Raw genomic sequence first — 202,512 nt, forward strand, 5'->3', positions numbered from 1 at the left:
TCCGCTGGATCGTGCCATTTACCGCGGGCGGCCCGGCCGATGCGATCGCGCGCCTGCTGGTACCCAAGCTGAGCCAGGAGCTGGGCCAGCCCATCGTGATCGAGAACCGGGCCGGCGCGAACAGCAACATCGGCCACGAGGCCGTTGCGCGCGCCGAACCCGATGGCTACACCATTCTCTACGTCGTGCCTAACGTGGTCACGAATCCCTCGCTCTATAACGTCGCGGTCGATCCGGTGAAGGAACTGACTCCGGTGGTGCAACTTACCGCGCAGGCCTATCTGCTGCTCGCGGGCAGCGCTTTCAAGCCGGCTTCGGTGGCCGACATCGTGGCGAAGGCCCGCCAGGGCGGAGTCACCTGCGCCTCGGGCGGTGGCCTGTCGGGTTTCGGCTGCGACTGGCTGCGTTCCATGACCAAGGCCGATTTCGTGCACGTGCCGTTCAAGGGCAACGCGCAGGCGCTGACCGCCCTGATGGGCGGGCAGGTCGACATCATGATCGACCTGTTCAACACCGCCTTGCCCCAGGTCAAGGCGGGCCGTGTGCGGCCGGTCGCGCTGACGCGCGCCGAACGGGGTTCTCCGCTGCCCGACCTGCCCATCATTGCCGAAACGCTGCCCGGTTTTGTCCTGGTCGGCTGGCATGGCGTGATGGCACCGCACGGCACGCCCGAGCCCATCGTGAAAAAACTCAACATGGCTTTCACCAAGGCGCTGGGCGACCCGGACATCCGGCGGCGCATCGAGGAAAGCTACATCGAAGTGGTGCATGGCACGCCTGCGGATTTCGGACGCGTCATCACGGAAGACCTCGACAAGTACGCGCGTATCACCCAGGCGGCCGGTATCGCCAGGCAATGATGGCCGTCGCCATGGACGGTGCCGGTGACGACGTGGTCATGCGCGGCGGCCATGTCCTGACCATGGATGAGCGTTCGTCGGTGGCCAGCGCGCTGGCCTTCGCGGACGGCAGGTTGACCGCGGTGGGCACGGATGCCGGCGTGTCGGCGCGGATCGGCTCGCGCACCCGGGTCATCGAGTTGCGGGGCAGGACGGTCATGCCCGGCATGATCGACGGCCATGCCCATATGGATCGCGAAGGCCTCAAATCGCTGTTGCCGTCGCTATCCGGATGCGCGTCGATCGCGGATCTGGTCGAGCGTGTGCGCCGCATCGCGGCGGCGACGCCGCCCGGCCAGTGGATCGTGACCATGCCGCTGGGCGAGCCGCCCGAGTATCTGTGCTCGCCCGACATGTACGCCGAGGGGAGGCTGCCCGATCGCGAAGACCTGGATCGCGCCACCACCGCCCACCCGGTGTTGATCCGCTGCGCGTGGGGGCACTGGCCGGGGCGCGTGCCCACGGTTTCCATTGCCAACGGCGCGGCGCTGCGGCTGGCCGGCATCGGCCCGGATCCGGTGTCGCCTTCGCCCCGGCTGCGCATCGAGACGGATGCCGCGGGCATGCCCACCGGACGCCTGTACGAAGACGACCTGCAGCCGCTGGCCGAGTTCACGGTGTTCCGGCGGGCGCCGCACTTTACCGAAGACGAGCGCGCGCTGACGCTGGCCGCGTCGATGTCGGCCTACAACCGCTACGGGACCACGGGCGTGTTCGAAGGGCATGGTGCCGCGCCGGAACTGATACGTGCCTATCGCGCAGCGCGTGGACGGCGCGCGCCCAGCGTGCGTACGCGCCTGGTGTTCAGCCCCGGCTGGAGCGGTGCGTCGGACGACGACGTGCGCGCCTGGGTGCGCGAACGTGCCTCGCGCCTGCATGGCAAGGGCGAGGGTGACGAGTGGCTGCGGATTGAAGGACTGTTCGCCGAACTACAGGCCCGGCCGGACGATGCCCGCCTGCGCGCGGCCTGTGAACCGCGCACCGGCTGGGCCGGGTTTCGCTACGACTGCGGCCTGCCGCCCGAGCGGCTGCGATTGCTGCTGGAAGAGGCGGCCCGCGCCGGGCTGCGCGTGTGCGGCATCCAGGCCGGCATGGCCGAACGCTTCGCCGAGGTCGGCGCGCGCGTGCCTATCGACGGCCTGCGCTGGGTGGTCGCGCATCCGGCCACGCTGGACGCGCGCCAGATCGGCGCCATTCGCGACCATGGCATGGTCGTCACCACGCATACCGGCGCCTACGTCTGGCGGCGCGCGGCGGCGACGCTGCAACGCGTCGGCCCGGCGCTCGAAGAAACCATCTGCCCGATACGATCGCTGCTGGAGGCGGGCGTGCCGGTTTCGCTGGCGACCGACAACGTGCCGGTCTCGCTGTGGCCCTGTGTCTGGCATGCCGTGGCCCGCATCGATCGCGACACGGGCGCCGTGATCGCGCCGGGGCAGCGCATCGACCGCATGGCGGCACTGCGCTGCGCCACGGTGCACGGCGCGTGGTTGTGCCTGGACGAGGCCGATCGTGGGTCGCTGGAAGCCGGCAAGCAAGCCGACCTGCTCGTGTTGCGGGACAGTCCGCTGGACGTGGAGCTTGCCCGTTTGAGCCATCTGGAGGCCGACATGACCTGGGTCGGCGGGCGGCAGGTCTATCCGGGCGGCAACGCCTGACAACTGGAGTGTGCATGGATTGGACTTTGCCCTACGGCTCGCAGCGCCAGCCGGTGCTGGCCGACAACGTGGTGACCACTTCCCAGCCGCTGGCGGCGCGGGCCGGCGCATCGATGTTCGATCGCGGCGGCAATGCCGTCGACGCCGCGATCGCCACCGCCGCCGCGCTGACCGCGGTCGAGCCGGTCATGAACGGATTGGGCGGCGATGCCCAGGTGCTGCTGTGGGACGGCAAGGAAGTCGTTGCCCTGAACGGCACGGGCAGATCGCCCGCGGCCTGGACGCCCGAGCGTTTCGCCGGGTGCGAGCGCATGCCCAACGAAGGCTGGGAATCGGTGGTGGTGCCGGGCGCGGTGGCCGTCTGGGCCGACCTGAGCGAACGCTACGGCAAGCTGCCGCTGGATGTCGTGCTCGCCCCCGCGATCCACTATGCGCGCGAGGGCGTTCCGATATCGCCGGCCATCGCGCGCCAATGGCGCATCCATGCCCCGCGCTTGAAGGACCAGCCTGGCTTCGCGCAGGCCTTTCTACCCGGAGGAAGCATGCCCGAGGCCGGCGAGCGCTTTCGCTTTCCCGAGCTGGCCGCGTCGCTCGAGCGGATCGCCGCATCCCGGGGCCGCGACTTCTATGAAGGCGAGATCGCCGGGCGCCTGGTTGCCGACGCCCGCCGCCACGGCGCGGCGCTGACCGCGCAGGACCTGGCCGACCACCGTTCCCGCTGGGTGCGGCCGCAGTCCATCGACTACCGCGGCCTGCAGGTGCATGAAATGCCGCCGCCATCGCAAGGGCTGGCGGTGCAGATGGCGCTGGGCATCCTGCGCCACTTCGACCTTGGACCGTCGCAGGACGCCGCGCTGCGTGCGCACCTGCAGATCGAAGCGATGAAGATCGCCTTCGCCGACATCTATGGACATGTGGCCGATCCCGCCATGATGCGGATGGATCCGGCGCAACTGCTCGCCCCCGCCTACCTGGCCGGGCGCGCACGCGGCATCGATCCGCGCCGGGCGGGCCGGCACGAGGCGTGCGACATACCGCGCCATTCCACCGTCTACCTCGCCGCCGCCGACCGGGGAGGCATGGTGGTCTCCTTCATCCAGTCCAATTTCCAGGGCTTCGGCTCGGGCGTGGTGGTGCCGGGCACTGGCGTCAGCCTGCACAATCGGGCCTCGGGCTTCTCCCTGCGCCCGGGCCATCCCAACCAGGTCGATGGCGCCAAGCAACCCTTCCACACCATCATTCCCGGCCTGTTGCTGCGCGACGGGGCACCGTGGGGGGCCGTGGGCGTGGTCGGCGCCAACATGCAGCCGCAAGGACAGATGCAGGTCATCTCGGCGCTGGAGGACCTGGGCCTGAATCCCCAGGCCGCGCTCGACATGCCGCGCTGGCGCGTCGATGACGATGGGGAAGGGGTGAGGGTGGAGGCGGCGTTCCCGGCCGACGTCGAGGCCGGGTTGCGCGAGCGTGGGCACCCCGTGACGCGCACGCCGGCCGGGAGCATGGAGTTCGGCGGCGGCCAGTGCCTGGTCCGGACAGGAGAGAGCTACGCGGCGGGGTCGGATCCGCGCAGGGACGGGGTGCCGGTGGGGATGTGAGGGGTCCCCAGTGCCTGGCTGGTGGCGGGCGCCAGCATCGCTTCGATGACCGCCGGCCGTCCCGCGCGCACGCTGGCCAGGCCCTGCGCCAGGGCCGCGCGCAGCTCGCGCCGGTCTTCGACGCGGATGGCCAGCGCGTCGCCGGCCGCGGCGGCCAGGTCGGCCAGGCGCGAACCGGCGCTGGCCGCGACCCAGTAGGCGTCGCCGGCATGGGCCGCGCCCGCGGGGTGGACGAGTTCGGTCGAGACCTTGGGCGAGCGCCAGCCGCTGTTGTTGTAGATGACGGTCAGCATGGGGGCGTCGTAGGTCCGGGCGACCCAGTAGGCGCTGGCGGGAACGCCGAAGACATAGCAGCCGTCGCCCACCAGGGCGATGACTTCGGCATCCGGGGCCGCCAGCTTCGCGCCCACGGCGGCGTTGATGCACCAGCCCAGGCCGCTGCCGCCGCTGGCATAGAAGCTGCCGGGGCGGTTCATGCGCAGCGTCGAGGCAATGGCGTACGCGTTCGAGGGTTCTTCGCACAGGACGATGCTGCGTTCGTGCAGCAGTTCCTTCACGGCCAGCGTCACTTCCTGCGCCGTCAGCGGGCCGCTGGCGGGCGCGGCGCCGGCGGCGGCCGGCGATCGTGTCCGGATCCACGCCAGCCGTTCCTGCTTCAACGCGGCATCCACCGGTAGGCCGGCCCGCAGAAGCTGGTCGAGCGCCACGCCGCTGTCGGCCAGGTGGCGCTCGTGCGCTTCGAAGTGCCAGGCGCCCAGCGTGGGCTTGACAGGGTCCGCATCGATGTGGATGACACGGGTGTCCGGAGCCGGTCCGGTGTTGCGGGGCAGCCAGGGCACGTCGACGTCGAGCAGCACGATGGCGTCGGCCTCGTCGACGAGCCAGTCGCGCCGGTACCCCAGGTGGCAGGCGTGGTCGCCGGGGAAGTTCATGTACTGCGGGCCGACCTCCACCACGCCCAGGCCGTACTTGTCGCACAGGGCAACCAGTTTCCCGGCCGTGGCCGGATCGCGTCCGGCATAGGTGGTGATGAGCAGGGGCCGGCGGGCGCCGGCCAGCAGCGCATGCAGGTTCTCGACCGCCTCCGGCGCGAGCGCGGCCTTGCCCACGGGGCCGCGCAGCCCGGGGTCCGGCGCGGCGGCGGGGGCGGCGGCGTCCCAGACCTCGCGTGCGCCGGTCAGGTAGACGGGGCCCTGCGGCTCCGAGGCGGCGAGCTGGTGCGCGCGCAGCAGGGTCGCCTCGGTGGTGGCCGGATCCCGCAGTTCGTACAGCCACTTCATGAACGGCGCCACGAGATCGTGCTGGCGCGTGGTGTCCTGGATGTAGTGGATGTATTCGGTGCGCGAACCCGTCCGCGCCGCGTCCTCGGACACGGGCGACAGCCCCGCGACCACGATGACCGGCACGCGTCCGCGGCAGGCGTTGTGCACGCTGCCCCCCAGGTTCTGGGTGCCCACGTCCACGTGCACCAGCACGAGCTGGGCGCGGCGCGTCAGCATGGCATGGCCGTGGGCCGCGCTCAGGGCGGTCATCTCGTGCGGGCAGACGATGACTCGCGGCGCCGGCTCGCCGGCCTCGCGCAGGTGCGCCAGCGCCTCGATGAAGGCCGGATGGTCGCTGCCCAGGTTGGCGAAGATGTATTCGATGCCCAGGCGGGAGGCAAGGCGGATGAGGCGTTCTGCGGCCGAGGGATGGACCGCGCTTTCTTTCAAGGCCATCGGAGTTTCCGGGAGTGGAGGTCGGCCGCCACCTTAGCCGCGTCCCGGGGCTGCCTGCCATCCCCGAACGCTAATGCGCGGCATGCGCGAACGCTATGCCCGGCCGCTCCGTGTCCACCGGCGAATCATGCATATTGTGCATGCCGGGCATTAGCGGCACGTTCTCGACGCGGGTACGAGCCCTTCGTATGGTGGCGACAGGACGCCGGCTCCGCGATTCGGAGCGCGGCGATGTTCATCGATCAGCCATACATTCATCATGACATCAGAAACTCAGGTAGTGATCGTTGGGGCCGGCCCGGTGGGCCTGGTGACCGCGCTGGCGCTGGCGCGGTCGGGAGTCGAGGTGGTGGTGCTGGAGGCGCTGCGGGAACTGCCCCGCGAGCAGCGCGGCGCGGCCTTCCATCCTCCCACGCTGGAAATGCTCGAACCCTTGGGGATCACGGACGACCTGCTGCCGCTGGGCCTGCGCATCCCGGTCTGGCAGATACGGGACAAGGAAGAGGGCGTCGTCGCCGAGTTCGATCTCGGCATGCTGGCCGGGGAAACCCGCTACCCCTATCGGTTCCACCTGCCCCAGCATCATCTGGCCGCCGACGTGCTGGCCAAGCTCGAGCGGGAGCCGCGCGCGGCGGTCGTGTTCGGCGCGAGCGTCGAGGAAGTGAAACAGGACGGGGAACGCGTCGAGGTCCGGTACGCCGATGCCGACGGACGGTTCGAGACGATCGCCGCCCGCTGGGTGGTGGGATGCGACGGCGCCCGCAGCGCGGTCAGGAAGAGCAGCGGCATCGACTACGAGGGCTTCACGTGGCCGGAACGCTTCCTGGTCACCAACGTCGACGAAGACCTTGCCGCCGAGGGCTTTGCCGAGACCTCGTACGTGGCCGACCCGGACAAGTGGGCCGTCATCCTGCGGCTGGCCGATCCCCGGGTCGGGAACCTGTGGCGCATCGCCATGCCGTCCGATCCCGACCTGCCCGAAGAGGCGGTGCTGGCCGAGGACTACGCGCAGGACATGCTGCGCGAGGTGCTGGGCCGGGAGCGCAACTGCAAGCTGGTCTACCAGAGCACCTACCGCGTCCATCAGCGCGTGGCCTCCAGCTTTCGCAACGGGCGCGTGCTGCTGGCGGGCGACGCGGCCCACATCAACAATCCCATAGGCGGATTCGGATTGAACGGCGGCGTGCACGACGCGATCAATCTGTCGGAGAAGCTGGCCGCCGTTTGCACGGGGGCCGACTGCGCGCTGCTCGATCTCTACGACCGCCAGCGCCGGCGCGTGGCGGTCGAGAACGTGCAGCGCCAGAGCATACGCAACAAGCGGCTCATGCAGGAGCGCGATCCCGGCGTGCGCCGGCAGAACATCGATGAGCTGCGCACGGTGGTCCGCGATCCGGAGCTGGCGAAGTCCTACCTGCGCGACAGTTCCATGATCAGTTCGGTGGCGCAGGCCGCCGCGATCCGCTGACCCTTGCCGATGGAGACGACGATGGCTACTCCCGTCATATCCGCCTTCCTGGATGGAAGGCATGTTTCACGTCCCGAACTGCGTCGCTTCGAGAAGCGCGACCCCGCCACCGATGCCTTGATCGCCGAGGTCGAGGAGTCCGACGCCGGACTGGTGGACGAAGCGGTGCAAGCCGCCAGGCGGGCGGCGCGCGGCATCGCGGCTGCCGCTTCCTCAGACCAGCGGGCGGACTGGCTGTTGAAGATCGCGGGCGCCATCCGGGGGCGGTTCGACGCCTTCGTCGATGCCGAGGTGCGCGACACCGGCAAGCCCCTGTCCATGGTCCGCGGCGTCGAGATCCCGCGCGCCATCGCCACCTTCGAGATCTTCGCGGAACTGCTCAGGACGCATCGGGACGACGTGGTGGTCACGGCCCTGCCGGAAGGCAGGCGCGCCGTCAACATGACCACGCGCCTGCCGCATGGCGTGGTGGCCATCATCTGCCCCTGGAACTTCCCGCTGGTGCTGGCCGTCTGGAAGATCGCCCCGGCGCTGGCCTGCGGCAACGCCGTGGTGGTGAAGCCTTCCGAGGAAACGCCTTCCTCGGTGGCGCTGCTGGCCCGGGTCATCGAAGAGATCGAACTGCCCAGGGGCCTCTTCAATGTCGTCTACGGCTTCGGCCAGGATTCGGCGGGCGCCCTGCTGGCCGCGCATCCCGGCGTGAACGCGCTGACGTTCACGGGCGAGACCCGGACGGGCGAGGCGATCATGGCGGCCGCGGCGCGCGGCGTCCGGCCGGTGTCGCTGGAACTGGGCGGCAAGAACGCCGCCATCGTCTTCGGATCGGCCGAGCTCGACGCCGCGATCGAGGGGTCGGCGCGGTCCGCCTTCCTGAACTCGGGGCAGGTGTGCTTCGGCACCGAACGCATCTACGTGCACCGGCCCCTGTTCGAGCGATTCGTGGGAGGCCTGTCGGCGCGTGCCGCCGCGCTGCGGATGGGCGATCCGCTGGATCCGGGCACGACCATGGGGCCGCTGATCAGCCGCCGCCACCGCGACAAGGTGTTGCGGGCCTGCGCCGTGGCACGCGACGAAGGCGCGACCGTGCACGCCGGTGGCCAGGCCCCGTCCATGTCCGGCCGTCTGGCCGAGGGGGCATGGATGGCGCCGACGATCTGGACCGGGCTGGACGAGTCGTCCGCCATCGTCCGGCACGAGGTGTTCGGTCCCTGCTGCCACATCGCGCCTTTCGACGACGAGGACGAGGCGGTGCACCTGGCCAACGACAGCGAATACGGCCTGGCGGCGGCCCTGTGGTCGCGCGATCACGCGCAGGCGCTGCGCGTGTCCGCCCGCCTGCGCGCGGGCGTGGTCTGGGTCAACGCCTGGGGGATACGCGACCTGCGCACGCCCTTCGGCGGCCTGGGGCGATCGGGCATAGGCCGCGAGGGCGGGCTGGCCTCGCTGGACTTCTACAGCCAGCAGCGCAATGTATGTTCGCTGGTGTGAGGGGGAGCGCTAGCGATCGTTGAACGCTTCCCGGACCTGGTTGCGGAACCACTGGTTGGCCAGGTCCTTGTGGAAGCGCTCATGCCAGAACAGCTTGACGTCGAAGCCCGGGATCTTCACCGGGGGTTCCAGCACCTGGGCGCCAATGATGCGGGCGGCGGTGGTGCCCGCGCGTCGGGGCATGGTCACGAGCATGTCCGATTGAGGCAGGAAGGTCAGCACGGTGAAGAAGTTGGGCAGGCACAGGACGATGCGCGCGGGGTCGAGCATGTCGCGCAGGAATTTCTCCAGGCCGTCGTAGCCCGGCGGCAAGGGCGAGATGAGCGCGTGCGAGGCCGACAGGTATTGCTGGACGGTCAGCGTTTCCCGGATCTCGGGGTGGTCGCCGCGAGCCAGGCAGACATAGTCGGAGTGGTAGATGCCGGTCTGGTAGAAGCCGGTGCCGAATTCCGAGAGGTTACCGAAGGCGAGATCCACCTCGCCGCTTTCCAGCGCCTCGTCCATGCCCTTGGGCCGCATCGGCAGGGCGCGCACCCGCAGGTTGGGGCTGTGCGGCCGGAAGCGGGCCATCAGGCTGGGGACCAGGATGGCGGCGGCGAAATCGGTGGCGAAGAAGCTGAAGGTGCGCGAGGAGGTACAGGGGTCGAAGGTCCTGGGCGGCTCGAAGCGCTGGCTGACGATGCCCAGCACTTCGCCCACGCTGGATGCCAGCGACAGCGCGCGGGGCGTGGGCATCATGCCTTCGGACGTACGGACGAACAACTGGTCGCCGAAGTAGTCGCGCAGGCGGCTGAGGGACTGGCTCATGACCGGTTGGCTCAGGCCCAGGCTTTCGCCGGCGACGGTCACGCTCTTCTCGCGCAGGATGGCGTCGAATACGGCTAGCAATCGGAGATCGAGGGAGCGCACGCTTGGTCCTCCGGCGGCTCCCGCCGCGGGCGGGAGCCAGGATAGGTCAACGGCCGTTCATTCTGTCCAGCCGGCGCAAGGGCGTCAAGGCGCCGCTAGTCGACCGCGGCGCCGGTCTCTTTCGCGATCCGGGCCCACCGCGCCGTGTCGGCCGAGATGTAGTTCCTGAACTCTTCCGGCGAACTCGGCGCGACGTCGACGTTCAGGGCCTGGAAGCGGCGCTTGACCTCGGGCTGCGCGAGGACCTTGGCGATACCGGCATTGAGCCGGGCCACGATGGCCGGGGGCGTTCCCGCGGGCGCCACGACGCCCAGCCAGGACTTGCTGTCGTAGCCCGGCACGCCGGCCTGGGCGATGGGGGGCAGCTCGGGACGCGCGGCCGAGGGCTTGGCGTTGGTCAGGCCCAGGGCCTTGAGTCGGCCCGCCTGGATGAACGGGTCCGCCGCGGCGAGATCGGCGAACATCATCTGCACGTTGCCCGTCATGACGTCGTTCAGCCCCGGCACGGTGCCCTTGTACGGGACGTGGGTGATGCTGACGTGGGCCATCTGCTTGAAATGTTCCGCACCGAGATGATTCGAGGTGCCGGCGCCGGCGGAGGCATAGTTGAGCTGTCCGGGATGTTTTTGCGCGTAGCGGATGAGCTCGCCCACGCTGCCGACGGGCAGTGAGGGGGAGACGACCAGGACCTGCGGCACCTCGGCCACCAGCGAGATCGGCGTGAAATCCCGCTCGGGGTCGTACTTCACCCGTCCCTTGGGATAGACGCTGGGCGCGATGGTCAGGGACGACGCCGCCATCATCAGCGTGTAGCCGTCCGCGTCGGCGCGCTGCACGTACTCGGATGCGAGCAGCGTACCGGCTCCGGGACGGTTCTCCACGATCACGGGCTGGCCCAGGGAGTCCTTGAGGCGTTCCGCCAGTACGCGGCTCATGATGTCGGCGATGCCGCCACTGGTGAAGGGGACCACCAGATGCAGCGGCCGGGTGGGATAGGGGGTCGCCTCGGCTGCCGAGACCAACGCCGGGGCGAAGAGAAGCAGGCGGGCGAAGGCCCGCGGCAAGCGCGCATGCATGGTGTGTCTCCGTTCTGATTATGGGGTCGGCCGCCGGCCGGGCCGGCGGCCTGGCGGCGGCGCCGGATGCCTGGGTCAGGCCGCCAGTTTCTCTTTCTCGCGCGCGGCCGATTCGGCCTGGCTCAGGAAGGATTCGATCGCCGCGATGGCCTGCACCGGCGTTTCGATCGAGGGGTAGTGGCCGGCGTCGGCCAGGACCGTCAGGCTGCTGTCGCGGTACCAGCGCAGGCTGGTTTCCCGCGCGGACTTCTCGCTCGCGGCGGGGTCGTGCGCGCCCACGATGGCATGGAAGGGTACGGTGCTGCCGTCGACCTCGCGATGGATGTCGGTGGCGGCCGCGTCCGCGGCATAGGCGGCGAAGGCTTCGGGCTTCATCGCGTTCCAGGAGGCCTCGGCCAGTTGGCGGACCTGCGCGGCGCCATGGCGCTTGCCCGTGCCGTTGTCGATGATGGCCGCGCGCTTGGACAGGTCGTGCGCGGCTTCGCTCATCAGGCGCCGGTGGGCGGGATCGCGGGAGGCGCCCTGGGCGTTCAGTCCGGCCAGCGAGACGATGGAGCGGATGCGCCGCGGCGCGGCTACCGCCAGCATCTGCGCGGCCAGCGCGCCCATCGAATGGCCGAGCACGTGGGCATGCGTCCAGCCCAGGTAGTCCAGCAGGCGGATGGCGTCGATGACGACTTCGCGCAGGTGGCACAGGCCGGGCAGGGCCCGCGAGGCGCCGTAGCCGCGGTAGTCCATGACGACGTACTGGCATGCGTCGCCGTCTGCCATCGCAAGCATGGGCTCCAGCGGCCGGGCGCCGAACAGGCCCGGCAGGACCAGCACTTTCCGGGGGCCGGTGCCGAAGGTGGTGAATGTATTCATGGCGGCGTGTTCCAGAGTGGGGAGCGAGTTCGAGACGCAGCTCAGAGGTGGATGGGATCTGCCTTCTGCATGAAGGCCTTGAGCTCTTCGTGCGAGACGTCGAACTGCGGGGAGATCTTCAGGTCGGTGCCGAGTTCTTCCTCGGTCTCGTCCATCTTGAAGCCCAGCGACTTGGTGGCTTCGAACATCGCTCCGCCCGGGGTCCGCACGTAGGTGGATTCGAAGTAGCCGCGGTTCTTGCGGTCGGAGAAATCGGTGAAGCCCATGCCCTCGGTCTCGAGCTTGACGCGCATCTGCGTGTCGTAGTCCGGCACGTCGAAGGCCCCGTGGTGGACGATGCCCTCGGCCACCGTCCACGTGCCCTGCCGCAGGTCGGGCGCATGCAGGATGTCGATGCGCTTGCCGGCGCCACCCTCGGCCACCTCGTAGCGCGTGAACAGTCCGTCGGACAGCGTGCGGCGGAAGCTCCAGGCCGCGTGCATGAAGGTGTCCATGTCCTCCAGCTCGCGCACGGTCACGGTCCAGTTGTGGAAGCCGCGCACGGCGTACTGCTCGGGAACGTAGTCGGATTTCCAGGGCTTGCGCTGGTCGGTCGGGTCCTCGACCACTTCGAAATCGATGCCGGCATGGACCACGCGCAGGTATTTCTCGCCGAAGCGTTCCGACTCGCCGGCGATGGCGATGCCGTTGCGGCGGAAATGCTCGCGCCAGAAATCGAGCGAACCCGGGGGGACCGAATACGCGATCGCGGTGAACTGCCCCGAGCCCTTGCGGCCCACCAGTTCGGTGCGGCGCATGGGGAAGGTCGTCATGACCGTTCCGGGCGTGCCGTCGGCGTCGCTGAAGTACAAGTGATAGATGGGAATCTTGCCGTCGTAGAACAGCGTCTGCTTGATGAAGCGCTGCCCCATCACCTTTACGAAGAAATCCACATCGCCTTGCGCCGTGGCGGTGCACAGCGTGATGTGATGCAGGCCCTGTATCGAGCTAGAGCGTTCGGTCATGTCGTCTCCTGTGTGGTGCCGCGCCTCCTCACGACAGGCGCCGGGGCAGTATCCGGCAGCGCATCGCGGGGCACCATACCGGTTTCGCGATGCGCCGCATGCGAAATCGGCATACAAGCCCGGGTCGCCCGATGGGGCGCCGCATGCCGTTTTCGCATTGGATGCATAAGGGTTCCGTTATCGACCCGCTGGGGCCGGTGTCCCTACCATGTCCACCGGACATCAAGGGAGAGCCGTCATGCAAGGTCGCAGGAATCCGTCGGTAGGCATCGCCGCCTTCATCTATCGCAGCGCGCCCGCGCGCGTGGTGTTCGGGGAAGGGAGCCTGCGCCACCTGGGGCGCGAGCTGGAGATGTTGCGCATGAAGCGCCCGCTGATCCTGTGCACGCCGGAGCAGGCGGACGACGCGCGAGCCGTGGCCGCGGCCCTGGGCGAGGCGCAGCCGTCGGTGTTCGCCGAGGCGGTCATGCACGTGCCGGTGGCGGTGGTCGGGGCGGCGGTGGCCCGGGCTCGCGAATCGGATGCCGACGGCCTGGTCGCGCTGGGAGGAGGCTCGGCGACCGGCCTGGCGAAGGCCATGGCCCGGGAACTGCCGCTGCGCATCCTCGCCATTCCCACCACCTATGCCGGGTCGGAAATGACGTCCATCTACGGGCTGACCGATGGCGGGGAAAAGCGCACGGGCCGCGACGACCGGGTGTTGCCCGCCACCGTGCTGTACGACCCGGCGTTGACGCTGAGCCTGCCCGCGCCGCTGTCGGCCAGCAGCGGCCTGAACGCGGTCGCGCACTGTGTCGAGGCGCTGTACGCGGCGGACGGGAACCCCGTGGTGTCGCTCATGGCCGAGGAGGCGATCGGCGCCCTGGCGCGCGGGCTGCCCGAGGTGCTGCGCGATCCCGGCGCGCTGCCGGGGCGCGAGCGTTGCCTGTACGGCGCCTGGCTCGCGGGCATGGCGCTCAACGTGGTGTCGATGGCCTTGCATCACAAGCTGTGCCACGTGCTGGGAGGCAGCCTGAACCTTCCCCATGCCCAGACCCATGCCATCGTGCTGCCCTATGCGGCCGCCTACAACGCGCCGGCCGCTCCTGAAGCCATGGCGGCGATCCGCCGCGCGCTGGGCGCGCAGGACGCGGCCGCCGGCCTGCATGCGCTGGGCCGGGCGCTGGGGGTACCCAAGGGGCTCAGGGAACTGGGGGTGCGGGCGTCGCAGCTGGACCGGGTCGCGGACCTGGCGGCCAGCCAGCCCTATCCGAACCCGCGTCCGCTGGAGCGGACCGCGATCCGGGAACTGCTGCAGCAGGCCTACGAAGGCGACGCGCCGTTACCGGCGCAGTGAACGCGCCGGGCGGCGGTCATTCCGTCACGGGATGCACCGTCAGCCTGCGGTACTTGCTCATCAACTGGTCCCGGTCTTCCGGCCATTCGGGATTCAGCTCGATGCACTCGACCGGACAGACGACCTTGCACTGGGGCTCGTCGTGGTGCCCGACGCACTCGGTGCACCGGGCAGGGTCGATCTCATAGATCTCCGTGCCGAGGTAGATGGCATCGTTGGGGCACTCGGGCTCACAGACGTCGCAGTTGATGCATTCGTCGGTAATCAGCAGAGCCATGACAGGGACTTCCTTGCTGCTTGGGGAGCTCAGGCGCCGTCGCGGCCGCCCAGCTGCGTGACCTTGGCTTGCAGCCAGCGTTCGACGGACGGGAACACGAACTTGCTCACGTCGCCGCCCAATTGGGCGATCTCGCGCACGATGGTGCCCGAGATGAACTGGTACTGGTCGGACGGCGTCAGGAACATGGTTTCGACATCCGGCAGCAGGTATCGGTTCATTCCGGCCATCTGGAACTCGTACTCGAAGTCCGAGACGGCGCGCAGGCCGCGCACGATGACGCGGGCGTTCTGCTCGCGAACGAAGTCCTTGAGCAGGCCGGAAAAGCTGGCCACCTGGACGTTGGGGTAATGGCCCAGGATCTCGCGGGCGATCTCGACCCGTTCGCTGACGGTGAAGAAGGGGGCCTTGTTGCGGCTGACCGCCACGCCGACCACCACCTTGTCGAACAGCCCGGCCGCGCGGCGGACGAGATCCTCGTGGCCACGGGTCATCGGGTCGAAGGTGCCAGGGTATACGGCAATGATCATGCGTAGGCTCCGTATTTCTATTGATGGGCGTCAGCCTCTTCGGTCCCGGCCGGGGGGCGGGACGAATCGTCCGGCGCCTTCGGCGGCCGGCATCCGGTTTCCGGATGATGTGATTATTTCCTTATTTGCGCGGCGCAGCAAATTGGAAATGACGCGTATCGGACGTTTCCAGGCGCTACGCCGTTTCCGGCAGGGAACGCAGCAGGTGGAAATGTACCGCGCCGGCTTTGTCCTGCCGCAGCAATTCGGTGCCGGGCGGAGCCGCGATCGGCGCTTCTGCTTCAATATAAAGCATTCCACCGTTAGTAAGTGCTTGCAATGCCGACGGCAGGATACGGTCCAGCCAGTCCTGCCCGAACGGTGGATCCAGCAGCACGAGGTCGTAGCGGGCGGCCGCGCGCGCCAGGTAGCTGCGGGCATCGCCGGCCACGATGCTGACATTGCCGGCGCCCAGGCGCGCGCGCAGCTCCTCCAGGGAGGCCGCCGCGCGTCGGTCGGTCTCGACCAGCACCGCCTCGGCCACCCCACGGGAGGCGGCCTCGAAGCCCAGCGCGCCCGAACCGGCGAAGGCATCGAGCACGGTCTTGTCGGCGAATTCGCCGCCCCAGAGATGGTTGAGCCAGTTGAACAGCGTCTCGCGCACGCGATCCGGCGTGGGCCGCAGGTCGGGCAGGTCCAGGACGGGCAGCGGGGTGCGCTTGTAGCGGCCGCCGATGATGCGGACCTTGTGGGGGGCCGTGCGGTGGGAGCGGGCGGTGGAGGGGCGGGATGAGGACATGGCGATGGACCGGTAGAATCCCAGATTCTATACGCCGGCGGCCGCGAGTCCGCCGGGCGGGCCGCGGCCCGTTGTTCCGATGATGCCGCAGGCCGTTACAGCAGACAGGTTTCCATGTTCAGTTTCTTCAAGAAGAAGACCCCCACGCCTTCCCCCGAGCAGGACCGTGCCCAGGCGCCGGCCGCCGCGCCCGTTCCGCCGCCTGCCCAGGAGCCGCCCGTCCAGGAGCCGCCTGTCCAGGAGCCGGCGGCCCCTGACGTCGCGGCACCTGCCGCCGAACCCGTGGCACCGCCTTCCATGCCTGTCGAGCCGGTGGCGCCTGCCCCGGTCGAGCCCGCTCCCGCCCCGCCCTCGGCCCCCCAGGCGGCCGCGCCCGCCAAGTCGTCGTGGCTGGCACGCCTGAAGACCGGCCTGTCGCGCACCGGCCAGAGCCTGACCACGCTGTTCGTCGGCGTGAAGGTCGACGAGGACCTGTTCGAGGAGCTGGAAACCGCGTTGATCATGGCCGATACCGGCGTGGACGCGGCGCAGTCTCTGCTCAAGGGGCTGCGCGAGCGCGTGCGCCAGGAACGCATCGAGGACGGCGACGGGGTGCGCCGGGTCCTGCGCGAGCTGCTGGCCGAGCACCTGCGGCCGCTGGAGCGCCGCTTCGACCTGGACCGCCCCGCGCCCATCGTGACCATGATCGCGGGCGTGAACGGGGCCGGCAAGACCACGTCCATCGGCAAGCTGGCGCGCACCTTCCAGCAACAGGACCGCCGCGTGCTGCTGGCCGCGGGCGACACTTTCCGCGCCGCCGCGCGCGAGCAACTGGTGGAGTGGGGCCGCCGCAACGACGTCACGGTCATCGCCCAGGAAGGCGGGGACCCGGCCGCCGTCGCCTTCGACGCGGTCAAGTCCGGCCAGGCGCGCGGCATGGGCGTGGTGATGGTCGATACCGCCGGCCGCCTGCCCACGCAGCTGCACCTGATGGAAGAGGTCAAGAAGATCAAGCGCGTGATCGCCAAGGCCGACGCCTCGGCCCCGCACGAGGTGCTGCTGGTGATAGACGGCAACACGGGGCAGAACGCGCTGGCGCAAATCAAGGCCTTCGACCAGGCCCTGGGCCTGACCGGCCTGATCGTGACCAAGCTGGACGGCACCGCCAAGGGCGGCATCCTGGCCGCGGTGGCGGCCGGCGCGCAGGGCGTGCGGCCGGTGCCGGTGTACTGGATAGGCGTGGGCGAGGGGATCGACGACCTGCAGCCCTTCGTGGCGGACGAGTTCGCCGGGGCGCTGCTGGGGAATTGAACCCCGGCAATGAAAAAGCCCCCACGCTTGCCCGCTTCGCGGCGGCGCTGCCCCCCAAGGGGCGCTTTTCATCTTGGGACGGCCCGGCGATGAAAAAAGGGAATGCCGTCCTGAAAATTAATTCATTGGGTGGCGCGGGTCGGGCATATCTACACTTTGCTTTTCATGACGAAGCAGAGAGCCGGGTATGCAAGATTATGATACGACCTCCCCATGTCCCTTGCCGGAGGGGCACACGCTGGAAAGCCTGCTGGCGTCGCGCGTCGTCCGCAAGAGCAGCCTGGCCTACGATTGGGGGGTATTGAAATTCCAGGCCGATATCAATCCGAAATATTCGCGCGCGCAAATGCGATATATCGGATTCGGGGCCGCCGGGGCGACGGCGGATTCCAAAAGCCTGGATCCCGAGCATTTCACGTTCACGACCATGTTATTGCCGGCCGGCCATGAATTTCCCCCGCATCTGCATGTGGATGTGGAGGAAGTTTTCTACCTGACCCAGGGCAAGGCACGGTTCGTCATCGAGCATGACGGCATACGCGCCGAAACCAGCCTTCAGGAAGGGGACCTGATTTCGGTTCCGCCCGGGGTTTATCGATCCATCGTTTCCGAAACGGACGAGGAAAGCCGCTTCGTCGTCGTCATTGGCGCGCCGCGCCCGTTGCGCCCCACGTATCCGCCCGGCCACGAGTTGCACGGAAAGAAATAAGGCCGCGGCGCCGCTGCCCTCGAGGCAGCCTTGCGCGCCGGCGCGCTACAGGGCGGTGGCGGCCAGCAGCCATTCCCGCAGGCGTTCGATGGCGGGCGCGCCGCGCGCATATTCCTTGATCATCAGCACATACGAACCCCGCTTGACCAGCGGGACGTCGTGCACCTTGACCAGCCTGCCCGCGTTGAGGTCTTCCTGGACGACGAAATCGGGCAGGATGGCGATTCCCATTCCGGCAAGAGCCGCTTGCAGGCCCATGGTCAGCAGGGAATAAGTGGGACCCGGCCGTGCTCGGAGATCGGGCTGGGCAAGGCTTTCGAAATATTCCACCCAGCCCCCCGTGCTGGATCGCTGGTGCAGCAGCGGCAATACGGCAAGCGCCGCGATGCCGCGTTTGTCCGTGGTTTCCAGCAACGACGGGGCGCAGACGGGATAACCGCCGCCGCTGGCCAACCGGTCCAGCGTCCACCCCGGCTCGGCGTGCTCCCTGAAAATGATCAGCATATCGGCATGTACGCGCTTCATGTCGATCTGCCCGACATGGGTTTCCACGTCGATGATGATGTCGGGGTGCTGTTTTCCGAAATCCGCCAGACGCGGCAGCAGCCATTTGACGGCAAGCGTCGCCTGGCTGGAAACGGTGACGTGCGCGTTCGTGTCGGTCGAGGTGCTCAGGCCGAGGGTGGCTTCCTCGATCTGGTTCAGCAAGGCCTCGATCTGCTCGACGTAGCGGCGGCCCTCCGGCGTCAGGGAAAGTTCACCCCGGTTTCTCTTGAATAGCGCCCGGCCGACGAACTCCTCCAGGTCCTTGATCTGCCTGCTGACCGCGCTCTGCGTCAGGAACAGTTCCTGGGCGGCGCGAGTGACGTTGCCCGTCCGGGCCACCGTGACCAGGGCTATCAGATTGATGGTGGAGGGCAGGTGACGGCCCAGGGAATATTTCATGCGAAAACGGAATGGTTTCTGCGAAAAAATCGCATGCGACGTGGATATTTCACGTCAGTATACTGATCCCGTCAATATTCAACAATGAATCCCGGAGCCGGAGTTTTATTTTCGGATTCGGCGGTCATGTAAATATCGGGAGTTGGCTTTGGAAAATAATACCCATGGAAAAATGGGAGAGATGGTATTTGTCGCCGCCGGAGATGTGTTCGTCAACCGGGATATTTTTCCCGATTCGGCGTTTCGGGATTTGCAGGAATTCATACGAGGCGCGGATGCCCGTTTCTGCAATCTGGAAACCACTTTCGCTTCGGCCGACGCCAGTCCCGCGGCCATCAGCGGCGGCACTTGGGCCCGCACTTCGGAAAATCACGCGAATATATTGACCGATTACGGATTCAATATCGTCGCCGCCGCCACCAATCACGCCCTGGATTTCGGCGAAAGAGGCCTGCTGGATACGATCGGGGCGTTGCGGAAGGCCGGCCTGGCCCACGCGGGACTCGGGACCGATCTTGCCCAGGCAAGCAAGGCCTGTTTCGTGGAGACCGCCGCCGGGAGGGTGGGGCTGATCTCGATGGCGTCCACCTTCCATGAATCGGCCGCGGCGGGAGCGCAACGGATGGATATGCGAGGGCGCCCGGGCGTCAATCCGCTGCGCCATCGAACGGTTTACACCCTGCCTGCCGCGGAAATCGAATGCCTGCGATCGATCGCCCAGGCCACCGGCATCAACGACCACGATTCCCTGCGTATAAAGGAAGGTTTTTCCCTGGCCGCCGACGGGGTGGACCATGTGTTCGGAGGTATTGGTTTCAGGGCGGGCCCGGAGCCCGGTCCGGTCAGCCGGCCGGACGCCAGGGATATGGCCAGGACCCTGGCCGGAATACGAGACGCTCGGGCCCAGGCCGATTATGTGCTCGTCAGTATTCATTCCCATGAAATGCATCGCGGAAATAAATGCGCTCCGGCCGGATTTCTAAAAGAGGCCGCGCATGCATATATCGACGCGGGTGCGCACGCCATTTTGTGCCATGGCCCCCACGTGATGCGAGGGCTCGAAATATACAAGGGATGCCCTATTTTCTACAGCCTTGGAAATTTCATTTTCCAGAATGAAACCGTCGCGTCGCTGCCCAGCGATTTCTACGAGAACTACGGACTGGATGAGCGGGCGTCGCCCCAGGAAGCATTCGATGCGCGGTCGGACCAAGGCCGCAGGGGCCTGGCCACGAACCCCGACATCTGGAGAGCGGTGATGCCGCGCTGGACGATGAAGGAGGGGCAACTGGAAGCCCTGACCCTGCATCCGGTGACGCTGGGCCCGGGCCAGCCGCGATGGCGGCGGGGAACGCCGGCCCTGGTCCCTGACGAGGACATCCTGCGCGACTTCCAGAAGCTGTGCGAGCCCTATGGAACGAGGCTGCACATCGAAGACGGCATGGGCCGGCTGGTGATGTGAACGGTTGGGGCGGGAAGCAGGAAAAACAACACGTGCGACCGAGCACGGCGATGCAAGGACGAGAAGTTTCGGAGTCGTACCCACTGACTGGACCAAAGGGGATCATTGTGGATCGCAGAACTTTCATGCAGGCGGGATTGGGCATGGCAGGGGCCTCCCTGCTGGCTGCTCCCGTATTCGGGCAGCAACCGGGCGCGGAACTTACCTATATGACGCCCAGTACGCTGTCGCTCGCATACGCGCCCGAATTCTATGCGGACGTGGCCGGCATATACGAGCGCAACGGCGTACGGGTGCGCCTCGAGGTGGGCCGCGGCGGCGCCCAGGCTATCCAGTTGGTGGCGGGCAACCAGATCCACATCGGGCGGGCCGGCGGCGATGCCTACATGGCGGCCCGGGCGGCGGCCAATTCGGACGTCATCGCTTTCGGGACGATCGCGCAGACGTCACCCTTCCTGCTGGTTTCCGCGGCCAAGGCGCCGTTGCGCCGGGCCGAGGACCTGGAGGGGAAAGTGATCGGGCTGCCTTCGTTCGGCGGTACCGCCGAAGTCAGCCTGAACCTGATGCTGGCAAAGGCCCGCGTCGCGCCCGCCAGTGTCCGCAGGGAGAAGGTCGCCTACAGTCCGGCCACCTTCGGGCTGATCGAGGCGGGCAGGCTGCACGGCTTCTTCGCCAACACCAGCGCGGTGGCCCGCATGCAGGCCGAGCGCATGCCCATCCATGTGATGGACATCGACGATGACGTTCCCGGAAACGTATACGTGGCGCGCGAGGAAAACCTGAACCGGACGCCGGCGCCGTACATCGCCTTCACCCGCAGCGTCATGCAGGCGGCCCGCGAACTGGTCGCCATGGACGACAAGGCGTTGACCGAGGCGCTGGTCCGCATCCGGGCGAAGTACGACGTACCGGGGCTGGACAAGCTCGACGTGGCGCTCCAGGACGTCAAGGCCACCCGGCCGCTCTGGACCACGCATGGCGTGGACAAGGTCGTCCGCAACGACGAGCGGCAGTGGGAAGAGGGCCGCCGCCTGCTGGAAAGCGCCGGGGTCATCAAGGCATCTTCCCGGAACATGTACACCAACGACATCTGGAACAAGGCGGCAAAGTGAGCACCGGCACATCGGGCCAGGCCCTGGTCACATTCGAGGACGTCCACAAGTCCTTCCATACGGGCTCGGGGGAAACCGTCGCGCTGCAGGGGATCAGTCAGTCCATAGGGAAGGGCGAGTTCGTGGCGGTCATCGGCCCCTCGGGATGCGGCAAGTCCACCTTGCTGCGGCTGTTGTGCGGCCTGGAGCAGCCCACCCAGGGCCGCATCCGCTACAGCGGCGGCGGCGCCGTCGACTTCGGCGTGGCATTCCAGGAGCATCGCCTGCTTCCCTGGATGACGGTCGAGGACAACATCGCGCTCGCGGACCACATGACGGCGAAGTTCTCCAAGGCCAGCAGGGAGCGTGCGCGCGATCTGTGCGCGCTGGTGGGATTGAACGGCTTCGAGAAACGCATGCCGTCGGAGTTGTCCGGAGGCATGCGCCAACGCACCTCGTTCGCACGGGCGATGTACGCGGAGCCCGAGTTGCTGCTGCTGGACGAGCCCTTCGGGGCGCTGGACGCGCTGACGCGGGAAAAGATCATCGCCGACGCCGAACGCATCTGGCTGGAGCGCCGGTTCACGGCCTTCCTGATCACGCATTCGATCGACGAAGCGGTACAGCTGGCCGATCGCGTACTGGTTCTTTCTCCCAGGCCGGGCCGTGTCACGGCGGAAATCACCGTGGATCTGCCCCGGCCCCATGTCCGCGAGCGTTCCAACCCGCGCTACGTGCAGCTGTGCGATCAATTGCGCCGTCTCCTGGAGATATGAACCGTGAAGAAAACACTGATACAGGCGGCGTCGATCATCGTCTTCCTTGCCATCTGGAAATCGTACGTCGTGCTGTTCGAGGTGTCGCCGCTGGTGCTGCCGCCTCCCGAGGCTGTCCTGACCGCGCTGATCGTCCTGCTGCAGCAGCCGGATACCTACATGCACATGCGCACGACGCTTTTCGAATGCCTGGGCGGGTTCTGCATCGCGGTTGTGCTGGGGTCCGTCCTGGGCCAGGTGCTGGGCCGGGTGGCGATACTCGACACCATCTTCAAGCCTTTCATCGTGGGCCTGCAACTGACCCCCAAGGTGGCGTTGATCCCGCTGTTCATCCTGTGGTTCGGCTTCGGCATCGAATCGAAGATCGTGATCTCGGCCGTCATGGGTTTCTTCCCCGTTTTCTCCAACAGCTACCTGGGCGCGAAGTCGGTGGATAGCGGGTTGTCGGAGGTGTTCACGGTAGGCAAGGCGCTGGTGCGCAAGCGGTTCCGGCTGCTGGTCATCCCTTCGTCGCTGCCCTTCATCCTGACCGGCATGGAAATGGCGATCGTGCTGTCCATCATCGGCGCGGTGGTCTCCGAGTTCGTGGCCGGCTCCCGCGGGCTGGGCTATCTCGCCACCGTCAAGCTCCAGGAGATGCAGGTCGACACGCTGTTCGCCGTTGTCCTGCTGCTGGCGACGATCGGGTTTCTTCTCTATTTCTCCGTGGGATCGCTGCGCAAGATCCTCGTGCCGTGGCATGAGTCCGCCAAGCAACGGGCAAGCCTATGAGCGACATGATCGACGTGCAAGATATCAACGCCGTGATGGACGAGGGTCCGGCATTCGATGCCGCCGTAGACGAAGCGCGGGCGTTGCGCAGGCATCTGCATCACCATCCGGAGCTGGCTTTCGAGGAATTCGCGACCGCCGACCTCGTGGCGGGGAAACTGGAGGAGTGGGGCTACGAAGTGGCCCGTGGCGTGGGCGGAACCGGGGTTGTCGGCAGGCTGCGCCATGGCGGCGGGACGCGTGCGCTGGGGCTGCGGGCCGACATGGACGCGCTGCCGATCACCGAGGCGACGGGGCTCGACTATGCGAGCGGCAGGCCGGGCGTGATGCATGCCTGCGGCCATGACGGCCACACCGCCATGCTGCTCGGGGCCGCACGCCGGCTGGCGGAAACGCGGCGCTTCTCCGGCGTGCTGAACCTGATCTTCCAGCCGGCCGAGGAGCGAGGCTTCGACAGCGGTGCCGCCGCCATGCTTGGCGACGGCCTGTTCGAGCGCTTTCCCTGCGATCGCATCTACGCCATCCACAACCTGCCCGGGGCCGAGAGCGGCGTCTTCCTTTTTCGCGATGGCGGATTCCTGGCCGCCGGCGACCGCGTATTCGTGACGATACGAGGCAAGGGGGGGCATGCCGCAAGGCCGCATCAAAGCGTCGACCCCATCCTGGCGGCCTCTTCGATCGTGATGAACCTCCAGTCGGTGGTGGCGCGCAATCTCGATCCGGAGGAGGCCGCGGTCGTGACCGTCAGCCGGTTCAACGCGGGCGAGGCCCTGAACGTCATTCCCGAGGCCGCGCAGCTCGGCCTGAGCATCCGTTCGTTCGACCCAGCGATCCGCAGCCTGATCAAGGAACGGGTCCTGGGATTGGTGAATGCCACGGCGCAGGCCTATGGCGCCGAGGCGGAAGTCCGCTACGTCCATGGCTATCCCGTGGTCCGGAACGATGCCGACGCCTCGGCCCTGGGCGCGTCGGTGGCCGGGCGGCTGTTCGGCGAGAGCCGGGTCGTTCGCGGCGCCAGGCGGTCGATGGGAAGCGAGGACTTCGCCTACATGCTGGAACAGGTCCCCGGAGCCATGATCCGGCTGGGCAACGGCTGCGGTAGCGGGGCGGCAGGACTCCATACGCCCCAGTACGACTTCAACGATGACAATCTTCCGCACGGCATCCGCTTCTGGACCGCGCTGGCCGAAACCTATCTCGTCGACGACCGGGCGTCCCGGCCGACGTGACTTTCCCCTTGACAGAACCATGACTCGTACTCGCGTTACCGTGGGCGAACTCGCCGCGCGTTTCCTGGAGGCTTGCGGCGTACGCGCGGCCTTCGGGGTGATTTCCATACACAACATGCCCATGCTCGACGCCATTCACCGGCGCGGCAAGATCCGGTTCGTTTCGGCCCGCGGCGAGGCCGGCGCCTGCAACATGGCGGATGCGCTTGCCCGGGTCAGCGGATCGCTGGGCGTGTGCGTCACGAGCACCGGCACGGGCTGCGGCAACGCGGCGGGCGCGATGGTGGAGGCCTTCACCGCCGGGACGCCCCTGCTGCACCTGACCGGGCAGATCGAATCGCCGTTCCTGGACCGGGACCTGGGCTATATCCACGAGCATCCGGCTCAATTGGCCATGTTGAAATCAGTGGGCAAGGATGCCTTGCGCATCCGCAATCCGGAAACGGCCCTGGCGACGCTGAGGAAGGCCGCGCGGCTGGCGCGTACCGCGCCATGCGGTCCCGTCAGCGTGGAAATTCCGATCGACGTGCAGAAGGCGATGGTGGATCTGCCGGCGGACCTTTCGCCGCTGGCAGTGGAGGCCGTGGTTCCGGATGCGGCGGCATTGGACCGGTTGGCGGAGCGCCTGGCAGGGGCGCGCCGGCCCCTGTTGTGGCTAGGGGGCGGGGCCCGTGGCGCCGCGGCCGCGGCGGCGCGGCTGGCCGGGATGGGCTTTGCCGTCGTGACGTCCGTGCAGGGCCGGGGTGTCGTGGCCGAGGACCACCCGCTTTCGCTGGGCGCGTACAACCTGCAAGCGCCCACCGAGGCGTTCTACCAGACGCTGGACGCCATGGTGGTCGTCGGATCGCGGCTGCGCAGCAACGAGACGCTCAATTACCAGCTCAGGTTGCCGGCGACCCGCTACCGCATCGATGCCGATCCCCTGGCCGACAACCGGGGCTACGCCAGCGAGGACTTCGTGCTCGGCGATGCGGGCCTGGCCCTCGATGCGCTGGCAGACCGGCTGGAGGGGCGCATGCGCATCGATCCGGCGCTGGCGGGGGATGTGCGGCGGACGCGTGAGGCGGCGGAGGCCGCCGTGGAGGGGGCGCTGGGTCCCTACGTTTCCCTCAAGCGAGCGGTGGAGGAGGCCGCGCGCGGAGGCCTGTGGTGGGTGCGTGACATCACGCTGTCCAACAGCATGTGGGGCAATCGCGCTCCGGCGCTGGATCACCCGCGCGCAGGCGTCCATGCCCTGGGCGGTGGGATAGGGCAGGGCCTCGCGATGGGGATAGGCACCGCCATCGCCAGCGAGGTCTTCGGGTTGCGGCGCAAGACGCTCGCGCTGTGCGGAGACGGGGGATTCATGCTGAACGTGGGCGAACTGGCCTGCGCGGCGCAGGAGCGCGCGGATGTCGCCTTCCTCGTGATGAACGATCGCCGCTACGGGGTCATCAGGAACATCCAGGACGACATCTACGGCGGCCGTCATTGCTATGTCGACCTGCACACGCCGGATTTCGGCCAACTGTGCGGCAGCATGGGGGTGCCGCACGTCCGGCTCGATGGTCCCGCCGCCGCCGCGCAGGCATTGGAGCAGGCCCTGGCGACGCCGGGGCCTTTCGTGGTCGAGGTGGACATGGCCGCCTGGGGGCCGTTCGCCGGAAAGTTCGCCGGACCGCCGGGACGACCCGAGACCCGGCCGGAAGAACAAGAGGAGGCGCGCACATGAGCACGGCCATTTCCCGCCTTCAAGCCTTGATCGGCGGTCGCTGGCGCGACGGATCCGGGCCGGAGTACGCCACCGAGTATCCCCATGACCAGCGAGTGGTATCGCGTCTGCATGCGGCGACCGAGACCGACGTGGACGAGGCGGTCCAGGCCGCCGAGCAGGCGCGCCTGCGGCCGTCCTGGGCCGGGCTCAGGCACCATGAGCGCGCGGCGTTCCTGTACCGAGTGGCGAACGGCATCAGAGAGCGCGCCGAAGAGCTTGCGCACCTGCAGCGGCTGGACAATGGCAAGCCCATCCAGGAGTGCCGCGCGCTGGTAGCCAGCGCCGCGGGAACCTTTCAGTTCTTTGGCGCTGCCGCCGAGACTTGGGAAGAGACCATCACGCCGGCCCGCGGGGACTACCTGACCATGAGCCTGCACGAGCCGCTGGGCGTGGTCGGAGCGATCACGCCGTGGAACTCGCCCATTGCCAGCGAAGCGCAGAAGCTCGCCCCGGCGCTGGCGGCCGGCTGCGCGGTGGTGCTCAAGCCTGCCGAGATCACACCCCGCAGCGCCATCGAGCTGGCCAGGATATGCGAGCAGGCAGGCATCCCCGCCGGCATCGTCAGCGTGCTGCCGGGGCGCGGCGCCATCGTGGGCGACGCGCTGGTGCGCCATCCGCTGGTCAAGCGCATCGCCTTCACGGGTGGCACCCGCGTGGGCCTGGGAATACAGCGCCTGGCCGCCGAGAAGCTCATGCCGACCTCGTTGGAGCTGGGGGGCAAGTCGCCGACGATCGTCATGCCGGACGCCGATCTGGACCATGCGGTCGCAGGCGTGCTCTATGGAATATTCAGTTCGTCCGGCCAGGCATGCATCGCCGGCTCGCGCGCCTTCGTGCACGAGAGCGTCTACGACGCCTTCAAGTCGCGGCTGCTGGAAGGCGTCCGCCGGCTGAGGGTGGGCGATCCGGCGTTGGAAAGCACGCAGGTGGGGCCGTTGGTCAGCCTTTCCCATCGGGAGACGGTAGAGCGCTACGTGCTGGAGGGGTTGGCGGATGGCGGGCAGCTCCTGGCGGGCGGGGCGCGTCCCGCAGGCGAGCCGTTCGTGCGCGGCAGCTATTACCTGCCCACGGTCATCGAAGGGGTGCCCAACGATGCCCGCTTGTGCCGCGAGGAAATCTTCGGTCCGGTGCTGGCGCTGCTTTCCTGGTCGGATGAAGAGGACCTGGTCGCCCGGTGCAACGACAACCCTTACGGGCTGGCGGCCGGTGTCTGGACACGCGACTTCCGGAGCGCGTGGCGGTTGGGCGCCCGGTTGCAGACGGGCACGGTCTGGATCAACACCTACAAGGTGTTCTCCATCAGCACGCCGTTCTCGGGCGTGAAGATGAGCGGCTATGGCCAGGAGAAGGGGCGGCTCGGCATCCTGCAATACACCAATCAGAAGAGCTTGTACTGGGGGTTGAACGCGTCCCCCATCGCCTGGGCGAATTGACCATGCGCCGCCCGTCCTCCGGGACGGCGGCGCCCATAATCGGAAGGTTTCCACATGGATCTGGGTATCGAAGGCCGACGGGCCTTGGTTGGCGGCGCCAGTTCGGGGCTGGGCCTGGCATGCGCCACGGCGCTGGTAAGAGAAGGCGCGGACGTGGTCATGGTGGCCCGCGGGGAGGCGCGCCTGCGCGAGGCGGCCGCGGCCTTGAACGCGCTTGGACGGGGAACGGCGACCGTGGTCGCCGCCGACGTCGCGACGGACGAGGGCCGGCAGGCGGTGTTCAGGCACGGCACCGACTTCGACATCCTGGTCACCAATGCCGGCGGGCCGCCTTCCGGCGACTTTCGTGACTGGACGCGGGACGATTGGCTACGTGCCATCGATGCCAACATGCTGGCGCCCATCGAGTTGATCAAGGCGACGGTGGACGGGATGATGGCGCGCGGGTTCGGGCGCGTCGTCAACATCACGTCCAGCGCCGTGAAGGAGCCGATTCCCTCGATCGGCCTGTCCAACGGCGCCCGCTCGGGCCTGACCGGTTTCGTCGCCGGCCTGGCTCGCAGCACGGTAGGGAGCGGAGTCACGATGAACAACATCCTGCCCGGCACGTTCGACACCCCGAGGCTGGTCCACAACTTCTCGGCGATCGCAGCCGGGCGCGGCCAATCCCTCGAGGAGGCCTTGCGCCTGCGCCTGGCGGCTCACCCGGCGAAGCGGTTCGGCCGGCCCGAGGAAATAGGCGCCCTGTGCGCGTATCTGTGCAGCGCCCATGCGGGATACATCACCGGACAGAACATCCTGATAGACGGCGGATCATTCCCGGGGGTGTTCTAGGCCGGCCGTTCCATGAACGCCAGGATCTGCCGGCCCAGCTCGTCCTCGGCGGTATTGAAATGCGCCACGATGGACGTGTGGTTGTGGCCCGCCATCCAGACGAAGCGCGGCGCGCGGCGCCGGACGCGGGTCAGCGCGGCCAGCAGCTCCACGCAGTGCACGTCGATCAGCGGGTTCTCGTACTCGGCGACCGCGATCATCGTGGGCAGCGCCTGCGCCGTGACGTGGTTGACCGGCGAGCCGTCCTCCATCGTGGCCGGCGAAGTGCCGTAGTAGGCCTCCACCCGGCTGGCGTTGGGGTTTTCCGCCGAGTTCTCGGCCCGCACACGGCCGGACACCACCACCAGGCCGGCCAGGCCGTGGCCTTCGGGCGGATGGAAGCGGGCATCGTAGGCGTAGTGCGCGGCATGCGTGCCGCCGGCCGAATGCCCCATCAGGAAGATGCGGCCGGGATCGGCGCCCAGCTCGTCGGCGTGGGCGCGCACCCAGGCCACCGCGGCGGCGATGTCCTGCGTGCCGCTGGGATAGGGATGGGCCGGCGCCAGGCGGAATTCGACGTTGACCCCGATGATGCCGTGCCGGGCGAAGTACCACAGCACGTTGCTGTAGATCTCCGCCGTACGGTCCTTCTCGCCTTCGACGAAAGCGCCCCCGTGCACGAACATCAGCACCGGCCGGCGCGCGGCCGCCGGGCCCTGCGGCTGGAAGACGTCCAGGCATTGGCGCGGATCGGCTCCGTACGGGACGTCGCGCGTGACCGTGGCCAGTTTGGGGGCGTCGCGCAGGATCTCGGAGAACCCCAGGACCATCTGGCGGACGTGGGCCTGCACGCTGGTGCCCCAGCGCGGGCCGAGGTCCGCCATGGCCTGGCGCAGGGACGGCGGGATTTCGGGCGGGTTCGACATGTCAGTCCACCTTGCCGATGCGGCGAACGGCAGCCTGCACGCGTTCGGCGTCGGCCTTCCAGTAGGGCGCGAATTCGGGCGCGTCCATATAGTCGAGGGGGCTGCCCAGGTTGACGAAGACCTGCTGCAGTCCCTGCTGCGCGGTGACCTTGCGCACCGCCCCGCGCAGCGCGTCGATGACGGGCTTGGGTGTGGCGGCGGGGGCGATCAGGGCCGACCATTGCGTGAACTCGACATCGTAGCCCAGCGACTTCAGGCTGGGGACACCGGGCATCGAGGCCAGCGGCCGAGTGCCCCAGTGGGCCAGGGGCCGCATCTTGCCTGATTTGACGAAGGTGCTGGCGTTGGCGGGTCCGCTGGCCGCCAGCTGGATCTGGCCGGCCAGCAGCGACACCAGGGCCGGACCGCCGCCCGAGAACGGCACGTGGGTGATGGGGGCGCCCGATGCGGCCTTCAGCATTTCCATGGGAATGTGCATGGCGCCGTACACGCCCGATGACCCGTAGTTCAACGCCTGCGGGTTTTTCTTGGCGTCCGCGACCAGTTCAGCCACCGATTTCCACGGCGCGTCTGCCCGGACCACCAGCAGGTTGGGATCGGCGGTGATGCGCGCAATGGGCACGAACTGGTCCAGCTGAAAGGCCGGCTTGCGGCCGAGCAGGCGGTCGGCCTCGGGCAGCCCCGATATGGACGACAGCGTCAGCAGCAGCGTGTAGCCGTCGGGCTTGGCACGCGCGACCATGCCCGTGCCCACGACGCCGCCGGCGCCGCCCTTGTTCTCGACGATGACGGACTGCTTCAATTCCTGGCCCAGGGCATCGGCCAGCGGGCGCGCGATGTTGTCGGCCAGGCCGCCGGCCGCGTTCGGCACGACGATGGTGATGGGCCCGGCGGGGAAGGGCGCGGCGGCCGTCGCGGAGCCGGCGAAGGCGCCCAGCGCGGCCAGGCAGGGGATGAGCTTCTTGAACATGCGGGGTCCTTGCAACACAACGATGGGCGTTCAGATCACGATGGCGTTCAGGCGGTTGCGCACGGCACGCACGATGGACATGCCGGCCAGCGCCGAGGTCTTGGGGTTGGCGGCGAAGGCCGCGGCCTCGACCATGACTTCCATCCTGCCAAAGGCGCCGCGCGCCGAAATGGTGTGCGTATTGCCGCCGGCGGCGGGGTCGGCGATCAGGCGGACCCGGGTGTGGTCCAGCCCCATGCCGGCCAGCCCGACCATGGCGGCGACGTTGGCGTTCTGGGGGAAGGCAGAGGCGGCTTCGCGCGCGGTGCCTTCGAAGAACACCGTGGCTTGGGCCAGATGGTCCAGGTCGCACAATCGGGCGGCCGCCGTACCGCGCCAGCTGCCGGGCGGCTTGCGTCCGGTGTAGTCCACCGACGCCAGGCCGCTGTCGCGCGCGGCGGCCAGCGCATCGACGCCGGCCAGCGCGCCTGGCACCAGCGTCAGTTGCGACCGGCCCGCCTGGCAGGCCGCGTCCAGCCGCTCGATCATGCCGGGCAGCGCCAGCGCGCCCACCGACGCGACGATGGTGTCGATGCCCTGTTCCAGAAGCTGGGGCACCAGGGTGCCCAGCACTTCGTGGCCGGCGCATTCGACGGCGAAGTCGGGGCGGGTTTCCAGCCCGTCGACCGACTGCGCGACCTGGCCATGCCCGTCCAGCTTGCGGCGCGCATCGTCGGCCCGCTCCGCCCGTTCCAGCACCAGCCACCGGCCGATGCGCGGGTCGTCCTTCAGTTGATCAAAAATCGACTGCCCCATGGCTCCGAAACCTGCGAGCAAGATGGTTTTCATGCGGAAATGCCTCCGGTTCGTCAGACCTGAATCGTGCGGGCCTGGCCGCTGGCAGGCAATCGATATATAGTCAATTCGGTTTACTTTTCATCAACACCTCCCGGATGAAGCTGCCGCCCCTGAACCCCTTGCGGGTGTTCGAGTCCGCGTCGCATACCTTGAGTTTCACGCAGACCGCCCGCGAGCTGCACGTGACCACGGGCGCGGTCAGCCGGCAGATACGCGTGCTGGAGGAGTTCCTGGGCATGCGGCTGTTCGAGCGGGCCAGCGGCGAGGTGCGCCTGACGCCGGCGGGCAGGGAGTACCGCGACGACCTGAGCGGGGCCTTCGAGCGGATCTCGCAGGCAACCACCAAGGCCCTGGGCCGGAACCGGGACAAGCCGCTGCACGTGTGGTGCCAGATGACGTTCGCCATGCGCTGGCTGCTGCCGCGCATGGCCGAGTTCCACGCGCGGCATCCGGACCGCGATGCCGTGTTCACCACCTCGCTCAAGCAACTGGACAACCTCAGCGATGCCGACGTCGCCATCTGCATCGGCCATGGCGACTGGCCGGGCGTGATCGCCCACCGGCTGGTGGACATCGAACTGCTGCCGGTGTGCAGTCCGGCTTTGCTTGCCGGCCCCGTGCCCTTGCGCGAGCCTGCGGATCTGGCGCGCCATACCTTGCTGCAATCGTCGGCCCGGCCCGACTACTGGGGGCGGTGGCTGGACGCCCACGGCGTGGAAGGGGTCGATCCCGCGCATGGACTGACCTTCGAGAACGTCACGCTGGCCTACCAGGCGGCGCTGCAAGGCATGGGCGTCGCGATGGGGCAGCATGCGCTGGTGGCCGATGACCTGGCCGCAGGCCGGCTGGTCGCCCCCTTCGCGGGCCGGCTCGTGCTGGACTCGGCTTTCTATCTGGTCTACCCCGAACGCCTGCAGAACGATGCGCACGTTTGCGACTTCCGGGACTGGGTGATGGCGCAGGCCCGGCCGGCCTGAGTACGCCCCTGTTTGGGGCGTGGTGCGTTGACTGTTCAGTCAGCTTGATCCAAAAAAATTCTTTGATATACCTTGTCGACGGATATAAGATGTTGACTGTTTAGTCAATTTTTAATCCGCGCGGACACCTGCCGTCCCCGTTGCCGCGCACCCATGATCTCGACGCCATCCTATGAAAAGCCTGCAATTGAGCATGAGTTGTGCGAACTACGACCGGACGTCCGCGCTGATGGACGGCCGGGCCGGGATCGAAGGCGTGGACCTGATCACGTCGCAGCTCGAGCCCGAGGAGTCGTTCCACCGCGCCTTCAAGTACGCGGAGTTCGACATCTGCGAGATCTCGCTCAGCAGCCATACGATGATGACCTCGCGCGGCCAGAACGCGTATGTCGCGATCCCCGCCTTCGTCTCGCGGCTGTTCCGCCACTCCGGCATCTACATCCGCACCGACCGGGGCATCCGGTCCCCGTCGGACCTGGCGGGCAAGAAGGTGGGGCTGCCCGAATACCAGATCACGGCCAACGTGTGGATACGCGGCATCCTGCAGGACGACTACGGCCTGGACCCCGCCTCGGTGCGGTGGCGGCGCGGCGGCGTCGAGCAGGCGGGGCGCGAGGAGCGCGCGCCCATCAAGCTGCCGCCTGGCATCGAGCTGGAACAGATCGCCGGCGACAAGACGCTGAGCGGCATGCTGGCCGACGGCGAACTGGATGCCGTCATCAGCGCGCGGGCGCCATCCTGTTTCCTGCGGGGCGAACCGGACGTCGCCCGCATGTTCCCGGACTATCCGAGCGTGGAGGCGGACTACTTCCGGCGCACGCGCATCTTTCCGACCATGCATGCCATCGGCATCCGCAAGGAACTGGCAGAGCAGCATCCGTGGCTGGCGGTCAACGTGCTCAAGGCGTTCACCCGTGCCAAGGACCTGGCCTTCACCGAGATGGGGCAGATCGGCCACCTCTATCACAGCCTGCCCTGGGGCGTCGCGGCCTATGAACAGGCCAGGCGCGACATGGGCGACGACTACTGGAGCTATGGATTCGAGGCCAATCGCCACGTGCTGGAGACCTTCGTGCGCTATCACCACCAGCAGGGACTGTCGGCGCGCCAGGTGGTGCCCGAGGAACTGTTCTCGCCCTCCACGCTCGACCTGACCCGGATCTGAGGCGGGACGCCATGAAACCGTCTCCCTTTTCCCTGCACCTGCCGGAGTCGCTGTCCGAGGCGCTGGAGCTGCTGGCGAGCCGCGACAATGCCCGCGTGATCGCGGGCGGCCAGTCCCTGATGCCCATGCTCAACCTGCGGCTGGCGTTTCCCGACGATGTCATCGATCTGAACGGCATCGCCGAACTGGCGGGCCTGCGCGAGGACGGCGACGACATCGTCATCGGCGCGATGACCCGCCAGCGCGACATCGAGTTCTCGCCCCTGGTGGCCGAGCGCCTGCCCCTGCTCAAGGAGGCCATCCTGAACGTGGGGCACCGGCAGACGCGCAACCGTGGCACGCTGGGCGGCAGCGTCTGCCACCTGGACCCCTCCGCCGAGCAGCCGACGGTCGCGATCGCCATGGACGCCCGGCTTTCCCTGCGCAGCGTGCGCGGCGAGCGGGTGGTGTCCATGCGGGAGTTCGCCGTGGACCTGATGACCTCGTGCCTGGAGCCCGATGAAATCCTGGCTGCCGTCCGTTTCACGCCCTGGCCCGCGCGCGCCGGCCATGCGTTCGTGGAGTACGGCCGCAGGCACGGCGATTTCGCCATCGTGTCGGCCGCCGCGCTGGTCCTGCTGGATGCGGGCGGCGCGGTCGAACGTTGCTCGCTGACCCTGGGGGGCGTGGCGTCGGTGCCGTTCCGCGTCGAGGCGGCCGAGCGCCTGCTACAGGGGAATGCCCCCACCCGGGAGGTGGTGCGCGAAGCCTGCGCGCAGGCCGCCCGGTGCGAGGCGGTCGGCGATCCGACCTATCCCGCGTGGTACCGCCAACGGCTCGCCCAGCGTCTGCTCGAACGCGCGCTGTTCAAGGCGCTCGAACGCGCCGGCGTTCTTTCCCAGGAACACACATCATGAAGAAACTCGAAGTCGGCGAGCTGGCGAAGATATCCCTGTGCGTCAACGGCACCCGGCATGCGGTCAGCGTCGAACCGCGCACGACCCTGGGCGATTGCCTGCGCAACGACCTGGGGCTGACCGGCACCCACCTGGGCTGTGAGCACGGTGTCTGTGGCGCCTGCACGGTGCACGTGAACGGGGCCACCGCGCGCAGCTGCCTGATGCTGGCGGCGCAGGCGCAGCGGTACGAGATCCATACGGTCGAATCGCTGGCCGGCAATGGCGAACTCAACGATCTGCAGCAGGCATTCCGGGAGCTGCATGGATTGCAGTGCGGCTTCTGTACACCGGGCATCCTGATGACCCTGACCGAATTGCTGCGCGACATGCCCGAGGCGACCGAGGACGACGTCAGGCTGGCCCTGTCCGGACACATCTGCCGCTGTACCGGATACCAGAACATCGTGGCCGCCGCCATGCGCACCCTGGAAAGCAGGAGGGCCGTCCATGAACGCGCGTGACCGGATCTCGACCTCGCCTATCGGCAAGCGCGCGCTGCGCGCCGAGGACGTCCGCCTGCTGACGGGGGCGGGCCGCTACGTGGCCGACATCGACCTGCCCGACGCCCTGCACGTCGCCTTCGTCCGCAGCCCCTACGCTCATGCGCTGATCCGCGGCGTGGACGGTTCGGCCGCCCTGGAGGTCCCGGGCGTGGTCGCGGTCATCGACGCGCGCCAGATGGCGACCTACCTCGAGGCCCTGCGCATGCCGCTGGGCTGGCCGACCAGCGACCTGCCCTCCGACATCACACCCTACGTGCTGTGTCCCGAGGAAGTGTGCTTCGTGGGCGAGGCGGTGGCCATGGTGCTGGCGACTTCCCGCTATATCGCGGAGGACGGCGCGGCGCTGGTGATGGTGGACTACGATCCGCTGCCGGCCGTCTCCGACGTGCACGCCGCGCTGGAGCCCGACGCGCCCAAGGTGCGGCGCGAGGCGCCCGGCAACGTGCTGAGGGAATTCCGCGTGGGCTATGGCGAGTGCGACGCGGCGTTCCAGGATGCGCCGCATGTTTTCCGCGAGACGATTTCCCAGCATCGCGGCGGCGCCCATCCCATGGAATGCCGGGGCATGGTGGCGCAGTACGACAAGCACCAGGGCGCGCTGATGATCTGGGCTTCGACCCAGATGCCGCACGAACTGGCCTTCACCGTCGCCAAGGCGCTGGGCCTGCCCGACTCGCTGGTCCGGGTGGTGGCGCCCGACGTGGGCGGCGGGTTCGGCTGCAAGTTCGTGGTCTATCCCGAGGAACTGGCGGTGGCCGCCGTTGCCTGGCACCACAAGCGCGCGGTCAAGTGGATCGAGGACCGCATGGAACACTTCCTGGGCGCCATCCAGGAGCGCGACCAGCTCTGGGACGTCGAGGTGGCCTGCGACGACCAGGGCGTGGTCCGGGGCATACGCGGGACCATGCTGCACGACCAGGGCGCCTATACGCCCCAGGGCGTGAACTGCGCCTACAACTCCAGCACGGCGGTGACCGGCCCCTACGCCATTCCCGCCTACGAGATGCGGGTCACGGTGGTGCAGACCAACAAGATCTACGTGATCCCGGTCCGGGGCGCGGGGTATCCGCAGGGCACCTTCGTCATGGAGCGGCTGCTGGACCGGATCGCCTTCGAGCTGGGCGAGGACCGCGCCGTGGTGCGCGCGCGCAATCTGGTGCTGGCGGAGAAGATGCCCTACGTCAAGCCGCTGACCGCCCGGTCGGGCCGGCCCATCGTGCTCGACAGCGGAGACTACCTGGATGCCCAGCGCCGCGTGCTGGAGCAGATCGGCTATGCCGGCTTCGAGGCGCGGCGACAGGCGGCGCGGCGCGACGGACGCTACATCGGCCTGGGCTTCGCGCACGCGGTCAAGGGGACGGGACGCGGCCCGTTCGAGTCCGGCAGCGTACGCGTGTCGTCGAACGGGCACGTCACCGTGGCTACCGGCGCGATGGCGATGGGACAGGGCCTGAACACCGCCATGGCCCAGGTCGCCGCCGAGCAATTGTGCGTTCCGGTCGAGACGGTGCAGGTGATATCGGGCGACACCGCCCACACGTCGATGGGCGTGGGCGGGTTCGCCAGCCGGCAGACCGTGACGGCCGGCTCGTCCGTGCATTACGCCGCCGTGGCCGTAGCGGCCAAGCTGCGCAAGGTCGGCGCCTATATGTTGAAGGAGGACGAGCAGGCGGTCTGCCTGCGCGACGGAACGGTCCGCGTGATCGACGATCCCGGCCGAGCGGTGACCTACAGCGAGATCGCGCGCCTGCTGCGGGGCATACCCGGCTACGATCTGCCGCCCGGGGTGGGCGCGGGCCTCGAGGCCACCATCCATTGGGAGCCCACCGACATGGCCTACGCGCATGGTTTCCACGCCTGCGAGGTCGAGGTGGACATCGTGACAGGCGAGGTGCGCGTCCTGCGCTATGTCGCGACCCACGACAGCGGCACGCTGATCAACCCCATGACCGCCGAAGGACAGATTCACGGCGGCATCGTGCACGGGATCGGCAACGCCTTGTTCGAGTGCATGCGCTACGACGATCAGGCGCAGCCCATCAGCACGACTTTCGCGGACTACCTGCTGACGACCGCCACCGAAGTGCCGCCCCTGGAGATCTCGTTCACCGAGTCTCCGGCGCCCAGCAATCCGCTGGGCGTGAAAGGCGTGGGCGAGGCCGGGACGATACCCGTCACCTCGGCCATCGCCTCGGCCATCGACGACGCGTTGGCGGATTTCAGGATCCGGGTATCACGGGTGCCCGTGGAGCCGGTCGAACTCGTCCGGCAGATCGCCGCGCACGAGCAGGCGGCGGGCTGACGCCTTGCCACACCGCCGGCATCCCGCCGGCACCTTCATCGATCCAAGCAGTTCTTACTTCCTGGGAAGGGGTTGAACAATGTCTAGGTTGAACAAGATGCGCGTGTGCGCAGGCGTCGTCGCGGCGCTATCCATGGCGGCTTCGCAGCAGGGCCATGCCGACGTGAGGTTTCCGACCAAGGCGGTGCGCATCGTGGTCGGCTTCACACCCGGCGGCGCGGCGGACCAGACCGCGCGCATCATGGCCGAGAAGCTGGCGGAGAAATGGAAGCCCCACGCCGTGGTGGTCGAGAACGTGATCGGCGCGGGCGGCAACATCGGGGCGCTGAATGTCTACCGGTCCCCGCCGGACGGCCACACCCTGCTGCTGGTCAGCAACACGCACGCGATCAATCGCGTGCTCTACACCGAGACCGAGTTCGACATCACCAAGGACTTCGCCTTCGCCGGCATGATGACGTCGTCGGCCATCGTGATAGCCGTCAATCCCAAGGCCAAGGTCAAGACCATGCCGGAGCTGCTGGCGAAGATGGAGCGGGAAAAGGGCGAGATGAACTACCTGACCTGCGGCGCGGCCACGGCCCACCACTTCGCGATGGAGCTGATCAAGGTCGAGACCCACACCAAGGCCGTGCACGTGCCGCATCGGGGTTGCAGCCCGGCCGTGGTGGATGCGGTCGCGGGGCACGTCGACACGGTCGTGGCGACCATGCCCACGGTCCTGCCCTTCATCAAGAGCGGCAAGCTGGTGCCCATCGCGGTCACGTCGGCCAAGCGTTCGGAGTCGGCCAAGGACATTCCCACCGTGGCGGAATCCGGGATTCCCGCGCTGAAGAACTTCTCGGTCGAGAACTACTATGGCCTGGCCGCGCCCGGGGGGACGCCCAAGGAAGTCGTGGCCAAGATCGAAAGCGACGTCCGGCAGGCGCTGGAATCGCCGGAAACCCGCGCCAAGCTGTCGGGGGCGGGCCTGGATGTGTTCTTCCTGGATTCGGCGCAGTCGGCCGACCTGATCAAGCGAGACGTGGCGAGCTACGGCGCGGCGGCCAGGACGGCCGGTATCAAGGCGGAGTGAATCAGGGCGCGCCCGGGGCGGGTGGTCCACGCCCCGGCGCTTCTTCGCTTGCCTACGACGGCGTTCCCTCTTTCCTGAACAGCCGCTTCCAGCGAGGGACGGAGTCCCCGCTGGGTTCGACCGCTGCCGCGTCGCCGGCACCTTGCTGCATGAGCGTGTTGAACTTGCCGAAGAAATCATCGGACAGCTTGCGCGCCGCGGCCTCGATCAGCCGCGCGCCCACCTGCGCCAGCTTGCCGCCGATCGAGGCCTCGACGGTGTAGGCCAGGCGCGTGGCATCGGCTTCGGGTTCGAGCCGGACGGCGGCCGTGCCCTTGCCGAATCCGGCGGCGCCGCCCTGGCCCTCGAACTCCAGGCTGTAGGAGGACGGGGCCTGGATGTCCAGCAGCCGCAGCTTGCCCTTGAACTTCGCGCTGACGGGGCCGATGCGCACGCTCATGTCGACCCGATAGGCATGCTCGCCGTCTTCGGTGATGGCATCGCAGCCCGGGATGCATTGCCGCAGCACCTCGGGATCGTTCAGCGCTTCCCACGTCGTCTGCTGGTCCGCCGGCACCAGCTGTTCGCCAACCAGTTGCATCGCTTGTTCTCCTTGAAGGCCTGTCTAGTTGCGGGGGCTGGACGTGAGGTGTGCGTCGCGCTTCTGGAAGAGGTCGTCGCTGGCATAGCCCATGAGTTCGGGCTGCGCACGGCCGAGCATGACCTGGAAGTAGACGGGTTCGAGGCTGCGGTTCTCGTAGCCGTGGATGACGCCGGGCGGGCAGGCGGCGCATTCCCAGGGTGCCAGGCGGCGCCAGGCCTTGTTGCCGGCCTCGTCCTCGAAGAAGACGTCCAGGAAGCCCTGCAGGACGAAGAAGACTTCCTCGACCTCGTGGGTGTGGGCGGCGTTTCCCTGTCCGGGCTCGACGTACATGATGCTCAGGGTGAATCCACGGGCGGGGATGGCGGAGGCATCGTCGTGCTTGCCGGAGCCGCCGGCGCCGATGAAGCGGTGCTGGGCGCGCTTGAAGCCTTCGATCCTGGCGTCCTCGAAGGCGGCCCAGTCGGGGGTCTTGTCGCGGAAGCGGCCGACGTAGCGGGCGGCGATGTCCTCGAGCGAAGCGTGCTCGAGCTCGGGTGGTCGGGGGTGGCGTGCGGTGGCCATCGTGGGTTCCTCGGGAGTGGATGGAGGGCGATGGCGCGCGACGGCCATCGTACGACCACACGATAGGGTAGATTGACTAAATGGTCAATGTTAAGCGCCGGAAACCAGAGCCGGCGCAACGCCGCTCAATCTTTCTTCAGGTACCGGATCACCATGTCCGCCGCGTGCTCCAGGCGCTGCCGGACCCGCTGCGGCGTCATCAGTTTCTGTCGGAAGATGGCCTCGAAGGTGTGCTGGTTGTTGACGTAGTGGGCGGTCAGCGAGGTGACCGAGATGTAGAGGTCGATGGGATCGATGTCGTCGCGGAAGACGCCCGCCTCGCGGCCGCGGGTCAGCAGCTGTTCGATCGTGTCCAGCAGCGGGTTGTACAGATCCGAGATGGCCGCGTCGCTGGCGACGTGCCGGCCGCCGGCCAGGTTCTCGCTCATCAGCAGGCGCTGGAACTCGGGGAACTGGACCCAGATCTTGCCCGTGGAGATGACCAGCCGGCGCATGGCCGCTTCGGGGTCCACGGTGCGCAGCTGGATGTCCTGCTGCCGCGCACGGATGTTCTCGTAGGTATGCGTCAGCACCGCGACGAACAGGCCATCCTTGTTGCCGAAGTGGTGGTAGAGCAGGTTCTTGTTCACGCCCGCCCGCAGCGCGATCTCGTCCACGCGCGCGCCTTCGAAGCCTTTCTGCGAGAACTCCTGGATGGAGGCCTCGATGATGGACAGGCGCGTGCGGGCGGCGCTTTCCCGCGGGCCGCTGGTCCGGCGCCGGGGTGTTGCGGGAACGGTGGTGTCTGCTTTTCTTGGAGTCATGGCGGACATGAGAGCCTGAATGCTAGGGGGCCGTGCAAGTGTACATGCAGCGGGATTCACGCCTCGTGCGCGGGCCGGCACGGTGACCACGGGAGTTTCGGTGGTTCGTCTTTAAATTGACTAAATGGTCAAACAATAAATAGAATGGCGCTTGACCCGTTTTCCTGACCTTGCGAGCCTGCCTTGGATATCCTGCACAGCTTCATCGATGGCCAGTCCCTACCCGGCGCCGGGGCGACGATCACGCTGGAGTCGCCCCAGCATGCCGGCCGCGGCATCCACCTGGCCGAGGCCTCCGACGAGCTGTGCGCGCAGGCGGTCGCTTCCGCCCTGGCCGCGTTCCGCCGCCATGCGGCGGCGCCGGTGGTGGAGCGGGCGGCGGTGCTGAACAAGGCGGCGGATCTGCTGGAGACGCGGGTGGATGCGGTGGCGGATCTGCTGGTCAGCGACGTCGGCAAGCCCGTCCGGGTGGCGCGCGTCGAGGTCGTCCGCGGCGTCCAGTTCCTGCGGGCCTGCGCGGTGCAGCTCCAGACGCTGACCGGCGAGATGTTGCCGCTGGATGCCGTCGCGGCGGGCGTGGGGCGGCATGGCCTGGTGCGCCGGGTGCCGTACGGCGTCGTGGCCGCGATCACGCCGTTCAACGCGCCGGTCAACCTGCTGGTGCAGAAAGTGGCGCCGGCGCTGGCGGCGGGCAACGCCGTCGTGGTCAAGCCGCATCCGGCCGGCACGCGCGCGGCGCTGGCCGTTGCCGCGCTGTTCGTGGAGGCGGGGTTGGCGCCGGGGCTGTTCAACGTGGTGTGCGGCGACCGGTCCCCGGCACAGGCCCTGGTGCGGGATGCGCGGGTCCGGGTCGTGACGTTCACGGGCGGCACGGCGGCCGGCGATGCGCTGGCGCGCACGGCCGGCGCCAAGAAGTTCGTGGCGGAACTGGGTTCGAACGCCGCCAACGTGGTGCTGGCCGACGCGGACCTGGCCGACGCCGCCCGCCGCATCGCCGCCGCCGCCTTCGAGGCCAGCGGCCAGCAGTGCGTGTCGGCGCAGCGCGTGATCGTGGAGGCTGCGGCGTACGCTGCCTTCCTGCCGCTGTTCGTGGAAGCGGCCCGGGCCCTGCGCGTGGGCAGCGCGGACGACGAGGCCACCGACGTCGGTCCCATGGTTTCGCGCGCGGCCGCCGACCGCGTCATGGACATGGCGCGCCGGTCGGTGGAGCGGGGTGCCCGATATGCCCTGGAGCCGAAGCAGGACGGTTGCCGGGTCAGCCCCGGCATCCTGGTGGATGCGCCCGCCGACAGTCCCATCTGGGCGGACGAGGCCTTCGGCCCGCTGGCCGTCGTGCAGCGCGCCGCCGATGCGCAGGAGGCGCTGCAACTGGCGAACGATTCACCGTTCGGCCTGCAGGGCGCGGTATTCACCCGCAGCCTCGGCAATGCCTTCCTGTTCGCGGACGGCTTCGAGGTAGGATCCCTGTGGATCAACGAGGCCAGCCGCTTCCGGCTGGACATGTATCCCTTCGGCGGCGCCAAGCAGTCGGGCTTCGGCCGCGAAGGCGTGCGCTACGCGATAGACGAACTTTCGCAGTTGCGCTTCATCGGCATTCGGCCGCTGTAGCGCGAACTACCCCTCCTCGCGGCGTGGGGCGGAGGAGGGGGCTCGGTTTTTCCGTGGTTAGTTGACGGTCGCGCCAGACTGTCTGACGACCACGCGCCACTTCTCGATCTCGGCCTTCAGGAACGCCTGGAACGCTTCCGGGCTGCCGCCCATGATGTCGAATCCCTGGCCGATCAACTGCTGCTGGACGTCCGGCCGCGCCAGCACCTTGGCCGATTCGGCGTTGATGGTGTCGACCACCGGGCGCGGCGTACCGGCGGGCGCGACCAGGCCGAACCAGGCCACGGCTTCGAAGCCGGACAGGCCGCTTTCATTCAGCGTGGGAACGTCGGGCAGCCAGGACAGGCGATTGCGGGTCGTGACCGCGAGCAGGTTGACGTTGCCGTTCTTGGCCAGCGCGAGCGCGTTGGGGATGTTGGGAAACATCAGGGTGGTCTCGTTGCGCATGACCGCCGTCAAGGCTTCCGACGAGCCCTTGTAGGGCACGTGCATCAACTGCACGCCGGTCATGGACTTGAACAGCTCGCCCGCCAGATGCTGCGAGGTCCCGTTGCCGCCGGAGCTGAAGCTGAGTTCGCCGGGCTTGGCGCGGGCGGCCTTGACCAGGTCGGCGACGGACTTGATGCCGGAGGCGGGAGAAACCACGAGGGCGTTCGGGTTCGAGGCCAGCACGATGATGGGCGCGAAATCCTTGACCGAATCGTAGGGCATCTTCGTGTACAGCGACGGATTGATGGCGTGCGAGCTGACCGAGGCCAGCAGCAGCGTGTAGCCGTCGGGCGGCGCCTTGGCGACGTGCTCGCCGGCGATGTTGCCGCCGGCGCCGGGGCGGTTCTCGACGACGAACGCGACCTTCAGCGCCTTGCCCAGTTGCTCGGCCATGACGCGCGCCAGCATGTCCGAGGTCGCGCCGGGCGGGGCGGTGACGACGATCCGCACGGGCTTGGCGGGATAGGTGTCGGCGGCGGCCGGGGCTGTCAGTGCAACGGCCGCGCAGATGAATGCCAGTTTCATTCGATTCACAGCGTGTACTCCTGCAAACGAGGGGCGCCGCGCGGGCATCGCTACGCCCGGGGCATGGGCGCGGGGCGGGTCAGCCTCGGGGGCTGGACGTGAGGTGTGCGTCGCGCTTCTGGAAGAGGTCGTCGCTGGCATAGCCCATGAGTTCGGGCTGCGCACGGCCGAGCATGACCTGGAAGTAGACGGGTTCGAGGCTGCGGTTCTCGTAGCCGTGGATGACGCCGGGCGGGCAGGCGGCGCATTCCCAGGGTGCCAGGCGGCGCCAGGCCTTGTTGCCGGCCTCGTCCTCGAAGAAGACGTCCAGGAAGCCCTGCAGGACGAAGAAGACTTCCTCGACCTCGTGGGTGTGGGCGGCGTTTCCCTGTCCGGGCTCGACGTACATGATGCTCAGGGTGAATCCACGGGCGGGGATGGCGGAGGCATCGTCGTGCTTGCCGGAGCCGCCGGCGCCGATGAAGCGGTGCTGGGCGCGCTTGAAGCCTTCGATCCTGGCGTCTTCGAAGGCGGCCCAGTCGGGAGTCTTGTCGCGGAAGCGGCCGACGTAGCGGGCGGCGATGTCCTCGAGCGAGGCGTGCTCGAGCTCGGGTGGTCGGGGGTGGCGTGCGGTGGCCATCGTGGGTTCCTCGGGAGTGGATGGAGGGCGACGGCGCGCGACGGCCATCGTCCAGCCGCACGATAGGTTGAGTTGACTAGATAGTCAATATGTTGAAATGGAAAACTGGATTAAGCAGCTATAAATTTGGTTGTTTTCAAGATGGATTTTATTGTTATTGACTGAACAGTAAGCAATTGCGGGGCCGGCCGAAACCGGACCCCTATCCTCAGGCGACGCGCCGCGCCAGCCTGACCACGGTCACGCCGGGCACGAGTTGCCGCAGCGACGGCATGACCAGCGTGCAATGGTCGTACGGCGTCGTCACGGGTTCGCCGTCCTGCCAGCCGATGACGGTGCCGGCGCGTTCCAGTTCCTCCAGTCCCTGCCAGGGCTGGGCGAACCGGAAGTCCATGCTGCGCGCGACCACCGGCTGGGTGACCTCGATCGCCTGCTGGGCGTCCGGCGCGGGCGCGATCCATTCGGCGGGAAGGTCGTTCTCGTCGACGATGCCCGAGGCGCGCAGGAAGCGCGCCACCTGGTCCAGCGCCACGGTCCGGCTCTCGATCGCGCCGTGGTAGCCGCATTCGATCAGCAGCGAACGCGTGCCGTTGTCGGCTATCTGGCCGAAGCGGCCGTAGTCGCGCATGCGCACGCCGTCCTTGTGGCCGGCGTCGACGATGACGTGGCGCGGCGCGCCCAGTTCGCGGGCCAGCTCCAGGTTGCGCGGCTGCATGCCCGTCAGCAGCAGCGGCGCGCAGGGTTCGTGCATGGAGTGCAGGTCCAGCAGCCAGTCGGCCTGCCGCACCCAGGGCAGCAGCGCGGCGGCGCGCGTGCGCTCGCGGGTGGTGGGGGCGGCGAGCTTGTCGTCGCTCCAGACCCGGTTCAGGTCCTCGTCCAGATAGCGCGAGGCATCATGGCGGGCGACGTCGAAGGTGTCGAACGCGGCCAGGTTGCAGAACGCCAGCGTCAGCTTGCCGCGCCGGGGCCGCAGGCCGGCCTCGAGCGCGGTCTTGACCGCCCAGGCGCCGCACAGCTCGTTGCCGTGCACCAGCGAAGTGACCAGCACATGGCGGCCGGGCGTGCCCGAGTCGAAGTGCCAGACGCCTTCGACGCCGGTGTTGCCGGCACGGACGGCGGACAGGTCGGGCACGGGCAGCAGGAAATCGTGAGTCGCCATCTTCATTCCTCGATCTTGGCGAACTCGACGATGCGCTTGTACTTCTCGGTTTCCTTGCGCTGGAACTGGGCCAGGTCGACACCCGAGGCGGCCACGGTGGATCCCGATTCCTGCATCTTGCTGCGGAACTCCGGCATCTTCAGGACGTCGTCCAGCGCGGCGCGCAGCTTCGCGACCACGGGCGCGGGTACGTTGGCGGGGCCGTACAGGCCGAACCAGATGTCCATGTTGACGTCCTTCAGGCCGGCTTCGGCGAAGGTGGGGATCTCGGGCGCGAGCGGCGCGCGCGAGGCCTGCATCAGGCCGATGGGCACCAGCTTGCCGGCGCGGATGTTGGCCAGCGCGCTCGACAGCACGAACACGCCGAACTGCAACTGGCCGCCCATGATGTCGCTGGCCAGCGGCGCGACGCCGCGGTAGGGTACGTGCACGAGCTGCAGGCCGCCCGCTTCCTTCACGCTTTCGGCCGACAGGTGCAGCGCGGTGCCGACGCCCGAGGTGCCGAAGCTGAACTTGCCGGGATGGGCGCGGGCCTGGGCCAGGAAGTCGGAGATGTTCTTGATGGGCGAATTGGCCGACGCCACCAGCACCATGGGCTGCGTGCTGATCATGCCGATGGGGGTGAAGTCCTTCAGGCCGTCGTACTTGACCGCCTTGTTGATGAGGCTGGCGATGGCCATCTCGTTGGAGGCCCCCAGCAGCAGCGTATAGCCGTCGGGGCGGGCCTTGGCCACGCGCTGGGCGCCGATCGCGCCGCCGGCGCCACCCACGTTCTCGACGATGACGCGTTCGCCGATGCGCTTGGACAGCGCGTCGCCGAACAGACGGGCGGTCAGGTCGGTGCTGCCGCCGGCCGGGTAGCCCACCACCAGGGTGATGGGGCGGGCGGGATAGTCGTCCTGCGCGTGGGCAGGGACGGCGGCGCCGGCGGCACAGGCGGCGAGCGCCAGCATGAGCGCGCGGCGCGTAAGGGTAGGCTGGTTCATGGAGGGGCCCCGTACAGAGCAGTTATCGTGCCGCCATCCTTGCGCACGGCATGGCCGCAAAGGTGCGGATCAGGCACATGTGCGTGCGAATTCGGCCCGCTGTCAGGGTTTGCCCCAGGCCGGTGCGGCAAGCGGGGAATATACGAAACGCTTGATGCCCCGGCTTGGTGCGGGGCACCCGGGACGGCATTCCGCCGCGTCGGTCAGCGCGCGAATTCCGTTGCCGCCCAGACGGCTTCGACCACGTCGGCCTGGCGGGCGCGGGGCCGGTACAGCCGGACTTCGAACGGGACTTCGTCGCTGCGGCCGCCCAGGACCACCATGTTGCGGCGCTGGCAATCGGCCGCCACCATGGACCAGGGCAGCCATGCGACGCCCAGGCCCTTCTTGACGAATTCGTAGACGGCGTCGGCCGAGTCGCAGCGCAGGAACACGTTCATGCCCGCCAGCGGATTGCGCTCGAAATGCTCGCTCAGCAGCCGCTCCATGGACAGGCCGATGCCGTAGGCGATCAGCGGCGTTGCCTGGCTGGCCCCGATCAGGCTGTAGCGGGGCTTGCCCTGCGCATCGGCCACGCTGACCGGCACCAGTTTTTCCGTGGACAGCGTCAGGTGGCGATAGCGGTGGCCGTTCAGCGGCACCGACAGCGCACGGTGTTCGTAGCAGCACAGCATGTCGACCTTGCTTTGCTCCAGCATGCCGGCAAGGTCGGAGGTCGCGCCGGTGATGATGTCGATCTGCGCCTTGCCGCGCAGCGGGCTGCGCGGCATGTGCGTGATGCGGGCCAGCCAGTCGGCCACCAGGGTGCGGGCCAGCGTGCGGCCCGTGCCTATGCGCAGGCTCATGCCCTGGTTGGTGCCGTGGCGCTGGATTTGCGAGCGGGCGTTGGCGACGCTTTCGACCGTGCGTTCGGCGGTCTTGAGCATGACCTCGCCCTCGGGGGTGAGCTGGACCGGCGTGCGATTGCGTTCCACCAGCGGCGAGCCGGCCCAGACTTCCAGCGCGCGGATGCGGCGGCCGAAGGCGGGGTGGGTGACGTGCCGCATTTCGGCGGCGCGCACGAAGCTCTGCGTCCGGGCGAGCGCGATGAGGTCTTCGAAAAGTTTGAGGTCCATGAGTTCCGGATTTTAATGCCTCGGGATGCTCATCCCCGACAGGCTTGCTCAATCGTAATAATTGGGCGTTTCGGGTTCATGGCGCCGCCGCCGGGTCGGATCAGTGCAGGATCTGGCTCAGGAACAGGCGGGTGCGGTCGTTGCGCGGGTTCGAGAAAAAGGCCTCGGGCGTGTTCTGTTCGACGATCTGGCCCTGGTCCATGAAGATCACGCGGTCCGCCACCTGCCGGGCGAAACCCATCTCGTGCGTCACGCACAGCATGGTGATGCCGGTCTCGGCAAGCGAGGTCATCACGTCCAGCACTTCCTTGACCATCTCCGGATCGAGCGCCGAGGTCGGCTCGTCGAACAGGATGATCTTGGGCGACATGCACAGTGATCGCGCGATGGCCACCCGCTGCTGCTGCCCGCCCGAGAGCTGTCCCGGGTACTTGTGCGCCTGCTCCGGAATGCGCACGCGCTCCAGGTACTGCATGGCGGCGGCCTCGGCCTGGGCCTTGGGCTGCTTGAGCACCCAGATCGGGCCCAGCGTCAGGTTCTGCAGGACGGTCAGGTGGGGAAACAGGTTGAAGTGCTGGAACACCATGCCCACTTCCCGCCGGATCGCCTCGATGTCCTTCAGGTCGCTGGTCAGCTCGATGCCGCCCACGGCGATGCGGCCCTGCTGGTGTTCCTCCAGGCGGTTGATGCAGCGGATCAGCGTCGATTTGCCGGAGCCGGAAGGCCCGCAGATGACGATGCGTTCGCCGCGCTCCACGGCAAGGTCGATGTCGCGCAGCACCTGGTACTTGCCGAACCATTTGCTGACGCCTTCCATTTGTATGATCGGCTGCGTGGATGAGGACATGGCGGGTTTCCTGTCGGAGATCATCGTTCCCGGTCCGTGCGCAGGCGCTTCTCCAGCGATCGGCTGTAGCGCGACATCGCGAAGCAGAACACGAAGTAGATGGCGGCGATGAACAGATAGGCCTCGACCGAGAAACCCGGCCAGGCAGCATCGGCCAGCGAGGCCTTGGCCGACTGGGTGAGGTCGAAGATGCCGATGATCACCACCAGCGAGGTGTCCTTGAACACCAGGATGAACATGCTGACCAGCGGCGCGATGATGGTCTTGAGCGCCTGCGGCAGGATGATCAGGCGCATTTGCTGCCAGTAGCCCAGGCCGATCGAGTCGGCGCCCTCGTACTGGCCCCTGGGGATGGCCTGCAGGCCGCCGCGCACCAGTTCGGCCAGGTAGGCGGCGGCGAACAGGATGATGGCGATCTGCGCGCGCAGCAGCTTGTCTATGCTCATGCCTTCCGGCAGGAACAGCGGCAGCATGACCGAGGACATGAACAACAGGCTGATCAGCGGCACGCCGCGTATCAGTTCGATGTAGACCACGCACAGGGCCTTGATGGCGGGCAGGCGCGAGCGGCGCCCCAGCGCCAGCAGCACGCCCAGCGGAAAGGCCAGGCCCATGCCGAAGGTCGCCAGGATCAGCGTCAGCGGCAGGCCGCCCCACAGCGTGTTTTCGACGTATTGCAGGCCCAGCACGCCACCCCACATCAGGATGCCGGTGGCCGTCAGCGCGACGATCCAGATCAGCGCCAGCCAGCGGTTCCAGAAGCGGCGCAGGCAACTGGCCACGACGGCGCCGATCAGCAGCGCGCTGGCCAGCAGCGGGCGCCATTGTTCGTCGTAGGGATACAGGCCGAACAGGATCAGCCGGTGCTTCTCGGCGATGAAGGCCCAGCACGCGCCGCCGGCCTCGCGGCATTCCTGCGCCGACGAGGCGACGAAGGTCGCGCGTACCAGCCCCCATTCCACCAGCGCCGGCACGATCATCAGCAGCAGCCAAGCCACCAGCAGCGTCAGTACGACGTTCAACGGAGACGAGAAGAGGCCCCCCCCTACGCGCTTCGCGCGCCCCCCAGGGGGCGGCGCTGGCGGACCGGCGGAGCCGGATCCGCGGCGCCCTGGAGCAGAGTCATCGTCGATGAAGGACGCCGCCTCCATTAGCGTTCTACCAATGCCATGCGGCGGTTATACAGGTTCATCAGCACCGATATCGTCAAGCTGACCGCCAGGTACACGGCCATGATGATCAGCACGCCCTCGATCGCCTGGCCGGTCTGGTTCAACGTCGTGTTGGCGATCGAGACGATGTCCGGATAGCCGATGGCGACGGCCAGCGAGCTGTTCTTGGTCAGGTTCAGGTACTGGCTGGTGACCGGCGGGATGATGACCCGCAGCGCCTGGGGCAGCACGACCAGCCGCAGGACCTTGCTGCGCCGCAGGCCCAGCGACTCGGCGGCTTCCCACTGGCCGCGGTTCACGGACTGGATGCCGGCGCGCACGACTTCGGCGATGAAGGCCGCCGTATAGATCACGAGCCCGAACAGCAGGGCCGTGAACTCGGGGGTGAGCGTGGCGCCGCCCGTGAAGCCGAATCCTTGCAGGTGGGGCACGTCGAACTGCATGGGCGCGCCGCCCGCCAGCCAGCCCGCCAGGGGCAGTCCGACCAGCAGCGCGACGACCCAGTGGGCGATGGGACGCACGTCTCCGCTGTGCTGCTGGCGCCGCCGCATCCAGTGGGCCAGCGCCAGCGACAGCGCGACCGCCAGGCCGAAGCCCGCCGCGGCCAGGTCGAAGCCCAGGTGGTCGGCGGGCAGCGGCAGCTTGATGCCGCGATTGGACAGGAACACGCCGGGCAGGAGCTCCAGCGCCTGGCGGGCCGGGGGCAGGGTCTCGGTGACCAGCGCATACCAGAGGAAGAGCTGCAACAGCAGCGGCGTGTTGCGCATCAGCTCGACGTACACCGACGCCAGCCGTGCCACCAGCCAGTTGCGCGACAGGCGGGCGATGCCCACCACCGTGCCCAGGATCGTGGCCAGCACGATGCCGGCCGCCGCCACGCGCAGCGTGTTCAGCAGGCCCACCAGGATGGCCCGCGCGTAGGTGTCCTGCGGGTCGTAGCGGATGGGGGCCTCGCCGATGGCGAAGCCCGCCTCGCGCCCCAGGAAGCCGAAGCCCGACGAGATGTTGCGGGCCGCCAGATTGGCCAGCGTGTTCGACACCAGGAACCAGGCCAGCCCGGCGACGGCGGCCAGGGCCAGGGCCTGGTACACCGTCGACCGGACGGAGGGATTGCTCCAGCTCAACCGGGACATGCGCGCGTCAGCGGATGGGCAATGCGTACATCAGGCCGCCCTTGGTCCAGAGGGCGTTGGCGCCGCGCTGCATTTTCAAGGGGCTGCCCTGGCCGAGGTTGCGCTCGAAGCTCTCGCCGTAGTTGCCGACCTGCTTGACGATGTTGTAGGCCCACTTCTCGTCCACGCCCAGGTTCTTGCCGGCGCCGGGCGTCACGCCCAGGATGCGCTGCACGTTGGGATTGGTGCTCTTGGCCATTTCATCGACGTTCTTGGACGTGATGCCGTATTCCTCGGCCTCGATCATCGCGTTCAGCGTCCACCGGACGATGGCCGCCCACTGTTCGTCGCCCCGGCGCACCATGGGTCCCAGCGGTTCCTTCGAGATCAGCTCGGGCAGCACGACATAGTCGTCCGGGTTGGACAGCTTGGTGGTGCGGATCACGTTCAGCGCCGAGATGTCGGTGGTGTAGGCGTCGCAGCGGCCCGCGGCGAAGGCGCGGACCAGTTCGTCGAACTTGTCGATGACGACGGGCTTGAACGTCATCTTGTTGGCGCGGAACCAGTCGGCCAGGTTCAGTTCGGTGGTGGTGCCCGGTTGCAGGCAGATGGCCGCCTGGTTGAGTTCCTTCGCGCTCTTGACGCCCAGCTTCTTCGATACCAGGATCCCCTGGCCATCATAGAAGTTCACGCCCACGCCGGTCAGGCCCAGCGCCGCGTCCCGCTGCAGCGTGATGGAGGTGTTGCGGGGCAGGACGTCGACCTCGCCCGACTGCAGCGCGGTGAAGCGCTGCTGGGTATTGAGCGGGGTCAGCTTGAACTTGGTGGCGTCGCCGAACAGCGCGGCCGCGACGGCCTTGCACAGGTCCACGTCGATGCCGGTCCAGTTGCCCTTGCTGTCGGGGTTGCTGAAACCGGCCACGCCGGTCGAGACGCCGCACTGCACGAAGCCCTTCTTCTTGACGGCGTCCAGCGTGGGGCCGGCGTGGGCGGCATGCGCGGCGCCCAGCATCAGGGCGGCGGCGAGGAAGGTTTTCAATGCTTTCATGGCGGGCTCCTTGCGCGGACGGCCCTGGACTATAAAGCATCGCCGGCCACGGCCTCCTTGGGGAAACGTACCGTAGCATGTGTTCGGTATGATGAAAACCTCGGGGCCTGTCGCCTCCGGACGGCCCAGGTTACTATTTCGACCTCATGATCGAATTCCAGCAAGTCTACAAATCCTATGGCCGGGGCATCGACACGCTGGCCGATGTGACCTTCGGCATCGCCCAGGGCGAATTCGTCTTCGTCTCCGGGCCGTCCGGGGCCGGCAAGTCGACCCTGTTGAAACTCATCGCGGGGCTGGACGTCCCCAACCGGGGCACGGTCCTGGTCAACGGGAAGAACGTCGGCAAGCTGCCGGGCCGGTTCCGCCCCTACCTGCGGCGCGCCATCGGCACCATCCTGCAGGACGTGCACCTGCTGAGCGACCGCAGCGCCTTCGAGAACGTGATGCTGCCTCTTACCGTGACCGGCCATTCGCGCGCGGCCGCCGCCAAGCGCGCGCACGCCGCCATCGAGCGGGTCGGCCTGTCGGGCAAGGACAGGCTGCGGCCGCAGGAGCTGTCCGGCGGCGACCAGCAGCGGCTGGCCATCGCGCGGGCCATCGTCAACCGTCCCGGCCTGTTGATCGCCGACGAACCCACCGCCAACCTGGATCGCGAGAGCGCCCGCCGCATCGTCGAGGTCTTCCGCGACTTCAACCGCGTGGGGGTGACCACGATCCTGGCCACGCACGACGAAAGCCTGATCACCGACTACGCCACGCGCGTGCTGCTGGTCAAGGAAGGCCGGGTCACCGACGGCGGCAAGCGCACGCCGCGGCTGGGCGGGGAGGTCCTGGCATGAGCCCCCTGATCCGCCAACATCGCTACGCGCTGGGCGTGACCCTGCGCCGGCTGCTGTCGCAGCCGTTCTCGTCCGTCGCCAACATCCTCGTCATCACGCTGGCGCTGGCCATTCCCCTCTTGGGCGCGGCGGCGCTGATGTCGCTGCGGCCGGTGGCCAGCCACCTGACGGCCGATCCCGAGATGACCGTCTTCATGGAGGTCAGCGCCACGCCGGCCGAGACCGGCGCCGTGGCCGACCGGATCCGGCGCGACCACGCCAGCGAGATTCAGGCCCTGCGTGTGATCAGCCGCGACCGGGCCCTGTCCGAGCTCAAGGCCAACCCGGCCTACGCCCAGGCCCTGGCGGTGCTGCCCGACAACCCTCTGCCCGACGCCATCGTGGTAACGCTGGAAGGCGAGGACCTGGCCCAGCGGTCGGCCAAGCTCGCCGCCCTGTGGAAGACCTGGGCCAAGGTCGACATGGTGCAGGTGGACAGCGCCTGGGTGCAGCGGCTGGAGGCCATCTTGCGCTTCGCCCGCGCGAGCCTGCTGTTCCTGGCCCTGGTGGTGGCGGTGGCCGTGCTGGCGGCAGTGTTCAACACCGTGCGCATGCAGGCCCTGTCCCAGCGCGAGGAAATCGGCGTCGCGCGGCTGGTGGGCGCCACCGAGTCCTTCGTGCGGCGGCCTTTCCTGTACCTGGGGGCGATCAGTTGCGGCGTGGCGGCGTTGGCCGCGATCGGGCTGGTGGCCGTGGTGCTGGATCCGCTCAATGCCGCCCTGGCGGACCTGGCCCGCACCTACGGGACCGAATTCGCGCTGCGCCTGCCGCAGTGGGAATGGCTGGCGGCGTTCGTGGTCGGGGTGGCCCTGCTGGGGGCGCTGTCGGCGCGCTGGTCGGTCACCCGGAATACCCGCTTCTGATTTCGTCGTGGCGGCACGGGCTGCCGCGGTCGAGAATTGTGACGGTCAGATGACCTGTCATCATTTTCGGGGGCGGCGAGCTCTACCATGTCGGGAATTTCCCGTCATCGCTCGCTTTCCGCCCTCATGCTAGAACAAGAACTCAAGTTTTCCGTCCCCTGGGCCGCGCGCAAGGCTGTCGCCGGCCAGGTCGTTTCCCTGTCATCCGCGCCCCGCACGCATCTGCGCGCGATGTACTTCGACACCCCCGACAGGCAACTGGCCCGCCAACGCGCGGCGATCCGGCTGCGCCAGGAAGGCCGCAAGTGGGTGCAGACCTTCAAGATGGCCGGTGCCGACGCCATGTCCCGCGTCGAACTGAACCATCCCAGTCCCGGCCGGGCCCTGGACCTGTCCGTCTACGCCGGCACGCCGGCCGAAGCGGTGCTGGCGGTGCTGGGCGCCGGGTTGGGTGTGCGCTACGAGACCGACGTCTGGCGCAAGACGGCCGCGGTGCGCACCCGCGCGGGTTCGGTGGAGGTGGCCTACGATGTGGGCACGATCCGGGCGCAGGGACTGGAGCTGCCGGTGTGCGAGCTGGAGTTCGAGCTGATGTCCGGGCGGCCCCAGGCGCTGTTCATCGTGGCCGGCCGCTGGCTGGCCCGGCACGGCCTGGTGCTGGACCTGCGCAGCAAAGCCGAGCGCGGCGACGGGCTGGCCAATGCCGCAGCCCGCATCGCCGCCGCGCCGCTGGACGAACGGCCCCAGGTCAGGGAAGCGGAGATCGCCGCGTTCTGGGCGCCGCGCTTTGCCACCGGGATCGGGCTGGGCCAGGACGAGACGCCCGATCAGGCGCTGGCCGCGATGACCGCTGAATGCTTCGAGCAGATCGCTCGCAACGCGGCGCCGCTGGCGGCAGCCGACGCGCCTCCCGGGGTACGGCTGGGGGGCGCCGAACACGTGCACCAGTTGCGTGTCGGCATGCGCCGGCTGCGCTCGGCATGGAAGCTGCTGGACGGCAATGCCGAATTGCCCCCGGCGGCGTTGCAGGAGGGGGCGCGCCGGCACTTCGCCGACTTCGGCCGGGTCCGCGACCAGGACGTCATGGGCGGCGAGGTCCTGTCCACGCTGGTCGATGCCGGCATGCCGCCCCTGGCGTGGCAGCCGGAGGCCGGGCCCGATGCGGCCACCCTGGCATCGTCCGTGGACTTCCAGTCGTGGCTGCTGGGCCTCCTGGCCTGGAACGTGGGCATACGCGAGCCGGCTCCCAGCCTGCCCATGGCCGGCGGGCTGCCGGCGGCCGAACCGGCGGCGCCCGCGCCGGCGCGTCCCGTCCGCCTTGCGCGCGCGGTCACGCCGCGCCTGGACAAGTGGCACCGCCGGCTGGTCCGCGAGGGACGCCATTTCGTGCGTCTGGAAGACGAGCGCCGCCACGCCCTGCGCAAGCTGGCCAAGCGCCTGCGCTACGGGCTGGCCCTGTCGGCGCCCCTGTACCGGGCGGCGCGCGTGCGGGCCTATCGCAGGCAGCTTTCGGCGCTGCAGGACATCCTGGGCGAGATCAACGACCTGGTCGTGGCGCGCACGCACTATGCCTCGCTGGCCGACGCGCATTCCCAGGCCTGGTTCGCGCTGGGATGGATTGCCGCCCGGCTGCGCGAGCTGGAGGTCCAGGCCGAGACGGCCTTCGGCGCGCTGGCCGAGGTCAGGGTGCCCTGGAAGGCCCGGCGGTGAAGGCGCGGGGCCGCAGGCCCGCGTGGAACCAGGACACCAGGGTATAGGTATCGAACACCGGCAGCCCCAGCTCGGCTTCGACCGCCGCCGAATGGACCGGGAAGTTCGCGCATTCGCTGACGATGGCACCGACCTCGGGGTGCCGGGCGACCAGCCGGCGGGCCGCCGCGACGACCTCCCGCTCGTGCGCCGCGAGGTCGAACGTCGTCCGGTTCTCCAGCAGGTCGCGCTTGAACAGCGAACCGGGCGGCAAGCCCTCGACCGGCGGCGTGCCGGCTACGCCCACGCCGTGGAAGTGGGCGGGCGTCAGGGCCTCGGCCACGGGCGTCAGCACGCCTACGGTCCTGCCGGGCGGCAGCAGCGCCTGCGCCATGGGAATCTGCAGCAGGCTGGAGGTGGCGACGGGCACCGGGCAGCACGCGGCCAGCTCGCGTTGCAGCACCGCCAGGAAACCGCAGCTGGTCACGATGCCGTCCACCCCCATGGCCGCCAGCCCGGCGGCCGCCCGTGCGAACAGGTCCAGCGTGCCGCCGGCCTCGGGGCCGGCGACGCGGGCGCCGGTCGCGCCCTGGACCACCGCATACTGCACCGGGAAAGGCCAGGTGGCCGCGTGGCCGATGTCGCCCGGGACGCGCTGGAAGCCCGTGTCCAGCAGCAGGATGCCGATGGAGACGCCGTGCAGGGTACGGGCGCGGGCCATGCGGCTCAGTCCACGAAGCAGTTGCAGTGCTCGAAGGCCGCCGGGACGGGCTTGCCCAGCTGGGCGAATTTCTTGCGGCTGATCAGCGCGGCGTAGTCCTTGCGGCCAGGCTTGATGGGGGCGAGCTCGGTGGTCTTGCGGCCCTTGAGCAGTTCGGCCGCCAGCTGGGCGGCGTGCGCGCCCTGCACCTGGTAGGACGCGGCGTAGGACACGGCAACCACCCCCTTCTTGATCAGCTCGGTTTCCGCGCTGAGGATGGGGATGCGGTAGCGGTCGGTAACCGAGGCCAGCGCCGGCATCGAGGACTGCACCAGGCTGGAGCCGATGGCATAGACGAAGTCGACGCCCGACAGCATCTGGGTGCGCTGCTGCACGTCGATGGCCGCATCCACGCTGACCGCCTGCAACGCCAGGCCGGCCCGCTTGGCGGCGCCTTCGATGGATTTCATGGCGACCACGTCGTTGGCTTCCCCGGGGGCGTACAGGACGCCGAACTTCTTCGCGTCGGGAAAGATCTGGCGGGCGAACTCCAGCACCGCGTCGTAGTCCATCGCGCTGGCCGAACCCACGAAGCGGGGCCCGCCCTGGTTCCAGTTCGGCACCAGCCCGGCGGCAACCGGGTCGCTGATCAGCACGAACACCAGCGGGATGCGCTTGTCGCTGACGCTGGTGATGGCGGCCTGCGACACCGGTGTGGTCACGGTCAGGATGACCGAGGGCTTGTTGGCCTCGATCTGGTTCAGGATCTGCGGGATCATGGCCGGCGTGAAGTTGGCGTCGCTGTAGACGAAGCGCACGTTCTTCCCGTCCACGTAGCCCAGCCTGGCCAGTTCTTGCTTGAAGCCCGACACGCTCTGGTCCAGGGCCGGATGCGGACCGAAGTTGGCGATGCCCACGACCATGGGTTCCTGCGCGCCCGCCGCGCAACTGGCCACGAGGGCCGTTCCGGCCACCAGCCGTCCGAGAAGTTTGCCCAGCACGGTTTTTCTCCTGCCAAGAACGGGAAACGCCCGCGCGCCGCTTGGCCGGCGCGCGGGCGCGAGTGTCAGGCCTCGAGTTCCGAAAGTTCGGTCAGGGGCTTGATGCCGCCTTCGTTGGCGATCAGCGCGCGCTTGCGGACGTAGCGCAGGATGCTGGTCGCGCCATAGCGCGAGCCGCCCATGCCGGACATCTTGAAGGCGGTTTTCTCGCCGTCGAACATCATGCCGCGCTGCAGCTCGGTGTCGTTGATGCTGACACCGCCCGCCTCCATCAGCGTCGCGAAATCGCCCGCGGTGTGGGTGTCGGGACCGAACACGGCGCCCGACAGGCCGAAGACCGTGTCGTTGACCAGATGGGCGGCTTCCTCGACGGTGCTGAATTTCATGACCGGCACGACGGGGCCGAAGGTCTCTTCGGTCATGACCGCCATGCTGTGATCCACCCCGGTGACGATGGTGGGATCCAGCCAGATCGCGCCGCCCACGTTTTCGACCTTGCCGCCCGACAGGATGCGGGCGCCGCGCGCCACCGCGTCCTGGAGCTGGGCTTCGACGATGGCGCCCTGGGCCTCGAAGATGAACGGGCCGTAGTGGCCGCCGTCTCCCGCCGCGTGGCTGCGCCGCAGCGTGGCGGCCTGCCGCAGCAGTTCGGCGACGAACTCGTCATGAACCGAGGCATCCACGTACACGCGTTCGATCGCATAGCAGACCTGCCCCGTGTTGTAGATGGCGCTGCGCAGGATGCTGGTGGCGGCGCGGGCGAGATCCGAGCCCGCCAGCACCACCGCCGGGTCCTTGCCGCCCAGTTCCAGGAAGGCAGGGATGAAGGCTTCGGCCGCGGCAAGCGCGATCCTGCGGCCGGTCTTGATGCTGCCCGTGAAGACGATGGCATCGCTGTTGGCCACCACGGCCTGCCCGGTCTCGGCCCCGCCGCGCACCAGCGTGATGATGTGCGCCAGCTCGGGCACGTCGTCGATCGAGCGCTGCAGCGGTTCCACGAAGCGCGGCGTGACCTCGCTGGGCTTGACCATCACGGCCGCGCCGGCGACCAGCGCCGGGATCGCGTCGATGAAGGACAGCACCAGCGGAAAATTCCAGGGGCTGATGACGCCCACCAGCGGGTAGGGCACCAGGGTGGTCTTGAAGATGATCTCGTCGTTGTGCGAGAACTTGCGGAAGGGCTGGGCCAGCACCTGGGGCGCCGCCTCGCAGTAGCCGTGGATGAAGTGCTCGACGGCGCCGAGTTCTTCGTGGGAGATGCGCGTGCGGCCGGTGTCGACGCTGAGCGCCGCGGCGATCTCGGTGGCATGCCGGCCCAGGGCCTCGGCCCATTTCTTCAGGATGGCGACGCGGCGCTCCAGGCCGCCCGAGAACCAGGCGCGCTGCGCCTCGCGCGCCGCTTTGGCCTTGGCGGCGATGTCCGCCGGGCTGGTGGATTCGAACCGGTAATCCCGTTCGCCGCTGCGTGGATTCCGTACTTCCATGACTGCCATTGTGTGCCTCGCTAGTTGTTCCCATCGGGGATGGGACGATCCTATGCGAAGCATGGGGCGGCAATCAGCCCGGGATGCGCATCACTGCCGATTTCCTAGAAAAGTCATCTGTTTCCCGAAAGCGGGCCGGATGCGATCAATGCGTACCCGGCGGATGCAGCGGGTCGCCGGCGTGGCGGGCCAGGACTTCCTCGGCGCTGCCCATGCGGCGGGCGTCCTTGGGCGCGAAGCCGAAGTGCTCGCGGAACGAGGCGGTGAAGCTGGTCTGGTGCTGGTAGCCCACGGCGCAGGCCACCTCGTTGACGGACAGGCGGTCCTGGATGAGCAGGTTCAGCGCGCGGTTCATGCGGTGGCTGTGGCCGAACTCGAACACCGTCATGCCGTACAGGAACTTGAAGCCGCGCTTGAGCTTGGACGTGTTGGTGCCCACCGCGCGCGCCAGTTCCGGGATGGTGGGCACGCGCGTCATGTCCGACAGCATGATGTCGCGCGCCTTCTCGATCAGGCGCAGGTCGCGGGTGGAGAACACGCCCGGGGCGTTTTCGCTTTCTATGTGGTTCTGCCACAGGTCCAGCGAGGCGCACAGGATCTCGCTGGCCTTGGCCTCGGCCAGCAGCAGGCGGCGATAGCCCTGGTAGGGGTTGGCCAGCAGTTTCTCGATGGCGTGCAGCACTTCCACGCCCACCGGCATCTGGTGGCAGAAGACCTGTTCGTTGCCCACGGCGTCCAGCTTCTTCTGGAAGGCGTTGCCGGCGCCCAGCGAGGCGCGGACGAAGGCGTCGAAATAGGCCTGCGTGACGTACATGCTGACCATGCGCCAGGATCCGGGGCCGCAATGCACCTGGTAGAGCATGTCGTCGCCCTGCTGCACCACCGTCAGGTTGGGCGAGCCGATCTGCACTTCGCCCGATTCCGAGAACTCGACGCGCGCCGGGCCCTTGAGCACGAAGTGGAATTCGACGAAGCCTTCTGGCAGCACGCTTTCGGTGCGTTCCTTCGTGTAGCGGCAACTGGTGATGACCAGGAAGATCTCGTCCCGCAGGCTGATCAGTTCCCAATAGCCCTCGGACGGATCCTGGGAAACGGCCACGCGCTGCCCGTAGATGCCGGGGCCCTTGGCCTGGGGAACGGCGTGCTCGGCCGTTGCGCGCAAGCTGTGGAAGGCTTCGGTGGTGCGGGCATGCCGGCCCGCCAGCCGGGTCCTGAACAATCCATCGTCGCTCTGGTCGGGACGAAAGGGGAAGGTATTCATCGGCACTCCCTGCGGTCGGACATTCGGCGGTGGCATACGGTACGGTGGCGCGGTCGACCGGGCAATCCGGGCTAACACGCGTATGGCGTCGCCCGCGACATCAAGTTGTTCCGTAATCCTAGGTTTTCGCCACATCCGGCAAAGAAGCGCGGCCCCGGCCGTTGCTATCGTCGGACCTCCATCCCACGCAAGACCTTCACATCGATGAGACACTACCTCGACAAGCTCCAGTCCCGGGGCGAGCTGGTCGTCGTCCACAAGGAAGTGGATCCGCGCTTCGAGGCCGCCGCGATCGCCCGCAGGCTTCAGTCCGAGTCCAGGCAGGCGGTGCTGTTCTCCCATGTCCGGGGCAGCGCGCTGCCCGTGGTCATGAACGTCTACAGCGAACACCAGCGCCTGCGCGAAATCATCCGCTGCGGGCGCAAGACCTTCTGCGAACGCCTGGGCGAGGAGATCGCGCTGGCGGCCACGCTGGGGCAGGGCGCCTGGATGGAAGATACCGATCCCGGCGACGACTGGTGCTCGGGCACGCTGTCCGACCTGCCCATCCTGACCTATCACGAGCGCGACGGCGGTGCCTACATCACCTCGGGCATCTTCCTGGCGAAGCATCCCGACAGCGGCGTGCCCAACCTGTCGTTCCACCGGTCGATGAAGGTCTCCGACGGCGAATTGCGCGTACGCCTGGGCAGCACGCACGACCTGGCGCGCTTCCAGCAGGCGGCCGAGCGCGACGGCAAGCCGCTCGAGGCGGCGATCCTGGTCAGCGCCGCGCCCGAACTGTTCATGGCGGCCTGCGTGTCGCTGCCGCCGGATGCCAGCGAACTGGCGCTGGCCGCGGCCATACGCGGCGGGCCGCTGCGCATGAGGCGGTGCAGGACCATCGACCTGTCGGTGCCGGCCGCGGCCGACATCGTGATCGAGGGCCGCATCCTGCCCAACGAGCGCCGCCCGGAGGGCCCCTTCGGCGAGTTCATGGGCTACTACGTCGAGGTGGGCGACAACCACGTGTTCGAGGTCACCCACGTCGGATGGCGCAAGGGCGCCGTCTTCCACGGCCTGATCTGCGGCTCCAGGGAGGACCTGCGGCCGCTGGAGGCGGCCACGGCCGCGCGCATCTACCAGGCGCTCAAGGCCCAGGTGCCGGGCGTGCTGGACGTCTCGTGCCAGCCCACGGTCATGAACACCATCATCAAGATCCGCAAGCAGTACGAAGGCCACGGCGGCCACGCGCTGCTGGCGGCGATGGGATCGCACCTGGACTACAACAAGTTCTGCGTGGTGGTGGACGAGGACGTCGACATCTACGACATGGACGAGGTGGTCTGGGCGTTCGTGACGCGCGGCCGCGCCGACACCCGCAGCATGGTGGTGCCCAACGTGCCGGGCTTCTATCGCGATCCGCACAAGGACCATTGGGGACGCCTGGCGCTGGATGCGACGCGCCCGTGGGGTCGGGAGGCGGAGTTTGCGCGCAAGCGGATCCCGGGCGAAGACACGGTGGACCTGGCGGAGTACCTGGGCTCGCAGTGGCCCGCCGCGTAGCGGCGGGCGCCGGCATCGCTGCCGGTATGCAAAAAACAATTGTTTTTTTGCCTGGCCTGGCCGATCATAGTCGCCAGACCATGAAAACGCCCGCGCCTCCACCCCTCGAACCGCTTGCCCGCGCGGACCTGCTGCCCGAGCGCATCTACCGCCGGATCCACGAGAAGATCGCCAGCGGCGAGATCGACCCGTCCGTGCGCATGACCGAGACCCAGCTCGCCGCGATGCTGGGCGTGTCCCGCACGCCGCTGCGCGAGGCGCTGACGCGCCTGCGCCATGAAGGGCTGCTGACTGCGGGCCGGGGAACCTCGGTGGCCTCGCTGTCCCGCCTGGATCTGGAGGAAATCATGGAGCTGCGGCTGCTGATCGAGCCTTATCTGGCGGCCCGCGCCGCCCGGTCGGTCACGCCCGAGGGACTGGCCGAGCTCGAGGCGGTCGTGCAGCGCGAGGTCGATGCGCTGCCCCGGCCGTCCCTGCAGAAATTCGTCATGGCCAACCATGACTTTCGCGTCGCGCTGGTGCGGCTGGCCGGCAACAAGCGGCTGGGCGAAGCCGCCAGCCGCCACGACAGCCAGATCCAGACCCTGCGGCGGGCCACGCTGGAGAAGAAATCCAATCGCGAGATCGTGGTCCGGCACCACCGGGCGCTGGTCGAGGCGCTGGGCCGCCGCGATGCCCGGGCGGCCGAGAAAACCATGCGCGACCTGATGCTGCAGGCGCGCGAATCGATCCTGGCGCTGATTCCCGCGCCCAGGGCCTGATAGGAGATACGTTCTTGCTACGGTTGGGTATCGACATAGGGGGAACCTTCACCGATTTCGCGCTCGAGGCCAGCGATGGCGGCGCGGCCCGGCGCTGGTTCCTGAAGGTGCTGACGACTCCGGAGTCGCCGGAGCGCGCGGTGCTCGAAGGACTGGACCGCATTCTTGCCGATGCCGGATTCGCGCCCGCCGACCTGGATACGGTGGTGCATGGCACCACGCTGGCCACCAATGCCGTCATCGAACGTCGCGGTGCGCGGATCGCGTTCATCACCACCGAAGGTTTTCGCGACACCCTGGAGATGGGTACGGAAAGCCGCCATGACCATTACGATCTCTACGTCGACAAGCCGGAACCGCTGGTGCCGCGCGACCTGCGCCTGACGGTGGACGAACGAATGTCGGTGGACGGCCAGGTGCTGCGTCCGCTGGACGACGCCGCCATCGAGGCTCTGTTGCCGTCCCTGGACGAGGCGGGGGTCGAGGCCGTCGCCATCGGGTTCCTGCACAGCTACCGGAATCCCGCGCACGAGCGGCAGGCCGCGGCCGTGCTGGCCCGGCTGCGGCCGCAGCTGGATGTTTCGCTGTCGTCCGAGGTCGCGCCGGAGATCCGCGAGTTCGAGCGTTTCGCGACGGCCTGCGTGAATGCCTACGTGCAGCCGGTGATGGCCGGCTATCTGCGGCGCCTGGAAGAGGCGCTGGCGGCGCGCGGCGTACGCGCGCCGCTGCTGCTGATGCTGTCCAACGGCGGCCTGTGCGAGGTCGAGGTCGCTCGTCGCTTTCCCGTCCGGCTGCTGGAGTCCGGTCCGGCCGGAGGCGCCATCCTGGCCGCGGACGTGGCGCGGCGCATGGGCATAGACCGCGCGCTGCTGCTGGACATAGGCGGCACCACCGCCAAGCTGTGCTTCATCGACGAAGGCGCGCCGCAGACCGCGCGGTCGATGGAAGTGGCGCGGCTGGCCCGGTTCAAGGCGGGCAGCGGCATCCCGCTGCGCTTTCCCGTGGTCGAGCTGGCCGAGATCGGCGCCGGGGGCGGCTCCATCGCGCATCTCGATGCGCTGGGGCGGCTGCAGGTGGGACCGGAAAGCGCCGGTTCGGTGCCGGGACCGGCCTGCTACATGCGGGGCGGCACACAGCCCACCGTTACCGATGCGCACCTGGCGCTGGGCCGGCTCGACGCGGAGCATTTCGCCGGCGGCCGGATGACGCTGGGCCTGGACGCCGCGCGCCAGGCGCTGGAGGGACTGGGCGGAGCGCTGGACCTGTCGGTCGAGGACACGGCCTGGAGCATCTGCGAGATCGTCGACGAGAGCATGGCCAATGCCGTCCATGAACATGCGGTCGAGGTCGGCAAGGGGGTGGACGGACGCACGCTGATCGCCATCGGCGGCATGGCGCCGTTGCATGCCGCGCGGCTGGCCGCCAAGCTCGGGCTGGACCGCGTGGTCATTCCCGAGGGCGCGGGCGTGGGATCGGCGCTGGGCTTCCTGCGCGCGCCCGTGGCATTCGAGACCACGCGCAGCGTGCAGGCCAGGCTGTCGTCCTTCGATGCCGCCCAGGCCAACGCCATCGTCGCGGAGCTGGCCGCCGAGATGCATCGCGTGGTCCGCCGGGCGGCGCCCGGCGCCGAGGTCCGCGAACAGCGGACCGCCTGGATGCGCTACCAGGGACAAGGGCACGAGATACGGGTGATCCTGCCCGACGGCTCCTTCGGCGAAGGCGCCGCGCACATGCTGGCCGCGGCGTTCGAGGCCGCCTACCGCGCGCTCTACGGCCGCGTGATCGCCGGCGCGCAGATCGAGGTGCTGGGCTGGACCGTCAGGGTGGAGGCGCCGGTGCCGGCCGTCGCGCCCGCCGCGGCCGGCATAGCCGTGGCCCGCGAGGCCGGCGAGCGCCGGTTCTACGACCAGACCTTGCGCGACTTCGTGTCCGGCCGGGTGCTGCCCGCCCGCGCCGTGGCGCCGGGCGCGCCGCTGGCCGGGCCCGCCCTGCTGGTGGAGGACGAAACCACCATCGTGGTGCCGTCGGGCCTGGCGGTCGCGTGCACGTCCGCGGGCGACATCGTGCTGGATGGCGCGGCGGCTTCCCCGGCCGCCGCGGCCGGCAGGGACATGCCGGAGGAGATCAAGGCCCAGGTCCTGTGGAGCCGCCTGATCGCGGTGGTCGAGGAGCAGGCACGCACCCTGATGCGCACGGCCTTCTCTCCCACGGTCCGCGAAGCGGGCGATCTGTCGGCCGGCCTGTTCGACCTGGAAGGCCGGCTCATCGCCCAGGCGGTCACGGGCACGCCCGGCCACGTGAACTCCATGGCCGCCTGCGCCCGCCACTTCCTGGACAAGCACTCGCCGGCCTCCATGGCCGAGGGCGACCACTTCATCACCAACGACCCGTGGCTGACGTCCGGCCATCTGCACGACGTCACCGTGCTGTCGCCTGCTTTCCAGGACGGCAGGGTGATCGGTTTCTTCGCCTGTACCTGCCACCAGGTGGACATCGGCGGCCTGGGCCAGGGGCCGGACGGCCGGTCGGTGTACGAAGAAGGCCTGTACATCCCCATCCTGCGCCTGGCGCGCGCGGGCCGCCTGAACGAGGACCTGCTCGACATCGTGCGCGCCAACGTGCGCCAACCCGAACCGGTGGTGGGGGACATCCTGTCCTACGTCACGGCCAACGAGGTCAGCGCCCGCCGCCTGGCGTCCACGCTGGACGAATTCGGCCAGGACGGGCTGGCGGACATCGCCGCGTTCCTGCTGGAACGCTCGGCGGCCGGCATGCGTGCCGCCATCGCCAAGCTGCCACAGGGTACGTACCGCTCGCACATGCGGCTCGACGGCTACGACCGTCCGGTCGACATCCATTGCGCGGTGGGCATCGACGGGGAGCGCATACGGGTGTCGTTCGACGGCACGTCGCCGGCCAGCGCCAAGGGCATCAACCTGGTGCTGAACTACACCCGCGCCTATGCGGCGTTCGGCGTGCGCGCAGCGGTCGCGCCCAACGTGCCCAACAACGCGGGCTCGCTGTCGCTGGTGGAAGTGGATGCGCCCGAGGGCTCCATCCTGAACGTGCGCCACCCGGCGCCGGTCTGTGCCCGCCACATCATCGGCCAGTTCCTGCCCGAGGTGGCGCTGGGCGCACTGGCCGGGGCTCTGCCCGGCCGCATCCCGGCCGAGGGCGCCGCCTGCAACTGGGGGCTGCAGCTGCGCGGCGGCATCGAGGGCGGGGCGCCTTTCGAGATCCTGTTCTTCAACGCCGGCGGTTCGGGCGCCCGCCCCGAAGGCGACGGGCTATCGGCCACCGCCTTCCCCAGCGGCATCCGGTCGATCCCGGTCGAAATCTGCGAGACGGCGGCGCCCATCGTCATCTGGCGCAAGGAACTGCTGCCCGACAGCGGTGGAGCCGGCCAGTACCGGGGCGGCCTGGGCCAGCGGGTGGAGGTCGCCACCCGCGACGGGACGCCGTTCCAGGTGTTCGGCATCTTCGACCGCGTGTTGAATCCCGCCCGCGGACGCGAGGGCGGGGCCGACGGGGCGCCGGGGTGGGTGGGCACCGCTTCGGGATCGGCCATGCGGTCCATGGGGCTGCAAACCGTCCCCGCCGGCGAGGTCCTGCGCATCGACGTGCCGGGCGGCGCGGGCTATGGCGACCCGTCGCGCCGCGCGCCCGAGGCGGTCCGGCGCGACGCGAGGCTGGGCTATTTCTCGTCCGGGGCCGCCCGGCGTTTTCATTCCGGCGCGATCGACTGATCGCCCGCACACGAAGGAAGTCCGAGCATGCAACCACAGTCCATTTCCCTTCGCATCCGCGCGCTGCTGGGCATCGCGGCAATGGCGCTCGGCGGTTCCGCCCTGGCGCAGACCCGGCTCGACATGGCGATCGCCTGGCCACCGGGCAACTTCCATACGAAGAACGCGATGGCCTTCGCCGAGGCCGTGGACAAGGCCACCGGCGGACAGGTGAAGATCACCGTGCACGCGGGCGGCGTGCTGGGCTTGAAGGGGCCGGAAGCGCTGCGCGCGGTGCGCGACGGCATCGTGCCGATGGCCGAGTTCAACGCGCCGCAGCAGGTCGGCGATGCGCCGCTGTTCGCGCTCGAGACACAGCCCTACCTCGTGGGCGACTACCGGCAGCTGCGCGTGCTGCACGACATCATGCTGCCCGAATACGACAAGGTGCTGGCCCGCTTCGGACAGAAGCGGCTGTACATGACGCCGTGGCCGGACCAGTATCTCTTCACCCGCAAGCCGGTCGCCTCCACCCCCGACGTCAAGGGCATGAAGGTGCGGGTCACGGACCGGGTGACGTCCGAGCTGATCAAGCATGTCGGCATGTCGCCGGTGCAGATGACCTTCGCCGACATGATGCCGGCCCTGGCCTCGGGCGGCCTGGATGGCGTGACGACCTCGGCCTCTACCGCGGTGGACTCGCGCTTCTGGGAGTTCCTGAAGCACGCCTACAAGACGAATCACGTCTGGTCGTCGAACGTGGCGACGATCAACCTGGCCGCATGGAAGAAGCTGACGGCCGCGCAGCGCGACGCGATCGAGAAAGTGGCGCGCGATCTCGAGCCGGCCTTCTGGAAGGCCAGCCAGGAGGACGATGCCAAGTCGCTGGCGGTCCTGCGCGAGCACGGCATGCAGGTCGAACCCTTGCCCGCGCCGGTCACCGCGGACCTGAAGCAGGCCGCCGCCGGCATGGTGGAGGACTATGCGCGGCGCACGCCTTCCGTGCCCGAATTGCTCAGGCAGTACCGCGAGCGCGCGGGGCAGGCCCGATGAGGGCATGGCTGGACGGCATCGATCGCCTGTCGCTCTGGGGCGCGCGTGCCGCGTGCTGGCTGATCGTCGCGATGCTGGCGCTGATCGTGGCCGAGGTTGCCTCGCGCAAGTTGCTGGGCATCAGCCTGGAATTCGCCTGGGAATATGCCAGCTACCTGCTGGCCATTTCCTTCCTGGCCGGCAGCGGCCATGTCCTGCGGGCGGGATTCCACGTCCGGGTGCAGCTGGCGCTGAACGCATTGGGACCGCGCCGTGCCCGCCTGCTCGATGGCGTGGCCACGGCATTCACGGCCCTGGTGTCGGGTTTCTTCGCCTATGCGCTGCTGCGGCTGGCATACATGTCCTACCTGGACCAGACACGTTCCTTCCTGCCCAGCAATTCCCTGCTCTGGCCGTTCCAGGCGCTGTTCGCCCTGGGGGCCGTCGTCCTGGCGCTGCAGTTCGCCGCGCGCCTGGCGCGCATCGCGCTGGGCGAACCGACCGAGCAAGGCACGGGCGACGCGCCGCTCGTTTCCACGGAATAGAGTCCGCCATGATAGAAATCGCTCTCGTCGTCGCGGGCCTGCTCATTCTCCTGCTGGGAGCCGGCGTGTGGGTGGGGCTGGGGTTGATGGCCACCGGCGGGATCGGCCTGATGCTGTTCCGCTCGACGCCGGTGGAAGTGCTGCTGGGCCAGTTGTCCTGGAACTCGGCCACGGTGGCCGAGCTGTCGGCCCTGCCGCTGTTCGTGCTGATGGCGGAAATCCTGTTCCGCACCCGCATCGCGGCCGCGATCTTCGATGCGCTCGCACCCTGGACGACGTGGCTGCCCGGGCGTCTGGCCCATGTGAACGTGGCGGCGTGCACGGTCTTCGCGGCCGTGTCGGGGTCGTCGGCCGCCACCGCCGCGACCATCGGCCGGATCACCCTGCCGGAACTGACCCGCCGCGGCTATGCCGGTTCGCTGGCCATGGGGTCGCTGGCTGGCGCCGGCACCATCGGCTTCCTCATTCCTCCTTCGATCGTGATGATCGTCTACAGCGTGCTGGCGCAGATATCGCTGCTGGACCTGTTCCTGGCGGGCATCGTGCCCGGACTCGTGCTGGCGGCCATGTTCAGTGCCACCATCATGCTGCTGGCGCTGGCGCGGCCGGGCCTCGTGCCGGAAGGGCGCGAACGCTATACCTGGAGCCAGCGGCTGTCGGCGCTCAGGAACCTGTTGCCCGTCATGCTGCTGATCGGCGCCATCATCGGTTCGATGATGGCCGGCATCGCCACGCCCAACGAGGCGGCGGCGGTAGGCGTGGTGGGAGCGCTGGCCATCGCCGCCGCCACGCGCGACCTCAGCCTGGCGGCCTTGCGGCAGGCCTTGATGGGCACCGTTTTCACGTCGTCCATGATCGGCCTGATCGTCATGGGCGCGGGGTTTCTTTCCACCGCCATGGGCTACCTGGGCGTGCCGCAGGCCGTGGCGGAAATGATCGCGCCGCTGCACCTCGGGCCGGTGGGGCTGGTCGTTCTGCTGCTGCTCGTCTACCTGGTGCTGGGCTGTTTCCTGGACGGCATATCGGCCATCGTGATGACCCTGCCCATCGTGCTGCCGCTGGTGACGGCGGCGGGTTACGACCCGGTGTGGTTCGGCATCTTCCTCGTCATCACCGTGGAGATGGCGCAGGTGACACCCCCCGTGGGCTTCAACCTGTTCGTGATCCAGGGGCTGACCAAGGTGTCCGCCATGCAGGTGGCGCGTTCGGCATTGCCGTTCTTCTTCGCGATGGTGGTCTTCACCGGCCTGATCGTCGCTTTTCCCCAAATCGTCATGTGGCTGCCCGGCCTGAAATAGCCGCGCGGTCCGCTGGAAACCATCATGAGAGACTACCTGGCCAGGCTGCAGGCCCGCGGCGACCTGATCGTCATCGACCGCGAGGTCGATCCCGTCCACGAACTGGCGGCCGTGGCGGTGCAGTTGCAGAGCAAGTCCGGCAAGGCGGTGCTGTTCAACAAGGTCCGTGGCAGCGACATGCCGGTGGCGATCAACGTCTACAGCAATCACGACCGCCTGTGCGAGATCATCCGCTGCGGGGACAAGAATTTCTGCGAGCGGCTGGACGAACAGATCCAGGAGGCCGCCGGCAATGCCGCGTGGCAGCGCGATGCCGGGCCGCAGGAATGGCGCGAGGGCAAGCTGAGCGACCTGCCGCTGCTGACGCACCATGGGCGGGATGGCGGCGCCTACATCACGTCGGGCATTTTCGTCGCCAAGGATCCGCAGACGGGTGTGCCCAACCTGTCGTTCCATCGTTCCCTTTACGTGTCGGACCAGGAACTGCGCATCCGCCTGGGCAGTTCGCATGACCTGTATCGCTACCAGCAGGCCGCCGAGGAACGGGACCAGCCGCTGGAGGCCGCCATCGTGATCGGCGCGCCGCCCGAGGTGTTCATGGCGGCCTGCGTGTCGCTGCCGCCCGAGGGCAACGAGCTGGCGCTGGCGTCGGCCATGCGGGGCGAACCCCTGCCCATGCGTCCATGCAAGACCATCGGCCTGGCGGTACCGGCCGAGGCCGAGATCGTGATCGAGGGCCGCATCCTGCCGCACGAGCGCCGCCCCGAGGGGCCCTTCGGCGAATTCATGGGCTACTACGTCGAGGTGGGCGACAACCACGTGTTCGAGGTCACCCACGTCTCTTGGCGCCAGGGCGCGGTCTACCACGGGCTGGTCTGCGGGTCGCACGAGGACCTGCGGCCGCTGGAGGCGGCCACGGCGGCGCGCATCTACAAGCACCTGAAGGGCCAGGTCGCGGGCGTGCTGGACGTGACGTGCCGGCCCACGGTCATGAACACCATCGTGAAGATCCGCAAGCAGTACGAAGGGCACGCCCAGCACGTCCTGCTGGCCGCCATGGGGTCGCACCTCGACTACAACAAGCTGTGCGTGGTGGTGGACGAGGATGTGAACATCTACGACATGGAAGAGGTGATATGGGCCTTCCTGACGCGCGGCCGGGCCGATACCCGCACCATGGTCGTCAAGGATGTGCCAGGCTTCTATCGCGATCCCCACAAGGACCACTGGGGGCGGCTGGGGCTGGACGCCACCAAGCCGTGGGGGCGCGAGGCCGAGTTCGAACGCAAGCGCATCCCGGGGGATGACGCGGACATGGTGCTGGCCGATTATCTGGCGGCCGGGCAGCAACTCTAGTACCGGCGCGGACCGCGGGGTCCGCCCGCCAGAAAGCAAACAGGGATACGGCGACGTATCCCTGTTTTTTTATCGGCCCTGGCAAGGGCGCCGGCAGGAGCCGGCGCCGGGGCTCAGGCGGCGCTGGCCCGGATGGCCCGCGAGGGGCTGCGGCCGGGCTTGCGGCGTACCAGGCTGATCAGCGTCACGAGCACGAACAGCGCGGTGACCATCTTCAGGTCCGAGGGTTGGAAGCCGAAGGCCAGCACCAGCGAGATCAGCTGGAAATAGACCACCGATCCCAGCACGGGGGCGGCCACCTGGCGGAAGATGGTGCGGTTGCCGATGATGGCTTCGCCCAGCAGCAGCGAGGCCAGGCCGTTGATCAGGGTGCCGAAGCCCATGTTCACGTCGGCGAAACCCTGGTTCTGCGCCAGCAGGCCCCCGCCCAGCGCGGCGATCAGGTTGGCCAGCCCCAGCCCGACCAGCGTGTAGGCCTTGACGTTGATGCCCTGGGCGCGGGCCATGGCCTGGCTCGAACCCAGCGCGCGCATGGCCATGCCGTGCTGCGTGCCCAGGAACCAGAAGATCAGGCCGATCAGCACGACGTCGATCACAGCCAGGAACACGATGCGGTTGGTCAGGCTGCCGTCGTCGCCGGGCAGGTAGGAGAACAGGTTGGGGAAGTTGAACAGGGCCGTGTTCGGCTGTCCCATGACGCGGATGTCGATGGAATAAAGCATGGACAGCACCAGGATGCCGCACAGCAGCGTGTTGATCTTGACCCTTTCATGGATGTAGGCCGTGGCGGTGCCGCCCAGGAAGCCGGCCAGGGCGCCGATCAGCAGCGCCGACACGGGCTCGAGCCCGATCACCAGGCACTTCGCGGTGACGCAGGCGCCGAAGGCCAGCGTGCCTTCGCCGGTCATGTCGGCGAAGCTGAGGATGCGGAAGGGAATCATCACGGCGATGGCGATCAAGGCGTAGATCAGGCCCTGCATCATCCCCATGGGGACCAGGTTCAGGAAGGTGGACAGGAAGTTCATGGGTTCACGCCGCTGCTAGGAGATGGGATTCGTCGTCGAAGGCGGCGACCAGTCGCTCGACGGTCATGCCGCGCTTCTGCTCGCCGGACAGGTCCGCGATGATGCGTCCCTGCTGCATCATGATCAGCCGGTTGCCGTAGGTGATGGCATGGCTCATGTTGTGGGTCACCATCAGCGTGGTCAGGCCGGTCTCGGACACCACGCGCGAGGTCACCTGCATGACCTTCTCGGCGGTCTTGGGGTCGAGCGCCGCGGTGTGTTCGTCCAGCAGCAGCAACTGCGGCTCGCGCAGCACCGCCATCAGCAGCGACAGCGCCTGGCGCTGGCCGCCGGACAGCAGGCCGGCCTGGGCCTTCATGCGGTTCTCCAGGCCCAGTCCGAAGGTCTCCAGGCGGGCGCGGAACTCGACCATCATCGCGCTGGTCAGGCCGCGGCCGAAGGTGCGGCGGGCGCCGCGCCGGGCGGCCACGGCCAGGTTCTCCTCGATGCTGAGCGCGGCCGCCGTGCCCACCGAGGGATCCTGGAACACGCGCGAGATGTATTTCGCACGCTTGTGCGTAGGCAGCCGCGTGATGTCGTTGCCGTCGATGCGGATATGGCCGTCGTCGGGCAGGACCTCGCCGGCCAGCATGTTGAGCAGCGTCGATTTGCCGGCGCCGTTGCCGCCGACGACGACGGCGAAGTCGCCGCGCTGCAAGCCGAGGGATACCTCGTCGATGGCGATGCGTTCGTCCGGCGAGCCGGCGTGGAAGATTTTCTGCAGTTGTTGGACGTCTAGCATGAGGTGAGCCTTGATGCGGAAACGGGCTACTCGACGAAGCAGGCGCAGTCGTCGAACGAAGCGGGAATGGCGAGGCCCAGCTCCTTGAACTTGGTCTTGTTGATGGTGGTGATGTAGTCGTCCGGGCCCGGGCGCGCGGGTGCGAGCTGGGAGGTGGGCGTGCCCTTGAGGATGCGGTCGGCCAGGACCGCGGCATTGGTGCCTATGGATTTCAGCGAGACCGCGTAGTTGGCGGCGGCCATGCCGCTTTTCACGAATTCGGTCTCGGAACTGAGAATGGGGAACTTCAATTGCTTGGCCGCGGCCGCGACCGCCGGAATGGCCGACTGCACCAGATTGGAGCCCGTGATGTAGGCAAAGCCTATGCCTCGAAGCAACTGCGCGCGCTGTGGAATGTCGCCCACGGCATCGACGCTGACCGGCACGAATTTCAGGCCGGCCCGCTTGGCGGCTTCCTCCAGCTTCTGGGTGGTCACCACGTCGTTGACTTCGCCGGGGTTGTACAGCGAACCGAAGGACGTCGCATGGGGGAACAGCTTCTTGCCGAAGGCCAGCGCGGCGTCGAAATCCTGCATGTCCGATGCGCCGGTGAAGCGCGCGCCGCCTTGCTGCCAGTTGGGCACCAGGCCGGCCTTGACCGGGTCCGTGACCATGGCGAACACCATGGGCGTCTTGCGATTGGAGACCGCCGACAGCGCCGTCTGCGAGACCGAGGTGGTGATCGTCAGGATCAGCTCGGGCGACTTGGACGAGATCTGCGTGAACATCTGCGGCATCAGGGCCTGGGTGAAGTTCGCGTCGCTGTAGACGTAGGTGGTGTTCTTGCCGTCCACGTAGCCGCGCCGGGCCATTTCTTCCTTGAAGCCCTCTATGGTCTGTGCGATGGAAGGGTGGGGGCCGAGGTTGGCGATGCCGATCACGGTTTCCGAGGTGGCCGCGCCGGCGTAGCCGAGAAGGGCGGCTGCCGCCGCGTGAAGGACGAGGGCACGCGGGAAAGACAGGCGAAACGCAAGCATGACGTTGGACTCGCTGGAGGGCTTCGAATGCCGAATTTTTAGCACCGAACCACCGGCCGCCCCCACCCTCGAACGGACGAGTCCCGATCGCCTAGATGTTCTTGCCTATTTCCTAGATGAGGCGCGCCCAGCCTGGCTGCGCACGGCGCGCGGCGGCCCGGCGAGCGAAATTGTGGCGATCCATTCCGGATTGCTAGGAAATCCGCACCGTGTGGGGATGCGCCCTTGTAGGGGCGGTCCGGGCTGCCTAGTCTGCGCGGCAGGGAGGCGAATCGGTTCGCCTTTCGCCGGTTCGAAAGAACCGTGACCTTCATCGAGAACACGGGGCCGCCTGGCGCGGGAGAAAGGCATGAAAAGATGGTTGATCGGAGCGGCCGCGGCGGCCGCATGCGCGGGGGCCGCGCATGCGCAGTCCAACGTGACGCTGTACGGCTTTCTGTATAGCGGCTTGCGCTATGTGAACAACAGTGGAGGCCACAGCGTGACGGGCCTGGCCACCGGGCCCTCGCGCTGGGGCATGCGTGGCAACGAGGACCTGGGCAACGGCCGTTCCGCGTTGTTCACCCTGGAAAGCGGTTTCGACATGGGATCGGGCAGCTCGCGCCAGGGCGGACGGCTGTTCGGCCGCCAGGCTTACGTGGGCCTGAACGACAACGGACTGGGCACGGTCACGTTCGGCAGGCAGTACGACATGGTGGCTTCGTTCCTCGCTCCCTATGTGCCCGCCGGCAAGTGGAACGGCTACATGGCGCACCCCGGCGACGTCGACAACCTGAACTTCCAGTTCCGGCTGAACAATTCGGTGAAGTACGTCACGCCCGTCATCAACGGCTTCCAGGCCGGCGCGGTGTACAGCTTCGGCGAGGTGGCCGGGTCCAGCAAGCAGAACAGCGCCCACAGCATGGGGCTGAAGTACAAGTCGGGCGACTTCTCGGTCGCGGCCGCCTACATGCGGGTGAACAACCCGGCCACCGCGGTGCCCGAGGGCAACTGGAATACCATCCTGCTGCCGGCGTTCACCTCCACCTCGCAGCGCAACGCCTACACGGTCAGCCCGCAGGCGATGACGACCGTCGGCGTCGCGGCGGACTACCAGGCGGGCAGCTTCAAGTACGCCGCCGCCTACACCCAGGTCCGCTACGACAAGGTGGGCGGCACGGTGGCGGGCCTGCCCGTCAGCGACGCGAAGTACAGCAACCTGGACCTGAACGTGGCCTATTCCGTCAACGCCAGCTGGCAGCTCGGCGCGGGATATACCTATACCTTCGGCAAGGTGGATGCCACCGGCTTCAAGCCCAAGTACCATCAGTTCAACCTGATGACCAACTACTTCCTGTCCAAGCGCACCATCCTGCAACTGGCGGCCATCCACCAGCGTGCCGCGGGCGATGCGCAGAACGCGTACATCCTGTATGGCAGCACCGGCGGCGCGTCCAGTTCGCGCGGCCAGACCATGCTGCTTGCGGGTATCTTCCATCTGTTCTGATTCGTTTCGGCACGATCCGCCCGCTTGCGGGCGGACGCCTTGATTCCATGATTCCTCTACCTTCCGCACGCACCGGCGCCGCCATCCTGGCCGACACTCTCCATGGATTCGGCGTGCGCCATGTGCTGCACATTCCCGGCGAAGGCATCCTCGAGATCGTCGATGCGCTGGCCGATCGCCACGCCGACGTGCGCCTGACGTCCTTCCGCCACGAGGCCGGCATGGCCTATGCCGCGCAGGCGCTGGGCCGGGTGGCCGACATGCCGGGCGTCTGCCTGGCCGCCCGGGCCCCGGGGGCCCTGAATACCCTGCTGGCCGTGCACACGGCCGAGACCGACGCCGCTCCCATGCTGCTGATCGTGGGCCAGGCGGATGCCCGCCAGGCCGGCCGCGATCCGCTGGGGGGGCAGGACCTGGGCGAGGTGTTCCGGCCGGTGGCCAAGTCCGTGCTGTACGCCGGCCAGGCCGAGCGCCTGCCCGAGGTGCTGGCGCGCGCCTGGCGCGATGCGATGTCGGGGCGCAGGGGGCCGGTGGTGGTGATCGTGCCCGAGGACGTCATGCACCAGGAAGCCCGCGTTCCGGACCTGCCGCCGCCGGCCCCCGTCCATCCCGCGCCCGCGGCGCATGACATGGAGCAACTGCGGGCGCTGTGCGCGGCCGCGCGCCGGCCCGTGCTGCTGCTGGGCGGCACCGGCTGGGACGAGGCATCGCTCGACCGCGTGGCGGCCTTCACCGCGCGCGCCGGCTGGCCGGTGGCGTCTGCCTATCGCCGCGCGGATCTGATCGACCATGCCGACCCGCGCTTCGTGGGCGAGACCGGCATAGGCATCGCGCCGGCGTTGGCCGAAGGAGTCGCGCAGGCCGACCTGATCCTGGCGGTGAACGTCCGTCTGGGCGAGATCAATACCTTCGGGGCGGGCGGCTTCGGCGGTTTCAAGCTGCTGGAGGCGCCGCTGCCCAGCCAGACGCTGGTGCATGTGCACGCCGAAGCCGGCGAACTGAATCGCGTCTTCCAGGCCGACCTGGCCATCCAGGCGGGGCCCCGGGAATTCGCCGCGGCACTGAATGGCCTGCCGGTGCCGCCGCTTGCCGATGGAGCGTGGTTGACCGGGCTGCGCGCCGCTCGGGAACGCTACGTGGGAACCGGCGCCTGCGAGGGCCCGCTGGACCTGCGCAAGGTCTTCGAGCAACTGCGCGCGCACCTGCCGGCACGCGCCGCCGTGACCGTGGGCGCCGGCGCCTACGCCGTCTGGCTGCACCGCTATTTCGCGCTGCGGCGCGGCGACGTGCTGCTGGGACCCAAGAGCGGCGCCATGGGCTATGGACTGCCCGCGGCGGTGGGCGTGGCGCTGGCCGATCCTTCGCGCCCGGTGGTGGCCGTGGCCGGCGACGGCTGCTTCCTGATGCATGCCGAGGAACTGGCGACCGCCGTCCAGGAAGGACTGAAGATCCTGGTCGTGGTCGTGAACAACGCGGGCTACGGCGCCATACGGGGCAGCCAGATGCGGCTGTTCGGCCGTGCCGTCGGGACCGACCTGCGCAATCCCTCCTTCGCCGACTATGCGCGGGCCTTCGGCGCCCATGCCGAGCGGGTCGAGACGACCGACGGTTTCCTGCCCGCGCTGGAACGGGCCCGCGCGGCAACCGGGCCGGCGCTGATCGAGCTCGTCCTGCCGGCGTCCGTGGGCAAGCCGGCATGAGCGCGCCCGCCCGGCCGCCCGAAGGGCGCGCGACCTTCCTCGGGGAGGATGTCGCGCAGCGACAGGAGGATAGTCCAGTGAGCGCACAAGGTATGGAGGACTGCCGGTCCGTGATCGTGGTCGGGGCCGGCATCGCCGGGCTGACCGCCGCGTACCGCCTGCGGGAACAGGGCTTTCGCGTGCGGGTGCTGGAGGCCGCCGGCCAGCCGGGCGGGCGCGTCGCGCAGGGACGGGAGGGCCCGATCCCGTACAACACAGGCGCCCGTCTGCTGTATCCCTTCGGCCGGGAACTGCAGGCCCTGATCGATGAGCTGGGCCTGCGCGAGGGCCTGGTGCCCCTGAAGAACCTGGGTGCGGACTGCAGGACCGCGGACGGCACCTACCGCGTGGACCTGATGCCCGGCTTCGCCGCGATGAATACGCCGGGCCTGGGTTGGCGCGACAAGCTGGGGCTGCTGCGAGCCGGACTGCACCTGGCCTGGCTGCGCGGCCGCGCGGACCCGGACCATGCCGTTTCGGCGCTGGCCTACGACGACGAGACGCTGGCCGGCTACATCCGGCGCACCGCCGGCAGCCGCGTGCTGGAGCGGCTGGTCGAGCCTGTCTTCCGAGGCACGCGCAGCTGGAATCCCGAGGATATCTCGGCGTCGTTCTACCTCAGCACCACGCCGGGACTGCTGGGCCACGACACCGTGTACGTCCCCCGGGGCGGGATGGGCACGCTGACCGCCGCGCTGGCGGACCGGCTCGGCATCGAGTGCGGAACCGTGGCGACGGCCATCGTCCGGGCGGACGACGGCCCCTGCACGGTGCGATACAGCAAGGACGGCGTGCAGGGCGAGGCCACCGCCGACATCGTCGTCTGCGCGACGCAGGGAACCTACGCGCGGCCGCTGGTGGCCGGGCAGTCGGGCGCCGAGCGCCTGCTGCTGGACGCGGTGCGCTACAACAGCCTGGGTATCGTCCACTACGCGCTGCGCGGCCCGTTGCCGCCGGCGCTGGAGTTTTCGCTGCGCAGCCGGCCCACGCGCATCGCCACCTGGCAGCAGATGGCCGCGCCGCCCGATGCCGGCGAGGCCGACGCCATTCTTTACTGCCAGCTCACCCCGGAGGCCGTGGCGGAAGCCGAGCGGCTGGGATGCACCGACGACGTGGACCGCCTGCTGCGCGACGAGATACGCGCGCGCCTGCCGGGCTTCGACCGGCGCCTGGTCTACCGCTTCAATCAGTGGATCGCCTGCAAGCTGCCGGTCTTCTACCCAGGCTATGGCCGCAAGGTGGCGAGCTTCCTGGCATGGCAGTCGGCGCAGCGCCGCAGCGTCTATTACTGCGGCGACTACCTGTCGCAATCGCTGGTGAACGGCGCCTGCCGCAGCGGCGCTGAGGCGGCCGCCGCCATCGCGCGGCATTGGCGCTAAGGCACGCTAGGCGGTGCCGGCGGGCAGCCGCACCGCCTCGTCGCGCAGCAGGGCCAGGAAATACTCCGCCGCCGGCGTTGCCGGGATCTCCTGATTCCAGACGGCGACCAGGTCGCGCTGCAGGCACAGTTCCGGCAGGGGCAGCACCGCGAGATCCGGATAGTGGCGCAACACGGATTCCGGCAGCAGCGTCAGGAAGCGGCCCTTGCGCAGCAGTTCCGCGGTGCACGGAATCGAGACCCCCTGCACCGTGGCCGTGGGCGCCGGCTGCTCCAGCTGCTTGAACAGGGCGACCAGATGCGGCCGGAGCACGCCGTTCTGCGGCGGCAGCACCCAGGGATAGTCCCGCAGGCGCGGCAGGCTTGACCGCCCCGGCAGGTCCAACAGGGGATGGTCGTGCGCCAGGGCGACATGGAAAGGATCGGCCATCAGCCGGCAATGGGCCAGCGCTGCCGGCAGCTCCAGGTTGGTGAGCATGGTTACCGCCATGTCCAGGCGCCCCTCGCGCACGCCCATGACCAGCGGGTGGTACAGCCCTTCTTCCACGAAGACCTGCATGCCCGGGCGCTCGCCGTACAGCCTGAGCAGCGTGCGCGGCAGCAGCGAGGCCGACGCCCCGGCGCCGCAGCCCACGCGCACGACGCCGATGTGCGCGCTCTTGAGCGCGTCCAGTTCTTCCTGCGCCGCGGTGAACTGCATGTCGATCGCCCGCACGTAGGGCAGCAGCGTATGCGCATAGACCGTGGGCGCCACGCCCCAGGCATGGCGGGTGAACAGCGCCATGCCCAGCGACTGTTCGAGCTGGCGCAGGCTCTTGCTCAGGGCGGGCTGTGACATGCCGAGCGCCCGGCCGGCCTTGCCCAGCGACCGGTGTTCGTACACCGCGAGAAAATGCCGCAGCTTGGTATCCATGAACGGCCCATATCCATTGGTTATGAGTGAGGTAGCCCAAAGCCATCTAGCAGGCCGCTCCCAGGCATGCATAGAATGGGCTTCTACCGAGGTTTCTCATTTTTTCGAGGGCGGCGACACCCATGCATCAAGGATATCAGCTCACCTCCGGCTCACCCCGCATCGCCTACGAATCGCACGGCCAGGGCGCGCCCGTCGTGTTCGTGCACGGCGTGGGCGGCAACCTGGACAACTGGCGCGACCAGCTGGAGCACTTCGGCCGCGATCACCGCGCCGTGGCGCTGGACCTGCGCGGCTACGGCCATAGCGACGACATTCCCGGCGCCCTGGATTTCCACGATTTCGCCGCCGACGTGCTGGCGGTCATGGACACGCTGGGACTGGCGCGCGCGCCGCTGGTGGGGCTGTCCATGGGGGGGCTGGTGATCCAGTCCGTCTATGCGCGCGCCCCCGAGCGGGTCAGCGCCCTGGTGCTCGCGGCCTGCCGGCCGGCCGATGCCCCGGTGGCCCATGGCGAACAGTTCGCCCGCGACCGCCTGGCGCCGCTGGAGTCCGAGCGGCCCCAGCAGGCGCTGGCCGACAGCCTGCTGCCCAAGCTGATGGGGCCCGCCACCGCGCCCGACGTCGTGGCCCGGCTGCGCGACAGCCTGCTGCGCCTGCGGCTGGACCAGTACCGCCAGATCGTGCCGGTGCGCACGCAGCTGCCGCCTTACCTGGCGCTTGCCGACATCCGCGTGCCCACGCTGGTGCTGGGCGGGCGGCAGGACCAGCTCGCGCCGGTCGAGCAGATGCAGGCCATCGCCCGCGCCATCGCCGGCAGCGAGCTGGACATCTTCGAGGACTGCGGCCATTTCCTGAACATCGAGCAGGCCCCGGCCTTCAACGCCCGCCTGCGCGCATTCCTGGATGCCGTGGCCGAGCGCGCACCATCCGCCTGAACCCGCCGTCCCACTCCCGGACCTGGAGCCTTCCCATGTTCATCGCAAGACCGCTTTTCGCTGGCATGTCGTCATTGCTCGCCGCCTTGGCCACCTTGTGGCTGGCGGCCGTCGCGCCCACGGCGGCGCATGCGCAGGCCCGGTATCCGGAGCGGCCGGTCAAGCTGCTGGTGCCCTATCCGCCCGGCGGCGCCATGGACCTGGTGGGGCGCATCCTGGCCAAGGACTTCTCCGAGCGCACGGGCCAGCCCATGGTGGTCGAGAACAAGCCCGGGGCCGCCACGATCATTGCCGCCACCGCCCTGGCCGGGGCCGCGCCGGATGGCTACACGCTGATGCTGGCGCCCAATTCCACGCTGACCATCATTCCCCAGCTCTACGCCAAGCTGCCGTTCGACGTGAAGAGCCTGGAAGCGGTGGCGCTGGTGGGGACCAACCAGATGGTGTTTTCCACGAGCAGCGGCAGCGGCCTGAACGACCTGGCGGCGCTGGTGGGCAAGGCGCGCGGGACGCCCAAGAGCGTTTCATACGGTTCGTTCGGCAATGGCAACATCACCCACCTGTTGGGGGAGCTGCTCAACCAGTCGGCGGGCATCGCCATGCTGCACGTTCCCTACCAGGGCGCGGCACCGGCCATGAGCAGCCTGCTAGGCGGCAACATCACGGCCACCTTCGACACCGTCACCAATGTGGCGCCCCAGGTGCAGGCGGGCAAGCTGCGCGCGCTGGCCGTTACCGGCCGCCAGCGCAGTCCGCTGCTGCCCGACACGCCCACCTTTGCCGAAAGCGGCTATCCGGCCCTGGCGGCCGTGGACAGCTGGATCGGCCTGCTCGCGCCCGCGGGCATGGACGCCCGGACAAGGACCAGGCTGGACGCGCATCTGGACCACATCCTGCGCGATCCGGCCTTCGTCAGGCAGTTGAACGAGCGCGGCTTCGACGTGCCCGTCGTCGATGCCGCGATGCTGGCCCGGCGGGTCGAGGAAGAGCGCGGCCTGTATCGCCAGGTCATCGACAAGGCGAACATCCGGCTCGATTGAGCCGCGCCAGCCCGGATCAGGCCAGGACCTTGGCCATGGACGCGGCCACGTAGTCCAGGTTGGCCTCGAACAGTCCGGCCACGCACATGCGGCCGGACTGGATGAGGTAGACGCCGAACTCGTCGCGCAGCCGGTCGACCTGCGCCGGGTTCAGGCCGGTGTAGCTGAACATGCCCCGCTGGTTGACGAAGTAGTCCACGTCCAGGTCCGGGCGCAGGGCGTGCAGGCGGTCTCGCAGGCCCTTGCGCATGGCATGGATGCGCGTGCGCATCTGCGCCACTTCCCCTTTCCATTCCTCGCGCAGTGCGGGGTCGTTCAGCAGGGCGCTGACCACGCGGCTGCCGAACAGCGCCGGGCTGGAGTAGTTCTTGCGGACCGTGGCCTGGAGCTGGCCCAGCACGCGGCCGGCCTCGTCGGCGGTCGGGCAGACCACCGACAGCCCGCCCACGCGTTCGCCGTACAGCGACATGTTCTTCGAGAACGAATTGCCCACCAGCATGGCGATGCCGCGGTCGGCCGTCTCGCGCACGACCCAGGCGTCCTCTTCCAGGCCGTCGCCGAAGCCCTGGTAGGCCATGTCGAAGAACGGGATGGCGTTGCGGGCGACCAGCACGTCGATGATCTTGAGCCACTGCTCGCGCGACGGGTCGATGCCCGTCGGGTTGTGGCAGCAGGGCTGGAGCAGCACGATGCTGCGCTCGGGCAGCGTCTCGAACGTGGCCAGCATCTCGTCGAAGCGGATGCCGTTGGTGGCCGCGTCGTAATACGGGAAGGCATGCATGGGGAAACCCGCGCCGCCCAGGATGTTGTAGTGGTTCTCCCAGGTGGGATCGCTGATCCAGATCTCGCTGCCGGGGAAATGCGCCTTCAGGAAATCGGCGCCCACCTTGAGCGCGCCCGAACCGCCCAGGGTATGGATGGTCGCCACCCGGCCCTCGGCCACGGCGCGGTGTCCGGCGCCCAGCACGGTTTCCTGGATTGCCTTGCGGTACTGGGCATCGCCTTCCATCGGCAGGTAGACCGCGGGCACCGAGGTGTCGATGCGGTCGCGGGCCTGGCTCACGCTGCCGAGCACCGGCACATTGCCGGCGCCGTCATAGTAGAAGCCGATGCTGAGGTTGACCTTGTGCTCGCGCGGGTCTTTCAGGAAGGTCTGCACCAGCGACAGGATGGGGTCGCCGGCATAGCGGGGAACGTGCTCGAACATGGGAACGATTTTCCTTGGAACTATCGATCGATTATAGAGCGGCGCTTTTCAAGCGCCGCTCTACCCAGGGCACAGCGGATCCGGCTCCGCCGGTCCGCCAGTGCCGCCCCCTGGGGGGCGCGCGTCAGCGCGTAGGGGGGGTTACAAATTCGTTCTCATCTGCCAGAGCTCGGGAAAGAGCACGACCTCCAGCATCTTGCGCAGGTAGCTGACGCCGGCCGTGCCGCCGGTTCCGCGCTTGAAGCCGATCACGCGTTCCACCGTCGTCACGTGGCGAAAGCGCCATTGGCGGAAGGCGTCCTCCAGGTCCACGAGCTTTTCCGCCAGCGCGTACAGGTCCCAGCAGGCATCCGGGTCGGCGTACACCTTCAGCCAGGCGGCCTCGACCGAGGCGTCGTATTGCGTGGGCTGGGTCCAGTCCCGCGCGAGGCGCTCCGGCGCGATGGCGAAGCCGCGCCGGGCCATCAGCATCAGGCTTTCGTCGTACAGCGAAGGCGCCGCCAGCGCGGCTTCCACCAGCGCCTTGCGCTCGGGGTGATGGGCATGTGGCGCGACCATCGCGGCGTTCTTGTTGCCCAGCACGAACTCGATCTGCCGGTACTGGAAGGACTGGAAGCCCGACGAACTGCCCAGGTAGGGACGGAACTTGGTGTATTCCGAAGGCGTCATGGTCGACAGCACCGTCCAGGCATGGACCAGCTGCTCCATGATGCGCGAGACGCGCGCCAGCATCTTCAGGGCCGGCTCCACCTCGCTGCGCTGGATGCAGGCGCGGGCCGCGAACAACTCGTGCAGCATCAGCTTCATCCACAGCTCGCTGGTCTGGTGCTGGATGATGAACAGCATCTCGTTGTGGTCGGGCGACAGCGGATGCTGGGCGCCCAGCAACTGGTCTAGGCCGAGGTAGTCGCCATAGCTCATGGATTTGGAGAAATCCATCTGCGCGTTGTGCCACGCGGAGGGGGATGCGTCGCTGTCTTGCCGGGAGGCAGTCATGGAAGAACGTCCTGGACGATGGGTCGTTGAAACGGAGGGAGTGGTCAGCGCAGCGGCCGCAGCACCGCGCGCACGGGACTCGCGTCCAGCGTCGCGAAGCGCAGCGGCAGGGCAATCAGTTCGTAGTCGCCTTCGGGGGCCTGGTCCAGCACCAGGCCTTCGAGAATGGCCATGCCCGCGGCGTGCACCGCGCGGTGCGCGTCCATGGTCTTGGATTCCTGGGGATCGATGGAAGGCGTGTCGATGCCCACCAGCCGCACGCCGTGCCGCGCCAGCAGCGCGATGGCGGCGGGCGCGATCGCGCAGAAGGCGCTGTCCCAGCGCTCGACCGGATTGCGCGCGTAGGTGCGCAGCAGGACACGCGGCGGCACGTCCGCCAGGGCGTGTTCGATATGGCGCGGTTCCACCAGCGGACCGGCATCCAGGCAGTGGATGACGCGGGCCGGGCCGAGATAGATGTCGAGCGGGACGGCGCCGATGGGCATGCCATCGCGCGCGTAGTGCAGCGGCGCATCGGCATGGGCGCCGGTGTGCGGCGACAGCGTGACGCGGCCCACGTTGACCGGACAGGCGCCTTCCATGCGCCAGACCTCGGCCTGCTGGAAGGGTGTGTCGCCCGGCCAGACCGGAGTGGCGGGGGAAAGCGGGGGGCTGATGTCGATCGGGGACATGGCGTGGCGGGATAGGATCAGGTGAAATCTTATCGAAGCGGCCATCGAATGTGCTGGCATTTTCGATGGTTCGTGGTGGTTGAATTCGAATAAAATTCGAAAATCAAAGAATTTGGCGAAATTCCATGCGAATAAAGCTCGACCGCCTCGACATGCGCATCGTCGAGTGCCTGCAGCGCGACGGCCGCATCAGCAACCAGGATCTGGCGGCCCAGGTCTCGCTGTCGCCGTCGGCCTGCCTGCGGCGGGTCAAACTGCTGGAAGAGGCCGGCATCATCCAGGGCTACAGCTGCGTGCTGGACTACGCCAAGCTGGGCCTGGAGGTCGAGGCCGTGGTGCACGTGTCCATGCGCCACGAGGTGGAGGGATGGCACGAGGCCTTCGTGGCCGCCATCAAGGACTGGCCGGAGGTGCTGTCCGCCCGCATCGTCACGGGCGGGGCCAACTACATGCTGGTGGTGCGGGCGCGGGACGTCAGCCACTACTCCGACTTCATCGTCAATCGCCTGTATCGCGCGCCCGGCGTGCGCGACATCGAATCCAACATCGTGCTGGGCTACATCAAGCGCTCGGCCTCGCCCTTCGAGGTGCTGGACCGGGAATGAGTCCCGCTACTTGTTGACCACTCCGAACGCCACGATCTCCACCTTCATGCCCGGCACGACCAGGGCGGCGACGGCCGCGCTGGAGCGGCTGGGGTAGGGCGCGGTGAAGAACTCGCGGTAGACGGCGTCGATGGCCTTCATGTCGTTGACGTCTGTCATGTAGATCAGCACCTGCGTAACGTCGTCCAGCGTGCCGCCGGCGGCTTCCACCGCCGATTGCAGGTTGCGGAAGGTCAGGCGGGCCTGCTCCTCGATCGGACCGGTGTCGATGCTGCCGTCCTTGCGCACCGGTCCTTGCGAGGTGAACAGGATCCCGCCGCTGCGCACCGCCCAGGAAAAAGGCTGGCCCACATCGGGCAGGCCGACGTCGATGACTTCTTTCATGCTGTTGCTCGCTGTCTGACGGAAAGCGCAGATGCTCCCATGAAGATCGCCGCGGCACAATCGAGTCCGGCCTTGGTCTCGCAATATAGTTCTGGACGATATCGGTAATTGACCAGTTTCTATATTCAGTGCCGAACCGCATTCCTATACTGCGCTCAGTCCAATGACTTCAGGGCCCAGCGATGGAATTGCTTGTCCAGCCACACGGCCGAATGCTGCAGGTGTCCGCCGGAGCCAATCTTCTGAATGTGCTGCGCGAGCATGAGGTGCCCGTATCGTACAGCTGCATGGCGGGACGCTGCGGAACCTGCCGATGCCGTGTCCTCGACGGCGAGGTCCACGAAGCGGGCCGAGAGATCAAGCTGACCAATCCGCTGGAAAGCGCCTACGTGCTGGCGTGCCGCAGCACGATGATCGGCGATTGCACCATCGAGATTCCCGAGCCGGACGAGGTCGTGGTGCATCCGGCACGGGTGTTCAAGGCCAGGGTCGCGAACGTCGAACGTCTCACCCAGGATGTCGTGCGGCTGAGGCTCAAGGCCAACAGGGCCTGGAGCCATAGCCCCGGCCAGTACGCCATGCTGCAATTCGCGCCTGACCTCATCCGGCCCTACTCGATGGCCGGGCTGTGTGGCGACGAGTTGATCGAGTTCCATATTCGCCTCGTTCCGGGAGGCCGGGCCAGCGAACACGTCGGCGGCAGCCTGAAGGCCGGCGACGAAGTCCGCGTCTCGGGACCCATGGGCACCGCGTACCTGCGCACCCGCCACGAAGGACCCATGTTGTGCGTGGCGGGAGGGACCGGACTGGCGCCTGTCCTGTCTGTCGTCCGTGGCGCCTTGCAGGCCGGCATGCGCAATCCCATCCACCTGTATTTCGGCGTGCGCACGCGTGCCGATGCCTATGGACTTGCCTGGCTGGACGAACTGGCGGACCGCCACGACGGGTTGCGCGTCCACCTGGTCGTGGCCGCGGGATCGGCGGACGCCGGACATCGCAGCGGGCTGGTGACCCATGCCGTGGCTGCCGACTGGAGCGGGCTCGGCGGTTGGCGCGTCTATCTGTGCGGGGCGCCGCCCATGGTGGAAGCGGGGACCTTCCTGGCCCGCCGGCTGGGGGCCGACCCCGAACACATACACGCGGACGCTTTCTATACCGCCGGCACCTGAGGCGGCAGGCGCTCACGCGCCGACCCGGGTCTTTGTTGAGTCTTCAATAAGGAAAAGCAGCCATGCAGGACCATTCCCTCATCCCGGCCGCCATCGAGTGGCCCACCGCCGACGCGACCCGCGTTCCGTTCGAGGTCTTTACCGACCCCGAGCTCTACGCACGCGAGCAGCAGGTGCTGTTTCGCGGGCCGACCTGGAATTTTGTCGCCCTTGATATCGAAATCCCGGATCCGGGCGACTACAAGACCTCGTTCGTCGGCGATACGCCGGTACTCGTGACCCGCGACCAGGATGGCACGGTCCATTGCATGGTCAACCGCTGTGCGCATCGCGGCTCGGCACTCAAGTTCGACGGTAGCGGCAATACCCAGGACCTGACCTGTGTCTATCACAACTGGCGCTACGATCTTGCCGGCAATCTCCAGAGCGTCGCGTTCCAGCATGGCGTGCGCCAGGTGGGCGGCATGCCGCCCGATTTCGACCTGGCCCGCCACAACCTGAGACGGGCCCGGGTCGAGGTCTTCCATGGTCTCGTCTTCGCGACCTTCTCGGACGAGACCCCCCCGCTGCGCGAGTACCTGGGCGAGCGCATGGCCTCGCATATCGCGCGTGTCCTGAACCGGCCGATCCGCATTCTGGGAACCTATTCGCAAACCTTGCACAGCAACTGGAAGCTGTACATGGAGAACGTGAAGGATTCCTACCATGCCAGCCTGCTGCACACTTTTTTCTCGACGTTCAAGCTGAACCGGTTGTCGATGCAGGGTGGTGTCCTGGTCGACGGCGGCGGCGCGCATCACCTGAGCTGGTCGCGCCGGGGAACCGATACGGCGGCGGGGACCGAGTACGAAAAGGCGGGCGAGCTGCGCGCCCAGCTCGATGATTTCACGCTTGCCGATCCGACCCTGATCAAGTCGTGGCTGGAGTACGACGACGGAATCACACATTCGATCCAGTCCATCTTCCCCTGCTTCGTGCTGCAACAGATACAGAACTCGTTGGCGGTCCGGCTGCTGGTGCCGCGTTCGGTCGACGAGTCGGAGTTGTTCTGGATCGTCTTCGGCTATGCGGACGATACGCCGGAGCAGTACGACATGCGTTTGCGGCAAAGCAACCTGATCGGGCCGGCGGGGCTGGTGTCCATGGAGGACGGGATCATCGGCAACTTCATCCAGCGCAGCGTGCATCGCGAACAGGGCCGGAGCGCGATATTGGAGATGGGAGGCAAGGAGGTCGAGGACCAGCAGTCGCGTGTGAGCGAGGCGGGGGTTCGCGGATTCTGGCAGGCCTATCGGGCCCGCATGGATATTTGAGGAACGAGGCGATGAACCAAGCATTGGTCAATCCGGAACTGGTGAACCGCGTGGAGCGGCTGCAGGCCGACTATGTGGACTGTATCGACGACGAGCGCTATGCCGACTGGCCGGGCTTCTTCCTGGAAGAGTGCCTGTACACCATCATCTCGCGCGACAACGCGCGGCGCGGGCTGCCCTTCGGTTTTCTCTGGTGCGAGAACCGGCGCATGCTGCGCGACCGAATCGCCTCCATGAAGAACGCGAACATCTATGAACCGCACACGTATCGCCACGTGCTCGGACGGACCTCGGTAAGGCCGGCGGAGGCGGGCGGCTGGCGAGCCCGCACCAGCTACATGCTGGCGCGAGTCATGCATGACGGCGGGATGGATCTGTTCAGTACGGGCGCTTACGAGGATTGGATCGTGGAAGACGAAGGAACGTTGCGGTTTCGGGAGAAACGGGTGGTCACCGACTCCGGCCGGATCGACGCGCTGATCGTCATTCCCTTCTGAAAGGGGCTAGCCATGACATGGCATCCCGTTGCCAGGGCGGCCGACATCGGTCCCGACGAGGCCTTGCCGGTCGAGGCCGGCGGCCGGGCGATCGCGCTGATCACCATCGACGGCCGGATATGCGCCGTCGACGACGTCTGTACCCATGAGTTCGCCATGCTTTCCGACGGACTGGTCGAGGACGGATGCATCGAGTGCCCGCTGCACCAGGCCCGCTTTCGGATCGACACCGGTGCACGGGTCTCAGGCCCGGAGTGCGCCGGCCTGAGCGTCTACGAAACCAAGGTGGACGCAGGGACGGTTTACGTCAAGACGGGATAGGCGACAGCCGTCATCCCCCAGCAGGAGTGAGACACCCAGAAAGCAGTTCCGGCAGCCGCAGCGCATCGCCGATGCGTCGGTTCGCCCATTTCGTCCGGCCGTGGTTGCCGTCGCACCGCTGCCGTTCCTCTTTCTCAGGGAGTACGAAGATGATTCGACGTTTCATTCTGAAGTTCGCAGCAGCCTTTTTTGCTCTGTTCGCAGCCGGTGGAGCGGCCTGTGCCGACGACTATCCCAGCCGGCCCATCACCTTGGTCGCGCCGTTCCCGCCCGGCGGCGCGCTCGACCTGATTGCGCGGGCATTGGCCCAGAAGCTGCAGGAGCAATGGGGCCAGACCGTGGTGGTCGACAACCGCTCGGGGGCTGCCGGGATCATCGGCACGACCCAGGTGGCCCGATCGGCGCCGGACGGCTACACCATCCTGCTTGGCGCGACGACGACGCACGGCATCAACCCCAGTCTCTACAAGTCGTTGCAATATGACGCGGTGGCCGATTTCGAACCGGTTTCGCTGGTCGCGACCATTCCGCACCTGCTCGTGGTCAATCCCGGCCTGCCCGTGCATACGTTCGGCGATTTCGTCAAGCTGGCCAAGGAGAAAACGCTACCCTTCGGTTCCGCGGGTATCGGTTCTCCCCATCATCTCGCCGGCGAGATGCTGAAATCCCAATTGCATCTCAATCTCCAGCATATTCCCTACAAGGGATCGGCTCCCGCCATGACGGCGGTGATGTCGGGAGAAACGGCCTTCATGTCGGTCGAGGTCACCGCCGCGTCGCAGTACATCAAGGCCGGCAAGATGCGACCCATCGCCGTTGCCGCCGCCAAGCGCCTGCCCACGATCGATGTTCCGACCTTCGCGGAAGTCGGCCTGCCCGGATTCGAGGTGACGGCCTGGTACGCGATCTTCGCGCCCAAGGGAACGCCGCGTCCCATCGTCGACAAACTCAGCCAGGCGCTGGCCAAGGCCGTGCATGCCAAGGACGTGCAGACCCGCTTCGCCTCGCTCGACGCGACGCCGGTCGGCAGCACGCCGGACGAGCTGCGCCGCTACGTCGATTCCGAGATCAAGCGATGGGCACAGGCCGTCAAGGCGGCCAACGTGAGCATGGATTGATTTCCCGGTAGCCAACCTTCCCCGCGGCCTGCGTCGTCCTGGCAAAGGACGCGCGGGCCGGGGGAATTTTTTCCATGGATGAACATGAAACTGGAAGAACGACATACCCTTGCCCGCTCGCGTGACGAGGTCTGGGGGGCGCTGAACGATCCGGGCGTGCTGAGAGCCTCGATCCCGGGGTGCGAACAGATCGAACTGGGCGAAGACGGCGCCTACCGCCTGGCGATGAAGGTGGCGGTCGGGCCGGTCAAGGCCCGTTTCTCGGGAACGTTGTCGCTGCTGAACGTCCAGGCGCCGGAGTCCTATACCTTGTTGTTCGAGGGGTCGGGCGGCGTGATGGGGTTCGGCAAGGGGAGCGTCGACGTCAGGCTGGAAGAACCCGCGGCCGATTGCACGGTGCTGGGATATCGCGCCCATGCCCAGGTCGGAGGCCGTATCGCGCAGGTGGGCGCGAGGTTGGTGGAGGGGGTCGCGGCAAAGATGGCGGCCGAGTTCTTTGCGCGCTTCGAGCAACAGCTGACCTCAAACGATAGGGGGGCCTGATCTCATGAAATTCTGCGATTTCGAATACGTGTCGCCTGGCAGCGTGGAAGAGGCCATCGGCTTGCTGGCCGCGAATCCGGGCGAGGCCAAGCTCATCGCCGGCGGCCAGAGCCTGCTGCCTACCATGGCCTATCGATTGGCCCGTCCCTCGATGCTGGTGGATCTCCGGCATCTGGACTCGTTGCGCGGGATAACGGTCGGCCCCGAGGGCGTGCGCCTGGGCGCGTTGACGCGGTGGCGCGACATCGAGGCCGATGGTCGCCTGGCGGCGGCGCATCCGCTGCTGCAGGAGGCCGTTCGCCATGTGGCCCATTACCAGATCCGCAACCGGGGCACGGTGGGCGGCAGCCTTGCGCATGGCGATCCGGCGTCTGAGTTTCCCGGCGTGGCGGTTTGCTGCGGGGCGACGATCGAGGTGAGGGGCGAGGCCGGCAGCAGGGAGATTCCTGCCGGGGCGTTCCATGTCGGGCCGCTCAGCACGGTGCTGGCCGATGACGAACTGATACTTGCCATCCGCTTTCCGCCGTGGCAGCCGGACGCACGATGGGCCTTCAGGGAGTTCTCCCTGCGCGACGGGGATTTCGCGCCTGCCGGCGTGATGCTGTGCTACCGGATGGAAGAGGGGGTGATGCATGCACCCAGGATCGGAGTCATCGGGGCCTGCGCGCAGCCCATGCGATTGCCAGGCGTGGAAGCCTGTCTGGATGGGCGAGAGCCGGGTGCCCGAGTCTTCCAGGAGGCGGCGCGCCTGGCGGCGTTGGAAGTAGAGCCTCCGGATGACCTGCACGCCGATGCCGGCTACCGGCGGGCGCTGCTGGGCACGCTGACGTTACGGGCACTGCACGACGCGGCACGGCGTGCTGTGCCCGCGTGACCGTCGTCTGAACGAGGAGCATCACCACATGAACATCGAATTCACGCTGAATGGCCAGCTCACGGCGGTCGAGGTGCCGGCACGGACTTCGTTGTCGGACTGCCTGCGCCACGATCTGCGCAAGACCGGCACGCACGTCGCGTGCGAGCACGGCGTCTGCGGTGCCTGCACCGTGATCGTCGACGGCGACGCCGTGCGGTCGTGCCTGATGCTGGCCGTCCAGGCGGACGGCTGCCAGGTCACCACGGTCGAGGGCATGACGCCGGTAACCGGCCTGTCCGCCTTGCAGGAGTCGTTTCACCGCCACCATGCCCTGCAGTGCGGGTTCTGTACGCCGGGGTTCCTGACGACGGCCCATGCGCTGCTGAGCGCGGAGCCCGAGGCCAGCCGCGACCGGATCCGCGAAGTGCTGTCGGGCAACCTTTGCCGCTGCACGGGCTACGTGAGCATCGTCGAGGCGGTCTACGACGCGCGCCGCGCGTATCAGGAAAACCGATGAGGGAGGACTGGGACATGACGAGCATGGAATCGGGAAAGCTGGTGGGGTCCTACATTCCCCGCGTCGAGGACTACAGGCTGTTGTCGGGGACCGGCTGTTTCGTCGACGACGTGCATCTGCCGGGCATGCTCCATGCCGCGATCCTGCGAAGCCCCGTTGCGCATGGCCGGCTGAAATCCGTCGATACCGCCGAGGCGTCGGCCATGCCGGGGGTGCACGCGGTCTATACGCATGTGGACGTCCAGGCGGCGCTGGAAGGCGGGGGCGTACCGAAGATGCCGCTGCGGCTGTCGCCGATACCCGAGCACGAACCGTTCGAACAGAGGGTGGTTGCCTGGGACAAGATTCGCTACGTGGGCGAGCCCCTGGCCATCGTCGTGGCCGACAGCGCCGCGCTGGCCGAGGATGCCGCGGAACGGATCGTGGCCGACATAGAAGAACTACCCGTGGTGCCCGACTGCGCGGCATCGATACGCGGGGATGTCTTGCTGTTCGAGTCCGAGGGATCGAACGTGCCGGTGACCTACACCGCGCAGAAAGGCGATGCCCGATCGGCGACGGGCGCCTATGTGCGGCGTGCGCGGTTCTCCACTCAGCGCCACAGCGCCGTGACCATGGAGGCGCGCGGGCTGGTCGCCTCCTGGGATGGCGAGCGGCGCCACATGACCGTCTACGGCGCGGCCAAGGTGCCGTTCGCGACGCGGCGCACGCTGGCCTCGACGCTGGGGCTGCCGGCCGAGTCGGTGGACATGATAGAGGTCGATGTCGGCGGGGGATTCGGCGTGCGCGGGGAGTTTTATCCCGAGGATTTCCTGGTTCCGTTCGCCTCCATGCGGCTGGGCAGGCCGGTCAAATGGATAGAGGACCGCCTGGAAAACCTCCTCGGTTCCAACCATTCGCGGCAGATGGAATGCGAGCTCGAGATCGTCTGCGAGCGCGATGGGCGGATCCTGGCACTGCGGGGCACGATCCTGACCGACTCCGGCGCCTATATGCGTTCGAGCGGCGCGGTGCCGCCGCGCAACGTCGCGCAGTTCCTGTCGGGCCCCTATGACATTCCGCATGTCCATATAGAGTCCTCGGCCTGCCTGACCAACAAGGGGCCGGTTGGCACCTACCGGGGGCCGGGCCGGTTCGAGGCGGACTACTTTCGAGAGCGGCTCATGGACATCGCCGCCGAGGAGATGGGGATCGACCAGGTCGAGTTCCGCCGTATGAACCTGGTGCGATCCAACCAGATGCCCTATCCCCTGGCGACGCTGGACAAACCGTGCAAGCCGGAGAACCTGGACAGCGGCGACTATGCCATCGCGCTGGAACGTTGCCTCAAGGACTTCGGCTGGGAGGAAAAGCGGAGCAAACAGGGGTGCCTGATCGACGGCGTGTACCACGGCGCCGCCGTGACGTGCTTCATCGAAGGAGGCGGAGGCGGCATACGCGAATGCGCCAGGCTCGAACTCGAGGCCGACGCGTCGGTGACGATCTACGTCGGTTCGACCAACCTGGGGCAAGGCCTCCTGACGATCCTGACACAGATCGCGGCCGACGAACTCGAGATGCCCATGCATCGCATTCGCGTCCTGCATGGATCGACGATCTACCTGCCCCAGGGCTTCGGGTCGTTCCACTCCCGGTCGACGGCACTGGGTGGCTCGGCGGTGCTGCTGGGTGCACGCAAGCTGCGCCAGGCGATCATCGACCGGTGTGCGGACCGGTTCGGATGTCCATCCGACCAGATCCGGATCGGCCCCGGGCTCGAGGTGGTCGCGGCCGGTGCCAAGATTGGCCCCGAGGAACTCGGAAAGATGGAGATCAAGGTGGACTCCGAGTTCGCCAGCCATGATCACACCTATGCGTACGGCGCGGCAGGGGCCTACGTGACCGTCGATCCGGACACGGGCAAGGTGACGCTGCTGGATTACTTCGGTGTCGAGGACATCGGCCGCATCATCAATCCGCTGACCGCCAAGGGGCAGGCGATAGGCGGTATCGCCCAGGGGCTGGGAGGCGTGTTCCTGGAACATCTGGCCTATGACGAGACCTGCCAGTTCCAGGCTGGAACGTTCGCTGACTACATGACGCCGACAGCCACCGATTTTCCGGTGATCCGCGCCATCGAACTGGAGAACTCACCGACGCCGCACAATCCGCTGGGTGCCAAGGGCTGCGGCGAAGGGGGCATCGTTCCGGTGGGCGCCGTGGTGGCCAACGCGGTGGCCAGTGCGTTGCGAGGACTCGGTGTGCGGCCTGATTCACTGCCGCTGACGCCCGTACGGATCTGGAGGATGATCCAGGAAAGCCGCCAGGGGCCTGGTTGAGGGCCGGCCCCAGCGGCCCCCGCTTTGCGGGGCCGCTGGGGGGCTAGCGGACGGCAACCACCGCCTCGATCTCGCAGGGGATGCCGTTGGGCAGCGAGTTGGCGCCCGCGGCCGTGCGCGCGTGGGTGCCGCGTTCGCCGAACACTTCGATGAACAGGTCGGAGCAGCCGTCGACGACCTTGAAGTGATCGACATAGTCCGCCGTCGCATTGACCAAGCCGAAGACTTTGATGATGTCGTCGACGCGGTCTAGGTCGCCCAGCGTATCTTTCATGGCGGCGATCAGCAGCAGGCCGACGTGGCGGGCGTGCTGGTAGCCTTCTTCCTGGGTCATGTCGGCGCCCAGCTTGCCTCGGGGCCGTACGCCGTCGTAGAGCGGGCCCTTGCCGGACATGAACATCAGGTTGCCGTGTCGCTTGGCGTGGACGAAGGTGCCGATGGTCTTGCCGATGGGCGGCAGCGTGAGGCCAAGTTCTTGCAGGCGGGTTTCTATGGACACGGAGAAGCTCCTTGGAGGCGGTGCGGCCAAAGCGGTATGGCCTTCATGGAAAGCCGGGCCGGCAGGATGGCCGTGCCGCTCCTGAAAAGCTTGCCCGACTGCGATGCTGCGGGCAAAGTATAGAAATGGGGGATGTGGACTGGATATAGCATCCCGTTGATTCCCGATATCGACGAAACCTATATTGCTTCTATGAATCTCGAGGAAATCGATCTCAATCTGCTGGTGGTGTTCAATCACCTGTTGGTCGAGAAGCGGGTGTCCGCGGTGGCCAGGAAGCTGGGGCTCACGCAACCCACGGTCAGTGGTTCCCTGAACCGGTTGCGCAAGCTGCTGAACGACGAGTTGTTCGTGCGTACCGCGAAAGGGATGGAGCCGACCGCCTTCGCATTGCATATCGCGGAGCCCATCGCCTATTCGCTCAGCACCATCCAGCAGACGTTGAGCGAGCAGGAAAAGTTCGACCCCGCGCGCAGCAGCCGCCGGTTCACGATCTGGCTCAACGACATCGGCGAGATCAATTTTCTGCCCCAACTGATGCATGTTTTCCGGCGGCTGGCCCCGGGCGTCTCGATCAGCACGCTGCGCAGTCCCGTCGGAAGTCTGCAGGAGGCCATGGAGAGCGGCGAGGTCGACGTGGCGATGGGGCTGCTGCCGCAATTGAAGGCCGGGTATTTTCAGCGCCGCCTGTTCAAGCAACGCTACGTCTGCATGTTCCGCCGCGGGCATGTCCTGGACAAGGGAGCGATCTCGCTGGATGAGTTCTGCGCGGCCGAACACTTGCTCATCATGCCGCCTTCATCCGGACATGCGCAGGTCAACGAGTCGATCGAGCGGCGAGGCTATCGGCGCACCGTACGGCTGGTTGTGCCGCACTACGTGCCGGTGGGGCATATTCTTTCGCAGGGACACGACCTGATCGCAACGGTGCCCGAGAGCTATGCCCGCCAGTGCGTCGAACCGTTCGGCATGGCCTACGTGGACCATCCCCTGGATCTGCCGGAAATCGATATCAACGTGTTCTGGCACGCGAAACTTCATCGCGATTCGGCCAACAAGTGGTTGCGGACGGTCATTTTCGAGACCTTTTCCGACAAACCCGCCGCGTGATACCCCCCATCAACCAAAGTTAATTGTCGCGGTGGCGCCGCCTGCAGATAATTTCTTCGACTCTGGAACGAAGGAAGGTCATGAGCGACGTGGTACGCGAGTATGGCAACGGTGCAGTGATGGGCGTGGCGGTTCCGCAGGCGAACCCCGTGGTCGAGCCCGAGCTGGCGGCGTTGCTGCCTGCCGGATTCTCGATGCTCGTCACCCGCCTGCAGGGCAGCCGCACGGATTCGCGCCAGCGGCTGATCGATTACCTGGCCAATCTGCCGGCCAGCCTCGATACCTACGACAGCGCCAAACTGGACGTGCTGGGCTATGCCTGCACCGGCAGCTCGTACCTGGTGGGCGCGGATGAAGAGCGGCGCGCGCTGGACGCCGCGTCGGCGCGCTTCGGCTACCCCATCATTTCCTCGGCGCAGGCGCTGCGCCGGGCCCTGGACCACCTGGGCGCGAGGCGGGTCGCTCTTTTCGCGCCTTATCCGCCGTTCCTGGTCGAGGCCAGCAAGCGCTATTGGGAAGCCGTGGGCCTCGACATCGCCGACTGCGCCTCGGTGTCGCTGGATACCAGCGACACGCGCGACATCTACGGCATCACGACTCCCCTGGTGATGTCTTCGTTCAGCCGGCTGCGCTGGCAGGACGCCGACGCCATCATGTTCACCGGAACCGGCATGCCCACGCTCAGGGCCCTGGTCGAAGTCTCGTCCATGACCGGCAAGCCTGTCCTGTCTTCCAATCTGTGCCTGGCCTGGGCCATGGTAAGGGAGGCCGGCGGCGCGGCCTACCTGCCCCCCGAGCGCGTGGGCGAGCCGCTCTACGGCGGGTGGGCCGCCCGCATTCCCGTCTAGTTTTCCCGGCGCGGCGGCGACCGCGCAACTTCAGGAGAATCGCATGAACGCTTCCAGACAAGCGTGGCATCGTCACGCCCGAATCCTGCTGGCCTGGACCCTGTCCGTGGCCGCGTTGTCCGCGGCCTGGGCGGCGGACTATCCCAGCCGTCCGGTCACGCTGATCGTGCCGTTCGCGGCGGGGGGGCCCACCGATGTCACCGCCCGCATCTTCGCGCGGGCCATCGCCCCGGAGCTGGGCCAGACCGTCGTGGTGGACAACCGGCCCGGCGCCGGCGGCACCCTGGGGGGCGGGCAGGCGGCGCGTGCGGCGGCCGACGGCTACACGCTGCTGTGGGGCGGCACCAGCACGCTGGCGGTCGCGCCAGCGCTGTATGCCTCGCTGCCCTACGACCCGCTGGCGTCGTTCCAGCCGGTCAGCCGGGCCGTGCGCGGACCGCTGGTGCTGGCGGTCAACAGCAAGCTGCCCGTGCGCACGGTCGCGGACCTCGTGGCCTTGGCCAAGGCCAGGCCCGGCAGGCTGAGCTTCGGCTCCGCGGGCGTGGGATCGATCATCCACCTGACCGGCGAGCTGTTCAAGGCGCGTGCCGGCATCGACCTGATCCATGTCCCCTACAAGGGCAACGCGCAGGTGCTGACGGATCTGACCGGCGATCACCTGGACATGGCGTTCATCGCCCTGGGCCACATGCTGCCTCACATGCACGACGGCGGCTTGCGCCCGATCGCCATTTCCAGCCTGGAGCGCAATCCGCTGGTCCCCGATCTGCCGACCCTGGCCGAAAGCGGCTATGCCGGGTTCGAGTCGCTCGAATGGTTCGGGCTGGTGGCTCCCAAGGGCATTCCCGCCGACGTGCTGGCCAGGCTGAACAGCGCATTCCGCCACGCCAGCCAGCATCCGTCGGTGCGGGCGGAAATCGCCAAGCTCGGCTACATGCCCGTGGACGAGACGCCGGAGCAGTTTTCGGCGGCGGTGGTGGCCGAAGGCAGGAAGTGGAAGCAGGTAGTGACGGATGCCAAGGTTTTGGTGGAGTGAAGGTATGACTGAAGAAGTGTTGTCCACCCCGGTCGCGATCGTGGGCGCCGGTCCGGTGGGCTTGTCCCTGGCGCTGGATCTCGCGTGGCGGGGTATCGACGCGGTGGTGCTGGAAAAGGAAGACGGGCATGTGACCCATCCGCGGGCCGGGTTCGTTTCCGTGCGGACCATGGAGTTCTTCCGGCGCTGGGGGATCGCGCAAGCGGTCCGGCAAAGCGGGTTTCCCGACGATTTCGCGCTTTCCATCGAGTTCTGCACCAGCCTGGCCGGCCATACGCTGGCCAGGGACGAGTATCCCGCGCTGGCGGCCATGCCGCTGCCCGAGTGGTCGCCGGAGAAGAAGCAGCGCTGCCCGCAGCACTGGCTCGATCCGGTCCTGAAGACGGCGCTGCGGGACAGCGGCCGCGGCACGATCCGGGTCGAGACGCGGGTCGATGGCTTCGAACAGGACGAGGAAGGCGTCCTGGTCCGCGCCACGGACCTGCGCCGGGATGCGCCGCTGACGATCCGGGCCGACTACCTGGTCGGATGCGATGGCGGGGGCAGCACGGTCCGGACCGGTCTGGGCATCGACATGGAGGGCAGGGGCCATCTGAACTATTCGATGAGCGTGCTGTTCTCCTGCCCTGGGCTGCTGGAGCAGTGCGGCAAGCAGGCCGCCGAGCGGTTCCTGCTGATCGGGCCGGAGGGAACGTGGGGCAACGTCACGGTGATAGACGGGCGCGACGTGTGGCGGCTGACCGTGTATGGCACGGCGTCGAAGTTCGACATGGATGCCTTCGACGCCAGGGCCTGGGTGCTGCGCGCGCTGGGCACGGACCGGATCGCGTTCGAGGTGGTGTCCATCCTGCCGTGGAAGCGGGCGGAACTGGTGGCCGAGAGCTACGGGCGCGGGCGGGTATTGCTGGCCGGCGATGCCGTGCACACGATGTCGCCCACGGGAGGCATGGGCATGAACACCGGCCTGGGCGACGTGGTCGACCTGGGGTGGAAGCTGCAGGCGATGATCGAGGGATGGGGCGGACCGGCCCTGCTGCCGGCCTACACGCGGGAGCGCAAGCCGGTGGCGGTAAGGAATGCCGCCTATTCGACCCACAACTACAAGACCTGGGTGTCGCCGCCGCGCTGCGAGTACCTGCTGGAGGACACGGCGCGGGCGGAAGCGGCGCGCCGCGAGATCGGCGCGCAGATGAAGCGCGCCACGCAGTACGAATGGCAGTCGTGGGGGTTGCAGATGGGATACGGCTACGACGAATCGCCGCTGTGCGTGGCGGACGGCACGCCGCCGGTTCCCGACGAATATTCGCGCTATGTGCAGACCGCGCGACCGGGGGCGCGCGCGCCGCACGTCTGGCTCGAGCCGGGACGGTCGACGCTCGATCTGTTCGGCAAGGGATTCGCGCTGCTGGCATTCGGCGCCGAGGCCATGGCCGAGGCGGCAAGGTTCGTGCGCGAGGCGGATCGCAGAGGGATGCCGCTGGCGGTGCACCGGATCGATTCCGGGCAGGCGGCCGAGGCGTATGGCGCGCCGCTGGTGCTGGTGCGTCCCGATGGCCACGTGGCGTGGCGGGGTGCCGAGGCCCGCGACGCGGCCCGGATCGTCGATATCGCGCGCGGCGCGCATTGAAGAGGAAGACGACATGTCGGAAATATGGGATCCGTTCATTCCCGAGCGAGACCGGGCCGCTTCCCGCCTGGCCGGCTTTGGCCGGCCGTCGGGGCTGGGCCGCCGCCCGGCGCTGTTGATCATCGACGTGCAATACCGCACGGCCGGGACGAGGCCCATGCCGTTCGAGCAGGCCGTGCAGGAGTTCGCCACGTCCTGCGGCGATACCGCCTGGCGGGCCATCGAGCACATCGCCGGCCTGCTGGCGCTGTTCCGCGCGAAGAACTGGCCGGTGCTGTATCCCCACGTCGCGCCCAAGTTCGCCTTCGACCAGGGGCGGTTGACGGAGAAGGTGCCGACCATGATGCAGGTGCCGGCCAAGGGCTACGAATTCGTGGAGTCCATCGCGCCGCGTCCGGGCGACGTGCTGTTGCCCAAGAAGCATCCCAGCGCATTCTTCGGCACCCCGCTGGCCAGCTATCTGGTCAATACCGGCGCCGATACGCTGGTGGTGACGGGATGCGCGACGTCGGGCTGCGTGCGCAGCAGCGTGGTGGACGCGTTTTCGTACAACTACCGGGTGGCCGTGCCTTCGGACGCGGTCTATGACCGGAACCAGGCTTCGCATGCCGTCAATCTGTACGACATGGCGGAGAAGTACGCGGACGTGATGGATACCAGGACATTGCTGGCGGCGCTCGAGGCCTTGTCGCCGGCGGCAGCACAGGAGGAAGCGAAGTGAAGACGTTCGAGCACGGCAATGATCGCTACGACTACAGCGCCATCGTCAACCGGCCTGTCTACGACTGGCCCGAAGGGCGGCGGCTGGCGGTCTATTTCGCCCTCAACATCGAGGGTTTCGAGTTCGGGCGCAACCCCGGCAACGATTTCACCTCCATGCCTTCGGCCCCCTACCATCGGGGCTATGCCTATCGCGACTACGGCAATCGCGTGGGCGTGTGGCGCATCCTGCGGGAATTCGAGTCGTTCGGATTTCCGTTGGCCGTGCTGGCCAATGGCTCGGTCTACGACGTCTGCCCGGAAGTCCTGGAGGCGTGCCGCCAGCGCGGCGACGAGATGGTCGGGCACGGACGCACGAACTCCGAGCGCCAGGCCGACATGCCGCCGGACGCCGAGCGGACCATGCTGGGCGAGGTCAAGTCGCTGTTCGAGCGGCATGAGGGCAAGGCGCCGGCCGGGTGGCTGGGACCGTTCATCTCGCAGAGCCCGAACACGCCGGAACTGCTCAAGGAACTGGGGTGGAAATACATGCTGGACTGGTGGTTCGACGACCAGCCGATGTGGTTCCGCACCAAGCATGGACCTATCCTTGCCGTGCCCTATCCGTCGATGGAACTCAACGATCTGCCCGCCTATGTGAACCGTGGCGCCAGCGACGAGGAATTCACGCGCATGGCCATCGATGCGTTCGACGAACAGCTCGAGGAATCGTCGCAATACCCGATGGTATATTGCCTGTCGCTGCATACGTTCCTGACCGGACAGCCCCATCGCATCAGGCAGTTGCGACGGATCCTGTCCCATATCGCCTCGCAGCGCCACCGGGTCTGGCTGACGACACCTGGAGCGATCGCCGAGCACGTCGCGGGCCTGCCGCCGGGCGTCGTTCCCAGCCGCTGAACGCGATGCCCCGGCGCCAGGCGCGCATCACTCCCTGTTCCGGGGCCCAGCATGGACATACGCCAGATACGCTGCTTCGTCGCGCTTTATGAAGAAGGCAGCATCACGCGCGCGGCCCGCCGGCTGCATGTCGTCCAGCCCGCGATCAGCCAGCAGATCAAGCGGCTGGAAGCACATCACGACGTGCAGCTGTTCAGCCGCGATCCGCATGGCGTGACGCCCACCCCCCTGGCACACGAGTTCTACCGGCATTGCATCCGCGTGCTGACCGAGCTCGAACGCGCCGGGGCGGTACTGGCGAGCGGCGCGGACCGGTTCAGCGGCAAGATACGGATCGGTGCGCAGGCGTCGTTCCACCAGTTCGTGATGGCGCGGGCGCTGGAGGCGTTCCGCGAGCGCCATCCCGAGGTGGAGTTCCTGTCCCGGGACGGATACCGCAGCGACCTGGTCAGTTGGCTGATCTCGGGCGACCTGGAGTGCGCGCTGCTGAGCACGACGCAGGACCTGCTCAACATGCAGACCCGGGACCTCTCCACCGAAGCCCTGGTGGTGGTCGGCCACCGGGATACCCTGGCGGACCGGGACCTGATGCGTGGGAATGAACTGGCCGGGTTCCAGCTCGTGCTGCCGTCGCGCTACAAATCCATGCGCAACCTGATCGATGCCCAGTTCGGACTGCAAGGGCTGGTCTTGCGGCCGCAACTGGAAATCGACTCCTTGCAGAGCCTGCTGCACGTCACGCTCAGGCCGGGGTGGCTGTCCATCATTCCCCCCATGGCCTTGTCGTCGGAGTTGTTCGGCGGCGCCCTGCGCAGCGTGGCCCTGGTCGAGCCGGCCATCCGGCGCAAGGTGGTCGTGGCCTGGCCGCGCCACAAGGCGCTGTCGGCGCCGGTGCACGGGTTCCTCGACATCCTGTCGGACATCCTGGCCGGGATTCCCGGGGTGGAGATTTCAGGCAGGTCCTGAGCCCAACGCGGCCTCGATATCCGGCCCGATCGATTCAGGCTTGTCCGTAGGCGCGTAGCGGGCGATGGGCGCGCCTGCGCGGTCGATCAGGAATTTGGTGAAGTTCCACTTGATGGCGCCGGTGCCCAGCAGGCCGGGCTTGGCGCTTTTCAGCCAGCGGTACAGCGGATGGGCCCCGTCGCCGTTGACGTCGATCTTGGCGAACATCGGGAAGGTCACGTCGTAGTTGAGCTTGCAGAAGTCCCGGATGCTTTCGTTGCTGCCGGGCTCCTGGTGGCCGAACTGGTCGCAGGGGAAGCCCAGGATTTCCAGGCCGCGCTCGCGGTAGGCGCGATACAGGGCTTCCAGGCCCGCGTACTGGGGCGTGAACCCGCATTGGGAGGCCACGTTCACCACCAGCAGCACCTTGCCACGGAAGCGGTCGAGCGGTACGTCGCGGCCTTCGATGTCCGTGGCGGAAAAATCGTGGATGGTCGTCATGGCGTGTCCCTGGCTGAGTGGCGGGCGCGCGCCCGGGCGGGGCGGCGCGCCGTTTCCGTGCCCTAGCGCACGAGCTGGTTGATTTCGATGATGGGCATCAGCACCGCCAGCACGATCAGCAGCACGAAGCCGCCCATCAGCAGGATCATCAGCGGTTCAAGCAGTGCCGTCAACGCCATGGCGCGCCGTTCGACCTCGCGCGACAGCGTCTGGGCCGCGCGTTCGAGCAGTTCGGGCAGGGTACCGGTCTTCTCGCCGCTGGCGGTCAGGTGCACAAGCAGGGGTGGAAAGGTCTTTTGTACCTGCAAGGCCGAGGCCAGCGAGACGCCTTCGCGGACGCGCGAGGTGGCGTCGTCCACGCTGACCCGCAGGCGGTCGTTGCCCAGGGTCTGGCGCGAGGCGTCCAGCGCCCGCAGCAGCGGCACGCCGCTGCCGGTCAGGATGGCCAGCGTAGAGGCGAAGCGGGCGGCGTCCAGGCCCAGGATGAAGCGGCCGGCCAGCGGCATTTTCAGCAATCGGGCATGCCAGGCCAGTCGCGTTGCCGGCGTGCGCAGCATCATGCGCCAGCCGGTGATCGCGGCGGCGAAGGCCAGGGCGGCCAGCCATCCCCAGCTGCGGACGAAGTCGCTCAGGCTCAGCATGACGCGGGTCAGCATGGGCAGTTCCTGGCGGGCCTGCGAGAAGGCGCTGACCACCTGCGGCACGACGTAGCCCAGCAGGAAGATGACGATGCCGATCGATACCAGGGCGACCACCGCGGGATAGATGAAGGCCGTCAGGACCTTGATCCGCAGGGCGTTGCGTTCCTCGATGTAGTCGGCCAGCTTTTCCATGACGTGCGCCAGGTCGCCGGATTCCTCGCCCGCGGCCACCAGCGCGCGATAGATCTCGGGAAAGTCGCGCGGCCGCGTCGCCAGCGCGTCGGCCAGCCGGTGGCCGGCCCGTACGTCGGCGCGCACGGCGGACAGGACCTCGGCGACGTGCTTCTTCTCGGACTGCTCGGCCGTTGCCGTCAGCGCCGCGTCCAGCGGCAGGCGGGCCTGCAGCAGGCTGGCCAGCTGGCGCGTGGCCCAGGCCAGTTCCGAGTCGGACATGCGCGCGCCGAACCAGGCGCGCGATCCACCGCCGCTGCGCTGGGTGCCGGCTTCCTCGACCGCGAGCGGCGTCAGCCCCCGCGCCCTAAGCTGGGCGCGCGCCGCGCGCGGGCTGTCCGCGTCGATCAGTCCGCGATCGAGCTTGCCCAGTGCGTCGGCGGCTTCGAAGCGATACGAAGGCATGTCAGCCTTTCCTCCTACACATCCCGTGTTACCCGCACCACTTCTTCTGGCGAGGTCGTGCCCGAATCGATCCAGCGGTCGCCGTCCTGCCGCATGGTGCGCATGCCCGCCGCCTGCGCGGCGTTGCGCAATTCCTGCTCGCCCGCGCCTTCATGGATCAGCTGCCGCTGCGCGTCGTCCACGGTGTACAACTCGTGGATGCCGGTGCGGCCGAGATAGCCGGTGTGGCTGCACGTGGCGCAGCCCACCGGCCGGTACACGGTGCGGCCGTCCGGCTCGGTGTGCGCTTCCTTGCAGTCGGGGCACAGGCGCCGGACGAGACGCTGCGCCAGCACCCCCAGCAGCGAGGACGACAGCAGGAAGGGTTCCACGCCCATGTCGGTCAGGCGGGTCACCGCGGACACGGAGTCGTTGGTGTGCAGCGTGGCCAGCACCAGGTGGCCGGTCAGCGAGGCCTGCACCGCGATCTGCGCGGTTTCCAGGTCGCGGATCTCGCCGATCATGATCACGTCCGGATCCTGGCGCAGGATGGCGCGCAGCGCCAGCGCGAAACTCATGCTGATCTTGGCGTTGACCTGGGTCTGGCTGATGCCGGGCAGGTCGTATTCGATCGGGTCTTCAACCGTGAGGATGTTGGTGGTGGTGGCATCGAGCCGGCCCAGCGCGGCGTACAGCGTGGTGGTCTTGCCGCTGCCGGTGGGGCCGGTGACCAGGACGATGCCGTGGGGCTGGTGGATGAGCCGGTCCAGTTGCTTGAGCAGCCCGGCGTCCATGCCCAGGCGGGACAGTTCGAGCCGGCCCGCCTCCTTGTCCAGCAGGCGCAGCACGGCCCGTTCGCCATGGCCGGTGGGCAGCGTGGACACCCGCACGTCGATGGGGCGGCCGCCCACGCGCAGCGCGATGCGGCCGTCCTGCGGCAGGCGTTTTTCCGAGATGTCGAGGTTGGCCATGATCTTGATGCGCGAGATCAGCGCCGCGTGCAGCGCCTTGCGCGGGCTGACCACGTCGCGCAGCGTCCCGTCCACGCGGTAACGCACCACCGAGTGGGTCTCGAAGGGCTCGATGTGGATGTCGCTCGCCCCGTCGCGCGCGGCCTGGGTGAACAGCGCGTTGATCATCCGGATGACGGGCGCGTCGTCCTGGGTTTCGAGCAGGTCTTCCACTTCGGGAATGTCCTGCATCAGGCGTGCCAGGTCGATCTCGTTCTCGGCCGCGCCCACCACCGCGGCGGCATCGCCGGTGTCGGCGTAGGCCGCGGTCAGGCGGGTCTCGAGTTCGGCGTCGGAGATCCGCGCGATGCGCACCGCACCGTGGCGGCGCTGGACCTCGGCGATGGCCCAGGCCGGCGTGCGGGGGCTGACGGTCAGCAGGTTGCCGTCGGGCCGCATGCTGAGCAGCGCCCGCTGGGCGCGGGCCCACGAATAAGGCAGCGGGTTCATGGCCGCGTCACGATCTCGGCGGCGTAGCCCAGGTCACGCAGGGCCGCCAGGGTGGTGTCCACCGTGACGCGGTCGCGCGCCACGCGCATGCGCACGTCCCAGCGCTGCGCATCGTCGTGGACCACGTAGGCGCTCATGCCGGAGTCGGCGATCCGGCGTGCCGCAAGCTGGGCTTCGCTTTCGGACGGCGCGCCGAACACCTGGAGCACGATGATCGGGTCGGTCGATTGCAGCGCGGAGACGTCGCGCGGGATGGTCGTGGGAGGGACGTTGCCGGCGCCGGCGCGGCCGCTCTGCACGGGGTCGCCCACGCCGGGCACGCGCGGCGGCAGCTGCGGCGCCTGCATGTCGGGCAGCAGCCAGTGCGAGCCGGGCTGCGCCTGGGCCTGCTGGGCGCGCATGTATTCGTAGCGGTCGATCATCAGGCTGCTTTGCGAGCCGCCCTCGCGCACCACGTAGGGGCGCAGGAACACCATGAGATTGGTCTTGGTGCGCTTGCGGTTGTCGTAGCGGAAGAGGTTGCCCAGCACGGGAATGTCGCCCAGGCCCGGCACTTTTTCCACGCTGCCGGTGACCTGGTCCTGGATCAGCCCGCCGATGACGATGATCTGGCCGTCGTCCACCAGCACGTTGGATTCGATGGCGCGTTTGTTGGTGATGATGCCCGCGCTGTTGGACTTGCTTTCGTCGACGCTGCTGACTTCCTGGTAGATGGTCATCTTGACCGTGCCGCCCTCGGATACCTGGGGCTTGACCTTGAGCGTCAGGCCCACGTCCTTGCGCTCGATGGTCTGGAACGGACTGACGGTGGAGGTGCTGCCGGTCTGCGCGTACTGGCCGGTGATGAAGGGCACGTTCTGGCCGATGATGATGCTGGCCTGTTCGTTGTCCAGGGTCAGCAGGTTTGGCGTGGACAGGATGTTGCCGCCGGCCTGGGTTTCCAGGGCGCGGGCCAGGAATCCCAGGTTGGTGACCTGGCCGATGCCCGGGATGTTGACCGAGCCCTTGGCGATACCGATGCTCAGGCCCTTGCCGATGGAGCCGATGTTCTGCGCCGCGCCGATGATGTTCGAGCCCGTGCCGCCGAAGCTGGTGCCGCCCACGACGGCGGTGCCGTTGCCCGCGTTCAGGTTGCCCAGCCCGGTCAGCCACTGGATGCCGAACTCGGCGGCGGTCTCGGCCGAGACCTCGACGATCAGGCTTTCGACGAAGATCTGCGCGCGGCGCACGTCGAGCTGGTCGACGATCTCGCGCAGGCTGCGGTAGAGCGGCTCGGGCGCGGTGATGATCAGCGTGTTGGTGGTGGCGTCGGCCTGTACCGTCGCGCCGCCGCCGGTGAACACGGTCGAGCCGGCCTGCGTGGTGCCGGTGCCCAGCCCGCCGGAACCGCCCAGCCCCGTCGCGCCGCCGAGGGCGCCGGAGGTGCTGGAGGTGTTGGAGTTGTTGCTCAGCGACGAGGTGCTGTTGCCCGACAGGCCCGTCGAGCCGCTCATGCTGGAGCCGAGTCCGCCGCTCATCCCGCCGCCCAGGCTGCCGGTGCCGCCCATCGTGCCGGTGCCCGACTGTCCGGTCAGCACGCCGCGCAGCACCTCGGCCAGCTTGACCGCCTCGGCGTTGCGCAGGTAGACCACGTGCATGTTGGTGGCGCGGGCCGCGGGGTTGTCGAGCCTGGCGATCAGGTCGCGGGCGAGCTTGTTGCGCGCCGGGCTGCTGGCGCGCAACAGGACGCTGTTGGTGCGGGGATCGGCCACCGCGGTGATCCGCTGCGTGGCATCGCCGCCGGTCCCCGGGTCGAGCAGCTTGGTGACCAGCGCGGCCACGTCGGTGGCGATGCCGTTCTTGATCTCGATCAGGTCGGTGGCGATGGCCGAGGGCGTATCGACGCTGGCGATGACGTTGGCGATGCGCTTGAGGTTGTCGGCGTAGTCGGTGATGACCAGCGTGTTGTTGCCCGGGTAGGCGTTGATCGGGTTGTTCGGCGCGATCATGGGCCGTAGCACGGGCACCAGGTTGGTCGCGCTTTCGTAGTTGAGCTTGAACACCTGGGTGACGAGCTGGCCGCTGTTGGCGCCGGCGCCGCTGGTGACCGGGCTGCCTTGCAGCTTGGCGTCGGCCTCGGGCACCACCTTGCTGACGCCGTCCACTTCCACCACCGCGAAGCCCTGCATGCGCAGCGCGCCCAGCAGCATGCGATAGGCCGTGTCGCGGTTGACGGGGTTCTCGGAAACCAGCGTCAACTGGCCCTTCACGCGGGGGTCGACCAGGAAGGTCTTGCCGGTGAACTGCCCCAGCGCGCGCACCACCGCTTCGAGTTCGGTATTGACGAAGTTGAGCACCACGCCGTCGGCCGCCGAAGGATTGGCGGCGCCAGCGGCGGCGGCTGCCGCGGCCGGCGGTACGGCCAGCGCCAGCAGGGCCGAGGAGACCGCCACGGCCAGCGTCCGGGCGAAGGGCGCCGGGGCCGGTCGGTTGCGGAAAGGAGCTTGGTTGAGCATGGGCATGATGTTAGCGGCCGATTTGCAGGATGGAGTCGTCGCCCGAGCGGCGACCCAGCGCCGATAGCGTGCTTTGCAGCGCGGCGCGGGTCTCGGGCGAGGCATTGGGGGCGGGGCGGGCGACCCCTTTGAAACTGAAGCCGGTGCGCGCGGTCCAGCGGCCGGTCCCTTCCATGGTCAGGGGGCCGGACAGCGTGGACAGCGCGAGCGCGACGGCGCCGCCGGCTTCGCCGGTCAGGCGCGCGCGGTAGTGGCCGATGGGCCGCAGCAGCGACAGCGCGGTGCTGGCGTCGCTCCATTCGGCGTCCAGGAGCTCGCCGGGCGGAATGCCGCCGTTGAGCCGCAGGGACGGCCACTTGAGCCGCAGGTCGCCGGCGGGGCGCAGGGTGTTGAAGGGCGCGCCCAGTTGCGCCAGCGTCGAGGCGGGCAGCTTCAGGGTCCGGCCCGACAGCAGGAAGCCGTTGGTCTGCAAGCGCAGGCCCAGCGGGCCGTCCAGCCAGGGATGGCGGATTTCGACCAGCGGGCCGCCGTCCCACTTGGTTTGCCATTCGATGGGCGTGGGCAGGGTACTGCGCGCTTCGGGGAAGCCAAGGGCGAGCAGCGCGTTGCCCCGCCAGAGGGTGCCGGAGGCATCGACCACGGCCACCGGCCACTGACCCGGCAGGATCGCGATCAGCCAACGGGCCGGCAGTACCGCCAGGGCGGCGGCCAGGGCCACCAGGGCGCACAGGAGGAACTTGAGCCAGGTACGCATCAGCGGCCCTGTCCGGTCGCGGCCGGCGTGAAGACCAGGACGCCCGAGGCCTTGCCCGTCAGCAGGCGGCCGTTGTCGTCCGTGGGGCGTTCGAGATCGGCTTGCGCCAGTTGCAGGCGCGTGCGGCCGGGCACCGAGGCCAGCCACTGCATCAGGCCGGCGGCCTGCACCTGATCGACGCTGACCTGCCAGGCCTCGCCGGTGGTGCCCGCGGGGGCGTCGGCGGGGGCGACCTCGGCGGCGATGCCGGCGCGCTCCAGGCTTTGCGCCAGGGCCTGGCGGGTTTCGTCGGCCGTCATCCGGCCGCTGGTCACGCGTTGCAGGCTGCGCGCCTCGGCCGTCAGCGCGTCGACGCGGGCCGCCTGCGTGCGCAGCAGCGGCAATTGCGTTTCCAGGCGGCTGGCGCGGGTCCAGGCGGGTTCGACGAACAGCAGGAATACCAGGGCAATGCCGGCCACCGCGCCGGCGATGCCCAGCAGGCGGCGCTCGCGTGGCGCGAGCCGGGCCCAGCGCCGCCCGGCGTCGTCGCCCAGCCGGGTGAGCGCCGGCGGCATGGAAAGCTTGAAAGCGGGGAGATTCATCGTCGCGGGTTGTCCTGTTGAATGCGCACGCCGCCTTGGGACGCCGGGCGCGAGCCCCCGTCCTGACCCGCGCTGGCGGCGGAGCGGATGGTCCAGACCCCGTCGTCGTGGGTGACGTGCAGGCTCAGGCCCTCGGCGCGCTGCATGATGGCCGGATCGATTTCCATCCGGTTGACCGCCGGCGCGGGGGCGGGCGCGGGAGCCTGTTCCCGGCGCGAAGTGAAGCGCCGCAGGCCGTGCGTCGCCTGTTGCTGCGGCGCCGGTGCCGGCGCGGCGCCGGCCTTGGCGACCATGCCTATGCCGTCATCCACCAGTTCCAGCTTCAGTTCGCCCAGGGTGTAGCGCAGCGCGACGACGTTGTTCGTGGCGGCCGGCAGCAACTGCGTGGTCGCCAGCGCCAGCGGCAGGAAGTCGGACGAACCGAATTCGCCGCCCGCCGCCCGCAGCGCGTCGCGCCGCTGTTCGGCCTGGCGCAGCGGATCCAGTACGACGGGAATGTCCGGGAATGCCGTCTTGACCTGGGTGGTCATGCGCTGGCGCAGCGCGACTTCCTCGCGGCCCAGTTGCCAGGCGTGGATGTTCAGGCCCACCAGCCAGACGGCGGCCGCGCCCGCCGCCCAGGCGGCCGGCTGGCGCCACGGCGAACGGCCGGACCGATGGGGTTGCAGGTCGCCCAGGGCCAGCGACCAGCCCGGATGCATGCCCTGCCAGCGCGCCGCGGCGGGCAGTACGCGCCGCTCGGTACCCGACAGCTCGGGCCAGCCCGCCGGCTGCGGGTCGATCCAGCCGACGGCGCCGGGCGCATCCTGTTCGAGCGCGGGCAGCAGCGCCGCCACCGCCGGATCGGCATCGGTCGTGGCGAAGGGGTCGATGGCCCAGACCTGGCCGGTCTGGGGGCCGGTGCGCACCACCACGTGGTCGTCGCGCACCAGCACGGTCCATCCCGCGTCGGTCAGCGGCAGCGCCAGCGGGGCCGGCACCAGGGCGTCGGCGGGCAGGCCGCTGTCGGCCAGCAGCCGCAGGGCGCGCGCCACCGGTTCGCGGGCCGCCCATGCCACGGAGACGGAGCCGTCGCCGGCACGGGCGCCGTGGGCGACGGCCAGGCTTTCGATGTCGCCCAGCAACATGGGCTCGACCGCCCCCGCGACGGCCGCCTGCAGCCGGTGCGTGGGCAGCGGCGGCACGGTGACGGTGGTCAGGACGCTGTCGGACGGGTGCAGGATGGCCTCGACGCGGCTGGGCGGCACGGCCGCGGCCAGCTCGGCCAGCGGCAGTTCGCCCGTCCGCTGGACGGCATGCTGCCGGTCCAGCAGCGCGAACGCCACCCGCGAGTCGGCATGCAGCATGGATAGGGCGGGCAGCTCTAGCCGCAACGTTGTCTTCAATTGGTCTCCCTCTTCCAGACCACGGTGGGTGAATTGGCATTGGCCCGCGAGACGAGCGCCTGCATTGTGACGGCAGCGCGCTCCAGCGTCACGGTACCGGAAACCATGAACCACTTGCTGGCGGTGACGATCTGCGAGTCGCTGATAGTAATGTCAGGATTGGCCAGGCGGTTGCCGAAATCGGCGCGGTCGTTGAACCAGGTGCCGGCGTTGCGCTGTTCGGTCAGCGCGCGCGCCTGCGCCAGGGACAGTCCCGGCACCACCGCCGACAGTACCTCGGCGGGCGCCGTGTTGGCGTTGACCGCGGTGGTTTCGGGCAATACCGTGACGTAGGGGCGCAGGGCCTCGATGGTCTTCTCGTCCACGTCGGTGATGCCTTCCAGGTCGTCCACCGTCCGTATCATCGGGGCCGAGGGCCCGCGGCTTTGCGTGGCCTCGCCGTTCTGGCCGGTTCCCGTGCCGGTCCCGGTGCCGGTGCCGGCGCTCGTTCCCGTACCGGTTTCCCCCGAGCCGCCGGGCACGGCCTGGGCGCTGGCGATCCGGATGGCGATTCTCGGTGCCAGGCCGCCAGGCAGGCCCAGCATCGCGCACAGCCGGTCCATGGCCGCGATCTCGAGGGGCTGCGGCACGCCGGCCTTGGCCAGGTTGCGCAGGTTGTACTTGCCCTGCTCGTCCTCGATGCGGCCGGAGAACAGGGCCACCCTGTCGTCCCCGGGCCGGGTGATGCGGGTATCGGCCACGGGCGTGGCCCACAGCTCGCCCAGGCGCGTCGTGCTGTTGCGGCGGGCGTCCTCGCGCAGGACCAGCCGCGCCCAGTCCAGGCCGCCCTGCAGCAGCCAGCGGGCCTGGATGCGGGCCTGTTCGTTCTCGACCGCCCGCACCGACGCCGCCTGGCGCTGGAACAGGCCGGTCACGAGCACGGCCACGGCGGCCACGATCAGCAGGGCGCTGATCACCGCCATGCCGCGCTGCCGGCGCGGGGCGCGAGGATACGGGCACCGCTTCATTCGAGCACCACCACGCGGCGATAGCGTTCCACGCGTTCGCCGGTCCGGCGTTCGGCCGACAGCTCCAGGCCGGTGAACGGGGTGCCGGTGGCGGGGAACGGGGTGCTGATCCAACCCTGGCCGGGCACCCAGGCGCGTAGGGCGAAGCGCGTCACGCCCCCCAGGATGGCCGCGCCGCCGCCCGCCGCGGGCAGGGGATAAAGGCGGGCCGAGGCGCCGGCCGCGCGGCGCAGCACCGTGCCGTCCAGGAACCAGACGACGCGCTGCCAGCCGGCCGGATCGGCGGCGTCGGCGCGGATGATCTCCAGCGTGGCGGAGGCGTCGGGCGTTTCCTTGATCGTGATGCGCAGGCTTTGCGGCAGGCGCGCGCCGGTGGCCGTGGCGGTGCCGGTGTCCAGCAGCGCGTCCGGGGCGCGCATGGCCAGGTCGCGTTCCATCTGGCCCAGCATGCGCGTGACGTTCTCGACCTCGTCGGCGTCGCCCGCCAGCCGGCGCTGCAGGGCACTGACGTTTTCCAGTCCGCGCCACGAGATGATGGCCACCACCGCCATCAGGGAGATGGCGACCAGCACCTCGATAAGCGTGAAGCCGGCCTGCGCGCGTCGGGTCATGGCAGGGCGCTCAGGAAACCGTTGACCTGCGCCAGCACGTGGCCGGGATCGCCCTCGGGATGGACGCGGATCATCACCTGACGGATGTTGGTGTTGTCGGAATTGGTGAAGACCTGTTCGCACTGCATGGCCTGGCCGCCCTGGGGGCAGGCGACCAACTGGCGGCCGGGGCTTGGCATGAGCCGGGCCAGGCGCAGTTCGGCCAACTGGTTCTCGGCCTCGACCAGCGCCAGCGACTTGGCGCGCAGCGCGGCATTGTTCTGCGCGATCAGGCCGACCGCCCGCACCGAAGCCGCCAGCGCCACACCCACGATGGCAAGGGCGACCAGCACTTCGACCAGGGTGAAGCCGGCGTCATTGGACCGCATAGCGTCCCGCCTCGTCGCGCAGGATGGTCACGATCGCATCGGCGTTGCGCAGCCGGACGATGAGCGGACCGGGGATCCATTCCGACGTGAACACGGGCGGACCGGGCGGCTCCACCTGCACGGTGACCGGGCCGTCGGCCCAGCGCCGCGGGCGCAGCAGTTCGTCGCGGCCGAAGGTGTCCAGCGTGGTGGAGGAGGTACCGGCGGCCATGACCGCGCCTGGGGTCAGCGCGCGCGCGCGGCGGACGAAGCGATAGCCCTGTTCGTCCGCCTGCCAGGTGATGCGGCGGCCGTCGGCCCGGACTTCGCCCTGGGCCACCGAGAACAGCTGGGCCAGGCGCACGGCATCGTCCCTGAGCAGCTTGCGGCGGTCGGGGAAGGCCCGGATGGTCACGGCCGCTGCGGCGATGCCGACGATCACGACCACGACCATCAGTTCGATCAGCGTGAACCCCCGGGCGCGCCGGGGATCAGAGGTCCCAGGAACCGACGTCGGCATTGGCGCTTTCGCCGCCGGGCTGGCCGTCGGCACCCAGCGAAAACACGTCGACGTCGGCGCCGTGTACGCCCGGGTTCAGGTATTGGTACGGATTGCCCCAGGGGTCGGCGGGGAGGCGGTCCAGGTACTGCTTCCAGTTGGGAGGCACCTGTCCGGTCGCGGGCCGCTCGACCAGGGCGCGCAGGCCTTGCTCGATCGTGGGGTAGCGGCCATTGTCCAGGCGGTATAGCTTCAGCGCCTGCATGATGCCGGAAATGTCCTGCCGGGCGGCAACGGCCCGGGCCTGGTCGGGCCGATCAAGCACCCGGGGCACGACCAGTGCCGCCAGAATGCCCAGGATGACCACGACGACCATGATCTCGATCAGGGTAAAGCCGGCCTGGCGCCGGGCGCGGATAGAGCGTGACCGTGTCACAGCGTAAACTCCGTGTCGTAATTTGCGGCACCTATTATCGCTGCTTTAGATGACAATTCATGATGCGGGTATCCCTGTCACATTCATCCCGCAAAATGGACCGTTTTGACCGGCCGCGCCAAGGCGGCCCCTGCCGGAGTCAGTGATGCGGGTAATCCCCAGCCTCCCCCGATTGAGCACCTTCGTCGCGCTGCTCGCGCTCGCGGCGGGCATAGGCGTGTGGGGAGCCATCCTGCTCGCGCCGTCCCCCCCGCCCGCTCCACCCACCGCGGTGATCGATGGCGCCCTGCAGACCGACACCGGCCCGGTGGCCGGCTGGTTCGGCACGGGGGCCGGGGCGAAGATCCAGGTGGTGGTGGCGGGCCTTATCGCCGCCGGGCCTCGCGGCTCCGCGGTCCTTGCCATAGATGGCCGCCCCGCCCGCGCCTATGCGGTCGGCACCCAACTGGCCGAAGGCGTGACCCTGGCTGAGGTCCTGGGCGGTGGCGTGGTGCTGGACCAGGGCGGCCAGCGCGTCGAAGTCCAGGCCACCAAGCTCCCCCCCGTGGACGGCATCCGGACGGTAGGCTCCGCCCGGCCGTGAGACGGCCCGAGGGCAAAACGCAAGTTTCCGCCCCGCCTCTCGGCATGCCGCACAGTTGGCAGCCAGCGAGCAACGATGCTACGCCCCAAGACAGCGGCACTAGACCCAGGATGCGGTGGATCCGGCTCCGCCGGTCCACCCGCATCGCCCCCTGGGGGGCGCGCGTCAGCGCGTAGGGGGGGTTACAACACCCCGCGCCGCATCTGATCCAGCTCGATCGATTCGAACAGGGCCTTGAAGTTGCCTTCGCCGAAGCCTTCGTCGCCCTTGCGCTGGATGATCTCGAAGAAGATCGGGCCGATCACGGTCTGCGTGAAGATCTGCAGCAGCAGGCCGCCGCCGGGGGCGCCGTCCAGCAGGATGCGGTTCTTCGCCAGCCGCGCGACGTCCTCGCCGTGGCCCGGCAGGCGCTTGTCCAGCAGTTCGTAGTACGTATCGGGGGTGTCCAGGAAGGCCACGCCCGAGGCGCGCAGCGCCTCGACGGTGGCGTAGATGTCGTCCGTGCCCAGCGCGATGTGCTGGATGCCCTCGCCGTGATAGAGGTCCAGGTATTCCTGGATCTGGCCCTTCTCGTCGTTGCCTTCTTCGTTGATGGGAATGCGGATGCGTCCGCAGGGCGAGGTCATGGCCCTGGACTTGACTCCGGTGACCTTGCCTTCGATGTCGAAGTAGCGGATCTCGCGGAAATTGAACAGCCGTTCGTAGAAGTCGGCCCATTCGCTCATGCGGCCCCGGTGCACGTTGTGCGTCAGGTGGTCGATCAGGGTCAGGCCGGCGCCGCGGTGGCTGGCGTCCTGGCTGGCCCGGGCCGGCTCCAGCGGCTCGAAGTCGACGTCATAGATGTCGATGTCGCCGATTCCGCCGTCGCGGCCGTTCTTGCCGCGCCACCTGTCCACGAAATAGATCAGCGAATCGCCGATGCCCTTGATGGCCGGGATGTTCAGCTCCATGGGGCCGCTGTGCCCGTCGAAGCCCCAGGCGCCCAGCTCCAGCGCGCGCTTGTAGGCCGCCGCCGCGTCGTTCACGCGGAAGGCGATCGCACAGATCGAGGGGCCGTGCTGGCGGGCGAATCGCTGCGCGAACGAATCGGGCTCGGCGTTGACGATGAAATTGATGCCGCCCTGGCGGTAGAGCAGCACGTTCTTGTGGCGGTGGCGGGCGATGGCCTTGAAGCCCAGGCCCTCGAACACCTTGCCCAGGGCCACGGGGTCGGGGGCGGCGTATTCGACGAATTCGAATCCGGCGGTGCCCATGGGGTTGTCCCAGGGCTGGAAGGGGGTGGTCATGGCTGTCTCCGCTGTGGCGCCGCGCGCCTCTGATCGAAAGGAATCTCAGACGGAATTGTAGGAACGATCGCGAGGCGAATGATTCCAAAGATTGCTCATGGAGCGGTTGGTTTTGAAATAAAATTGCTTAAAGCGTTTTATGATTGGTTAATCATGCCTGAAGTCGAATTGGACCGCACGGATCGGCGAATCCTGGAGGAATTGCAGCGTGACGGCCGGCTGACCAACCAGGAGCTGGCCGAACGCGTGGCGCTGTCGCCCAGCCCTTGCCTGAGGCGCGTCCGGCGCCTGGAGGCCAGCGGCGTGATCCGCCAGTACGTCGCCATCGTCGATGCCGAGAAAGTGGGCCTGGGCCTGCTGGCTTACATCAGCGTGCGGCTTCAGAAGCACATGGACGGCGGCCACGCGCCCATCGAGCAATTCGCCCGCGACGTCCTGGGCTGGCCCGAGGTCGTGGCCTGCTACGCGATGACGGGTGACATGGATTACCTGCTGCGCGTGCAGGTCGTCGATCTGGCGCATTTCTCGCGTTTTTCCATGGATACCCTGATGAAACATCCCGCGGTCGTGGATATGCGCTCCAGCTTTGCGCTCAAGAAGATCAAGGACGTGCCGCAAGCCATCGGTCCGGCGAATCCGCGCTGAAAAGTACGATAGGATGAAAGCATGAGTACCGAGGGCAACCAGTTCAAGCTCGACCCCAAGAGCCGGATTTCGCTATATGTGCAGTTGGCGGATGCCCTGCGCACCAAGATCACCGCTGGCGAGTGGCCGGTCGGCTACCAGCTTCCCCGTTACGAGGTGCTGGCCGAGCAATACCAGGTCGCGCGGATCACCGTCCGCCAGGCGGTGAATGTGCTGGTCCAGGAAAACGTGCTGGTCTCGAACCGCGGGCGCGGCACGTTCGTGTGCGAGGTTCCGGGCGCCGCGCCCGGGCATTTGCGCACGCCCATCGCGGGCCTGTCGCCGCGCGCCGGCGGCTTTTCCATCGTCGTGCACGAGGTGGTGCACGATGCCGTCCTGCCGCCGGAGCTGGTCGCCAGCGGCAACTTCTACGATTCCTATGTGGAAGTGATCAAGACGCACGTGCGGGAAGGCAAGCCCATCGGTGTCTACAACATGTTCGTGGCCCGCCACTTGTACGAGCGCTTCCCCGGCGGGGCCGCGGCCTCCGAGCTGCTGCTGCAGCTTGCCCTGCAGCACGCCGAGGAAGACATCGATCATTCCTACCAGACCATCAGCATCGAGACGGCCGACATGGTGCTGGCCAGGAAGCTCGACTGTCCCTACGGCGCTCCGGTGGCCAAGCTGGTCCGCAAGCTGATGACCACGGATTCGCGGGTGCTGACGGCCGGTATTTCCTACTACCCGGGCGACGTGTTCCTGATGGACATCGTCATTCCCAAGGACGTGCTGGTCGCCCACCGGCCGGCCGCGGTGCTGGCGCCCGGCTAGCCGCGGTTCAGGCGGCGCCTACCTGCAGCAGCAGCTTGCCGCTGTGGTCGCCCTGTTCCATGTCGCGGTGGGCCTGGCTGGCCTGGGCCAACGGGTAGGTCTGGTGCACCCGGGTCTGGATGCGATCGCCCACCAGCGGCCAGACGACCTTCTTCAACGCCTGCGCCACCAGCGCCTTCCTGGCGGCCGGCAGGGGACGCATCATGGCGCCGGTCACGCGCGCTTCCTTCTGCATGACCGCGCGCAGCGACAAGGACACCGGCGCGGTACCCGAGGACAGGTGCAGGATGCGGCCGCCATAGGCCAGCGCGGCCAGGTTCTGCTCCATGTGCCGTCCGCCCGACATGTCGAGGATCACGTCCACCGGCGTGCCGGCTTCCTGCAACAGTTGGGCGAAGGGTTCGGTCTTGTAGTTGAAGGCGCGGCGGGCGCCCAGGCTCAGCGCCAGGGCGCATTTTTCGGCGCTGCCGCTGGTGGCGTAGACCGGATGGCCCAGCGCCGACAGCAACTGGACGGCGAACACGCCCACGCCGCTGGTCGCGCCGTGGATGAGCACCGATTCGCCCACTTGCAGCGCCGCCAGCGAAAAGAAGTTGTACCAGGTGGTGAAGGCCGCTTCGGGCAGGCAGGCGGCCTGCTGCAGCGTCAGGCCGGCGGGGACCGGCAGCACCTGCTGCCAGTGGGTGGCGACGTATTCGGCATAGCCGCCGCCGTTGACCAGCGCGCACACCTGCATGCCGACCTCGAGCCCGCGCACCAGCGATCCCACGGCGTGCACCGTGCCGGATACCTCCAGGCCGGGAATGTCGGACTCGTGGTCGTTGGGGCCGCGCGAGCGTTGGCCGCAGTCGTGGCGGTTGACGCCGGCCCATGCAACCTTGACCACCACCTCGTCGGCGGCCGGCTGGGGGATGTCGCACCGGGCGGGAACCAGGACCTCGGGCCCTCCGGCCCGCGAAATGATGATCGCGTCTTGCTGCATGATGGGATTCTCGTAGGGGGGATCAGAGGGACAGCTCGGCTTGCAGTCTATCAAGTTCGTCGTCCCCGCATTGCAGCAGGTCGGCCAGGATCTCGCGCGCCTGCGAGCCCAGTGCGGGACTGGGCTGGTAGGGCGGTGGTGCCTGGTCGAGGAACCGCAGCGGCGTCTCGGGTACGAGAATGCGGCCGTAGACGGGATGGTCGATGTGGCGCAGGGCGCCGCGCGCGTGCAGGTGCGGGTCGTCCACCACGTCCAGCAGCTCCTGTACCGGCGCGCAGGGCACGGTCCGCGCGCGCAGCCGGGACAGCAGCTCGGCATTGTCCAGGCGCCGGGTAACGGCGCCCAGCGCCTCGTCCAGTTCGTCCATATGGCGCGCGCGCAGGTCGCGAGTGGCGTAGCGGGGATCGGCGGCCAGTTCGTCCAGGTCCAGCGCGGCCACCAGCGCGCGCCAGTGCTTCTCGTTGGTGGTGATGATGGCGACGTGGCCGTCGGCCGACGGATAGACGTTGTAGGGCGCGAGGCCCATGCCGCCGTGCCGGTTGCCGGTGCGCTGCGGCTTGCGGCTGCCGCGGCGCAGGCCGCCCAGGTTGGAGGCCAGCGACGGATAGACCGCCTCCATCATCGATACCTCCACGCGCCCGCCCGCGCCGGTGCGTTCGCGCCGCAGCAAGGCCGTGACGATGGCGCCGTACAGGTGAATGCCGGCCATGAAGTCGCAGACGGCCGGGCCGGCCTTGACCGGGTCGCCGTCCGGCTGGCCGGTGCTGCTCAGGACGCCCGACATGGCCTGTACCGCGAGGTCCATCGCGGGGTAGTCGCGGTAGGGGCCGCTGCTGCCGTAGCCGGAACTCGATGCGTAGATGAGCCGGGGATTGGCCGCCATCAGCGAATCGGCGCCCAGGCCCAGCCGCTCCATGGCGCTGGGCGTGAAGTTCTCGACCAGCACGTCGGCGCGGGCGGCCAGGCGCCGCAGTACCGCGCGGCCGGCCTCGGTCTTCAGGTCCAGGCAAAGCGAACGCTTGTTGGCGTTGAACATGGCGAACGGCACCGTCACCACGTCGTCGGGCAGCGTTTCGCGCTTGCGCAGGTGCTCGCCGCCGGGCGGCTCGATCTTGACGATGTCCGCGCCGGCCCGCGCCATCAGGAAGGTGGCGTAGGGGCCGTTGTAGATCTGGGTCAGGTCCAGCACCGTGATGCCGGCCAGGGGCTGGGGCATGCCGCCATCATTGTTCATGCCGGTCCTCCCGCCCCGCGGGTTCGAAGCGCGCCACCGCGTAGTCGTCCTGGGCCTCGATCCGCAAACGCAGCGGCATGTCGGCGCGCAGGGCCGATTCGTCGCAGAGGACGTTGGAGATCATGCGCGGCCCTTCGTCCAGCTCCACGATCGCCACGTTGTAGGGCACGCGCGATTCGAAGGCGGGATGGTGGGCGCTGCGATAGATCACCCAGCTGACGAGGCGGGCGCCGCCGGCCGCGGGCACGAAGCGCACGTCGTCGCCCAGGCAGTGCGGGCAGTGGTCGCGCGCCGGCAGCCAGCGGTGGCCTTGCCCGCATTGCTGGAACAGCAGCGTGCCGGCCTTCAGGCCATCCCAGAACGGGCGATTGGTCTCGGTGATGTCGGGCAGGGGGAATTCGGTCATGGCTGGCTGCCTAGAATGAGCGTGCTGTGGGTATGCATGGTGCCGCCCTGGTTGCTGACGAGGCAGGTGTCGGCGCCGGGCACCTGCAGCGTGGCCTGTCCGCGAATCTGCCGCACGCCCTCGATGACCAGCTGCATGCCGGGCATGCCTGTCTCGGACAGCAGGCCGCCGCTGGTGTTGAGCGGCAGATCGCCGCCGATCTCGATGCGGCCGTCGGCCACGAACCGGCCGCCCTCGCCCTTCCTGCAGAAACCGTAGTCCTCGAGCGTCATCAGCGCGGTGATGGTGAAGCAGTCGTAGATCTGCGCGACATCGATATCCTTGGGCGCGAGCCCCGCCATGGCGAAGGCGGTGCGGCCGGAGACGACCGCTTCGGTCGAGGTCAGCGTGGGCCGCTGCGCCACTTCCCACGAGGTCTGGCCCTGGCCGAAGCCCAGGATGGGGACGGCGTTGGGCACGCCCAGCGCGCGGGCGCGCGCCGCGCTCATCACGACCACCGCCGCGCCGCCGTCGGAAACCAGGCAGCAATCGTCGCGGCGCAGCGGATCGATCTGCATGGGCGAGGCCATGTAGTCGTCCAGCGAAATGGCCGCGCGCAATTGCGCGTCGGGATTGGCCGCGCCGTGGCGCCGGCAGGCCTTGGCGATGGCGCCAAGGTCCTCGGGGCGGGTGCCGTGTTCGATCATGTGCCGGCGCTGGATCATCGCGTAGCCGGCGGCGGTGGAGAACCATCCATAGACGGCGTCGTCGCCGCGCGGCCGGGCGTAGACGGCGCGATTGCCGGTGCGCGGGTTGTCCGCGTAGCAGACCAGGGCGGCTTCGCACTGGCCCGCCTCGATCGCCATGGCGGCCTGCGAGATCAGTGCGACGTTGGCCGCGCCGCCCTGGTCCCAGGCGCCGCCCAGCTTCGGGCGCAGGCCCATGGCCTCGGCCAGTTTCTGGCCGTACATGAACTCGCGCGCCGAGGTCGGCACCTTGACGAACAGGGCGTCGATGACATCCTTGCCGACGTTGGCGTCGGCCAGCGCGTTGCGGCAGGCCTCGACGTTCAGGCTGACGGTCGAGCGGCCGGGCAGCTTGCCGTAACGGGTGTGCCCGATCCCGGCGATGACGTACTTTCCTCTCATGGGGCTTCCTGTGGCGTCAGCGTGCGTTGAACCGGGCCGGACGCTTTTCCTTGAAGGCCAGGCGGCCTTCGGCGGCGTCCTCGGTGGCCGAGAGCATGCGGTTGTACAACTGCTCCATGCGCAGTCCCACGTTCAGGTCCATGCTGCCGGCGCGCAGCGCCAGCTCCTTGGCGGCCTGCACGGCCAGCGGCGCGTTGGCGGCGATGCACTCGGCGATCTTCATGGCTTCCGGCATCAATTGCGCGGGCTCGACCTGGCGGTTGACCAGGCCCCAGCGTTCGGCGGTGGCGGCGTCGAAGGCGTCGCCGGTCAGCAGGAACTCCATCGCGATGGCGCGGGGCAGCTGTTCGATCACGCGCTGCGTGCCGCCGTTGGCGGCGATCACGCCGCGCTTGACCTCGGACAGGCCGAAGGTCGCATGCGGCACGGCCAGGCGGATGTCGGTCGCCAGCAGCAAGGTCATCCCGCCGCCCAGGCAATAGCCGTTGACCGCGGCGATCACCGGCTTCCACATCTCCAGCCCGCGATTGAGCAGCATGCCCTGCTGGGTCAGCCAGAACTCCGACAACTGCGGCGGATTGCCGATGAAGGTCTTGAGGTCCGCGCCCGTGCTGAAGGATTTTTCTCCGGCGCCGGTGATGACGATGGCGCGCACGGCGGTGTCGTCGCGCATTTGCGCCCAGGCGTCGGACAGGCCGCGATAGTGCTCCGCGTCCATGGCGTTGAGCTTCTCGGGGCGATTGATGGTGATGATGCCGACCCCGCGGTCGGTCTTCTGGGTGTCGATGGACATGGATGCTCCGGGGTTACTCGGGTTGAATGCCGGCTTTCTGGATGATGGAACCCCAGCGGCGGTTCTCCGAAGCCATGAAGTCGGCCAGTTCCTGGCGGCTGGTGCCCATCGGCACGGCGTCCGATTCCAGGAAGTTGCGCTTGACGGTCTCGGTCTGCAGCGCATCGCGGAAGAGCTGGTTAAGGCGGTCGACCACGGCGTCGGGGGTGTCGCGCGGCGCCAGCACGACCAGCCACGAGCCCAGGTTGAAATCGGCCATCCCGCTTTCTATCAAGGTGGGCACGTCCTGCAGGTTGGGCGTGCGGGCCCGCCCGGTGGTGGCGATCGCCCGCACCTTGCCGCCGCGGATCAGGGGGGTGGCCGAGGTCGAGTCGGCGAAGATCAGGTCGATCCGTCCGCCGATCAGGTCGCCGATGGCCAGCGGGTTGCCCTTGTAGGGCACGTACAGCATGTCGACGTGCTCGAGCTGCTTATAGAGTTCGGCGGCCACCCGCGAGGAGGAGTTGCCGCTGCCGAAGGCCAGCGGCGTCTTGGCCGCGCGCGCCGTCCGGGCCAGGTCGGCGGCATTGCGGATCGGGGAATCGGCCCGTACCAGCAGCACCAGCGGGCCCTCCTTGAGCAAGGTAATGCCCTTGAAGTCCTGGATGGGGTCGTAGGGCGTGCGCTTGAACAGGAATTTGTTGGCAACGTGGGTATTACTGGTCAGCAGCAGGGTGTAGCCGTCGGCCGGGGCGCGCATGACTTCCTCGGTGGCGATGAAGCCGTTGGCGCCCGCCTTGTTTTCCACGACCACGGTCTGCCCGGTGCTCTTGGTGATCTCCTGCGCCAGCACGCGGGCCGAGCCGTCTGTGCCGCTGCCGGGCGGGAAGGGCACCACGATGCGGATCTGGCGCTGGGGGAAATCAGCAGCGTGTGCCGTGGCGCCGGCACACGCGAAGATGGCGGCAATGCCCGCGAACAAGCCATGGCGTATCCTCACGGTAGTCTCCTCGTTTTAAAAGTTCTAAAAGACTATATATGGACTTTTAGGCTTTTAAAACAGATAGGATCCTGGTGAAAACCCGTATCCGATCGGCGGACTGAAGTGCGCAAGGCGCGCTAAGTTGACTTTCCTTTTTGGCTCCTTCATAATCTTTCGTTCCCCGGCGGAGGGGTGCCCGAGTGGTTAAAGGGGGCAGACTGTAAATCTGTTGGCCTTGCGCCTACATTGGTTCGAATCCAATCCCCTCCACCAAACGGCTTTGCTTTCCGATGGAAGTTCGTGGCCAGTGGCTTGAAGCGTGCTGTAACTCAAGCGGCTGGTCAAAATTTTGGCCGGAAGGTTTGGCGGCGGTGGGGTCCGCGCTAGTAGCAGTACCAGGTAGGCGGGTGTAGCTCAATGGTAGAGCAGAAGCCTTCCAAGCTTACGACGAGGGTTCGATTCCCTTCACCCGCTCCAACGAGGTCGTCGCAGGCGACCGGGTTTCCGGTGGGTTGCCGGATGGCCCGGTGGTTGCAGTACAGAATTCGCCCATGTGGCTCAGTGGTAGAGCACTCCCTTGGTAAGGGAGAGGTCACGCGTTCGATCCGCGTCATGGGCACCAGATTTTTGCGGTTCCATCCGTTATAGCAGGCATCCAGAGGCGGGAGTCAGCCATGGCAAAAGGCAAGTTTGAGCGTACCAAGCCGCACGTGAACGTGGGCACGATCGGTCACGTTGACCACGGCAAGACGACGCTGACGGCGGCGATCACGACGGTGCTGTCGAAGCAGTTCGGCGGCGAGGCGAAGGCGTACGACCAGATCGACGCGGCGCCGGAAGAGAAGGCGCGTGGTATCACGATCAACACGGCGCACGTGGAATACGAGACGCAGACGCGGCACTACGCGCACGTTGATTGCCCGGGCCACGCGGACTACGTGAAGAACATGATCACGGGTGCGGCGCAGATGGACGGCGCGATCCTGGTGGTGTCGGCCGCTGACGGCCCGATGCCGCAGACGCGCGAGCACATCCTGCTGTCGCGCCAGGTTGGCGTGCCGTACATCATCGTGTTCCTGAACAAGGCGGACCTGGTTGACGACGCCGAGCTGCTGGAACTGGTGGAAATGGAAGTTCGCGAGCTGCTCTCGAAGTACGACTTCCCGGGCGACGATACGCCGATCGTGAAGGGTTCGGCCCGTCTGGCGCTGGAAGGCGACAAGGGCGAACTGGGCGAGCCGGCCATTCTGCAACTGGCGGCAGCGCTGGACTCGTACATTCCGACGCCCGAGCGGGCGGTCGATGGCGCGTTCCTGATGCCGGTGGAAGACGTGTTCTCGATCTCGGGTCGCGGCACGGTGGTGACGGGTCGTATCGAGCGGGGCATCGTCAAGGTCGGCGAGGAAATCGAAATCGTCGGTATCAAGGACACGGTCAAGACGACGTGCACGGGCGTGGAAATGTTCCGCAAGCTGCTGGATCAGGGCCAGGCGGGCGACAACGTCGGTATTCTGCTGCGCGGCACCAAGCGTGAAGACGTCGAGCGGGGCCAGGTTCTGGCCAAGCCCGGTTCGATCACGCCGCACACGGAGTTCTCGGCCGAGGTGTACGTGCTGTCGAAGGAAGAAGGCGGCCGTCACACGCCGTTCTTCAACGGCTATCGTCCCCAGTTCTACTTCCGCACGACGGACGTGACGGGCACGATCGAGCTGCCCAAGGACAAGGAAATGGTGCTGCCGGGCGACAACGTGTCGATCACGGTCAAGCTGCTGGCTCCCATCGCCATGGAAGAAGGCCTGCGCTTCGCCATCCGTGAAGGCGGTCGTACCGTCGGCGCCGGCGTGGTCGCCAAAGTCATCAAGTAAGACACTTATCCCGCGCTTGCGCGGGATAAGTCGTGGTGCCGAAGTAGTGGTAGTTGGTAGTAAAAGTTTGAAGGCCCTCCCTAAAGAATCCGGGGGGGCTTCATCCATAGGGGAATAGCTCAATTGGCAGAGCGTCGGTCTCCAAAACCGAAGGTTGTGGGTTCGATTCCCTCTTCCCCTGCCACCTCTCCCGGAGCCCGCGGGGTCTAGCCGCGGCTTCCGACAAAAAGCCCGGCGCGGCTTCTGCCCCGGGTGTTTTGCAAGCACCGTCGCCGCCAGCAATGTCTGGCGCTGCCCGGACGAAAAGATGTCGAATCCAAACGTAGAAACCGTAACTAGCACTGCCGACCGCATCAAGCTGGGCCTGGCCATCGCGGCGTTCGTCGCTGGGCTGGTGGGGTTCTACGCCTTGGCGGACAGCCCCACGATCGCCCGGGTGGGCGTCATCGTGGCCGGTGTGGTCCTTGCCCTGGTGATCGGCTGGTTCAGCGAGCCCGGGAGGCGCCTGGTCGCATTCGGCCAGGATTCGGCCCAGGAAACGCGCAAGGTCGTGTGGCCTTCCCGCAAGGAAACCATCCAGACCACCGTCGCGGTGTTCGCTTTCGTGGTGGTCATGGCGCTGTTCCTGTGGGTTACAGACAAAACCATTGAATGGGTGTTGTACGACCTCATTCTTGGTTGGAAATAACACGGCGGAAACAAGACGATGAGCAAACGTTGGTACGTTGTCCATGTCTATTCCGGCATGGAAAAAAGCGTCCAGAAGGCGCTGACGGAACGCATCGAGCGGGCCGCGCTGCAGACCTCCTTCGGTCGCATCCTGGTGCCCACGGAAGAGGTCATCGAGGTCAAGGGTGGCCAGAAGTCCATCACCGAGCGCCGCTTCTTTCCCGGCTACGTGCTGGTCGAGATGGACCTGACCGACGAGACCTGGCACCTGGTGAAGAACACCAACAAGGTGACGGGGTTCGTGGGTGGATCGGGCAACCGCCCCACGCCCATCCCCCAGCGCGAGGTCGACGACATCCTGTCGCAGATGGAAGAGGGCGTGGAGAAGCCGCGTCCCAAGATCCTCTTCGAAGTGGGCGAAATGGTCCGCATCAAGGAAGGCCCGTTCACCGACTTCAACGGCAACGTGGAAGACGTGAACTACGAAAAGAGCAAGCTGCGCGTGTCGGTCACGATTTTCGGCCGATCGACCCCGGTGGAACTCGATTTCAGTCAGGTCGAGAAGTCCTGACCAAACATACGGCCGGATGGGGCGCTACGGTCAGCGCCATCCGGCTCGCGGCGTCCGCGCCGCGAACCAACCCGACCGTCAACCCCGGGGAGCAGGCCTGATCGGCCTGCGTACGTACCCGCAAGGAGTCAAGCATGGCGAAGAAAATCGTCGGCTTCATCAAGCTGCAAGTGCCAGCTGGTAAAGCCAATCCCTCTCCCCCGATCGGTCCGGCGCTGGGTCAGCGCGGCCTGAACATCATGGAATTCTGCAAGGCGTTCAACGCCAAGACCCAGGGCCTGGAGCCCGGTCTGCCGATTCCCGTGGTGATCACCGCCTTTGCCGACAAGAGCTTCACCTTCGTGATGAAGTCGCCCCCGGCGACCATCCTCATCAAGAAGGCTGCCGGCATCCAGAAGGGTTCGCCCAAGCCCCATACCGACAAGGTTGGCACGCTGACTCGCGCCCAGGTCGAAGAAATCGTCAAGACCAAGCAAGCCGATCTGACGGCTGCCGACATGGACGCCGCGGTCCGCACGATCGCTGGCAGCGCCCGTAGCATGGGCATCACGGTGGAGGGCCTGTAATCATGGCACGCATGACCAAACGTGTAGCCGCGCTGCGCGCCAAGATCGACCGCAGCAAGCTGTATCCCGTCGCCGAAGCGCTGGCGCTGGTGAAGGAAACCGCGACCGCCAAGTTCGATGAATCCATCGACCTGGCCGTGCAGCTGGGCATCGACGCCAAGAAGTCCGACCAACTGGTCCGTGGCTCGGTGGTGCTGCCCGCCGGTACCGGCAAGTCGGTGCGCGTGGCCGTGTTCGCCCAGGGCGAGAAGGCCGAGGCCGCCAAGGCCGCCGGCGCCGACATCGTCGGCATGGAAGACCTGGCCGAGCGCATCAAGGCTGGCCAGATCGACTTCGACGTGGTGATCGCCTCGCCCGACACGATGCGTGTCGTCGGCGCGCTGGGCCAGATCCTGGGTCCGCGTGGCCTGATGCCGAACCCCAAGGTCGGCACCGTGACGCCCGACGTCGCCACCGCCGTCAAGAACGCCAAGGCTGGTCAGGTCCAGTACCGTACCGACAAGGCCGGGATCATTCACGCCACCATCGGCCGTGCCTCGTTCAACGTCGAACAGCTGCAGAGCAACCTGCTGGCCCTGGTCGACGCGCTGAACAAGGCCCGTCCGACGACGGCCAAGGGTATTTACCTGCGCAAGCTGGCGGTGTCGTCCACCATGGGTGGCGGTGTCCGCGTGGACCAGGCCTCTCTGACGGCCAGCCAGCAGTAATCGCAGGGCAACAGACTTTGGGCTGCACCGGGCGCGGGCGAAAGCCGGACGCGCGGTGCTGCTGTCAAAGACCGCTGGAGTGAAACCGGAGTCCCTGGCCCGCCAGGTGCCCGGAGGATCTTAAAACCGCGACTCGCGGGCAGGCATGGAATGCTGTCCGCCCAAGCACGGATCCAGCGCAGACGGCGCTCCCAGGAAGAATTCTTTATCCAAAGAAGTCGACCAGGTTCGCCGCATTCGGTTGACGCAAGGGGTGGTATCCCGAGCGTCTTATGATGGAGTGTTCAAACCGTGAGTCTCAATCGTCAAGAGAAAACGGTGGTCGTCGAAGAGATCTCGGCTCAAGTCGCCAAGGCTCAATCGATCGTTATCGCCGAATATCGTGGTCTGGACGTCGCTTCCGTCACCGTACTGCGCAAGCAAGCACGTGAATCGGGCGTTTACCTGCGTGTTCTGAAGAACACGCTGGCCCGCCGCGCTGTGAACGGCACCCCCTTCGAGGGTCTGTCGTCGCAACTGACCGGTCCGCTGATGTACGCCATCAGCGCTGATCCGGTCGCGGCAGCCAAGGTCCTGTCCAATTTTGCCAAAACCAACGACAAGCTCGTTCTGAAGGGCGGTGCCCTGCCGAACGGTGTCATGTCCGTCGAAGGCGTCAAGGCTCTGGCCTCGCTGCCCTCGCGCGAAGAGTTGCTGGCGAAGTTGCTGGGCACCATGCAGGCACCCGTTGCACAGTTTGTGCGTACGCTCAACGAAGTTCCGACCAAGTTCGTGCGTGGCCTCGCGGCCGTGCGGGACAAGCAGGCCGCCTAAGCGGCCGGGGGATGTTTCCCCTCGGAATCTCGTGACACGAAGCGACACCCAATACCTGGTATCAAATTCATTGGAGTTTTAAACAAAATGGCACTTAGCAAAGCTGAAATCATCGACGCCATCGCCGGCCTGACCGTCCTGGAACTGTCGGAACTGATCAAGGACCTGGAAGACAAGTTCGGCGTGTCGGCTGCTGCCGCCGCTGTGGCTGTCGCCGCTCCCGCCGCTGCGGGTGGCGCTGCCGCCGCTGCTGAAGAGCAGACCGAGTTCAACGTGATCCTGGCCGAAGTCGGCGCCAACAAGGTCAACGTCATCAAGGCCGTGCGCGAGCTGACCGGCCTGGGCCTGAAGGAAGCCAAGGACCTGGTCGACGGCGCTCCGAAGCCCGTGAAGGAAGGCGTTGCCAAGGCTGATGCCGAAGCCGCCAAGAAGAAGCTTGAAGAAGCCGGTGCCAAGGTCGAAGTCAAGTAATTCGATCCTTGCCGGTACCCGGTGGCCGCTAAAAAACGGCCTCCGGGTTTTTGCGTTTTTGGAAAAGGGCTTTTAAAGCCTGTTTTCCGTGGCAGTACCGCTGGTTCGCGTGGCTTTGCGCGCACGGATCGGCCGACGGATTTCCGGTGCGCAGGTGGGGATGATGCCGCCTTCGGACCCGAAACCCGTGCCGGGCGAGCCCGGAAGAGGGGCACCGGCCCAGCCGGCGGGTAGCCCCATTGAGATTTCGAAGTCGTATTTTAGGACCATTACCCGTGGTTCGTGCAACCTGAGTCGGAGTGCTCATGCCCTACTCGTTCACCGAAAAGAAGCGCATCCGCAAGAGCTTCGCCAAGCGCGAGGACGTGCAAACCGTTCCTTTCCTGCTGGCAACCCAGCTCGAGTCCTATCGTACCTTCCTGCAGTCGGATACCGCACCCCTGCAGCGTAAGGAAGAAGGGCTGCAAGCCGCATTCTCCTCGATTTTTCCCATCGTCAGCCATAACCAGATGGCCAGGCTGGAATTCGTCAGCTACGTGCTGGGCGAACCCGCCTTCGACGTGCGCGAATGCCAGCAGCGTGGGCTGACCTTCGCGTCGCCCCTGCGCGCCAAGGTGCGCCTGGTCCTGCTCGATCGCGAGGCGAGCAAACCCACCGTCAAGGAAGTGAAGGAACAGGAAGTCTACATGGGCGAGATTCCGCTCATGACTTCCACCGGATCGTTCGTCATCAACGGTACCGAGCGGGTCATCGTCTCGCAGCTGCACCGTTCGCCCGGCGTGTTCTTCGAGCACGACCGCGGCAAGACCCACAGCTCCGGCAAGCTGCTGTTCTCGGCTCGCGTGATTCCCTACCGCGGCTCGTGGCTGGACTTCGAGTTCGACCCCAAGGACATCCTGTTCTTCCGTGTCGACCGCCGCCGCAAGATGCCCGTGACCATCCTGCTCAAGGCCATCGGCATGACGCCCGAGAGCATCCTGGCGCACTTCTTCGCGTTCGACAGCTTCGAGCTGGCGAGCGAGGGTGGCCTGATGGAATTCGTGCCCGAGCGCTGGAAGGGCGAGGTCGCGCGCTTCGACATCAACGACAAGTCCGGCAACGTCATCGTCGCCAAGGACAAGCGCATCAACGCCAAGCACATCCGCGACCTGGTGGCCGCGGAGACCAAGCGTATCTCGGTGCCCGAAGACTTCCTGCTGGGCCGCGCGCTGGCCCGCAACGTGGTCGATCCGGAAACCGGCGAGATCGTGGCGCACGCCAACGAAGAGCTGACCGAGTCGCTGTTGAACAAGCTGCGCGAGAACAACGTGCGCGAGATCCAGACGCTCTACACGAACGACCTGGACCAGGGCCCGTACATCTCGCAAACGCTGCGCGTGGACGAGACCACCGACCAGACCGCCGCGCGCGTGGCGATCTACCGCATGATGCGCCCCGGCGAGCCGCCCACCGAGGAAGCCGTCGAAGCGCTGTTCCAGCGCCTGTTCTTCAGCGAGGATACCTACGATCTGTCGCGCGTGGGCCGCATGAAGGTCAACAGCCGGCTGGGCCGCGGCAATGACATCACCGGCGCGATGACCCTCAATAACGAGGACATCCTCGATACGATCAAGGTGCTGGTCGAGCTGCGCAATGGCCGCGGCGAGATCGACGACATCGATCACCTGGGCAATCGCCGCGTGCGCTGCGTGGGCGAACTGGCGGAGAACCAGTTCCGCGCCGGACTGGTGCGCGTCGAGCGCGCCGTCAAGGAGCGCCTGGGCCAGGCCGAGTCCGAGAACCTGATGCCGCACGACCTGATCAACTCCAAGCCGATCTCGGCCGCCATCAAGGAGTTCTTCGGTTCGAGCCAGCTGTCGCAGTTCATGGACCAGACCAACCCGCTGTCCGAGATCACGCACAAGCGCCGCGTCTCGGCCCTCGGCCCTGGCGGCCTGACCCGCGAGCGCGCCGGCTTCGAGGTGCGCGACGTGCACCCGACCCACTACGGCCGCGTCTGCCCGATCGAGACGCCCGAAGGTCCGAACATCGGCCTGATCAACTCGATGGCCCTGTATGCCCGCCTGAACGAGTACGGCTTCCTGGAGACGCCGTACCGCAAGGTCGTGGACAGCAAGGTCAGCGACCAGATCGAGTACCTGTCGGCCATCGAGGAAAGCCGCTACGTGATCGCGCAGGCGAACGCCACGCTCGACGCCGAAGGCCATTTCGTGGACGACCTGGTGGCCTGCCGCCAGGCCGGTGAAACGATGCTGACCGCCGCCGAGAACGTCCACTACATGGACGTGGCGCCGTCGCAGATCGTGTCCGTGGCCGCTTCGCTGATCCCGTTCCTGGAGCATGACGACGCGAACCGCGCGCTGATGGGCTCGAACATGCAGCGCCAGGCCGTGCCCTGCCTGCGTCCCGAGAAGCCCGTGGTCGGCACCGGCATCGAACGCACGGTGGCGGTCGACTCCGGCACCACCGTGCAGGCGCTGCGCGGCGGCCTGGTCGACTACGTCGACGCCGAACGCGTCGTGATCCGGGTCAACGACGATGAAAACGCCGCCGGTGAAGTCGGCGTCGACATCTACAACCTGATCAAGTACACCCGTTCCAACCAGAACACCAACATCAACCAGCGCCCGATCGTGCGCCGCGGCGACATGATCGCCCGGGGCGACGTGCTGGCCGATGGCGCCTCCAGCGACCTGGGCGAACTCGCCCTGGGCCAGAACATGCTGGTCGCGTTCATGCCCTGGAACGGCTACAACTTCGAGGACTCGATCCTGATGTCGGAGCGCGTGGTGGCCAATGACCGCTACACCTCCATCCACATCGAGGAACTGACGGTCGTCGCCCGCGACACCAAGCTGGGCTCGGAAGAAATCACGCGCGACATCAGCAACCTGTCCGAAGGCCAGCTGAACCGCCTGGACGAATCCGGCATCGTCTACATCGGCGCCGAAGTCGAGGCCGGCGACGTGCTGGTCGGCAAGGTCACGCCCAAGGGCGAGACCCAGCTGACCCCGGAAGAGAAGCTGCTGCGCGCGATCTTCGGCGAAAAAGCCTCCGACGTGAAGGACACCTCGCTGCGCGTGCCCTCGGGCATGGTCGGCACCGTCATCGACGTGCAGGTGTTCACGCGCGAAGGCATCGTGCGCGACAAGCGCGCCCAGTCCATCATCGATGATGAACTCAAGCGCTATCGCCAGGACCTGAACGACCAGCTGCGTATCGTGGAAAACGATACCTTCGACCGTATCGAGAAGTCGCTGGTCGGCAAGGTCGTCAACGGCGGCCCGCGCAAGCTGGCCAAGGGCGCGGCGATCGCCAAGTCCTACCTGGCCGAGCTGGACCGCTGGCAGTGGTTCGACATCCGCCTGGCCGACGAAGGTGCGGCCACCGCGCTCGAGCAGGCCAAGGAATCGATCGAGCAGAAGCGCCACCAGTTCGATCTCGCCTTCGAAGAGAAGCGCAAGAAGCTGACCCAGGGCGACGAGCTGCCCCCGGGCGTGCTCAAGATGGTCAAGGTCTACCTGGCCGTCAAGCGCCGCCTGCAGCCCGGCGACAAGATGGCCGGCCGTCACGGCAACAAGGGCGTGGTTTCGAAGATCACCCCGGTGGAAGACATGCCGCACATGGCCGACGGCACTCCCGTCGACATCGTGCTGAACCCGCTGGGCGTGCCCTCGCGGATGAACGTGGGCCAGGTTCTGGAAGTGCACCTGGGCTGGGCCGCCAAGGGCCTGGGCCAGCGCTTCAACGAAATGCTGGCCGAAGCGCGCAAGGTCGAAGTGGCCAAGGTGCGCGAGTTCGTCGGCAAGGTCTACAACACCACCGGCACGGCAGCCCGCCTGGAAGAACTGGACGACGACGCGGTGATCGAGCTGGCGCAGAACCTGCGCAACGGCGTGCCGTTCGCGACGCCGGTGTTCGACGGCGCTTCGGAAAACGACATCCGCGCGATGCTCGACCTGGCCTATCCGGACGAACTGGCCGAGAGCCTCAAGCTGACCAACTCCAAGACCCAGGCCTACCTGTACGACGGCCGCACCGGCGAGATGTTCGAGCGTCCGGTCACGGTCGGCTACATGCACATGCTGAAGCTGCACCACCTGGTCGACGACAAGATGCACGCCCGCTCGACCGGCCCGTACTCGCTGGTGACCCAGCAGCCGCTGGGCGGCAAGGCGCAGTTCGGCGGCCAGCGCTTCGGGGAAATGGAAGTGTGGGCGCTGGAAGCCTACGGCGCTTCGTACGTGCTGCAAGAAATGCTGACCGTGAAGTCCGACGACGTGAACGGCCGTACCAAGGTGTACGAGAACATCGTCAAGGGCGACCACGTGATCGACGCCGGCATGCCCGAGTCGTTCAACGTGCTGGTCAAGGAAATCCGGTCGCTCGGGATCGACATGGATCTCGAGCGTAACTGATAGGAGTCGCCATGAAAGCGCTATTGGATCTGTTCAAGCAGGTTACGCAGGAAGAACAGTTCGACGCCATTCGCATTGGCATCGCGTCGCCGGAGAAGATCCGGTCGTGGTCGTTCGGCGAAGTCAAGAAGCCGGAGACGATCAACTATCGCACGTTCAAGCCCGAACGCGACGGGCTGTTCTGCGCCAAGATCTTCGGGCCGATCAAGGACTACGAGTGCCTGTGCGGCAAGTACAAGCGCCTGAAGCACCGCGGCGTGATCTGCGAGAAGTGCGGCGTGGAAGTCACGCTGGCCAAGGTTCGCCGCGAGCGCATGGGCCATATCGAGCTGGCCAGCCCGGTCGCTCACATCTGGTTCCTGAAGTCGCTGCCGTCGCGTCTGGGCATGGTCCTGGACATGACGCTGCGCGACATCGAACGCGTGCTGTACTTCGAAGCCTACTGCGTCATCGATCCGGGCATGACGCCGCTCAAGCGCGCCCAGATCATGTCGGAAGACGACTTCCTGGCCAAGACCGAAGAGTACGGTGACGATTTCCGTGCGGTGATGGGTGCCGAGGCCGTGCGCGAACTGCTGCGCACGATCGACATCAACCGCGAGATAGAGACGCTGCGCGCCGACCTCCAGGCCACCAGCTCGGATGCCAAGATCAAGAAGATCTCCAAGCGCCTGAAGGTGCTGGAAGGCTTCCAGAAGTCCGGCATCAAGCCCGACTGGATGATCCTGGAAGTGCTGCCCGTGCTGCCGCCCGAGCTGCGCCCGCTGGTGCCGCTGGACGGTGGCCGCTTCGCCACGTCCGACCTGAACGACCTGTATCGCCGGGTCATCAACCGCAACAACCGCCTGAAGCGCCTGCTCGAACTGAAGGCTCCTGAAATCATCGTGCGCAACGAAAAGCGCATGCTGCAGGAAGCCGTCGACTCGCTGCTGGACAACGGCCGCCGCGGCAAGGCCATGACCGGCGCCAACAAGCGTCCGCTCAAGTCGCTGGCCGACATGATCAAGGGCAAGAGCGGCCGCTTCCGCCAGAACCTGCTGGGCAAGCGCGTCGACTACTCGGGCCGTTCGGTCATCGTGGTGGGCCCGCAGCTCAAGCTGCACCAGTGCGGCCTGCCCAAGCTGATGGCGCTGGAACTGTTCAAGCCCTTCATCTTCAACCGCCTGGAAATGATGGGGCTGGCCACGACCATCAAGGCGGCCAAGAAGCTGGTGGAAACGCAGGAACCGGTGGTGTGGGACATCCTCGAAGAGGTGATCCGCGAACACCCGATCATGCTGAACCGCGCGCCGACGCTGCACCGCCTGGGCATCCAGGCGTTCGAGCCGGTCCTGATCGAAGGCAAGGCCATCCAGCTGCACCCGCTGGTCTGCGCGGCGTTCAACGCCGACTTCGACGGCGACCAGATGGCCGTCCACGTTCCGCTGTCGCTGGAAGCCCAGCTGGAAGCCCGCACGCTGATGCTGGCCTCCAACAACGTGCTGTTCCCGGCCAACGGCGAACCCTCGATCGTTCCTTCGCAGGACATCGTGCTGGGCCTGTACTACGCCACCCGCGAGCGCGTGAATGGTGCCGGCGAAGGCCTGCACTTCGTGGACGTGTCCGAAGTCATGCGCGCCTACGAGAACAAGGCGGTCGAGCTGCAGTCGCGCATCACCGTGCGCCTGAACGAGTACGAGCGTGACGAGAACGGCGAGTACCAGCCGGTGCTGCGCCGCTTCGAGACCACCGTCGGCCGCGCCATCCTGTCGGAGATCCTGCCCAAGGGGCTGCCCTTCTCGGTGCTGAACAAGCCCCTGAAGAAGAAGGAAATCTCGCGCCTGATCAACCAGTCGTTCCGCCGCTGCGGCCTGCGCGACACGGTGATCTTCGCCGACCAGCTGATGCAGTCGGGCTTCCGCCTGGCCACGCGCGGCGGTATCTCGATCTGCATGGACGACATGCTGATCCCGTCCGCCAAGGAAGGCATCCTTGCCGAGGCCAGCAAGGAGGTCAAGGAAATCGACAAGCAGTACTCGTCGGGTCTGGTCACCTCCCAGGAACGCTACAACAACGTGGTGGACATCTGGGGCAAGGCCGGCGACCGCGTGGGCAAGGCGATGATGGAACAGCTCTCGACCGAGCCCGTCGTCGACCGCCACGGTACCGCCACCCGCCAGGAGTCGTTCAACTCGATCTACATGATGGCCGACTCCGGCGCCCGCGGTTCCGCGGCCCAGATCCGCCAGCTGGCCGGCATGCGGGGCCTGATGGCCAAGCCCGACGGCTCCATCATCGAGACGCCCATCACCGCGAACTTCCGCGAGGGCCTGAACGTACTGCAGTACTTCATCTCGACCCACGGCGCGCGTAAAGGCCTGGCCGATACGGCGCTGAAGACGGCGAACTCGGGTTACCTGACCCGCCGTCTGGTGGACGTGACGCAGGACCTGGTCATCACCGAGGACGATTGCGGCACGACCTTCGGCTTCGCCATGAAGGCGCTGGTCGAAGGCGGTGAAGTCATCGAGCCGCTGCGCGACCGTATCCTCGGCCGCACCGTGGTCGCCGACGTGGTCAACCCCGACACCCAGGAGACCGTGTTCGAAGCCGGCACGCTGCTGGACGAAGACGCGGTCGACACCATCGAGCGCCTGGGCATCGACGAAGTGAAGGTGCGCTCGGCCCTGACCTGCGAAACCCGCCATGGCCTGTGCGCCGCGTGCTACGGCCGCGACCTGGGCCGCGGCTCGCCGGTCAACGTCGGCGAGGCGGTCGGCGTGATCGCCGCCCAGTCCATCGGCGAACCCGGCACGCAGCTGACGATGCGTACGTTCCACATCGGTGGCGCGGCCTCGCGCGCGGCGCTGGCCTCGGGCGTGGAAACCAAGTCCAACGGCACGGTACGCTTCACCAGCGCCATGCGCTACGTGACCAACGGCAAGGGCGAGCAGGTTGCCATCTCGCGTTCGGGCGAAATCCTGATCGTCGACGACAATGGCCGCGAGCGCGAGCGCCACAAGGTGCCGTACGGCGCGATCCTGCTGCATGGCGACGGCGCGACGGTCAAGGCCGGTGCGCAGCTGGCCAGCTGGGATCCGCTGACCCGTCCGATCATCACCGAGTACGGTGGCACGATCAAGTTCGAGAACGTGGAAGAAGGCGTCACGGTGGCCCGTCAGCTCGACGAAGTCACCGGCCTGTCGACCCTGGTCGCGATCACGCCCAAGACGCGTGGCAGCGCCAAGCAGACCGTGCGTCCGCAGGTCAAGCTGCTCGACGGCGCCAACGAGGAAGTCAAGATCGCCGGTACCGATCACTCGGTCAGCATCTCCTTCCCGGTGGGCGCGCTGATCACCGTTCGCGACGGCCAGCAGGTCGGCGTGGGCGAGGTGCTGGCGCGTATTCCGCAGGAATCGCAGAAGACCCGCGACATCACCGGGGGTCTGCCGCGCGTGGCCGAGCTGTTCGAAGCCCGTTCGCCCAAGGATGCCGGCATGCTTGCCGACGTCACCGGCACGGTCTCGTTCGGCAAGGACACCAAGGGCAAGCAGCGCCTGGTCATCACCGACCTGGACGGCGTCAGCCACGAGTTCCTGATTCCGAAGGAAAAGCAGGTGCTGGTGCACGACGGCCAGGTGGTGAACAAGGGCGAAATGATCGTGGACGGCCCGGCCGATCCCCACGACATCCTGCGCCTGCAAGGCATCGAGAAGCTGGCGATCTACATCGTCGACGAAGTGCAGGACGTCTACCGTTTGCAAGGCGTGAAGATCAACGACAAGCACATCGAAGTGATCGTGCGCCAGATGCTGCGCCGCGTGAACATCGTCGATCCGGGCGACACCTCGTTCATCCCGGGCGAGCAGGTCGAACGCGCCGAGATGCTGAACGAGAACGATCGCGTCAACGCCGACAACCAGCGCCCCGCCTCGTACGAGAACGTGCTGCTGGGTATCACGAAGGCTTCGCTGTCGACCGACTCGTTCATCTCGGCCGCTTCGTTCCAGGAAACCACGCGTGTCCTGACCGAAGCCGCCATCATGGGCAAGCGCGACGACCTGCGCGGCTTGAAGGAAAACGTCATCGTGGGTCGCCTGATCCCTGCGGGTACCGGCATGGCCTACCATGGCGCCCGCAAGGAGAAGGAAGCCCAGGAGGCCGCCGAGCGCGAAGTGGTATTCGCCGACGTGGGCAACACCTTCGACGAGAGCGAGATCTTCAATACGCCGGCCGAAAGCGTGACGACCTCGGAGCCTTCGGGCGACGAGCCGGCCGAAGGCGGCAGCCAGGAGTAAGCGGTATCGCGGCGGGGGCCTTCGGGGCCTCGCCCGGTCGAAGTGTTGAAGGCCTGGGTCCGGTATGTACCGGACCCAGGCCTTTTTTCTTGGTCGACGCACTGGCCGATGTCGATGGATGCGCTGTGAGTTTTCCTGAAGGTCCCTAAAAATATCTCGATTGGCCGGCCCCAGGCCGGCCATGCACACTGCGCCTACAGAAGAGAAACCGCGGAGCCGGCGTGAACCTGGCTCCCGGGGCATCCAAAGGAGCGACAGTGACCGACCTGTATTCCATCGTCCTGATGCAGACCAACCGCTTGGGCATCGACCATAGGCGCGATATCCGCAAGGCCAACCTCGACCGCATCATCGAGATCTTCGGTTATGGGCCGACGCGGCTGGCATTCCGCGAATACGCGCCGCTCAAGCTGGTGGTGCTGCCGGAGGTCTTCATGCAGGGCTGGAACAACAATCCGGAGCCCTACGCGAACCTGTTCACCAAGGTCGCCAAGGACATGGCGATACGGATTCCCGGCGACGAGATCGAACTCCTGGCCGAGCAGGCGCGCAAGTACAAGACCTACATCGCCGGCAGCGCGCACGAGGTGATCCCGGAGATCAGCACGGAGTTCGCGTTCAACGCCGCGTTCATCATCGACCCCAGCGGCGAGGTGATCTACAAGCGCCACAAATACTGCCCCTACCTGCCCTACAGCGGGCGCGACGACGTCAGCCCGCACGACGTGTGGGACCGCTACATCGAGGCCATGGACGGCAAGTACGGCCGCAGGAAAGGGGACGTGCTGAGCTGCATGTTTCCTGTCGTCGAGACCGACATCGGCAAGCTGGGCTACCTGATCTGCAACGAGGCGTTCTACCCGGAGCACTCGCGCGCGATGGCCCTGCAGGGCTGCGAGGTCATGATCAGGTCGAGCGGCATGGCCGAGCCCGACGGCTCGCCGCCGCAGGACCTCTGGGAAGTCACCAATCGCGCCCACGCCGCGTTCAACACCATGTATGTGGCGGCCTGCGCGCCGGGCAACCTGATCGTGCGCGGCAATCCGGCCAATTCCTATCCCGGCGGGTCGATGGTGATCGATTACCACGGCGCGATCGTGCAGCACGTGAACTACCCGGGCGAGACCGTGACCGCCGCGCAGATCAGCCTCGAGGCGCTGCGCCGCCGGCGCATGGACCCGCGCCACAACTGGCTGACGCAGGTGCGCAGCGAGGCTTTTCGCCACATGTACGACAAGCCGCTGTATCCGGCCAACATGTATGCGGACCGGCTTCCGACCGACCAGGCGGACCGCTCGCGCGCGCAGCCCATCCAGCGCTTCGTCGACGAGGGCATCTACATCCGTCCGCGCGGCGACGCCGCCTGACGGCGGAAAGGCGAAGGAGACGCAGATGAGATTGTCGGAACTGTCATTCCGCGGCAGGACGGCCGTCGTGACGGGCGGGGGCGGCGGCATAGGCCAGGCGGTCGCCCTGGGCCTGGCCCGGCTGGGCGGCAGGGTCTGCGTCGCGGACATGGACCTGGACCGCGCGGAGTCGGTCGGCGCCGAGATCCACGCTTTCGGGGGAGAGGCGGTGGCCGTCCAGGCCGACGTCACGCGCGCCGAGGCGGTCGAGCGCATGGCGCTGGCCGCGCGCGATGCCTTCGGTCGTATCGACGTGCTGGTCAACAACGCCGGTGGCGCAAGCGGACCGGCGTTCAGGATAGGACGCGTCTGCAAGCTGAGCGAACGGGACTGGGACGACACGTTCGCGGCCAACGTGAAGAGCGTCTTCCTGTGTACGCGCTCGGTGGCACCGCTGATGCTCGAACAGCGGCATGGCTGCATCGTCAACATGGCGTCGCTGACGGGGCAGTTTCCGTTCCCCGGGATGCCGGCGTACTCGGCGGCCAAGGCTGCCGTCATCAGCCTGACCCGGTCGCTCGCCATGGAACTGGCGCCCCACGTACGGGTCAACGCGCTGGCCCCGGGATTGATAGAAACGCCCCGCACGTCGTTGAACCGGCGACCCGAGCAGCTGGATCAGTTGTTGTCCAACGTGCCGCTGGCGCGCATGGGTACCACCGACGAGGTGGCCGACATGGCGCTTTACCTGGCCTCGGATGCCGCCGCCTTCGTCAACGGAACGGTGATGGACTGCGCCGGCGGCCAGATGTGGATGACGCGGGATGGCCGGCCCGCCTTTCGAGATCTAGCCAGCGCTGGCTGACGCGCTGCGCGAGCCCGTTTCATGATGGAATGGAGCCACTCATGCTGCTGCATTCGAAGGTCGCCCTTATCACGGGTGCCGCCACCGGCATCGGGCGGGCCAGCGCATTGCTTTTCGCGCGCGAGGGAGCCCGGATCGCCATTGCCGACATCAATCGGTCCGATGCCCAACGCACTGTGGAGGACATAGAAAAGGAGGGCGGCCAGGCATTCTTCATGGAATGCGACCTGCGCCGGACCGGGCGGATCGCCGACACCGTGGACGAGACAGTCCGCCGCTATGGCCGCCTGGACGTATTCTTCCACAATGCCGGCGTGGCCGGACCTGGCCTGCTCGAGCATACGACCGAAGCGCAATATGACCAGGTCATGGACATTCACCTGAAGGCCGGGTTCTTCGGTGCCAAGTACGCGCTGCCGCACCTGCGGCGCGCGGGAGGCGGGTCCATTCTCTTCACCGCGTCCGGGCTGGGGCTGCGGCCGTCCCGGCAATCTCCGGCGTACTCGGCGTCGAAGGCGGGCCTGCTGATGCTGGCGCGGGCGCTGGCTGTCGAGCATGCCCGGGATGGCATCCGGGTGAACGCGATTTGTCCCGGTCCGATAGCCAGCACTCCTCTCTGGCAGGGCGTGCTGGCGCGCAACCCCGACATCGTCGCTGATTCGTATGCCGAGATGAACCGGCAGGTGCGGCCGGTCAAGCGGCTCGGGAACCCCGAGGAAATGGCGCGGGCGGCACTGTTTCTAGTGGCGCCCGAGAGTTCGTACATAACCGGTGTGGCGCTGCCCGTCGATGGCGGAGGCGCGATGAGTTGATCCGGCCACGGCCGGCGCGAACCCGGACGACGACCGGGGCCGGACGCATAACTACACCGTTGGAGACGATCATGAATGGGAACCGGCGATGGACAGGCGCTTGTGGGGTGCTGGCGCTTTGCGTGACGACGGCGGTTTGGGCCGCCGGACAGGACTACCCGAGCAAGCCCGTGACGCTCGTGATAGGTTTCGCGCCCGGAGGCGGCAACGACGTCATGGGCAGACTGCTAGCCGAGCACCTGCGGGCCGAACTGGGCCAGCCCATGGTGGTCGAAAACAAGGCGGGTGCCGACGGCGCCATTGCGGCGCAGTTCGTGGCCAAATCGGTTGCCGACGGCTACACGCTACTGAGCGGTTCGAGCGGCATGATGGCCTACAACCCGGGCCTGAAACCGGCACTGACCTACGACCCGGCGAAGGACTTCGTGCCGATCACGATGATCGGGTACAGCCAGTTGCTGTTCTCGGTACCCCTGGGCCTGCCCGTCCATTCCCTGGCCGACCTGGTCAAGCTCGCCAAGTCCAGGCCGGGCCGCCTGTTCTACGCGTCGCCGTCGTCGCCGCACCAGGTGGCGTTCGAGGCGTTCAAGCAGAAGACGGGAATCGACATCCAGCAGGTGCCCTACAAGGGTTCCGGCCCGGCCATCCTGGCCGCGGTCTCGGGCGAAGTCCAGGTCCTGGTGTCTTCGGTGTCGGATGCGTTGCCGCAGATCCGGGCCGGCAAGCTGCGCCCGTTGGCGGTGACGGGCAAGGAGCGCAGCGGTTTCGTCAAGGACGTTCCGACGGTGATCGAGCAAGGCGTGGATTTCGAAAGCGCTTCGTGGATCGGTCTCTACGCTCCCGCCGGAACGCCTTCCGCGGTTGCCGACAAGCTGTATCGCGCCGTCTCCAAGGTGCTGGCCTCGGAGAAGTTCAAGGAAGGCTGCGTGGCGGTCGGCTACGAAATGAGCCCGCTCATGCCGCCGGCCGAGTTCGCCGCGTTCCAGCGCGACGAGCTGGAGCGCTGGACCAAGGTGATCAATGACCTGAACTTGCGGATCGGGAATTGAGGCGCCGGGATAGGCGATGACGCGGATTGGCTGCGGCGGCCGCTCATGGCAATATCCGGCGACCATGAGAAAATTGCCTCCGATGAATGCCGTCAGGGTGTTCGAGGTTGCCGCGCGGCATGTCAATTTCACCAAGGCGGCCGAAGAGTTGCACGTCACGCACGGCGCGGTCAGCCGGCAGGTGGCGCTGCTCGAGGCCTGGCTGGGCGTGCCGCTTTTCCTGCGATCGGCGTCCCAACTGGCATTGACCGAGGCCGGCCGGGACTACCTCGAGCAGGTGACGATGGGGCTGGACCTGATCGCCGTGGCGTCGATGCAGGCCCAGCAGCGGTCGGCCAGGGCCGGCTTGCGCATCAATGCGCCGCCTACCTTCATGATGCGCTGGCTGATCCCCAGGCTCTCGCGCTTTCAGCGGCGGCGGCCGGAAATCGACGTGCGCCTGACCACCTCGATCGCGCCGGTCAATTTCCAGGAGCACGGCTACGATCTTGCCATACGCAGCGCCCATGCGCCGCTGCCCAATTGCAATTCGATCCCCGTGGTGAGCGAGATGGTCGTGCCCGTCTGCCACGTCGATCTGCTGGAATGGCCGGGGCTGGAGCGTCCGGAAGACCTGGCGCGGCATACCCTGCTGAGCTATGCCACGGAGTCGTATTCCTGGTCGGAATGGCTCCATGGAGTGGGGTGCGACCACATCCGGCCCGCGAGCATCCTGAGTTTCGAGCAGATGTATTTCTCGCTGCAGGCGACCATGGAAGGCCTGGGCGTCATGCTGGTGCCGCTATTTCTCGTCATCGACGACATCATCACGGGCAGGCTGGCGGTGCCGCTCGATACGCCGCCGGTCAGGCGCCGGACCTACTACGCCAGCCATCCCCACCCTCCCGCGGAGAGCCGGGCGGTGCGTACCTTTTGCGACTGGCTGGCCAGCGAGGGAGCCGATACCGAGCAATCGCTGGCCGCATGGATGCGGTCGCGAGGCTGGACAGCCTGACCGGAGCAGCGGTCAGGCTCTTCCCGGGCGCACGCGGCGCCGGGCCGGCGCGTCCGCGCCATGGGCTTCCAGCTGCGAGCGGTAGGCTTCCTGAAGCTCCTGCTTTTTTACCTTCCCCAGCGGCGTGCGGGGCAGGCCGTCCACGAACATGAACTGACTCGGGATCTGGCCGGCCAACAGGCGGCCACGGCAGAACTCGACGATGGCGGGCAGGGACGGCGCAGGGCCGTCGGAGACAAGCACTGCGAGCAGCGCTTCTCCGGAGACCGGGTCGGGTACGCCTACCACCGCGGCTTCGGCAATACCGGGGCATTGGCGCAGGATGTCCTCGACCGTCTTCGTATAGACGTTCGCGCCGCGCGCCGCGACCACTTCCACCTTGCGGTCCAGGATGTAGAGAAAGCCGTCGTCGTCGATGCGGCCGATATCGCCGGTATGGAATGCTCCCTGGCGAAAGACCCGGGCCTCCTCCTCGGGAAGGCCGAGATAGCCATCGGCAACCTGCGGCCCGGACACGACGATTTCGCCGGTCCCCCCGGCCGGTACTTCGTTGCCGGCGTCGTCGAGCAGCGCGAGCCGCGTGCCGGGCAGGACCCGGCCGGCCGCCTTGAGTCGTTCGGGGCGATCCGTCACGGCCCGGCGGTGTGCCTCTTCGTCCAGGATGGCAAGGTAGGGCGAGGTTTCGGTCAGGCCGTAGCACTGGTGGAATCCGGTGTGCGGGAAGGCGGCCATCGCGGCGCGCAGGGTGGACTCGTCCAGCGGCGAGGTGCCATAGCTGATCAGGCGCAGGCTGTGCAGATCGTAGCGACTGACCGAGGCTTCCTTGAGGATGCGGGCGATCATGTCAGGCAGCAGGCTCGCGATGGTGACCCGATGGCGCTCGATGGCATCGAGCACGTCCTCGGGGGAGGCATCCTTCAGGTAGACGTGCGAGCCCCCAAACATGCTGACCACGGTCGCCTTGAGATCCGTCGAGTGATACATGGGCGAGACATGGAGATAGATGTCCTCCGGTGCGGGGGCCATCACGCGGGCGAGCTGCAGCGCGTTGGCCACGACGTTGCGATGGGTGAGCCGGACTCCCTTGCCTCGGCCGGTGGTGCCGCCGGTATAGAGACACAACGCAAGATCGCCTTCCGCCACCGCATGCGGTGCCGTGGGCCGCGCATCGGCCAGCAGGGTGTCCGTGCCGGGAATGCCGAAGATGCCGGGAGCGGCGCCGACGCAGACGGCTCGCCCGCGCCATGGGACAAGCTGCGCCTGGTCCAGCAGATAGGCGAGCTCCTCGTCCACCAGCAGCATCCGGCAGCCGGATTGCTCGAGCATCCAGGCGATGTCGCCGCCAGTGAGCCGGAAGTTCATGGGAATCGGTACGATGCCGGACCAGTACCCGCCCAGCAGCAACTGGGCGTGCGAGACGGAGTTCCGGCAAAGCGTGGCGAACCGCTCGCCCGGGTGCAGGCCCAGCGACCGGAGCATGCCGGCGCTGCGCGCGACGCGCTCGATAAGCTGCCTCCAGCTGAGGCTGCCGGACGGCGAATGGATCGCCACCCGGTGCCCATGCGCCTGGGCCGTGCTCTGCAACAGGTCGGGAAGCGTCAGCAAGCGCGGACTCCCGTCACGTGGATGTTCAACACTCCCCCCGGGGATTCCATGTCAGTCCGGGCATGCCTTTCGCCATGACCCGGAGGCAATGTCCGATCTTACCGCTTCGATATCGACCGCATCTCTTCCCGGTACGCCGATGCGCAGGAACTGTTCCCGTGGGGCGTCGACCGGCTTGGTGGCGTCCATTCCCAGCTTGGACCCGATCCCGCCCCGCGAGGTGGGGTCCAGCCTGGAGGCCCGGCAGTTGTCTACGACGACCAGGTCCCGGTCCGCCTGGAAGCGCGTGGCGACCGCCCATTCGACTTCCTGCGGATCATAGATGTCTATGTCCTCGTCCACCACGATGACCTGCTTGACGTCGTGATGCATGGCAAGGGCGCTGAAGATGACGTTCTTGGCGCTGCCTTCGTGCAGCTTCTTCATCTGCACGTACAGGTGGTAGCGGCCGACTCCGCCGGGAGCCAGGTGCACGTTGGTCACGTTGGGGAATATGCGCTGCATGGTCGTGAGAAAACTGGCTTCCCGCGCGACGGCGCCCAGCAGAATGTGTTCCGTGCCGCCGCCGATGATGGTGTGGAATATCGGCGACCGCCGGTGGGTGATGGCATCGATCTCGATGACGAAGCGGTCGCCCCGCGGCCCGTAGTATTGGGTGAATTCCCCGAACGGACCTTCGGGCTCGCGCACGTTCGGTAGGATCCGGCCTTCGAGAACGATCTCGGCCTCGGCCGGAACGCGCAGATCATTGGTCAGGCACTTGACGACGCGCACCGGCTCGCCCCGCAGCGCACCGGCGACTTCGAGTTCGTCCTGGTCCATGGCAACGATGGCCTGCGACGCCATGAGCGTGAGCGGATCCACGCCGATGGCAATCGCGATGGGCAGCGGTTTGCCGGCTTTCTCGCACAGATTCAGGAAGGTGCCGGTGTCGCGCGACGACACCGAGACACCCATGCGATTGCCCCCCTTCAGGTGGCAGCGATTGATCGATACGTTCTGCCGGCCGGTATTGGGGTTGCTGCTGATCAGCAGGCCCGCGGTCAGGTAGGCGCCGCCGTCGTGCTCGTTGTGTATCGGGGCGGGGAGCAGCCGGCCGATGTCGACGTCGCCTCGATGGATGATCTCCTGTACCGGTGCCGTGTCCACTTCTTCGCAGGGCAGCGGGTTGCCCACCGCGTGCTGGTAGCGCTTGAGCAGATCGGCGGGCGCCACGCCCATCGCGTCGGCGATCCACTCGCGGCGCGACACGATGCCTGACAGTACGGGAATGCGATGACCCTGCGGGGACGGAAAGAGCGTGGCCTGGCGGCCGTCCAGCTTCGAGGCGATGGCGGCGATGTCAAACCGCAGGGACATGCCTGCCTGGATGAGCGCGAGCCTGTCGTTGGTGGCCAGGCGATCCAGCCATTCGCGCAGCGTCGTGACGGGTGGGAAGCCGTTGCGTGATCCGTTGTGTGCGGCGTCTGCCATGGAGCGCTCCTGAGGGACGAAAGAAGAGGAATTAGAAACTGGAGGTTTGCACGACGAGACGGGTGGTCTGGTAGGCTTCGAGGCCTTCGGTGGCTCCCTCGCTGCCGTAGCCGCTTTCCTTGACGCCGCCCCACGGCGTTTCCGGGCCATTGATGAAGAACGTGTTCAGGCCCAGCATGCCCGTGTCCATCCTCTCGGAAAGCCGCAACTGCCGGCTGCTGTCCCGCGTGAACGCGTACGCGGCCAAACCGTAGGGAAGAGTGTTCGCCTGTTCGATGACGGCTTCTTCGTCGCGGAAAGGCAGCAGCAAGGCGATCGGGCCGAAGGGTTCTTCGCGCATGGCGCGGGCCTGGCCCGGCACGTCCGAGAACACGGTGGGGGCGAAGAAGTTTCCGGCCCGGTCCAGACGCTCGCCGCCCGCCATCAGCCGGGCGCCGGCGTATTTCAGGTCGGCCACCGCATTCTCGATTGCCGCCAGCCGGCGCGTGTTAGCCAGCGGTCCCATCTGCGTTCCCTCGTCCAGGCCGGGGCCGATCTTCAGCGCCGAGGCTGCCTGGGCGAAAGCGCCGGCGAAACGTTCATAGATGCGCTCGTGCACATAGAAGCGAGTCGGCGAGACGCACACCTGGCCGGCATTGCGGTACTTGCTGGCGATGCACAGGCGCACGACCGCGTCCACGTCGACATCGTCGAAAACCAGGACCGGGGCATGACCGCCCAGCTCCATGGTGATGGGCTTGATCGCCGTGGCGGCCAGTCCCGCCAATTGGCGCCCCACCGCGGTCGAGCCGGTGAAGGACACCTTGCGGACGACCGGCGATGCGATGAGGTGCCTGGAGATCTCGGCCGGCACGCCGCAGACCAGGTTGATCACGCCGCGGGGCACGCCGGCTTCGGCGAATGCGCGCACCATCTCGATCGCCGTGGCCGGCGCCTCTTCGGGGGCCTTGAGTATGCAGCAGCATCCCGCCGCCAGGGAGGCGCCCAGTTTGCGGGCCGGGGTGGTCGCCGGGAAGTTCCAGGGCGAGAAGGCGGCGGCCACGCCTATCGGGCGCTTCAGTACGTTTTGCCGGATGCCGGCGGGACCGCCAACGATGCGCCCGTAGCCGCGCCTTCCTTCCTCGGCCATCCATTCGATGTGCGCGGCGGCGCCGTCGACCTCGGTAAGGGCCTCGGCAAGCGGCTTGCCTTCCTCGCGAGTCAGGAGACGTGCGACGCGATCCCGGCGGCCGCGCATCAGTTCGGCGGCGCGCCGCAGGATGCGGCCGCGTTCCACGGCCGGTGTCGTGCTCCAGCCCGGCCAGGCGGCGGCGGCCGACTGCAGCGCGTGGTCCAGGTCCGCTGGCGTGGCCGAAGGCAGCGCTCCCATGGGCTGCCCGGTGGCCGGGTCGACGACAGGAATGGTGTCGCGGCCCTGGCCGCTTATCCATTGGCCGTCGATGTAGAGTTTCAAATCCGGATGTTCGGTGGGCATGCATGCCTCTCTGAGGGACGCGGTCCGGAAAGCCTTCAGAGCTTGCGCTCCTTGGCGTTCCAGTTCTTCTCGAGGTTGTTGATGAGGTCTTCGCTCAGGTGGCAGAAAGCCTGCTCCCGCGCGTAGGTGACGAGGTATTGCCGCAGGGCCTCCATGGGCTCGGCCTGGGCGCGAAGCGCCTTGCGGTTCGCGCTGATGCTGACCATGCCGGCGCCCAGCGCGTTGGCCGCGCAGCGTTCGACCGCCTGCTCGATTTCTTCGGGCGGCACCACTTCGCTGACCAGCGCGCGGCCCTCGGGAGTCTCCACCTTGAACAGCTTGTCGAACATGATGGCCTGGCGTGCCAGCGCCTCTCCCGTGAAGCGCGGCAGCCGCAGATTGGCCAGGCCGGGGATGATCCCTTCCTTGCGCGCCGGCAGGCTGAAGAACGAACCGGATTCCGCGACGACGTAATCGGCCACGAGCAGCAACTGGCACCCGCCGCCTATGGCGAACGTTTCGATGACCGCCACCCAGGGCTTCTCGACGGTCGATTCGGGTTCGTCCAGCGGTACGTCCAGGCTATCCGGCCCGGGAGGCAGGATGCCGCGGTGGACCTTGTTGAAGAAGCCCATGTTCTTGGTCAGGAAGCCCAGGTACGATTTCTTGCCGCGATAGATGTGGGTCAGGTTGATGCCGGCCGAGAACACGCGCCGGCCGGCATACTTCGGGTGGTTGACCACGCCTCCGCGCATGACGCCCAGCCGCAGGTCGGGATGCATGAGGATGAGGTCGGTCGCCACCTCGAAGGGGACCATGGTGGTGTCGTCTTCGGCGTTCAGGTAGCGCAGGTTCTGGAACGTCAGGAATCCGGCCTGGGCCCTGGCCTCGACCAGCGCCTTGTCCAGCTGGACGCGTCCGGTCTTGCGGAATTCGTCCAGGTACTCGAACGACTGGGGCAAGGGCCTGAGCATGGTTCGTATCAGGTGCGAACCGATGGCCCGGTCCGTGAACAGGTGGCTGAAGAAAAGCCCCTGGTTGATTTCCAGCCCATCCTTGTCCTTTTGCAGCAGTTCGCTTTCCGCCCGCAGCTCGTCCTCGCTGGGCAGGATGCCTGGCAGGCGCGCCGCGGCCTGCCAGGCCAGTTCGTCCACCCGAAGCGGCCGTGTCCCGTTGCTCGTCAGGTCTCGATACAGGGGGTGCGCGTGGTGCCGAAAAAAGCGCCAGGCCGCGTCGGCCATCAGATGAAAGATCACGTGCGCCACGTCTTTCTGCGTGGCGTCGCGGGCCGATTTGAGCGGAAGGCGGGCCAGCAACTGCCGTCCCTGGCGGCACACGGATCGGACCAGGGACGAGTCCTCATCCAGCGTCGCTGGCGCCGGACGAGCCTCCCATGCCTGGATGGCTTGAAGGAATTGCGAGGTCGCGTCTCGCGGCAACTTCGACGCGTCGACCCGTGGCTGGCGTTCGTTCAGGGGAATGTGTTCGATCATGTCAAGCTCCGTTCATGCAATGGATGGGACCGAGAGGTGCCCGGACGCGAGGCCGGACCTCAGCGGTGTCGCTCGCTTCGGGCGCGCAGTTCGCTCAGTGTCGTTCGAGGGGTGATGGCCTCGGGGTCGATGCGCAATTCGATCAAGGCTCCGTGCGGGGCGGCGAGTGCACGGTCGAAGCTCGCCGCGAAGTCCTCCGTCTTTTCCACCGTGTAGCCGTCGATGCCATAGGCGGCCGCCAGCGCGGCGAAGTCCGGGTTCTCCAGCGTCGTGCCGAAGACGTGGCCGGGATAATGGATTTCCTGGTGCATGCGTATGCTGCCGTACATGCCGTTGTTGACGACGATGAAGACCACGCGCACGCCCTGCTGCTTCGCGGTCGCCAACTCCTGGCTGTTCATCAGGAAGCAGCCGTCGCCGGCGAAGCAGACCACCCGCCGGTCCGGATGGATGGCCGCCGCGGCGCAGGCGGCGGGAATCCCGTAGCCCATCACGCCGCTGGCCGGCGCGAGCTGGGTGCGAAAGCCGCGGTACTGGAAGAAGCGGTGGACCCAACCGGTATAGTTCCCGGCGCCGTTGGTGACGATCGCGTTGGCGGGCAGCCGGTCGCGCACGTGCCGGACGACTTCGGCCAGATTCAAGGCCCCCGGCATGGCGCGGGGGACGAGCGTCGCGCAGTAGTCCGCATTGGCCGATCGGGTCCAGTCGGACCATGCCGGATGCCGTGGCGGCTCGAGCCCCGCCGCGGCAAGCGCGAACCCGGCCATGCTTGCATTGATGGCCAGATCGGGTCGATAGACTTTGCCCAGTTCGCCGACGTCGGGATGGACATGGACGAACCGGGCCTCCATCGAGGGGACGCCCAGCAGGGTGTATCCGGCGGTCGTGGTCTCGCCCAGGCGCGCGCCTACCGCGAGGATCAGGTCGGCCTGGCGTACCCGCTGCGCCAGCGATTCGGCGATCCCGACCCCGATGTCGCCGGCATAGTTGGGATGCGCATTGTCGAACAGGTCCTGCCGGCGAAAGGCCGTGCCGACCGGCAATTGGAAGGCTTGCGCGAAAGCCTGGATGCCGGCGCAGGCCTCGGCGCTCCAGCCGCCGCCGCCCAGTATCAGCAGCGGGCGCTGCGCCTGTTCGATCAGCTCGCGCAGGCGCGCCATGTCGGCAACGCCGGGCTGCGGCTGTACCGGCAAGAACGGCAGGGCGTCGGGCAGGTCCAGATGCCGGTAGAGCACGTCCTCGGGCAAGCCGACGACGACGGGGCCCGGACGGCCCGAGACCGCGGCCTGGAACGCGCGGTTCATCATCTCGGGCAGGCGCTCCAGCTGGTCGACCTGCGTGACCCATTTCGCCAGCGAGCCGAATACGCTGCGCAGGTCGATCTCCTGCCAGGCCTGGCGTTCCAGCAAATTGGTGCCGACCTGTCCGACGAGCAGGATCATGGGCGTCGAATCCTGGCTGGCGGTGTGTACGCCGATGCTGGCATTGGTCGCGCCCGGTCCGCGGGTGACCAGGCAGACGCCGGGCTTGCCGGTCAGTTTTCCGTAGGCCTCCGCCATGTGCGCCGCCGCGCCTTCCTGCCGGCAGACGATCGTCCTGATGACGTCGCGGGAAGCATGCAACGCGTCCAGGGCCGGGAGGAAGCTCTCGCCGGGTACGCAGAAGGCGTGGTCGACGCCGTGTATCTTGAGCGCGTCGACGAGGATCTGGCCGCCGGTTCGCAGGGAAGGGACTTGCAACATCGGATGCTCCGGATGCGGATGGATGGGGGGCGGGTCAGTCGGCGGTCGCGCCAGACTCCTTGATGACCTTTGACCAGCGCCGGGCCTCGGCACGTACGTGCGCCGCCATTTCCTCTGGTGTGCTCGGGGTGGATTCCAGGCTGACTTCCTTGAGCTTCTCCACGAAAGCCGGATCGGTCAGGACGGTGTTCAGCGCTCGGTTCATGCGGACGACGACGTGTCTGGGCAGGCTGGCCTGTCCCACCATGCCGAACCAGACACTGGTGGTGAGATTCGGATAGCCCGCCTCGGTAACCGTGGGAACGTCGGGAAGCTGGAACCAGCGCTGCCTGGAGGTCACGGCAATGGGGCGGACCTTGCCGGCCTGGATCTGCGGCAGCAGCTGCGGAAGGTTGTCGGTGTTGAACTGGACCTCGCCGGCCAACAGGGCCTGCATGGCCGGACCGTTGCCGCGATAGGGAACGTGCAGGATCTCGATCCTGGCCAGCGTCTTGATCGATTCGTTCAGCAGATGCCCCGTGCTGCCTATGCCGGCGCTGGAGTACGCCACCTTGCCAGGATGGGCCCTGGCATGTTCGATGAGCTGGCTGAGCGAATTCACCTTCAGCGACGGCGAGACCACGATCGCGTTCGGCGTCTGGGTCGCGAGTCCGATCGAAACGAAATCCTTTTCGGCGTCGTAGCCGAGGTCCGTCTTGTACAGATAAGGATTGATCGACAACTGCGACGGCGTGATCATCATGAAGAAATGATCGTCGGGCGACGATTTGGCGAAATAGGCCGCGCCGACGGAACCCGCGGCACCGCCCCGGTTCTCGACCACCACCGGCTGGCCCAGGGTTTGCGACAGCTTCTGCGCGATGAGACGGCTGGCGATGTCGGTCGAACCGCCGGCTGCGTAGGGAACCAGCAGCCGGATCGGCCTTTGCGGCCAGGCCGGTTCGGCGGCGTGGGAGGACGCCGGAACGAGCAGTGCCAGCAGGATGCCGGCCCACCACGTGCGTTGACGGAATCGATACATGAAAGTCTCCTCGTTATCGTTTTCTTCGGATGGCATGGGTGCCGGTACCAGCGGTCGGCCGGCGTGTCAGCAGGTTTCCCTGGTCTCGAGATAGGCGCGGCGCAGCTCGTCCTTGCGGACCTTGCCGAGCGACGAGCGGGGCAGCGCATCGACGAACATGAATTGCCGCGGGATCTTGTATCCGCCAAGGTGGCGTCGGCAGAACTCGATGATCTCCGCCGGCGCCGGACGCGCGGCCGCGGGCACGACGACCGCCAGCAGCGCCTCGCCATACCTGGCGTCCGGTATGCCGACGACCGCGGCATCGGCCACGTCCGGATGCAGGGCGAGCACGGACTCCACTTCCCGCGTATAGACGTTCTCGCCACCGGTGATCACCATGTCTTTCTTGCGGTCGAGAATGTGCAGGTAGCCGTCCTCGTCCAGGCGGCCGATGTCGCCCGTGTGGAGCCAGCCGTCCCGGAAGGTCGCGGCGTCTTCCTGCGGTCGGTTGTGATAGCCGGCCGCCACCTGTGGCCCGGACACGGCGATTTCGCCTGGCAGGCCGGGCGCGGCCTCGTTGCCGTCGTCGTCGAGAAACCGGATGGCGGTGGCGGGCAGCAGCCGTCCCGCGCACTTCAGGAGTTCGGGCCGTGCGCGCAGCGCGAACCGGTGGGCCGCCTCGTCGAGGATCGCCAGATAAGGGGATGTCTCCGTCAGGCCATAGCATTGGTGGAAGCCGACGTGGGCAAAGCGGTCCATGGCCTTGCGCAGCGATTGCTCGTCCATGGGCGCGGTGCCGTAGCTGATCAGCCGTAGCCGGGACAGATCATGGCGGTCCATGCCGGCCTCCTTGAGAATGCCGATGATCATGGTGGGCACCAGGCTGGCGATCGTGACGCCTCGCTGCGCGATGGCGTCCAGCACGCCCTGGGGCGAGAACTCGCTCAGGTAGGTATGGCCGCCGCCGAACATCGTCACGACGGTTGCTTTCAGATCGGTGGAGTGGAACATCGGCGAGACGTGCAGATAGACGTCGTCCGCGCAAGGCGCCATCACGCGGGCCAGCTGCAGCGCGTTGGCAACGATGTTGCGATGCGTGAGCCTGACGCCCTTGCCACGGCCGGTGGTGCCGCCGGTATAGAGCAGCAGCGCTTCGTCGTTCTCCCCGCAGCCATGGGCGCAGGCGCGTGGACTGGCTTGGATGAGGTCCGCCATGGTCGCAAGGTCCGCCGGCCCGTCGTGCGGCCGGACGCGAATGACCCGGGAGCGCCACGCGGCCAGCGGCGGCTGTTCGAAGAGCGGCATGAAGTCGTCGTCCAGCATGACGGCCTTGCACTGCGCATCCTCCAGCATGGCGGCGATCTCAGCCGGAGCCAGGCGGAAATTCAGCGGCGCCGGCACGATGCCCGACCAGAAGCCCGCCAGGATCAATTGGGCATGATCCACCGAATTGCGGCACAGCGTGGCGAAGCGATCTCCGGGGTTCAGGCCCAGCTCGCGGAGCATGCCCGCGGTATGCGCGACGCGCTCGAGATAGTCGCTCCAGCTCAGGTCGCCCGACGGATCGATGATCGCCCTGCGCCGGCCGTAGGCCTGGACGGTGTTCTTCAGTAGATGGGGAAGGGTCAGCACGCCTGCATCTGCCGGTGGAAAACGATGCAGAAAATGATAGGGAGATGAGCCCGCCAAGACCCTACCGTCCAGTCTTGCGACCTACCCGGAAGTCGGATTTTTCTAGAGTGGCAAGTTCAGCGCCTTGATGAGCCTGCCGAATTTTCCGTGTTCTTCCTCAAGAAATTCCCGGGGCGAGCCCGCGTCCGGAATATCGATGCCCTCCTTGGCCATCGCGGCCTGGAACCCGGGATCCGCCAGGACTTCGCGAACCTTGCCGCTCAACAGGGACAGTATCGGCGCCGGCGTGCCGCGCGGGGCGAACAGGCCGCTCCAGTTGGCGAGGACGAAGTCGTCCAGTCCGGCTTCCTTCAAGGTCGGGACGTTGGGCAGCGTGGGCGAGCGGGTTGCGCTGGTTACCGCATAGGCCTTGATCTCGTCGGCGTCGATCAGGGCCTTGGACGGCAGGATCCCCGAGAAATACAGGTCCAGGTGCCCGCCCGCCACGTCGTTGGCCGCCTGCGCACCGCCTTTGTAGGGCACGTGCTTGATGTCGAGCGCCGTGGATCGCTTGAGCCATTCGCCCGCGAGATGGGCCGGACTGCCGACCGCGCCGCCGAAGTTGTAGTTGCCCGGCTGGCGGGCGATCTCTTCGCGCAAGTCCTGGAAGTTGCCGGCCTTGAAGCTTTTCCTGCCGATGAGCACCAGCGGCGTCGAACCGACGATCGCAATCGGCTCGAAGTCTTCGGGCTGGTACGACACCTTGCGTACCTGCGGGATGATGACCATCTCGGTATTCAGCCCCAGCAGCAGCGTGTAGCCATCTGGCGCCGCGCGCGCGACCGACATGACGCCTATCGTGCCGCTGGCGCCAGGCTTGTTGACGACCACCACTGTCTGTCCCAGCCTGCGTTCCAGCCCCAGCGCGAGATTGCGCGCGGCGAAGTCGGTCGAGCCGCCGGGCGCATAGGGCACGACGATCTGGATGGGTTTCGATGGGTAGCGCTCGCTGGCTTTCGGACCGGGCAGGCAGATGGACAGCACCGCCATCGCGAACAATGCAACCGTCGTCCGCCGTGTTGGGTGATTCATGACGATCTCCTTGAAGTCAGATCCGTACGACCTTGGCATGAAGGACGGCGGTGCGCCCTCCCTTGACCGCCTGGACACATCGATCGAGTGCCGCACCGATTTGCGCCGGATCGTCGACGCGTTCGCCATGGGCGCCGAACGCTTCCCCCAGCTTGGCGAAGTCTGCATTGCCCGGTAGCTCCGCCTCGTACGCGTCCTGCCGTCTTGCGCTGCCGTCCGGATAGACGCGCAGGGTCGATTCCTTGACCGCCGACCATCCGGCGTTGTCGACGACGACGATCAGAATGGGCAGTCCATAGAAGCCCGAGACGGCCAGGACGGAGCTCGGGACGTTGAAGTAGAGGCTGCCGTCTCCCACCACCTGTACCGCCATCAAGTCCGGATCGGCAAGCCGTGCGCCCAGGGCCATGGCACCGGAGGCGCCCAGCCCGCCGCCGCCGACGCGCGCCAGGGTGCCGGGCAGCGGGCGGGTGAGCTGCTGCGTAAGAGCGGGGGAATTGCGGATCGCTTCGTTGAAGACGATGTCTTGGGGCCGCAGGCGCTTGTCGAGTTCGGCGAAGAGGAAGTGCGGGTTGATCCGACCCGGTGTGCCCGGATCGGCTGCCTTGTCCCGTGCCGTGCGCCGGCGCTGTCTGTTCTCGGCGGCGATGCGCGCGTTGCGGGCCTCGACCGCGCTGGCGAATGCCGGCGTGGATTTCGCTTCGAGCGCCTGGGCCAATTGTTCGAGGATGCGGGCGCTGTCACCCTGGATCCGCGCGTTCGCGGGAAAGCTCCACATCGGCGAAGCCGTCTTCAGCGTGTCGAGATCGATCTGCGCCCAGAAGGTGCGGGCATGCGGCCGGATATCGCGCGAGAACCACGGCACGTCGGTATCCACCATGAGGCCGACGTCGGCGTCCGGGATCGCGTCGCCCGGCTGGAAGCCACAGAAATTGGGGCCTTCGTGTGATATGTTGTTGACCGGGTTCGATTCGAAGACGCGTATGCCGGCCAGGTTCGCCAGGCGTTCGATGGCCGCCGAGGTACGGCGATTGCGGCCGCCGAACGAGGTGATCAGAATGGGCCGCTCGGCCGCCAGGAGGCGATCGGCCACGGCTTCGAGCTGGTGCGGGTCGGCGCCGGCCGGAGCAAGGGCGCCGAATTGCGCTTCCGGATAGGACTTGATGCGGTCCATCGGCCAGGATTCGGCCAGCGTTTCGCGCGGCAGCATCAGGTAGACGGGACCCCGGGGCTCGCTATGCATGAGCGCCTGGGCACGGCGCAACGCCTCTTTCACCACGATGCCGGAGGGCAAGGTCCATTCCCACTTGACGAAGGGGCGGACCAGGCTGCCCTGGTCGAACGGCTCCTGGATGTAGTGCACGTAGTTGTCGCGCGTACCCGGCAGTTCCCCCGCCGCGGTAAAGGGCGCCTTGCCGGCCATCAGGAGAACGGGCAGGCGGCTGCGGAACAGGTTGTGCATGGCCATCGAGGCATTGGCCGTGCCGACGTCGACGTGGACCAGCACGCCCTGGCCCCTGCCTGTCACCAGGGCATAGCCCGCGGCCATATGCGCGGCCGTATTCTCGTGCGGGCAGCGGATCACCTGCGGCGCCTTCTCGCCCCGCTCGCGCAGGCGCGCCAGTTCCTCGATGATGGGAGCATGATCGGTTCCCATATTGCAAAACAGGTAATCGACGCCGATCTCCGTCAGGCCTTCCAGCAGGAAGCCGGCGGTGGTGCGTGTGTCGTCGGTGAGAGTGTGCTGCATGGCTTGGACGCCACCTCCGGGGCATGGGGCTGATCTCGTGGCGGGATGATAGGAAGCGCCCTCGAAAGGAGCCATACCCTCCAGTCGGATCTTGCCCCCGGCCGCGACAGGAAAAATCACCGTACAGGCGTGTCTCGTGAAAAAAACTGACACGCCCTTCCCATTGCCCGGCGCATGGCTGGATCGACGCTTTCTTTCTGGATATTCTCAAGACCCCGACCACGGAGCGCAGCGCCGGTGGGGCGCTGCCATGCGGGCAAGAACACGCCGGGAAACGCGACTCGGACAGCGGAGGCAGGAATGACCAAGGCCGTCAGGCTCTATCAAGGCGCTTTCGGGCGTGCGTCCATGCTCGATTCCGACCATGACCTGGTCACCCATGCCCATCCGCAATGCCACGTGCTGGTCAAGGTAGCGGGCGCCGATGCCTTCTACACGGTGCGAGGCGAAACCGTCCGGCTATCCGAGGACTCGCTGGTTCTGGTCAATGCATGGGAACCGCATTCCAAGCTGCAGCCGCGGGAGGGAGAGCGCACCACTGTCCTGATCCTCTGCATGGACCCGGCCTGGCTGGCGGAGCACGATCCGCTGCTCTCGGGCAGCGGCATGCCGGACTTCTTCACCTCCGCCCAGGTGCGCGTGCCGCTGTCCATCCGCAAGCTGGTGGATCGGCTGGTGCTCGAAGTACTTGGTTCTTCTCCATCCGGCCTGCCCAACCGGGCGGTCGAGGCGGCGCTGTCGGACTTCATGCTCGCGATCACGCACCTCTTCGCGGTGCGGCGCAACTGGATCGACACCTACAGGCTGAAGATGCGCCACCGTCCCGACGCGCGCATCGCACGGGCAATCCAGTACATCGGCGACCACCTGGACCAGACCATCACCTGCGAAGAGCTCGCCGGCCTGCACAGCTTGTCGCGCCAGCATTTCTTCTCGCTCTTTCGCCAGTACACGAACATGTCCCCCATCCTGTACACGAACACGCTGCGCATGGAGAGCGCGTTCAAGACGCTGACCGAATGCTCGACCTCGGTGAACGTGCTGGCCGACGACCTGGGGTTTTCCGAACCGCATCATTTCACGCGCTTCTTCCGCCGCAATCTCGGCATTCCTCCCAGCCAGTACCGGCGGGGCGTCGCGCGGATCGCCTGATCCCCGCGCATGGCCGGGCCGATAAATAAACCGACGCTGGGGTAGGTTTCCGCACTAGCGGGTAGGGCGCCGCACGGTGCGCGTGTCTATATTTCCGTCCAGGCCTGCATGCCGCCCGGCATGCGGCGGCATAACGGAGACGACGACAATGCACGCGATGCGCATGCTCATGATGGCGGGCACCCTGGCGGTCCTGGCCGGTCCGGCCGCCGCGGCCGAGTTTCCGGCCCGGCCCATTCGCCTGGTGGTGCCTTTCGAGGCGGGAGGCACCATCGATACGCTGGGCCGCGTGGTTGCCGCCCAGATCGACAAGCAGTCCGAATGGGGCATCGTGGTCGACAACAAGGCGGGTGCCAATGCCTTGATCGGCACCGCCGATGCGGCCAAGGCCGCGCCCGATGGCTACACCATCCTGCATACGTCGCCGTCGATCGTCATCAACACATTCATCCACAAGAAGACCCCCTACGACCTGTCCAGCACATTCGTGCCCGTTACCAATCTGGCCGTCGGAACCGGCTATCTGCTGGTCGTGCGGCAAGGGCTGCCGGTCCATGACGTTGCCGGGCTGGTCGAGCTTGCGCGCAAGAAGGAGCTCACGTATGGGTCGCCGGGCATCGGCAATGCCCTGCATCTGGCGGCGGCGGGATTCGCCAAGAAGGCGCACGTCGACATGCTGCACATTCCGTTCAAGGGCAGCGCCAGCTCGCTCAATGCCATCGCCGCGGGGCAGGTGGACGTCATGATGCTGTCCCCGCCCACGGTGATTCCATACGTCCAGTCGGGCAAGATCCGCCCCATCGCGTTCACCGGCGAAAAACGGTCCAAGGAATTTCCCGAGGTACCGACCATGAAGGAAGCGGGTATCGACGACTTCGTTGTCATGGGCACCTGGGCGGGCTGGTTCGCGCCGGCCGGCACGCCACCCGCGGTGGTGAACAGGCTTGCCGCCGAGGTCGCCAAGGCGCTCAAGGCGCCCGAAGTCGCGAACATGCTGGAAAAGGGAGGCTTCGAACCGGACGGCCGTTCGCCCCAGGCATTCGCGGAATTCGTGCGCCAGGAAACCCGGCGCTATGGGCAGATCGTCAAGGACGCCGGCATTACGCCGCAGTAGTCCGCAACGCCGCCGGTTTTCACAGCGTCCATCCCTGGCTCGCCGCCCAGGCCGTGATCGACTGCTCGGTATCGCGGCCTTCCTGCTGCAGCCAATCGCAGAAATCGCTGGTCAACGTCTGCGCCTTGAGCGTCGCGGCGCTGTTGGCGTAATACGTGCGCCGCTTCACGCCCAAGGGGCCGAAGGGTACGCACAGGCGGCCGGCGAGGATCTCGTCGATGGCCAGGAACAGCGGGACCATGGCCAGCCCGAGTCCCTCGGACGCCGCCTGCAGGGCGAAGTACATCTGTTCGAAGCCCAGCGTATTGGCGGGTTTCAGGCCGGCAACGCCGGCGGCTTCCAGCCATTCGCTCCACGCGTAGGGCTCCGTGGCATAGCTGATGAGGGTATGCGCCTCCAGGTCGCGCGGATGGGAAAGCGCCAGGCTCTCCTGCAGGTCGACGTGGCAGACGGGGGCGATGATCTCCGTCATGAAGGGGATGGATCGGCAGTCGTCCAGCGGCCCATGCTGTCCGCGGATGGCGATGTCGTAGGTGTTCTCCTGGAAATTCGGCGGCGCCAGCGAAGTGGTCAGACGGACTTCCACGTCGGGACGCTTGCGCTGGAACACCGACATGCGCGCGATCAGCCAGCGCATGGTGAACGTGGGCGGGGCATTGACGCGCAGCACGATGGGCGCCGCCTGTTGCATGACATACATCGACGCCGTGGCCAGGCGTTCGAACACCGCCGAGACCTCGTTCAGATAGCCTCGGCCGGCCTCGGTGAGCGTCAGTTGCGAAGGCGCGCGGTGAAAGAGCGCGACGCCCAGCCACTCCTCGAGCAGGGCGACCTGGCGGCTGACTGCGCCGTGCGTGACGTTCAGTTCCGCCGCGGCCTTGGTAAAGCTTACATGGCGCGCGGCCACCTCGAACGCCCGCACGGCGTTGAGCGGGGGCAGCTTTCTCATGAAGTCTCCTGTTGCTGCTCTGGCCGGCGTGACTATAACTCACGCCACGTGAAGATTATTACTTTGCCGCCAGAGCGGCCCACCTTCACACTGCAGCCCATGCAAAACGAATCCTGCACGCCGGTGGATCCGGCCTGCGCCCACCCCGCCGGGCCCTCAGGTTTTCTCTCGCTCGGCCATCCATACATACTATCGTGAAAGCCGCTCCTTTCGACTATGTGCGTGCCGAGGGCCTGGACCATGCCCTCGAACTCCTGCACCAGCACGGCTACGAGGCCAAGCTGCTGGCCGGCGGCCAGAGCCTGGTGCCGATGATGGCCATGCGCCTGGCGCGCCCCGCGCTGCTGGTGGACATCCACCGGGTATCCGCGCTGCAGGCGCTGGACGCCTCGGATACTGCCGTGGTGACCGGCGCAGTGGTGCGCCAGCGAACCCTGGAAGACGAGGCCTCGCTGCATGCGCGGATCCCCCTGGTTGCCGCCGCGCTGCGTTGGGTGGGACACGGCCAGACGCGTAACCGCGGCACCGTGGGCGGAAGCCTGGTGCATGCCGACCCGTCCGCGGAGCTGCCGCTGACCGCCCTCGTGCTCGACGCGAGATTGCAATTGACAAGCCTGGACGAGGGTGAGCGCAGTGTCGCCGCCGGAGATTTTTTCCTGGGGCCCATGTTCACCGATACGCGCGACACGGAGTGCCTGACTGCCATCGAGTGGCCCGTGTGGGACGCGCGCGGTACCGGCTGTGCATTCGACGAGATCGCGATACGGCACGGGGACTTCGCTATGGCGTCGGCCGCCGCGCAGGTTCGTGTCGATGCGTCGGGGGTCTGCCGGCGCGCCGCTTTCGGCCTGGGCGGCGTCGATGGCGTTCCCCGCAGGTTTCCCGAGCTGGCGCAGCGCCTGGAAGGGCAGAGGCTGGACGACGATCTGCTGCGTGGCGTGGCCGAGGACGCGGCGGCGGCATGCGAACCCGGCAGCGATCTGCACGCGACCGCCGAGTACCGGCGCCACCTGGCGGCCGTACTGGCGGCGCGCGTCCTGCGCCAGGCCGCGCAATCGGCGGCGTCTACGGTACGGAGCATGTAGCCATGACATTTCCCCGACTCATGAATATCGCCATCAATGTGAACGGCGTCGTGCGGCAGGCCCAGGCCGAGCCGCGCACCACCCTGGTGGATTTCCTGCGCGACACGCTGAAGCTGACCGGCACGCACATCGGCTGCGAACACGGCGTCTGCGGCGCATGCTCGGTCCTGCTCGATGGAGAACCCGTCAGGTCCTGCTGCATGTTCGCGGTCCAGGCCGACGGCCTCTCGGTAACCACCGTGGAGGGACTGGCGCCGGAACGAGGCCGGCTGTCCGCCATCCAGGACGCGTTCTGCGAAAAGCATGCATTGCAGTGCGGCTACTGCACGCCGGGCATGCTGATCGCCTGCCACGCGCTCGTGGCGCGCCACCCTCGTCCCGACGAGGCGCAGATCCGCGAGGCCATCAGCGGCAACCTTTGCCGGTGCACCGGTTATCAACAGATCGTGGACGCCGTCCAGCAGGCGACGGCGCAGGAGTCGTCGCATGACTGAACCCGGGAAATTCCGCTACATCGGCAAGCACCGCCGCGCCGTGGAGCACCGCCGTTTCGTGACGGGACAGGGGCGCTACGCCGCCGACATACAACTGCCCGACGTGCTGCACGTTGCCATCGTCGCGAGTCCGCATGCGCATGCCAGGATACGGTCCATCGACGCCTCCGCGGCGCTGGCCATGCCCGGTGTACATGCCGTCCTGACCGGCGAGGAGCTTTGCGCGCAGATCGACCCCATGCTGCCCGGCGTCGATGCTCCGCAGGTGAAGCGCTTCCCGCTTGCCCACGGCGTGGCCCGCTACGCCGGCGAGTGGGTGGCCGCGGTCGTGGCCGATACCCGTGCGCTGGCCGAAGATGCGGCCGAGGCGGTGGCCGTCGAGTACGAACCCATCGACCATGTCGTCGATCCGCTGGCGGCGATGGAGCCAGCCGCGCCCCAGGTGCATCCGCTGCATGGGTCCAACGTGATCTTCCGCCGCGTCTTCAATTGGGGCGAGGTTGACGAGCATTTCGCCCAGGCGCCCCACAAGCTGTCGTATCGCGTGCACTGGGCGCGCAGCGCGACCGTGCCCATCGAGACGTTCGCGGTCAGTGCCTGGTGGAACGATGCGACCGGCATCCTGGACGTCTGGGCGTCCATCCAGATGCCGAAGTATCCCGATCTGCTGGCCCGGGCGCTGCGCCTGCCGGGCAACGCGGTCCGGGTGCATTACGACGTGGATGTCGGCGGCAGCTACGGGGTCAAGCGAGGCATCAAGCATTCGGTGCTGGTGGGCTACCTGGCGAGAAAGCTGGGCCGCCCCGTCCGGTTCATCGAAGACCGGCTGGAGAACATGCGGGGCGGTGACATGCAGGGGCCGGACCGCGTCTTCGACGTGACGCTGGCGTTCGACGGCGACGGCATCGTCAAATCCATGCGGATGCGCGCGGTGGACGATATCGGCGCCTATTCGGGGCGGGCGCCGCTGCAGCTGGGCAAGCCGGTGGGCGCGATCGTCGGCCCGTACCGGATCGCCAGCGTGGAATACGACGCCGTGTCGGTGATGACCAACAAGACCCCGCAGGAAGCGGTGCGCGGGTTCGGCCAATCCCCGACCAACTACGCCATCGAAACCGGCATGGACAAGGTGGCGCGCTTCCTGGGGCTGGACCGCATCGAGTTGCGTCGCCGCAACCTCATCGGCAAGGACGAGTTCCCCTATCTGATCCCTAGCGGCACCACCTACGATTCGGGCGACTACGCGACCGTCCTCGGCAAGGCGCTGGACGCGGCCTCGCTCGATCAGATCCAGCGCCAGCGCGACGAATTGCGCAAGCGCGGATTGCTGGCTGGTATCGGTATCTCGACCTGCCTCGAACCCTCGGGAGGCAATTCCGCCTTCGAACCGCTGTTCAATCCCAAGAACACGACGACTACCTGGATGGATTCCTGCCTCGTGCGCATCGACCTCTCCGGTTCCGTGACGGCGTTGATGGGAACCTCGACCTCGGGCCAGGCGCATGAGACGCTGGTATCGACCGTGGTGGGCGAGATCCTGCAGCGTGAGCCGGACGGCATTCGCGTCCTGCACGCCGACTCGCTCAACGCCTTGCCCTCGAACAGCCCGGTCGGCAGCCGCATGGCCATCATGCTGGGCGGGGCGGCGGCCGGCGCGGCCAAGAAATTGCGCGGGAAATTGCTGCGCATCGCCGCGCACAACCTCGGGCTGGCGGAAGAGCAACTGGTGTACGACGGCGGCGACGTCGTATCGAAGTCCGATCCCCAACGGCGCATTTCCTGGGACAGCCTGGTCGAGATCGCGCATCGCATGTTCCACAAGCTGCCCGAAGGCAGCGAGCCTGGGTTGCAGGAAAAGTTCGTTTGGGAAGTGCCCACCGGCGGAAAGATGCCGACCGAAGACGGTCGGGTGCAGATGTATCCCTGCCATTCGTTCGAGTCGCACGTCGTGCTGGTCAGCATCGACCCCGATACCGGCAAGACGACCTTCCATCGCTACGTGTGCGGCCACGATTGCGGCGTGATGATCAGCCCCGACGTCGTCCACGGGATGACCTATGGCGGGATCGCGCACGGGTTGGGCGCAGCGATGATGGAGAAGTTCGCCTTTTCCGAGGAGGGCCAGCTGCTTGCCGGCACCTTCATGGATTACCTGCTGCCTAGTGCGCTGGAAGTTCCCGCCGTCACCATCGTCGACCATTGCACGCCGTCGCCGCTGACGGAGTTCGGCCAGAAGGGATCGGGGGAAGCGGGGTATCTGGGCAGCCCGGCGGCGATTGCCGGCGCGATCAACGACGCGTTGGCCCCGGTGGGGGCCAGCATCGACGCCCTGCCCATGACGCCGCAGGCGGTCTGGAACGCGTTGCGGCGTGCTTCGGGCGCGCAGCGGGTATCGCCCGCGCAATCCGATGTTACCGAGATGGAGCGGGTGTGATGGCGACGACGGACAACGCTGCAGAGGCGCGGCAGAAAACGCTGCGGGTGGCCGGTCCGGCGGGCGAGATCGCCGTTCTGGTCCAGGGCGACCCGGCGGGAGCGTCCGTGTTCATGACCCACTCCATCCTGTCGTCCAGCATGATGTGGGACGACGAGGCCGCTTTGCTGGCGGCGCGAGGATACCGCGTCATCCGGGCCGATGCACGCGGACACGGGGAATCGCAGCCGCCTGCCGGACCCTGCACCATGGACGCGTTGGCGGCCGATACGATCGCGGTGCTCGATGCGCTGGGCATCGAGCGTGTCCACTATGTGGGGCTATCGCTGGGCGGCATGAGCGGATTCGGCTTGGGCATCCGGCATGCCCGCCGGCTGTCGAGCCTCTGCCTGTGCGATGCCCGTGCCGATACGCCGCCGGAACTCCAGCCGGCCTGGGCCGAGCGGATCGCCATTGCGCGCGAGCAGGGCACGGCCGGGCTGGCGGATGCCACCATCGAGCGCTGGTTCGGCCGGCCCTTCGAGGACGCGCATCCCGATGTCGCACGGCGTTTCCGGCAGCAGGCGGCCGCTACCTCGGACGCAGGGTTCATCGGCTGTGCGCAGGCGATCCAGGGTCTGGACTATCTGGCCGATGTCGGCGGCATCACGGTACCGACCACGCTGCTGGTGGGGGCCAACGACGGACCCTTGCCGGACGCGATGAGGCATTTGCAGTCGCTGATCAGGGGGGCCGAACTCGAGGTGATTCCCGACGCCGGCCATCTGCCCAACATCGATCAACCCGCGGCATTCCATGGCGCACTGTTGCGCCATTTCGATCGCGTCCGCACTGGCCCTTGAGCCCGTTCATCGGTCGACGAATTTTCTTTCCACCTCAGGAGGCAGTACATGAGCGAGCAACTCTCGATAGAGCAGGACGGCCGTATTCTTCGCATTACCTTCAATCGTCCGCAGGACAACGGCGTGACGGACGCGATGGCCGTGGCATTTGCCGAGGCCATCCTCAACGCGCACCACACCTCGGATGCCGTCGTGCTGCGCAGCGTCGGGCCGGATTTTTGCACCGGACGCGCCCGCGATCCGGGTTCGCCCGCGCCGTCTCCCGAGGCCTACGCGCGCCGTCCGGAGTACGACGCGATCTTCAACAGCTACAAGGCCATACGGAACGCGCAAGTGCCGGTCATCGCCGCCATCGAGGGCCGCGCCATGGGATTCGGCACCGCCATCGCCGCGCTTTGCGACGTGTCGTTCGCCAGCGATACCGCTACGTTCAATATTCCCGAGATCGCGCACAACGTGATGCCGACCATGGTCATGTCGGCGCTGTACGACCGCGTCAATCGCAACGCCATCCTGTGGATGGCCTATTCCACCGACTTCATCGACGCCCAGCGCGCCATGGCCTACGGCCTAGTCAGTACCGTCGTGGCCGCGAACAAGCTCGATGCCGAGCTCGCCCGCTTTTGCGAACTGCTGACGAGCCGGCCCCGCCCGGCCATCCTGGGGCTGAAGGAGTATCTGCATGTCGCGCCCCGCATGGACGAGCTCGGCGCCATCGACTACGCGCGGACTCTCCATTCCATGGTCAATACGGCGGCGGCCATGAAGCGCCAGCACGGCTGAGGTCGAGGGGGTCATGGAAATCACCGGTACCCAAGTCATTGCAGCGCCCCGCGCCGACGTCTGGAAGGCCTTGAACGATCCCGCCACGCTCAAGCGCTGCCTTCCGGGATGCGAGTCGGTCGAGCAGGCGGGCCCCGATGAATTTCACATCGTCATCACCGCCGCCATCGGCCCGCTTCGACCTCGCTTCAACGGCTCGCTGCGCCTGACCGAAGCCGTGCCCCCCGCGTCCTGCGTCATGGTGTTCGAGGGACAGGGCGGAGCGATGGGGTTCGGCAAGGGATCGGCGTCGGTCGACCTGAAGGAGGCCGGCGCTGGCACGGAGCTGGCCTATGCGGCGCAGGCGCAAGTCGGCGGAAAGCTGGCACAGGTCGGCGCCCGGCTGATCGACAGCGTCGCCAGGAAGATCTCCGACGATTTTTTCAAAGCCTTTCGCAAGCAGTTCGCGCCGGAGGAGGCGGCACTGGCTGGAGACGGTGCTCCCGAGAAGCGCACCCCGGCCGCCCGCGCCATCGGCGGCGGGCCGGCCAATCCGGCCGATGCGGTGCCGCCGGTGCCGGTGCCGCCGCGGGCCGGGACCGACGCAGCGACGCGCGTGCCGGGCTGGTGGCTGATCGTGGCCTTCGCCCTTGGCGTGGCGGCAACGCTGGCCGGAGTAACGGTCATCTCATAGTCGAAACAAGAACGGGGAACATCCATGGAGACTACGCAAGGACGCCGCAGGTTTCTGCTGGCCAGCGCGGCATCGGTGCTTCTGGGCGACGCCTACGCGCAGGCGCCGTCCACCGGTAGGACGGTGAGAATACTGGTGGGATTCCCGCCGGGCCAGGCCACCGATATCGTGGCGCGCATGCTGGCCGAGAAGCTCGCGGCCGCGACGGGCGACAACTACATCGTGGAGAACAAGCCGGGCCAGGGGGGAAGCCTGGGCCTGGGCTACCTCGCCAAGGCTCCCAATGACGGCAGCGTCATGATGCTGGCCCACATGTCCGCGGTGGCGACCAATCCGCACATGTACAAGAGCGTCGCCTACGATTCGACCAAGGACTTCGAGGCCATCGGCCTGGTCGGCGACCTGCCGTTCGTCCTGGTGGCGAATCCCGCCGTGCCCGCCAAGAATGTCTCCGAGCTTATCGCCTATGCGAAGGCGAACCCGGGCAAGCTGACCAATGCGTCGTCGGGTAACGGCACCGTGTCGCACCTGGCGATGGAGGAGTTCAAGCGTTATGCCGGCGTGGATATCGTTCACGTGCCGTACCAAGGCAGCTCGCGCGGACTGACCGACGTCATGGCCGGAACGGTGTCGATCGCGCTGGAGACCGCGGCGGCCACCAAGCCATTGGTCGAGTCCGGCAAGCTGCGCGTGCTGGGCGCAGGCAGCGCGCAGCGGCTGGATGGCGTGCTGGCCGCGCCTACGCTGATGGAGCAGGGCATTCCCAAGTTCACCGCGGTGACCTGGTTGATGCTGATGTATCCCGCCGGCGTGCCGAAGAATCTGGTCGACCGCAATTTCGGGGCCCTGAGCCAGATCGCGCAGACCCAGGATTTCAAGGACCGCCTGCGCACCATAGGCGCCCTGCCGCGCAGCAGCCAGAGCCCGCAGGAAGCCAACGACTACGTGCGCAGCGAATACCGTTATTGGGGAGAAGTCGTCAAGCGCAGCGGCGTCAATCTGGGGTGACACCCAGCCTGACCCCAGGCTGGGTGGCGATCGTGGGCGCAAGAGTGCCCGCGGTGGCCGCTTCGATGTGCTGCATCAGCTTCTCGCACAGCGGCGAAGGCTGCGCATCGCGCCGCAGGATGAAGCCGATCTCGCGTCCGGTGTGGGGGAGTTCGACTTCCAGCACCTTGACGGCGCCCGAGGCAATCTCGTAGCTCAGGTACTCGGGCGATACCGCCGACACCACGTCGCTATGCTGCAGGAGACCGCGCAACAAGCCGAGGTCTCCTGCTTGCACCGCCACGTGCGGGGCATCGATCCCCAACTGATGGAACAAGTCGTTCAGCAACTCGCGCGTCGGTGCCCCGCGATCCCGCAGCACCCAGGGATAGCGCACCAGATCGGCAATTTCGACGCGCTCCTGGGCGCATAGCGGATGCCCGGCGCGCGTGACCACGACCAGGTTGTCGCGGCCGATCACGCGTATCCGGAAATCCCGATGCGAGTAGTTGGCGTTGAGGCCGGTCAGGATGAAATCGATCTCGCCGGAGTGCACGCCCGCGAACAGGATCTCGAACGGCGCGTCCACCATGGAGACCTGGACATTGGGATGCTTGCCGACCAATGCCGCGATGGCCTGTGGCAACACCCGCGTTCGCATGGAAGGCAGCGCCGCGAACATGACCCGGCCGGTGATTTCGCCGCGCTGCTGCGCGATGTCGGCCTCGAGGTGGCGCAGTTCGGCCAGCACCCGCCTGACGCGGAACAGCAGCAGCTCGCCCGCCTCGGTCACGGCCATGCCCTTGGCGGTGCGGCGGAACAGGCGCAGTTCCAGGGACGCCTCCGCCTGCCTGAGCAGGGCGCTGACGGCGGGCTGGGTCAGGCCCATTACCGCCGCCACGCTGGGCATGTGTCCCATCTCGCGCAGGCGGACCAGCGCCGTCAACTGGCGTTCCCCCACCAGCATGGCGAATAGCGGCGCGCCGGGCGACACCCGGTAGGGCGTCAGCTCGGCACAGGCCTGGCGCAGCTCGGCATCGATGCGCAGCGCGCGGCGGTAGGCCGCATCGCCGAAAGACGTGGGCGTCATGCCCGACGACTGGCGTTCGAACAGCGGCGCCTCGAAGCTGGCTTCGAGCTGGCGGATGGAGCTGGCCACCGCCGAAGGGGTCCGCAGCAGGCGTTCGGCCGCATGCGCGATGCTGCCTTCCTCCACCACGGCGATCAGCGCCCGCAGGTGCCGCATGTGGTTACGTTCTTGCATTAAAAAACGTCCGATAAGAAAAATTGCTGGCTCAGCAAGAATAACTTGGTCGTTTCCCCGGGGGCAAGAACCTACAATCGCGCTTGACGCAGTCGTGACAACCCCAGGGGAGACCGCAATATGAAAGCCGCGATGAAGACGCTCTGCTGTGCCGCCTTATCCTTGTTTTTTCTGGCTTCTCCAGCCAGCCAAGCCCAGGTCGTTCCCATCCGGGTGGGCCATGGCTCGTCCGCCGAGGAACCGTTGTGGACGATGAAGGCGTCGCCCGCCGTCACCCCGGGACAGAATCGCGACTACAAGCTCGAGTACACCCTTTTTCGGGGAACCGATAAGCGTTTTCAAGCATTTGAAGCCGGCGAACTGGATATCGCCACCGGTTCCGCGCACAGCGTCATGATGGCCGCGGCCCAGGGCATCAAGTTCAAGATCGTCGCGTCGCTGTCGCGCGAAGGCGGTCCCAAGGGCTTCGCCACGCAGTACATGGTGCTCGACAGCTCGCCGATCAAAAGCATTGCCGACCTGAAGGGCAAGACTGTGGGGATCAATGGGGCGCGCTCGTCGGCGGAAATCTGGGCCCGGCTGGCGATCAAGAAGCACGGGCTGAATCCGCAGCGCGACGTCAAATGGGTGGCCGTTCCCTTCCCCAGCCAGGGCGAGGCGGTGCGCGCCGGCAAGCTGGACATCGGCGCCTTCCCGCAGCCTTTCGCCGCCTTCGAGGAGAAGCGTGGCGGCATGCGCACGGTCTTCACGTCGACCGAAGGAATTGGGCAGCAGGAAGACCTGATGCTGCTGCTGGTCAAGGAAGAGTTCGCCGCCAAGCACCCCGCCGCGCTGCGCTCCTTCCTGGCCGACCTGGTCAAGGCCACCGATTTCTACGTCAACCATCCGCGTGAAAGCCACCAGCAGTTGATCGACGCGAAGTTCGTCAACATCCCGCTGGATGTGTCGTTGGGCATGCGCAAGTACCTGCATCCGATGGACGGCAAGGTCGACATGGATTCCATGCGCAGGATGGTGGCCGAACTGAAGGACTTCGGCTATCTGGACAGCCTGGATCCCGCCAAGGTCGTGGACATGAGCTACCTGCCGAAATGAACGCCAACGCCAGCACCCCCGACTACCTGAAGGCGCAGGGCGTCGGCAAACGCTTCCTGCGCAACGGCCAGGCCGTGACCGCGCTGGAGGATTTCGATCTGTCCATCGCCGAAGGCGAGTTCGTCAGCATCGTCGGCCCCTCGGGCTGCGGCAAGAGCACCTTCCTGCACATGGTGGGCGGGTTCGAGCCGCGCACCAGCGGCACGATCAGCCTGGCCGGGCGCCCGGTCTCGGAGCCGGGTCCCGACCGGGGCATGCTGTTCCAGGACTACGCGCTCTTTCCCTGGCGCACGGTGCTGGGCAATGTGGCCTGGTCGCTGGAAGTGCAGGGGCTGCCCAAGGCGCGGCGCCTGGAGGTCGCGCGCAAATACATCACCATGGTCGGGCTGGCCAGGTTCGAGAACGCCTACCCAGGCGAACTGTCGGGCGGCATGCGGCAGCGCGTGGCGCTGGCGCGCACGCTGGCCTACGAGCCCAAGATGCTGCTGATGGACGAGCCGTTCGGCGCGCTGGACGCGCAGACGCGCGAACTCATGCAGGAAGAGCTGACCGACATCTGGCAGCAGGACCGCCGAACGGTGCTGTTCGTCACGCACGACATCGAAGAGGCCATCTACCTGAGCGACCGGATCATCGTCTTCACGGCGCGTCCGGGCCGCATCAAGGCCGACCTGCGCGTGGACCTGCCCCGTCCGCGCGGCGCGGCCGTTCGCAAGTCGCCCGAGTTCATGGACTACCACGCCCGGATCTGGGACATGCTGCGCGACGAGGTCCTGCGCGCGCGGGAAGGCTCATGAGCGGCGTTCGCGCCGCCGCGGCGGGCGCCTGGCAGCGTCCGCTGCGCTGGATCGCGGGCTGGACCTTGCCCGTGGCGCTGCTGGTCGCCATGCAGCTGGCGGCCGGCCAGCCGGGCGCGCCCCGCTACGTGGTGGCGCCGACCGACATCGCCGCGACGACCTGGGAACTGCTGGCCAGCGGCGAACTCATCCGCGACGCGATGGCATCCGGCGTGCGCTCCTACAGCGGCTTCTTCATGGGCGCCGCGCTGGGCGTGGCCATCGGTCTCCTGAGCGCGGTGTGGCGGCAGGCGCGCGCTTTCTTCGATCCGCTCGTCTCCACGCTGTACCCCGTACCCAAGGTCGCATTGCTGCCCGTCATCATTACCTGGCTGGGCTTCGGCGACGTCTCGAAGATCGCCCTCATCACGCTGGCCGTGTTCTTCCCCACCTTCATCAACACCTTGTACGGCGCCCGCGCCACGCCCCTGTCCCTGATCTGGGCCGCGCGCAACATGGGCGCGGGGCCTGCCTACATCTTCCGGCGCGTCATCTTCCCGGCCGCGCTGCCGCAGATCTTCACCGGCCTGCGCTCGGGCCTGGCGCTCTCGTTCATCGTGCTGTTCGCCGCCGAGATGGTGGGATCGCACGACGGCCTGGGCGACATGGTCGTGCGCGCCGAGGAAGCCATGCGCTACGACTGGATGTACACCGCCATCCTGGCCATCGGCCTGATGGGCTTCGTCAGCGACCGCGTCCTGCTGGCCATCCGGCGCCGCCTGCTGGCGGACAAGTATCCCGGGGAGGCCCGCCATGGTTGAGCGCCTGCGCGCATTCGCCCGACAAGCCATGGCGCCGCTGTACCCGCTGGCGGTCCTGGCCGTGGTCTGGGAACTGCTGTCCCGGTCGGGTTGGGTATCGCCGCGGCTGATGCCTTCCGTCGTGAAGGTGGGGCGGGCCTTCGTGGAGGGACTGGCCAACGGCGACCTGGTCTATCACGCGTCCATCTCGTTCTCGCGCGCCCTGAGCGGCTTTGGCCTGGCCATCGTCATCGGCGTGCTGCTGGGCGTGTTCATGGCCCGCAGCCGCTGGTTCGAATGGATGGTCGAACCCATCTTCTCGTTCGGCTATCCGGTCCCGAAGATCGCGCTGTATCCCGTCTTCATCCTGCTGCTGGGATTCGGCTCGCCGTCGAAGATCGCGCTGATCGCCCTGGAATGCACCTTTCCGATCGCCGTCAACACCTACTTCGGCATCCGCGCCGTGGCGCCGCGCCTGGTCTGGAGCGCCCGCAACATGGGCGCGGGGCCCGTGCGCATCTTCCTGCGCGTGCTGCTGCCGGCGGCGCTGCCCGCCATCATGTCGGGCATCCGGGTCGCGCTGCCCCTGTCCATGGTGGTCGTGATCATTACCGAGATGATCGGCGACAGCACCGGGCTGGGCTACTACATCGCCTACGCGTCGGCCTCTTTCATGTATGCCGAGTCCTATGCCGGCGTGATCGCCGTGGCGCTGATCGGCTTCACCCTCGACCGCCTGCTCGTCGCGCTGCGCGGCAGGATCATCTTCTGGGAGCCCGATGGCGCCGCCCGGAACTCCCGTCCTTCCCATTGAGGCTCCCACGATGTCACTCGAAGAACAACTGGACCAACTGGCGACGGCCTGCCGCGTCCTGGAAATGGAAGGCCATGGCGACATGACCCTGGGCCACCTGTCGCTGCGCGATCCGCAGGGACGCGGCTTCTGGCTCAAACGCAACGCCCGTGGCCTGGGCGAGATCCTGTCCGCCGCCGATTTCGTGCTGGTCGGCCATGACGGTGCCAAGCTGGAAGGCGAAGGAGGCCGCCACTCGGAATGGCCCATCCATTCCGAGATCCTGAAGGCGCGGCCCGACGTCAACGTCGTCGCTCATACCCACCCCTTCCACGCCAGCATCCTGTCGTCGTTCGGCACCGCGCTGGCGCCCTTCACGCTGGACGCCGATTATTTCGACGAACTGCCGTGCCACCGGGACGAAGCCGCCTTGCTCAAGACCGAGGAAGAGGGCGCTGCGCTGGCGCGTACCCTGGGGCCGCACTTCGCCGTGCTGATGGCCAACCACGGCGTGACCTTCTGCGGCACGTCCATCGCCCATGCCGTCTGCGTGGGCGTTTTCCTGGAACGCGCCGCGCGCATCCACGTGCTGGGCTCGCAGATGCGCACCGAAGCGAGCTTCCCGGTGCCGCCCGTGCGCCAGCGCCGGCGCGAACAGATCATGACGCCCGTCCACGTCGAGCATTCCTGGAACTACTTCGTCCGCAAGCTCGCGTGGCAGGAAAAGGCGCGCGGCGACGCCGCGCTCTTCGCCTAAGGAGACCCTGGACATGGCCACGCTCGAATCGCTGTATTCGTACCTGACGCCGCGCGACCGCGAGATTATCGAGCTGTCCGGCTATGGCGCCCGCATGGGGTTCGGCGCGCGGCCGGCCCTGGTGATCGTGGACGCCACCTATGGTTTCTGCGGCGACCGGCGCGAACCCATCGCCGACTCCGTCCGCCGCTGGCCCAACTCCTGCGGCGAGGCAAGCTGGGACGCCATCGACCGTATCCGCGAACTGCTGGCCGCCTTTCGCGCGCAGCAGCGGCCCGTCATCTACACACGGGGCGCGTACCGCGACGACAAATGGGACATGGGTTCGTGGCTGTGGAAGCATGCGCTGTCGCGGCCGCAGGAAGCGCCGCGGCCCCAGTCCGACCGGCACCATGACGAGATCGTCGATGAAATCGCGCCGCAGCCCAGCGACCTCGTCATCGGCAAGCAGAAGCCCTCGGCGTTCTTCTCGACGCCGTTGCAGTCCTACCTGACCCTGCTGGGCGCGGATTCGCTGGTCGTGACGGGCGGCAGCACCTCGGGCTGCGTGCGCGCCACCGTGGTGGATGGCTTCAGCGCCAACTACCGCATTGCCGTGGCCGCCGACGCCTGCTTCGACCGCCTGCAATCCAGCCATGCGATGAGCCTGCTGGACATGCATGCGAAGTATGCGGATGTGCTGGACACGGCGGACATCCTGGCGCACTTCGGAGATCAGGCGCCTGTCGACGCTCGGCCTTAGCGATGCCGGACCTGGGGGATCAGGTCCAGTGATTTTTTCTGCGCCGCGGCATGCTTGACGACATGCTCATGAAGCTTCTGCAGGTGCACATGCATTTCTTTTGCCGCCTGCTCCGGATCCCGCGCGCGCAGTGCCTGCAGGAATTGTCTTCTCGACACGGCAAGATCCTGCGCGGGATAGATTTCGATGCGCTGGAGAATGGCCCTGATCGTATCGGTCAATGAACGCACCACGAGCATCATGACCTTGTTTTTCGTTGCCGCGGCCAAACGGGTATAGAACTCGGTCGCGTGCTCCAGCCGGACCTCCCGGCTACCGGAAGCCAGCGCGATCTCGTTGGACCGAACGTTTTCGGCAATCAGTTCCAGGTCTTCTTCCGTGGCCCTTAGGCAGGCAAGCCGGACCACCGAATCGAGAATGAAGATCCTGGCTTCGGTCAGATCTGTCAGCGAGATGGTGCCGAGGTCGAGCATGTCCTGCATCACCTCGGTCATCTTGTCATCATTGCCATTCTGAATGAAGGCGCCGCCCTTCGGGCCGCGTACAAGGACGACGAGCCCCGCGTTTTCGAGGCTTCTCAAGGCTTCACGTATCGTCAGCCGGCTGACCGCCAACTGTTCGGCCAATTGGCGCTCGGGCGGCAGCTTGTCGCCTTGCTTGAGCTTGCCGGTGGCAACCAGTTGGCGAATCTGCTCGCAGACCACCTCGAAGGCCCGGCGGGACTGTATCGGTTCGAACAGAGGTGATGCGGCGGCACCCGACTCTTCCATGACACTCCTGTCTTGATGCGCGGGGCTCAAGCTTGGCAAAGGGACTGAGTTTAGACCTTTGTTGATCATACCAAAGACCCCCAAAGCCTCTGGGCATCGCTCCGTCCCTAATTAAGTTTCTTGCGCGCAAGCATTGTTAAATCTATCCTATCAATATGTATTGGTCAGACCAATATAGGATAGACCATGCACTTGTCACCATTGGAACATGCAAGAGGAAATCATGTCGCTGCAATTGACTCATGCCCAGAAGGCCGACTTGGTCCGCCTGGACGCGGCACTGGAAGCCGATATCCATAACCGTAAGAGCGCCTACAGGCATTGGGGTTTTCGCGCCGTTCACACCGAACTGAGGGACGCTCCCGTCACGGTGGTGGGTACGCTCCCGCCCGACCTCGAAGGCGTCTACATCCGCAATGGCACGAATCCCCAGTTCACTCCGATGGGAGTGAGATGGCAGATGTTCGATGGACCGGGAATGCTGCACCAGGTCCATATCCATGGGGGGAAGGCGACCTACACCAATTCCTATGTACGCACCCGGCGCTACCAGATCGAGAAAATGCTGGGTCGCGAGGTGTATCTCACCATGGGCGAGTTGTTGACGGGCGGGAAGGCTGCCGCCGAGAAAATGGCTTGGCTGAGCAAGCAGTACCAGGAAGGCGCGCTACCGGAGTTGAGGTTCAGCGGTACCGGGAATGGGACCGCGATCCAGTTCCATCGGGGCAGGCTGTACGCCTTCAACGAAGCCGGATATCCCTTCGCCCTGGATGTGCGCAGGGAAGAGGGAAAGCTGGTCATCGACGGGTCCGGCGAGCACGTGACCTGGGGAGGGAAACTGACGGGCCCCTTTTCCGCCCATCCTGCTATCGATCCGGACACGGGCGACATGTACAGCGTCGCGACGAACCGCTATGACGGCAGCATCACGATCGTCCAGGTTTCGAACAACGAGGTTGTACGGTCGCTTACCTACCAGCAGCCGCTTAATCACATGGCGTGGATTCATGAGTGCTGCATTACCGAGAACTACATCGTCTTCCCGGACATCTCGATGCGGGTCGACAAACAAGGTCTCCAGAAGGAAGGCGGCAGCATGTACTACTGGGATCCGAAATACGAGATGCGTTTCGGAATCCTTCCCCGGAAATTCGATCAGGACACGCCCATTCGCTGGGCCACGACCGGCAAGCCCGGTGCGATCTGGCATCTGGTCAATGCATGGGAGGAGAAAGGGCCTGACGGGAAAACGAACATCGTGATGTTCGCGCCGAGGTTTTCCGAATATCCGGATACCGTGCCCATCCATACGCCGGAGGAATCCCACGCCCACCTGTCGAAATGGGTCCTCGACCCCGACGCGGGCAAGGTGCTCGAAGACCGGGTCCTGATCGAATGGGGCTATGAGCGCTGTTCTTTCCACGTCGGCTACCGTGGCAAGAAAAATCGCTATTGCTATCTCCTTGATGAGCAGCGCGAGGGCTACATGGGCAAAGGCACCCTCAAGTACGACTATCGGGAAGAACGCGAGATCCGGTACGTGGACTACGGCCAACTCTACGGCGGCGAACCGCTCTTCGTTCCGAGAAAAAACGCGGTTGCCGAAGACGACGGGTATCTGCTGGACCTGCTCATGGGCGAGAACCTGGCCGAAGTGCTGGTTCTGGATGCAGCATCCATGACCGAAGTCTGCCGCTTGCAACTCCCGCAACGCGTGCCGTTCGGCGTGCATGCGGTCTGGCTCAACGGCGAGCAGATCGCCGCGCTCTGACATATCCATCAAACAATGAAATCAAGGAGACACCATGCACCTTTCTTCGTTGATCGGACGTTGTTTCATGCTGGCGATGCTTGTCGGCGGCGCAGCCGCGCAGGCTGAGACGGCCGCCGGATCCTATCCCTCCAAACCCGTCACGATCGTCGTACCCTATGCGCCCGGAGGGGTGGCGGATTCTACGGCGCGGCTGCTGGCGCAACGGTTGCAGGCGGAATGGCACCAGAGCGTGGTGGTCGAGAACCGTGCCGGGGCGGGTGGGCTGATCGGTGCGGGGCTGGTGGCGCGTGCTCCCGCTGACGGTTACACCGTGCTTCTGGGGGTGTCGGGTCTCGTCCTGCAGCCGCAACTGGTGAAGAAGGCGACCTACGATCCCTTCAAGGATTTTTCGCCAATCACCTTGATCGCCCGTCTGCCCTTGTTGCTGGCGGTTCCCAAGTCCGGAGCGGCGAAGACTCTCCAGGAGTTCGTTGCCCATGGGAAAGCCAACCCGGGCGGCACCAACATCGGCAACTACGGCGTGGGCACGCCTTCTCAACTCCTGAGCATCATGCTCAATCAGCAAGCAGGCATGGACCTGCCGCTGGTTCCTTTCCAAGGCAGCTCTCAGCTCGCGACGAACCTCTTGGGAGGGCAGATCAGCGGTGGGCTGATCGATAGCGTCACCGCGCGGCAGTTCGCGGAACGGCTGAACTTTCTTGCCGTGACGGGAACGCAAAGATTGCCGGGCTTGCCGAGTCTTCCCACGTTCCGCGAGCTGGGGTATCGCTCTTTCGAACAAGACGGGTGGCTTGGTGTGCTGGTGCCCGCCGCGACGCCTCAAGCCGTCGCCGACAAGCTGTCCAGCGAACTGGTGCGGATCATCACGAGCCCGGAGGTGTCGGCGAAGATAGAAAGCATGGGCATCACGCCCGCCGGCAGTTCACCGGCGGAGTTCGCCAAGGTCATGCGTACCGACTTCGACGTCTATGGCAAGGTGATTCGAGACGCGAACATTCGGATCGATTAAAGCGGCGGTTGCGCAGCGGAGTCAGGCCGGGCCGATCAATCCAGCGCGATGTTCAGCCGCTTGAGCACCAGTCCGAAACGCCGGGTCTCGTCGGCCAGCTCCTTCACATACTCGGCGCGTTCCAGCACGTAGGGCTCGTAGAACATCGCGTCGTAGCGCTTGAGGACCTCCGGGTCGCGCAGCACCTGCGCCACGTCGCGCTGGATCTTGTCGGCGACCGCCGCGGGCGTGCCCTTGGGCGCCAGCAGTGCGACCGACCCCGCCAGGTCGAATCCGGCTGGTCCGCCGGATTCCGAGATGGTGGGGACGTCCGGGAAGCCCGCCAACCGCCGGGGCGCCGAGACAGCCAGGTAGCGGACCTTGCCGGCGCGCTGCAGGGGGCCGGCGCTGCCGCCGCTGCCGAAGGCCCAGGCCAGTTCCTTGTTGGCCACCGCGGCGTAGAGTTGTCCCATGTCCTTGTACGGGACGTGCATCATTTCCACGCCCGCTCCCTGTTCCAGCATGGCACCGCCGATGTGGCCGGGGCTGCCGACGAACCACGAACCGTAGGTGACCGAGCCGGGCTTGGCGCGCGCCGCCTGGAGCAGGTCGCCGGTGCTGCGGAAGGGACTGTCCGCCGGCACCACCACGAAGAAGTAGTTGCGCAGCATGGGCGTGATGGGCTCGAAGTCGCGCATCAGGTCGTAGGGCAGTTTCTTGAACAGGTAGGGATGGGCGCTGGTCTGCGCATTGTCCATCTGGAGCAGGGTGTAGCCGTCGGCGGGACTGCGCTTGGCGGCATCGATGGCGATGAAGCCGTTGCCTCCGGGCTTGTTCTCGACCATGACGGGCTGCCCCCATTTCTGCGACAGCCGGTCGGCCACCAGCCGCAGCGCGACGTCGGGGCCGCTGCCTACGGGGAAGGTGGAGACGATCCGCACGGGTTTGGCGGGGTAGTCCTGGGCGTGCGCCGTGGATATGCCGCTCAGAACCAGCGTGAGCGCCGCGAGCACGGAATGGATTGTTGGTGTTTTCATGATCCGGATTCCCGAAGGTTGAGCAAGCCGTCGCAGGGGGACGCCTTGCCACTGTGCCACCGCCGGGACCGGTTGAGGCGGGGCATAAGCGCTTTCGGGACAGGCAGAAGCATTTTGATGGCCGGCGGGCGGGCATAAGTTTTTTCGCCGCCGGCAGAAGCATTGCCGGCTGGCGCCAGCCCGGCAGGGGGCCGAGAATAGGGGGATTCACTACCAGGACATAGCGATGAAACTATTTCCCAGCCTGCAACTGCACATGCCCCAGATCGACCTGCAGGAAATCATGGAGCATCTGCGGCACAACGAGGAACGGCGGACCTATCCGCTATGGCAGGAGGACGACTGCCTGTGTTTCATCGCGCGCGGCCGTGAATACCGCAGCGAGTTCCATCTGAATCCCAGCCACGAGATGCAGTATTCGCTGAAGGGTGACCTGCACCTGCACTATCGCACGCCCGAGGGGGTGGAGAAGGTGGCGGTGGTTCCCGAAGGGCATTGTCTTTACCAGCCGCCCATGGTGCCGCATTCGCCCAGGTTTCCGCCCGATGCGTTCCAACTGGTGGTCGAGCGCAAGCGCCATCCCGGTGAAGTGGACCGCTTCCATTGGTTCTGTCCTGCTTGCGACAATCTGCTGCACGAGGAGAGTTTCATCGTCAGCGACTACGGTGCCGATCCGGTATCGCGGGCCTACGACAATTTCTGGGGCTCGCTCGATTTCCGCACCTGCAAGAAGTGCGGCGCCATCATGCCGGATCGCTGAGCGGGGGCAGCCATGAGCGATATCCTACGCACGCTGGCGGAGAAAGTGCAGCCGCGACATACGGCGCTGGTAATCGTGGACATGCAGAACGATTTCTGTGCCCAGGGCGGCTACCTGCAGCGTACCCGGGCCGAAAGCGGACGCAATCCCATCCGGGTGGACGAGAATGCCGCCATCGCCGACCGGATCGGCGTACTGGCGGACGAGGCACGGCGATCGGGGGCCTCGGTCGCGTGGCTGCGCTCGGTCTACGATTTCAAGTACCTGGCGGATGCCCACGTCGCCATGCGGGACGGCGAAGGTTGCTGCATGGAAGGGACCTGGGGAGCCGATTTCTTCCGCATCCAGCCCCGGCAAGGGGACGTCGTCGTGGACAAGCATACGTTCAGCGGTTTTCACGAGACCGGGTTGCACGCGCAGTTGCAGGCACGCGGCATCAAGACACTGATAATGACGGGCGTGGCCACCAACGTCTGCGTCGATTCGACCCTCAGGCACGGGTTCTTCCTGGGTTATCACATCGTCGTGGCCGAGGATTGCGTGGGCAGCGGTAATCCGGTGGGGCACGAAGGCACGTTGTCGACGGTCAGGGTGAACTTCGGCGAGGTCACGACCTCGGCCGAGTTGCGGCTATTGTTCGGCAGGCACGCCCCGGCCGACGCCTTGCCGGCACGTTGATGCTCCACACCAAGCACCTTCGCCCCTTCCTGGCCGTCGTGCGCCACGGCAACCTGGCTCGCGCGAGCGAGGAACTACGCCGCGCCCAGTCGGCCGTGTCGCGTTCGGTGCAGGAGCTGGAAGGCTGGTTCGGCGTCTCCCTGTTCGAGCGCAGCGCGCGCCAGTGGCTGTTGACCGATTTCGGCCAGGCGCTGCACCGGCGGACCGGGCTGGCGTTCGCCGAACTGCAGCAAGCCTGCGACACGTTGTGCGAGCGCTATCCCGAGTCGGCACCGCGGCTGCGCACCGCGCCGTTCTTTTCGTTGGCCGTGCACGAGCGGCGCCTGGAACTGCTGTTCGCCTTCACCGAGCGCAAGCACATCAGCACGGCCGCGGCGGCGGTGGGAGTGTCGCAGCCTGCCGCCAGCATGGCGCTGTACGACCTGGAGGCCAGCGTGGGTGTGCCCCTGTTCGACCGCGCGCATGCCGGCGTCGCGCTGAACGAGAGCGGCGAGCTATTGCTGGCGCACGTGAAGCGAGCGCTGGCGCAACTGCGGCTGGCCGGCACCGAGATCTCGGCCCTGAAGGGCGTGATCGAGGGGCAGGTGGTGGTGGGGGCGCTGCCGTTCAGCCGGCCCTATGTGCTGCCGGTGGCGGTCGGGCGCGTGCTGGCGCAGCATCCGCGCCTGCAGGTGCGCACGCTGGAGGCGCCCATGGACACGCTGGTGGCGGGCCTGCGGCTGGGCGACGTGGATTTCCTGGTGGGCGCGCTGCCGGTGGAGCCGCTGGAAAGCGCGCTGGTGGTCGAGCAGTTGATGCGCGAGCCCATGGTGGTGCTGGCGCGCCGCGATCATCCGCTGGCCGCGGCTGCCGCCCTGGATCTGGCCGACCTGATGGAGGCCGCATGGGTACTGCCCCGGCAGGGTACGCCCACGCGCGAGGCCTTGGGCGCGTGCCTGGCGCAGCATGGGTTGCCGGAACCGCAGGTGGCGGTGGAATCGTCGGACATTTCCCTGATCCGGGGGCTGCTGCTGGAGACCGACATGCTGTCGGCGGCCTCGCGCCAGTTGTTCCCTCATGAACTGCGGGCGGGCATCCTGGTGGAGTTGCCGGTGGTGCTGGCGGGTACCGAGCGCTCCATGGGCATCCTGCGCCGCACGCAGGAGCATTCGTCGCCGGGCGCGCAGTTGCTGATCGAGGCGATCCGCCGGGTGTGCCGCGACGAATCGGGGACAAAGGATCAGAGGTCGGCGGCCGCGCGGCCGTAGTGGTTGTTGGCCTGCACCAGCTTGGAGAGCAGGCGCATGAAGGTGTCCTGATCCTTCTTGCTGAGCGGCGAGATCAGCCGCTGCTGAGCCCGCGTCATGCCGTCCTGCAGCAGGCCCATGACGCGCAGTCCTTCCTCGGTGATGAAGGACTGGCGCGAGCGGCGGTCGTCGGGATCGACGCGCCGGGTCAGGTAGCCCTTGCGTTCGAGCCGCTTGACGACGTCGGCGGTGGTGGTGCGGTCCAGGCCGAGTTCGTGGCCGATCGTCTTCTGGTCGCTGCCGGGCTGCAATGACAGGGCGGTCAGGATGCCGTACTGGACCGGGGTGATCTCGTTACTGCATTCCTCGAAGAACATCGCGTAGTGGATCTGGTTCAGGCGGCGGACCAGGTATCCCGCGCGCGACCAGAGCACCTGTTCTGCGGGATCGAAGGGATGCGAGGGGGGGGGCTGGGTCATTGTGGATGCTTCGCAGGTATACCGGGGCCGGTGGGGCCGGCGCATTTTTAGTCAGTATACTGCGGACCATCCGCCAGACCCAGGAATCAACGGCTGGCGGCCGCTCCCAGTGCCTGGAGCACTTCGTCGCGCGGCATGACGGCGGCATATTTCTGCTGCATGTCGAACAGGTTGGCCTCGTGCGGGCCGAGCGCGCGGTCGCCCACGCAGTCCGAGGCGACGATGGGACGCAGGCCGTGGCACATGGCGTCGACGACGCTGGCGCGTACGCAGCCGCTGGTGACCGCGCCGGCCACGATCAGCGTGCGCACGCCGCGCTGGGTGAGCCATGCGGCCAGGGTGGTGCCGAAGAAGGCCGAAGGCAGCGTCTTGCGCACCACGAGTTCGCCAGGCGCCGGAGCCAGTTCGGGAACGATGGCGCTGGCGGGGTCGTGTTCCTTCAGTTTCAGCAGGCCGGGCACCTTTTCCGTGAAGACGTTGCCATCGGCGTCGTCGTCGGCGAACACGATGCGCGTGTGGGCCACGGGCCATCCCAGCCTGCGGGCCTCGGCCAGCAGGACCGTGGTCCGCTCGATGGCGTCGCGGATGTTGCCGCCGCCGAACATGGCCGGATCGGCGAAGCCGTTGACGAAGTCGACGATAAGCAGCGCGGCCGGGCCCCGCAGTTCGAGGTCGGCGCCGAATCCCTGGCGCTGGTAGGTCGAGATTTCCTTGTGCATGATGGCTCCGTGTCTAGTCGAGGACCTTGCCGTCCACGACCATGTCCCGCCCGTCCAGGCTGACGGTGCAGCGGCGCAGCGGGATGTCGATGTGGCAGGCGGTGGTGCGGCTGCCGCCGGCCTCGTTGTTGGGTCCGAGCGAGAACAGGAAGTTGCCTTCGAATGCGCGCGCATCCATGCCTATCGTGGCCTCGCGGTCGTAGAGCCCAAGTGTGGACCAGCGGGCGCGCGGCTGCAATCCCCAGCCTATGTGCGAGATCGCGTAGGCCTCGGGATCGTCGAAGGACGCCATGTAGTCGTTGAGCAGGTCGGCGGACAGGCCGCCTTCGATGCGTACGGCGTAGCCGTTCTCCACCGTGAGCGCGATGGGATCGTCCACGTAGCATTTCTGCGGCAGCAGGATGTCGCCGCGGTCGATGACGATGCGGCCGCTGGCGCCGCCCTCGTTCGGCCAGGTCAGCGCGAAACCGCTGGGCCAGTGGTCCCAGCGCCCGGGCTCGTCGACGAAGCCGTATTCGCTGATGGCGGGGAATTCGCCCAGGGCGCAGCGCAGGTCGGTGCCGGCGGCCGAGCGCACGCGCATTTCGCGGGCGGCCTGGATGCGCGCGGCGGCGGCGGTGACGCGGGTCTTGTCCTGCTGGGTGGGGACCATGCGCATCAGCACCTCGGGCGGTTCGACCGCCAGCAGGATCCTGGTGCCGGTCTGCAGGATCTCGTGCTGTTCGGGCGAGAAGAGCAGGGTCATGAGGTCCAGGACGAGGTCGCTGGCCTTCAGGGCGGCGATGGCGGCGTGGTTGCCGGTCAGGGGCGTCGTGCCGAGGTAGGCCAGCGCGTCCCGGCTCAGGGCCTTCTCGCCGTTGACCGGCGGCAGGTCCAGCCGGTTGACGATGGCTCCCATGGACTGCGCGGCGATGGTGGCGCACGACAGGGTCTGCGGATGGGTGGACGCGCTGGTCAGGATGGTCACGGTCTGCCCCGCCTCCAGGCGGGACAGCGTCAGCACCTGGCGCCAGGCTTCGATGAACGGATAGTCGCTGATGGCCATGGTCTTGCCTGTGGTCTGGAGGTGGGAGGGATATCAGATCGAAACGCCGAGGAACGTGCCGAAGGCCTCGTAGAAGCCTTCCTCGTTGTCCCACGGAATCATGTGGCCGGCGCCGGGCACGCGCACGGTCTGCATCGAGGCCAGCAGGCTTGCGAACTCCGCGACGTCGGCGTCCTCGACCACGCCGCCCCGCTCGGCGGTCATCAGCAGCACGGGCTGGCTGATCGCAGGAAGGTCGGCATGGATGTCGTCGGTGTGGAAGCCCTCGAAGCTGGCCAGCACTGCTTCCTCGTCGCAGGTGTGCAGCCATTCGGCGCGCAGCCGCAGCTGTTCCTCGGTCCAGGTGGGGCAGAACTCGCGCATGGCGGTCCAGTCCATGCCGGCGCGCGCGGCCTTCATCGAGTCGACGTACCAGGGCAGCTTGGCGGGGTAGGGGCGGCGTCCGGGGCCGGAAACCGGCGGGTCGACCGCCACCAGGCGGGCCATGGCGGGCATGCCGATGCGCGCGGCGCGCAGGCCGATGCGGGCGCCCATGGAGTGGCCCACCACGCTGGCGCGCGCCAGGCCCAGCGCCTCGGCCAGCGCGATCAGGTCCTCGGCCTGGGCGTCCAGGCTGTAATCGAGGCCGGGGGCGGCGGCGGACAGGCCGCGGCCGCGCACGTCGAGGACATAGGTATCGAAATGCCGGCCCAGGCGTTCGCCCACGAAGCCCCAGGTGATGGCGGGGCTGGTGATGCCGGGGACGACGATGACGGGATCGCGCGAGGCGCGTTCGCCGTCGGCGCCGCCGTAGCGCAGGTAGTGCTGGCGGATGCCATTGGCGCGCACGTTGGCGCCGTAGAGGAGTTGGCTGTTCGACATGAAGGGCTCGCTGTAAGGAAGAGGCCGCCGTATCAATGAACAGGCGCCGGCCGGCATGGCCGGGATCGCCGTCGGTTGTGGGTCACAGGCCCAGGATACGGGCCGCGTTGCCATGGCAGATGGCTTCGAGCTGGGCGGGTTCCAAGGGAGCGCTGTCGATGAAGCGGGCGGCGGCCTCGGTCGATTCGTACGGGTAGTCGACCGAGAACATCACGGCATCGACGCCCATCTCGCCCACCGCGCCTACCAGCGTGGGATGCGAGCACACGCCCGAGGTGGTGATGAGCAGGTTGGAGCCGATGTATTCGGACGGCCGCCGTTTCAGGCTGATGCCGTAGGGGTAGGCGGCGAAGCGGCTGTCGAAGCGCCAGCGCTGGAAGGGCAGGCCCTCGCCCATGTGGCCCAGGATGACCTTGAGCCGGGGGAAACGGTCGAACACGCCGCCGAACACCATGCGCAGCGCGTGGCTGGCGGTCTCGACGCCCCAGCCCCAGCTGGCGCCGGCCAGCACCGGCGCGCCGTCCAGCGCGTGCAGCGGCTTCCACGGGTCGATGGGGTGCAGGTACATGGGCACGTCCAGCTCCTGCATCCGTTCCCAGAACGGATCGTATTCGCGGCCTTCGTAGTAGCGTCCCAGCGTGTGGCCGTTGACCAGCGAGCCCTTGAATCCCAACTGCTTCACGCTGCGCTCCAGTTCGCGCGCGGCCTCGTGCGGATCGTGCATGGGCAGCATGGCGAAGCCGGCGTAGCGGTCGGGCCGCCGCGCGATCCGCTCGGCCAGGAAGTCGTTGTTCTCGCGCGCCCGGCGCAGCGCGAGCGCGGTGTCGGGTTCGGCCTGCACGCCCGGGCCGGACTGGGACAGCACGACGAGCTCGATGCCCGCGCGGTCCATTTCATCGAGCCGCAGCGTGTCGAAGTCGGCCAGCCGCTGGCCCAGCTCCTTCATGGTGGCCGGGTCGATGAAGTTCAGGAAGGCTTTCGAGTAGGTCTCGAAGCCCGGCATCATGAAGTGTTCTTCCAGCGCGATCTTGCGTAGGGTAGTCAATTCCATTCCTCCTAGACGGGGTAGACCAGGTCGTTGGCGATTACCGACGATTCGTGGACAACCTGCCGTTCGCGCAGCAGCAGTTCGTCGCCGTCGCGGATGAACCGGTCGTGGTAGGTGCCGGCCAGGTGCAGCGTGGTGGGGCCTTCGACCAGGGTCTGGAACAGCACGTAATTGCATTGGACCCAGATTTCCTGTCCTTCCTCGCCGACGATGCGGGGGGCGGACAGGAGATGAGTCATGGTGCGGGGCGCGAACATCTGCGTGCGCGAGATCGCCACCGCCCGGTCGTGCAGCATGGGGCGTCCCTCGGCATAGACCAGCCCCACCGGCATGTCCAGCTCGGCGTTTTCTCGTGCGGTGATCCGGTAGATGCAGTCCTCGGTGAAGAAGCGCGGCCATTCCTCGATGTGGCCGCTGTCCAGCACCGCGCAGTACTCGATGTTGAAATGCTCGACCAGCGGCCGCAGCTCCGCCGCCCGCCGTGCGTCCACGCGCGAGGGCGCATAGCCTGAAAGCTGCAATGTCATCATGCTTTTTTCCATCCCATGACTTCTCTGTAGTACTGGTACATGCCGCGTATGGCGGCTTCCGAGATCAGCGACGTGGCCGTGCCGACGTTGCCCGCGTCCAGCTTCACGACGTTCATGTCCAGGCTGCTGCGGCGCACGCCCTCCTGCACGAATTTCATGGCCTCGTTGTCCTCCAGGCCCAGAAAGCCCGCGGGCCCCATCAGGTTGCCCTGGCGCAGACGGTGCCGGGTCATCTCGGGCGTGTCGTCCTCGTAGCCGAACATGGTCCAGATCATCAGCATGCTGTGGGGGCCGTTGGGCACGATCTGGCGCACGCCCAGCGTGTTCATCTCGCGCTGCACGACCAGGTTGGGCCAGATGGTCTGCATGGTGACCGACCAGGGAGAGTCGAATTCCTTCACGAACTCCAGGAAGCGGTCGTCCTGCAGCCGCATGCCGTCGTGGAAGGAGCGCATCTCCTTCTTGTTCTCCTCGCTGACGGCGGCGTACTTGTCTTCCTTCTTGGCCGAGGCCATGGTGCCGTGCCGGTGGTGCACCGGGTCGGCGATCATGGCCGAATCGTTGCCCGCGACCAGCAGGCCGAACACCACCAGGAACGAGTGCAGCAGCGTGGCGTGGTACGGATCCTTCAGGTTCTCGTGATACATCTTCCAGTTGCAGGGCAATTCGTTCTTGTAATAGCCCAGGATCTTGAGCGGCTTGCCGGGAAAGACGACGTCGAAGTCCTTCAGGATCTCGGGCGTCAGGTATTCCTCCAGCGGCTCCACGTCGGGCGAGTACGACGCGAAGACCACGCCGTGCCGGGTCGTGACGTGCAGCTTGAGCAGGCCGTGTTCTTCATTGCGGAACTCGCGCGGCATGCCGCCCTGCTTGTTCACGCCGCGCTTGAAGGGGATGCCCTGCAGGTTGCCCTTCAGGTCGTAGGACCACTGGTGGTAGGGGCAGACGAATTCCTTCGCGTGGCCCCGGCTGCTGCGGCAGAATTCCGCGCCCCGGTGCGCGCAGCGGTTCTCGAAGACGTGGATGCTGCCGTCGTCGGCGCGCGAGACCACGACGGGCACGGGGCCGACGTAGGAACGCTTGTAGTCGCCCGGATTGGGGATCTCGGCCTCCAGCGCGACGAAGTTCCACGCGCGGCCCTTGAAGACGCGCTCCATCTCGCGCTCGTACACCGATTGGCTGGTGTAGACCCAGTCGGGAATCAGGTGGTCGTCCGCCGGCCAGGCATAGTCGTCGGCGGGACCGTTCTTGGCGCCGACCGTGTAGTCGAGGATTTCCTGGTTCTTGTACATCGTGCTTCCTTTCGTTCCGGGGCTAGGCGGACGCCGGGCCCAGGGCCAGGCGCGCAAGCTGTTTGGCGGGGATGGCGGGGTCGGCCAGTGTTTCGGGCGGGCAGGCCAGGCGGCGGCCCAGCACGCCGCGGAAGGCGCGCAGGTCGCCGCCGGCGTTGATGGCGACGGCGTGGACCAGACGATCGCCGTCGATGCCGAAAAGCATGGCCTTGCCCGGCTCCCGGCCTTCCGGCAACTGGCCGCGCAGCCGGTAGGACAGGCCGGGCGCGCCATGGCCCAGCATCTGGATGTTGCAGCCGAACTGATCGGTCCAGAACCAGGGCGGCGGCGACGGTTCGGCATCCTGGCCCAGCATGGCAGCCGCGGCGATGCGCGCCTGTTCGTTGGCGTTCTGCCAGGATTCGAGGCGGCGGTGCATGCCGGTGGCGGCATCGAAGCCGCTGACGCAATCGCCCGCGGCGTAGACGCCTTCGGCGCTGGTGCGGCAGCGCGCGTCCACCCGAATGCCGCCGTTGCCGGCATCGATCAGCAATCCGGCTTCGCGCGCCAGCGCCACGCTGGGCACCTGGCCCACGGCCACCACGGCCAGTTCCGCGCGCAGCTCACCCGCGTCCGCCAGCGTGGCGGCGATTCCGCCGGCGACGGGGGCCAGGTGCGCCAGCTTCGCGTCCAGGTGCAGGCGCACGCCATGGGCCCGGGCGCGCGCGGCCAGCCAGCGCGAGACCTCGGCCGGCATCGCGCGGCTCAGCAGCGCCGGCCCCAGTTCGACCACGGTCACGTCCAGGCCCAGCGCGCGGGCGGTGGAGGCGATCTCCAGCCCCAGGAAGCCGCCGCCGATCACCAGCATGCTGCCCGAGGCGCGCAGGGCCGCGCGCAGGCCCTGCGCGTCGTCCAGCGTGCGCAGGTAGTGCACGCCCGGCGTGCCGGGCGGCAGGGCCGGCAGGACGCGGGCGTCGCCGCCGGTGGCGAGCAGGCAGGCGCGATAGGGCTGGACCGTGCCGTCGTCCAGGTGCAGTTCGCGCCGAGCGGGATCGAGCCGGACGACGCGCCGGCCCGCTTTCAGCGCGACGCCGGCCTGGACCTGGAAAGGCTCGGGCAGCAGGCCGATGTCCGGCAACTGTTCGTCGGCCAGCACGGCCTTGGAAAGGGGCGGGCGTTCGTAGGGCGCATGGGGCTCGTCGCCGATCAGGACCAGTTCGCCGGCATGGCCGAGTTCGCGCAGGGCGCGCGCCGCCATGGCGCCGGCCTGTCCCGCGCCGACGATGACCAGGGGCGCGGCGGTGTCATTCGACGGCGACATAGACGGCCTCGTCCTCGACCTTGACCGGATAGATCCGGATGGGCTGCGTGGCCGGCGCGCAGCGCGGCTCGCCGGTGCGCAGGTCGAACTGCGCCTGGTGCAGCGGGCACTCCACGCAGCCGTCCTCGACATAGCCGTCGGTCAGCAGCGCATATTGATGGGTGCAGACGTTGTCGGCGGCGAAGAACTCGCCGCCGCTGCGGAACAGGGCGAGGTCGCGGCCGTCCAGCTTGAACGGCATGCCGGCGTCGTCTTCGACTTCGTCCACCGCGGCGATTCGTGTCCAGTTCATGATGCTTCCGTTTATCAGTATGCTGAATTTCGTGGTGCGGCCCCAAGCACGGGGCCGGCGTGGGCTAGCGGCGGCCGAACAGCCCGCCCACGCCTTGCTTGAATTGGGACCAGAACGCCTTCATGCCTATGCTGAGCATGTTCAGTTCCTGGGGCGGCGGCGTGGTTCGGCTCGCGCCGCGCCGGTTCTGGTTCAGGGCCTGCTGCGTGGCCGCCAGCACCGCTTGCGCCTGGGCCAGCACGGCCTGCGCCTGCAGCAGCAGGGCCTGGGCTTCGGGCGATGCGGGCGCGCTGCCCGAACCCGTGGCCGGCCGGGGCGCGGCCGCCTCGTCCTGCATCGTGGCGGCGGGCCGCGCGGGCGCCCCGGGCACGGCCGGTTCGGCGGCATCGGCGTCGTCCTGCAGGGACGCGGCCAGGTTGTGCTCGAACTGCTTGAGGATGTGGCCCGCGACTTCGGCGATCATGCCGCTGCCGCGCCCATACTGCGCCACCGCGCCCGACAGCTGCAACTGGGTGGTGACGGTGACGTCGGTGCCGCCGCCGGCGGCGGGGACCAGCGCGAAGCTGAATTCCGACTGGGCCGACCCACGGCCCTTGGGGTCGAGACCGGAGCCGCGCAGCCAGGCGATGTGCTGCGCATCGTCCTTGCGTACCAGTTCGGCCTGGCCGTCGAAGGCCAGCTTGATCGGGCCCAGTTTGACCGACACCGAGCCCAGGTACTTGTCGTCGCCCAGCGCTTCCTTGAGCCGGGCTCCGGGCAGGCAGGGCAGGATGCGGGGAACGTCCAGCATCAGTTTCCAGGTTTCTTCCAGCGGCAGCGGGACGTGAAAGCGATTGGTGAATTCCATGGCGTCTGCGATCGGAGTCAAGGGTTGGCGCTGGGCGCCGTGGTGTCCTGGGCCGGCGGGTCGAGCAGCTCGGCCAGGCGCACCGGGGTCAGCGGGAATTCGGTGATGCGCACGCCGTGGCCGTCCAGCGCGTGTTCGACGGCGCCTATCACCGCGGCGGCCACCGCCAGCGTCGCGCATTCGCCTATGCCCTTGACGCCCAGCGGGTTCAGCCGGGTGGGCGAGGGCTGGAAGATGACCTCGATGGGAGGCACCTCCGGCGCGGTGGGCAGCAGGTATTCCGCGAAGGTCGTGGTCAGGGGCTGGGCGTTGTCGTCGTAGCCCATCCATTCGAACAGCGCGTTGCCGATGCCGTGCACCACGCCGCCATGGACCTGGCCGTGCGCGATCTGCGGGTTGATCAGGTTGCCGCTGTCCTGCACGGCCACGTAGCGCCGCACGTGGACGGCGCCCGTCAGCGGATCGACCTCGACTTCGCAGGCGTGCGAGGAGCCGGCGTAGGCCTGGGCGTCGCAGTGGAAATGTACGGTCGCGTCCAGGCCCGGATCGCCGGGGACGGGCAGCGCGTAGCCGGGCACGCCCTTGAGCAGCATGGCCAGCCGGGCCAGCGGGACGCGTTTGGCGAAGTCCGGGGTATGCACCTCGCCCTGGCTCAGCGTCAGTTCGCCGGCGTCCACGCCCAGCACGGCGGCGGCCGTGGCCAGCGCCTTGTCCCGGACCCTGGCGGCGGCCTCGGAGACGGCCGAGCCGGCCATCATGGCCTGGCGGCTGGCGAAGCCGCCCATGCCGTAGCCGGCCAGGCCGGTATCGCCCGCCGAGACCTCCACCGCCTGCGGTTCCACGCCCAGATGCGCCGCGCACAGTTGCGCCAGCGTGGTCTTGATGCCCTGGCCCATGGCCAGGGCGCCGGTGTGGACCACGATGCGGCCGGACGGATGCACGCGGACGCGCGCGGTTTCGTAGGGGCCGCGTCCGGTAGGCTTGACGCTGTTGGCCAGCGCGATGCCGCGCAGCAGGCCGGCGCGGGCCGAGGCTTCCCGCCGCTGCGCGAAGCCGTCGTAGTCGATGGCCCGGGCGGCGGTGGCCTGGAGCGCGGGAAAGTCGCCGCTGTCGATGACCAGCGGCACGCCGGCGCGCGACTTGAGCGGCTTGGTGTAGGGAATCTTCTCCGGGGGAATCAGGTTGCGCCGGCGGCATTCGAGCCGGTCGATGCCCGCGGCGGCCGCCAGCCTGTCCATCATGCGTTCCATGACGAAGGCCGCCTGCGGATAGCCGGCCCCGCGTATGGTCGCGACCGGCACCTTGTTGGTATAGGCCACCTGCACGTGCAGCGAAAAGGCCGGCACGACGTAGGGCCCGGTCATGGACGAGGCGGCGTTGTACGGGACGTTGGTGCCCTGGGGCGTATAGGCGCCGTGGTCGTGGACGAAGCCGCCGCGCACGCCCAGCACGCGGCCGTCGCGGTCGGCGGCCACCGAGATGCGCCAGAACTGGTCGCGTTCCTGGATGGTGGTCAGGAAGTTCTCGCGGCGGTCCTCCACCCACTTGACCGGCCGGCCCAGCGCGCGGGCGACGGCCGGCACCACGATTTCCTCGGGGTAGATCATGAACTTGGCGCCGAAGCCGCCGCCCACGTCGGGCGTGATCACCCGCAACCGGTCCTCGGGCTGGTCCAGCATGTGGGCGATGGTGTAGTGCAGCTCGTGCGCCATCTGGGTCGAGGACCAGACGGTCAGCATGCCGGTGGCGGGGTCGAGCATGGCCACCACGCCGCGCCCTTCCATGGGATGGCCGCAGCCGCGATGGACCCGGAATTCGTCGTCCAGCACGATGTCGGCGCGGTCGAAGGCCGCGTCGCAGTCGCCGTAGGCCAGGGTGTAGTCCTGCAGCACGTTGCTGGCCAGCTCGGTGCGCACCCGCGGGGCATCGTCGCGCACGGCCTGGCGGCAGTCCGCGATGGCGGGCAGGACCTCGAACTCCGCCTGCACGGCGGCCGCGGCGTCCTCGGCCTCGTGCCGGGTCCGGGCCACCACCACGGCGTAGGCTTCGCCCACGAAGGCGACCTCGTCGCCGGCCAGCGCGAAGGGCGTCGTGTCCTCGGGCAGGGCCGCCAGCGGAAAGCCCAGCGGCATGCGCCACGAGGTGACGTGCCCGAACAGGTCCTGACGGGCATAGACCGCGACGACGCCGGGCATGGTGCGCGCCCGGCTCGCGTCCACCCCGCGCAGCCGCGCGTGGGCATGCGGGCTGCGCACGAAGCAGGCGTGCAGCGCGTCGGGGACGGGCACGTCGTCCAGGAAGCAGGCCTTGCCCCGCAGCAGCGCATCGTCCTCGACGCGGCCGGGGCTCGCGCCCATGCCGGGGATGGCGGTCAGTTGGCGCTCAGCGTGCATGGCCGCCTCGTTCGCGCAGGAGCTGCGCGGCCCGCAGCGCCGCCGCCACGATGTTCTGGTAGCCCGTGCAACGGCACAGGTGGCCCGACAGCACGTCGCGCACGGTGCCCTCGTCGGGGTCGGGATTGGCGGCCAGCAGCTCGGACAGCGACATCAGGATGCCGGGCGTGCAGAAGCCGCATTGCAGCGCGTGCAGTTCATGGAAGGCCTGCTGCAGCGGATGGGTGTCGTGTTCGTCGGCGGCCAGGCCTTCCACGGTGGTGATGGCGCAGCCTTCGCCCTGGACCGCCAGCATCAGGCAGCTGCGCGCCGAGACGCCGTCCACCAGCACCGTACAGGCGCCGCAGACACCGTGCTCGCAGCCGACGTGGGTACCGGTCAGCTTCAGTTCGCCGCGCAGGAAATCGGCCAGGTGCAGGCGGGGCGCGGCCATGCCCTGGCAGGGCTTGCCGTTGACGGACAGGTGCACGGGGCGGGGATCTTGCGTCGTTGCCATGGGGAATCTCATCTCGTTGCGCGCTCGAGCGCGCGGGTGATCGCGCGGCCGGACAGGACGAGCGCCAGCCGCTGGCGGTACCAGCCGGGCACGTAGGCGTCGGAGCTGGCCTCCACCGCGCCGCACAGCGCGGCGGCCCGCTCGATGTCGGCCGCCTCGGCCTTGGTGCCCAGCAGTGCCTGTTCGGCCTGGCCCATGCGCACGGGCGCCGTCGACACGCCGCCCAGGGTGATGGAGCAGCGGTCCACCCGGGCATCGGGGCCGAAGCGCAGCAGCACGGCGGCCGACGCGATGGCGAAGTCGCCGTGCCGCCGCGAGAACTCCAGGAAGCTCCAGCCGTGCCCCGGCTCCCAGGGCTGCATCGACACGCCCACCAGCATCTCGTCGGCCTCCAGCGCCGGCGTCATGTAGCCGGCGGGGAAATCCGCCATCGCCAGGCTGCGCGTGCCGGCGGCGCTGGCCACGTGGACCCGGGCGTCCAGGGCCATGGCAATGGTGGGGATCTCGGCCGAGGGGTCGAGCTGGCACAGGCTGCCGCCCACCGTGCCGCGGTTGCGCGTCTGCCGGTGGCCGACGTTCAGGATCGCCTCGCGCAGGATGGGCAGCCGGTCGCGGACCAGGTCCGAGAACTCGACGTCGCGCTGGCGGGTCATGGCGCCGATCCGGATCGTGTCGCCCTCGTCGCGCAGGTAGGCCAGTTCCGGGATGCGGTTGATGTCCACCAGGCAGTCCGGGAACGCGAACCGCATGTTCAGCATGGCCATCAGCGACTGGCCGCCCGCCAGCACCCGCGCGTTGTCGGTGCCGGCCAGGCATTGCAGCGCCTCGTCCAGGCTGTGCGGCGCCACGTAGTCGACGGCGGGAGCTTTCATGGCGCCTTCAGATCTTCGACAGGTCGAGGGACGAGGCGGCGAACAGCTCCTCGGGCGCGACCCGGCGGCGCGACAGGCCCTGCTCGTGGTGATAGCGCGCGAAGGTCTCGATCACGTGGTGGTTGTCGGGCAGGCCGTAGGGCCAGTAGTCCTCGCCCATCAGCGCCTTGGCCTCGTTGTGGTGGTGGACCATCCAGGGCAGGGTGACGGCCAGGTGGCAGATCTCGTCCAGTTCCTTGACGGCCAGGGCCTTGGCTTTCAGGAAGGCCTTGTAGACGCTGACCGGCAGCCAGGGATTCTCTTCCACCAGCGACTTGCGTATGCCCACCATGTGCATGATGGGGAAGATGCGCGTGCGGCGGAAGTAGTCCTTCTCGGCGTCGATGTAGTCGCCGAACAGGCGGCCGACGTTGGGCGCGCCGCGCAGGAAGCAGGACGGCGCGCGGGCGCCGATGTAGCCGTCGATCTCGCCGGACTCCAGCATGCCCGACAGGGTCTTGTCGTCGGGGATCTGCTTCAGGTCGATGGATGGATCCAGCTCGATGGGCGCGCGTTCGCCCCGGCCGGGTTCCTCGACGCCGCCGCGCCGCCACTTGATGTCGGCCGGCTTGACGCCGTATTCGTCTTCCAGGATGCCGCGGATCCAGACGTTCGCGGTGATCTGGTATTCGGGCACGCCTATGGTCTTGCCCTTGAGGTCCTGCGGACGCTCGATGCCGCGGTCGGTGCGCACGTAGATGCCCGATTGGCGAAAGACCCGCGACAGGAAGGCGGGCACCGCGACGTACTTGTTGTCGCCGCGCGCCGTGGTCATCATGTGGCTGCTCATGGAGATTTCCGTCACGTCGAACTCCTCGTAGCGGAAGGCGCGGTGGAAGGCCTCTTCCGGCTCCAGCGGCACGGCGCGCACGTTGCAGCCCTCGATGGCGACACGGCCGTCGAACAGGGCCTGGGTGCGGTCGTAGTTGCCTACGGAGAGACTGATGTTCAGCTTGTTCATCGGTTTTCCTTTCGTGGATGCGGGGAATCTCAGTCCGCGCTCAGGCCGATCTTGCGGGCCAGCGCGGCAAAACGGTCGATGTCGTCGTTGACGATCTTCTGGAACGCGGCCGGGCCTTCGTCCGCGGTGGTGTAACCCAGGTCTTCCAGGCGCTTGCGCATGGCGTCGGTCTTCATGATGGCCGACACCGTCTTGTAGATGTCCATCTTGATGTTTTCCGGCGTGCCGCCGGGAACCGCCAGGCCCTGCCACTGGCTGAGGTTGAAGCCGGGCGCGCCGCTCTCGGCCACGGTGGGCACGTCGGGCACGGCCTTCGAGCGTTCGCCGGAGGTGATGGCCAGCGCGCGCAGCTTGCCCGAGGACACGTAGGTCAGCGCGCCGGAGATGGTGACCACCGCCAGGTCCACCTGCCCGCCCAGGACGTCGACCAGGGCGGGACCACAGCCCTTGTACGGGACGTGCACGTTGCTCATCTTGAATTCGATGTTCATCATCTCGCCCGCCAGGTGCGGATCGGTGCCGGCGCCGCAGGAGCCGTAGGACAGCTTGGAACCCGGCTGGCGGCCCGCCGCCACCACGTCGGCCAGGGTCTTGAAGCGCGAGGATGCCGGTACGACCACCAGCATGGGAGCGTAGGCGACATTGATCACGGCCGCCAGGTCCTTCTTGGGGTCGTAGCCCAGGTTCTTGTAGATGGCGGGCGCCAGGGAATAGGCGTCGTTCATCATCAGCAGGGAGTGGCCGTCCTTGGGCTTGCCCGCGACGATGCGGGTGCCCACGGTGCTGCCGGCGCCGGCCTTGTTGTCGACGATGACGGCCTGCCCCAGCTTGCCGAGCTGGTCGCCGATGAGCCGGGCCAGCATGTCGACCCCGCCGCCCACGGCATAGGGCACGGTGATCTCGACCGTCTTGACGGGGAAGGTGGGGGCGGCCTTGACCTCGGCCCGCGCCGCGGGCAGGAGGGCGGCGGCGCAGGCCAGGGAGCACAGCAGTTGGACGGGCATCTTGGTCAGCATGGGGGAGCTCGCAGGGTCGGGTTGATCGGATCGAGGAGGCGCACTGGATGTGTGCCTTGATGCACCAAATTACTCAGTAGGCTGAACAATATAGTCACTGTACTGAGTATTTGGCCGGCCGCTCATTGGGGGAATCACCTAATGGTGAGGAACGCGTGCCCCGGATGAGTGCGCCGGCCGGTCATCAACCGGTGTGCTTGCAAGTTCCGGACCAGATGGGAAGGCCGGGAGCCGGAGCTCCCGGCCGGGACCTACGCCTTGTACTGGGCCTCGATGCGGCGGCCGATGTCGGCGTCGACCTGCTTCCAGTAGTCGAACACCCGTTCGAGCACCGGCGAGCGCACGCCGGACTTCAGCGCGCCCACCACGGTATCGACCAGTCGCTGGCGCTGCGCATCGTCGAACACGTCGCGCACCAGCGCGCCGGCCTGGCCGAAGTCGTCGTCGTCCTTGCGCAGCTTGTAGGCTTCGCGCACCAGGCTGGTATCGACCTCCCAGCTTTCCTCCGGCGCGGCGCCGCCGTCGGCCCAGGCGCGTCCTTCGCTGTTGGGCGCGTAGGTGGCGGCATTGCCGGCATGTTCATAGGCCATGTGGCCGTCGAACATGTAGGTGTTGACCGGCACCTTCGGACGGTTCACGGGCAGTTGGTGGAAATTGGTGCCGATGCGGGCGCGGTGCGCGTCGTTGTAGGCGAAGGCGCGGCCCAGCAGCATCTTGTCCGGGGACAGGCCGATGCCGGGCACGGTGTTGCCTGGCGAGAAGGCGGCCTGCTCGATCTCGGCGAAGAAGTTCACCGGGTTGCGGTTCAGCGTCATCACGCCGACCTTGATCAACGGGTAGTCCTTGTGCGGCCACACCTTGGTCAGGTCGAAGGGATTGAAGCGGTAGGTCTTGGCATCGGCATAGGGCATGACCTGCACCGACATCACCCACTTGGGATGTTCCCCGCGCGCGATCGCCTCGAACAGGTCGCGCCGGTGGTAGTCCGCGTCCTGGCCGGCGATGCGGGCGGCTTCCTCGTTGGTCAGGTTCTTCTCGCCCTGCTGGTTGTGGAAGTGGTACTTGACCCAGAATTTCTCGCCCGCCGCGTTGACCCACATGTAGGTGTGCGACCCGAAGCCGTTCATGTGGCGCCAGGACTGGGGAATGCCGCGGTCGCCCATCAGGTAGGTGACCTGGTGCGCGGTTTCCGGATTGTGCGTCCAGAAATCCCATTGCATGTGGGCGTCGCGCAGGCCGGAGTCGGGCAGGCGCTTCTGGCTGCGGATGAAGTGGGGGAACTTCATCGGATCGCGCACGAAGAAGACGGGCGTGTTGTTGCCGACCAGGTCATAGTTGCCTGCGCTCGTATAGAACTTCAGCGAGAAGCCGCGCACGTCGCGCCACGTGTCCGGGCTGCCGGACTCGCCGGCCACCGTCGAGAACCGGGCCAGCATTTCCGTCTTACAGCCTTTCTGGAACAGGGCGGCCTTGGTGTAGCGGGAGACGTCCTCGGTGGTCTCGAACACGCCGAACGCGCCCGAGCCCTTGGCGTGGGGCTGGCGCTCGGGGACCTTTTCACGGTTGAAGTGCGCCATCTGTTCGAGGAAATGCACGTCGTGCAGGACCAGCGGTCCGTCGCTGCCCACCGTCAGCGAGTTGCGGTCGCTGGGGGCAGGGGCACCGGCGCTGGTGGTGCTGTGGCCGGGAAGGGAGGTCTTGTCGCTCATCGTCGGACTCCTGAAAGCGAGGTTGAGGATCGGGTCCAAAGACGCTGTCGTCTTTGCCCTACGCTGGCCCATCCTAGCCAAGAAGCCGAGACGGAACGCACAAAGCGTGCTCAGCCTTGTGTATCAAAAAGTAACGGAGCGGGCGCGGCCGTTCAGGCAAAGGCGTGCCAGCGTACCGTGCGTTCGGCCGCGCTGCGGGGCGCCTTGTCCATGACCATGGCGATCGTCTGGCGCGACAGCTCCTTGCGCCAGGCGGCTTCGGCGCCGCGCATGGCCGAAGCAATGGCACAGGGGCGGCGGCATTCGGCCGGGGGCGCGGCGCCTTCGCCGTTGCGGCGGATCTCGGAGCAGCGGAACGCCGCTTCCTGGCCCTCGATGGCATCGACCACTTCGAGCAGGGTGATCCGCGCCGGCGGGCGCGCCAGCCGGAAGCCGCCCTTGGGGCCGGCGGACGAGGCCAGGATGCCGGCCCGCGCGAGCGCCTGCAGCGACTTGTTCAGATAGGCGGCGGGCAGCCCGAACTTGGCCGCCAGCCTGGCGGTGGACACCACCTCGTCCTGCCCTATCCAACCCAGGGCCACGCAGCAATGCAGGCCCCATTCCACGCCTTCACTCATCCTCATGGCTCATGCCTCGTAATGGATAATCCGGACTATACACATCCAGATTGTGATTGACTAGCGTCGTGAACGAGACCAGAATCCGCTTCTAAATCTGGTTATTAAATATCCAGATTATGGCCGGGAACGACGAGATGCGGACCGGTAACGACAACGTTCGCGACAAGGCGGGCGGAAGGAGACGACATGAAAAAGCACCATCGCCTGATGGGCGTCTGCATCGGGGCCTGCATGGCCCTGGCGACCCTGGCCGCCGCGCACGCGGCCGGGCAGGAGAAACTGAAGATCGGTTTCATGGCCGAACTGTCGGGGCCGCAGGCCGCGCTGGGCCAGGACATGTACGACGGCTTCATGCTTTATCTGGACCGCAACGGCGGCAAGCTGGGCGGCCGGGAGATCAGCGTGGTCAAGGCGGACAGCCAGCTCAAGCCGGAGGTGGGCGTGCAACTGGTCGAGAGCCTGACGGGCCGCGACGACGTGCCCATCATCGTCGGAGTGACGTTCTCGAACGTCATGCTGGCCGTGCATCCGCGCGTCACGCAGAAGAAGGTCTTCCTGATCGGCACCAACGCCGGGCCCAGCCAGCTGGCCGGCAAGGCCTGCTCGCCCTATTTCTTCAGCACCTCGTGGCAGAACGACCAGCAGGCCGAGGTTGTGGGCCACTACGCCGCGTCCAAGGGCTACAAGCGGGTCATCACCATGGTGCCCAACTATCAGTCGGGCTTCGATTTCGTGACCGGGTTCAAGCGCTACTACAAGGCGCCACTGCTGGATGAAATCTATACCCCGCTCAGCCAGCAGGACTTTTCCGCCGAGCTGACGCGGATCGCGGCCAGCAAGCCCGATGCCGTGTTCGTCTTCTATCCCGGCGGGCTGGGCGTGAACTTCCTGCGCCAGTACCAGCAGGCGGGACTGCTGGGCCGGATACCGGTGCTGTCCGCGTCCACGACCGACGCCATCAACCTTCCCGCCCAGCGTGAAAGCGCCCTGGGGGTGATCACCGGCACCGCCTGGGGGCCGGACCTGGACAACGAGGCCAACCGCGCCTTCGTGGCCGGGTTCGAGAAGAAGTACGGACGCATTCCTTCCCACTACGCGGCGCAGAGCTATGACGGCGCGCAGCTGCTGGATTCGGCGCTGAAGAAGGTGGGCGGCCGCGTCGAGGACAAGAGCGTGTTCATGGCGGCGCTCAGGCAGGCGGACTTTCCGTCGGTGCGCGGCGCGTTCAGGTTCGGCAACAACAACTTCCCCGTCCAGGACATGCACGTGTTCGAAGTGATGAAGGATGCGCGCGGCCGCGTGACGCTCAAGACCATCGCGACTCCGCTGAAGGACCACCGCGATGCCTATCACGCCGAATGCCCGATGGAATGACGCCCGCGCCATGAACGCTCAACTCATCGCCACCCAGGTGCTGAACGGCCTGCAGCTCGGCATCCTGTTGTTCCTGATGTCGGCCGGCCTCACGCTGGTGTTCGGGATCATGAACTTCGTCAATCTCGCGCACGGATCGCTCTACATGATGGGCGCCTATCTGGCGGCGGCCATGCTGGGGGCCTTCGACTCCTTCCTGCTGGCGCTGCTGCTGGCCGTGCCCGCCACCATACTGATTGGCCTGGCGGTCGATCGCCTGGTGCTGGCCGGCCTGTACTCGCGCGACCATCTGGACCAGGTGCTGGCCACGTTCGGCCTGATCCTGGTCTTCAACGAGATCGTGCGCTTCGCCTGGGGGCCGGCGCCGGTCTACATCAATGTGCCGCAGGTGCTGTCCGGAACGGTGGACCTGTTCGGCTTCCCGTATCCCGCGTACCGGTTCGCCATCATCGCGGTCGGGCTGGCGGCGGGCCTCGCGCTCTATGCCCTGATCAACCGGACGCGCGTGGGCATGCTGATACGCGCCGGCGCGGCCGATGCGGAAATGGTGGGCGCGATGGGCGTCAACATCCGCCTGCTCAATGCCCTGATCTTCGGGCTGGGAGCCGGCCTTGCCGGGTTGGCGGGCGTGATGGCCGGTCCCATCCTGTCGGTGCAGCCCGGCATGGGCGAGCCCGTGCTGGTGCTGACCCTGGTCGTCATCGTGACCGGCGGCATCGGCTCCATACGGGGGGCTTTCTACGGCGCGCTGCTGGTCGGCCTGATCGATACGCTGGGGCGTGCCTTCCTGCCGGCGGTGTTCGATGCGCTGGCAAGCAAGGCCTTTGCCCAGGCCGCGGGTCCGGCGGTCGCGTCCATGCTCATCTACCTGCTGATGGCCCTGGTGCTGGCCATGCGCCCGCACGGACTCTTTCCGGTGAGGCACGCATGAGCTCGACCCCGTATGCCAAGGAGGCACTGCCGCGCGGCACGGGCGCGGCGGCCGTCGCAATGGCCGTTCGCCGCGCTGCTCCCGCCGCCGCGGTCTTCCTGGCGCTGTGCCTGGTGCCGGTGGCCGCCCATCTGCTGGGCCAGCCGTTCTGGCTCGGCCTGGTCGCGCGCATCATGATCCTCGGGCTGGCGGCCGTGGGCCTGAACCTGGTGCTGGGATACGGCGGCATGGTCAGCCTGGGCCATGCGATGTACTTGGGCGTGGGCGCCTATTCGGTGGGAATCCTGTCGGCCCACGGCGTGGATTCGGGGCTGGTCCACATGTCGGTGGCGCTGGCCGTCGGCGCGGCCGTGGCGCTGGTCGTGGGGCTCATCTGCCTGAAGACCAGCGGCATGGCGTTCATCATGATCACGCTGGCCTTCGCGCAGATGTTCTATTTCCTGGCGATCAGCCTGAAGCAGTACGGCGGCGACGACGGGCTGACCATCGCGCAGCACAGCCGCGTGCCGGGCCTGTCGCTGGGCGACCCCTACCAGTTCTACCTGCTGGTGCTGGCCTTGCTGGCTGCGGTCTGTTTCCTGTGCCACCGGCTGGTCGGCTCGCGTTTCGGCATGGCGCTGCGCGGCAGCCGCCAGAATCCGCGCCGCATGCAGGCCCTGGGCTTTCCCATCCTGCGCTACCGCCTGGCCGCCTACGTGCTGTCGGCGATGATCGTGGTGGTGGCGGGGGTGCTGCTGGCCAACCTGGCTCGTTTCGCATCGCCTTCGTACATGAGCTGGACCCTGTCGGGGGATCTGGTGCTGATGTGCGTGCTGGGCGGCATGGCGACGTTGCTGGGGCCGATCGTGGGGGCGGCGGCCTTCGTGCTGCTGGAGGAGTTCCTGTCCAGCATGCCGCTCGAACTGCCTCCCGTGCTGGCGGACCTGGTGCGTACCCATTGGCTGGGTTTCTTCGGCGTTTTCGTCGTGGGGGTCGTCCTGTTCGCGAGGCGCGGGCTTTATGGCGCCGTGGCGACGGGTGGAGACGCCGATGACTGACATCCTGTGCGCGAGCGGGCTGGCCAAGCGCTACGGCGCCCTGAAGGTGACCGACGACCTGAGCCTCGAGCTGAAGAAGGGCGAGCTTCATGCCGTCATCGGCCCCAACGGCGCGGGCAAGACCACGCTCATCCATCAACTGGCCGGAGAGATCGCCCCCGACAGCGGCCGCATCACGCTCCGGGGGCGGGACATCACGCGCATGCCGGTCTACCGGCGCGCCCTGTCGGGCCTGGGGCGCTCCTATCAGATCACGTCGGTGTTCCGGGAGTTCACCGTGCTCGAGAACGTGATGCTGGCGGTGCAGGCGGGGCAGGGGCACAGTTTCCGGTTCTGGCGGCGGGCCCGTGGCGACGAGAGCCTGGCACGCCCGGCGCGCGACGCGCTCGAGCGCGTCAGGCTGGCGTCGGCCGCCCGGCGGCGTACGGGAACGCTGGCCCACGGCGAGATGCGGCAACTGGAGATCGCCATGGCGCTGGCCATGCGGCCCGAAGTGCTGTTGCTGGACGAGCCCATGGCGGGCATGAGCCGGCGGGAAACCGCCGGCCTGGTGGACTTGCTGCGCGAGCTCAAGCGTGCCTACAGCATCGTGCTGGTCGAGCACGACATGGACGCGGTCTTTGCCCTGGCCGACCGTATCAGCGTGTTGTCCTACGGCCGCGTCATCGCTTGCGGCACGCCGGAAGAGATCCGCGGCAACGACGAGGTGCGCACCGCCTACCTGGGAGATGGAAATGATTGAACGGGTCCGGTCGAACGAGAGGACGCCGGCGCCGCTGCTCAGCCTGAGCGGCGTCGAGGCGGCGTATGGAACCAGCCAGGCGCTGTTCGGCGTCGACCTGGAGATCCACGCAGGCGAATGTGTCGCCTTGCTGGGCCGCAACGGCATGGGCAAGTCCACCACCGTCAAGTCCATCATGGGGCTGTTGCGGCTGCGGGGAGGCGACGTCGAATGGCGGGGCCGCAGCCTGCGGCCACTGGGCGCGCACCAGATCGCGCGGGCCGGCCTGGGGCTGGTGCCCGAGGGCCGGCGGGTCTTTCCGAACCTGACGGTACGCGAGAACCTGATCGCCACGGCGCGCGTGTCGCCAAGCCGGACGGCCGGCTGGTCCCTGGACGACATCTACGGCATGTTTCCGCGGCTGCGCGAGCGCGAGCGGAACCTGGGGTGCCATCTGTCCGGCGGCGAACAGCAGATGCTCGCCATCGGCCGCGCGTTGATGACGGCGCCGGAGCTGCTGATCCTGGACGAGGCCACCGAAGGGCTGGCACCGCTGGTCCGGGGCGACATCTGGCGCTGCATCGAACTGCTCAAGCGGCGCGGACTCGCGCTGCTGGTGATCGACAAGAACCTGGGACCGCTGATGCGGGTGGCCGATCGCCACTACATCCTCGAGAAGGGCGCCGTCGTGTGGCGGGGCTCCTCGCAAGCGCTGCGGGACCGACCCGAGCTGGTGCGCGACTACATCGGCATGTAGCGTGCCGGCCTGTTATGTTTGAAGCAAAGGAGCTGTCTAGATGAAACGCATCGTGGTATTGGGCGGCGGCTTCGCCGGATTGTGGAGCGCGGTAGGCGCCGCCAGGAAGCTGGAGGAACACGGCATCGGCCCGGATGCCGTGCGCGTGACCCTGGTCGATCAGAACGATTTCCACAGCATCCGCGTCCGCAATTACGAAGAGGACCTCGACGCGACCATCGTACCGTTTTCGCAGGTGCTGGATCCGATAGGCGTGGAGCGGCTCCGCGGCGTGGTCACCGGCGTCGATGCCGAGCGCCGCATGGTCGAGGTGCGCACGGACGCGGGCGTGGTGCCCGTCCGCTATGACCGCCTCGTCTACGCGCTGGGCAGTCGGGTGCAGCGGCCATCCATTCCCGGCCTGGCCGAGCATTCCTTCGACATCGATACCTATCACGGCGCCAAGCGGCTCGATGCGCACCTGCACGCGCTGGCGCGTGGCGGCCGGGACCCGGGCCGGCTGCGCGTGCTGGTCGTAGGGGCGGGCCTGACCGGGATCGAGCTGGCGTGCGAGCTGCCAGCCAGGCTTGCGAAGCTGTCGGCCCAGGCGCACGACCGGCCGGCACCCCGGGTCGTCCTGGCCGATGCCAGCCCCTTCATCGGTCCGGACATGGGCGACGAGGCGCGGCCCGTCATCGTCGAGGCGCTGGCTGCCCAGGGCGTGGAAATGCGCACGGGCGTGTCCATCGCTGCGCTGGACGCACGCGGCGCGACGCTGGCCGGCGGGGAGCGGATCGAGGCGGCGACCGTCGTCTGGTGCGCCGGCATGCGGGCCAACGGCCTGGGCGATGCCTTCCCCGCGGCAAGGGACGGGCTCGGCCGCCTGGAAGTGGACGAGTTCATGCGCGTGCGGGGAATGCCCCACGTGTTCGCCGCCGGGGACGCCGCCCGCGCGGTACTCGATGGCGAACATGCCTCGGTCATGTCCTGCCAGCATGGCCGGCCCATGGGCCGCTACGCCGGCTACAACGTCGCGGCGGACCTGATCGGCGAACCCATGCTGCCCCTGTACATCGACTGGTACGTGACCGTGCTGGACCTGGGCGAGTGGGGCGCCGTCTATACCGGCGGCTGGGACCGCCGGATCATCTCGACGCGCGAAGCGGCCAAGGCGACCAAGCGGACCATCAACCGCGAGCGCATCTATCCGCCACGCAGTGGGAACCGGTCGGAGATCCTGGCGGCGGCCACGCCCCAGGTGCAGGAGCCGCCGGAAGTACGCGGCCGGAGCTGACCCGCGCGTGCCGGCCCTAGCGGATCGACACGCGGTGCATGGTCCGCGGCGAGGGGTAGTAGTCGTTGACCGCATAGTGCTGGGTGGCCAGGTTGTCCCAGACGGCCACCGAGCCCTTGCGCCAGTTGAACCGCACCTGCCATTCCGGCACGCGCGCAAGGCCCGCCAGGAAGGACAGCATGTGGGCGCCGTCGTCGTGCCCCATCTGGTTGATGCGCGTGGTGTACAGGCTGTTGACGAAGACCACGCGCCTGCCGGTGGCGGGATGGGCCAGGAAGACCGGCTGGTCCACCGGAGGATAGCGGCGGCGCATGGCGTGGTACTGCTCGTCGCCGTCGGGTTTGCCCTTGAGGTTGTTCACGAGCGCGGGGGCTTCCCAATGGTGAACGGCGGTCATGCCCGCCAGGTAGCGGCGCAGTCCTTCGTCCAGCGAGTCGTGCGCCGCCGTCATGCTTGCCCACATGGTGTCCCCGCCTACCTCGGGCACCTCGACCGCGTACAGGCAGGCGGCCACCGGCGGGCGGGGCTGCCAGGTCAGGTCGGCGTGCCAGATGTCGGTGCCGGTCTCCTTGCCGCGGGTCACGAGCATTTCCACGTAGGGGTTGGCCGGGTGCGACGGGAAGGTCGAGGACACCGGTTCGACGTTGCCGAACACTTGCGAGAAGAACACCTGGGCATCGGGCGAGAGCCGCTGCTCGCGGAAGAAGATGACCTGGCGCTCGGCCAGGAGGGCGCGCAGCCGGTCGGCGTGGCGGGTGACCTCGGCCGCGTCGGCAAGGTCGATGTCCAGCACTTCCGAACCTATGGCCGGCGTAAGGGGGCGGATCAGCATGATGTCTCCGGACGATGGGGCGCTACGGCGCCTTGCCGACGAAGCGGTCGGTATAGAAGTCTTCCAGCGGCGCGCGCCTGGCCAGCAAGCCTTCCTTGACATAGAAGTCCTGCAGCCGTCCCAGCAGGGCCGGGTCCATCTTGCCGGGTACGGCCTGCCCGGGATAGATGTCGCGGGCGTACGCGCCGATGATCTGCGCGACGTAGTCGCGCTTGTCCTGGTAGGCGGGAACGGCGGCGATGAAGTCGTCGACGGCGGCGTCCGGGTCCTGCATGATCTCGCGCATGGCCCGCAGGGTGGCGCCGACCACTTTCTGGACCAGCTCGGGCCGGGTGCGTATCGTTTCGTCCGAGGCCACGATGGCCTGGGGCAGGCCGGGAAATACCTGGTCGCCATGGAACACGCGTACCTTGGCGCCCGCGTTGATCGCCGCCAGGGCCCAGTCGGGCGTGGCGACCATGGCGTCGGCTTCGCGGGTGGCGAACAGTTTCCAGACGCCGGTCGGGCCGGCGGCCTGGACGTTCACGGCCTTCTTGTCCACGCCGTAGTGCTTGAGCATTCCCAGGAAGCTGTAATAGATCGAATCGGTGTACGAGCCGACCGTGACCGTCTTGCCGCGCAGGTCCGCCGGTGTCTTGATGCGGGTGTCGTCCTCGTGGACCACGACGCGCATCAGGGAGTGGCCGCCCAGCACGGCGACAACCTTGATGGGGATGCCGTTGGGCCGCAGGAACAGCGGGGCGTCGCCCACCGAGCTGCCCGCCAGGGCGGTGCCGGCGCCCACCTGCTTGGCCACCTGGACCCCGCCGCCATTGGCCGCCATCAGATTCACCTTCAGGCCCTGGGCCTGGTAGTAGCCGCGGGCCTGCGCCAGTATCCACGGCGCGAACCCGGGCAGCGTGGGCGGGGCGGGGGTCAGGACCGTGATCTCTTCCGGCGCAGCCGCGGCCTGGACGCCGGTCCCGGCCAGCGCCCAGCAACAGGCCAGCGACCCGGCGGCGCGCAGTATCGATGAGCGGGGAGGCAGCATGGCGGATACTCCTTCACGTGAATGGCGGGGGCAGGGCGGGGGGCTAGCGGGTGCCGGGAGATTGGGCGTTGCGTTCGGCTTCGATCAGGCGGGCGAGCATCCGGCGCGCCTTGACCGGCGCCAGGTCGGGAGCGAGGTAGACCGGATGCAGCGACGCCATGTCGGCGCCCGGTCCGAGGTTGTCCTGCTGCGCTTCGATCATCGGTTCGTCTTCCAGCATGAAGGCGCGTTCGGTGGTCGCTTGTATCCAGTCGGTCAGTTCGTCGTCGGCCGGGGACTGGCTGCGCGTTGCCGCCCAGAAGTAATGCGTGCGGGTGCCGCTTTCCGGCGTCGGCAGGTGCAGGAACGACAGGGTGACCCCGTCGCGGGGGTCGGCGCCGGCCTCGGTGGCGCCGACGTCCAGGAACAGGGTACTGGGGGGATGCCAGCGGATGCATGACCGCGCGTCGCCGGTGGCGCCGGGCCTGCCCCAGCACCGGCCCAGCAGCGGGCTGACGGTACAGCCCGGCTTCCAGCGGTTCGCATGGACCACGCCATCCGCCTCGAGGACTTCATGGCGGGTATTGCCGATGGCGCCGCCGGTGGCAAAGGCGGGATGCAGGTATTCGACGTGGCTGAGGTCGAGCAGGTTGTCGATGACGAGCTGGTAGTGCGCCTCGATGCGCAGGTAGCCCCATTGCGTCCGGTATCCCGGCCGTGCGTCGAACGGAGACAGGTCGGGCAGCAGCGCGGCGTCGGCGCGCGCCGGATCGCCCGCCCACAGCCAGATGAAGCCGTAGCGCGCCACCAGCGGATAGGCGCGGATGCCGGCGTGGGCGGGGATCTGCGGGCCGTGCGGGTTGTGCACGCACCGGCCGGTGCGGTCGTAGCGCAGCCCATGGTAGCCGCACTGGATTTCGTCGCCATGCACGGTGCCCCGGGACAGCGGCGCGAAGCGGTGCGCGCAGCGATCCTGCAGGGCGACGGGGCCGCCGTCCAGGCCGCGGAACAATACCACCGGCGTATCCAGGAGCACCCGGCGCAGGGGGGCGCGCGTGACCTCGGCTTCCGCCGCGGCTGCATACCAGGCATTGCGCAGATATTCCAAGGCCATCCCCCGAATCCGCCCGCATTCGGCCGGTCAATAATTACCATAAGTGGTAATTAAAATCAGGATAAGGCGGCTGGAACCGGGCGTCAACGTCGGGGGAATCCCTAGGTGCCGGGCGAGGGGGGCTGCTTGCCGCCTTCCGGCCGGATCTGGTCTTCCAGCATGCGCGCGACGAAGTCGACGTAGGCATCCATCATCGTCTCGGCCCGGGGGCCGGTTCCGAACAGGGTCTCGATGAGCGGCTGGGCCGTCGAGACGAAGGCGGGCACGCCTATCAATATCAGGTGTACGAAACGCGGATCGACGGCCGGGGGCGCGCCCTCGGGAAAAAGCATGGCGGTGATCTCCAACCCGCGCGCGGTGACGCGCTGGATGGGCGTCGGCGCGTCCGCGTCGTCCTCGCTCCTGGGGGCATGGTAGATCTCGGCCAGCGCCAGCCGCTCGAAATGGGGATGCTGCCGCATGAACTCGAGGCGCAGCGCCAGGCGTGCCTTGAGCTGCTCGCGCAGGGGCCCCGGCTGCCGCAGCGCCTGTTCCATGCGGTCCTGCAGCTGGCGCATGAGGAATTCGGTCACCTCGTGCAGCAAACCCCGCAGATCGCCGAAGTAATAGCGCACCAGCGACCGGTTCACCCCCGCTTCGGCGGCGATCTCGAGGATGGTGAGTTCTTCCGGGGTGCGGCGCTTGAGCAGGCCCACGGTGCAGTCGATGATACGATCCCGGCCTACCGACTGGCTGTCGATGGGCCGGCCGGCGCCGCGCGGAGCCGGGGCGTCTTTTTTCGTTCTGGGCATGGATCGGGCCGGCGGCGAGTGTGGCGACGCGCCATTCTAGTTAGTCCGGGCCCCCTTGTGCCCGCCGCGGTACGCCCGAGCACATCTTTCGTTGACAGTCTCGCGCGGGGCACGCTATTATGGCAAGCTCTCTGGAGTCGGCTCGCCCGGGCCGCGCGTTCTTTGATGTGCAGAATTGCAATATCCGGCAGGCACAATCGCTCGGATGTCCCGCAAACACTGCCTTTCTCAAGAGCCGCGTCGCGGCGTTCCTCCCCCAGCAGGTTTTCATGCCGCACGATCGTGCGGCCCGTGCATGTTCCTCTTCCGGTTCGCCCCGGTTGCGGCTTCCTGCTCGGGGCCGCGCTGCCGGATGGCTTGTTGTAGACGTCTGGGCCTTGTGACGTAGGCCGCAGACCTAACCAAAAGACCCCAAAAGGTTACGGAAGAGGGCTTATGCCAACTATCAGCCAACTCGTGCGCAAGCCGCGCGAATCCAGCCACGCCAAGAGCAAGTCGCCCGCTCTTGAAAGCAGCCCGCAGCGTCGC

At 67.4% G+C, this 202,512-nt stretch carries 188 protein-coding genes, 4 tRNA genes and 1 pseudogene (1 of these 193 cut by a window edge); 103 read left to right on the forward strand and 90 right to left on the reverse strand.

The window, feature by feature from the left end:
* The 3 genes in view from WKR98_RS07085 to WKR98_RS07095 are tightly spaced (at most 14 nt apart) and all read left to right on the forward strand, a layout consistent with a single transcriptional unit that may run on beyond the window.
* A protein-coding gene (locus WKR98_RS07085) for a Bug family tripartite tricarboxylate transporter substrate binding protein (RefSeq protein ID WP_161567662.1) crosses the window boundary here: on the forward strand, window positions 1–860 show its 3' portion. 88 nt of this gene lie to the left of the window's left edge; only the last 860 of its 948 coding nucleotides appear in the window; the start codon falls outside the window, past its left edge; it ends in the stop codon at window positions 858–860.
* 11 nt (window positions 861–871) lie between these two features.
* Entirely contained in the window at window positions 872–2,557 is a 1,686-nt protein-coding gene (locus WKR98_RS07090) for an amidohydrolase (protein WP_341432473.1), read from the forward strand.
* Between the two features lie 14 nt (window positions 2,558–2,571).
* The gene (locus tag WKR98_RS07095; RefSeq protein WP_124687468.1) at window positions 2,572–4,152 is read left to right on the forward strand and encodes a gamma-glutamyltransferase family protein; all 1,581 of its coding nucleotides are present in this window, start codon (window positions 2,572–2,574) and stop codon (window positions 4,150–4,152) included.
* Here the strand turns inward: WKR98_RS07095 and WKR98_RS07100 are convergent.
* Window positions 4,101–5,870 carry a thiamine pyrophosphate-requiring protein gene (locus WKR98_RS07100; RefSeq protein WP_341432474.1) on the reverse strand — a complete coding sequence of 590 codons (1,770 nt, stop codon included), beginning with the start codon at window positions 5,868–5,870 and terminating at the stop codon, window positions 4,101–4,103. The genes WKR98_RS07095 and WKR98_RS07100 overlap by 52 nt on opposite strands.
* A gap of 259 nt (window positions 5,871–6,129) precedes the next feature.
* Between WKR98_RS07100 and WKR98_RS07105 the strand changes: the two genes are divergently transcribed.
* The gene (locus WKR98_RS07105; RefSeq protein ID WP_341432475.1) at window positions 6,130–7,338 is read left to right on the forward strand and encodes an FAD-dependent oxidoreductase; all 1,209 of its coding nucleotides are present in this window, start codon (window positions 6,130–6,132) and stop codon (window positions 7,336–7,338) included.
* Between the two features lie 21 nt (window positions 7,339–7,359).
* Window positions 7,360–8,826: a 2-hydroxymuconic semialdehyde dehydrogenase gene (locus tag WKR98_RS07110; protein ID WP_341432476.1), complete on the forward strand. Its 1,467-nt coding sequence runs from the start codon at window positions 7,360–7,362 to the stop codon at window positions 8,824–8,826.
* Window positions 8,827–8,835: 9 nt separating this feature from the next.
* Here WKR98_RS07110 and WKR98_RS07115 read toward each other — a convergent pair whose 3' ends face one another.
* The 4 genes from WKR98_RS07115 to WKR98_RS07130 all read right to left on the reverse strand — a co-directional run bounded on the left by WKR98_RS07115 (window position 8,836) and on the right by WKR98_RS07130 (window position 12,679).
* On the reverse strand, window positions 8,836–9,735 hold the full coding sequence (locus WKR98_RS07115) for a LysR family transcriptional regulator (RefSeq protein WP_341432477.1): 900 nt from the start codon (window positions 9,733–9,735) through the stop codon (window positions 8,836–8,838).
* Between the two features lie 95 nt (window positions 9,736–9,830).
* Window positions 9,831–10,811 (reverse strand): tripartite tricarboxylate transporter substrate binding protein, encoded by a 981-nt coding sequence (locus WKR98_RS07120; RefSeq protein ID WP_341432478.1) that lies wholly within the window; start codon window positions 10,809–10,811, stop codon window positions 9,831–9,833.
* 75 nt (window positions 10,812–10,886) lie between these two features.
* Window positions 10,887–11,675: an alpha/beta fold hydrolase gene (locus WKR98_RS07125; protein WP_341432479.1), complete on the reverse strand. Its 789-nt coding sequence runs from the start codon at window positions 11,673–11,675 to the stop codon at window positions 10,887–10,889.
* A gap of 41 nt (window positions 11,676–11,716) precedes the next feature.
* Window positions 11,717–12,679, reverse strand: coding sequence for a VOC family protein (locus tag WKR98_RS07130; RefSeq protein WP_124687475.1), 963 nt, complete (start codon window positions 12,677–12,679; stop codon window positions 11,717–11,719).
* Window positions 12,680–12,917: 238 nt separating this feature from the next.
* Between WKR98_RS07130 and WKR98_RS07135 the strand changes: the two genes are divergently transcribed.
* Window positions 12,918–14,015, forward strand: a complete 1,098-nt coding sequence (locus WKR98_RS07135) for a maleylacetate reductase (protein ID WP_341432480.1) — start codon at window positions 12,918–12,920, stop codon at window positions 14,013–14,015.
* A gap of 16 nt (window positions 14,016–14,031) precedes the next feature.
* Here WKR98_RS07135 and WKR98_RS07140 read toward each other — a convergent pair whose 3' ends face one another.
* The 3 genes from WKR98_RS07140 to rsmD all read right to left on the reverse strand — a co-directional run bounded on the left by WKR98_RS07140 (window position 14,032) and on the right by rsmD (window position 15,600).
* Window positions 14,032–14,292, reverse strand: coding sequence for a YfhL family 4Fe-4S dicluster ferredoxin (locus tag WKR98_RS07140; RefSeq protein ID WP_124687476.1), 261 nt, complete (start codon window positions 14,290–14,292; stop codon window positions 14,032–14,034).
* Between the two features lie 29 nt (window positions 14,293–14,321).
* Window positions 14,322–14,822, reverse strand: a complete 501-nt coding sequence (gene coaD / locus WKR98_RS07145; RefSeq protein WP_124687477.1) for a pantetheine-phosphate adenylyltransferase — start codon at window positions 14,820–14,822, stop codon at window positions 14,322–14,324.
* Window positions 14,823–14,997: 175 nt separating this feature from the next.
* Window positions 14,998–15,600, reverse strand: coding sequence for a 16S rRNA (guanine(966)-N(2))-methyltransferase RsmD (gene rsmD / locus WKR98_RS07150; protein ID WP_124687478.1), 603 nt, complete (start codon window positions 15,598–15,600; stop codon window positions 14,998–15,000).
* A gap of 114 nt (window positions 15,601–15,714) precedes the next feature.
* Between rsmD and ftsY the strand changes: the two genes are divergently transcribed.
* On the forward strand, window positions 15,715–16,890 hold the full coding sequence (gene ftsY / locus WKR98_RS07155; protein ID WP_341432481.1) for a signal recognition particle-docking protein FtsY: 1,176 nt from the start codon (window positions 15,715–15,717) through the stop codon (window positions 16,888–16,890).
* Window positions 16,891–17,077: 187 nt separating this feature from the next.
* The gene (locus WKR98_RS07160) at window positions 17,078–17,599 is read left to right on the forward strand and encodes a cupin domain-containing protein (protein WP_124687480.1); all 522 of its coding nucleotides are present in this window, start codon (window positions 17,078–17,080) and stop codon (window positions 17,597–17,599) included.
* A 45-nt stretch (window positions 17,600–17,644) separates the two neighbouring features.
* Here WKR98_RS07160 and WKR98_RS07165 read toward each other — a convergent pair whose 3' ends face one another.
* Window positions 17,645–18,544, reverse strand: a complete 900-nt coding sequence (locus tag WKR98_RS07165; protein WP_124687481.1) for a LysR substrate-binding domain-containing protein — start codon at window positions 18,542–18,544, stop codon at window positions 17,645–17,647.
* Between the two features lie 148 nt (window positions 18,545–18,692).
* Here WKR98_RS07165 and WKR98_RS07170 point away from each other — a divergent pair, with 148 nt between their 5' ends.
* From WKR98_RS07170 to WKR98_RS07205, 8 genes are all read left to right on the forward strand, one after another.
* Window positions 18,693–20,006: a CapA family protein gene (locus WKR98_RS07170; protein ID WP_341432482.1), complete on the forward strand. Its 1,314-nt coding sequence runs from the start codon at window positions 18,693–18,695 to the stop codon at window positions 20,004–20,006.
* A 143-nt stretch (window positions 20,007–20,149) separates the two neighbouring features.
* Window positions 20,150–21,118 (forward strand): ABC transporter substrate-binding protein, encoded by a 969-nt coding sequence (locus WKR98_RS07175; protein WP_161567664.1) that lies wholly within the window; start codon window positions 20,150–20,152, stop codon window positions 21,116–21,118.
* A complete protein-coding gene (locus WKR98_RS07180) occupies window positions 21,115–21,873 on the forward strand; it encodes an ABC transporter ATP-binding protein (protein ID WP_202865580.1) in 759 nt (252 codons plus the stop codon). Before WKR98_RS07175 ends, WKR98_RS07180 begins: the two co-directional genes overlap by 4 nt.
* 3 nt (window positions 21,874–21,876) lie before the next feature.
* Complete coding sequence (locus WKR98_RS07185; RefSeq protein ID WP_124687484.1) at window positions 21,877–22,644, forward strand: ABC transporter permease; 768 nt, start codon at window positions 21,877–21,879, stop codon at window positions 22,642–22,644.
* Between the two features lie 35 nt (window positions 22,645–22,679).
* Entirely contained in the window at window positions 22,680–23,873 is a 1,194-nt protein-coding gene (locus WKR98_RS07190; protein WP_124692185.1) for a M20 aminoacylase family protein, read from the forward strand.
* 19 nt (window positions 23,874–23,892) lie between these two features.
* Window positions 23,893–25,584: a thiamine pyrophosphate-binding protein gene (locus tag WKR98_RS07195; protein WP_124687485.1), complete on the forward strand. Its 1,692-nt coding sequence runs from the start codon at window positions 23,893–23,895 to the stop codon at window positions 25,582–25,584.
* Window positions 25,581–27,059: an aldehyde dehydrogenase gene (locus tag WKR98_RS07200; protein ID WP_341432484.1), complete on the forward strand. Its 1,479-nt coding sequence runs from the start codon at window positions 25,581–25,583 to the stop codon at window positions 27,057–27,059. Before WKR98_RS07195 ends, WKR98_RS07200 begins: the two co-directional genes overlap by 4 nt.
* Window positions 27,060–27,113: 54 nt before the next feature.
* Complete coding sequence (locus WKR98_RS07205; RefSeq protein ID WP_341432485.1) at window positions 27,114–27,893, forward strand: SDR family oxidoreductase; 780 nt, start codon at window positions 27,114–27,116, stop codon at window positions 27,891–27,893.
* Here WKR98_RS07205 and WKR98_RS07210 read toward each other — a convergent pair.
* Genes WKR98_RS07210 through WKR98_RS07220 form a run of 3 tightly spaced genes read right to left on the reverse strand, consistent with a single transcriptional unit; the run spans window position 27,890 to window position 30,596 of the window.
* Window positions 27,890–28,798: an alpha/beta hydrolase gene (locus tag WKR98_RS07210; protein ID WP_341432486.1), complete on the reverse strand. Its 909-nt coding sequence runs from the start codon at window positions 28,796–28,798 to the stop codon at window positions 27,890–27,892. The genes WKR98_RS07205 and WKR98_RS07210 overlap by 4 nt on opposite strands.
* Before the next feature lies 1 nt (window position 28,799).
* Entirely contained in the window at window positions 28,800–29,768 is a 969-nt protein-coding gene (locus WKR98_RS07215; protein ID WP_124687489.1) for a tripartite tricarboxylate transporter substrate binding protein, read from the reverse strand.
* A 30-nt stretch (window positions 29,769–29,798) separates the two neighbouring features.
* A complete protein-coding gene (locus WKR98_RS07220) occupies window positions 29,799–30,596 on the reverse strand; it encodes an aspartate dehydrogenase (protein WP_341432487.1) in 798 nt (265 codons plus the stop codon).
* 104 nt (window positions 30,597–30,700) lie between these two features.
* On the opposite strand from WKR98_RS07220, the gene gcvA (WKR98_RS07225) reads away from it, so the two are divergent.
* From gcvA (WKR98_RS07225) to WKR98_RS07250, 6 genes are all read left to right on the forward strand, one after another.
* Window positions 30,701–31,582 carry a transcriptional regulator GcvA gene (gcvA, locus tag WKR98_RS07225; protein WP_124687491.1) on the forward strand — a complete coding sequence of 294 codons (882 nt, stop codon included), beginning with the start codon at window positions 30,701–30,703 and terminating at the stop codon, window positions 31,580–31,582.
* Window positions 31,583–31,754: 172 nt separating this feature from the next.
* Window positions 31,755–32,747, forward strand: coding sequence for an ABC transporter substrate-binding protein (locus WKR98_RS07230; protein WP_341432488.1), 993 nt, complete (start codon window positions 31,755–31,757; stop codon window positions 32,745–32,747).
* 11 nt (window positions 32,748–32,758) lie between these two features.
* Complete coding sequence (locus WKR98_RS07235) at window positions 32,759–33,643, forward strand: FAD binding domain-containing protein (protein WP_341432489.1); 885 nt, start codon at window positions 32,759–32,761, stop codon at window positions 33,641–33,643.
* A complete protein-coding gene (locus WKR98_RS07240) occupies window positions 33,640–34,146 on the forward strand; it encodes a (2Fe-2S)-binding protein (protein ID WP_124687494.1) in 507 nt (168 codons plus the stop codon). The genes WKR98_RS07235 and WKR98_RS07240 overlap by 4 nt, the downstream gene beginning before the upstream one ends.
* Window positions 34,133–36,490: a xanthine dehydrogenase family protein molybdopterin-binding subunit gene (locus tag WKR98_RS07245; RefSeq protein WP_341432491.1), complete on the forward strand. Its 2,358-nt coding sequence runs from the start codon at window positions 34,133–34,135 to the stop codon at window positions 36,488–36,490. The genes WKR98_RS07240 and WKR98_RS07245 overlap by 14 nt, the downstream gene beginning before the upstream one ends.
* 79 nt (window positions 36,491–36,569) lie before the next feature.
* Window positions 36,570–37,565 (forward strand): Bug family tripartite tricarboxylate transporter substrate binding protein, encoded by a 996-nt coding sequence (locus WKR98_RS07250; RefSeq protein WP_341432492.1) that lies wholly within the window; start codon window positions 36,570–36,572, stop codon window positions 37,563–37,565.
* Window positions 37,566–37,617: 52 nt separating this feature from the next.
* Here WKR98_RS07250 and WKR98_RS07255 read toward each other — a convergent pair whose 3' ends face one another.
* The 3 genes from WKR98_RS07255 to WKR98_RS07265 form a co-directional block, all read right to left on the reverse strand.
* Complete coding sequence (locus WKR98_RS07255) at window positions 37,618–38,145, reverse strand: CoxG family protein (protein ID WP_341432493.1); 528 nt, start codon at window positions 38,143–38,145, stop codon at window positions 37,618–37,620.
* A 24-nt stretch (window positions 38,146–38,169) separates the two neighbouring features.
* A complete protein-coding gene (locus tag WKR98_RS07260) occupies window positions 38,170–38,709 on the reverse strand; it encodes a cupin domain-containing protein (protein WP_341432494.1) in 540 nt (179 codons plus the stop codon).
* 125 nt (window positions 38,710–38,834) lie between these two features.
* The gene (locus tag WKR98_RS07265; RefSeq protein WP_341432495.1) at window positions 38,835–39,512 is read right to left on the reverse strand and encodes a TetR/AcrR family transcriptional regulator; all 678 of its coding nucleotides are present in this window, start codon (window positions 39,510–39,512) and stop codon (window positions 38,835–38,837) included.
* A 183-nt stretch (window positions 39,513–39,695) separates the two neighbouring features.
* Here WKR98_RS07265 and WKR98_RS07270 point away from each other — a divergent pair, with 183 nt between their 5' ends.
* Entirely contained in the window at window positions 39,696–41,120 is a 1,425-nt protein-coding gene (locus WKR98_RS07270; RefSeq protein WP_341432497.1) for an aldehyde dehydrogenase family protein, read from the forward strand.
* A 57-nt stretch (window positions 41,121–41,177) separates the two neighbouring features.
* On the opposite strand, the gene WKR98_RS07275 is transcribed toward WKR98_RS07270, so the two are convergent.
* The 9 genes from WKR98_RS07275 to WKR98_RS07315 form a co-directional block, all read right to left on the reverse strand.
* Entirely contained in the window at window positions 41,178–42,134 is a 957-nt protein-coding gene (locus WKR98_RS07275; RefSeq protein WP_238160512.1) for a tripartite tricarboxylate transporter substrate binding protein, read from the reverse strand.
* Between the two features lie 79 nt (window positions 42,135–42,213).
* A complete protein-coding gene (locus WKR98_RS07280) occupies window positions 42,214–42,753 on the reverse strand; it encodes a cupin domain-containing protein (RefSeq protein WP_341432498.1) in 540 nt (179 codons plus the stop codon).
* 208 nt (window positions 42,754–42,961) lie between these two features.
* Window positions 42,962–43,912, reverse strand: coding sequence for a succinylglutamate desuccinylase/aspartoacylase domain-containing protein (locus WKR98_RS07285; protein ID WP_341432499.1), 951 nt, complete (start codon window positions 43,910–43,912; stop codon window positions 42,962–42,964).
* A 2-nt stretch (window positions 43,913–43,914) separates the two neighbouring features.
* Complete coding sequence (locus tag WKR98_RS07290; RefSeq protein ID WP_341432500.1) at window positions 43,915–44,898, reverse strand: Bug family tripartite tricarboxylate transporter substrate binding protein; 984 nt, start codon at window positions 44,896–44,898, stop codon at window positions 43,915–43,917.
* A gap of 203 nt (window positions 44,899–45,101) precedes the next feature.
* A complete protein-coding gene (locus WKR98_RS07295) occupies window positions 45,102–46,013 on the reverse strand; it encodes a LysR family transcriptional regulator (RefSeq protein ID WP_124687505.1) in 912 nt (303 codons plus the stop codon).
* A 100-nt stretch (window positions 46,014–46,113) separates the two neighbouring features.
* Entirely contained in the window at window positions 46,114–46,860 is a 747-nt protein-coding gene (locus WKR98_RS07300) for an amino acid ABC transporter ATP-binding protein (protein WP_124687506.1), read from the reverse strand.
* A gap of 20 nt (window positions 46,861–46,880) precedes the next feature.
* On the reverse strand, window positions 46,881–48,011 hold the full coding sequence (locus WKR98_RS07305; protein WP_445936077.1) for an amino acid ABC transporter permease: 1,131 nt from the start codon (window positions 48,009–48,011) through the stop codon (window positions 46,881–46,883).
* Window positions 48,011–49,165 carry an amino acid ABC transporter permease gene (locus tag WKR98_RS07310; protein ID WP_124687508.1) on the reverse strand — a complete coding sequence of 385 codons (1,155 nt, stop codon included), beginning with the start codon at window positions 49,163–49,165 and terminating at the stop codon, window positions 48,011–48,013. Before WKR98_RS07310 ends, WKR98_RS07305 begins: the two co-directional genes overlap by 1 nt.
* Window positions 49,166–49,172: 7 nt before the next feature.
* Window positions 49,173–50,192 carry an amino acid ABC transporter substrate-binding protein gene (locus tag WKR98_RS07315; protein WP_341432503.1) on the reverse strand — a complete coding sequence of 340 codons (1,020 nt, stop codon included), beginning with the start codon at window positions 50,190–50,192 and terminating at the stop codon, window positions 49,173–49,175.
* 146 nt (window positions 50,193–50,338) lie between these two features.
* On the opposite strand from WKR98_RS07315, the gene WKR98_RS07320 reads away from it, so the two are divergent.
* The 3 genes from WKR98_RS07320 to WKR98_RS07330 all read left to right on the forward strand — a co-directional run bounded on the left by WKR98_RS07320 (window position 50,339) and on the right by WKR98_RS07330 (window position 53,646).
* Entirely contained in the window at window positions 50,339–51,034 is a 696-nt protein-coding gene (locus WKR98_RS07320) for a cell division ATP-binding protein FtsE (protein WP_124687510.1), read from the forward strand.
* The gene (locus WKR98_RS07325) at window positions 51,031–51,936 is read left to right on the forward strand and encodes a cell division protein FtsX (RefSeq protein ID WP_124687511.1); all 906 of its coding nucleotides are present in this window, start codon (window positions 51,031–51,033) and stop codon (window positions 51,934–51,936) included. The genes WKR98_RS07320 and WKR98_RS07325 overlap by 4 nt, the downstream gene beginning before the upstream one ends.
* Before the next feature lie 126 nt (window positions 51,937–52,062).
* Window positions 52,063–53,646, forward strand: a complete 1,584-nt coding sequence (locus tag WKR98_RS07330; RefSeq protein ID WP_341432504.1) for a CYTH and CHAD domain-containing protein — start codon at window positions 52,063–52,065, stop codon at window positions 53,644–53,646.
* Here the strand turns inward: WKR98_RS07330 and WKR98_RS07335 are convergent.
* The 4 genes from WKR98_RS07335 to WKR98_RS07350 all read right to left on the reverse strand — a co-directional run bounded on the left by WKR98_RS07335 (window position 53,618) and on the right by WKR98_RS07350 (window position 58,071).
* Window positions 53,618–54,346, reverse strand: a complete 729-nt coding sequence (locus WKR98_RS07335; protein WP_124687513.1) for an aspartate/glutamate racemase family protein — start codon at window positions 54,344–54,346, stop codon at window positions 53,618–53,620. The two genes, WKR98_RS07330 and WKR98_RS07335, sit on opposite strands and share 29 nt — an antisense overlap.
* Before the next feature lie 5 nt (window positions 54,347–54,351).
* Window positions 54,352–55,326, reverse strand: a complete 975-nt coding sequence (locus WKR98_RS07340; RefSeq protein ID WP_238160267.1) for an ABC transporter substrate-binding protein — start codon at window positions 55,324–55,326, stop codon at window positions 54,352–54,354.
* 65 nt (window positions 55,327–55,391) lie between these two features.
* Complete coding sequence (locus WKR98_RS07345; RefSeq protein WP_238160268.1) at window positions 55,392–56,810, reverse strand: aldehyde dehydrogenase family protein; 1,419 nt, start codon at window positions 56,808–56,810, stop codon at window positions 55,392–55,394.
* A 145-nt stretch (window positions 56,811–56,955) separates the two neighbouring features.
* Window positions 56,956–58,071: a helix-turn-helix transcriptional regulator gene (locus WKR98_RS07350; protein WP_341432505.1), complete on the reverse strand. Its 1,116-nt coding sequence runs from the start codon at window positions 58,069–58,071 to the stop codon at window positions 56,956–56,958.
* A 204-nt stretch (window positions 58,072–58,275) separates the two neighbouring features.
* Here WKR98_RS07350 and WKR98_RS07355 point away from each other — a divergent pair, with 204 nt between their 5' ends.
* The 7 genes from WKR98_RS07355 (at window position 58,276) to WKR98_RS07385 (ending at window position 68,333) form a co-directional block, all read left to right on the forward strand.
* A complete protein-coding gene (locus tag WKR98_RS07355; RefSeq protein ID WP_341432506.1) occupies window positions 58,276–59,616 on the forward strand; it encodes a UbiD family decarboxylase in 1,341 nt (446 codons plus the stop codon).
* A gap of 80 nt (window positions 59,617–59,696) precedes the next feature.
* Window positions 59,697–60,377, forward strand: coding sequence for a GntR family transcriptional regulator (locus WKR98_RS07360; protein WP_341432507.1), 681 nt, complete (start codon window positions 59,697–59,699; stop codon window positions 60,375–60,377).
* Between the two features lie 14 nt (window positions 60,378–60,391).
* Window positions 60,392–64,123, forward strand: coding sequence for a hydantoinase B/oxoprolinase family protein (locus tag WKR98_RS07365; protein ID WP_341432508.1), 3,732 nt, complete (start codon window positions 60,392–60,394; stop codon window positions 64,121–64,123).
* Between the two features lie 27 nt (window positions 64,124–64,150).
* Complete coding sequence (locus WKR98_RS07370; RefSeq protein ID WP_341432509.1) at window positions 64,151–65,155, forward strand: TRAP transporter substrate-binding protein; 1,005 nt, start codon at window positions 64,151–64,153, stop codon at window positions 65,153–65,155.
* Window positions 65,152–65,679 (forward strand): TRAP transporter small permease subunit, encoded by a 528-nt coding sequence (locus tag WKR98_RS07375; RefSeq protein WP_341432510.1) that lies wholly within the window; start codon window positions 65,152–65,154, stop codon window positions 65,677–65,679. The genes WKR98_RS07370 and WKR98_RS07375 overlap by 4 nt, the downstream gene beginning before the upstream one ends.
* Before the next feature lie 8 nt (window positions 65,680–65,687).
* Entirely contained in the window at window positions 65,688–66,977 is a 1,290-nt protein-coding gene (locus WKR98_RS07380) for a TRAP transporter large permease (protein WP_341432511.1), read from the forward strand.
* 24 nt (window positions 66,978–67,001) lie between these two features.
* Window positions 67,002–68,333, forward strand: a complete 1,332-nt coding sequence (locus tag WKR98_RS07385; RefSeq protein WP_341432512.1) for a UbiD family decarboxylase — start codon at window positions 67,002–67,004, stop codon at window positions 68,331–68,333.
* 113 nt (window positions 68,334–68,446) lie between these two features.
* Here WKR98_RS07385 and WKR98_RS07390 read toward each other — a convergent pair whose 3' ends face one another.
* From WKR98_RS07390 to WKR98_RS07400, 3 genes are read right to left on the reverse strand one after another with little or no spacing between them, the layout of a single operon-like run.
* Window positions 68,447–69,358 carry an ABC transporter permease gene (locus WKR98_RS07390; protein ID WP_124687523.1) on the reverse strand — a complete coding sequence of 304 codons (912 nt, stop codon included), beginning with the start codon at window positions 69,356–69,358 and terminating at the stop codon, window positions 68,447–68,449.
* Window positions 69,359–69,362: 4 nt separating this feature from the next.
* Window positions 69,363–70,139: an ABC transporter ATP-binding protein gene (locus WKR98_RS07395; protein WP_341432513.1), complete on the reverse strand. Its 777-nt coding sequence runs from the start codon at window positions 70,137–70,139 to the stop codon at window positions 69,363–69,365.
* Between the two features lie 26 nt (window positions 70,140–70,165).
* Window positions 70,166–71,155 (reverse strand): ABC transporter substrate-binding protein, encoded by a 990-nt coding sequence (locus tag WKR98_RS07400; protein ID WP_124687525.1) that lies wholly within the window; start codon window positions 71,153–71,155, stop codon window positions 70,166–70,168.
* 349 nt (window positions 71,156–71,504) lie between these two features.
* Between WKR98_RS07400 and WKR98_RS07405 the strand changes: the two genes are divergently transcribed.
* From WKR98_RS07405 to WKR98_RS07415, 3 genes are all read left to right on the forward strand, one after another.
* Window positions 71,505–72,641, forward strand: coding sequence for a porin (locus WKR98_RS07405; RefSeq protein WP_341432514.1), 1,137 nt, complete (start codon window positions 71,505–71,507; stop codon window positions 72,639–72,641).
* A 47-nt stretch (window positions 72,642–72,688) separates the two neighbouring features.
* Window positions 72,689–74,341, forward strand: a complete 1,653-nt coding sequence (locus tag WKR98_RS07410) for a thiamine pyrophosphate-dependent enzyme (protein ID WP_341432515.1) — start codon at window positions 72,689–72,691, stop codon at window positions 74,339–74,341.
* Between the two features lie 77 nt (window positions 74,342–74,418).
* The gene (locus WKR98_RS07415; RefSeq protein WP_341432517.1) at window positions 74,419–75,759 is read left to right on the forward strand and encodes a protoporphyrinogen/coproporphyrinogen oxidase; all 1,341 of its coding nucleotides are present in this window, start codon (window positions 74,419–74,421) and stop codon (window positions 75,757–75,759) included.
* Window positions 75,760–75,765: 6 nt separating this feature from the next.
* Here the strand turns inward: WKR98_RS07415 and WKR98_RS07420 are convergent, their stop codons facing one another.
* Complete coding sequence (locus tag WKR98_RS07420) at window positions 75,766–76,671, reverse strand: LysR family transcriptional regulator (protein WP_341432518.1); 906 nt, start codon at window positions 76,669–76,671, stop codon at window positions 75,766–75,768.
* A gap of 122 nt (window positions 76,672–76,793) precedes the next feature.
* On the opposite strand from WKR98_RS07420, the gene WKR98_RS07425 reads away from it, so the two are divergent.
* Together WKR98_RS07425 and WKR98_RS07430 are read left to right on the forward strand one after the other, a co-directional pair.
* A complete protein-coding gene (locus WKR98_RS07425; protein ID WP_341432519.1) occupies window positions 76,794–77,609 on the forward strand; it encodes an alpha/beta fold hydrolase in 816 nt (271 codons plus the stop codon).
* Window positions 77,610–77,644: 35 nt separating this feature from the next.
* Entirely contained in the window at window positions 77,645–78,649 is a 1,005-nt protein-coding gene (locus WKR98_RS07430) for a Bug family tripartite tricarboxylate transporter substrate binding protein (RefSeq protein WP_124687531.1), read from the forward strand.
* A gap of 16 nt (window positions 78,650–78,665) precedes the next feature.
* On the opposite strand, the gene WKR98_RS07435 is transcribed toward WKR98_RS07430, so the two are convergent.
* The 3 genes from WKR98_RS07435 to kynB all read right to left on the reverse strand — a co-directional run bounded on the left by WKR98_RS07435 (window position 78,666) and on the right by kynB (window position 81,523).
* A complete protein-coding gene (locus WKR98_RS07435; RefSeq protein WP_124687532.1) occupies window positions 78,666–79,856 on the reverse strand; it encodes an amino acid aminotransferase in 1,191 nt (396 codons plus the stop codon).
* A gap of 141 nt (window positions 79,857–79,997) precedes the next feature.
* Window positions 79,998–80,852, reverse strand: coding sequence for a tryptophan 2,3-dioxygenase (kynA, locus tag WKR98_RS07440; protein ID WP_341432520.1), 855 nt, complete (start codon window positions 80,850–80,852; stop codon window positions 79,998–80,000).
* A gap of 44 nt (window positions 80,853–80,896) precedes the next feature.
* Window positions 80,897–81,523 (reverse strand): arylformamidase, encoded by a 627-nt coding sequence (gene kynB / locus WKR98_RS07445; RefSeq protein WP_341432521.1) that lies wholly within the window; start codon window positions 81,521–81,523, stop codon window positions 80,897–80,899.
* A gap of 131 nt (window positions 81,524–81,654) precedes the next feature.
* On the opposite strand from kynB, the gene WKR98_RS07450 reads away from it, so the two are divergent.
* The gene (locus WKR98_RS07450) at window positions 81,655–82,128 is read left to right on the forward strand and encodes an Lrp/AsnC family transcriptional regulator (protein ID WP_087838498.1); all 474 of its coding nucleotides are present in this window, start codon (window positions 81,655–81,657) and stop codon (window positions 82,126–82,128) included.
* A gap of 6 nt (window positions 82,129–82,134) precedes the next feature.
* Here WKR98_RS07450 and WKR98_RS07455 read toward each other — a convergent pair whose 3' ends face one another.
* On the reverse strand, window positions 82,135–82,512 hold the full coding sequence (locus tag WKR98_RS07455) for a RidA family protein (protein WP_341432522.1): 378 nt from the start codon (window positions 82,510–82,512) through the stop codon (window positions 82,135–82,137).
* A 182-nt stretch (window positions 82,513–82,694) separates the two neighbouring features.
* On the opposite strand from WKR98_RS07455, the gene WKR98_RS07460 reads away from it, so the two are divergent.
* From WKR98_RS07460 to WKR98_RS07500, 9 genes are all read left to right on the forward strand, one after another.
* Entirely contained in the window at window positions 82,695–83,681 is a 987-nt protein-coding gene (locus WKR98_RS07460) for a 2Fe-2S iron-sulfur cluster-binding protein (RefSeq protein ID WP_124687535.1), read from the forward strand.
* A 62-nt stretch (window positions 83,682–83,743) separates the two neighbouring features.
* Window positions 83,744–84,994 (forward strand): aromatic ring-hydroxylating oxygenase subunit alpha, encoded by a 1,251-nt coding sequence (locus tag WKR98_RS07465; protein ID WP_124687536.1) that lies wholly within the window; start codon window positions 83,744–83,746, stop codon window positions 84,992–84,994.
* A gap of 11 nt (window positions 84,995–85,005) precedes the next feature.
* Complete coding sequence (locus WKR98_RS07470) at window positions 85,006–85,491, forward strand: aromatic-ring-hydroxylating dioxygenase subunit beta (protein ID WP_124687537.1); 486 nt, start codon at window positions 85,006–85,008, stop codon at window positions 85,489–85,491.
* A gap of 12 nt (window positions 85,492–85,503) precedes the next feature.
* On the forward strand, window positions 85,504–85,812 hold the full coding sequence (locus WKR98_RS07475) for a Rieske (2Fe-2S) protein (protein ID WP_341432524.1): 309 nt from the start codon (window positions 85,504–85,506) through the stop codon (window positions 85,810–85,812).
* Window positions 85,813–85,961: 149 nt separating this feature from the next.
* The gene (locus tag WKR98_RS07480) at window positions 85,962–86,930 is read left to right on the forward strand and encodes a Bug family tripartite tricarboxylate transporter substrate binding protein (RefSeq protein WP_341432525.1); all 969 of its coding nucleotides are present in this window, start codon (window positions 85,962–85,964) and stop codon (window positions 86,928–86,930) included.
* An 84-nt stretch (window positions 86,931–87,014) separates the two neighbouring features.
* Window positions 87,015–87,473 carry a CoxG family protein gene (locus WKR98_RS07485; protein ID WP_341432527.1) on the forward strand — a complete coding sequence of 153 codons (459 nt, stop codon included), beginning with the start codon at window positions 87,015–87,017 and terminating at the stop codon, window positions 87,471–87,473.
* A 4-nt stretch (window positions 87,474–87,477) separates the two neighbouring features.
* The gene (locus WKR98_RS07490) at window positions 87,478–88,347 is read left to right on the forward strand and encodes an FAD binding domain-containing protein (protein ID WP_341432528.1); all 870 of its coding nucleotides are present in this window, start codon (window positions 87,478–87,480) and stop codon (window positions 88,345–88,347) included.
* A 28-nt stretch (window positions 88,348–88,375) separates the two neighbouring features.
* A complete protein-coding gene (locus WKR98_RS07495; RefSeq protein ID WP_341432530.1) occupies window positions 88,376–88,846 on the forward strand; it encodes a (2Fe-2S)-binding protein in 471 nt (156 codons plus the stop codon).
* Between the two features lie 14 nt (window positions 88,847–88,860).
* Window positions 88,861–91,164 carry a xanthine dehydrogenase family protein molybdopterin-binding subunit gene (locus WKR98_RS07500; protein WP_341432532.1) on the forward strand — a complete coding sequence of 768 codons (2,304 nt, stop codon included), beginning with the start codon at window positions 88,861–88,863 and terminating at the stop codon, window positions 91,162–91,164.
* A gap of 43 nt (window positions 91,165–91,207) precedes the next feature.
* On the opposite strand, the gene WKR98_RS07505 is transcribed toward WKR98_RS07500, so the two are convergent.
* Complete coding sequence (locus tag WKR98_RS07505; RefSeq protein WP_124687543.1) at window positions 91,208–91,663, reverse strand: RidA family protein; 456 nt, start codon at window positions 91,661–91,663, stop codon at window positions 91,208–91,210.
* A 156-nt stretch (window positions 91,664–91,819) separates the two neighbouring features.
* Here WKR98_RS07505 and WKR98_RS07510 point away from each other — a divergent pair, with 156 nt between their 5' ends.
* The 7 genes from WKR98_RS07510 (at window position 91,820) to WKR98_RS07540 (ending at window position 98,870) form a co-directional block, all read left to right on the forward strand.
* Window positions 91,820–92,773: a LysR family transcriptional regulator gene (locus WKR98_RS07510; protein ID WP_341432534.1), complete on the forward strand. Its 954-nt coding sequence runs from the start codon at window positions 91,820–91,822 to the stop codon at window positions 92,771–92,773.
* 80 nt (window positions 92,774–92,853) lie between these two features.
* Window positions 92,854–93,621 (forward strand): maleate cis-trans isomerase family protein, encoded by a 768-nt coding sequence (locus WKR98_RS07515; protein WP_124687544.1) that lies wholly within the window; start codon window positions 92,854–92,856, stop codon window positions 93,619–93,621.
* 43 nt (window positions 93,622–93,664) lie between these two features.
* Entirely contained in the window at window positions 93,665–94,657 is a 993-nt protein-coding gene (locus WKR98_RS07520; RefSeq protein ID WP_124687545.1) for a Bug family tripartite tricarboxylate transporter substrate binding protein, read from the forward strand.
* A gap of 4 nt (window positions 94,658–94,661) precedes the next feature.
* Window positions 94,662–96,284 carry an FAD-dependent monooxygenase gene (locus WKR98_RS07525; protein WP_341432535.1) on the forward strand — a complete coding sequence of 541 codons (1,623 nt, stop codon included), beginning with the start codon at window positions 94,662–94,664 and terminating at the stop codon, window positions 96,282–96,284.
* A gap of 13 nt (window positions 96,285–96,297) precedes the next feature.
* Window positions 96,298–97,005: an isochorismatase family protein gene (locus WKR98_RS07530; RefSeq protein WP_124687547.1), complete on the forward strand. Its 708-nt coding sequence runs from the start codon at window positions 96,298–96,300 to the stop codon at window positions 97,003–97,005.
* Window positions 97,002–97,904, forward strand: coding sequence for a polysaccharide deacetylase family protein (locus tag WKR98_RS07535; protein WP_341432536.1), 903 nt, complete (start codon window positions 97,002–97,004; stop codon window positions 97,902–97,904). The genes WKR98_RS07530 and WKR98_RS07535 overlap by 4 nt, the downstream gene beginning before the upstream one ends.
* Window positions 97,905–97,955: 51 nt before the next feature.
* Window positions 97,956–98,870, forward strand: a complete 915-nt coding sequence (locus tag WKR98_RS07540) for a LysR family transcriptional regulator (protein ID WP_124687549.1) — start codon at window positions 97,956–97,958, stop codon at window positions 98,868–98,870.
* Here WKR98_RS07540 and WKR98_RS07545 read toward each other — a convergent pair.
* From WKR98_RS07545 to gspG, 12 genes are all read right to left on the reverse strand, one after another.
* Window positions 98,856–99,350, reverse strand: coding sequence for a glutathione peroxidase (locus tag WKR98_RS07545; RefSeq protein WP_341432537.1), 495 nt, complete (start codon window positions 99,348–99,350; stop codon window positions 98,856–98,858). The two genes, WKR98_RS07540 and WKR98_RS07545, sit on opposite strands and share 15 nt — an antisense overlap.
* Before the next feature lie 62 nt (window positions 99,351–99,412).
* A complete protein-coding gene (gspF, locus tag WKR98_RS07550; RefSeq protein WP_124687551.1) occupies window positions 99,413–100,627 on the reverse strand; it encodes a type II secretion system inner membrane protein GspF in 1,215 nt (404 codons plus the stop codon).
* 14 nt (window positions 100,628–100,641) lie between these two features.
* The gene (gspE, locus tag WKR98_RS07555; protein ID WP_124687552.1) at window positions 100,642–102,066 is read right to left on the reverse strand and encodes a type II secretion system ATPase GspE; all 1,425 of its coding nucleotides are present in this window, start codon (window positions 102,064–102,066) and stop codon (window positions 100,642–100,644) included.
* A complete protein-coding gene (gene gspD / locus WKR98_RS07560) occupies window positions 102,063–104,561 on the reverse strand; it encodes a type II secretion system secretin GspD (RefSeq protein ID WP_341432538.1) in 2,499 nt (832 codons plus the stop codon). Before gspD ends, gspE begins: the two co-directional genes overlap by 4 nt.
* A 10-nt stretch (window positions 104,562–104,571) precedes the next feature.
* A complete protein-coding gene (gspN, locus tag WKR98_RS07565; protein WP_341432539.1) occupies window positions 104,572–105,315 on the reverse strand; it encodes a type II secretion system protein N in 744 nt (247 codons plus the stop codon).
* Entirely contained in the window at window positions 105,315–105,896 is a 582-nt protein-coding gene (gene gspM / locus WKR98_RS07570; RefSeq protein ID WP_124687555.1) for a type II secretion system protein GspM, read from the reverse strand. The genes gspN and gspM overlap by 1 nt, the downstream gene beginning before the upstream one ends.
* Window positions 105,893–107,281, reverse strand: a complete 1,389-nt coding sequence (gene gspL, locus WKR98_RS07575; RefSeq protein ID WP_341432540.1) for a type II secretion system protein GspL — start codon at window positions 107,279–107,281, stop codon at window positions 105,893–105,895. Before gspL ends, gspM begins: the two co-directional genes overlap by 4 nt.
* Window positions 107,278–108,243 carry a type II secretion system minor pseudopilin GspK gene (gspK, locus tag WKR98_RS07580; protein ID WP_341432541.1) on the reverse strand — a complete coding sequence of 322 codons (966 nt, stop codon included), beginning with the start codon at window positions 108,241–108,243 and terminating at the stop codon, window positions 107,278–107,280. Before gspK ends, gspL begins: the two co-directional genes overlap by 4 nt.
* A gap of 41 nt (window positions 108,244–108,284) precedes the next feature.
* Window positions 108,285–108,899 (reverse strand): PulJ/GspJ family protein, encoded by a 615-nt coding sequence (locus tag WKR98_RS07585; protein ID WP_341432542.1) that lies wholly within the window; start codon window positions 108,897–108,899, stop codon window positions 108,285–108,287.
* On the reverse strand, window positions 108,896–109,267 hold the full coding sequence (gene gspI, locus WKR98_RS07590) for a type II secretion system minor pseudopilin GspI (protein ID WP_124687559.1): 372 nt from the start codon (window positions 109,265–109,267) through the stop codon (window positions 108,896–108,898). The genes WKR98_RS07585 and gspI overlap by 4 nt, the downstream gene beginning before the upstream one ends.
* On the reverse strand, window positions 109,254–109,766 hold the full coding sequence (locus WKR98_RS07595) for a prepilin-type N-terminal cleavage/methylation domain-containing protein (RefSeq protein WP_124687560.1): 513 nt from the start codon (window positions 109,764–109,766) through the stop codon (window positions 109,254–109,256). The genes gspI and WKR98_RS07595 overlap by 14 nt, the downstream gene beginning before the upstream one ends.
* Complete coding sequence (gene gspG, locus WKR98_RS07600; protein WP_341432543.1) at window positions 109,738–110,181, reverse strand: type II secretion system major pseudopilin GspG; 444 nt, start codon at window positions 110,179–110,181, stop codon at window positions 109,738–109,740. Before gspG ends, WKR98_RS07595 begins: the two co-directional genes overlap by 29 nt.
* A gap of 145 nt (window positions 110,182–110,326) precedes the next feature.
* On the opposite strand from gspG, the gene WKR98_RS07605 reads away from it, so the two are divergent.
* Window positions 110,327–110,764, forward strand: a complete 438-nt coding sequence (locus WKR98_RS07605; RefSeq protein ID WP_192901790.1) for a hypothetical protein — start codon at window positions 110,327–110,329, stop codon at window positions 110,762–110,764.
* 182 nt (window positions 110,765–110,946) lie between these two features.
* Here WKR98_RS07605 and hppD read toward each other — a convergent pair whose 3' ends face one another.
* A complete protein-coding gene (gene hppD / locus WKR98_RS07610) occupies window positions 110,947–112,050 on the reverse strand; it encodes a 4-hydroxyphenylpyruvate dioxygenase (RefSeq protein WP_341432544.1) in 1,104 nt (367 codons plus the stop codon).
* Window positions 112,051–112,203: 153 nt separating this feature from the next.
* On the opposite strand from hppD, the gene WKR98_RS07615 reads away from it, so the two are divergent.
* Both WKR98_RS07615 and WKR98_RS07620 read left to right on the forward strand, forming a co-directional pair.
* Window positions 112,204–112,695 carry an Lrp/AsnC family transcriptional regulator gene (locus WKR98_RS07615; RefSeq protein ID WP_124687562.1) on the forward strand — a complete coding sequence of 164 codons (492 nt, stop codon included), beginning with the start codon at window positions 112,204–112,206 and terminating at the stop codon, window positions 112,693–112,695.
* A gap of 21 nt (window positions 112,696–112,716) precedes the next feature.
* The gene (locus WKR98_RS07620; RefSeq protein ID WP_124687563.1) at window positions 112,717–113,505 is read left to right on the forward strand and encodes a GntR family transcriptional regulator; all 789 of its coding nucleotides are present in this window, start codon (window positions 112,717–112,719) and stop codon (window positions 113,503–113,505) included.
* Between the two features lie 7 nt (window positions 113,506–113,512).
* On the opposite strand, the gene WKR98_RS07625 is transcribed toward WKR98_RS07620, so the two are convergent.
* The 6 genes from WKR98_RS07625 to WKR98_RS07650 are packed head-to-tail and all read right to left on the reverse strand — an operon-like array spanning window position 113,513 to window position 119,026.
* Window positions 113,513–114,487 (reverse strand): NAD(P)H-quinone oxidoreductase, encoded by a 975-nt coding sequence (locus WKR98_RS07625; RefSeq protein WP_124687564.1) that lies wholly within the window; start codon window positions 114,485–114,487, stop codon window positions 113,513–113,515.
* A gap of 22 nt (window positions 114,488–114,509) precedes the next feature.
* Entirely contained in the window at window positions 114,510–115,721 is a 1,212-nt protein-coding gene (locus WKR98_RS07630) for a CaiB/BaiF CoA transferase family protein (RefSeq protein WP_238160270.1), read from the reverse strand.
* Complete coding sequence (locus WKR98_RS07635) at window positions 115,711–116,127, reverse strand: Zn-ribbon domain-containing OB-fold protein (protein ID WP_124687565.1); 417 nt, start codon at window positions 116,125–116,127, stop codon at window positions 115,711–115,713. The genes WKR98_RS07630 and WKR98_RS07635 overlap by 11 nt, the downstream gene beginning before the upstream one ends.
* Window positions 116,124–117,254 carry a thiolase C-terminal domain-containing protein gene (locus WKR98_RS07640; protein ID WP_124687566.1) on the reverse strand — a complete coding sequence of 377 codons (1,131 nt, stop codon included), beginning with the start codon at window positions 117,252–117,254 and terminating at the stop codon, window positions 116,124–116,126. Before WKR98_RS07640 ends, WKR98_RS07635 begins: the two co-directional genes overlap by 4 nt.
* A 16-nt stretch (window positions 117,255–117,270) precedes the next feature.
* Complete coding sequence (locus WKR98_RS07645) at window positions 117,271–118,047, reverse strand: enoyl-CoA hydratase/isomerase family protein (protein ID WP_341432545.1); 777 nt, start codon at window positions 118,045–118,047, stop codon at window positions 117,271–117,273.
* A 13-nt stretch (window positions 118,048–118,060) separates the two neighbouring features.
* Entirely contained in the window at window positions 118,061–119,026 is a 966-nt protein-coding gene (locus WKR98_RS07650) for a Bug family tripartite tricarboxylate transporter substrate binding protein (protein WP_341432546.1), read from the reverse strand.
* Between the two features lie 168 nt (window positions 119,027–119,194).
* On the opposite strand from WKR98_RS07650, the gene WKR98_RS07655 reads away from it, so the two are divergent.
* From WKR98_RS07655 to gcvA (WKR98_RS07740), 18 genes are all read left to right on the forward strand, one after another.
* Window positions 119,195–119,281 (forward strand) — tRNA-Tyr (locus WKR98_RS07655).
* Between the two features lie 130 nt (window positions 119,282–119,411).
* Window positions 119,412–119,485 (forward strand) — tRNA-Gly (locus WKR98_RS07660).
* Window positions 119,486–119,555: 70 nt separating this feature from the next.
* Window positions 119,556–119,630 (forward strand) — tRNA-Thr (locus tag WKR98_RS07665).
* 52 nt (window positions 119,631–119,682) lie between these two features.
* Complete coding sequence (gene tuf, locus WKR98_RS07670) at window positions 119,683–120,873, forward strand: elongation factor Tu (protein ID WP_124687569.1); 1,191 nt, start codon at window positions 119,683–119,685, stop codon at window positions 120,871–120,873.
* Window positions 120,874–120,981: 108 nt separating this feature from the next.
* Window positions 120,982–121,057, forward strand: a tRNA-Trp gene (locus WKR98_RS07675).
* Window positions 121,058–121,180: 123 nt separating this feature from the next.
* Complete coding sequence (gene secE / locus WKR98_RS07680; RefSeq protein ID WP_124687570.1) at window positions 121,181–121,561, forward strand: preprotein translocase subunit SecE; 381 nt, start codon at window positions 121,181–121,183, stop codon at window positions 121,559–121,561.
* Window positions 121,562–121,579: 18 nt separating this feature from the next.
* Complete coding sequence (gene nusG / locus WKR98_RS07685; RefSeq protein ID WP_124687571.1) at window positions 121,580–122,113, forward strand: transcription termination/antitermination protein NusG; 534 nt, start codon at window positions 121,580–121,582, stop codon at window positions 122,111–122,113.
* A gap of 134 nt (window positions 122,114–122,247) precedes the next feature.
* Window positions 122,248–122,679 carry a 50S ribosomal protein L11 gene (rplK, locus tag WKR98_RS07690; protein ID WP_124687572.1) on the forward strand — a complete coding sequence of 144 codons (432 nt, stop codon included), beginning with the start codon at window positions 122,248–122,250 and terminating at the stop codon, window positions 122,677–122,679.
* Window positions 122,680–122,681: 2 nt separating this feature from the next.
* Window positions 122,682–123,386, forward strand: a complete 705-nt coding sequence (gene rplA, locus WKR98_RS07695) for a 50S ribosomal protein L1 (RefSeq protein ID WP_124687573.1) — start codon at window positions 122,682–122,684, stop codon at window positions 123,384–123,386.
* Between the two features lie 291 nt (window positions 123,387–123,677).
* Window positions 123,678–124,199 carry a 50S ribosomal protein L10 gene (gene rplJ / locus WKR98_RS07700; RefSeq protein ID WP_124687574.1) on the forward strand — a complete coding sequence of 174 codons (522 nt, stop codon included), beginning with the start codon at window positions 123,678–123,680 and terminating at the stop codon, window positions 124,197–124,199.
* 87 nt (window positions 124,200–124,286) lie between these two features.
* Window positions 124,287–124,670, forward strand: a complete 384-nt coding sequence (rplL, locus tag WKR98_RS07705; protein WP_124687575.1) for a 50S ribosomal protein L7/L12 — start codon at window positions 124,287–124,289, stop codon at window positions 124,668–124,670.
* A gap of 305 nt (window positions 124,671–124,975) precedes the next feature.
* The gene (gene rpoB / locus WKR98_RS07710; protein WP_124687576.1) at window positions 124,976–129,088 is read left to right on the forward strand and encodes a DNA-directed RNA polymerase subunit beta; all 4,113 of its coding nucleotides are present in this window, start codon (window positions 124,976–124,978) and stop codon (window positions 129,086–129,088) included.
* Window positions 129,089–129,099: 11 nt separating this feature from the next.
* On the forward strand, window positions 129,100–133,365 hold the full coding sequence (rpoC, locus tag WKR98_RS07715; protein WP_341432547.1) for a DNA-directed RNA polymerase subunit beta': 4,266 nt from the start codon (window positions 129,100–129,102) through the stop codon (window positions 133,363–133,365).
* Window positions 133,366–133,622: 257 nt separating this feature from the next.
* A complete protein-coding gene (locus tag WKR98_RS07720) occupies window positions 133,623–134,732 on the forward strand; it encodes a nitrilase-related carbon-nitrogen hydrolase (protein ID WP_341432548.1) in 1,110 nt (369 codons plus the stop codon).
* 25 nt (window positions 134,733–134,757) lie between these two features.
* Window positions 134,758–135,576: an SDR family NAD(P)-dependent oxidoreductase gene (locus WKR98_RS07725; protein ID WP_341432549.1), complete on the forward strand. Its 819-nt coding sequence runs from the start codon at window positions 134,758–134,760 to the stop codon at window positions 135,574–135,576.
* Between the two features lie 41 nt (window positions 135,577–135,617).
* The gene (locus WKR98_RS07730; RefSeq protein WP_341432550.1) at window positions 135,618–136,388 is read left to right on the forward strand and encodes an SDR family NAD(P)-dependent oxidoreductase; all 771 of its coding nucleotides are present in this window, start codon (window positions 135,618–135,620) and stop codon (window positions 136,386–136,388) included.
* Between the two features lie 122 nt (window positions 136,389–136,510).
* On the forward strand, window positions 136,511–137,437 hold the full coding sequence (locus tag WKR98_RS07735; RefSeq protein WP_341432551.1) for a Bug family tripartite tricarboxylate transporter substrate binding protein: 927 nt from the start codon (window positions 136,511–136,513) through the stop codon (window positions 137,435–137,437).
* Window positions 137,438–137,501: 64 nt separating this feature from the next.
* A complete protein-coding gene (gene gcvA / locus WKR98_RS07740) occupies window positions 137,502–138,431 on the forward strand; it encodes a transcriptional regulator GcvA (protein WP_341432552.1) in 930 nt (309 codons plus the stop codon).
* Window positions 138,432–138,443: 12 nt separating this feature from the next.
* Here the strand turns inward: gcvA (WKR98_RS07740) and WKR98_RS07745 are convergent, their stop codons facing one another.
* From WKR98_RS07745 to WKR98_RS07785, 9 genes are all read right to left on the reverse strand, one after another.
* Complete coding sequence (locus tag WKR98_RS07745; RefSeq protein ID WP_341432553.1) at window positions 138,444–140,036, reverse strand: class I adenylate-forming enzyme family protein; 1,593 nt, start codon at window positions 140,034–140,036, stop codon at window positions 138,444–138,446.
* Between the two features lie 51 nt (window positions 140,037–140,087).
* Complete coding sequence (locus WKR98_RS07750; protein WP_341432554.1) at window positions 140,088–141,509, reverse strand: UbiD family decarboxylase; 1,422 nt, start codon at window positions 141,507–141,509, stop codon at window positions 140,088–140,090.
* Between the two features lie 31 nt (window positions 141,510–141,540).
* A complete protein-coding gene (locus WKR98_RS07755; RefSeq protein ID WP_341432555.1) occupies window positions 141,541–142,983 on the reverse strand; it encodes an NAD-dependent succinate-semialdehyde dehydrogenase in 1,443 nt (480 codons plus the stop codon).
* 35 nt (window positions 142,984–143,018) lie between these two features.
* The gene (locus WKR98_RS07760; protein ID WP_341432556.1) at window positions 143,019–144,455 is read right to left on the reverse strand and encodes an enoyl-CoA hydratase/isomerase family protein; all 1,437 of its coding nucleotides are present in this window, start codon (window positions 144,453–144,455) and stop codon (window positions 143,019–143,021) included.
* Window positions 144,456–144,514: 59 nt separating this feature from the next.
* Window positions 144,515–146,197, reverse strand: a complete 1,683-nt coding sequence (locus tag WKR98_RS07765; RefSeq protein WP_341432557.1) for a thiamine pyrophosphate-binding protein — start codon at window positions 146,195–146,197, stop codon at window positions 144,515–144,517.
* 34 nt (window positions 146,198–146,231) lie between these two features.
* Window positions 146,232–147,218 carry a Bug family tripartite tricarboxylate transporter substrate binding protein gene (locus WKR98_RS07770; protein ID WP_341432558.1) on the reverse strand — a complete coding sequence of 329 codons (987 nt, stop codon included), beginning with the start codon at window positions 147,216–147,218 and terminating at the stop codon, window positions 146,232–146,234.
* Window positions 147,219–147,284: 66 nt separating this feature from the next.
* Entirely contained in the window at window positions 147,285–148,832 is a 1,548-nt protein-coding gene (locus WKR98_RS07775) for a class I adenylate-forming enzyme family protein (protein WP_341432559.1), read from the reverse strand.
* A gap of 102 nt (window positions 148,833–148,934) precedes the next feature.
* Window positions 148,935–149,903: a Bug family tripartite tricarboxylate transporter substrate binding protein gene (locus WKR98_RS07780; protein ID WP_341432560.1), complete on the reverse strand. Its 969-nt coding sequence runs from the start codon at window positions 149,901–149,903 to the stop codon at window positions 148,935–148,937.
* A 16-nt stretch (window positions 149,904–149,919) separates the two neighbouring features.
* Window positions 149,920–151,653: a thiamine pyrophosphate-requiring protein gene (locus tag WKR98_RS07785; RefSeq protein ID WP_341432561.1), complete on the reverse strand. Its 1,734-nt coding sequence runs from the start codon at window positions 151,651–151,653 to the stop codon at window positions 149,920–149,922.
* 300 nt (window positions 151,654–151,953) lie between these two features.
* On the opposite strand from WKR98_RS07785, the gene WKR98_RS07790 reads away from it, so the two are divergent.
* Together WKR98_RS07790 and WKR98_RS07795 are read left to right on the forward strand one after the other, a co-directional pair.
* A complete protein-coding gene (locus tag WKR98_RS07790; RefSeq protein WP_341432562.1) occupies window positions 151,954–152,805 on the forward strand; it encodes an AraC family transcriptional regulator in 852 nt (283 codons plus the stop codon).
* A 148-nt stretch (window positions 152,806–152,953) separates the two neighbouring features.
* Window positions 152,954–153,919: a Bug family tripartite tricarboxylate transporter substrate binding protein gene (locus WKR98_RS07795; RefSeq protein ID WP_341432563.1), complete on the forward strand. Its 966-nt coding sequence runs from the start codon at window positions 152,954–152,956 to the stop codon at window positions 153,917–153,919.
* A gap of 19 nt (window positions 153,920–153,938) precedes the next feature.
* On the opposite strand, the gene gcvA (WKR98_RS07800) is transcribed toward WKR98_RS07795, so the two are convergent.
* Window positions 153,939–154,868, reverse strand: coding sequence for a transcriptional regulator GcvA (gcvA, locus tag WKR98_RS07800; protein ID WP_341432564.1), 930 nt, complete (start codon window positions 154,866–154,868; stop codon window positions 153,939–153,941).
* Between the two features lie 194 nt (window positions 154,869–155,062).
* Here gcvA (WKR98_RS07800) and WKR98_RS07805 point away from each other — a divergent pair, with 194 nt between their 5' ends.
* The 7 genes from WKR98_RS07805 to WKR98_RS07835 are packed head-to-tail and all read left to right on the forward strand — an operon-like array spanning window position 155,063 to window position 162,187.
* Window positions 155,063–155,953, forward strand: a complete 891-nt coding sequence (locus tag WKR98_RS07805; RefSeq protein WP_341432565.1) for an FAD binding domain-containing protein — start codon at window positions 155,063–155,065, stop codon at window positions 155,951–155,953.
* Between the two features lie 2 nt (window positions 155,954–155,955).
* Entirely contained in the window at window positions 155,956–156,447 is a 492-nt protein-coding gene (locus tag WKR98_RS07810) for a (2Fe-2S)-binding protein (RefSeq protein WP_341432566.1), read from the forward strand.
* Complete coding sequence (locus WKR98_RS07815; protein WP_341432567.1) at window positions 156,440–158,881, forward strand: xanthine dehydrogenase family protein molybdopterin-binding subunit; 2,442 nt, start codon at window positions 156,440–156,442, stop codon at window positions 158,879–158,881. The genes WKR98_RS07810 and WKR98_RS07815 overlap by 8 nt, the downstream gene beginning before the upstream one ends.
* Complete coding sequence (locus WKR98_RS07820; RefSeq protein ID WP_341432568.1) at window positions 158,881–159,723, forward strand: alpha/beta fold hydrolase; 843 nt, start codon at window positions 158,881–158,883, stop codon at window positions 159,721–159,723. The genes WKR98_RS07815 and WKR98_RS07820 overlap by 1 nt, the downstream gene beginning before the upstream one ends.
* 48 nt (window positions 159,724–159,771) lie before the next feature.
* Complete coding sequence (locus tag WKR98_RS07825) at window positions 159,772–160,506, forward strand: enoyl-CoA hydratase/isomerase family protein (RefSeq protein WP_341432569.1); 735 nt, start codon at window positions 159,772–159,774, stop codon at window positions 160,504–160,506.
* Between the two features lie 13 nt (window positions 160,507–160,519).
* Window positions 160,520–161,179: an SRPBCC family protein gene (locus tag WKR98_RS07830; RefSeq protein ID WP_341432570.1), complete on the forward strand. Its 660-nt coding sequence runs from the start codon at window positions 160,520–160,522 to the stop codon at window positions 161,177–161,179.
* Window positions 161,180–161,203: 24 nt separating this feature from the next.
* Window positions 161,204–162,187 carry a Bug family tripartite tricarboxylate transporter substrate binding protein gene (locus WKR98_RS07835; RefSeq protein ID WP_341432571.1) on the forward strand — a complete coding sequence of 328 codons (984 nt, stop codon included), beginning with the start codon at window positions 161,204–161,206 and terminating at the stop codon, window positions 162,185–162,187.
* On the opposite strand, the gene WKR98_RS07840 is transcribed toward WKR98_RS07835, so the two are convergent.
* Entirely contained in the window at window positions 162,174–163,430 is a 1,257-nt protein-coding gene (locus tag WKR98_RS07840) for a LysR family transcriptional regulator (RefSeq protein WP_341432572.1), read from the reverse strand. The two genes, WKR98_RS07835 and WKR98_RS07840, sit on opposite strands and share 14 nt — an antisense overlap.
* Before the next feature lie 252 nt (window positions 163,431–163,682).
* On the opposite strand from WKR98_RS07840, the gene WKR98_RS07845 reads away from it, so the two are divergent.
* Genes WKR98_RS07845 through WKR98_RS07870 form a run of 6 tightly spaced genes read left to right on the forward strand, consistent with a single transcriptional unit; the run spans window position 163,683 to window position 168,393 of the window.
* Entirely contained in the window at window positions 163,683–164,525 is an 843-nt protein-coding gene (locus WKR98_RS07845; protein ID WP_161567673.1) for an ABC transporter substrate-binding protein, read from the forward strand.
* Window positions 164,522–165,322 (forward strand): ABC transporter ATP-binding protein, encoded by an 801-nt coding sequence (locus WKR98_RS07850; protein ID WP_124687579.1) that lies wholly within the window; start codon window positions 164,522–164,524, stop codon window positions 165,320–165,322. Before WKR98_RS07845 ends, WKR98_RS07850 begins: the two co-directional genes overlap by 4 nt.
* Complete coding sequence (locus WKR98_RS07855) at window positions 165,319–166,122, forward strand: ABC transporter permease (RefSeq protein WP_124687580.1); 804 nt, start codon at window positions 165,319–165,321, stop codon at window positions 166,120–166,122. Before WKR98_RS07850 ends, WKR98_RS07855 begins: the two co-directional genes overlap by 4 nt.
* Complete coding sequence (locus WKR98_RS07860) at window positions 166,115–166,915, forward strand: ABC transporter permease (protein WP_124687581.1); 801 nt, start codon at window positions 166,115–166,117, stop codon at window positions 166,913–166,915. Before WKR98_RS07855 ends, WKR98_RS07860 begins: the two co-directional genes overlap by 8 nt.
* 10 nt (window positions 166,916–166,925) lie before the next feature.
* Window positions 166,926–167,651 carry a class II aldolase/adducin family protein gene (locus WKR98_RS07865; protein WP_161567674.1) on the forward strand — a complete coding sequence of 242 codons (726 nt, stop codon included), beginning with the start codon at window positions 166,926–166,928 and terminating at the stop codon, window positions 167,649–167,651.
* Between the two features lie 13 nt (window positions 167,652–167,664).
* Window positions 167,665–168,393, forward strand: a complete 729-nt coding sequence (locus tag WKR98_RS07870) for an isochorismatase family protein (RefSeq protein ID WP_341432573.1) — start codon at window positions 167,665–167,667, stop codon at window positions 168,391–168,393.
* On the opposite strand, the gene WKR98_RS07875 is transcribed toward WKR98_RS07870, so the two are convergent.
* Entirely contained in the window at window positions 168,390–169,163 is a 774-nt protein-coding gene (locus WKR98_RS07875) for a FadR/GntR family transcriptional regulator (RefSeq protein WP_341432574.1), read from the reverse strand. The two genes, WKR98_RS07870 and WKR98_RS07875, sit on opposite strands and share 4 nt — an antisense overlap.
* 223 nt (window positions 169,164–169,386) lie before the next feature.
* Here WKR98_RS07875 and WKR98_RS07880 point away from each other — a divergent pair, with 223 nt between their 5' ends.
* Both WKR98_RS07880 and WKR98_RS07885 read left to right on the forward strand, forming a co-directional pair.
* Window positions 169,387–170,934: a carotenoid oxygenase family protein gene (locus WKR98_RS07880; RefSeq protein ID WP_341432575.1), complete on the forward strand. Its 1,548-nt coding sequence runs from the start codon at window positions 169,387–169,389 to the stop codon at window positions 170,932–170,934.
* Window positions 170,935–170,968: 34 nt separating this feature from the next.
* Window positions 170,969–171,946 (forward strand): Bug family tripartite tricarboxylate transporter substrate binding protein, encoded by a 978-nt coding sequence (locus WKR98_RS07885; RefSeq protein ID WP_341432576.1) that lies wholly within the window; start codon window positions 170,969–170,971, stop codon window positions 171,944–171,946.
* 35 nt (window positions 171,947–171,981) lie between these two features.
* Here the strand turns inward: WKR98_RS07885 and WKR98_RS07890 are convergent, their stop codons facing one another.
* Window positions 171,982–172,962, reverse strand: coding sequence for a Bug family tripartite tricarboxylate transporter substrate binding protein (locus WKR98_RS07890; RefSeq protein ID WP_341432577.1), 981 nt, complete (start codon window positions 172,960–172,962; stop codon window positions 171,982–171,984).
* 226 nt (window positions 172,963–173,188) lie between these two features.
* On the opposite strand from WKR98_RS07890, the gene WKR98_RS07895 reads away from it, so the two are divergent.
* From WKR98_RS07895 to WKR98_RS07905, 3 genes are read left to right on the forward strand one after another with little or no spacing between them, the layout of a single operon-like run.
* Entirely contained in the window at window positions 173,189–173,722 is a 534-nt protein-coding gene (locus WKR98_RS07895) for a 3-hydroxyanthranilate 3,4-dioxygenase (protein ID WP_341432578.1), read from the forward strand.
* Window positions 173,723–173,734: 12 nt separating this feature from the next.
* Window positions 173,735–174,400 (forward strand): cysteine hydrolase family protein, encoded by a 666-nt coding sequence (locus WKR98_RS07900; protein WP_341432579.1) that lies wholly within the window; start codon window positions 173,735–173,737, stop codon window positions 174,398–174,400.
* On the forward strand, window positions 174,400–175,647 hold the full coding sequence (locus tag WKR98_RS07905) for a LysR substrate-binding domain-containing protein (protein WP_124687587.1): 1,248 nt from the start codon (window positions 174,400–174,402) through the stop codon (window positions 175,645–175,647). Before WKR98_RS07900 ends, WKR98_RS07905 begins: the two co-directional genes overlap by 1 nt.
* Here the strand turns inward: WKR98_RS07905 and WKR98_RS07910 are convergent.
* From WKR98_RS07910 to WKR98_RS07990, 17 genes are all read right to left on the reverse strand, one after another.
* The gene (locus tag WKR98_RS07910; protein ID WP_341432580.1) at window positions 175,620–176,105 is read right to left on the reverse strand and encodes a MarR family winged helix-turn-helix transcriptional regulator; all 486 of its coding nucleotides are present in this window, start codon (window positions 176,103–176,105) and stop codon (window positions 175,620–175,622) included. The genes WKR98_RS07905 and WKR98_RS07910 overlap by 28 nt on opposite strands.
* An 86-nt stretch (window positions 176,106–176,191) precedes the next feature.
* Window positions 176,192–176,824 (reverse strand): isochorismatase family protein, encoded by a 633-nt coding sequence (locus WKR98_RS07915; RefSeq protein WP_124687589.1) that lies wholly within the window; start codon window positions 176,822–176,824, stop codon window positions 176,192–176,194.
* A 13-nt stretch (window positions 176,825–176,837) separates the two neighbouring features.
* Entirely contained in the window at window positions 176,838–177,869 is a 1,032-nt protein-coding gene (locus WKR98_RS07920; protein ID WP_341432581.1) for a 2,5-dihydroxypyridine 5,6-dioxygenase, read from the reverse strand.
* Window positions 177,870–177,902: 33 nt separating this feature from the next.
* A complete protein-coding gene (locus tag WKR98_RS07925; protein ID WP_341432582.1) occupies window positions 177,903–178,730 on the reverse strand; it encodes an alpha/beta fold hydrolase in 828 nt (275 codons plus the stop codon).
* An 82-nt stretch (window positions 178,731–178,812) separates the two neighbouring features.
* On the reverse strand, window positions 178,813–179,775 hold the full coding sequence (locus WKR98_RS07930) for an amidohydrolase family protein (RefSeq protein WP_341432583.1): 963 nt from the start codon (window positions 179,773–179,775) through the stop codon (window positions 178,813–178,815).
* Between the two features lie 11 nt (window positions 179,776–179,786).
* Entirely contained in the window at window positions 179,787–180,299 is a 513-nt protein-coding gene (locus WKR98_RS07935) for an aromatic-ring-hydroxylating dioxygenase subunit beta (RefSeq protein ID WP_370283089.1), read from the reverse strand.
* 5 nt (window positions 180,300–180,304) lie between these two features.
* Window positions 180,305–181,600 (reverse strand): aromatic ring-hydroxylating dioxygenase subunit alpha, encoded by a 1,296-nt coding sequence (locus WKR98_RS07940; RefSeq protein ID WP_341432584.1) that lies wholly within the window; start codon window positions 181,598–181,600, stop codon window positions 180,305–180,307.
* Window positions 181,601–181,622: 22 nt separating this feature from the next.
* Window positions 181,623–182,900, reverse strand: a complete 1,278-nt coding sequence (locus tag WKR98_RS07945; protein ID WP_341432585.1) for an NAD(P)/FAD-dependent oxidoreductase — start codon at window positions 182,898–182,900, stop codon at window positions 181,623–181,625.
* Window positions 182,884–183,192, reverse strand: a complete 309-nt coding sequence (locus WKR98_RS07950) for a non-heme iron oxygenase ferredoxin subunit (protein WP_124687595.1) — start codon at window positions 183,190–183,192, stop codon at window positions 182,884–182,886. Before WKR98_RS07950 ends, WKR98_RS07945 begins: the two co-directional genes overlap by 17 nt.
* A gap of 64 nt (window positions 183,193–183,256) precedes the next feature.
* Complete coding sequence (locus WKR98_RS07955) at window positions 183,257–184,039, reverse strand: SRPBCC family protein (RefSeq protein WP_124687596.1); 783 nt, start codon at window positions 184,037–184,039, stop codon at window positions 183,257–183,259.
* 17 nt (window positions 184,040–184,056) lie between these two features.
* Window positions 184,057–186,432 carry a xanthine dehydrogenase family protein molybdopterin-binding subunit gene (locus tag WKR98_RS07960; RefSeq protein ID WP_341432586.1) on the reverse strand — a complete coding sequence of 792 codons (2,376 nt, stop codon included), beginning with the start codon at window positions 186,430–186,432 and terminating at the stop codon, window positions 184,057–184,059.
* On the reverse strand, window positions 186,422–186,928 hold the full coding sequence (locus WKR98_RS07965; protein WP_341432587.1) for a (2Fe-2S)-binding protein: 507 nt from the start codon (window positions 186,926–186,928) through the stop codon (window positions 186,422–186,424). Before WKR98_RS07965 ends, WKR98_RS07960 begins: the two co-directional genes overlap by 11 nt.
* A gap of 8 nt (window positions 186,929–186,936) precedes the next feature.
* On the reverse strand, window positions 186,937–187,800 hold the full coding sequence (locus WKR98_RS07970) for an FAD binding domain-containing protein (protein ID WP_341432588.1): 864 nt from the start codon (window positions 187,798–187,800) through the stop codon (window positions 186,937–186,939).
* A gap of 7 nt (window positions 187,801–187,807) precedes the next feature.
* The gene (locus WKR98_RS07975) at window positions 187,808–188,800 is read right to left on the reverse strand and encodes an ABC transporter substrate-binding protein (protein WP_341432589.1); all 993 of its coding nucleotides are present in this window, start codon (window positions 188,798–188,800) and stop codon (window positions 187,808–187,810) included.
* A gap of 29 nt (window positions 188,801–188,829) precedes the next feature.
* Entirely contained in the window at window positions 188,830–189,816 is a 987-nt protein-coding gene (locus WKR98_RS07980; protein WP_341432590.1) for a tripartite tricarboxylate transporter substrate binding protein, read from the reverse strand.
* A 251-nt stretch (window positions 189,817–190,067) separates the two neighbouring features.
* Window positions 190,068–191,525 (reverse strand): catalase, encoded by a 1,458-nt coding sequence (locus WKR98_RS07985; RefSeq protein WP_341432591.1) that lies wholly within the window; start codon window positions 191,523–191,525, stop codon window positions 190,068–190,070.
* Between the two features lie 152 nt (window positions 191,526–191,677).
* A complete protein-coding gene (locus WKR98_RS07990) occupies window positions 191,678–192,148 on the reverse strand; it encodes an RrF2 family transcriptional regulator (RefSeq protein WP_124687603.1) in 471 nt (156 codons plus the stop codon).
* A gap of 183 nt (window positions 192,149–192,331) precedes the next feature.
* Between WKR98_RS07990 and WKR98_RS07995 the strand changes: the two genes are divergently transcribed.
* Genes WKR98_RS07995 through WKR98_RS08020 form a run of 6 tightly spaced genes read left to right on the forward strand, consistent with a single transcriptional unit; the run spans window position 192,332 to window position 198,238 of the window.
* Complete coding sequence (locus tag WKR98_RS07995; protein ID WP_341432592.1) at window positions 192,332–193,519, forward strand: ABC transporter substrate-binding protein; 1,188 nt, start codon at window positions 192,332–192,334, stop codon at window positions 193,517–193,519.
* Window positions 193,520–193,529: 10 nt separating this feature from the next.
* A complete protein-coding gene (locus WKR98_RS08000) occupies window positions 193,530–194,450 on the forward strand; it encodes a branched-chain amino acid ABC transporter permease (protein WP_124687605.1) in 921 nt (306 codons plus the stop codon).
* Entirely contained in the window at window positions 194,447–195,487 is a 1,041-nt protein-coding gene (locus tag WKR98_RS08005) for a branched-chain amino acid ABC transporter permease (RefSeq protein ID WP_238160272.1), read from the forward strand. Before WKR98_RS08000 ends, WKR98_RS08005 begins: the two co-directional genes overlap by 4 nt.
* Window positions 195,480–196,229 carry an ABC transporter ATP-binding protein gene (locus WKR98_RS08010; RefSeq protein WP_341432593.1) on the forward strand — a complete coding sequence of 250 codons (750 nt, stop codon included), beginning with the start codon at window positions 195,480–195,482 and terminating at the stop codon, window positions 196,227–196,229. The genes WKR98_RS08005 and WKR98_RS08010 overlap by 8 nt, the downstream gene beginning before the upstream one ends.
* Entirely contained in the window at window positions 196,222–196,965 is a 744-nt protein-coding gene (locus tag WKR98_RS08015; protein ID WP_124687607.1) for an ABC transporter ATP-binding protein, read from the forward strand. Before WKR98_RS08010 ends, WKR98_RS08015 begins: the two co-directional genes overlap by 8 nt.
* 40 nt (window positions 196,966–197,005) lie before the next feature.
* On the forward strand, window positions 197,006–198,238 hold the full coding sequence (locus tag WKR98_RS08020) for an NAD(P)/FAD-dependent oxidoreductase (RefSeq protein ID WP_341432594.1): 1,233 nt from the start codon (window positions 197,006–197,008) through the stop codon (window positions 198,236–198,238).
* Between the two features lie 16 nt (window positions 198,239–198,254).
* On the opposite strand, the gene WKR98_RS08025 is transcribed toward WKR98_RS08020, so the two are convergent.
* The 4 genes from WKR98_RS08025 to WKR98_RS08040 form a co-directional block, all read right to left on the reverse strand.
* A complete protein-coding gene (locus tag WKR98_RS08025) occupies window positions 198,255–199,070 on the reverse strand; it encodes a TauD/TfdA dioxygenase family protein (protein ID WP_124687609.1) in 816 nt (271 codons plus the stop codon).
* A 22-nt stretch (window positions 199,071–199,092) separates the two neighbouring features.
* Complete coding sequence (locus WKR98_RS08030; RefSeq protein WP_341432595.1) at window positions 199,093–200,100, reverse strand: ABC transporter substrate-binding protein; 1,008 nt, start codon at window positions 200,098–200,100, stop codon at window positions 199,093–199,095.
* Window positions 200,101–200,143: 43 nt separating this feature from the next.
* Window positions 200,144–201,193: an aromatic ring-hydroxylating dioxygenase subunit alpha gene (locus tag WKR98_RS08035; protein ID WP_341432596.1), complete on the reverse strand. Its 1,050-nt coding sequence runs from the start codon at window positions 201,191–201,193 to the stop codon at window positions 200,144–200,146.
* A 101-nt stretch (window positions 201,194–201,294) separates the two neighbouring features.
* Entirely contained in the window at window positions 201,295–201,984 is a 690-nt protein-coding gene (locus tag WKR98_RS08040; protein WP_124687612.1) for a TetR/AcrR family transcriptional regulator, read from the reverse strand.
* Window positions 201,985–202,419: 435 nt separating this feature from the next.
* Here WKR98_RS08040 and rpsL point away from each other — a divergent pair.
* Window positions 202,420–202,512: pseudogene (gene rpsL / locus WKR98_RS08045) on the forward strand (30S ribosomal protein S12); the annotation flags it as partial.

Source organism: Pigmentiphaga sp. YJ18, assembly GCF_038066655.1.
In the GTDB taxonomy this organism is placed as follows: domain Bacteria; phylum Pseudomonadota; class Gammaproteobacteria; order Burkholderiales; family Burkholderiaceae_B; genus Pigmentiphaga.

Bases quoted from the DNA above. Each gene is read 5' to 3' on its own strand.
- kynB (WP_341432521.1), bottom strand. From the start codon at position 81,523: ATGTCCCCGATCGACATCAGCCCCCCGCTTTCCCCCGCCACTCCGGTC.
- WKR98_RS07190 (WP_124692185.1), top strand. From the start codon at position 22,680: ATGGACGAGGGTCCGGCATTCGATGCCGCCGTAGACGAAGCGCGGGCG.
- WKR98_RS08040 (WP_124687612.1), bottom strand. From the start codon at position 201,984: ATGCCCAGAACGAAAAAAGACGCCCCGGCTCCGCGCGGCGCCGGCCGG.
- WKR98_RS07430 (WP_124687531.1), top strand. From the start codon at position 77,645: ATGTTCATCGCAAGACCGCTTTTCGCTGGCATGTCGTCATTGCTCGCC.
- WKR98_RS07140 (WP_124687476.1), bottom strand. From the start codon at position 14,292: ATGGCTCTGCTGATTACCGACGAATGCATCAACTGCGACGTCTGTGAG.
- WKR98_RS07130 (WP_124687475.1), bottom strand. From the start codon at position 12,679: ATGACCGAACGCTCTAGCTCGATACAGGGCCTGCATCACATCACGCTG.
- WKR98_RS07175 (WP_161567664.1), top strand. From the start codon at position 20,150: ATGGCAGGGGCCTCCCTGCTGGCTGCTCCCGTATTCGGGCAGCAACCG.
- gspF (WP_124687551.1), bottom strand. From the start codon at position 100,627: ATGCCTTCGTATCGCTTCGAAGCCGCCGACGCACTGGGCAAGCTCGAT.
- WKR98_RS07635 (WP_124687565.1), bottom strand. From the start codon at position 116,127: ATGACCGAATTCCCCCTGCCCGACATCACCGAGACCAATCGCCCGTTC.
- WKR98_RS07295 (WP_124687505.1), bottom strand. From the start codon at position 46,013: ATGGACCTCAAACTTTTCGAAGACCTCATCGCGCTCGCCCGGACGCAG.
- WKR98_RS07320 (WP_124687510.1), top strand. From the start codon at position 50,339: ATGATCGAATTCCAGCAAGTCTACAAATCCTATGGCCGGGGCATCGAC.
- WKR98_RS08000 (WP_124687605.1), top strand. From the start codon at position 193,530: ATGAACGCTCAACTCATCGCCACCCAGGTGCTGAACGGCCTGCAGCTC.
- WKR98_RS07765 (WP_341432557.1), bottom strand. From the start codon at position 146,197: ATGTTGCAAGTCCCTTCCCTGCGAACCGGCGGCCAGATCCTCGTCGAC.
- WKR98_RS07215 (WP_124687489.1), bottom strand. From the start codon at position 29,768: ATGTTCAAGAAGCTCATCCCCTGCCTGGCCGCGCTGGGCGCCTTCGCC.
- WKR98_RS07350 (WP_341432505.1), bottom strand. From the start codon at position 58,071: ATGAATACCTTCCCCTTTCGTCCCGACCAGAGCGACGATGGATTGTTC.
- WKR98_RS07335 (WP_124687513.1), bottom strand. From the start codon at position 54,346: ATGGCCCGCGCCCGTACCCTGCACGGCGTCTCCATCGGCATCCTGCTG.
- WKR98_RS07965 (WP_341432587.1), bottom strand. From the start codon at position 186,928: ATGGCAACGACGCAAGATCCCCGCCCCGTGCACCTGTCCGTCAACGGC.
- WKR98_RS07870 (WP_341432573.1), top strand. From the start codon at position 167,665: ATGGCCACGCTCGAATCGCTGTATTCGTACCTGACGCCGCGCGACCGC.
- WKR98_RS07810 (WP_341432566.1), top strand. From the start codon at position 155,956: ATGACATTTCCCCGACTCATGAATATCGCCATCAATGTGAACGGCGTC.
- WKR98_RS07845 (WP_161567673.1), top strand. From the start codon at position 163,683: ATGAAGGCGTCGCCCGCCGTCACCCCGGGACAGAATCGCGACTACAAG.
- WKR98_RS07950 (WP_124687595.1), bottom strand. From the start codon at position 183,192: ATGAACTGGACACGAATCGCCGCGGTGGACGAAGTCGAAGACGACGCC.
- WKR98_RS07285 (WP_341432499.1), bottom strand. From the start codon at position 43,912: ATGGCGACTCACGATTTCCTGCTGCCCGTGCCCGACCTGTCCGCCGTC.
- WKR98_RS07840 (WP_341432572.1), bottom strand. From the start codon at position 163,430: ATGCAAGAACGTAACCACATGCGGCACCTGCGGGCGCTGATCGCCGTG.
- WKR98_RS07910 (WP_341432580.1), bottom strand. From the start codon at position 176,105: ATGACCCAGCCCCCCCCCTCGCATCCCTTCGATCCCGCAGAACAGGTG.
- WKR98_RS07525 (WP_341432535.1), top strand. From the start codon at position 94,662: ATGACTGAAGAAGTGTTGTCCACCCCGGTCGCGATCGTGGGCGCCGGT.
- WKR98_RS07940 (WP_341432584.1), bottom strand. From the start codon at position 181,600: ATGTACAAGAACCAGGAAATCCTCGACTACACGGTCGGCGCCAAGAAC.
- WKR98_RS07255 (WP_341432493.1), bottom strand. From the start codon at position 38,145: ATGCAACTGGTTGGCGAACAGCTGGTGCCGGCGGACCAGCAGACGACG.
- WKR98_RS07945 (WP_341432585.1), bottom strand. From the start codon at position 182,900: ATGTCGCCGTCGAATGACACCGCCGCGCCCCTGGTCATCGTCGGCGCG.
- WKR98_RS07760 (WP_341432556.1), bottom strand. From the start codon at position 144,455: ATGATCGAACACATTCCCCTGAACGAACGCCAGCCACGGGTCGACGCG.
- WKR98_RS07885 (WP_341432576.1), top strand. From the start codon at position 170,969: ATGCACCTTTCTTCGTTGATCGGACGTTGTTTCATGCTGGCGATGCTT.
- WKR98_RS07460 (WP_124687535.1), top strand. From the start codon at position 82,695: ATGGAATTGCTTGTCCAGCCACACGGCCGAATGCTGCAGGTGTCCGCC.
- WKR98_RS07990 (WP_124687603.1), bottom strand. From the start codon at position 192,148: ATGAGGATGAGTGAAGGCGTGGAATGGGGCCTGCATTGCTGCGTGGCC.
- WKR98_RS07915 (WP_124687589.1), bottom strand. From the start codon at position 176,824: ATGCACAAGGAAATCTCGACCTACCAGCGCCAGGGATTCGGCGCCGAC.
- WKR98_RS08030 (WP_341432595.1), bottom strand. From the start codon at position 200,100: ATGCTGCCTCCCCGCTCATCGATACTGCGCGCCGCCGGGTCGCTGGCC.
- WKR98_RS07305 (WP_445936077.1), bottom strand. From the start codon at position 48,011: ATGGAGGCGGCGTCCTTCATCGACGATGACTCTGCTCCAGGGCGCCGC.
- gspM (WP_124687555.1), bottom strand. From the start codon at position 105,896: ATGAATCTCCCCGCTTTCAAGCTTTCCATGCCGCCGGCGCTCACCCGG.
- WKR98_RS07475 (WP_341432524.1), top strand. From the start codon at position 85,504: ATGACATGGCATCCCGTTGCCAGGGCGGCCGACATCGGTCCCGACGAG.
- WKR98_RS07645 (WP_341432545.1), bottom strand. From the start codon at position 118,047: ATGTCCATCGACACCCAGAAGACCGACCGCGGGGTCGGCATCATCACC.
- rplA (WP_124687573.1), top strand. From the start codon at position 122,682: ATGGCACGCATGACCAAACGTGTAGCCGCGCTGCGCGCCAAGATCGAC.
- WKR98_RS07425 (WP_341432519.1), top strand. From the start codon at position 76,794: ATGCATCAAGGATATCAGCTCACCTCCGGCTCACCCCGCATCGCCTAC.
- WKR98_RS07380 (WP_341432511.1), top strand. From the start codon at position 65,688: ATGATAGAAATCGCTCTCGTCGTCGCGGGCCTGCTCATTCTCCTGCTG.
- coaD (WP_124687477.1), bottom strand. From the start codon at position 14,822: ATGATCATTGCCGTATACCCTGGCACCTTCGACCCGATGACCCGTGGC.
- WKR98_RS07880 (WP_341432575.1), top strand. From the start codon at position 169,387: ATGTCGCTGCAATTGACTCATGCCCAGAAGGCCGACTTGGTCCGCCTG.
- WKR98_RS07785 (WP_341432561.1), bottom strand. From the start codon at position 151,653: ATGCAGCACACTCTCACCGACGACACACGCACCACCGCCGGCTTCCTG.
- gspD (WP_341432538.1), bottom strand. From the start codon at position 104,561: ATGCTCAACCAAGCTCCTTTCCGCAACCGACCGGCCCCGGCGCCCTTC.
- WKR98_RS08025 (WP_124687609.1), bottom strand. From the start codon at position 199,070: ATGCTGATCCGCCCCCTTACGCCGGCCATAGGTTCGGAAGTGCTGGAC.
- tuf (WP_124687569.1), top strand. From the start codon at position 119,683: ATGGCAAAAGGCAAGTTTGAGCGTACCAAGCCGCACGTGAACGTGGGC.
- WKR98_RS07160 (WP_124687480.1), top strand. From the start codon at position 17,078: ATGCAAGATTATGATACGACCTCCCCATGTCCCTTGCCGGAGGGGCAC.
- WKR98_RS07790 (WP_341432562.1), top strand. From the start codon at position 151,954: ATGACCAAGGCCGTCAGGCTCTATCAAGGCGCTTTCGGGCGTGCGTCC.
- WKR98_RS07815 (WP_341432567.1), top strand. From the start codon at position 156,440: ATGACTGAACCCGGGAAATTCCGCTACATCGGCAAGCACCGCCGCGCC.
- WKR98_RS07345 (WP_238160268.1), bottom strand. From the start codon at position 56,810: ATGGAAGTACGGAATCCACGCAGCGGCGAACGGGATTACCGGTTCGAA.
- WKR98_RS07925 (WP_341432582.1), bottom strand. From the start codon at position 178,730: ATGTCGAACAGCCAACTCCTCTACGGCGCCAACGTGCGCGCCAATGGC.
- WKR98_RS07540 (WP_124687549.1), top strand. From the start codon at position 97,956: ATGGACATACGCCAGATACGCTGCTTCGTCGCGCTTTATGAAGAAGGC.
- WKR98_RS07220 (WP_341432487.1), bottom strand. From the start codon at position 30,596: ATGAAAACCATCTTGCTCGCAGGTTTCGGAGCCATGGGGCAGTCGATT.
- gspK (WP_341432541.1), bottom strand. From the start codon at position 108,243: ATGGCGGTGATCAGCGCCCTGCTGATCGTGGCCGCCGTGGCCGTGCTC.
- secE (WP_124687570.1), top strand. From the start codon at position 121,181: ATGTCGAATCCAAACGTAGAAACCGTAACTAGCACTGCCGACCGCATC.
- WKR98_RS07200 (WP_341432484.1), top strand. From the start codon at position 25,581: ATGAGCACGGCCATTTCCCGCCTTCAAGCCTTGATCGGCGGTCGCTGG.
- rpoB (WP_124687576.1), top strand. From the start codon at position 124,976: ATGCCCTACTCGTTCACCGAAAAGAAGCGCATCCGCAAGAGCTTCGCC.
- WKR98_RS07900 (WP_341432579.1), top strand. From the start codon at position 173,735: ATGAGCGATATCCTACGCACGCTGGCGGAGAAAGTGCAGCCGCGACAT.
- WKR98_RS07465 (WP_124687536.1), top strand. From the start codon at position 83,744: ATGCAGGACCATTCCCTCATCCCGGCCGCCATCGAGTGGCCCACCGCC.
- WKR98_RS07090 (WP_341432473.1), top strand. From the start codon at position 872: ATGGACGGTGCCGGTGACGACGTGGTCATGCGCGGCGGCCATGTCCTG.
- WKR98_RS07630 (WP_238160270.1), bottom strand. From the start codon at position 115,721: ATGAACAATGATGGCGGCATGCCCCAGCCCCTGGCCGGCATCACGGTG.
- WKR98_RS07370 (WP_341432509.1), top strand. From the start codon at position 64,151: ATGCAACCACAGTCCATTTCCCTTCGCATCCGCGCGCTGCTGGGCATC.
- WKR98_RS07975 (WP_341432589.1), bottom strand. From the start codon at position 188,800: ATGAACAAGCTGAACATCAGTCTCTCCGTAGGCAACTACGACCGCACC.
- WKR98_RS07095 (WP_124687468.1), top strand. From the start codon at position 2,572: ATGGATTGGACTTTGCCCTACGGCTCGCAGCGCCAGCCGGTGCTGGCC.
- WKR98_RS07750 (WP_341432554.1), bottom strand. From the start codon at position 141,509: ATGGCAGACGCCGCACACAACGGATCACGCAACGGCTTCCCACCCGTC.
- WKR98_RS07195 (WP_124687485.1), top strand. From the start codon at position 23,893: ATGACTCGTACTCGCGTTACCGTGGGCGAACTCGCCGCGCGTTTCCTG.
- WKR98_RS07835 (WP_341432571.1), top strand. From the start codon at position 161,204: ATGGAGACTACGCAAGGACGCCGCAGGTTTCTGCTGGCCAGCGCGGCA.
- WKR98_RS07360 (WP_341432507.1), top strand. From the start codon at position 59,697: ATGAAAACGCCCGCGCCTCCACCCCTCGAACCGCTTGCCCGCGCGGAC.
- hppD (WP_341432544.1), bottom strand. From the start codon at position 112,050: ATGACCACCCCCTTCCAGCCCTGGGACAACCCCATGGGCACCGCCGGA.
- WKR98_RS07390 (WP_124687523.1), bottom strand. From the start codon at position 69,358: ATGAACTTCCTGTCCACCTTCCTGAACCTGGTCCCCATGGGGATGATG.
- rpoC (WP_341432547.1), top strand. From the start codon at position 129,100: ATGAAAGCGCTATTGGATCTGTTCAAGCAGGTTACGCAGGAAGAACAG.
- WKR98_RS07615 (WP_124687562.1), top strand. From the start codon at position 112,204: ATGCCTGAAGTCGAATTGGACCGCACGGATCGGCGAATCCTGGAGGAA.
- WKR98_RS07100 (WP_341432474.1), bottom strand. From the start codon at position 5,870: ATGGCCTTGAAAGAAAGCGCGGTCCATCCCTCGGCCGCAGAACGCCTC.
- gspI (WP_124687559.1), bottom strand. From the start codon at position 109,267: ATGCGGTCCAATGACGCCGGCTTCACCCTGGTCGAAGTGCTGGTCGCC.
- WKR98_RS07585 (WP_341432542.1), bottom strand. From the start codon at position 108,899: ATGACCCGACGCGCGCAGGCCGGCTTCACGCTTATCGAGGTGCTGGTC.
- WKR98_RS07240 (WP_124687494.1), top strand. From the start codon at position 33,640: ATGAAGAAACTCGAAGTCGGCGAGCTGGCGAAGATATCCCTGTGCGTC.
- WKR98_RS07210 (WP_341432486.1), bottom strand. From the start codon at position 28,798: ATGTCGAACCCGCCCGAAATCCCGCCGTCCCTGCGCCAGGCCATGGCG.
- WKR98_RS07780 (WP_341432560.1), bottom strand. From the start codon at position 149,903: ATGAATCACCCAACACGGCGGACGACGGTTGCATTGTTCGCGATGGCG.
- WKR98_RS07290 (WP_341432500.1), bottom strand. From the start codon at position 44,898: ATGAACCAGCCTACCCTTACGCGCCGCGCGCTCATGCTGGCGCTCGCC.
- WKR98_RS07485 (WP_341432527.1), top strand. From the start codon at position 87,015: ATGAAACTGGAAGAACGACATACCCTTGCCCGCTCGCGTGACGAGGTC.
- WKR98_RS07265 (WP_341432495.1), bottom strand. From the start codon at position 39,512: ATGACTCCAAGAAAAGCAGACACCACCGTTCCCGCAACACCCCGGCGC.
- WKR98_RS07920 (WP_341432581.1), bottom strand. From the start codon at position 177,869: ATGGCCATCAGCGACTATCCGTTCATCGAAGCCTGGCGCCAGGTGCTG.
- WKR98_RS07330 (WP_341432504.1), top strand. From the start codon at position 52,063: ATGCTAGAACAAGAACTCAAGTTTTCCGTCCCCTGGGCCGCGCGCAAG.
- WKR98_RS07960 (WP_341432586.1), bottom strand. From the start codon at position 186,432: ATGCACGCTGAGCGCCAACTGACCGCCATCCCCGGCATGGGCGCGAGC.
- WKR98_RS07850 (WP_124687579.1), top strand. From the start codon at position 164,522: ATGAACGCCAACGCCAGCACCCCCGACTACCTGAAGGCGCAGGGCGTC.
- WKR98_RS07125 (WP_341432479.1), bottom strand. From the start codon at position 11,675: ATGAATACATTCACCACCTTCGGCACCGGCCCCCGGAAAGTGCTGGTC.
- nusG (WP_124687571.1), top strand. From the start codon at position 121,580: ATGAGCAAACGTTGGTACGTTGTCCATGTCTATTCCGGCATGGAAAAA.
- WKR98_RS07605 (WP_192901790.1), top strand. From the start codon at position 110,327: ATGCGGGTAATCCCCAGCCTCCCCCGATTGAGCACCTTCGTCGCGCTG.
- WKR98_RS08020 (WP_341432594.1), top strand. From the start codon at position 197,006: ATGAAACGCATCGTGGTATTGGGCGGCGGCTTCGCCGGATTGTGGAGC.
- WKR98_RS07830 (WP_341432570.1), top strand. From the start codon at position 160,520: ATGGAAATCACCGGTACCCAAGTCATTGCAGCGCCCCGCGCCGACGTC.
- WKR98_RS07405 (WP_341432514.1), top strand. From the start codon at position 71,505: ATGAAAAGATGGTTGATCGGAGCGGCCGCGGCGGCCGCATGCGCGGGG.
- WKR98_RS07205 (WP_341432485.1), top strand. From the start codon at position 27,114: ATGGATCTGGGTATCGAAGGCCGACGGGCCTTGGTTGGCGGCGCCAGT.
- WKR98_RS07250 (WP_341432492.1), top strand. From the start codon at position 36,570: ATGTCTAGGTTGAACAAGATGCGCGTGTGCGCAGGCGTCGTCGCGGCG.
- kynA (WP_341432520.1), bottom strand. From the start codon at position 80,852: ATGACTGCCTCCCGGCAAGACAGCGACGCATCCCCCTCCGCGTGGCAC.
- WKR98_RS07875 (WP_341432574.1), bottom strand. From the start codon at position 169,163: ATGGAAGAGTCGGGTGCCGCCGCATCACCTCTGTTCGAACCGATACAG.
- WKR98_RS07355 (WP_341432506.1), top strand. From the start codon at position 58,276: ATGAGACACTACCTCGACAAGCTCCAGTCCCGGGGCGAGCTGGTCGTC.
- WKR98_RS07165 (WP_124687481.1), bottom strand. From the start codon at position 18,544: ATGAAATATTCCCTGGGCCGTCACCTGCCCTCCACCATCAATCTGATA.
- WKR98_RS07275 (WP_238160512.1), bottom strand. From the start codon at position 42,134: ATGAAACTGGCATTCATCTGCGCGGCCGTTGCACTGACAGCCCCGGCC.
- WKR98_RS07310 (WP_124687508.1), bottom strand. From the start codon at position 49,165: ATGTCCCGGTTGAGCTGGAGCAATCCCTCCGTCCGGTCGACGGTGTAC.
- WKR98_RS07825 (WP_341432569.1), top strand. From the start codon at position 159,772: ATGAGCGAGCAACTCTCGATAGAGCAGGACGGCCGTATTCTTCGCATT.
- WKR98_RS07230 (WP_341432488.1), top strand. From the start codon at position 31,755: ATGAAAAGCCTGCAATTGAGCATGAGTTGTGCGAACTACGACCGGACG.
- WKR98_RS07520 (WP_124687545.1), top strand. From the start codon at position 93,665: ATGAACGCTTCCAGACAAGCGTGGCATCGTCACGCCCGAATCCTGCTG.
- WKR98_RS07495 (WP_341432530.1), top strand. From the start codon at position 88,376: ATGAACATCGAATTCACGCTGAATGGCCAGCTCACGGCGGTCGAGGTG.
- gspN (WP_341432539.1), bottom strand. From the start codon at position 105,315: ATGCGTACCTGGCTCAAGTTCCTCCTGTGCGCCCTGGTGGCCCTGGCC.
- WKR98_RS07730 (WP_341432550.1), top strand. From the start codon at position 135,618: ATGCTGCTGCATTCGAAGGTCGCCCTTATCACGGGTGCCGCCACCGGC.
- WKR98_RS07245 (WP_341432491.1), top strand. From the start codon at position 34,133: ATGAACGCGCGTGACCGGATCTCGACCTCGCCTATCGGCAAGCGCGCG.
- WKR98_RS07955 (WP_124687596.1), bottom strand. From the start codon at position 184,039: ATGGAATTCACCAATCGCTTTCACGTCCCGCTGCCGCTGGAAGAAACC.
- WKR98_RS07905 (WP_124687587.1), top strand. From the start codon at position 174,400: ATGCTCCACACCAAGCACCTTCGCCCCTTCCTGGCCGTCGTGCGCCAC.
- WKR98_RS07120 (WP_341432478.1), bottom strand. From the start codon at position 10,811: ATGCATGCGCGCTTGCCGCGGGCCTTCGCCCGCCTGCTTCTCTTCGCC.
- WKR98_RS07895 (WP_341432578.1), top strand. From the start codon at position 173,189: ATGAAACTATTTCCCAGCCTGCAACTGCACATGCCCCAGATCGACCTG.
- WKR98_RS07625 (WP_124687564.1), bottom strand. From the start codon at position 114,487: ATGCAGCAAGACGCGATCATCATTTCGCGGGCCGGAGGGCCCGAGGTC.
- rplL (WP_124687575.1), top strand. From the start codon at position 124,287: ATGGCACTTAGCAAAGCTGAAATCATCGACGCCATCGCCGGCCTGACC.
- WKR98_RS07755 (WP_341432555.1), bottom strand. From the start codon at position 142,983: ATGCCCACCGAACATCCGGATTTGAAACTCTACATCGACGGCCAATGG.
- WKR98_RS07490 (WP_341432528.1), top strand. From the start codon at position 87,478: ATGAAATTCTGCGATTTCGAATACGTGTCGCCTGGCAGCGTGGAAGAG.
- rsmD (WP_124687478.1), bottom strand. From the start codon at position 15,600: ATGTCCTCATCCCGCCCCTCCACCGCCCGCTCCCACCGCACGGCCCCC.
- WKR98_RS07620 (WP_124687563.1), top strand. From the start codon at position 112,717: ATGAGTACCGAGGGCAACCAGTTCAAGCTCGACCCCAAGAGCCGGATT.
- WKR98_RS07855 (WP_124687580.1), top strand. From the start codon at position 165,319: ATGAGCGGCGTTCGCGCCGCCGCGGCGGGCGCCTGGCAGCGTCCGCTG.
- WKR98_RS08035 (WP_341432596.1), bottom strand. From the start codon at position 201,193: ATGGCCTTGGAATATCTGCGCAATGCCTGGTATGCAGCCGCGGCGGAA.
- WKR98_RS07640 (WP_124687566.1), bottom strand. From the start codon at position 117,254: ATGAGAGGAAAGTACGTCATCGCCGGGATCGGGCACACCCGTTACGGC.
- WKR98_RS07795 (WP_341432563.1), top strand. From the start codon at position 152,954: ATGCACGCGATGCGCATGCTCATGATGGCGGGCACCCTGGCGGTCCTG.
- WKR98_RS08005 (WP_238160272.1), top strand. From the start codon at position 194,447: ATGAGCTCGACCCCGTATGCCAAGGAGGCACTGCCGCGCGGCACGGGC.
- WKR98_RS07135 (WP_341432480.1), top strand. From the start codon at position 12,918: ATGCAAGGTCGCAGGAATCCGTCGGTAGGCATCGCCGCCTTCATCTAT.
- WKR98_RS07985 (WP_341432591.1), bottom strand. From the start codon at position 191,525: ATGAGCGACAAGACCTCCCTTCCCGGCCACAGCACCACCAGCGCCGGT.
- WKR98_RS07300 (WP_124687506.1), bottom strand. From the start codon at position 46,860: ATGTCCTCATCCACGCAGCCGATCATACAAATGGAAGGCGTCAGCAAA.
- WKR98_RS07865 (WP_161567674.1), top strand. From the start codon at position 166,926: ATGTCACTCGAAGAACAACTGGACCAACTGGCGACGGCCTGCCGCGTC.
- WKR98_RS07420 (WP_341432518.1), bottom strand. From the start codon at position 76,671: ATGGATACCAAGCTGCGGCATTTTCTCGCGGTGTACGAACACCGGTCG.
- WKR98_RS07770 (WP_341432558.1), bottom strand. From the start codon at position 147,218: ATGTATCGATTCCGTCAACGCACGTGGTGGGCCGGCATCCTGCTGGCA.
- WKR98_RS07995 (WP_341432592.1), top strand. From the start codon at position 192,332: ATGAAAAAGCACCATCGCCTGATGGGCGTCTGCATCGGGGCCTGCATG.
- WKR98_RS07970 (WP_341432588.1), bottom strand. From the start codon at position 187,800: ATGAAAGCTCCCGCCGTCGACTACGTGGCGCCGCACAGCCTGGACGAG.
- gcvA (WP_124687491.1), top strand. From the start codon at position 30,701: ATGAAGCTGCCGCCCCTGAACCCCTTGCGGGTGTTCGAGTCCGCGTCG.
- WKR98_RS07400 (WP_124687525.1), bottom strand. From the start codon at position 71,155: ATGCTTGCGTTTCGCCTGTCTTTCCCGCGTGCCCTCGTCCTTCACGCG.
- WKR98_RS07385 (WP_341432512.1), top strand. From the start codon at position 67,002: ATGAGAGACTACCTGGCCAGGCTGCAGGCCCGCGGCGACCTGATCGTC.
- gcvA (WP_341432552.1), top strand. From the start codon at position 137,502: ATGAGAAAATTGCCTCCGATGAATGCCGTCAGGGTGTTCGAGGTTGCC.
- WKR98_RS08010 (WP_341432593.1), top strand. From the start codon at position 195,480: ATGACTGACATCCTGTGCGCGAGCGGGCTGGCCAAGCGCTACGGCGCC.
- WKR98_RS07110 (WP_341432476.1), top strand. From the start codon at position 7,360: ATGGCTACTCCCGTCATATCCGCCTTCCTGGATGGAAGGCATGTTTCA.
- WKR98_RS07325 (WP_124687511.1), top strand. From the start codon at position 51,031: ATGAGCCCCCTGATCCGCCAACATCGCTACGCGCTGGGCGTGACCCTG.
- gcvA (WP_341432564.1), bottom strand. From the start codon at position 154,868: ATGAGAAAGCTGCCCCCGCTCAACGCCGTGCGGGCGTTCGAGGTGGCC.
- WKR98_RS07860 (WP_124687581.1), top strand. From the start codon at position 166,115: ATGGTTGAGCGCCTGCGCGCATTCGCCCGACAAGCCATGGCGCCGCTG.
- WKR98_RS07435 (WP_124687532.1), bottom strand. From the start codon at position 79,856: ATGTTCGAGCACGTTCCCCGCTATGCCGGCGACCCCATCCTGTCGCTG.
- WKR98_RS07105 (WP_341432475.1), top strand. From the start codon at position 6,130: ATGACATCAGAAACTCAGGTAGTGATCGTTGGGGCCGGCCCGGTGGGC.
- WKR98_RS07820 (WP_341432568.1), top strand. From the start codon at position 158,881: ATGGCGACGACGGACAACGCTGCAGAGGCGCGGCAGAAAACGCTGCGG.
- WKR98_RS07410 (WP_341432515.1), top strand. From the start codon at position 72,689: ATGATTCCTCTACCTTCCGCACGCACCGGCGCCGCCATCCTGGCCGAC.
- WKR98_RS07480 (WP_341432525.1), top strand. From the start codon at position 85,962: ATGATTCGACGTTTCATTCTGAAGTTCGCAGCAGCCTTTTTTGCTCTG.
- WKR98_RS07515 (WP_124687544.1), top strand. From the start codon at position 92,854: ATGAGCGACGTGGTACGCGAGTATGGCAACGGTGCAGTGATGGGCGTG.
- WKR98_RS07545 (WP_341432537.1), bottom strand. From the start codon at position 99,350: ATGACGACCATCCACGATTTTTCCGCCACGGACATCGAAGGCCGCGAC.
- WKR98_RS07530 (WP_124687547.1), top strand. From the start codon at position 96,298: ATGTCGGAAATATGGGATCCGTTCATTCCCGAGCGAGACCGGGCCGCT.
- WKR98_RS07890 (WP_341432577.1), bottom strand. From the start codon at position 172,962: ATGAAAACACCAACAATCCATTCCGTGCTCGCGGCGCTCACGCTGGTT.
- WKR98_RS07595 (WP_124687560.1), bottom strand. From the start codon at position 109,766: ATGCCGACGTCGGTTCCTGGGACCTCTGATCCCCGGCGCGCCCGGGGG.
- WKR98_RS07375 (WP_341432510.1), top strand. From the start codon at position 65,152: ATGAGGGCATGGCTGGACGGCATCGATCGCCTGTCGCTCTGGGGCGCG.
- WKR98_RS07260 (WP_341432494.1), bottom strand. From the start codon at position 38,709: ATGGCCACCGCACGCCACCCCCGACCACCCGAGCTCGAGCACGCTTCG.
- WKR98_RS08015 (WP_124687607.1), top strand. From the start codon at position 196,222: ATGATTGAACGGGTCCGGTCGAACGAGAGGACGCCGGCGCCGCTGCTC.
- WKR98_RS07280 (WP_341432498.1), bottom strand. From the start codon at position 42,753: ATGGCCACCGCACGCCACCCCCGACCACCCGAGCTCGAGCACGCCTCG.
- gspE (WP_124687552.1), bottom strand. From the start codon at position 102,066: ATGAACCCGCTGCCTTATTCGTGGGCCCGCGCCCAGCGGGCGCTGCTC.
- rplK (WP_124687572.1), top strand. From the start codon at position 122,248: ATGGCGAAGAAAATCGTCGGCTTCATCAAGCTGCAAGTGCCAGCTGGT.
- WKR98_RS07980 (WP_341432590.1), bottom strand. From the start codon at position 189,816: ATGCTGACCAAGATGCCCGTCCAACTGCTGTGCTCCCTGGCCTGCGCC.
- WKR98_RS07725 (WP_341432549.1), top strand. From the start codon at position 134,758: ATGAGATTGTCGGAACTGTCATTCCGCGGCAGGACGGCCGTCGTGACG.
- ftsY (WP_341432481.1), top strand. From the start codon at position 15,715: ATGTTCAGTTTCTTCAAGAAGAAGACCCCCACGCCTTCCCCCGAGCAG.
- WKR98_RS07500 (WP_341432532.1), top strand. From the start codon at position 88,861: ATGACGAGCATGGAATCGGGAAAGCTGGTGGGGTCCTACATTCCCCGC.
- WKR98_RS07315 (WP_341432503.1), bottom strand. From the start codon at position 50,192: ATGAAAGCATTGAAAACCTTCCTCGCCGCCGCCCTGATGCTGGGCGCC.
- WKR98_RS07395 (WP_341432513.1), bottom strand. From the start codon at position 70,139: ATGCTAGACGTCCAACAACTGCAGAAAATCTTCCACGCCGGCTCGCCG.
- WKR98_RS07470 (WP_124687537.1), top strand. From the start codon at position 85,006: ATGAACCAAGCATTGGTCAATCCGGAACTGGTGAACCGCGTGGAGCGG.
- WKR98_RS07235 (WP_341432489.1), top strand. From the start codon at position 32,759: ATGAAACCGTCTCCCTTTTCCCTGCACCTGCCGGAGTCGCTGTCCGAG.
- WKR98_RS07455 (WP_341432522.1), bottom strand. From the start codon at position 82,512: ATGAAAGAAGTCATCGACGTCGGCCTGCCCGATGTGGGCCAGCCTTTT.